The organism is Sphingomonas sp. Leaf67, from assembly GCF_001421965.1.
In the GTDB taxonomy this organism is placed as follows: Bacteria; Pseudomonadota; Alphaproteobacteria; order Sphingomonadales; family Sphingomonadaceae; genus Sphingomonas.
In genome coordinates this window covers 57,554-284,650 of sequence record NZ_LMLP01000012.1, presented here as the reverse complement: position 1 = coordinate 284,650, position 227,097 = coordinate 57,554, and the positions used below count along the sequence as shown (strand labels likewise).

Here is a 227,097-nt window from a genome sequence, read left to right as displayed (position 1 = left end):
AAAAACTGCATCTGCGCTCGATCATCATCGAATTGCTGTGGTTCCTGCGCGGCGACACCAATGTGCGGTGGTTGCAGGAGCAGCGGGTGAGCATCTGGGACGAATGGGCCGATGCAAATGGCGATCTCGGCCCGGTTTACGGCAAGCAATGGCGCGACTGGAAGGCGGCGGACGGGCGGCATATCGACCAGATCGCGGAGCTGATCGCGACGATCCGCACCAACCCCGCCTCGCGCCGGCAGATCGTGACCGCGTGGAATCCGGGCGAGGTGCACGCGATGGCGCTGTCGCCCTGCCACTGCCTGTTCCAGACCCATGTCGCCAATGGCAAGCTGTCGTTGCAGCTGTATCAACGTAGCGCCGACATCTTCCTCGGCGTGCCGTTCAATATCGCCAGCTATGCGCTGTTGACCCATATGCTCGCGCAGCAATGCGATTTGGGCGTAGGCGAGTTCATCTGGACCGGCGGCGATTGCCATCTGTACGAAAACCATCTCGATCAGGCGCGCGAGCAGCTGACGCGGACGCCCGGCGCGCTGCCCCGGCTGGAGATCGCGCGGCGGCCCGACGCGATCGACGGCTACGCGCTCGAGGATTTCGTACTGCACGAGTATGTTGCGCAACCGCATATCAAAGCGGCGGTGGCGATATGATCGATGCGATCCTCGCCCGCGCCGACAATGGCGTGATCGGCGTCGACGGCGGGCTCCCTTGGCACCTGCCGGCCGATCTGAAGCGGTTCAAGGCGCTGACGATGGGTCGGGCGATGGTGATGGGCCGCAAGACGTTCGAGAGCTTTCCGTCGCCGCTGCCCGGCCGCCGGCATATCGTGCTGACCCGCTCGCCGGGGTGGCAGGCAGCGGGGGCGGAGGTCGCGCACGATCCCGACGCGGCGCTGGCGCTGGCCGGACCGGATGCCGCAGTGATCGGCGGCGCGGAGATCTTCGCGCTGCTGCTGCCCCGGATCGAGCGGGTCGAAGTGACCGAGGTCCATGCCAGCCCGGCGGGTGACGCGATCGTCCCGCCGTTCACCGGCTGGGTCGAGGCGTGGCGCGAGGAGCACAGTGCCGAGGGAGATCGTCCGGCCTACAGCTTCGTCACATTGCTCCGTCCGGCCCCGACCGCGTAAGGGACAGGTCGGTGCCGAATCCGGCACCGCAGGGGTTAAACGACGGATGCGTAAGGCGGTTTGGTGGGGCGTCGCGTTGCTGGCGGTGCTGGCGGCTGCCTTTTTCGCGCTGGTGCCGGGCATCGTCGAGCGATCGATGAACAAGGTCGAGCCGTCGGCGGCGCTGGCCAAACGGATCGCGACCCCGCCCCGCCCAAGCTTTGCCGGCCCGATCGTCGACCTGCATGCCGACACGCTACTGTGGTCGCGCGATCTGCTGACGCGGGCGACGCGCGGGCAGGTCGACCTGCCGCGATTGCAGGAGGGCAATGTCACGCTCCAGATTTTTTCATCGGTGACGAAGACGCCGCGCGGGCAGAATTACGAGGCCAATGACGGCGACAGCGACAATATCACCCCGCTGGTGATCGCGCAGTTGCAGCCGGTGCGAACCTGGGGGTCGCTGCTCAACCGGTCGCTATGGCATGCCACGCGGCTGCGGCGGGCGGCGCGGGCGTCGGGCGGACAGTTGCGGGTGGTGACCACGCCAGCGGGCCTCGACGCGCTGCTGGCGGCACGCGCGGCCGGCGGGCCGGTGCGGCCGGTCGGGGGGATGCTGTCGGTCGAGGGGCTGAACGGGCTGGAGGGGAATCTCGGCAATCTCGACCGGCTGTATCGCAGCGGGTTCCGGATGGCGGGGCTGACCCATTTCTACGACAATGAGGTCGCCGGATCGATGCACGGCGAGGCGAAGCGCGGGCTGACCTCGTTCGGGCGGCAGGTGGTCGCGCGGATGGAGACGATGGGGATGATCGTCGATGTCGCCCATGCCAGCCATGCCACGCTGGCCGAGGTGCTGGCGGTCGCGCGGCGGCCGGTGGTGTCGAGCCATGGCGGGGTGCAGGCGACGTGCAAAATCAACCGCAACCTGACCGATGCCGAGGTGCGGGGCATCGCCCGGACCGGCGGGATCGTCGGCATCGGCTATTGGCCGGGCGCGGTGTGTTCGACCGATCCGGCCGCGATCGCCCGCGCCATCGTCCATGTCCGCGACGTCGCCGGGATCGATCATGTCGCGCTGGGGTCCGATTTCGACGGGGCGGTGACGACCGGCTTCGACACCGCATGGGTCGGATTGGTTGCCGAGGCGCTGCAAAAGGCGGGGCTGAACCAGGGCGAGATCGACAAGGTGATGGGCGGCAATGCGTTGCGCGTATTGCGCGCCGGCATGCAGCCCCTTTCGCACGAAGCCGCCGGACGCTAGGGGGCGGCGATGCAGCGTCTCGACGGAGGCGCGGCGATTCCGGCGGCGATGCGCGGGGGGATCGTCGCGCTCGGCAATTTCGACGGCTTTCATGCCGGGCACCAGGCGGTGGTCGCCCGCGTCGTCGCACGCGCGCGGGCCGAGGGGCGACCGGCGATCGTCGCGACGTTCGACCCGCATCCGCGCCGGTATTTCCAGCCGCATCTGCCGCCGTTCCGGCTGACCAATCTCGACCAGCGCGAGCGGTTGTTCGCCGCCGCCGGGGCCAATGCGATGCTGGTCTTCGCCTTCGATGCGGCGCTGGCCGGGTTGTCGGCGGAGGCGTTCGCGGTCGAACGGCTGGCGGCGATGGTGGGGGCGGCCGGGGTGGTGACCGGCACCGACTTCACCTTTGGCAAAGGGCGCGGCGGTGACGTCGGCGTGCTGAAGGCGCTGGGCTACGCCCAAGGCTTCACCGCCGAAACGGTCGCGCCGGTCGGTGACGGACAGGCGGTGGTGTCGTCGTCGCGCATCCGCGATTGCTTGCGCGAAGGGCGTCCGCGCGAGGCGGCGGCGATGCTGACCCGGCCGTTCGCGGTCGAGGGGAGGGTCGAGCCGGGTGCGCAGCTGGGGCGGCAACTTGGCTATCCGACCGCCAACCTGTCGATGGGCAAGTATCTGCGCCCGGCCTATGGCATCTATGCGGTGACCGGGCGGCTGCCCGATGGACGGGTGCTGAAGGGCGCGGCGAATCTGGGTATCCGGCCGACGATCGCGGGCGAACCGATCGAATTGCTGGAGCCGTATTTCTTTGATTTCTTGGGCGATCTGTACGGTCAGACGATCGAGGTCGCGTTGATCGACTATCTGCGGGCGGAGGCGAAGTTCGAGTCGCTCGATGCGTTGAAGGTGCAGATGGCGCTGGATTGCGAGCGCGCGCGGGCGGTGCTGGGGTAGCGGCGGAAGTTGGCGAAGGTGACACGGTTCTTGGTATCGTTCGGGCTGTTCGTTTTTGTGTTTTCAATGGCTTAGTGAGTCGAATCGTTACCTTCGGGCGCGGAAGTTGGTGCCGGTGGCGTTTGGAAGAAGAGATTGGTTCACGCGAAGGCGCGGAGACGCGAAGGTGTTGCGTTCCGGGTGAGGGCATCCGCGCCAGCGGCCTCGATCGGCGTTGCAGCGGACGCAGCGTCTTCCGATCGCGGGCGACCACCCGGAACGAAACCTCCTCCGCGCCTTCGCGCCTTCGCGTGAACCATTTTTCTTCTGCACTTTCGAACCCGGTGCAGCGGGGATCGACGATGCAAAGAAGCCACCATCCTGACCGGTCGGTCGCGTGTAGGAAAGCGCCGCTATCGCCGCGACAGGAGCCGCTGGCGTAGCGGCGCGGCTTGGGCTAATCGCGGGCATTCCTATGACCGATACGCCCGAACCCACGCGCGACTGGCGCGACACCGTCTTCCTGCCGAAGACCGACTTCCCGATGAAGGCCGGCCTTGCCGCCAAGGAACCGGCGATCCTCGATCGCTGGGCGAAGATCGGGCTGTACGAGCGGCTGCGCGCCGAGCGGGCGGGACGCGAGCGGTTCCTGCTGCATGACGGCCCGCCCTACGCCAATGGCGACATCCATATGGGCCATGCGATGAACAAGGTGCTGAAGGACATCGTCGTCCGCACCCAGTCGCTGATGGGCAAGGATGCGCCGTACATCCCGGGATGGGACTGTCACGGCCTGCCGATCGAATGGAAGATCGAGGAAGCCTATCGCGCCAAGAAGCGCAACAAGGACGAGGTCCCCCCGGCCGAGTTCCGCGCCGAATGCCGCGCCTATGCCGCCAAATGGGTCGAGGTGCAGAAGGGCCAGTTCCAGCGGCTGGGCATCATGGGCGACTGGGACGACCCGTACCTCACCATGAAGTTCGACGCCGAGGCGACCATCGCCGAGGAATTGTTGAAGTTCGCCATGTCCGGCCAGCTGTATCGCGGGGCCAAGCCGGTGATGTGGTCGCCGGTCGAAAAGACCGCGCTGGCCGAGGCCGAGGTCGAATATGAGGATGTCGTGTCGACGCAGATCGACGTGGCGTTCGAGATCGTCGACGCGCCGAATGCGCCGGAGCTGGTCGGCGCACATGCGGTGATCTGGACGACGACGCCGTGGACGATTCCGGTCAATCAGGCTTTGGCCTATGGGCCGGAGGTCAAGTATTCGGCCGTTCGTGCCGGCGATCGAGTGTACGTGCTGGCTACGGAATTGATTGCGTCGGCTCTGGGCCGATATGGCAGTAGCCCATGGCTTTCGAACGGTTCCGGCTGGACGATCGTTTGGTCAGGTAAAGGCTCCGACCTTGCCGGCGCGACCGCTCGCCACCCGATGCACACAAGCGGCGGCTTCTTTGCAAAACCCCGCCCTTTCCTGCCGGGCGACTTCGTAACTACCGATGCCGGTACCGGTCTAGTTCACATGGCACCCGATCATGGCGAGGACGATTTCGAGCTGTGCAAGCGCCACGGCATTGAGCCGGTGTTCGCGGTGCAGGGCGATGGGCGGTATCGCGACGACTGGGCGTGGCTGGGCGGTGAAGGCAGCGTCATCAACCCGAAATTCGTCGCCGCCGGGCGGGGCGGCAAGCTGGAGGAAGGGCCGATCTGTCGCGACCTGCGCTTGAGCGGCGCGCTGCTGGCGGCGTCGGATGACTTTGCGCATAGCTATCCGCATAGCTGGCGGTCGAAGGCGAAGGTCATTTTCCGCGCGACGCCGCAGTGGTTTATCCCGATGGACCGCAGCGCGAACAGTGACCTGCCGGGGGCAGGTCGCAGCGCGAAGGTCGGCGCTGGAACAGCGCCGTCGGCCAGTGGCGATCCGCTGCTGGATGTAACGAACCTTTCCGCACTTCCCCTCTCCCCGGCCCTCTCCCCTGGAGGGGAGAGGGAGAGCAACGGCGCCACGCTTCGCGAAATCGCGATGGACGCGATCGAGCGGACGAGGTTCGTGCCGGAGAAGGGGCGCAACCGGATCGGGGCGATGGTGTCGGGGCGGCCCGACTGGGTCATCAGCCGCCAACGGGCGTGGGGCGTGCCGATCGCGCTGTACGTCAACCGCGTGACCGGCGACTATCTGCGCGACGAAGCGGTGAACGACCGCATCCTGACCGCGTTTCGCGAGGGCGGGGCCGATGCGTGGTATGCGGCCGATCATCAGGCGCTGCTGGGGCCGGACCATGCCCTCGCCGATTATGAGGTCGTGACCGACATTCTCGACGTGTGGTTCGATTCGGGCTGCACCCATGTCTTCACCATCGAGAAGCGATTCGGGGCGGGCACCCGCGCGAACCTGTATCTCGAAGGGTCGGACCAGCATCGCGGCTGGTTCCAGTCGTCGCTGCTCGAAAGCTGCGGGACGCGCGGACACGCGCCGTATGACGCGGTGCTGACCCACGGCTTCGCGCTGGACGGCAATGGCCGGAAAATGTCGAAATCGCTCGGCAATGTCGTCGATCCGTTAAAGGTGATCGGCGAGTCGGGCGCGGACATCCTGCGGCTGTGGGTCGCGCAGACCGATTATTTCGAGGATGTGCGGATCGGCAAGGAAGTGCTGGCCGGCACCGGCGATACCTATCGCAAGCTGCGCAATACCTTCCGCTACATGCTGGGCGCGCTCGACGGGTTTAGCGAGGACGAGCGGGTGCCGGTGGCGGAGATGCCGGGGCTGGAACGCTATGTCCTGCACCTGCTGGGGCAGTTGGACACCGAGTTGCGCAGTGCGGCGGAAGCGTTCGAGTTCAATCGCTATGCCCGCGCGCTGACCGATTTCGCGAACGAGGATCTGTCGGCGTTCTTCTTCGATATCCGCAAGGATTCGCTCTATTGCGACGCGCCCGACGACGTGCGGCGGCGGGCGTACCGGACGGTGCTCGACATACTGTTCCACGCGCTGGTCCGCTATGCCGCGCCGATCCTCGCGTTCACCGCCGAAGAGGTGTGGCAGGCGCGGTTCCCGAGCGAGGACGGGTCGGTGCATCTGCTTGAATGGCCCGAAATGCCGCCGCTGCCCGCCGATCAGCCGCTCGGCACCGAATGGGCCGATGTCCGCCGGCTGCGCCAGCAGGTCACCGAGGCGATCGAGCCGTTGCGCCGCGCGAAGACAGTGCGGTCGAGTCTGGAGGCGGAGGTGATCGTGCCGGCGCTGCCCCTGCCGGCCGACGAGCTGGCCGAGCTATTCATCGTGGCGAAGGTCGCGGCAGGCGATGGCGAGATCGCGGTGACCCGGACCGAAGAAGCGAAGTGTGGACGCTGCTGGCGGCATTTGCCCGACGTGGCGACCGACGGCGACCTGTGCGGGCGCTGTGCAGCGGTGGTGGCGTGATGCGCAAGGTCGCGATCGTCATCGCGCTGGCCGTCTTCGCGTTCGACCAACTCGTGAAATACTGGGTCACCGGGCCGATGGGCATCGACTATCCGGGTGCCGAGCTGAACGTGCTGCCGATCTTCACGCTGCGCTTCGTGCAGAATTTCGGCGTCTCGCTGGGGCTGTTGCAGGCGGGCAGCGATACCGCGCGCTGGGCGCTGGTGGCGATGACCGCGCTGATCGCGACCGGTGTGGCGGTGTGGATCCGGCGCGAGACGCAGAAGCCCGAGTTGATCGGGCTGGGGCTGGTCCTCGGCGGGGCGCTGGGCAATATCGTCGACCGCATCCGGTTCGGCTATGTCGTCGATTATGCCGACCTGCACGTTTTCGGGTACAGCCTGTTCATGGTATTCAACCTCGCCGATGCGGCGATTTCGATCGGCGTCGTGATCCTGCTCATCCGGGCATTGTTCACCCGAGAGCCGAAAACCGACGTTCCTGTGGAGAAGGCCAATGCGTAAGTTCATCGTTCTCGGCAGCCTGGGCCTGATCCTTGCCGGGTGTCAGGGCAATGCCCTCAACCGGACGCGCCCCGACGAATTCGCGGTCGCGCGGCAGGCACCGCTGGTGATCCCGCCCGATTATTCGCTGGTGCCGCCGCAGCCGGGCGCCGCGCGTCCGCAGGACACCGCCGCGTCGACACAGGCGATGCAGGCGCTGTTCGGCGGCCCGGCCCCGCGCAGCGCCACCGAGCGGCTGACGCTGGAGCAGGCGGGCAATGCCGACGCCGATACCGGCATCCGTTCGGCCGTGGCCGATCCCGGCACCAACGTCGTCGACAAGGGGTCGACGACCCGCGACATCATCGCTGCCCCTGCCGGCGACGGACAGAGCGCGCGGACGACCACGCCGTAAGGGTTGCGGGTTCGCACAAGTGAAAAGGCCGGTCGCCCTGTCGGGCGGCCGGCCTTTTTCTGTTTGCGTGACCTTGGGCCATGGGTCTTGCCCCCCATTCCCTATCCGTTTGCTTCGAGCGCAGGTTCGGGCTTGCCGAGAACCGAAGTCGAGAAGGCAGTGCCCCGAACGGGGCGTTCTCGACAGACGCTTCTCGACAAGCTCGAAGCTGCTCGAACCGAACGGATTGGGTGCCCCCTCCCCGTTCGTGCTGAGTAGGGGCTGAGCTTGTCGAAGACGCGTATCGAAGCACCCGCGGGGCGGCTCCTTCGATACGCATTTCGACTTCGCTCAATGGCTACTCAGGACGAACGGGCGGATTCACGCCGTCCGATCAGAACGCCGCGGTCAGCGAAACCACCACCGTGCTGGCGGCGATCGGGCTGCCGTTCGTGGTCTTGCTGAAGTTCGGCTGGATATAGGCCGATTCGGCGCGCGAGATGTCGGTGTCGACATAGGCGACGCCCAGCGTCAGGTTCTTGTAGGTATAGTCGGCGCCGACCAGCCAGTCCCAGTATTTGCCGGTCGGGGCAAGGCTGGTGCCGTTGGGGCCAAGGCCGGGGTTGCCGTCCGAATAGCCGATATGCGCCTTCAGCGTGACCGGCGTCGACGGCACGCCGGCGGCGGCGTCGCCCGAGAGGTACAGGTTCTTCTGACGGCTGCCGTCACCGTCGACCGGCGGCGTGAGGGAGGCGGTGAAGTACCCTAGCGAGGTCTGCTTGGGGGCGTAGAAGACGCCTGCGGTCAGCGTGGCGGGACCGGCGGTGCCCGACAGCTTGCCATAGAATTCGACGACGTCGGTTTCGTCGGCACCGCCCGGATAGGTGTACCAGGTGACGCCGGCATCGACGGTCGCGGTGCCGAAGGTCTTCTTGTAGCCCGCGATCAGATCGAGTTCGAGGTTCGCGCCGCCGAACGTGCCCCAGCCGGCGAGGTTCGAACCCCAGGTGCCGATGTAGACGCCGCTGTCATGGGCGATGGTGATGCCGCCCTGAACGGCGACGTTCTTGTCGCTCTGCGAGACGCCGCGAAAGCGATAGTCGGAGGTGACGCCGGCGCTGCCGCTGATCGTGATCGGTGCGGGCGGCGCGGTTTCTTCCTGCGCCATGGCGGGCATCGCGGTGGTGGCGGCCAGGATGGCGGCCGGGAGAATGATCGAGAATCGCATCGTAAACCCTTTCTAGGTTCCGTGGTGATTCTCCTGCGTTCGAACGTCGCCGCGATTCGGTGGGCCTGCTGGCCCGTGCGGTCTGATGCTCTGCGATCGAATATGTCCTAGCGTACCGCGCCGCACAATCGGAATTGCGCACAGGCCAGATACGACGCGCCCGCTGTTGCGCGATCGCAACAGCGGGCGGTTGAGGAACGCTCGTTCGGGGACGAGTTTCGATGCTTACGCGCGGATGGCGAGGATCGCGTCGATCTCCACCACGGCACCCAGCGGCAGGACCGGCACGCCGACCGCGCTGCGGGCGTGACGGCCGGCGTCGCCGAACAGTTCGACCATCAGTTCGGATGCGCCGTTGGCGACCTTTGGCTGGTCGGTGAAACTGCCCGCCGAATTGACGAACACGCCGAGCTTCACGACGCGTTCGATGCGGTCGAGGCTGCCCAGCGCCTTTTCGGCCTGGGCGAGGATCATCAGTGCGCACTTCTGCGCGGCGCTGGTCGCATAGGCGAGGTCGCGGTCCTCGCCGGCGCGGCCGGTCATCAGATTGCCGTCCTCGAACGGCAGCTGGCCCGAGAGGTGGAGCAGCCCGCCGGCCTCGACCGCCGGAACATAGGCGGCGACCGGGGCGGCGGCGGCGGGGAGCGAAAGGCCGCGTTCGGCCAGCTTTGCGGGGATGTCATATGCCATGGATGCGTTCCTTTCGTTGATCGGGGGCGAGGTCAAGCCTGTGCCGGGCGTCCTTCGGCAAACCGTGCCTCGATCCAGCCCCTGGACTCCACCCAGTCGTCGATGCGGGCATGGGCGGCGGGGGCCGGCGGGACATGGACGGCGAGGTCGGGTTCGGACACCATGTGCAGGCGGAACACGTCCGGCGCGGTGTCGGCGACCGATTGATGATGCACGGCGAGGTCGTCGACGAACACGGTGACGCTGGGATCATATTCCGCGACCAGCCGCGCGACCGGGGGGCCCTTGCCGCCCTGATTGCATTCGACGCGGTGGACGATGCCGTGCGTTGCCAGCTGATCGATGCGGTGGGTGCGGCAATGATCCTGCAAGTTGGTCAAGACGACGATGTCCGCCTGTTCGGCGAGCACCGCCAGCGCTTCGCGGGCATGCGGTACCAGCGTCTGGCGCGCCATCTCGCCGGGGAAGAACCCGTCGAGCATTCCCCACATCTCCAACGGTTCGAGCGTCGTACCGTCGGCGCGGGTCATGGATTCGGCGAAGCCGCCCCCGTGCAGGCGGAAATCGATCGCGTGCGCATCCTTCAGCCAAGTGCCGAAATGGCGAACCATGTGCAGCAGGACTTCGTCGCAATCGGTGATGAGCAGCGGTTTCATGCGGTCTCCAGTTCGGCGCGGGCCTGCACCAACGCCGCGGGCGGCACATTCAGCGCATCGGCACAGGCCAGCAGATCGGGTTCATGGGATTCGAGATGGGCGACGACCTGCACCAGAAACGACGGCTCACCGGCCCGCGCGCGCAGATCGGCGGGGTCGATGCCGGTCAGCGCGAGGAAGCGCGAGGCACGGGTCGCATCGCCGATCACCCAGCCAAGTGCTTGTAACGCCAAGGTTGCCGCGTCTTGATTTGTCTCGCGCTGTCGCATCGCTTACACCGTCGTTGGAACCATCAGGGGATGCAACGCGCGTGGCAAAAAGGGTACTCGTTGTCGAGGACAACGAACTCAACCTGAAACTGTTCTGCGACCTGTTGCGCGCGCACGGGTACGACACCGAACCGGTGCGCGATGGGCGGGAGGCGGTGACGCGGGCGCGCGCCTTTCTGCCCGACCTGATCATCACCGATATCCAGCTGCCGCATATGACCGGCCTCGAACTCATCACGATGCTGAAGGGCGATAGCCGGCTGCGGACGATCCCGATCATGGCGGTCACCGCCTATTCGGGGCGCGACGACGAGGACCGGGTGCGCGGTGCGGGGGCCAATGCCTATGTGACCAAACCGATTTCGGTGGTGCGGTTCATCGGCGAAGTGCGCGGGTTGTTGCCGACCGAGGGGGCGGCTTAGGGTTCCGCTTTCTCCTCCCATTACCCCCGTTTGCTTCGAGCGTAGGTTCGAGCCTGTCAAGAACCGAAGTCGAGAAGGGGGCGCCTCCAACGACCAAGTTCTCGACGGACGCTTCTCGACGGGCTCGAAGCTGCTCGAACCGAACGGATTGGGGAAAGGGCGGGGACAGGCAGCTATCGCAGGTCGACGCGGGCGACCAGCATCGTCAGCAGCGCCGACAGGGCGGCGACGACCCATAATGCCGCCAGCCCCAGCCAGCCCCAGCCGATCGCACCGATCGTCACCCCCGCCACGAAGCCCAGCCACAGGAGAACGTCGCGACGCACCCCCGGCGCCGAGCGGTCGCCGAGCAGCCGCCGTGCGGCGCGCTGGCCGATGCGGACCAGCGTGCCGGTCATATAGGTGAGGCCGATCCGCACCTCGCCATCGGGCGCGACGACGCCGTTCTGCGCACCCATCGCCGCGGCAAGCAGCAGCATGGCAAGCGTCAGCGGTGCAAAGGTGGCCATCGCCGCGCCGATCGCGAGCAGCAGGGTGACGACACCCATCACCGCCTCCGCCCGACGCGCCTGCCCCAGCCGCTCGGCCGCTGCCGCGCCGGCGATGGTGCCAAGCATCGCCCCGGCGACGAACGACAACACCAGCGCGGCGGCCGTCGCGGCCGCATAGTCCCAGCCATGGGCGAGGCCGACCCCGAAGCGCGTCGAATTGCCGCTCATGAACGAAGCGAAGAAGCCGCCCAGCCCGCTGAACGCCAGCGCGTCGACGATACCGGCCAGCGTGGCCAGCAGGACGGTGGTGAGCGTGGCAGCGGAGGACAGGCGTCGCATGGCGGTTCCTTTGCCCGATCGGGCGGTGGTGCGGCAAGGGCGGGGCGCGGCCGACTCGACCTCCATCGGCTTTACGCACCGGTGCCGGCGTGGCGACCAAGGAACGATCGAGAAAAACCGACCGGCCCGCATGCTTTTGAAACGGACTCTTCCCCTGCGGTACGTTAGCGAGACGCCATGGTTCCTTCTCCGCAGGCGCTGGGGCAGATGCTCGGGGCGCTCGACATGATCGGTATCGCGGTGTTCGCGGCGTCGGGGGCGCTGGCGGCGACCCGGGCGGCGCAGACGTTCGTCACGGCGGCGTTCTTCGCGCTGATCACCGGAGTCGGCGGTGGCACGGTGCGCGACCTGTTGATCGGAGCACCGGTCTTCTGGGTCCATGGATCGCCGGTAGCGGCGATCTGTGTCGGCATGGCGATGCTGGTATGGATCACCCCCGAACACTGGTGGCGCGACAAGGCACTCGACTGGCTCGATGCGGCGGGGTTGGCGGCGTACGGCGTGTTCGGCGCGGCCAAGGCGCTGACCTATGGCGTGCCACCGTTGCAGGCGGCGGTGATGGGGGTGCTGACCGCGTGCGTCGGCGGCATCCTGCGCGACGTGCTGGCGGGCGTACCGTCGATCCTGATGCGGCCGGAACTGTATGTGACGGCGGCGGCGCTGGCGGCGGGGCTGCATGTCGTGCTGGTCGCTTGCGGACTCCCGCCGTTCGTGGCGGCGCTGCCGGCGGCGACGGCGGGCTTCGCGCTGCGCGGGGCGGCGATCCGGTTCCGGATCGCGTTGCCGGCGTATCGGGGGAAGCGGTAGGGGGCCCCAAGTTTCTTGACCGTTTCCGCTTATCCTCAGTAGTCCTGCGCTTGTCGAAGGGGCGTATCGAAGGATCGTTTGGGGCAGGTGCTTCGATACGGGCCTTCGACAAGCTCAGTCCCTACTCGGCATGAACGGTCGTTGATGGGGCCCGGTGTCTTCCGATCCGTTGCAGTCGTTTTTCTCATTCCCTTCCCCTTCCGTTTGCTTCGAGCGGAGGTTCGAGCCTGTCGAGAACTGTAGTCGAGAAGGGGGTGCCCTTAGGCGGCGCGTTCTCGACGGACGCTTCTCGACAAGCTCGAAGCTGCTCGAACCGAACGGGTGGGTGTGGATCCGTCGGGAGGCGAACTTCAGCCCCGTACCACGCCGACATCGCGGAACGGGCGGGGTTCGGTCGGTGGCACGGTGCCGTCGTTCAGCCGGCATTGCCAGAAGCCGACATCGATCCAGCGGCCCTGTTTGAACCCGACCTCACGGTACACGCCGGCGCGGCGGAAGCCGACCGCCTCGTGCAGCGTGATCGAGGCGTCGTTGGGCAGCGACAGCACGCCGATCGCCTGCGTGAACCCCTGCGCGCGCAGGGTATCGATCAACGCTTCGTACAACAGCCGCCCGGTCCCGCGCTGCTGCGCGCTGCCGGCCATGTAGATCGAGGTTTCGACGACATAGCGATAGGCCGGGCGCTCGCGGAACTTCGTCGCATAGGCATAGCCGAGCACCGCATCGCCCCCCGCCTCCCCGGTGGTCGCGACCAGCCACGGATAGAAACCGTCGCTCGCGGCCATGCGGTGGCGGATCGCGCGCGTGTCGGGGGCGTCGGTTTCGAACGATACCGTGCCGCCCAGCACATAGGGCGCATAGATCGCGGCGATCGCAGCGGCGTCCTCAGGCCGGGCGGCACGGATCGCGATCATCGGAACAGCCGCGCCACGATCAGGTCGAGCAGCGACGCATCGTCCGCCGACACCGTCACCGGTCCCAGCCCGGCGCATTCGAGGCAGCGTGCCTGCACGCCGGTCCGTGCGGTCAGCATCCGTCGGGCATCGCCCAGCGCCTGCGCCATCAACGCGCGCTGTTCGATCGCGGCAGCCCCGAGCAGGTCGGTGGCGGCATCGGTCGTCTCGCCCTTCTCCCGATCGGCGAAGCTTTTCAGCAGCTTTTCATAGGCGCTGGGTTCGCGGTCGAGATAGACCGCTCGGGCACTGGCCGGGTCGAGCTTCGCACGGCGGGCCGCCTCGGCGACGGCATCGTTCAGATTGCCGAAGCGGTCGACGAGGCCCAGTTGGCGCGCGGTGCCGCCGTCCCACACCCGGCCCTGCCCGATCTGGTCGACGCGCTGCGGCGTCAGCTTGCGCGAAGTGGCGACGAGGCCGGTGAAGCGGCGATAGATATCCTCGACATTGCCCTGCATGATCGCGTCGAAGGCCGGGCTGGTGCCGCGCATCACGTCGGGCTGGCCGCTCAAGGGGGTGGTGGCGACGCCGTCGGCAGTGACGCCGATCTTCGCCAGCGTGTTTTCGAAGGTCGGGATGACGCCGAACACGCCGATCGACCCGGTGATGGTATTGGGTTCGGCGAAGATCACGTCGCCCGGCGTCGACACCCAATAGCCGCCCGATGCGGCAAGGCCGCCCATCGACACCACGACCGGGATCTTCGCGACCTGCTTGGCCTGCAGGATCGCCTGCCGGATGCGTTCGGAGGCCAGCACCGATCCGCCCGGCGAATCGACGCGGACGACCAGTGCCTTGAGGTTTTTGGTGGCGAGCCCGTCGAGCAGCAGCTTGGCGATGGTGTCGCCGCCCGCCGTACCGGCCTTCGCCTCGCCATCGACGATCGTGCCGGCGACGGTGATGACGCCCACTGCGTCGCCGCCGGTCGGGACCGGGTTCGCTGCCAGCCAGTTGTCATATTTGATCGTGCGGAAACTGCCCGCTGCCTTGCCCGCATCCTCACCGCCCAGCGCCGCGACGCGCTTGCCGAACGCGATGCGGTCGCCGAGCTGGTCGATCAGCCCGCCGCGCAGATTGGCCTGCGCGATATCGCCGCCCGCCGCCTGCACCGTTTCCGCCGGGCGGGTCAGGAAGGCGTCGAGCTGCGCTTTGGGCCGCGCCTTTTGAACCGCCGCGCGCCATTGGTCGAAGATCGCGCCGTACAGCGCCTGATTGGCGGCGCGGGCCGGTTCGGACTGGTCGGCGCGGGTGAAGGGTTCGACCGCCGACTTGAACTGGCCGACGCGGTAGACGTGCGCGTTGACGCCCAGCCGGTCGATCAGGGCCTTGTAATAAGGCTGCGACCCGCCGGGGCCGCGGAACAGCGTGCCGCCGAACGGATTCTGCCAGATCTCGCTGGCGTTCGACGCGATGCGATAGCCGCCATCGGTGTAGAGCGTGGCATAGGCCAGCACCGGCTTGCCCGCGTCGCGGACGCGGCGCACGGCATCGCCGACCTCGGCCAGCGTCGACGGATAGCCGCCGGCGAATTTGTCGAGGTCGAGCACGACGACCTTGACCCGCGCATCGCCCTTTGCCGCATCGAGCGCGCGGACCACGTCGCGCAGCCGCAATTGCTGGGCGACCGGCTGGCCGCTCAGCACCGCGACCGGATCGGTCTCGGCGGGTTGCTCGACGATCGATCCCGACAGGTCGAGCAACAGTGCGCCATCGGTCACCCGCGTATTGGGCCGGGTCGACAGGGCAGCGAACAGGCTGCCGAAGAACAGCAGCAGCAGGAACAGGACCAGTGCGTCCTTGATCCCGACCAGCAGCTTCCACGCACCCCGGACCAGTTTCACGGCAATTCCTTCGTTTATCGTCTAGCGATAAATAGCCGGATGGCCGGGCGAGTAAATGAAGATTTTGGGACGACGCAGCCTGGGGATGACCTCCCCTCCCTGACAAGGGAGGGGTCGGGGGTGGGTTGGCCGGTTGGCGGGCGTAACCTTGCCTCGCTAGCCGACCCACCCCTAACCCCTCCCTCGTCAGGGAGGGGACAGCATATGGTTCAGACGCGCATCGGCATCAGCACATAGAGCGCGGGCGACGCGTCATTCTCGCGGATCAGCGTCGGGGCGGCGGCGTCCGACAGATGGACTTCGCACAGGTCGCTGTCGATCTGCCCGAGAATGTCGAGCAGATAGCGGCTGTTGAAGCCGATTTCGAAGGGGAGCGCGGTATATTCGCCGGGCACTTCCTCCGCCGCCGCGCCGTTTTCGGGGCTGGTCACCGACAGGGTGATCTTGTCGCGGTCGAGCGCCATCTTCACCGCGCGGGTCTTTTCGGTGGCAATGGTCGACACGCGGTCGACGCCGGCCATGAAGCTCTTCGGATCGAGCTTCAGCAGCTTGTCGTTCGCGGTCGGGATGACGCGCGAATAATCGGGGAAGGTGCCGTCGATCAGCTTGCTGGTCAGGATCGCCTGCCCCAGATCGAAGCGGATCTTGCTGCCCGACAGCGACACACCGACCGAGCCATCGACCTCGTCGAGCAGCTTGCGCAGTTCGGCGACGCATTTGCGCGGGACGATGACGTCGGGCATCTTTTCCGCGCCCTCGGGCCGGTCGACCGTCATCCGCGCGAGGCGGTGGCCGTCGGTCGCGGCGGCCTTCAGCACCGGTTTGCCGTCATTTTCGGCGACATGCAGGAAGATGCCGTTGAGATAATAGCGCGTTTCCTCGGTCGAGATCGCGAAGCGTGTCTTGTCGATGATCGCCTTCAGCGTCGTCGCGGGCAGTTCGAACTGGGTCGGCAGCTCGCCCTCGGCGATCACCGGGAAATCGTCGCGCGGCAACGTCGCGAGGCTGAAGCGCGCGCGCCCGGCCACCACGGTCAGCCGCCCTTCGGCCGCCGACAATTGCACCTGCGCACCATCGGGCAGCTTGCGCGCGATGTCGAACAGCGTGTGCGCCGATACGGTGATCGCGCCCTGCTGATCGATGGCTGCCGCGATCGTCTCGTCGATCTGCAGGTCGAGGTCGGTCGCCATCAGGCGCAGCGTCGATTCGCCGGCCTCGATCAACACGTTCGACAGGATGGGGATGGTATTGCGCCGCTCGACCACCGACTGGACGTGGCTGAGGCCCTTCAACAGGGTCGCGCGTTCGATCGTCGCCTTCATGATGTTCCCCCGCGCGGATGCGCTCGCACTCGGGCCGGCGGATTCGGTGCCGACCCCTTAGAAAACCGAGCAGCGTGTCTAGCGCAAAGAAGGGCCGGCGCAAACTGCTCCGACCCTCCTCGCGCAACTTGGTTACCGGGATGTAAACGGGTGCGGTCTGGTCGCTCTCTCGAGCGACTTGCGGGAACGCGCATCGGCGCGTTCCCGTCAACGATCAAAACCGGATGCCGACGCCGGCGACGACCTGATGCCGGTCGGTATCGATGTCGAACTGCGACGTGGTGCTGCCATCCACGCGCTGGAAATCGGCGTTGTTGTAGTTCGAATAACGATATTCAAGCTTGGCATAGGCGCGTGACCCGATCGCCTGTTCGACGCCGGCACCCACGCGGTAGCCGTTCAGTTCGAAATTCTCGCGGCTGTCGACGGTGCCGTCGCTGGCCAGCACGTTCAGACGGGCGTTGGTGTAGCCGCCCTTCACATAGGCGAGCGTGGTCGGCGCGACGACCAGACCGGCGCGGGCGCCGACATACAGGTCGCGGCCGGTCGACACGCTGCCGAAACCGAAGAAGTTCGGGTCGGTGCGCGCGGTTTCGACCTTGCCGGTCGATCCGGTATATTCGCCTTCGACACCGACGAGGAAGTTGCTCAGTGCGAAATCATACCCGGCATCGACGCCATAAAGCAGGCCGTTGACCGTCTGGTTATCGCCATCGAGGTCGGTATCCTGGGTGCTGCCCGGACGGATGCCGTCATAGCCGGCGAGCGCGCCGACGCGGAAACCGGTGAAGGCCGGGTTCACGTCCTGCGCCATGGCGGGCGCGGCGGAAAGGGCGGTGCCGGCAGCGGCAAGACCAAGGATGAGGGTACGCATCGTCAAAACTCCATTGTCACCGTCCATATGGACGCCGGGGTTCAATGGACGCATTCGCCGGGCGTTGCATGAACCTCACCTAAACAGCGAAAACCGTTGCATTCGCGCAACACGGGCTTGAAAGCAGGACCATGACGATCCATCCCCACGCCGCCCGCAAGGGACGCGATTTCATCGCCCGCCACGGCGAGACCGTGTACAATATCGCGCAGCGGATGCAGGGCGATCACCCGCACACCCCGCTGACACGCACGGGCTTCGCGCAGGCCGATGCGATGGGCGCGGCGCTGCGCGACCTGCTGGGGGTGAAGCCGAAGCTGACGCTGTGGGCGTCGAGCGCGGGGCGGGCGTTGCAGACGCTGGCGATCATCGCCGAACATCTCGAACTCGACTGGCATGCGGCGCGGCGTGACGACCGGCTGGTCGAGATCGGCATGGGCGACTGGTCGGGGCGCTATTATCGCGAACTGACCGGGCCGGACGCCGACTTCCTCGATGTCGAGGCGCGGCTGTATCGCCGCCCCGCGCCGGGCGGCGAATGGTATGACGCGATCGCGGCGCGGGTAGGCGCGTGGGCGGGCGATACCGATGACGATCTCGGCGACCGTCTGGTCATCATGCACGGCATGTCGAGCCGAGTACTGCGCGGCGTCCTGACCGACATACCGGTCGATCCGCGCTTCGCCGCGCCGGTCGCCGACGATCTGCCGCAAGGATCGATCGCGCTGATCGAGGGCGGACGCGAGACGATCGCGCATCGGGGTAGCGGCGGGCCGTCGATGGCGGCACCGGCTTGATCGCGCTGCTGCTGGCGGTGGCAGCACCGCAGGCGATCGGTATCCATCAGCGCTGGGGCGCGTTTCGCGACGAGGCACCGAAACGCTGCTATGCGATCAGCCGCCCGGTGCGCGGGCGCGGCGGCGCGTCCTTCGCCAGCGTCGGCAACTGGCCCGGTGCGGGCGCGCGGGGGCAGGTCCATGTCCGGTTGAGCCGCGTGCGCAGCGACCGCGCCCGCGTGGTGCTGGCGATCGGCGAGCGGCGGTTCGAGCTGAAGGCCGGGCGGGTCGATGCGTGGAGCCCCGACACCGCCACCGACCGAGCGATCGTCGCGGCGATGCGTGGTGGCCGGTCGATGAGCATCGAGAGCGTCGCCGAAAACGGGGCGCCGTTCGTCGACGTCTATGCGCTGGCGGGCGCCGCGACCGCGATCGATGCGGCGAGGCTGGGGTGTTTGTAGGATATTCGACCGCGTCCTTCGTCATTCCCGCGAAGGCGGGAAGCCATTGCCGCCGGCGTCCATGGCAGAATCGCCGCCGCTGCGTTTATGGATCCCCGCCTGCGCGGGGATGACGGTGTCGGCTGACACACGAAAGAGCGGTCGCGCAGGACATCGCCAGCTTGGGGATGGCGGCCAGTAGGGCGGTTCGTAGCCGCCAGTGGAAATCCTGCCGCAAATCGGCTATATCCCACCGATGCTGACAGTCTCGTCGCCCCCCATGCCGATTCCCGGCCATGTCGACCCCGTGCCCGTTCCGCGGCCGCTGGCCCCGCGTCCCGATGGCCGGACCGATCTGGTCGGCCTGTCCAAACCGGAAATCCGCGCCGCGCTCGAAGCCGCCGGGTTCGACGCCAAACAGGCCAAGCTGCGCGCGAAACAGATTTGGCACTGGATCTACAATCGCGGCGCGACCGCATTTTCGGCGATGACCGAGATCGCCAAGGCGCAGCACCCGACGCTGGAAAAGCACTTCGTCATCGGTCGCCCCGATGTGAAGGAAGCGCAGGTGTCGAACGACGGCACGCGCAAATGGCTGCTGACCTCGCCCGACGGGCAGGATTACGAGATGGTGTTCATCCCCGACGCCGATCGGGGGACGCTGTGCGTGTCGAGCCAGGTCGGCTGTACGCTCAACTGCACCTTCTGCCACACCGGCACGATGCGACTGGTGCGCAACCTGACGCCGGGCGAGATCGTCGGACAGGTGATGCTGGCGCGCGACGCGCTGGGCGAATGGCCGAGCCAGCCCGAAGGGCGGATGCTGACCAACATCGTGATGATGGGCATGGGCGAACCGCTGTATAATTTCGATGCGGTCCGCGATGCACTGAGCGTGGTGATGGACGGCGACGGCCTTGCGCTCAGCAAGCGGCGGATCACGCTCAGCACGTCGGGCGTGGTGCCGATGATGGCGCGCGCGGGGGCGGAGATCGGCGTGAACCTTGCCGTATCGCTGCACGCGGTGACCAAGGAAGTGCGCGACGAGATCGTGCCGCTCAATCGCAAATACGGCATCGAGGAATTGTTGCAGGCCTGCGCCGACTATCCCGGCGCCAACAATGCCCGGCGCATCACGTTCGAATATGTGATGCTGAAGGACAAGAACGACAGCGACGACGATGCCCGCGAACTGGTGCGGTTGCTGCGCAAGTACCAGTTGCCGGCCAAGGTGAACCTGATCCCGTTCAACCCATGGCCGGGCACCGTCTACGAATGTTCGACGCCCGAGCGCATCCGCGCGTTCAGCGACATCGTGTTCGAAGGCGGCATCTCCGCCCCCGTCCGCCGGACCCGCGGGCAGGATATCGGTGCGGCCTGTGGCCAGCTGAAGACGGCGGCGGAAAAGAAGAGCCGCGCCGAACGCGACCGTGAGGCGGCGGACGCAGTGGCGATCGCGAACTGACGTTCGGCAAAAGCCGGCCCGGACAACCGATGTCGTCCGGGTCGCGAAGGATCAGTGGTTTTTCAATGCGGCATGGACCGACTGGACGAAATGGTTGCCCGGACGCGCCTCGCAGTGGGCCACCACTGCCGGGCGGATCGATTCGATACCGCTGACAGTCAGCGTCGGGTGCGGCTTGCCCTTCGGACCATAGTTGGCGGCGTAGCGGATCGCTTCCGGCTTGAAGTTCTCATCGAGCGCGTTGAAGTCGAGGCAGCTTACGGTTTCAAGATTCTTGCCGCTCTTGATGACGGCGACAGTGCGTTCGGTCCCGGCACGGCCGGGTACCTCGGCGGCTTCGGTGACCCACGGCTTCTTGGCCTGCTGCGCCACGGCGATGCCGCCGGTGGCGAGGGTGGAAGCTGCGACGACTGCCAAAAGAACCTTCTTCATGATGCCATCTCCTTTCCGTATGTGGCTCACGAAAATCGCACAAATCCGCGGTTTGTTTCCAAACCGGTCCGAAATTACGAAGCTTTCATACAAGGGTATGATGTTTCCTCGTATACGCTGAACGAACGTTCATCTGGCGGGTAGTGGGGGGTCGCGAGCATAGCTGCTCGGTCCAGAAACAGCCTCGACAGCCGGCGGTGCTTGCGCTCTAGCGGCGCGATGATCGATCCCGTTTCCCTTGGTCTCGCCGCCGGTGCCGGCATGGTCGGCGGCGTGATGAACGCGCTGGCCGGTGGCGGCACGTTCGCGACGATGCCGGCGCTGATCGCGCTGGGGCTGCCGGGATCGATCGCCAATGCGACGTCGAACGTAGCGTTGCAGCCGGGGGCGATCGCCAGCGCATGGGCGTATCGCCGGGGACTGGGGCCGCTGGGCGGACTGCCGATCCGGTTGCTGGCCGCCATCACCTTCGTATCGGGACTGGTCGGCAGCCTGTTGCTGGTATGGACACCCAGCGACCTGTTCGACGTCATCGTGCCGTGGCTGTTGCTGGTCGCGTTCCTTGCCATTGCGCTGGGCAAGCGGGCGGCGGTGTGGCTGCACGACCGGGTCACGATCGGTCCGGCGACGCTGGTCGTCGCGCAGGTGCTGCTCGGCATCTATGGCGGCTATTTCGGCGGCGGGGTCGGCATGATGGTCACCGCGACCTATGGCCTGCTGGCCGGGACCGATCCCAAATCGATGGCGGCGCCGCGCACGTTGATGCTGGCCACCGCCAACAGCGCGGCGGCGATCGTGTTCATCCTGTGCGGCATGGTCGCATGGGCGGCGTGCGTGCCGATGCTGCTGGGCGGGATCTTCGGTGGCTGGCTGGGCGCGAAGCTGGGGGTGACGCTGACGCCGGGCCAGGTGCGGGCGTGGACCCTGTTGGTGACGTTCAGCGTGACGGTGGCGTTCTTCGTCCGCGCCTATGGCTGAACGTCAGCGCGGCCGGCGCATGTCGAAGCGTTCGCCGGGTTCGAAGTAGTCCCCTGCCCCGCCGCCGCGCAGGATCGGGTGCGCGCGTTCGGTGCGATAGATGCCGTCCTCCAGCAGCGCCGGGTCGATATGGACCTGCACCACTTCGCCGAGCACCAGCCACGTATCGATCTCACCGCCCACATGGTCGGTCAAGCGGATGATCTGGGTCGATCGGCATTCGAACTGGACCGGCGATCCGGCGACGCGCGGCGGGGCGACCCGCGTCGAGGGCAGCATATCCAGCCCGGCGAGCGTGAATTCGTCGGCTTCGGTCATTGCCGACGTCGCGTTCATCGCCTCCGCCTGTGCCCGCGTCGCGAGGTTCCAGACGAACTCGCCCGTCGCACGGACGTTGGCGAGCGTGTCCTTGGCCCCGGTCGATGCGAAGCCGATGATCGGCGGGTGATAGTTGAAGGCGTTGAAGAAACTGTAGGGCGCAAGATTGCGTTTCCCCGCCGCCGACATGCTGGCGATCCAGCCGATCGGACGCGGCGCGATGATCGCGTTGAACGGATCGTGCGGCAGGCGGTGGCCCTTGGCCGGCGCATAGGAATGGAAATCGGTCATGTCCGCCCCCAACGCACGATCCGCACCGATGGCGCAACCATGCTTCGCAATTGCCGCGATCCGGCCTAGATCAAGGGTATGACGCGTTCGATCTATCGCCACCGGCTGGCCACGCGACTATGGCATTGGGTCAATGCGGTGGCGGTCATCATCCTGATCGGCAGCGGGCTGATGATCCTGAACGCCCATCCCCGGCTCTATTGGGGACGCTATGGCGCGAATTTCGATGCGGCCTGGCTGACCTTCGACCGGTTTCCGGGATGGGTGACGATTCCGCAGACCTATAATCTGGCGCTGGCCCGCAACTGGCACCTGACCTTTGCGCTGGTGCTGGGTTTCGGGTTGCTGGCCTATATGATCGTCAGCCTGATCAACCGCCATTTCCAGCGCGACCTGGCGATCCGGCGGGGCGAGTTGTCGCGGCGGCATGTGGCTGCCGATATCCGCGCGCATCTGGCGTTCCGCTTCCATGATCCGCAAGCGCCGGGCGACTACAACGTACTGCAGAAACTGAGCTATGTGCTGGTGATCTTCGGCCTGTTGCCGCTGGCGATCGTGACCGGCATCGCGATGTCGCCGGGGCTGAACGCGGCGTTCCCGTGGCTGCTGGAGCTGCTCGGCGGGCGGCAATCGGCGCGGTCGATCCATTTCCTCGCCGCCAGCGGCATCACCCTGTTCGTCATCGTCCATCTGGTGCTGGTGATCCTGGCCGGAGCGGTGAACGAGGTGCGTTCGATGGTCACCGGTCGCTGGCGGGTGCCCGAATGAGCCGGATCTTGTCGCGGCGATCGGCGCTGGTGGTCGGTGCCGGCGGACTGGTCGCGGCGTGCGACCGGGTGGCACAGTTTCCGGCAGCGCAGGAGCTGCTCGGCGGGGCGGAGGTCGCGCATCGCGGGCTGCAACGCGCGATCACCGCGCGCGACGCGCTGGCGGTCGAATATCGGCCCGATCAGCGTTCGCCGGTCTTTCGTGCCAACGGGACCAACAATCCGAACACGCCCGACTATACCGCCCATGTCGCCAACCGCTTCGCCGATTGGCGGGTGACGGTCGACGGGTTGGTTGCGCGCCCCTTGTCGCTCCGCCTCGACCAGATCCGGTCGATGCCGTCGCGCCAGCAGATCACGCGGCACGATTGCGTCGAGGGGTGGAGCGCGATCGGCAAATGGACCGGGCCGCGGCTGTCGCGCATCCTCGACCTCGCGGGATTGCGGCCCAACGCCCGCTATCTGGTGTTCCACTGTGCCGATGCGATCGGCGGGCGGCGCTATTACGAGTCGATCGACCTGATCGACGCGTTTCATCCGCAGACGATATTGGCATGGGCGCTCAACGACCGGTTGCTGGGCGTGCCGAACGGTGCGCCGCTACGGCTGCGGGTCGAGCGGCAACTGGGCTATAAACACGCCAAATATGTCGAGCGGATCGAGGCGGTCGCCTCGCTAACCGGACTTGCCGGCGGCAAGGGCGGGTTCTGGGAGGATGTCGCCGGTTACGACTGGTATGCCGGCATCTGATCGACCCGGGTCCATGCCGCCGCCCGGCCAACCAGCCATGGCACCCGCCCGCCGGCCAGTAACAGCGCACTGCCCCGTCGGTTCTCGGCCAGCGTCCTGAGCAACCCCGCCAGCAGGATCGGACGGCGGAGCGCACGGGCCAGATCGCGCTGATAGCCGATCGCGCCGCCCGCGCCCTGACGCTGCCACGCCGCCACTGCGCGGATCGCGCTGGCGATGGCAATCCCCATGCCTTCGCCGGCGAGCGAAGGGATCACCCCCGCCTGATCGCCCAGCCGATAGACGCCCGTTTCGGTCGCGCGCGCGCGCCAGCCATAGGGGACGTTGGCGACCGCATCGATCGCCGGAGTTTCGCCGAGATAGGCCAGCCGCTCGCCCAGCGCCGGACATTCGTCCGCCAGCACCCGCAGCAGCGACGGCAGATCGCCCGCCGCTCGCAGCCGCGACCGGCGCAGCGCCATGCACAGATTGGCGCTGCCATCCTCCTGCGCGACCAGCCCGCCATAGCCGCCGGCAAAGGCGTGCAGTTCGATCGCATCGCCGACCATCCGGGTCAGCGCCGGATGCGGTCCCAACCGGACGCGTACCCCCATCGTCGGATCGGCACCGGGATCGGCATCGCGCATCGCCCCGCGCAGGTCATGCTTGCCGGTGGCGAGGAACAGCGTCTGGCCGGCAACGTCCGCCCCGTCGCCGGTGTGCAGCGTGCGTCTCTCGGCCGAGCGGATCGTCATGCCGCGCTCGACCCCCGCCCCCGCCGCCTGCGCCGCTTCGAGCAGCAGCGCGTCGAGCCGTCGCCGTGACAGGCCGATCGCGGGCGCGGGCAAGGGGGATTCGGACCGGCCGCCGCCCGCGAACAGCACCACACGTCGCACGACATGGCCATCCGGTTCGACACCGACCTGGCGAAGCGACTCCAGCGTTCGCCACGACAGGAACCCGCCGCACAGCGCGTCGGGCGTGCCGCGCGATCGTTCCAGCAAGACCGGTGCCGCGCCGTGCCGCGCCAGCAGCAGCGCCGCGACCGCGCCGGCCGGGCCGCCGCCCGCGATCAGCGCCGACGTTCGACGCATAGCCGGAACGGAAAATGCCGCCGCGCCCGCGCGTCCGCAATCCCTGCTTCGGCAAGGATCGGCGACCACTCGGCCGGTCGATAGGAACGCGCGATCGACAGCGTCCCGTCGGCACGCACGATCGGATGCCAGCGCATCAGCGTCGCCAGCAACGGATAGCCGCGATGGGCGAAGCGATGGCGGTGCAGGTCGTTGACGAACCAGCCGCGCGCCGCCTCCGCTTCCATGAAGCGCAGGAACGCGACCAGCTGGCCATGGGTCATGTGATGCGCGACGAGGCTGGAGACGATCACGTCCCAGCCCTGCCCCGCCAGATCGGCATAATCGCCGGTGCGGTAGGTTACGGCCAGATCGGCGGGCGTATCGGCGCGCGCGATGGTTTCGCTGCGCGGATTCAGGTCGATGCCGACCAACTCGGCCTTGACGCCCCTCGCCGCCGCCCAGCGCGCGATGCGGCGCAGCATGTCGCCGTCGCCATAGCCGACATCGAGCAGTTTCAGCCGATCGCCACGCCCCGCGATGCCCGACAGGAAGGCGAGCGTCGGTCGCGCCGCCATCGTCACCCGGTTTACCCGCGCCAGATCGCGCAGAACCGTGGCATAGACCGCCGGATCGAGCGCAGGATCGTCCATCGCCTCCTCGGCATAGACGCGGGCGAAGCTCATGCGGCGCTCCGAAAGCCGAACCCTTCGGCGGCAAGCCCGGGACCGAAGGCGAGCGCGATGCCATCGGCGACCGGTGGCCCGGCCAGCAGTTCCGCCAGCACGAACATCAGCGTCGCCGACGACATATTGCCATTCGCGGCCAGCACGTGGCGGGAAGCGTTGAGGGCATCGGGTGACAGCGACAGGCTGCGTTCGACGGCGTCGAGGATCGACCGCCCGCCCGCATGGACCGCCCAGCCATCGACTTGCGTCAGCGACCGACCGCCGGTCGCCGCTGCCGCAAAACCGGGATCGGTGAGTGCGGTGGCGATACGGCCCGGCACCTCACCCGACAGATGCATCGCGAAGCCGGCATCGGTGATGTCCCAGCGGATCAATTCGGCTGAATCGGGCAGTGCGGCGGCAAATGGCGTCTCGACCGCGAAGCCGGTCGGATCGCGGGTCACCAACGCCGCCGCCGCACCGTCGCCGAATTGCAGCATCGCGAGCAACGGTTCGAGGCTGACCGCCGGTTGCAGGTGCAGCGTCGACAGTTCGACGGTGACCACCAGCACGCGTGCATCGGGTTCGGATCGGACGATATGGCGGGCGCTGCGCAGCGCCGCGACGGCGGCGTAACAGCCCATGAACCCGATCAGCAACCGCTCGGTCGCCGGGGGCAGACCTAGCCGAGCGGCAATGATCTGATCGATACCGGGCGCGACGAAACCGGTGCAGCTCGCCACGACGATATGGGTGATTGCCTCTAGCGGATGCTGCGCAGCAAGACGTTCGATCGCCGACAGCGCCAGCGCCGGGGCGGCGTCGGCATAGATGCGCATCCGCGCGGCAGTGCCCGGCATTGCATCGGCATAGAAGCCGCCCGTCGCGACCGGCGATCCGCCGTCGCTGCCTACCGGCAGCACCGACCAGCGCCGCCCGATGCCGGCCCGCTCGACCATCCGGTCGAACAGCCGCGCCTCACGCGGCGGCAGCCGCTCGCGCGCCCATTCGATAAAGGCGTGATGGATATCGTGGTCCGGCGTCGCGGTGGCGATCGCGTTGATCCAGGCGACGGGCGCGGCGGTAGAAGTCATTGCATCCCCAACGCGCCAAAGCCGCAAACAGGTACGGGCTCAGTCCTTCCATGCCCACCAAAGCTGGGCGGGCGGCACGTTCCACCATTCCATGTCGTGATCGATCCGCGCGAATTGCCGGTCGAGGAAATCGCGGACGCGCGGATTGAACTGATAGACCAGAAACGCCCCGCCGGGCCGCAGCACCGCCTGCGTCGCGGCGGCGATCTCGTCCCCGACCCCGGCCGGCAGCGTAGAGAACGGCAGGCCCGACAGCACGTAATCGGCGTGGGGCTGACCATGATCGGCGACGATCCGTTCGACGTCCGCCGCCGATCCATGCACCGCCGAAAACCGCGAATCGAGGATCGTCGCGTTGAGGTAGTCGATGAAATCGGGGTTTGTATCGATGACGATCAACTGCGCGTCGGGCGCGAGCCGTTGCAGGATCGGACGGCAGAAGGTGCCGACGCCGGGACCATATTCGACCACGACCTTGGCGGCCGCCCAGTCGATCGGGCCGAGCATCTTGCGGATCAGGCGGTTCGACGACGGGATGACCGACCCGACCATGACCGGATGCTTCACGAACCCACGCAGGAAAATGCCGGCCGGCGATGGTACGCCGCGCGGCTTCCGTCGGGTCGCGGCGTTGGAAGTCGTCGTCATGGAAATCCTCGAACGGATGGCCGGGCGGCCATGGTCATCGCGTCGTCGCAAAAGCGAAACCAACTTGCAAGCATATCGGTTGCGCGGGCCGTCGCAGGTACGCCGCACGACCCATTGCGGTACGCTGGCGATAACGGGTGTGGGCGGGTCGTCGCGTCACCCCGAACCGGGTCCGGCGTGACGCGCGAACGGCGCTATCCTTTCGGACCGCGCCCCTCGACCATGCCGGGCGTGATGAAGCCCAGCGGCTGGATGGACAGCGCATCCTGCTTCAACTTTGACGACATCGCGCGATATTCCTCCTCCATTTCCGGCGTCACCGACGCCCGCGATTCGCCGAGCGCCGCGTCGAAATGGGCCATCGTCACTGCACGTGTCTCCAGCGACTCCCGCAGCGCGAACAGGCCGGCGCGGCGGACCACGTCTTCCAGATCGGCACCGGTGAACCGGTCGGTCCGGGCGGCGACGACATCCAGATCGACATCGTCGGCCAGCGGCATCTTCTGCGTCTGGATGCCGAGGATGCGCGCGCGCCCCGCGCGGTCGGGTACGCCGACATAGATCAGTTCGTCGAACCGGCCGGGGCGCAGCAACGCGGGATCGACCATGTTCGGCCGGTTGGTCGCACCGATCACGACCACCGATTGCAGTTCCTCCAGCCCGTCCATCTCCGCAAGGATCGTGTTCACGACCCGCTCGGTCACCTGCGGTTCGCCGAGGCCACCGCCGCGTGCGGGCACCAGCGAGTCGAGCTCGTCGATGAAGATGACCGTCGGGGCGACCTGTCGCGCGCGGGCGAACAGGCGCGCGATCTGCTGTTCGCTCTCGCCATACCATTTCGACAGCAGGTCGCTCGACTTGGTGGCGATGAAATTCGCCTCCGCCTCGCGCGCGACCGCCTTCGCCAACAGCGTCTTGCCGGTGCCGGGCGGGCCATAAAGCAGGAAGCCCTTTGCCGGCCGGATGCCGAGGCGGCGGAAGGATTCGGGCGACTTGAGCGGCAGCTCGACGCCTTCCTTCAACCGCACCTGCGCATCGTCGAGACCGCCGACATCGTCCCAACGTACGGTCGGGGCCTGCACCATCACCTCGCGCATCGCGCTGGGCTGCACGCGCTTCAGCGCCTCGACGAAATCGTCACGGGTGACCGACAGGCTGTCGAGCACGTCCTGCGGGATCGTGCCCGCGGACAGGTCGATGCGCGGCATGATCCGCCGCACCGAATCGATCGCCGCCTCGCGGGTCAGTGCCGCCAGATCGGCGCCGACGAAGCCATAGGTGGTGCGCGACAGCTCGCCCAGATCGACATGTTCGTCGAGCGGCATGCCGCGGGTGTGGATGCCCAGAATCTCGCGCCGCCCGCGTTCGTCGGGCACCCCGACCACGATCTCGCGGTCGAACCGGCCCGGCCGGCGCAGCGCTTCGTCGATCGCCTCGGGCCGGTTGGTCGCGGCGATGACGACGATGTTGGCGCGCGATTCGAGCCCGTCCATCAGCGTCAGCAACTGCGCGACCAGCCGCTTTTCGGCCTCGCCCGACACCTGCCCGCGTTTCGGGGCAATCGAATCGATCTCATCGATGAACACGATCGACGGCGATGCCTTGGTCGCTTCCTCGAACACCTCGCGCAGCCGCTTTTCCGATTCGCCGTACGCCGACCCCATGATCTCGGGACCGTTGATCAGAAAGAATTCGGCGTCGGATTCGTTGGCGACGGCGCGCGCGAGCCGCGTCTTGCCGGTGCCGGGCGGCCCGTGCAGCAACACGCCCTTGGGCGGATCGACGCCCAAGCGCTGGAACAATTCGGGATAGCGCAGCGGCAGTTCGACCATCTCACGCAACTGGTCGATGGTCTGCCCCATGCCGCCGATATCGTCATAGGTGACGTCGGCCCGGCGCGTCTCACGCGGCGTCTCATATTCCGACCGCAGCTCGATCTCGGTCGATTCGTCGATATGCACCACGCCCTTGGGCGTCGCCGAGACGACGAGGAGGCGGATTTCCTGCAACGAAAAGGCCGGCGCGTTCACATAGCGGCGGACATTGGGCGACAGATTATCGACGCGCTGGTGGCCGGTGGTGGCGACGATATCGCCCTGACACAGCGGTCGCCCGAAAAAGGTGCGCTTGAGCGCGTTCGACGATCCCTGCAGCCGCAAATTCTGCTGTGCGGGTGCGAAGACGACGCGGGTGGCCGGGCGCGATTCGGCCTTCCGGACCTCGACCTGGTCGCCCGACCCAACGCCGGCATTGGCGCGCTGCAACCCGTCGATGCGAACGATGTCGAGGCCTTCATCCTCGGGATAGGGGGCGATGGCGCGCGCGGGCGTCGTCTTCTTGCCGACGATCTCGACCACGTCGCCCTCGTTGATGCCGAGCAATGCCATGACCGATCGCGGGAGATGGGCGATGCCGCGCCCGCTATCCTCGGGCCGCGCATTCGCTACCTGCAACCGCCGTCCGCCTGTTTCGCTGTCCGCCATCTATTCCTGCCATGCTCAACGCAACCGAACGGCGGATATGGGCGGTGCGCCGCCGGCAACAAGACGAAAAAAAGGCCGGTCACAAAGGACCGGCCGGAAAGTTTTTAGGAGAGGATGCCTGAAAGGCCTGCTCTGATTGCAGCGCGGCGTATTTTTGTGCAAGTGCGAACGAAGCAATCGATATTGCAGTTTCTGCAACACGCCTCCGGTCGGCAGTTGCCATACGGACAATCGCGGTGCAGCCTGTATCGCACCGCAACGAAGTTAGGGTATCGGATGCGTCGCCTTCCGCCATTGACCGCCATCGAAGCCTTCGTGCACGTCGCGCGCCTCGGATCGGTCAAACTTGCCGCCGACGAACTGGCGCTGTCGTCGCCCGCGCTCAGCCGCCGGGTGCAGGCGCTCGAACGCTTCATCGGCAAACCGCTGTTCGAACGACGGCATCAGGCATTGCGCCTGAACGACGATGGCGAACGCTTGCTGACGCTGCTGTCGGGCGCGCTCGACACACTGTCCGATGCGGTCGAACAGATGTCGGGCGCGGTCGAGGTGCTGCGGCTGCGGCTGGGCGTCCTGCCGCTGTTCGCGATCCAGCGGCTGATGCCGCGCATGGGCGACCTGCATGACCAGCATCCCGAACTGCATCTCGATTTCGATACCGCGCATCACGGGCTGGGGCGGCTGGGCGAAGGGATCGACGTCGCGATCGTGCTGGACCATGCGATCGACCCGGCGCTCTATGCCCGGCGACTCGACCGGAACCGCGTCTATGCCATCGCCGGACGGGCGTTGATCGATCGATCGCCGATCACCGATCCCGCGCAACTGGCGCAGCATACCGCGCTGATCCACCGCGACATGCCCGATACCTTTTCCGACTGGATGCACGCCGCCGGCCTGCCCGACCTTGAGCCCGCCGCGATCGACCGGTTCGATTCGGGCACGTTGATGCTGGAAGCGGCGGCGCAGGGGCTTGGCGTCGCCTTCATGCTCGAATCGCATTTCGAGACGGCCCGCGACGACCGGCTGGTGCCGCTGTTCGATCGGGCGGTCAATTCGACCTACAGCCACTGGTTCGTGTGCCGCCCGCGCATGTTGCAGCAGCGGCCGGTGAAGCTGTTTCACGACTGGCTGGTCAAGGCGCTGGGCGCGCCGGCGGAGTAGGGGCGGGAGCGCCTTCGCCGCTGCGTCCGTCATTCCGGGGAAGGCAGGAACCCATGGCTGGGTGCACGGTTGCTATCGATCGAGACCACCCGACACAATGGATTCCGGCCTGCGCCGGAATGACGGATCGGGGATATGCCAAGCCACCTTCGTCACCCCCGCAAAGGCGGGGGTCCATACACGCTGACCTCGGCGATCGAACCGAACCGCCAACGGCAATGGATTCCCGGCTGCGCGGGAATGACGAAGGGCGTTAGGCGTTAGACCTTACGCCTCGCTGCGCGCGGTCACGATCTTGCCCGGGTTGCGGGGCGGTTCGCCCTTGGGCAGCGCGTCGACGGCGTCCATGCCGCTCTCGACCACGCCCCACACCGTGTACTGACGGTCGAGGAAGGTCGCATCGTCGAGGCAGATGAAGAACTGGCTGTTGGCCGAGTTCGGGTCCTGCGTCCGCGCCATCGAACACACGCCGCGCACATGCGGTTCGGCGTTGAATTCCTGCTTGAGGTTCGGTTCCTTCGACCCGCCGGTGCCGTCGCCGCGACCGCCGTCGCCGCCCTGCGCCATGAAACCGTCGATCACGCGGTGGAACACCACGCCGTCGTAGAAGCCCGAGTCGGCAAGCTTGACGATGCGTTCGACATGGTTCGGCGCCAGATCGGGGCGCAGCTTGATCCGCACTTCGCCCGTGTCGAGCGTCATCACGAGCGTGCTGGGGGTATCGGCCATTGAAAGCTCCTTGAAAGTCGCGCCTAGCTAGGGTGCCGGAGGGGCACTGGCAACCGCACAGGGTTTGCACGGCGGTGCAGCATGGCTACAGCGGCCGGACGCACGTGGCAGGAGGGTTGCACCCATGACCGAACTCGACCTTCCCGAAACGACCAGCGAACTGGACGAGGACGACCGGCTGAAGCCCGAATTCGTCCGCGCCGTTTGCGAAGCGGTCGACCGCGGCGACGACGAGGCGGCGCGCGAGCTGGTCGAGCCGCTCCACCCCGCCGATCTGGCCGACCTGTTCGAACTGGTGCCGGGCGAACAGCGCGCGGCGCTGGCGGCGGCGATCGCCGAGCGGCTGAACGGCGACGTGCTCGCTGAAATGAACGACTGGGTGCGCGACGCGGTCATCGACGCGCTGACCACGACGCAGGTCGCCGATCTCGCCGCACAGCTCGACACCGACGACGCGGTCGCAATCATCGAGGATCTCGACGACGCCGACCAGCGCGCGGTGCTGCGCGCGCTCGACCCCGACGATCGCGCCGCGATCGAGGAGGCGCTGTCCTACCCCGAGGAATCCGCCGGCCGGTTGATGCAGCGCGAACTGGTCGCGGTGCCCGAACACTGGAGCGTCGGCGACGCGCTCGACTATCTGCGCGCCGACGAGGTGCTGACCACCGATTTCTGGGAAATCTTCGTGGTCGATCCGGCGCACAAACCGATCGGCACCTGCCAGTTATCGTGGATTCTCCGGACGCCGCGCGACGTTGCGATCGGCGACGTGATGGCGCGCGAACAGACGCTGATCCCGGTCGACATGGATCAGGAAGAAGTCGCGCTCCGTTTCCAGAAATATGCGCTGATCTCCGCGGCGGTGGTCGATGGCAGCGGGCGGCTGGTCGGCATGATCACCGTCGACGACGTCGTCCACATCATCCAGGCCGAGGCGGGCGAGGACGCGCTGCTGCTGTCGGGTGCCGGCGAAGGCGACATCAACGAACCGATCCGCGATTCGTACAAGGCGCGCGTGCGGTGGCTGATCACCAATCTGATCACCGCGCTGTTGCCCGCGACGATCATCGGCGCATTCGGCGCGACGATCGACCGGATGGTGACGCTGGCGGCGTTGATGCCGATCGTCGCCGGTCTGGGCGGCAATGCTGGCACGCAGACCATGGCGGTCACCGTGCGCGCGCTGGCCACCAATCAACTGACCCAGTCCAACACGCTGCGCGCGATCCGGCGCGAAATGGTGATCGCGCTGATGAACGGGCTGACCGTCGCCGCCCTGATCGGGACGGGCGTGACGCTCTGGTTCGGCAACCCGCAACTGGGGGCGGTGATCGGCACCGCGATGCTGCTGAACGTCGTCATCGCCGGCTTTGCCGGCGTGTTCGTGCCGCTGACGCTCGACCGGTTCAATGCCGACCCGGCGGTCGCCTCGTCGATCTTCGTGACGATGACCACCGATTCCATGGGGTTTCTCGTGTTTCTCGGGCTTGCGACGGTCAGCGGACTGACGGCTTGAGGCGCGCGACTGCGCTTCCCATGTGGGTCGCGTGCCGCTGCATCTCACCAAAGTCGCCTTCGCCATCGAATCGGTGGAACAACTCGCCGAACGGCTGGCCACGCGCCATGCCGAGGGCGGGGCGCTGACCACCCGCTATCTGCCGAAACGCGCTGCCGAGATCGCGGGCGGGTCGCTGTTCTGGATCCTGAAGCACCGGCTGGTCGCGCGTTCGCCGATCCTTGGCTTCGGCGAGGCGGAGGGCGGGCGGGTTGCGATCCATCTGGGACCAAAGCTGGTGCTGGTCGAGGCGCGACCCAAGCGCGCGCATCAGGGCTGGCGCTATCTGGAGGAAGCCGATGCCCCCGCCGATCTGGGTGGCGCGGGGACGGGCGCGGATGAACTGCCGCCGCGTCTCATTGGCGAGTTGATGGCGTTGGGGTTGCTGTAGGCAGTAAGGTGGTTTTCACGCGAAGGCACGAAGACGCGAAGAGGTTTCACTCGCTGCCACCCGATCGCGTAGCGATCTCCTGTCGGCTGCGCTTCCACCGATTTGGAGGGTTCCGCTGACGCGGAACGATCGGGGGAGCCGCACCCTCCTTCGCGTCTCCGCGCCTTCGCGTGAAACCGAATCTTCTTCTAGCCGACCAGCCCCGGATACGCCGCCCGTGCCGCCGCGACCTTCGGCTTGTCCCAGCGCATGATATAGGGATGCGACGGATTCCGGCGTGCGAAATCCTGATGATCGGCTTCGGCGGGGTAGAAGGCACCCGTCTCGACCTTCGTCGCGATCGGCTTGGGGAAGGCCTTTGCCCGGGTCAGTTGCGCGATATAGCGGCGCGCCACCGCCGCCTGTTCGGGAGTCTGCGCAAAGATCGCCGAGCGATAGCTGGGGCCGCGATCGGGATATTGGCCGTCGACCTGTGTCGGATCGTGCGCGACCGAGAAATACAGGCGCAGCAACGTACCATAGCTGACGATTCGCGGGTCGTAGGTGATGCGGATCGCCTCGGCATGGCCGGTGCGTTCGGTCGATACCTGATCGTAGGTCGCGGTGGCACGGGTGCCGCCGGCATAGCCGCTGACGACCGATCGCACGCCCTTCACCCGTTCGAACACCGCCTCCATGCCCCAGAAACAGCCACCCGCCAGCACGGCGGTGGCAAGGCCGGGTCTGGCCGGCACATCGCTGGCAACGGCGGGAACCGGGACCGCGCGTTCGGCGGTGGCGGGCTGGATCGTCAGCGCAGCGGCAAGGCCGATGGCGGCGATCGACAGGGGTAGCAGGGGCTTCATGGTCGGTTCCTTGACGCGGACCGACCCGAGATGGGGCGCAAGCGTGCGCCCCGCCAGATCAACCGATGCGTTCGACGACCGCCGGTGCGGAACGGACCGACTTCGCATCGCTCGGATCGGCGATCTGCACCGCGAACAGCGCGACGGCGCCCAAGGCGAAGCCGCTGACGAAATGGCGAAGGAATCCGGTGCGCTTGGCTGTCATCTGTCTCATCCTCTTGCCCGGTCGCACACCCGGATGGTGCGCGACAGCGGGTCGATCGCCATGGCGGCGGACGACCCGTTCTTCAGCGGCAAGATATAGTTGGGGGCGGTGAACCGATGCTGGCGCGTCCGTTCATCTCCTGCACAGCCTCAACCATGTTGCGTGTGCGAAATCAAGTCGATGACGGGATGCATTTCGGAAACGCTGCGTTGCGCGACCAGCGTTTCGGTGCGGTTGCGCTGCTTGACGACGTACATGTCGCGGTCGGCAGCGACGATCAGGTCGGCGATATGGTCGAGCGTCCCGACCGCGGTACCGATGCTGAGCGCGACCGGCAGGTCGGGCGGCGCGATCCCCGTCATCGCATAGGCATAGCGGACGGCGATGGCGGCGGCGGTGGCATCGGCCCCCGCCTGATCGGCGTCGGGCAGGACGCAGACGAATTCGTCGCCGCCCCAGCGGAATACCCGCCCCCCTTTGGGCAAGGCCGCCGACGTCGCGCGGACCAGCGCGACCAGCGCCGCATCGCCCACCGCATGGCCGCAGCGATCGTTCAACGGCTTGAAATGGTCGAGGTCGATCATCAGCACCGCACCCCCGCCCCGCCAACGGGCCAGCCGCCGGTCGAACCCGGCACGGTTATAGGCATCGGTCAGCGGATCGCGTTCGAGCAGCGCCGACAGCGCCTGGTGCCCGCGCTCGGCATCCATCGTCAGCAGCGACACACCGCGAAACATGATGAACGAGATTGGCAGCACGGTCAGCCACGCCCCCAGCCCGTGCTTCATCCCCGTCAGGCTGGTGCCGATATCGCCGTGATAGGCCGACCATGATCGCGCGACGAACAGCGGCACGGTCGGCGCGAACAGCGCGACGACGATCCACGCGGTATGCAGCGATTCGCGTCGCGCCAGCCGGATCGCGGTCAGCACGATGGCGAGGTCGAACAGCGCGCGCAGGCTGCTGAGATACCCGACCCGGAACCCGAGTTCCTCGATCCGGACCGAGAAGAACAGCGGAGTCGCCGCGACCAGCGCCGCCGCGAGGATCAGCCGGTTGCTGCCGTCCGGATAGGCGAAGGTGCGCAAGCCGATGAAGATCGCGGCATAGGCGACCACTGCCAGCGGGTTGCCCAGCCAGACGATATAGTCGCCACCACCCATATCGCGGAACACCGCGCCGGCCGCGGTGACACCGAGCAGGATATGCCCGAACCCCCACCATGCGGCCCAGTTATCGAACCGCCCGGTCGCCCACGGAACGACATGGATGATGCCGGCAACGATCGATGCCAGCGCTACCATGACGTACATTGTGGAAAGATCGAGCAAGCCGTCCTCACTATCGCAACCAAAGTCGCGATAGATCAAAAAGGCCTAATAGTCTCTTTCTACTCGGTGGTTACTTCAGCGCGGCGCACGCGGTACGGATACGCGCACAAGCCTCGCGCAGCAATGCATCCGACGTCGCATAGCTGATCCGCATCGCCGGCGAGAGGCCGAACGCCGCGCCCTGCACCGCCGCGACCTTCGCATCCTCCAGCAGATAACCGACGAAATCCTCGTCGGTGGCGATCCGCCGGCCCGCGGGCGTCGACGTGCCGATCAGCCCCGACAGGTCGGGATAGACGTAGAAGGCACCCTCCGGCATCGGACAGGTCACGCCGTCGATCGCGTTCAGTTCGGCGACGACCATGTCCCGACGACGCTGGAACGCGGCATTGCGCTCGGCAAGGAACGACTGATCGCCGTTCAGCGCGGCGACGGCCGCCGCCTGCGCGATCGAACACGGATTGGAGGTCGATTGCGACTGCAGCTTGGCGATCGCCTTGATAAGCCATGCCGCGCCGCCGGCATAGCCGATCCGCCAGCCGGTCATCGCATAGGCTTTCGAACAGCCGTTCACGGTCAGCGTGCGATCGTACAGCGTCGGGTTCACTTCGGCGATCGTCGCGAATTCGAAGCCCGGATAGACGATATGCTCGTACATATCGTCGGCAAAGATCCAGACATGCGGATGCCGCTCCAGCACCTTGCCCAGCTCGCGCAGTTCGGCGCGGGTATAGCCGGCCCCGGTCGGGTTGGACGGCGAATTCAGGATCACCCACTTGGTGCGTTCGGTGATCGCGGCGTCGAGCTGTTCGGGCGTGATCTTGTACCGCTGGTCGGCCCCGGCGGCGATGAACACCGGCGTGCCGCCCGCGAACTGGACGACATCGGGATAGCTGACCCAATAGGGGGCCGGCACGATCACCTCGTCACCGGCGTCGACCGTCGCGACCAGCGCGTTGAACAACGTGTGCTTGCCGCCGACATTCACGCTCACCTGATTCGCGGCATAGGTCAGGCCGTTGTCGCGCTTGAACTTCGCGATGATCGCGTCCTTCAGCTCGGCGGTGCCGTCGACATTGGTGTATTTCGTCTTGCCGGCGCGAATCGCCTCGATCGCGGCGTCCTTGACGAAATCGGGCGTGTCGAAATCGGGTTCGCCCGCGCCCAGCCCGATGACGTCGACGCCCTGCCGCTTCAGTTCGAGCACCTTCGACGTGATGGCGAGGGTCGGCGACGGATTGATGCGGTCGAGCGCGGCGGAGGGCTTCATGGGACGTCCGATGCTGAGAAGGAACAGGTGCCGCGCCCTTAGCCGCCCCGTTCCCCCGCCGCAACCAGCCGCGCATCAATCAATCCGCGAACGGCGTTGCCGATGTAAAATCCTTGCGCGAGATCGGCCGGCGTCAGCGGCATTTCGACCGCATCACCGCGCGCGATCAGTTCGGCGCGCAGCACCCCCGGCAACAATCCACGATCGAGCGGCGGGGTCAGCAGCTGCCCGCCCTCCTCCCGCCGGACGAAGATCGAGGTGAAGCTGCCCTCGGTCACCTCGCCATCGGCGCGGGTGAAGATCGTTTCGAAACAGCCCGGCGGCGGCGCGGGCCAGAAGCGCCGGTCGCTGGTTTTGTGGGCGATGCGCAGGTCGGTCGCGGCCAGCGGCAGCGGCGCGACCGCCACCAGGACCGGCCCGGCGGGCAGCGTCGGCAGCGGCGTGACATCGACCGAGATCGCGCCCGATCGCGACAGCAACAGCCGGATGCGCGACGGATTGCGCAGGCGAAAGGTCGCCGCCTGCAATTCGTTGCGCGTCGCATGGCGATCGAACGCGAAGCCCAGCCGCCGCGCGCTTTGCGTCAGGCGGGCGATATGCCCTTCGAGCAGGGTGATCCCCTCCAGCGGATCGAACGCCATCGTTTCGACCAGATCGTAGCGCGCCGGCGGCAGGTTCAGGAACCGTGCCTTGGCGAGACATTCGGACCATTCGTCGGCGGCGCGCGAATCGGCGACGATGCCCGATCCCAGCCCCAGCGTCGCATGGGCGGCGTCGGGTACCAGATGCAGCGTGCGGATCGCGACGTTGAATGACGCGTCGCCAGTGCCGTCGATCCAGCCGATCGCCCCGGTATAGATGCCGCGCGCGCGATCCTCGATACCGTCGATCGCCTCCATCGCCCGCTTCTTGGGCGCGCCGGTGATCGACCCGCACGGGAACAGCGCCGCCAGCGCATCGACCGCATTCCGGTCGGGCAGCAGGTCGGCGGTGACCGACGACACCATCTGATGGATGCTCGGATAGGTTTCGACGACGAATCGCTCGGGCACGTGCACGCTGCCCGCGACGCTGACCTGCGACAGGTCGTTGCGCATCAGGTCGACGATCATCAGATTTTCGGCGCGCTGCTTGGGATCGGCGGCCAGTGCGCGCGCGGCGGCGGCATCGCGCGCCGGATCGGGATCGCGCGCGGCGGTGCCCTTCATCGGCCGCGCGGTGATGCGCCGCCCGTCGACCGCAAAGAACAGTTCGGGCGAGAAGGAGAGAATCCAGTCCTCGCCGGTCCACACCACCGCGCCATGCCCCGCCGCCGCGCACGGCCGGATCGCGGCATACAGCGCCAGCGGATGGCCCGCGACCGGCACCTGCGCGCCGAAGGTCAGGTTCGCCTGATACAGGTCGCCCGCCGCGATCAGGTCGAGGACGGTGTTGCAGTGCGCGATATGGCGATCGGCATCGATCGCCGGCTCGACCTCACCGATCCATGCACCGTTCGGGTCGGGCAATGCGGCGACGACGTCGGCCGTTTCGGCCGCTGCGAACACGCCGAACCACAGCAGCGGCGCGGTACCGCTGCGCATCCGCAGCCCCGGCACCAGTGCCGCGCCGGCTTCATAGTGCAGATAGCCTGCAACCGACGCACCTTCACCGATCGCGGTCGACAGGTCCGCCAGCGCCGCCGTCACCTCGCCGACGCCATCGGCGCGGATGATGCGGGACGGTGCCCGATACAGCGTTGCCGAGCCGCCCGGCCGGGCATCGTCGAACAGCACGAAAGGCCGGGTCGTATCGAACATTGCCCACGCTTGCCGCCTGCCGCCGCGCGGGGCAAGCGTCGAACCGCGCTTTGTCGTTACGGCATTCGACGGTAAGGCACGGGCATGACCCCATCCCCGATCCGCGCGGCGATCATTCCGGTGACGCCGCTCCAGCAGAATTGCACGCTGCTTTGGTGTACCAAGACGATGCGCGGCGCCTTCGTCGATCCCGGCGGCGACCTGCCGCGCCTGCTCGCCGCCGCCGAGCAACATGGCGTGCGAATCGAAAAGATCCTGCTCACCCACGGGCATATCGATCATTGCGGGGAGGCCAAGCCGCTCGCCGAGCAGCTGGGCGTGCCGATCGAGGGGCCGCACGAGGCCGACCGGTTCTGGATCGCGCGGCTGGACGAGGATGGCAAGCGGTGGGGCCTGCGCGGCGTCCCGTTCGAACCGGATCGCTGGCTGGTCGAGGGCGACACCGTCACCGTCGGCGAGGCGAGCTTCGCGGTGTACGAGACCCCCGGCCACACGCCCGGCCATGTCATCTTCCACCACGCCGACGCCAAATTCGCGCTGGTCGGCGACGTCCTGTTCCAGGGGTCGATCGGCCGCACCGACTTTCCGCTGTCGGATACGCAGGCGCTGATCGATTCGGTCGTGACGAAGCTGTGGCCGCTGGGCGACGATATCGCGTTCGTGCCGGGCCATGGTCCGGGCAGCACCTTCGGCCATGAGCGGGCGACGAATCCGTTTGTCGGTGATACGGCGCTCGGCAAGTAGCGCTCCACCACCTCGTATCCGGGCCTGCGCCGGGATATAGGAAGCTTGCCGGCAACCCGAAGCTTGCAACCCCGCGCGAAAACGCTATAGGCGCGGTTCGCTTCGCGACCAGCCTGTCTGCCGGTCCGGCGGGTCGCCGGTCGCGAAAAGCGGTCGGGCACTTGCCTGGGCCGCGTCGTCAGTTGGTGGTGAAACCAACCGATACCCAAGTGATAAAGGTGCCGAAATGGCAGTTCCCAAGAGAAAGACCTCGCCCTCCAAGCGCGGTATGCGTCGCAGCCACGATTCGCTGAGCGTCGAATCGTTCCAGGAATGCCCGAACTGTGGCGAACTGAAGCGTCCGCACAACCTGTGCAACGCCTGCGGCCATTATAACGGTCGCGAAGTCGTCTCGGTCGAAGCGTAACCGCCGGACCGGACAGGGAAGCACGCATGGCCGACGGGTCCTGGATCGCCATCGACGCGATGGGCGGTGACGAAGGGCTTGCCACCATGCTGGCGGGCGTCGCCCATGCGCGACGCCGCCACGAATCGATGCGGTTCCTGCTGGTCGGGGACGAAGCGGCGATTCGTGCCGGGCTCGAATCGCACCCGAACCTGTCCGCCGCATCGGAAATCGTTCACGCCCCCGAAGTCGTCGGATCGTCGGACAAGCCGAGCCAGGCGATCCGCCGGGCCAAGACGACGTCGATGGGCGTCGCCATTGGCCTGGTGAAGCAGGGCCGCGCCGCCGCCGCAGTGTCGGCGGGTAATACCGGCGCGCTGATGGCGATGGCGAAGCTGGCGCTGCGCACCATGCCGGGCATCGATCGTCCGGCACTGGCGGCGTTGCTGCCCAGTCTCGGCGACAATGACCTCGTCATGCTCGACCTTGGCGCCAATGCCGAGTGCGATGCCCGCAACCTCGTCCAGTTCGCGGTGATGGGCGCGGCCTATGCCCGCACCGCGCTCGACCTCGAATCGCCCCGCGTCGCGCTGCTGAACATCGGCACCGAGGAGCTGAAGGGCATCGACAGCGTACGCGAGGCGGCAGCGATCCTGCGTGCCTCGCCGCATCTGCCGATGACCTTCTCGGGGTATATCGAGGGCGATCGCCTCTCGCGCGGACAGGTCGATGTCGTCGTCTGCGACGGCTTTTCGGGCAATATCGCGCTGAAGACTGCCGAGGGCACCGCGCGATTCGTCGCCGACCTGCTCAAGCGCGCCTTCCGCTCGTCGATCCGGTCCAAGATCGGGTTCCTGATCTCGCGGCCGGCGACCGAATTGCTGCGCCATCACCTCGATCCCAACAATCACAACGGCGCGGTCTTTCTCGGCCTCAACGGGCTGGTGGTCAAAAGCCATGGCAGCGCCAACGAAGCCGGCATTTCGAACGCGATCCAGGTCGCGGCCAAGATGGTCCGCGACGACCTGACCCGCAGCATCGCCAGCGATCTCGCGGCGATCGAGGCGCGCGCGGCATGATCCGCTCGGTCGTCACCGGCACCGGCTCGGCGCTCCCCGCCCGGCGGGTATCGAATGCCGAACTGGCCGAACAGGTCGACACCTCCGACGAATGGATCGTCGAGCGTACCGGCATCCGCTTCCGCCACATCGCCGCCGAGCACGAGACGACCGCGACGCTCGCGGCCGATGCCGCGCGCGCTGCGGTCGCTGCCGCCGGGATCGAACCGCAGACGATCGACCTGATCGTGCTGGCGACCGCCACCCCCGACCAGACCTTTCCGGCGACCGCGACCAAGGTGCAGGCGATGCTCGGCATCGACGACTGCGTCGCGTTCGACGTGGCGGCGGTGTGTTCTGGCTTTCTCTATGCGGTGCAGGTCGCCGATGCGATGCTGCGCACCGGCATCCATCGCCGGGCACTGGTGATCGGAGCCGAGACGTTCAGCCGCCTGCTCGACTGGGAGGATCGCACCACCTGCGTCCTGTTCGGCGACGGCGCGGGCGCGATCGTCCTCGAGGCACGGGAAACCGATGGCGACACGCCGCAGGGTATTCTCGCCACCCGCCTCCACGCCGATGGCCGGCACAACGGCCTCCTTTATGTCGATGGCGGTCCGTCGACGACTGGCACGGTCGGCAAGCTGCGCATGAAGGGCAAGGAAGTGTTCCGCCATGCGGTGGTCAACCTGGCCACCGTCATGGGCGAATCGCTCGAACTGGCGGGACTGACCCCCGACGACGTCGACTGGGTCGTGCCGCATCAGGCCAATGCCCGCATCCTCGACGCGACCGCGCGCAAGCTGGGCCTGCCCCGCGAGAAGGTCGTGGTGACCGTCGACATTCACGCCAACACCTCGGCCGCGTCGGTCCCGCTCGCGCTCGACGTCGCCACCCGCGACGGACGGATCAAGCGCGGCGACATCGTCGTGCTGGAGGCGATGGGCGGTGGTTTCACGTGGGGCGCCGCCGTAGTGCGTTGGTAATCCTTTAGTATTTTTGAATCTTCGTATACGCTGTGCTACCGGCAACTGGTGTAGATGAAAAAGGATTTCACCAATGGTTTCCGATGGCACCCTGACCCGCGCCGATCTCTCTGAAGAGATGCATCGCGAGATCGGTCTGTCGCGTGCCGATTCCGCGCGTGTCGTCGAACAGATTCTCGATCATATGTGCGAAGCGCTGTCGCAGGGCGAAAACGTCAAGATTTCGGGCTTCGGCAGCTTCGTGCTGCGCGACAAGGGTGAGCGGATCGGCCGCAATCCCAAGACCGGGGTCGAAGTGCCGATCGCACCGCGTCGCGTCCTGACCTTCCGCGCCAGCCAGATGATGCGCGACCGCATCACCACCAACTGAACGAGGCCGATTGCCACCCCCGGTCGACAAATCCGCCAACGCCTATCGCACGATCGGCGAAGTGGCGCGTGAACTGGGGGTGCCGCAGCATCGGCTCCGCTATTGGGAAGGGCGTTTCCCGCAGATCCGCCCGCTGACCCGCGCCGGCGACCGCCGCTATTACCGGCCGGAGGATGTGACGCTGTTGCGCCGTATCCAGACGCTGCTGGGCGACCAGGGCTATACCGTGCGCGGCGTGCAGCAATTGCTGGCGCAGGAGGCAAAGGCCCCGGCCATACCCGTTGCTCCGATCCCGCGCCGTGCCGCCCGCATCATCGAATTGCGTGCGATTCGCTCGCTTCTCGCCGATGCGCTGGCGGCCGATAACGCGGCCGATTAGCAGGGCGGCGCGCCGACGCAACACTGTGCCATCGGCCGATCCACGCGCCGCTTTCCCCGACCGCCAAACCTGCTAAACCGCGCGGGCGATGAGCGTATCCAATACCGACACCTCCCCCGCGCCTGGCCGGCGGGACCGTTTCGCCCGCATTCGGCGACGGTGGTGGTTCCGCCTGCCCGCTATTGCACTGTTGCTGTCGGGGATCGGCGTGTTCCTGATCTGGCTGCTGCTGTGGCGCACCCTGCCCTCGGTCGATTCGCTGCGCGCCTATGAACCCCCGCTGCCGACCAATGTCCGCGGGATCGCGGGCGATCCGGTTCACAGCTATGCCCGCGAACGCCGCGTGCAGCTGTTCTATGCCGAATATCCGCCGCTGCTGGTCCGCGCGTTCCTCGCCGCCGAGGACCGGACGTTTTTCGAGCATCACGGCGTAGACTATCCCGGCATCGCATCGGCGATGCTCACCAATCTGCGCAACGACGGTCGCCCGATCGGCGCGTCGACGATCACGCAACAGGTGGCCAAGAACCTGCTGCTGACCAGCGAGGTCAGCTATGTCCGCAAGGCGAAGGAGGCACTGCTCGCCTATCGCATCGAGAATGCGCTGACCAAGCAGCAGATACTCGAACTCTATCTCAACCAGATCGCGCTCGGCCGCAACGCGTTCGGCGTGGAGGCCGCCGCCCACGCCTATTTCGGCAAGGAACTGCGCGAGCTGACGCTGCCGCAAATGGCGTATCTGGCAATCCTGCCGAAAGGGCCGTCGAACTACACGCCCGAACGCGGCTATGATCGCGCGATTACCCGTCGCAACTGGGTTCTGGGCGAAATGGAGCGCAACGGCTTCATCACCGGTGCCCAGCGCGCCGCCGCCATCGTCCAGCCGCTCGGCACCATCCCGCGCCAGACCCCGCGACAGGAAACGGCGGGTGGCTATTTCATCGAGGAAGTCCGCCGCCAGCTGCTCGGCCAGTTCGGGGAAAATGCAAAGGACGGTCCGTACAGCGTCTATGCCGGCGGCCTGTGGGTCCGCACCTCGCTCGACCCCAAGATTCAGGTCGATGCGCAGGACGCGCTGCGCAGCGGCCTCATCCGGTTCGATGCGGGGCGCGGCTGGTCCGGTCCGCTCAACAAGCCGCGCACGACGATCGACGGCGACAATTGGCAACAGGCGCTGCTCAACACCAATATCGGCGTCGATTATCAGGATTGGCAGGCCGCGATCGTCATCGACAAGGAGGCCGGCGAGGCGCGGATCGGCTTTGCCGACGGCCGCACCGGCACGTTGCCGCGCGGCAATGCGCAGATGCCGGTCCGCGGCGGCACCGGCAACGCATTCGGCGCGATCCGGCGTGGCGACATCCTCGCCGTAGCGCCGGCGGGCGGCGACTGGTCGCTGCGCTCGGTCCCGCGCGTGTCGGGCGGGATGGTGGTCGAGGACCCGCGCACCGGCCGCATCCTCGCGATGCAGGGCGGGTTCGACAGCCGTATCCAGTCGTTCAACCGCGCGACGCAGGCGATGCGCCAGCCCGGATCGACGATCAAGCCGATCGTCTATGCCGCCGCGCTGGAGGCAGGGATGACCCCCGCCTCGATCATCGTCGACGGCCCGTTCTGCGTCAATCAGGGCGGGCGGCTGGGCCAGAAATGCTTCCGCAACTTCGGCGGCGGCGGGGCCGGCCCGCACACCATGCGCTGGGGCGTCGAACAGTCGCGCAACCTGATGACGGTGCGCGCCGCCGCCCAGACCGGCATGGACAAGGTCAACGACCTGATCCAGCGCGTCGGCATCAGCGACGAGAAATTCCCGCCCTATCTCTCCTATGCACTGGGCGCAGGCGAGACGACGGTGCTGCGCATGGTCAACGCCTATTCGATCCTCGCCAATCAGGGCCGCGAGCTGAAACCCACGGTCATCGATTTCGTGCAGGACCGCCGGGGCAAGGTGATCCTGCCCGAAAACTGGCGCGCCTGCGACGGCTGCAACGCGCCCGATTGGGACGGCAAGCCGATGCCGCGTCCGCAGATCAGGTCGCGGCAGGTCATGGACGCGATGAGCGCGTACCAGATGGTCCACATCATGGAGGGGGTGATCCAGCGCGGCACCGCTACGACGCTGCGCGACCTCAATCGTCCGATCATGGGCAAGACCGGCACCTCGACCGGTCCGACCGATGTCTGGTTCGTCGGCGGCACGCCGCAGATGATCGCCGGCCTCTATCTCGGCTTCGACAGCCCCCGCAATCTCGGCGGCTATGCCCAGGGCGGGACGATCGCCGCGCCGATCTACAAGACGTTCGCGGTAAAGGCCTATCAGGACATGGAGGCGCTGCCGTTCCGTGCGCCCGCCGGCATCCGCATGGTCCGCATCGACCGCGCGAGCGGCCGCCCGGTCTATGGCGCGTGGCCGACGACCGATCCGAAGGCGGCGGTGATCTGGGAAGCGTTCAAGCCCGAGACCGAGGCGCGCCGCGCCACCGGACGGCTGGGCGAAGCGCGCGCGCCGGTGTCCCGCGATCCGACCCGCGCCGCGCCCACCCAGCAACAGGCACAACCGCGCGACAGCGACTTCTTGCAACGCGAAGGGGGAATCTACTAGCGCGCCGCCTATATCGGCGGCATTCCCCCTCATTACGCTTATTTCCGGAGTTTCCCCATGCGCGCCGAAGCGCAAGCCCATGTAGACAAGATCAACGATGCGCTCTCGCTGTTGCGCCGCTTCCTCGACTGGGACCGCGCGCTACGTCGGCTCGACGAGCTGAACGCGCGCGTCGAGGACCAGGCATTGTGGAACGATCCCAAGGCCGCGCAGGAAGTGATGCGCGAACGCCGCCGGCTGGACGAGGCGATCACCGCCACCCGCACCATCGAGCGTGAATTGTCCGACACCGTCGAACTGATCGAGATGGCCGACGAGGAAGGCGATGCCGAGATGGCCGACGAAGGCGTCGCCAACCTCGCCGAACTCGCCCGGCGTGCCGATCATGACAAGGTACAGGCGCTGTTGTCGGGTGAAGCCGATGCCAACGACACCTATATCGAGATCAACGCCGGCGCAGGCGGGACCGAGAGTCAGGACTGGGCCGGCATGCTGCAACGCATGTACACCCGCTGGGCCGAACGCCGCGGCATGAAGGTCGAACTGGTCGACCAGCATACCGGCGAACAGGCGGGCATCAAATCGGCGACGTTGCTGATCAAGGGCGAGAATGCGTACGGTTTCGCCAAGACCGAAGGCGGCGTCCACCGGCTGGTCCGCATCAGCCCGTATGACAGCGCGGCGCGCCGGCACACCTCGTTCGCATCGATCTGGGTCTATCCGGTGATCGACGATAATATCGAGGTCGAGTATAACGAAAGCGACCTGCGCATCGATACCTATCGCGCGTCGGGTGCCGGTGGTCAGCACATCAACACCACCGATTCGGCGGTGCGGATCACCCATATTCCGACCGGCATCGTCGTACAGTGTCAGAACCAGCGGTCGCAGCACAAGAACAAGGCCGAGGCCTATAACCAGTTGCGCGCCCGCCTGTACGAACGCGAACTGGCGATCCGCGAGGCGGAGGCCAATGCGGAGAACGCGACCAAGACCGATATCGGCTGGGGTCACCAGATCCGCTCCTATGTGTTGCAGCCGTACCAGATGGTGAAGGACCTGCGCACCGGCGTCGTCTCGACCGCGCCGGGCGATGTGCTCGACGGCGCGCTCGATCCGTTCATGGCGGCGGCGCTGTCGCAGCGGGTGACCGGCGAAGCGGTCGAAGTCGAGGATGTCGACTGAGATGCGTCGCGTCCTCCCGGCCCTGCTGTTGCTGCTGGCCGGCTGCGATGCGACGCAGCCGAGCGCGGGTGCCAATGCGCAGCGGGAGGACCGGCACGACTTTCCGAAGGCCGACCGGCCGGTGGCGACGATCGTGTCCGCCCGCTGGTCGACCGAGGAAGCACGCGACCGGCTGAACGAGGCCGAACTGGTGATGGACCGCGCCGGCATCGCATCCGGCATGACCGTCGCCGATATCGGCGCGGGCGAGGGCTATTACACCATCCGCATGGCGCAGCGCGTCGGCCCGGACGGGCGGGTGCTGGCCGAGGACATCATTCCGCAGATCCGCGATGCGCTGGCGCAGCGCGTGGCGCGCGAACGGCTCGACAATGTCAGCGTGCGGCTGGGCGAACCCGATGATGCGAAGCTGCCGGCCAACAGTTTCGACCGGGTGCTGATGGTCCATATGTACCATGAGATCGCCGAGCCCTATGCGTTCCTGTGGAACCTGCGCCCGTCGCTGCGCACCGGCGGACAGGTGGTCGTGGTCGACGCCGACCGCCCGACCCAGAATCATGGCACCCCGCCCGCGCTGCTGAAATGCGAATTCGAGGCGGTCGGCTATACGATGGTCGAGCTGCGGAAAATGCCTTCGGCCGGCGGCTATATCGCGATGTTCACCCCGCAGGGCGCACGGCCCGCGCCGGACAGGATCGTCCCATGCCGCGTACCCGCGCCCGGCGCGAGTCCGAGCGGCAACCACAAGGGCTGACGGCCTTACCCAACCTGATCCCGACCCGTTCAGTTCGAGCAGTTTCGAGCGTGTCGAGACACGTCCGTCGAGAACCGGCCCGCTTGGCGCACCCCCTTCTCGACATCGGTTCTCGACAGGCTCGAACCTGCGCTCGAAGCAAACGGAGGAGGGAAATTTGGGACGTTTTCCGTTCGTGCTGAGTAGGGGGTGAGCTTGTCGAAAACCGTATCAAAGCACCCGCGGCACGTATCCTTCGATACACCATTTCGACAAGCTCAATGCCTTCCCTGAGCGACGGCCGCAGGCAGGCAGTCGAAGGGGCTACGCAGGACAAACGGCTATCTGCTTTCGGTCAACAAAACCGGTGCGAGCAGCAACAGCAACTTCACATCGACCGCCTTCCCCGCCGCCCGTTGTTCCGCGACGAACCCGGCCAGTTCCGTCAGCGCCACCCGGTGGACGATGATGTCCTCCCCCGGCACCCCGCCGCCATCGCCGACCCGCGTCAATGCGCCCGCACGGAACAGCGTGAAGCTTTCCGACACCATTCCCGGCGACGAATGATAGTCGCCGAGCGAGGTCATGCTGCCCGCGCGATAGCCGGTCTCTTCCTCCAGCTCGCGCGCCGCCGCGACCGCCGCCGCTTCGCCGGCGCTGTCGTCGCCGACCAGCCCGGCGGGCAGTTCGATACAGGCCCGGCCCAGCGGCACGCGATATTGCTCGACCAGCAGCACATGCCCGTCGTCGATCGCCACGATCACCGCCGCGCCGATGCCGTTCGCGCGCCCGACATATTCCCATCGCCCGCGTTTCTTCGCGGTGATGAAGCGTCCCGCCCACATCACTTCCTCGGGAGCGTCGCTGTCGATCATCGAACTTCCTGTCATGGCCCTTGCGTGCCGCCACCGTATCGAAGCACAACAGCGGCCTCAACCATGGGGAGATGGTCATGGGAATGATCAAGGAATTCCGAACCTTCGTCGCGCGCGGCAACGTCCTCGACCTGGCGGTCGGCGTCATCATCGGCGCGGCATTCGGTACGATCACCAAATCGCTGACCGACGACATCATCATGCCGGTGATCGGCTATCTCTTCGGCGGGTTCGATTTCTCCAGCTATTTCCTGCAACTGGGCCCGATTCCGGCCAGCTATACCGGTTCGCCCGACAATTATGCCGCACTCAAGGCAGCAGGTGTGCCGCTGTTCGGCTATGGCGAATTCATCAGCGTCATCATCAACTTCCTGATCCTCGCCTTCATCGTCTTCCTGCTGGTCAAGTTCGTGAACCGCGCCATCGCGTTGGTGCACGAAGAGCAGAAGACCGGCGAAGCCCCGCCCGCCGCCGATCCGGTCGACGTCGCGCTACTCCGCGAAATCCGCGACGAATTGCGCGCGGCGCGGGCGCGGCCGGAAATGTGACCTGCCGCCCCTCCCTGTCGGGGAGGGGCTGTGGCACCTTACGCCGCCGCCAACTCCAGTGCCGCCGCCTGCGCCAGACTGGTGCCGTCGAGAATCCGCGCGGTCTCGTCGCGCACCCGTGCCATGGCGTGGCGGATCGCGCAGCTCGCCTCGTCCTTGCAGTCGCCGCACGGGCGATAGGCGGTGCGGCTGACGCACGGCACCAGCGCCAGCGGCCCTTCGATTACACGGATGATTTCGCCGAGCGAGATCAGATGCGCCGCGCGCGCGAGGTGATAACCGCCCGCCTTGCCCCGCGTCGACGACAGAAAGCCGGCCTCGCGCAGGTCGGCGAGGATCAGTTCGAGGAATTTGCGCGGCACGTTCGCGGCGGTGGCGATGCGGTGCATCGGCATGGGCGCCTCGCCCGCGGGTTGTTCGGCAAGGAACAGCATCGCGCGCAACGCATAGCGGGAACGCTGGGTCAACATCGTCCTCTGCCCATGCCACTTGCGCTACAGCAATGGAAGTCGGCTTCTTTTCAAAGCCGGGACAACCGCCTATATGGGTCGGTGCCGGCTTCCAGCCGGCTATGACGATAAACTGCGGCGTGCAATAGACGCAGCGGACCCGGGGGCAGTACCCGGCGGCTCCACCATAAGGTGGTGTTTCTGGACACCGTTTCTGACGGGGCCGAACCAGGATCGACGTGTGTTGAAAAGCGCTGTTTTCGTTCGGAATGGGACCACCGCAACGGCCCATACACACAAGTGCCAACGATAACGAAGCACTCGCGATTGCGGCGTAACTAAGGGCCTCACGGCCTGAAGTTACTCCAAAATAGCGCGGTTGGACCGAACCGGGCAACAGAATCGGATTCCAGCGGTACGGGGGGCACCGGGCAACAGAAGCTCCCCACTTCGCCATGTTGCCGCCGACGCCGTTGCCGCGCCGAAGGCCGGGAGTTCGAGGCGCAAGCGGGCGTGGCCAGTTACCCGCCATCCACCTTCCGCTTCCACCCTGACCACGCTACGGCCCGCGCATGGACCTCGATCTCATCGCCCTGCTCATGCTGGTCGCGTTCGGCGCGGCCACGCTCGACGCGATGGCGGGCGGCGGGGGGCTCATCACCCTGCCCGCGCTGCTTGCCGCCGGGGTGCCGCCGGTCGCGGCGCTGGGCACCAACAAGCTGCAAAGCGCGTGCGGCACCGCCGGCGCGACCTTCGCCTTCTGGCGCAAGGGGCATATCGACCTGCGCCGCTTCACCTGGCCCGCGCTCGCCTCGTTCGCCGGGGCAGCGGGCGGCGCGGCACTGGTGCAGGCGATCGACCCACATTTCCTGTCGGCGGTGCTGCCGGTCCTGCTGGTCGCGATGGCGCTGTATTTCCTGTTCGGGCCGCGCCTGTCCGACGTCGATACCCATGTCCGCCTCGCCCCGGCCGGCCTGCTGCTCGCGATCGCGGCGATCGGCAGCTATGACGGATTTTTCGGACCGGGCACCGGATCGTTCTTCACCCTGCTGCTGGTCACCGCCGCCGGCATGGGCGCGACGCGCGCGGTGGCGCATACCAAGCTGCTGAACCTTGCCAGCAATCTGGCCGGCGTCGCCGTACTGGTCGCGGGCGGCCATGTGTGGTGGACGCTCGGCCTTGCCATGGCGCTTGCCAGCCTTGCCGGGGGACAGGTCGGCGCGGCGCTCGCGATCCGCTGGGGCGGGCGCGCGATCCGGCCGCTGCTGGTCGTCCTGTCGCTGGCACTGACGGTGAAGCTGCTGGCCGACCCGGCCAACCCGCTGCGGGTCTGGCTGGGGATTTAACCCGGTCGCTTACACCCCCGCCCGTTTGCTTTGAGCGCAGGTTCGAGCCTGTCGAGAACCGAAGTCGAGAAGGCGTTGCCCCAAGCGACCAAGTTCTCGACGGACGCTTCTCGACAGGCTCGAAGCTGCTCGAACCGAACGGGGGCGATGGGGGGAAGGGGCTTCAATCCAGCCGCCGCCCCGCGATCCGCGTCAGCCGGCACGCCAGATCCGCCTCGCCCGACGCGACGATCCAGTCGTCGCCGTCGCGGACGATGCCGGTCGTGAACACCACCGGCTGCGGCAGATACGCCTGATGCGCGAACGGCGCGATCAGCGCCGGTGCCGCCTGCAGCACCGTGACCGATTCGTCGCGCTCCAGCACCCGGCTGGCATCCGCATCGATCAGCGCGCGATACGTCCGGTACACCCCGACCGCCCCCTGTTTTTCCACGCCATGATAGAGCAGCATCCACCCGCGCGCCGTCCGCACCGGCGGCGTGCCCCCGCCCAGCTTGTACGCCGCCGCGCCCTTCAACGGTCGCAGCGCCGGTTCGGCCAGCGGCCGCCAGTGCAGCATGTCGGGGGACGTGGCGAGATTGATGCTCGGCCCGCTGCCCTCCGCGCCATCGGGCGACGCCACGAACCACGCATCCGACAGCGGCCGGGTCAGCGACACGAACCGCTCGCCCACCCGCCCCTCGAACGGGACCATGTCCTTGTTACCATGGTCGAGCACCATGCCCTGCGACTGCCAGCCAAACCCGTCGTCCGACCGGTACATCACCGTGCACAGCCGCCCGCCCGACACGCCGCACACCGTCATCCAGTACACGCCGTCGATCGCCACGATCCGTGGGTCCTCGATGCCATATTGCGCATAGTCCGCCGCCGGTTCGACCGCCCGGTTGTAATGCACCGCCACCACCCGCTGGCCGTCGGCCGAAAATTCGACCGGCAACAGCCATGACAGCGACGTCAGCCCCAGAAACGGATAGGCCCCGCCGGTCAGCGCGAAGAATCGCGGATCGCGCACATCGGCCGTATCCGACGCAAACCCGTCGAGCACATAGCCGCCCGGCGTCCAGCGTATCGAGCGCACCTGTCCGCCCCGCACCGGCTCGCGCAACGCCTCGGCGATCCGCACCAGCAGCAGCAAATTGCCGTTCGGCAGCCGCGTCAGCGCCGGATTGAACGCCCCCAGCACATAGGTCGGCTCGGATATGTCCCGGCGCAGCGGCGATCGGGTCAGGTCGACATCGTCGGGGGCGAAGACGATCCGGTCGTCGCTCACGCCGCCGAACCGCCGTCCTGCATCGACTGGTGGTGGCGGATCACCTCGTCGATGATGAACCGCAGGAACTTCTCCGAAAATTCGGGGTCGAGATCGGCATCGCGGGCCAGCGACCGCAGCCGCGCGATCTGCGCCTCCTCGCGACCGGGATCGGCGGCGGGCAACCCTTCGTCCGCCTTGTAGCGGCCGACCGCCTGCGTCACCTTGAACCGCTCGGCCAGCAAAAAGACCAGCGCGGCATCGATATTGTCGATGCTCTGGCGAAAGCGTTGCAGCGTCGCGTCGTGCATGGGCGTCCTTCATGGGCGGTCGGTGCCGGGATATGCCCCTTTCGCGCGACCGGACGTGCGGCGCAACCCCGCCTTTCCCTTGCGTTCGCACGTGCGAACCGCCACATCGCTGGGACATGACGGCTACCCTGCACCGCCTCGACAAGCGCACCGAACCCTCGCTCGATCCGCTGATGGCGCTGGTCGCCGACGACATGAATCGCGTGAATTCGGTCATCCTCGACCGGATGCAATCGAAGATTCCGTTGATCCCCGAACTCGCCGGCCACCTGATCGCGGGCGGGGGCAAGCGGATGCGGCCGATGCTGACGCTCGCGTCCGCCCGGCTGATCGGCTATGGCGGCACGCGCCATCATCTGCTGTCGGCGGCGGTCGAATTCATCCACACCGCGACGCTGCTCCATGACGATGTCGTCGACGGATCCGACCTGCGCCGGGGCAAGCGCACCGCCAACATCATCTGGGGCAACCCCGCCAGCGTGCTGGTCGGCGACTTCCTGTTTTCCAAAAGCTTCGAGCTGATGGTCGAGGCGGAAAGCCTGAAGGCGTTGCGCGTCCTGTCGGGCGCGTCCGCCGTGATCGCGGAAGGCGAGGTCAACCAGCTGACCGCGATCCGCCGCATCGACACGCCCGAGGATCGCTATCTCGACATCATCGGCGCAAAGACCGCCGCGCTGTTCGCTGCCGCCTGCCGCATCGCCGCGATCGTCGCCGAACGGTCGGACGCCGACGAAGCCGCGCTCGACGCCTATGGCCGCAATCTCGGCATCGCGTTCCAGTTGGTCGACGACGCCATCGATTACGTGTCCGACGCCGATACCATGGGCAAGGCTGCCGGCGACGATTTCCGCGAAGGCAAGATGACGCTGCCGGTCATTCTCGCCTATGCCCGCGGTGATGAAACCGCGCGCAGCTTCTGGCGCGACGCCGTGTCGGGCAAGCGCGCCGACGATGCCGATTTCGCCCATGCGATCACGCTGGTCCAGTCGTCGCGCGCGGTCGACGATACCCTCGCCCGCGCCCGTCATTACGGCCAGCGCGCGATCGACGCGATCGGTCGCTTCCCCGACGGTCCGGCCAAGGACGCGATGGTCGAGGCGGTCGAATTCGCGGTTCGCCGCGCCTATTGATCGGACCGGTCGTGTCCGGTTGCACGAAAACCGCTTATGGCGGAATAGGTTACCATGCCTGATTCGCTGAAGTTCGACGACGCCGCCTTCACCATCCGCATCGATCCGGCGCGCAAGCTGCTCGACATCGACCTGCGCGGGCTATGGGACCCGGCGATCGTGGCGCGGTTCCGCGATGCGCTGGCGACGATGCTCGGCCGACTGCCGGCGCTGGGCTGTCCGCTGGGACAGCAGGTCACGTTGTTCGACATGACGCAGTTCGCGGTCCAGCCGCGCGAGGTGCTGCCGCTGCTCGAACAGATCGCCGCCAATCCCGGCGTCTCCTCCCGCCGCATTGCGATCGTCGCCAACAGCATGCTGCTGAAAATGCAGGCCAAGCGACTCGCGCCGAACATCGCCCTGTTCGAAGCACGCGATCCGGCACTGGCGTGGTTGGCAGAGGACGGCCCGGCGGCGCGCTGACGCTTCCGGGCATTCGACGTCACCCCGGACTTGATCGAGCCCTCGGCGAAAGTCGCACGCTTGGCCAAGAGTTCGCCGCACCCCCGCGCAGGCGGGGGTCCAGGGTTCCAGGCGCAAGCCGTTGTTCTGCCTGGCTCTGGACCCCCGCCTGCGCGGGGGTACGGCAGTGGGTGAGATACAGCACTTTCGCAGAGGTCTCGACATGATCCGGGGTCGCGCGTCTGATTTGGTTCACCCTCACCCTTCCCACCCGGTTACACCGGGCAGGCCCCCTCCCTCTCCCGGTGGGAGAGGGAGGGAGCGGCGAAGCCGCGGAAGGGTGAGGGTGAGGCCGCATCGACCCCCGACGCAAAGCCACCCGGCAACGAACCCGTACTTTCCTACACCGCAAACCCATGACAGGCTCGTCCAACGCTCTGTCGCATCGTTGCCACCCCGACCCGGACGGGCAAAAACCGCGCACCGATCAGCCCATCGACGTCACCGACGCAAACCGCGTGCAAGTGTGACCTTTGTGACCTTTGGCCTCAAACCGCCCGCTTCTCCAGCGCCTGCGCAGCCTCGGCCATCAACGTCGCGATGATCTCCGCCGCCGGTTCTTCCTTCGTCACCATGCCGACCGACTGCCCGGCCATCAGGCTGCCATGCTCGACATCGCCGTCGATCACCGCGCGGCGCAGCGCCCCCGCCCAATAATGTTCGATCTGCAACTGCGCCTCGGCCATCGCCACGCCGCCTTCGTCGAGCATCTGCGCCACTTCGCGCTGCTTGGCGGTGAACAGCTCGCCCCCGGCATTCTTGAGCGCGCGCACCGGGATGACCGGCAGGCGCGCGTCGATCTGTACGCTGGCCACCGCATCGCGCGCCGATGCGCGCAGGAACGCCTTCTTGAACGCCGGATGCGCGATCGATTCGGTCGCGCAGACGAAGCGCGTGCCGAGCTGGACCCCCGCCGCGCCCATGTCGAGATAGCCGGCGATCGCCTCGCCCCGACCAATGCCGCCCGCGACGAACACCGGTACCTGGTTCGCGACCTCGGGCAGCATTTCCTGCGCCAGCACGCTGGTCGACACCGGGCCGATATGGCCACCGGCCTCCATCCCCTCGATCACCAGCGCATCCGCGCCCGACCGGATCAGCTTTTTCGCCAGCGCCAGCGCGGGCGCAAAGGCGATGACCTTGGCGCCGGTCGCCTTGATCGCTTCCAGCGATCCCTTGGGGGGCAAACCACCGGCCAGCACGACATGCGTCACGCCATGGCGCCCGCACACGTCGATCAGGTCGAAGAGCGCCGGGTGCATGGTGATCAGGTTCACGCCGAACGGCTTGTCCGTCAGCGCCCTGGTCCCCGCGATCTCCGCATCGAGCAGCTCGGGGGTCATCGCCCCGCATGCGATCACGCCGAACCCGCCGGCGTTGGAGATGGCGGCGACGAGGTTGCGCTCGGACACCCACGACATCGCGCCACACAGGATCGCGGACTCGGAACCGAGGAAGTCCCGGCCGCGCGCCATGCGGCGCTCAAGGCGCTCGGCGCCGATCGAAGCGTTGGTCATTGCCCCGCCTAGCGCGGGCGGGCGGCTTCGGGCAAGCAGGGACGATGATGCGACAGGAACATGGCGAGCTGGTGGTCACCACCAACGGACAGGGGCTGGTCCTGATGACCGGGCAGGTCCGCCACTGGGTCGAGGCGACCGGCATCAGCGACGGATTGCTGACGCTGTTCTGCCGCCACACCTCGGCCTCGCTGCTGGTGCAGGAAAATGCCAGCGCCGCCGCGCGCGACGACCTCGAACGCTTCTTCCGCCACATCGCCCCCGAAAGCGACCGCTACGCCCATGACAAGGAAGGGCCGGACGACATGCCCGCGCATCTGCGCACGGCGCTGACCAACACGTCGCTGTCGATTCCCGTTATCGGCCACCGCCCGGTGCTCGGCATCTGGCAGGGCATCTACCTGTTCGAACACCGCAAAGGCGCGCACCGCCGGAGGGTCGCCGTCCACCTGCTAGGCGAATAACATGCTCCCCGGCACGGGGAGGGGGACCAGCGAAGCTGGTGGAGGGGGATTTCCGCATACGGAGGGGCGGCCGGGAAGCGCTTTCCTACACCCGCCAACCCTACCAGCCTGACGACGTTCTTTCTCCTCGCCGAACCTCGAACCTCCCGCAGCAGGCCCGAACCCCAAACCCGGCACCAGCCCCCCCCCCCCGTGTCAACTTCCATGCATCGCCGCCGCCCCCGCAGGCCGCCAACCCTCTGCACTGCAACGAAAAACAAAACGCCGAGGCCGCTTCGCAACCCCGACGTCCTGTCAACTTCGCCAACTTCCAGCACCCCGTCCGGGGCAGGCGTTTACGCCTCGACGGCGTCCAGCCCATAGGCCGTGTGCAGCACCCGCACCGCCAGTTCGGTATAATCCTCCTCGATCAGCACGCTGACCTTGATCTCCGACGTGGTGATCGCCTGGATATTGATGCCGCGGTCGCCCAGCGTCTGGAACATGGTCGACGCCACGCCGGCATGGCTGCGCATGCCGACACCGACGATCGAGATCTTGGCGACCCGCGTGTCGTGCAGCAGCTTGGCGAAACCGATATCGCCGCTCGCCTTGTCCAGCGTGTCGATCGCGCGGGCCAGTTCGGCGGCGGGCACGGTGAAGGTCACGTCGGTCGACCCCGCCGAATGGGCGATATTCTGCACGATCATGTCGACGTTGATCCCGGCTGCCGCCAGCGGGGCAAAGATCGATCCGACCGAACCGGGACGGTCGGGCACGGCGACCAGGGTGATCTTCGCCTCGTTCTTGTCGTGCGCGATGCCGGTGATGAGCTGCCGTTCCATGTCCGTCACTTCCTCTTCGCCGACGATCAGCGTTCCACGATATCCGTCCTCGTCGCGCGTATCGTCGAACGACGACAGCACGCGGACGCGGACCTGTTCCTTCATCGCCAGCCCGACCGAGCGGGTCTGGAGCACCTTTGCCCCCACCGAGGCGAGCTCGAGCATTTCCTCATACGTCACCCGCGCCAGCTTGCGCGCGCGCGGCACGATGCGCGGGTCGGTGGTATAGACGCCGTCGACATCGGTGTAGATGTCGCAGCGATCGGCGTGCATCGCCGCCGCCATCGCCACCGCCGACGTGTCCGATCCGCCGCGCCCCAGCGTGGTGATGCGCCGGTCGTCGGTCACGCCCTGAAATCCCGGGATTACCGCCACTTCGCCGCGCGCCAGCGATTCGTCGAGCGCGGTCGTGTCGATCGATTCGATCCGCGCAGTCGCATGGGCGTCGCTGGTGCGGATCGGCAATTGCCAGCCGAGCCACGATCGCGCCGGCACGCCGATCGCCTGCAACGCGATCGCCAGCAGCCCGCTGGTCACCTGTTCGCCCGACGACACCACCGCATCATATTCGCGCGGGTCGTACAGCGCCGATGCTTCGCGACAAAAGCCGACCAGCCGGTCGGTATCGCCGGCCATCGCCGACACGACCACCGCGACCTGATTGCCCGATTCGACCTCGCGCTTCACGCGCTCGGCGACGTTGCGAATGCGTTCGATCCCCGCCATCGAGGTGCCACCGAACTTCATCACGATCCGCGCCATGCGTTTGCCATTCATCCTTGGGGGGAATGGCGGCGGCTGATAGGAGAGCGCCATGACGAACGCAAGCGAAGCAATCTTTATGTCCGAAAAAGCGTTGGGCACGCAATCAAGCATCGTCGCGCGCGAAGCCGCCCATTTCGGCGAGATGGCCGCCGACTGGTGGAACCCGCATGGCAGCTCGGCGATGCTCCACCGGCTGAACCCGTTACGCCTCGCGTTCCTGCGCACCGCGATCGATTCGCATTGGGGCGGCGATGGCGTCGGCTTCACCCCGCTGGCGGGCAAGACGGTGCTCGACGTCGGCTGTGGCGCGGGGCTGCTCGCCGAACCGCTCGCCCGGCTTGGCGGACAGGTTACCGGCGTCGATGCCGCGCCCGAAAATATCGGCGCGGCCCGTGCCCATGCTGCGATGAGCGGCCTGTCGATCGACTATCTGTCGGGGGGCGTCGAGGCCGTCGCCGGCCGCCGGTTCGACCTCGTCACCTCGCTCGAAGTGATCGAGCACGTCGCCGATCCCGCCGCCTTCGTCCATGCGCTGACACAGGCGGTGGCACCGGGCGGGCTGCTGGTCGTGTCGACGCCCAACCGCACCCCGCTCTCGCGCCTCGCGATGATCTCGGTCGGCGAAGGGATCGGCCTGATCCCGCGCGGCACCCATGATTGGGACCGCTTCCTGACTCCCGACGAACTGACCGCGCACCTGCGCGCCGGGGGCATGACCGTATCGCCGCCGACCGGCCTTGCCTTTTCGGCGACGCACGGCTTCAAACTGTCCGACGACGTTTCGCTCGACTATTTCCTGACGGCGACGCGGGGCTAGCTCCGCGCCGCCGCCCGCCTCACTTCTTGTCGAGGTTGATGATGAACAGCGGCCCGAATTCGAAGGTCTGCTTGCCCGTCGCCAGTTGCAGCGACGCCATCAATTCGCCCGCCGCATAGTCGCGATCGGCCTTGCCCGCCACCTGCTGGAACTCGAACGCCTCACCTGCTTCGATCGGCCCGCCGACGATGGTGGTATAGGGTTCCTTGTTCAGCTGGATGCCGGCGCTGGCGATCTTCGCCTTGGTCCCCGCCGGCAACCCCGTCGCACGGACGTGGAAGGCGAGGACGAGGCGGTCGCCCTTCGCCACCGGCGCGGTGGTCGGCGACTGGAGCTGGATGTTCCACGGATTCTTGTCGGCACCCGGAATCGACAGCTTCAGCATCTTGCCGCCATCGACATCCTTGCTCCGCGTCAGCGGCGGCTTCGCAATGCCATAGACCTGCAGGCTGCCCGGCATCGGCGCGTTGATGACCTTCGCGGCAAAATCTTCGGCGGTCTGCGCGGTCGACGGTGCGGCGACCACGGCAACCAGCGCGGCTGCCATCCAGCTTTTATGCATATCCCCTCCCAAGGAATGTTGGAGCGATGATGCTAGGCGAAGCCCGGCTCGCCGATCAATGGTAAACGTTGTCAGAGCATGTCGGAAAACGCGCGGTTGCGCGCTTTGCAGCATCGGCTCGAAACTCGCCCTTTCGTGCGTTCCACACCAGACTCAGAGAATTGGCCTCAAGGATTACTATTCCCATCTTCCGTTGATGGACGACGACCTGCACCGCTTCACCACCGCGCAACGCGACCGCTATGCCGATGCGCTCGCCGAGCTTCGCGCCGGCGCAAAGCGCAGCCACTGGATGTGGTTCGTGTTTCCACAGATCGCCGGCCTCGGCCACAGCACCACCGCACGGCATTTCGCCATCCGCGATCTGGCCGAAGCCCGCGCCTATCTGGCGCATCCATTGCTCGGCGAACGGCTGCGCGAATCGAGCGAAGCCTTGCTCCCCCATCGCGGCCACGACATCGCCGGCATCCTCGGCGCGATCGACGCGATCAAGCTGCGCTCGTCGATGACGCTGTTCGACGCGGCAGCGAATGGCGGCGAACCGGTCTTCGCCGCGATCCTCGACGGCTTCTACGGCGGCAAGCGCGATCCGGCCACGCTTGCCCGCCTGTAATCAGCCGCGGGCAATCAACCGCGCGGGGTCAGTTTCAGCAGCTTGGCATTGGCCCCGTCCTGCAAGACCCAGATCGCGCCGTCCGGTCCCTCCTCGACTTCTCGGATACGGGCGTTCATCGGCCACTGGTCTCCCTTGGCGGCTTTGGTGCCGCTCACATCGACCCGGATCAGCGCCTCGCTCGACAGACCGCCGATGAACAGGTCGCCGGCATATTGCGGGAACAGCTTGCCCGAATAGACGATCAGCCCGCCCGGCGAGATCACCGGGTTCCACGCGACCTTCGGCGCTTCCAGATCGGGGCGGGTGCTGTGGCGCGGGATCGGGCGGCCGTCATAATGATCGCCCTCCGACACCAGCGGATACCCGTAATTGCGCCCGGCGACGATCAGATTGACCTCGTCACCGCCCTTCGGACCCATTTCCTGTTCCCACAAATTGCCCTGCGCATCGAATGCGATCCCCAGCAGATTGCGGTGGCCATAGGACCAGACCGCCGGATGGAAGCCCTTCGCGGTCAGCCCCGGATCGCCCGCCGGCTGTCCGTCGAGCGTCAGGCGCAGCACCTTACCCAGCGTCGCCTTCGGGTCCTGCGCCGGATCGAATTTCTGCCGCTCGCCATTGGTGAAGAACAGGTGTTGACCATCGGGCGCGAACGCGATCCGGCCCGAATAATGGCCGTCGCCACCCACGAACGGCGTCGCGCGGAACAGTTCGGTGATGCCGGTCAGCCGGTTGCCATCGAGCACCCCGCGCGCCAGCACGACGCCCTTGCCCCCGTCCCCGGCAACCGAATAGCTGAGATACACCCGGCGGCTGTTGGCGAAATCGGGGGCGAGCACCACGTCCATAAGCCCGCCCTGCCCCGCCGAATCGACCGGGATGGTCGCGGCGGTGGTGCGCTGAGCGCCATCGGCGCTGACCAGCAGCAGCGTGCCGCCCTTTTCGGTCACCAGCATCCGCCCGTCGGGCAGGAAGGTCATCGCCCATGGCGCGTTGAACGTCGTCACTTCCCGCGCCGCGAACGGCAGGCCGCCGGTGGTCGGGCCGGGCGCGGGGGCCGGAGTCGCGGTGGCGGTCGGGGCCGGGGCGACGATGGCGGGCGCCGCATCCACGTCGCTGCCGGCGTTGCACGCCGCCAGCAACGCAGCGGCGGGAATCAGCGAACGGAATGACGGCATCGGCGGAATCCTCTCGAAATAACGTTATTGTTGTTGGCAACGCGGTGCCGGCGGGCACGATCCGGTGCCCCTTGCCGAGACATGCAATTTTACATATAGGGACGTTGCTTCCTCGACATCGCCAACGTGCCGAGGCCGGTTCCAGCAGGGACCGGCAGCGAAGCGGCGTAGCTGATGGAGACGGCATGGCGGATATCGCCGAACTGACGCGATTGATCGAACCAGAAGCACAGGCACTGGGCTTCGCGCTCGTGCGGGTGAAGATGATCGGTGGCAAGTCGGACCCGACGTTGCAGGTCATGGCCGAACGGCCCGACACGCGGCAGCTGACCATCGACGACTGCGCCGAACTGTCGCGTCGCATTTCCGACCTGATGGACGAAAACGATCCGATCGAGGAAGCGTATCGTCTGGAGGTATCGTCGCCCGGTATCGACCGGCCGCTGACGCGCCTTGCCGATTATGACGACTGGAAGGGGTTCGAGGCGCGCGTGACGCTCGATGCCCCGATCGACAGTCGCAAGCAGTTGACCGGTATCCTGATGGGCACCGAAGGCGATCAGGTCACGATCGACGTGCGCAAGCACAAGCCGATGACCGTCCCCTTCGCCGCGATCATCGATGCGAAACTGGTCATTACCGATGCCCTGCTGAAGGCGACGGCGCCGCTTTCGACCGCGGGTGCCGACGAGTACGAAGACGAACCGGCCGACGACGAACCGGCTGACGCAGAAGGACAGAACTGACATGGCCACCGCCGTCACCGCCAACCGGGCGGAACTGATCGCGATCGCGAATGCGGTCGCATCGGAAAAGATGATCGACAAGGCCATCGTGATCGAGGCGATGGAAGACGCGATCCAGCGCGCCGCCAAGACGCGCTACGGGTCGGAAAACGACATCCGCGCCAAGCTCGATCCGAATACCGGCGACCTCCGCCTGTGGCGCGTGCTCGAAGTCACCGAGCTGGTCGACGACCATTTCAAGCAGATCGGCGAGAAGGACGCGCAGAAGCTGCAAAACGGTGCGGCGATCGGCGACTATATCGTCGACCCGCTTCCCCCGATCGAATTCGGCCGCATTCAGGCGCAGGCATCGAAGCAGGTCATCCTGCAAAAGGTGCGCGACGCCGAACGCGAACGCCAGTTCGAGGAATTCAAGGACCGGCAGGGTGAGATCATCACCGGCGTCGTCAAGCGCGTCGAATTCGGCCACGTCGTCGTCGATCTGGGTCGCGCCGAGGGCGTCATCCGCCGCGACCAGCAGATTCCGCGCGAAGCGGTCCGCGTCGGCGACCGTGTCCGCTCGCTGATCCTGAACGTGCGCCGCGAGAATCGCGGGCCGCAGATCTTCCTCAGCCGCGCGCATCCCGACTTCATGAAGAAGCTGTTTGCGCAGGAAGTGCCCGAAATCTACGACGGCATCATCGAGATCAAGGCCGCTGCCCGCGATCCGGGTTCGCGCGCCAAGATCGGTGTCATTTCGCATGACGGCTCGATCGATCCGGTCGGTGCCTGCGTCGGCATGAAGGGCAGCCGCGTGCAGGCCGTCGTGCAGGAGATGCAGGGCGAAAAGATCGACATCATCCCGTGGTCGCCCGACACCGCGACCTTCGTCGTCAACGCGTTGCAGCCGGCAAATGTCGCGCGCGTCGTGCTCGACGAGGAAGAGGACCGCATCGAAGTCGTCGTTCCCGACGATCAGCTGTCCCTCGCCATCGGCCGTCGCGGCCAGAATGTCCGCCTCGCCAGCCAGTTGACCGGCAAGGCGATCGACATTCTGACCGAAGCCGATGCGTCGGAAAAGCGTCAGAAGGAATTCATCGAACGCTCGGGCATGTTCGAGAAGGAACTCGACGTCGACGAGACGCTGGCACAGCTGCTGGTCGCCGAAGGCTTTGGCGAGCTGGAAGAAGTCGCCTATGTCGAGATCGAGGAACTGGCAGGCATCGAAGGCTTCGACGAAGACCTCGCGCAGGAGCTGCAAAGCCGCGCGCAGGAAGCGCTCGAACGCCGCGAACAGGCCGCCCGCGAAGAGCGTACCGCGCTCGGTGTCGAGGATGCGCTGGCCGAGCTGCCGTATCTGACCGAGGCGATGCTGGTGACGCTGGGCAAGGCGGGCATCAAGACGCTCGACGACCTTGCCGACCTCGCCACCGACGAACTGGTCGAAAAGAAGAAGGCCGAACCGCGTCGTCGCGGCGACGATGCACCGAAGCGCGAAGCGCCCAAGGGCGGCATTCTCGCCGAATATGGCCTGACCGACGAACAGGGTAACGAGATCATCATGGGCGCCCGCGCCCATTGGTTCGCCGATGAGGACGTCGCGGTCGAAGATTCGGAGGACGCAGTTGCGGAATCCGAACAATGACACGCCACGGCTGACCGACAGCCCCGAGCGTAGTTGTATCCTGTCGCGTGAACATGGCTCACGCGACGGGCTGGTACGGCTTGCCCTGTCCCCGGATGGGGACATCCTTCCCGATGTCCGCGCCAAGGCTCCCGGCCGTGGTGCGTGGATCGGGGTGACCCGGGCCGAGCTGGAAACCGCCATAGCCAAGGGGCGGTTGAAGGGTGCGCTGGCGCGTGCGTTCAAGGGCGCGACGCTGACGATCCCCGCCGACCTCCCGCAACTGGTCGAGGATGCGCTGCGGCGTCATGCGCTCGACCGGCTCGGGCTGGAGGCCAAGTCGGGGTTCGTCGTCGTCGGCGGCACTGCGATCGACAAGGCGGCACGCAGTGGCAAGCTGTACGCCCTGTACCATGCATCCGACGCCGCCCCCGACGGCGCCGGCAAACTGGCGCAGGCATGGCGCGTCGGCAGCGACGAAGAAGGATCGGGTCGCAAGGGATTGGCATTGCCGGTCCCACGCACCATATTGTCATTGGCGCTTGGGCGCGAAAATGTGGTACATGTCGGCCTGACCGACGCACGGGCGGCACAGCGAGCCAATGACGCGCTGTCCCGCTGGCTGCACTTTATCGGACCCGAACCTATCCCTGCGGCTTGCGAAACATCTTCGCAGGGCGCATCGACGGCGCAATTTTCCGACACGGACGTTGTCGGGCATATCGGCGTCGACCAATTGAAGCAGGAACCTGAGTAACCGGATGAGCGACATCGACAACGACAAGCCGAAGCTGGGCACCCGCGCGCCGCTCGGCCTCAAGCGCACCGTGGAAACCGGCAAGGTGAAGCAGAGCTTCAGCCATGGCCGCTCCAACACGGTGGTCGTGGAGGTGAAGCGCCGCCGTGTGCTTGGCCGTCCCGGCGAAGAACAGCAGCCCGTCGAACAGGCGGCACCGGAAGCGGCACCCGCACAGCAGCGTCCAGCTGTTGCGCCAGCAGCCCCTGCTCCGCGTCCGGCGGCTGATAATGCCGGTCTTTCGCGCCACGAATTGCAGGCAAAGCTGCTGCGCGAGGCCGAAGAAGCACGGATGAACGCGGCCGAGGAACATCGTCGTCGTGACGAACGCCTCGCCCGCGAAGCCGTTGAGGCCGAGCGTGCCCGTGTCGAGGAAAAGGCGCGCGCTGCCGCCGATCCGACGCCTGCTCCGGAACCGACCCCGGCACCTGCTCCGGAACCGACGCCCGCGCCGGTTGCCGAACCAGCCACGGAACCGACGCCGGCTCCCGAGCCGACGCCCGCTCCGGTCGAGGCAGCACCTGCGCCCGCAGCCGAGCCGATCCCAACGCCGGAACCGGTCGCGGAGACGCCTGCGCCCAAGCCGACGCCGGCACCCGCTCCGGTTGCGGCCAAGCCTGCACCGGCACGTCCTGCGCCGCGTCCGGCACCTGCGCCTGCCCCGGCACCGCAGCCGATCGTCCTTACCGCCGATCCCAACCGGCCGGCACCGCGTCGCTTCACGCCGGTGCAACGTCCCGAAATTCCAAAGCCGCAGCCCAAGCCCGAGCCGGCTCCCGCGCCTGTCGCCGCTGCGGCAGCGACGCCCGCCGCCCGTCCGGCCGCTGGCGGTCAACCCGCGCGTCCGGGTCCGTCGGGCTCGGGTCAGGCGACCCCGCGTCGCAACGAACCGGCACGTCCCGCGCCGTCGCGTGACCGCAAGGGCGACGATCGCCGCCAGTCGGGCAAGCTGACCGTCACCCGCGCTTTGGGCGATGATGGTGCCCGCTCGCGCAGCCTTGCCGCGTTGAAACGTGCGCGCGAGAAGGAAAAGCGTGGCTTTGGCGGCCCGCGTGAACCGCAGATCAAGCAGGTCCGCGACGTGCAGGTTCCCGAAACCATCACCGTGCAGGAACTCGCCAACCGCATGGCCGAAAAGGGTGCGGATCTGGTCAAGACGCTGTTCAAGATGGGTTCGCCCGTCACGATGACGCAGACGATCGACCAGGACACCGCCGAATTGCTGGTGACCGAATTCGGCCACAACATCGTCCGCGTCAGCGATTCGGACATCGACCTTGCGCTCGACACGGGTGAAGACGCCGTCGAATCGCTGCGTCCGCGTCCGCCGGTCGTCACGATCATGGGCCATGTCGATCACGGCAAGACCTCGCTGCTCGACGCATTGCGCGGGACCGACGTCGTGCGTGGTGAGGCCGGTGGCATCACCCAGCATATCGGTGCCTATCAGGTGACGATGAAGGACAAGTCGCGGATCACCTTCCTCGACACCCCGGGCCACGAAGCGTTCAGCGAGATGCGCGCACGCGGTGCCGACGTGACCGACATCGTCATCCTCGCGGTCGCCGCCGATGACGGTCTGATGCCGCAGACCATCGAGGCGATCAATCACACCCGCGCCGCGGGCAAGCCGATGATCGTTGCGATCAACAAGGTCGACAAGCACGAGGCGAACCCGCAGCGGATTCGTGAACGCCTGCTGGAACATGACGTGCAGGTCGAGGAAATGGGCGGTGAAACCCAGGACGTCGAAGTATCGGCGCTCAAGAAGACCGGCCTTGAGGAACTGATCGAAAAGATCCAGCTTCAGGCCGAACTGCTCGAGTTGCAGGCCAACCCCGATCGTGCCGCCGAAGGCAGCGTGATCGAGGCGAAGCTCGACAAGGGCCGTGGTCCGGTCGCGACCGTGCTGGTTCGTCGCGGCACGCTGAAGGTGGGCGATGTGTTCGTCGTCGGCGCGGAAAGCGGCAAGGTCCGTGCGCTGATCGACGACAAGGGGCGTCAGGTGAAGGAAGCCGGTCCGTCGACGCCCGTCGAGGTGCTGGGCCTGTCGGGCGTGCCGATGGCGGGGGATCCGCTGCAGGTCGTCGAGAGCGAAGCGCGTGCCCGCGAGGTCGCCGAATATCGTCAGAGCGTGCTGCTCCAGAAGCGCACGACCCAGGCACCGGCGAGCCTCGAGAGCATGTTCTCGGCGCTCAAGTCGAAGCAGGCGATCGAATATCCGTTGGTGGTCAAGGCCGATACCCAGGGGTCGGTCGAAGCCATCGTTGGTGCGCTCAACAAGATCTCGACCGACGATATCCGGGTGCGCATCCTGCATTCGGGTGTCGGCGGCATCACCGAGAGTGACGTGACGCTGGCGGCGGCATCGGGTGCGCCGATCATCGGCTTCAACACCCGTCCCAATGCCAAGGCGCGCGAAATCGCCGAGCGGAACAAGGTGGCGTTCAAATATTACGACGTCATCTATACGCTGACCGACGATATTCGCGCGGGCATGGCGGGTACGCTGGGTCCGGAAGCGTTCGAAACCGTCGTCGGCCGTGCCGAAATCCGCGAGGTCTTCTCGGCGGGCAAGCATGGTCGGGCCGCCGGTCTGCTGGTGGTCGAAGGGATCATCCGCAAGGCGCTCAAGGCACGCATCACGCGCAACGACGTCATCATCTACCAGGGTGAGATCGCGTCGCTGCGTCGCTTCAAGGACGATGTTCCCGAAGTGCGCGCGGGCCTCGAATGCGGTGTCACGTTCACGCAGAACTTCACCGACATCAAGGCGGGCGACTTCCTTGAAACCTACGAAGTCGAACTGCGCGATCGCACGCTGTGATTGACGGGCGGCAAGGGGCAACCCTTGCCGCCACGCTCCGCCCCCGGCTGCGCCTTGCAACGGCATGGATCACCGGCGGGGCGGCGGCATTGTTTGTCGCCAACCTGCTTTCCTATTGGGCCATACCTGTCGTCACCGTCTTGCTGGCCCTGTGCTGGCTGGCACTATGGATCGACGGACTGGTGCGAAGCTGGCAGTTGCGCGCGGAGGGATTGCCGGCGTCGTTGCCGGCCTTTCTCCCGCTCATCGTCCTTCCCTTTGCTGCGTTTCTTGCGAGCCACGCGCTGTACTGGTCGCATGTCGCGCCATCATGGTGGCGGCTGCGGTCCGAGCGTAGCGCGTTCGATCAGGCGCTTACCGGTGGTCCCGTACCGATAGGTATCGCCGGTATCGCGCGGTCCGGTTCACGCATGGTTTTCCGAACCGTGAACGGCACGTTAGGGAACTGGGCGGGCATCGTTTACGATCCCACCGACCGCATGGCTGCCGCGCGCGGCTGGAACGGCGGACCGGTCGCCGCCGACATTCGAACCACCTTCGGCAACAACACCATCTGGTGCCAGCGACTCGACAGTCACTGGTTCCACTGTCAATTCGGTTAGATCATGTCAGAAACCACGCCCGAAACCCGCTCCGTCCGCCTGCTGCGCGTTGGCGAACAGGTCCGCCATATCCTGTCCGAAATTCTTGCGCGCGGCGATGTGCATGACCCGGTGCTGGAAAAGCATCTGGTGTCGGTCACCGAAGTCCGGATGTCGCCCGACCTGCGCCATGCGACGGTGTTCGTGAAGCCGCTGCTCGGCAAGGACGAGCAGCTGGTGCTCAAGGCGCTGCGCACGAATACCGCGTATCTCCAGTCGGAGGTCGCACGGCGGGTGAATCTGAAATACGCCGCCAAACTCAAATTCCTGATCGATGAGAGTTTCGACGAAGGCACCCGCATCGAACAGCTGCTGCGCGATCCCAAGGTCGCGCGCGATCTGGAACCGGGCGATAGCGAGGCCGGGGCCGAGGACTGAGTGGCCAAGCTCTATTTCTATTATGCGTCGATGAACGCCGGCAAATCGACGACGCTGCTGCAGGCCGATTTCAACTATCGGGAGCGCGGCCTGACCACGTTGCTGTTCACGGCCGCGATCGACACCCGCGACGGCGCCGGTACGATCGGGTCGCGCATCGGCCTGTCCGCGCCGGCGACGCCGTTCGACGCGGACACCGATCTGCTCGAAAGTGTCGCTGCGCAGCATCGGCAGCACGCCGTCGGCTGCGTGTTGGTCGATGAAGCGCAGTTTCTGTCGGCGGAGCAGGTCGACCAACTGGCGAAGGTTGCCGACGACCTCGGCGTACCGGTCCTCGCGTACGGCCTGCGTACCGATTTTCGGGGGAGCCTCTTCCCCGGTTCGGCCCGCCTGCTGGCGATCGCCGATGCGCTGATCGAACTCAAATCGGTCTGCACCTGCGGCCGGAAGGCGACGATGAACCTGCGCGTCGACCCGCAAGGCCGCGCCGTCCGCGACGGGCAACAGACCGAGATCGGCGGCAACGATCGCTACGTCGCGCTATGCCGCCGCCATTTCTGCGAGGCGATGCGCTGATGCACGGCTGGATCATTATCGACAAACCGCTCGGCCCCGGATCGACGCAGATCGTTTCGGCGGTGAAGCGCGCCCTGCGCGACGGCGGCTATGGCAAGCACAAGGTCGGCCATGGCGGGACGCTCGATCCACTGGCGACGGGCGTGCTGCCGGTCGCGATCGGCGAAGCGACGAAGCTGGCCGGGCGGATGCTCGATGCGTCGAAACGCTATGATTTCACGATTCGCTTCGGTGCGCAGACCGATACGCTCGATCTTGAAGGGAAGGTCATTGCCGAGTCGCCGGTTCGACCGACGCTTGCCGACATCGAATCGGTGCTGGCGCGCTTCACCGGCCCGATCGAACAGGTGCCGCCCGCCTTTTCGGCGCTGAAGGTCGATGGCGAGAGGGCCTATGACCTTGCGCGCAAGGGGGAAGAGGTCGTCCTCGCGACGCGGAAGGTGGCGGTGTTCTCTCTGCAAATCCTCCCCGGCACGGGGAGGGGGACCAGCGAAGCTGGTGGAGGGGGCTCGCCGCCGGACGCAACCGCTGTGGATGCAGCTACCCCCCTCCACCATCCTGCGGATGGTCCCCCTCCCCATGCTGGGGAGGAGCTAAACGAAATCACCCTCTCCGCCTTCGTTTCCAAGGGCACCTATATCCGCTCCCTCGCGCGCGACATCGCGCTGGCGTTCGGCACGGTCGGCCACGTCACCATGCTTCGACGCACCAAAGCCGGCCCATTCACCCTCGAATCGGCCATTTCGCTGGACAAACTGGCGGAATTGGGTAAGGGCCACGCGCTTGAAGAAACGCTCCTGCCACTGGGGGCGGGGCTGGACGACATCCCGGCTCTGTCCCTGAACCCCGATCAGGCAGGGCGGCTCCGCAAGGGGCTTCGACTGATCGGGTTTGCAGCGGACGACGGTCTGGGCTTCGCAACACTGGACGATGTGCCGGTGGCGCTGGTCGAGACACTCGACGGGGAAACCCGTGTCGTGCGCGGCTTCAACCTCGAATAGAAAGGACGACGATGTCGATTACCGCTGAGAACCGTCAGGCCCTCATTCAGGAACATGCCCGCGCCGAAGGCGACACCGGCAGCCCTGAAGTGCAGGTCGCGATCCTGACCACCCGCATCCAGAACCTGACCGAGCACTTCAAGACCCATGCGAAGGACAATCATTCGCGTCGCGGTCTGCTGATGCTGGTCAACAAGCGGCGTTCGCTGCTCGACTATCTGAAGAAGAAGGACGCGGAGCGTTATACGACGCTGATCGCGAAGCTCGGCCTTCGGAAGTAACGAAGAAAGGGCGGTCCGACGGGCCGCCCTTTTTCCATGTGGGGCGGCACGAACTCCGTCACCCAATTCCCCGCAAAACGGGGTATAGGCTTTGCGACCGGATCTCCGGCCAAGCCGTCCCGCCGCAATCCGGCGATGCGGGACACCGGGCCTAACGGTCCGACACTCGGGGTGGACCTCCACCCAAGCTGCCCCGGCGCGCATCCGGCCGCCGGCGTAAAGGAAACGACATGTTCGATATCAAGAAAAGCACCATGGACCTGGGCGGCAAGACGCTGACCCTCGAAACGGGCCGCGTCGCCCGTCAGGCCGACGGCGCGGTCATCGCGACGTTGGGTGAGACCGTGGTGCTGTGCGCGGTCACCGCCGCACGCTCGGTCAAGGAAGGGCAGGACTTCTTCCCGCTGACCGTCCATTATCAGGAAAAATATTCGGCCGCAGGCCGTATCCCCGGCGGCTTCTTCAAGCGCGAACGCGGTGCGACCGAAAAGGAAACGCTGACCAGCCGCCTGATCGACCGTCCGATCCGCCCGCTGTTTCCCGAAGGCTTCTACAACGAAATCAACGTCATCGCCCAGGTGCTGAGCTATGACGGCGAAAACGAGCCGGACATCGTCGCGATGATCGCGGCATCGGCGGCGCTGACCATTTCGGGCGTGCCGTTCATGGGCCCGATCGGCGCGGCGCGCGTCGGCTATGTCGATGGCGAATATATCCTGAACCCGACGCTGGATCAGGTGAAGATCGGCGATCTCGACCTGGTCGTCGCCGCCACCGGCGACGCGGTGATGATGGTCGAATCGGAAGCCAAGGAGCTTTCGGAAGAGATCATGCTGGGCGCCGTCGTATTCGCGCACGACGCGTCGAAGAAGATCGTGAACTGCATCATCGATCTGGCCGAACAGGCCGCCAAGGAGCCGTGGGAACTGGCCTCCGTCGCCGACCAATCGGCTGCGAAGAAGAAGCTGAAGACGCTGATCGGCAAGGATCTTGCCGCCGCGTACAAGCTGACCGACAAGCAGGCCCGCCAGAACGCGATCAACGACGCCCGCACCAAGGCGCGCGAAGCCCTTGCCGACCTGAAGGAAAGCGATCCGGCGCAGTATCTCGGCACGCTCAAGCTCGTGAAGAAGCTGGAAGCCGAGATCGTCCGCACCGCCATCCTGAAGGACGGCCGCCGCATCGACGGCCGCGACACGAAGACGGTCCGCCCGATCGAGTCGATGGTCCACTTCCTGCCGCGCGCGCACGGTTCGGCGCTGTTCACCCGGGGTGAGACGCAGGCGATCTGCACGACCACGCTCGGCACCAAGGACGCCGAGCAGATGATCGACGGGCTGAACGGCCTGCACTATGAACGCTTCATGCTGCACTATAACTTCCCGCCCTATTCGGTCGGTGAAGTCGGCCGCTTCGGTGCGCCGGGCCGCCGCGAAGTCGGTCACGGCAAGCTCGCATGGCGCGCGCTGAACCCGGTGCTGCCGTCGAAGGACGAGTTCCCGTACACGATCCGCGTCCTGTCGGACATCACCGAGTCGAACGGCTCGTCGTCGATGGCGACGGTGTGCGGCGGTTCGCTGTCGATGATGGATGCGGGCGTACCGCTCAAGCGTCCGGTGTCGGGCATCGCGATGGGCCTGATCCTTGAGGGCAAGGATTATGCGGTCATCAGCGACATCCTCGGCGACGAGGATCACCTTGGCGACATGGATTTCAAGGTGGCGGGCACCAGCGAGGGCATCACCAGCCTGCAGATGGACATCAAGATCGCCGGCATCACCGAAGAGATCATGAAGGTCGCGCTGGCACAGGCCAGTGAAGGCCGCGCGCACATCCTCGGCGAAATGGCCAAGGCGCTGGGCGAGACCCGCACCGAGCTGTCGGCACATGCCCCGCGCATCGAAACCTTCACGATCGACAAGTCGAAGATCCGTGAAGTGATCGGTACCGGCGGCAAGGTGATCCGTGAGATCGTCGCCACCACCGGCGCGAAGGTCGACATCGACGACGAGGGCGTCATCAAGGTGTCGTCGTCCGATCCGGCGCAGATCGAAGCCGCGATCAACTGGATCAAGGGCCTGGTCGAAGAGGCCGAGGTCGGCAAGATCTACAACGGCAAGGTCGTCAATCTCGTCGATTTCGGTGCGTTCGTGAACTTCATGGGCGGCAAGGACGGTCTCGTCCACGTTTCGGAAATCCGCAACGAGCGGGTCGAAAAGGTCGCCGACGTCCTGTCCGAAGGCCAGGAAGTGAAGGTCAAGGTTCTGGAAGTCGATCCGCGCGGCAAGGTTCGCCTGTCGATGCGCGTCGTCGATCAGGAAACCGGCACAGAACTGGAAGACTCGCGTCCGGCGCGCGAACCGCGCGAAGGCGGCGACCGTGGTCCGCGTGGTCCGCGCCGTGACGGCAGCGGCCGTGATGGTGGCGATCGTGGTCCTCGTGGCGAAGGCGGCGATCGTGGCCCGCGCCGCGACGGCGGCGATCGCGGCCCACGCCGTGACCGTGGCGACCGTCCGCGTCGCGAAGAGGGCAAGGACGAAGGCGGCAATGCCGGCCTGCCGTCGTTCATCACCGACAACTGATCGTTCGCGATCCGGTTAAGGAAGGGCTCGCGGCAACGCGGGCCCTTTTTTGTTGGGCGGCATGGGGCAAGTGGCGGGCATACCGTCGCACAGGGCTTGTGCCCCCCCGCCCGGAAGCGGTATCCGGCGCATCTTCATGGCACGCTCTTCCCAACGTCCGCAAAAGCGGCCCGCCGCCGCTCCATCCCGCTGGCGGCGCATCCTGCGCTGGACGTTGGGGATCGGGTTCGGCCTTGCGGTGATGGCCGCGATCGCGCTGGTCGTCGCGGTCTATAATGCCAGGTCGAGCATACCGAGCTTCAGCCAGCTCAAATCATCTCCTAACGGACAGATGATCCGCGTACGGGCCGCCGACGGGTCGATCCTCGTCTCGCTGGGGCCGAGTTATGGCGAATGGATTCCGTATTCGCAGATCCCGGCGCCGATGCGCGAAGCAATGGTCGCGGTCGAGGACCGCCGCTTCCGCTCGCACTGGGGCGTCGATCCGGTGGCACTCGCGCGCATCACCAAATTCGCGATCGAGACCCGCGGCACCGGCCGGCGGCTGCAGGGCGCATCGACGATCACGCAGCAGGTCGCGCGCACCATCTTCCTGTCGAACAGCTACACGGTCGGGCGCAAATTCCGCGAGATCATCCTCGCGCTGGCGCTGGAACGCAAGTTCACCAAGAACCAGATCCTCGAACTGTATCTGAACAAGGTCTATTTCGGCGGTGGCGCATACGGCATCGACGCGGCGTCGCGGCGCTTCTTCAACCATCCCGGCACCGATCTGTCGCTGTCCGAAGCGGCGGTGATCGCCGGGCTGGTCAAGGCACCGTCGCGCTATTCGCCGACCGCCGATGCCGAGGCGGCGGTCGGTCGCGCCGGCGTCGTGCTGAAGCTGATGCAGGAAACCGGCGCGATCACCGCGAGCGAGGCAATGGACGCCGATCCGAAGGCGATCAAGCTGGCCCCCGAACCGCAGCAGAACAGCGTCCGCTATTTCACCGACTGGGCGTTGCCGCAGCTCGAAACGCTGATCGACGAGACCGAAGCGCCGCTCGACGTGTGGACCACGCTCGACCCGTCGATGCAGCAGAGCGCGGACACCGCGATCCGCGCCAATGCGCCGGCGGGGGTGCAGGGCGCGCTGGTTGCGCTCGACCGCGACGGGGCGGTCCGGGCGATGGTCGGCGGCAAGGATTATGTGTCGTCGATCTACAACCGCGCGACACAGGCGACCCGCCAGCCGGGGTCGGCGTGGAAGCTGTTCGTCTACCTCTCCGCGCTCGAAGCAGGCATGAACCCCGACAGCCAGGTCAACGACGCGCCGATCACGATCGACGGCTGGACCCCGCGCAACGCGTCGCGCCGCTATAGCGGGCAAGTATCGCTGCGCACCGCCTTCGCCTATTCGTTGAACACCGTGTCGGCCCGGCTGGGGCAGGAGGTCGGCTTCGCGACCGTCGCCGACATGGCGCGCCGCTTCGGCATCACCACCCCGATCAATACCAAGCCGGCGATGGTGCTGGGCACCTCCGACGTGCGGCTGATCGACCTGACCCGCGCCTATGCCTCGGTCGCGAGCGGCGGGACGGCGGTCGTCCCCTATGGCATCACCCGGGTCACCGCCAACGGATCGGTGATCTACCAGCATCAGGTCGACAGTTCGCGGGTTCTGGTCGCGCCCTATGTCGCGCAGCAGATGACCGACCTGCTCCAGACCGCGGTCAATACCGGTACGGGTCGCGCGGCGCAGATCGGGCGCCCCGTTGCGGGCAAGACCGGCACGACCAGTTCGTACAAGGACGGCTGGTTCATGGGCTTCTCGTCCGGCATCACCACCGGCGTCTGGATGGGCCGCGACGATGCGAAGGCGGTCGGCGGGCTGCAGGGCGGCACCGCCCCGGCCCGCGCCTTTGCCGCATTCATGCGACAGGCGGTCGCGAACCGCCCGGTCGAGGAGTTCAATACCAAGGTGACGCTGCCCGAATGGCAGGAGGAACCCGACGCGGAGAGCTATTACGGCGCGCCCGACGACCGGGTCTATGTCGATCCCGACGGCAACCCGATCGAACAGCCGCGCACCGGCGATGGCAACCCGCAGACCGAACCGGACGACGACGAAACGCCGGTGCAGCCGCGCGTACCCGACGAACAGCTTGATCAGGACTGGATCGACCGCGCGCTCGGCCGGGGGCAGCAGCGTCCCGAGCAGCCCGTGCCGGCACAACGTCGACCCGTACCCGACCGTCGTCCGCCGCCGCCCGGCTATTCCGAAGAGGACGCGCGCCCGAACCAGTGAAGCGCCGCCCCGTCCGCGCGCAACCAGCGGCGGGCGGTATCGGGATCGCCCTCGAACAGGTCGGCGACCAGTGCGTGGAAGGCGGGACCGTGATGCATGTGCACACGGTGCGCGACCTCATGCGCGACGGTCGCCCGGCGGACGAAGCCGGGGGCGAGCAACAGCCGCCAGCTATAGCGGATCGTGCCCGTCGAACTGCAACTGCCCCAGCGCGCCTTGGGGTCGCCGATCGCGACCTGCGCCACGGTGACGCCGGCCTTTGCGGCATAGTGCGCCGTGTCTTCGGCGAGCAGGCGGTGCGCCTCGCGCTTGAGCCAGCGTTCGATGCGGGCGGGGAATTGTTCGATCGGGCCGCCGCAGGTCAGTTCGTCATCCCGGCGCAGGCCGGAATCCATGGATACGGGCGGCATCGAAGAATTCGCATCGTCCCGCGGCCATGGACCCCGGCCTTCGCCGGGGTGACGAAGGAGCGGAGGCGATGTCAGGGTCACCGTCCGCGAGCCCCCGTCAACCCACCGTAACCGCACCGGCCGATCCGCCACCGGCACGGTCGCACCATCGACGAACGGCCGTCCCTGCGGCAGCCTTGCCCGCTGCGCCGCGATCCACTCGGCCTTCTCGCCTGCCCATGCCACGGCCTTGGCCAGCGCCATCCGCTTCGGCACGGTGAGGCGTACCCGCCCGGTCGCCGGATCGACCGACAGCCGCGCGACACGCGCGCGCGGATGGCGGACGACCTCGACCCCGTCGATCACAGCGTCCGGTCGGTCAGGTGATGTTCGAGGTCGCCGACGTCATTCTCCGATACCGTCCAACCGCGCGTCGACTGGCCGGCGGCATGGACACTCTCGCGGTCGCCGCTGTTCAGATAATGCCAGTCGGGCAACGGCTTGCCCTCGTTGCGCAACCGATAGGCGCAGGTCGAGGGCAGCCATTCGATATCGCCGACGTTGCGGGCGTTCAATCGCACGCATTCGGGAACATAGGCATGGCGGTGGCGATAGTCGCTGCACTGGCCCATGCGCCGGTCGAGCAGCTTGCACGCGACGTTGGTCGCATGGATTTCGCCGGTATCCTCATCCTCCAGCTTGTGGAGGCAGCATTTGCCGCAGCCATCGCACAAGGCTTCCCATTGCGCGCGGTCGAGCGCCGCCAGCGGCAGGTCTTCCCAGAAGCGCCCGCTCACCGGACCCACTTCTTCAGCTCGGCGGCAACCGCCGGGCCGCCCTCTTCCTGTGGCAGCAGCGCCACCGGGCGGCCCTGCGGGTCCATCAGGATCGCGGTGCGGCTATGGTCCATCAGATATTCGGTGGCACCGGGCGGCTGCGACTTGGCATAGGTGACGCCGTAGGCACGCGCCGCATCGGCGATCGCCTGCGCACTGCCGGTAAGGCCAACCATACGCGGGTGAAAGGCGGAGACGAACTTGCCGACCACCGCCGGCGTATCGCGTTCGGGATCGACGGTGATGAAGATCGGCACGACCTTCGCGCCCAATTCGGGCGCTTCGTCCTCGAACGCCTTCAGCCCCGCCGCGATATTCTGGACATCGACCGGGCAGACATCGGGGCAATAGGTATAGCCGAAATACATGATCCGCCATTTGCCGGCGAAGTCGGTGTCGCGCACCACCTTGCCCGCGGGATCGGTCAGGACGAACGGCCCGCCGATGCGCGCGCCCGCCAGCGGCGGGGCACCCGGCGATTCGGCCTGCCCGCCACAGGCGGCAAGGGCCAGCGCGAGCGCTGGCGCGAGGGTACGGACGATGCTGTTCATGGTGTTGCCAGCCATGATCTGATAGGCGACGCCTTGCAAGCCGCGTAACGTCCTTTCGGAGCCTGTTCCCATGTCCGCCATCCGCCTTCTCCTCGCCGCCGCGCTGATGCTGCCCGCCGCCGCCGGAGCGCAGCAGATGTCGCCGGGCTATGTGTTCCTGAAAGCGGTTCGCGACGAGGACGGGAACAAGGTCAACGACATCCTCGGCCAGCCGGGCCAGACGATCATCAATACCAAGGACCGCTCGACCGGCGAAAGTGCGCTGCACATCGTCGCGAAGAACGGCAACCTGACCTATCTGCGTTTCCTGCTCGCCAAGGGCGCGAACCCCAATATCCAGGACAATCGCGGCAATACCCCCGCGCTGCTGGCGGTCGAGGCCGGATCGGTCGAGGCGATCAACGCGCTCGTCGCGCGCAAGGCGAACCTGAACCTCGGCAACAGCAGCGGCGAGACGCCACTGATCCGCGCGGTGCAGCTGCGCAACGTCGACATGGTCCGCACCCTCATCGCCGCCGGGGCCAATCCAGATCAGCCCGACGTCATGGCCGGCCTGTCGGCGCGTGACTATGCGAAGCGCGATACGCGTACACCGGTGCTGCTAAAGACCATCGACGACAATCCTGCGAAAGCAGCGAAGGCACCGGTCGCTGGTCCCAGCCTGTAACGGCCGACGGTTTCGCTTGCCGACTCGCAGGATCCAGGCGCAGTCTTCGCCCGGGCATCTGGGGGGAGCACCATGAAGACTATCATAACCGCCGCCGCAATTTGCATTGCGCAAGTCATCGCCGGGCCGGCTCTGGCGCAGTCGACCGCGATCCCGGTTGGTGCGGGTGCCACCCTGGTGCCGCCGGTCGGCTGGGCGATGGTGCGGACCAATGATGTGGTCCGCTTCACGCCGCCCGAAAATGACCTGCGCGTCGCAATCGTACCGGTTACCACTGCCCGCGACGCATCGGACGCGGTCGTACAGGCATGGAAGCAGGCGCTGCCCAGTTTCGCCCGCCCGCCGCACCTGACGCAGAAAGTCCCGGCGCGCGAAGGCTGGGACGAGATCGTCGTCGTGAGCTATGATGTCCCGCCCGCCGAAAAGGCGATGGCGCAGGCGGTCGCGTTCCGACGCGGTACGGCATGGACCATCGTCGCGGTCGAGGGTGCGCTGGCGACGATCGCCAAGCGCAGCGGGCAATTCAACACCTCCGCCGAAACGCTGCGCCCGACGGGATTTCAGAAGGAGAATTTCACGGGCAAGCCGGCGCATCGCATGGACGCGGCGCGGATCGAGGCCCTGAAACAGTTCGTGCGGACATCGATGACGACGCTGAAGATTCCCGGCGTCGGCCTTGCGATCATCGATCATGACCGGATCGTCTATGAAGGCGGGATCGGCGTGAAGGACGTCACTTCGGCCAAGCCGGTCGGCAAAGACACGCTGTTCATGATCGCGTCGAATACCAAGGGCATGGCGACGCTGCTGCTTGCGACGCTGGTCGATCAGGGGCGGCTCGACTGGGATCGGCCGGTGATCGATTATATGCCCGGCTTCAAACTGGGCGACGCGGCGACGACGCAGAAGGTACTGGTCAAGCATCTGGTCTGCGCCTGTACCGGATTGCCGCGCAAGGATATGCAGTGGCTGTTCAACACCCGTGCCGATACCGGTCCGCAGGAGGCCTTTGCGCAACTGGCCGTGACCCAGCCGACCAGCGGTTTTGGGGAGGTGTTCCAGTACAACAACCTGATGGCGAGCGCGGCCGGCTATCTGGGCGCCCACATCCTCTATCCCGACATGGAAATCGGCGCGGCGTTCGACCGGGCGATGCAGGAACGCATCTTCGATCCGCTGGAGATGCGGGCGACGACGTTCAGCAATGCGAAGGCAATGGCCGGCGATTGGGCCAAACCCTATGATACCGACATCAACGACCGCCTGGCGAAGGTCGATGTCCGTTACAACGATACCGTCGTCCCCTATCGTCCGGCGGGCGGTGCATGGTCGTCGGCGCACGACATGGCGCTCTATGTCCGCGATGAACTCGACGAAGGCATGTTGCCGTCGGGCAAGCGGCTGTTGTCGGCCGCCAACTTGCTCGCACGGCGCGTGCACAACGTGCCGGTCGGCGAGCAGATGTGGTACGGGATGGGATTGGAGGACGATTCCAGCAAGGGCGTGTCGGTTATCCAGCATGGCGGCAGCATGTTCGGCTACAAGAGCAACTGGTTCGCCGTTCCGTCGGCAAAGGTCGGCGTCGTGGTGCTGACCAATGCCGAAAGCGGCTATACCCTGACCGAAGGGGTCAAGCGGCGGCTGCTCGAACTGCTATATGACGGAAAGCCCGAGGCCGCCGAGAATATCGCTTCGGCCGCCAGGCGCTCCGACGAAGCGATGGCCAAATTGCGCAGCGAAGTGGATCAGGACGTCAGCGCAGCCGAAGCGGCCCCCTATGTCGGGCGCTATACCAATGCCGATCTTGGCCCGCTGACGATCCGCTATACGGGTGGCAAGATGGAGCTACGCGCCACGTCGATGTGGTCCGATGCGGGCCTAAAGCGCAACAAGGACGGCACCGTCTCGCTCGTCACCCTGTCGCCCGGGATGCTCGGCTTCGACCTGCTGGCGGGGAAACGCGGGGACAGGCGCACGATCGTGCTGAACGACAACCAGCATGAATATGTCTGGGAGGAAGCGGCGTCGTAACGCCACCATCGGTTACGCCGCCAGCACGTTACCCACCGGGACGTCGCCGGCGGTCAGCAACCCTTCGCGTTTGGCGACGATCACCGGCACCAGCATCTGTCCGGCGACGTTGACGGCGGTGCGACCCATGTCGAGGATCGGGTCGATCGCCAGCAACAGCCCCGCCCCTTCCAATGGCAGGCCGAGCGTCGTGAGCGTCAGCGTCAGCATCACGGTCGCGCCGGTCAGGCCGGCGGTGGCCGCCGATCCGAGCACCGACACCATCACGATCAGGGCATAATCGCCGGCGTGCAGCGTCAGGCCGAAAAACTGCGCGACGAAGATCGCCGCGACCGCGGGATAGATCGCCGCGCACCCGTCCATCTTGGTCGTCGACCCGAGCGGCACAGCAAAGGCGGCATAGGCCTGCGGCACGCCCAGCGCACGCTCGGTCAATTCCTGCGTCACCGGCAGCGTGCCGACTGACGAGCGGGTGACGAAGCCGAGCTGGATGGCTGGCCATGCCCGGCGGAAGAACCATAGCGGGTCGATGCGGTGGATCGCCAGCAACAGCGGATAGACGATCAGCAACACGATGCCGAGGCCAAGATAGACCGTCGCCGCGAACGCGCCGAGCGACGACAGCGTGCTCCAGCCATAACGGACGATCGCATCGCCGATCAGCGCCGCCGACCCGATCGGGGTCAGCGCGATCACCCAGCGCAGCAGCCGGCGCAGGATCATCAGCGCCGAGGTGTTGAAGGCCAGAAACGGCTCCCCCGCCGCCCCGACCCGGACGGCGGCGGCACCGACCGCGATCGCGACGACGATGATCTGCAACACGTTGAAGCCCAGCGTGGTCGTCACCGCGCCATCGGCGAGTTTCGTCGTCGCGGTCAGGCCGAGCAGATTGGCCGGCACCAGCCCTTTCAGGAAATCGAGCCAGCTGCCGACGGCGGTCGGCGCGGCGGCGGTGGCGATGGGCGCGCTGCTGTGCAGGCCCGGCTGTATCACCAATCCCAGCACGATGCCGATCGACACCGCGATCAGCGCGGTGATCGCGAACCACAACAGCGTCTGTCCCACCAGCCGCGCGGCATTGGGCAGGTCGCGCAACGCCGCGATCGATCCGACGATGGCGGTGAACACCAGCGCCGGGACCAGCACCTTCAGCAATTGGACGAAGATCTGCCCGACCGTGTGCAGCGTCGTGCCAAGCGCACCGTCCGCGCCGCCTGCCTCCGCCGCGACGAAGCCGAGGCCGATGCCTACCGCCATTCCGATCGCGACCTGCACGCCGAACGACGGCCAATATCTGGGAATCTGCATCGCCCCTATGTCGGAGCGGAGGACTGCCACAGCAACGAAGCAAAACTAGTCTTGCTGCAATGCAGTATTACAGTCCCTCGCCCCCGACCCAATGCGCGTTCGACAGATAGCGGGCGACATCCCAGACTTGCCGCCGGAGATCGGGCACCGCGACAATCTCCCAAAAAGCACCGCGCGTCATCGGTCCGATCGGGAACAATCGTTCGTCGGCTTCACCATCGGCGCGCAGTACGCGGCCGGTCGACCCGACTTCGATGCCGAGATGCTCGGGATCGGGGCGGATGCTGCCACTGGCATGGAGGTGCGCGAGCAGCGGGTCGTCGGTACGCGCCAGATCGCCCTGCGGTCCGGTGCAGGAGATGATCCGGGTGACGTGCAGCGTTCGGGCGGCGTCGCTCCCCCGCGGTCGCCAACGCACGTCGATGCCGTCCTCCCCCGGCGCGGCATCGCAGGTCTTACCCGCCAGCACGGTCAGCCGCCCGCTATCGACCAGCGCCGCGATGCGATCGGCGCAGCAGGTTGATGGCGAGCAGCGTTCCCGAAAATCCCGCGCCGACGATCGCGACATGGCCGATCATGCCGCGTCCCCCTCGCGACGGCGGAAGCTGCTGGCGTCGATGCCGTGGCGCTGCAACCGGTCGTACAGGCTGCGGCGCGGCAGCCCCAGCGCCTCGGCCGTCGCCGTCACATCACCGCCGGCCTGTTGCAGCGCCTCCGCGATCATCGCCGCTTCCAGCCGGGCGAGGCGTTCGGTCAGCGACAGGTCCGCTTCGCCCGGATCGTCGCGGGTCAGTGCCAGCACGGTCTGCACCGCGAAGTTGCGCAGCGCACGGACATTACCGCGCCACGGATCGGTTATCAGCCGCGCCTCGACCTCGGCGGTGATCGCAGGCACCGGCCGGTCATACTGCATCGCCGCGTCGCGCAGGAACCACGCGAACAGCATCGGCACGTCGGCGCGACGTTCGCGTAACGGCGGGATGCGCAGCCGAACCGTCTCCAGCCGGTAGAGCAGATCCTCGCGAAACCGCCCGCTCGCCACCTCGGCGGCCAGGTTCGACTTGGCGGCGGCAATGACGCGCAGATTGACGACGCGCGGCGGTTCGCGGCCATTGGCGGGCAGTTCGCGCTCCTCGATCACGCGGAGCAGCTTGCCCTGCAGCGCGCTCGACATGCTGTCGATCTCGTCGAGGAACAGCGTGCCGCGATCGGCCTCGACGATCCGCCCGCCGCTGCCGCGCGTGCCGAACAGGATTTCGTCGACCAGATGGTCGGGCAGCGCCGCGCAATCGACCGACACGAAACCGTGACTGCGCCGCCTGCTCCAACGGTGGAGTTGCCGCGCCGCCAGTTCCTTGCCGGTGCCCGTCTCCCCCTCGATCAGCACGTCGACGTCGATCTGCGCCAGTTGCCGCACCTTGTCGCGGAGCGTGTCCATCACCGGCGTCGTGCCGATCAACGGATAATCGCCTTCCGCCGCCTCGACCGACGCGCGCAGCCGCCGGTTTTCGAGCACCAGCCGCCGGACCTCCAGCGCGCGGCGGACACTGGCGATCAGGTGATCGGCAGCAAAGGGCTTGGCGATGAAGTCGAACGCGCCGTTGCGCAGTGCCGCCACCGCCATCGCGACATCGCCGTGGCCGGTCATCAGCAGCACCGGGATCTCGTCGTCACGCGCACTGACCGCTTCGAACACGGCATGGCCGTCCATCTTCGGCATGCGGATGTCGGTGACGACGATGCCGGGAAAATCGGGCGTCACGTGGGCCAGCGCACCTGCGGCATCGGCGAAGTCCTCTACCTCCAGCCCGGCAATGGCGAAGGAATCGACCAGCGCCGCCCGCAGCGCGTCGTCGTCATCGATCAACAGGATCATCGCCCGTCCCCTTGTGCAATATCACGCGAAACGTCGCGCCCGCGGATGACGGCACCACCGTCACCATGCCCCCGAATTCGGTGACGATGTCGCGAACGATCCCAAGCCCCAGTCCCAAGCCATCGACCTTGCCGGTGACGAAGGGTTGGAAGATGTCGTCGGCAATGACCGGATCGATCCCCGGACCATTGTCGGCAACGGTCAGCAATACCCGGTCGCCGGCCTGCTCGACCTGCACCTCGACGCGTGGATCGGCCGTGTCGCGCACTGCTTCCAGCGCGTTGGTCAGCAGGTTGACCAGCACCTGTTCCAGCCGAACCCGTCCGGCGCGGACCAGCGGTTGCCCGGCCGGCGGCAGCGCGAGCGCGACGCCGGCTCCGCGAAACCGGTCCCCCACTAGCAACAGCGCCCCGGCGATCACCGCATCGAGCGGCACGGGACCGATCGTCCCTGTTCCCCGCCGGGCGAAGCGCCGCATCTCCTGCGTGATCGCGCCGATCCGCGCGGTCAGGTCGACCGTCGTCGACAGGTTCGCCGCCACCCGGTCGATCCGGCCGCTGGCCAGATGATGTTGCGCGTTTTCGGACAGGGTCCGGATCGTCGCCACCGGCTGGTTGATTTCGTGCACGAGGCCGGCGGTGATCGATCCCAGCGATCCCAGCCGATTGGCCTGCGCCAGTTCCTCGCGCGCTTCCCGGAAACGACGGTCGATCTCGGTCCGCTCGGCGATCTCCGCACGCAGTGCCGCCGTCCGCTCCGCCACCGCCCGTTCCAGCGACGCGCGATAGCGTGCTGCCTGCGCCGCCCGCGCCGACCGCCACAGGAACAGCGCGAGCAACGCGGCGATCGCCAGCGACGCGGCGATCGTCGTCAACCGCGCCAGCGCCGTCGCATCGCTTAACGTCCGCTGCGTCGGCACGACATGCAGCAGCTGCCAGCCAGCCAGCGGCATAGAGGTGCGCGCGAGCAACATGTCCTCACCCCCCGGCCCCCGCGCCGTAGCCGCGGCAAAGCGATAGCGGCTGGGCGACAGCGGCGCGTCGCCGAACTGGCCACTGCGGGCGATGTCGGCGCGAACCCCGGCAGACAGCGGCCTGGTGATGCGGAACCGCTCTTCGGCATCGGTCGCGAACAACAGGATGCCCCGCCCATCGGCGACCAGCGTCTGTCCCGGATCGCTCGACCATGCCCGGGTCAGGTCGTCGAACTCGACCTTGACGATGATGACGCCGGCCGGATCGCTCGCCGTGCCGATCCGGCGCGCGAGGAACAATCCGGGCCGGCCGCTGACATTGCCGACCGCATAATATTCGGCCGCGCCTTGCTGCATCGCGCGGATGAAATAAGGCCGGAAGCGATAGTCGCGTCCGACGAAGCTTTCCGCCGTTCCGGCATTCGACGCCGACACCGTCCTGCCGCGCCGGTCGAGCAGATACAGCACCGGTGCCCCAGTCCGCTGCGCCAGCAACGCCAGCTTGCCGTTCATCCGCCGCGTCGCATCGGGGTCGCCCCGTCGCAGCGTGTCGAACAAATCGGTATATTCACCCAGCACGATCGGCAGCAGCCGAAACCGGGCGAGATCGCTGGTGAACAACCGCGCCTGTTGCCGGGCGGTCCGGGCGGTATCGTCACGAAGCCGGTCGACCCCGGCGCGTTCGAACCATGTCAGCGCGGCCAGCCAGATCAGCCCGACCATGGCAATCGCCGCGATCAGCCCGGCGAGAAGCGTCGTCCGGCGATGGAGCCACCCCATGCGTGCGGGATACCGCAATGTCCCCGACCACGCCACGCGAAATTTCGCGTCGATCGAGACCACCCGGAGGTCAAACGTATATTTTACCGTTACATACCAATCGCTTGTTCAAATTGATAATAACGTTTTGCCTGCGCTCGTCTCTCCAGCATTCTCCCCCCATCGCGCAGAAGATGATTCCGCGCCCACAACGCAATCTTGGGAGAGATGCCTTGGCCTCCACACCGCACCCGTCGGTCGCGACCGGTCCGTCGACCAACTCGCGCCTGAAATCGATCATCGGCGGATCGACCGGCAATCTGGTCGAATGGTTCGACTGGTACGTCTATTCCGCCTTTACGCTGTATTTCGCGCCGCACTTCTTTCCGTCCGACAACAAGACGACGGAATTGTTGAGCGCGGCGGCGGTGTTCGCCGTCGGGTTCGTCATGCGTCCGATCGGGGCATGGATCATGGGCGTTTATGCCGACCGCCATGGTCGCAAGGCGGGGCTGACACTGTCGGTGACGCTGATGTGCGCGGGATCGCTCATCATCGCCTGTACCCCGGTCTATGAAACGATCGGCCTCCTCGCACCGGCGTTGCTGATACTGGCGCGGCTGATGCAGGGGCTGTCGGTCGGTGGCGAATATGGTGCCAGTGCCACCTATCTGTCTGAAATGGCGGGCAAGGACCGCCGCGGCTTCTTCTCGTCGTTCCAGTATGTCACGCTGATCTCGGGCCAGTTGCTGGCGATCACCGTGCTGCTGGTGCTGCAATCGGTCATGCCCAGGGCGGAGTTGGAGTCGTGGGGATGGCGCATTCCGTTCTTCATCGGCGCGGTGCTGGCGGTCGTCGTCTTCTATCTGCGGCGTGGCCTTGCCGAGACCGAAAGTTTCAAGAACGCCAAGAAGAGCGACGCGCCGAAATCGGGCTTCCTGATGCTGCTGCGCAATCACCCGAAGGAAACCGCGCTGGTCATGCTGCTGACCGCCGGCGGTACGCTCGCCTTCTACGCCTATTCGATCTATATGCAGAAGTTCCTGGTCAATACGTCGGGCTTTAGCAAGGAAGCCGCGACGCAGATCAACTGGGTCACGCTGTTCGTGTTCATGTTGTTGCAGCCGATCGCGGGTGGGCTTTCGGACAGGATCGGGCGCAAGCCGCTCATGGTCGCCTTCGGGATTGCCGGGGTGCTGTTCACCTATCCGATCTTCAGCACGTTGGAACAGACCCGCGATCCGGTCACCGCCGGTCTGCTGGTGATGGCGGCGCTCATCATCGTGACCGGCTACACCTCGATCAACGCCGTGGTGAAGGCAGAGCTGTTCCCCTCCCACATCCGCGCGCTGGGCGTGGCGCTGCCCTATGCACTGGCCAACACGATCTTCGGCGGCACGGCGGAATATGTCGCGCTGAAGTTCAAGGACGCCGGCTGGGAACAAGGCTTCTACTGGTATGTCACCGCGATGATCGGCATCTCGTTGGTCGTGTATCTGCGGATGCGCGATTCGGGGAAGAACAGCCTGATCCAGGAGGATTGACCGGCTTCGACCGATCTCCTTCGGCGGGCGGCGGGGCGACTCGCCGCCCGACTTGTATAAGGGCCACGACCGCCGACATGGATGCGATGCGTGCGTTGCTTCCCTGCCTCTTGCTGCTGACCGCTGCCTGTGACGGCGGCGCCACGCCCCCGCCGCAACCCAGGGCGATAGCTCCGACGCACGGACTGGATGTCGCTGCGATGCAGGCGACCATCGCCGAAGCGGAGCGTCTTCCCCGGTTGCGATCGCTGCTGGTGCTGCGCGACGGCCAGCCGATCACCGAACGCGTGTTCAACGATGGTCCGCCGCTCGACCGGCCGGTCAACATCAAGTCGGCATCGAAGTCGGTAATGTCTGCGCTGATCGGTATCGCCATCGCCCGCGGCGTGTTCGCCGGCGTCGATCAGCCGGTGTTGCCGATCCTGCGCGCCGAGGCCCCGGCCGATCCCGACCCGCGCCTCGCCCGAGTGACGGTCGGCAACCTCTTGTCGATGCAGGCCGGGCTGGAGCGGACCTCGGGCGAATATTATGGCCGCTGGGTCTCCAGCCCCGACTGGGTCCGCTTCGCGCTGTCGCGGCCGTTCGTCGCCGATCCGGGCACGGCGATGCTCTATTCGACCGGATCGACGCATTTGCTGTCTGCCGCGCTGACCAAAGCCAGTGGCCACAGTACGCTGGCCAATGCCCGAAACTGGCTGGGCGAGCCGCTCGGCATCACCATCCCGGTCTGGCCGACCGACCGCCAAGGCATTTATTTCGGCGGCAACGAAATGCGGCTGTCGCCGCGCGCGCTGGCCCGGTTCGGCGAACTGTACCGGCTGGACGGGGTGGTGGGTGGCAAGCGCATTCTGCCGGCAAACTGGGTGCGGACCAGTTGGACGCCGCGCGCGGTATCGCCATGGAGCGGCCAGGAGTATGGCTATGGCTGGTTCCTTACCGCGATGCGCGGCCATCCGGTGCGCTTCGCATGGGGCTATGGCGGGCAGATGGTGTATGTCGTCCCCGACTTGCGCCTGACCGTCGTCATGACCTCCGCCGCCGATGGCCCGCGCGACAACGGCCATATCGCGGCGCTGCACCGGCTGCTGGCGGATGGCGTGATCCCGGCGGCGGAGGCGGGCGGTACAACTCCGTGAAAGCGCGAACCGTTCGTACTGCGTAGCCGTTGAGTTTGTCGAACGGGCGTATCGAAGGACCGTCGCGAAAGTGCTTGGATACGGGGCTTCGATTGCGTTCAGCCCCTACCCGGCACCAACCGATCTGTAGCAGGTCACACGCTGACGATCGCTTTCAGCACGTTGTCCGCCTCGTCGATCAATTGCGGCATCCGGATCGGTGCTTCGTCGATCGAAAGGTGATGGGTGGCGATGCGATCGGTGGCGATCCGCCCGCTGCGGATGCTGGCGATGACATGATCGAAATCGACCGACAACGCGTTGCGGCTGGCGCGCAGCGTTGTTTCGCGTTTGTGGAATTCGGGATCGGCAAAGACCAGATCGTCCTTGCACACCCCGACCAAGGTGTAGTCACCACCATGCGCGACATAGGCGAGACCGGCGCGCATCGCCGCAATATTACCGGTGGCGTCGAACACCTGATCGAACATCTCGCCATCGGTCATCGCCGCCAGCGTGTCGGTCAGTTGGGCGTCGACGACCACCGTCTCGCCAAACCCGAATTGCGTAGCCGCATAGTCCAGCCGTTGCGCCCGCGTATCGGCCAGCACGATCCGTTCCGCCCCGGCGATGCGCGCGAACAAGGCGGTGCCGACTCCGATCGGCCCTGCCCCGACGACGAGCACGCGGTCGGCGGGACCAACCGCTGCCCGCCGGACGGCATGGGCGCCGATCGCCAGAAATTCGACCATCGCCGCCTGTTCGAGGCTGAGGCCGGTCGCGGCGATCACCGCCGCCTCCGGCACGGTCAGCCATTCGCATAAGCCGCCGTCGACATGTACGCCCAGCACGCGAATTGCTGCGCAGCAATTGGGTTTGCTGCGCCGACACGCGCGACATTTGCCGCATGGCAGATAGGGATTGACCGTGACTACCTGACCCATCGCGAACCGGCTCCCCGCCGGCGCTTCGACCACTTCGCCTGCCAGTTCGTGACCGATCAGGCGGGGATATTCGAGGAACGGATGCCTGCCGGCATAGATGTGATAGTCGGTGCCGCACAGCCCGACCCGCCGCATCCGCAGCAGCACCTCGCCCGCCGCCGGACGGGGCGGTTCGCGGGTTTCGAGGCGCAGGTCGAACGGTTCGGCACAGACCAGCGCCTTCACGCGGTCAGCCCCCGGCCCGACAGAACCAGTGCCAGCCCGATCGGATGGCGCGCCGCGGCGGGCAGCGTAACCTCCAGCGCGTCGCCGGTGCGTCGGAACGACAACGGCGTCGCATCGCCGGGCATCGTCACGCGGCGCACCTCACCGGCCAGCGTCGGATCGTTGCTGCCCAGCAGGGTCATGCGCACGACATTATCCTCCGGCCAGCCAAGCACCATCGCATGCAGGTCGTCACCTCGCACGGCATAGCGGACGTCGCGTGCGCCGTAGGGCGATGTCGGACCGCCTTCCGAAAACAATCCCTGCCCGGCGCGGGTCGGCCCCTCCCCGAACCGCTTCCACGGCCGCGTGGCGTAGATCGCGCTGCCGAAGCGTTGCATCCAGTCGCCGATCTCCGCGACGATCCGCTCTTCCTTGTTGTCGATCGTCCCGTCGCCGCGTATCGGCACCGACAGCATCAGATTGCCGTTTTTCGACACGACATCGCACAAAGTATGGATGACGGTGGCAGCGGACTTGTATCCGTCGCGCGCCGCCAGATCGGCGTCATAATGCCAATTTCCCAGGCAGGTATCCGTTTGCCAGGGGAAACGCTCGATATAGTTCTTGCCGCCCCGTTCGACGTCGTCCACGATTCCCATGCGTCGCTGCGGCGGCGTCGTCTTCGCGGTGACCACCGCTTCCAGCTTTCCGCCGTTCCACGCCATCGACTGGTTGTAATACCAGGCGGTCAGGTCGAGGCCGTGCTGTTCGAGCGGCAGGTCGAAGTTGTCGAAATAGATCATGTCGGGACGATGTTGTTCAATCAGGTCGCGGCACCGCAATTCCCAGTTGCGGGCGAAGTCGCTGTTCGCGGGCACCCCTTCGGTCCATAACCGGTCGGTCGCGTCGTGCCACAGATCGGCTTCGCCACGCGTCCGGATGCCGTCGGGCATCGGCATGTGCCGCCCGGTATAAAGCTGTTGCGGGTCAAGCCCGTCCCACCACCTTCCGCGCCCCTGCGCCGCGGTCAGCTTGTACGCGTCATACCGCTGTCCCGCGCGCGGCCCATCGGAGTCATAGCCATAGGCCGGCTGGTTCCAGTGCCATGCATGCGCCGAATGGTTCGACACCCCGAAGCGCAAACCCCGCTCGCGCGCCAGTTTCGCCCAGGTTCCGACGATGTCCCGCTTCGGCCCCACCCGCGTCGTGTTCCACACGTGGTGCCGCGATGCATAGGCATCGAGATTGTCGTGATGATTGGCCAGCGCCATGAAGTAGCGGGCACCGGCGTTCTTGTAGATGTCGAGCAACCGCGCCGGGTCCCAGCGGTCCGCCTTCCACAGATTCTGGATTTCCATGAAGCCGCGATCGGCGGGATGACCATAATGTTTCAGGTGATGGTCGTAAGCGCGGCTGCCCGGCAGATACATGTCGCGCGCATACCAGTCGCCCGCCTCCGGCACGCATTGCGCGGTCCAGTGCGCCCAGATGCCGAACTTCGCATCGCGGAACCAGTCGGGCGCGCTGTAGCCGGCGGTCAGCGACGCCCAGTCGGGGGTGAAGCGTGCCGGCGGCGGCACGTTCAGCGCGCGGCCCGCCCCCAGCGGCGTCGGCTGGGTCGGCGTCGCCGATGCCACCGCCGGTGGCATTGCCGCAGCGGCCAGCCCGCCCCCGATCATCTCGCGCCGTGTCGCCCGCATACCAACCCTCCTACAGATCCAAGCCCAGCCGATAGAAGCGATCGGCGCTCCGCCCCCACACCGCCCGCCGTTCGTCGTCGGACAGGCCCGACAACAGCGCGGCATAGGTCGACAGCGTCGCATCCAGCCCCGCCGCCAGCCGGTCGGTCGGGAAATTGGTCGCGATCATCACCCGTTCAGCACCGAACCGGTCGATCACCTCGCCCACGATCGGTGCCAGTACCGCCGGGTCGAGCGCCGGGTCGATGAACCCTGCCCCCGACAGCTTGATCGCGGCATGGGGCAGTTCGGCAAAGGCGATCAATCCACGCCGCCATTCGTCCAGCCCGTCGGCCAAAATCGGCAGCGCGAGGTGATTGAGCACCACCGGCACGTCGGGATGGGCACGCGCCAGTTCGGCCAGTCCCGCCAGTTGCGGCGGAAAGCCATGAAAATCGAAGCTGAGGCCATAGCTGCCGAGCAGCGCGAACCCGCGTGCCCATGCCGGATCGCGCGTCAGATCATGGTCATAGGCACGTCGCGCGGCATCGCGCGGATGCCAGTTGATGAGGTGGCGGATGCCGCGCACGCCCGGTTGCGCCGCCTGCCACGCCAGTTCGTCCTCGACATCCGCCCGGTCGAGCGCAACCCGGGCGACGATCGCGCCGGGCAGGCCGTCGGCTGTCGCGACCTCGGTCAGCCAGTCCGTCTCCGCCCGCCCCTGATCGGGATGGGCGCCGGCATCGACATGCACCGCCCCGACCGGATTCCATGCCGCCGTCTCCCGCCGGTAATCGTCGATCCGGTAATCGGGTGCGATCGCCGCCTGCGCCGGATCGGCCAGCCACGGATAGCGCAACACGCCATGGTCCCACAGGTGGAAATGGGCATCGACGAACGGCGGACGATGGACGTCGCCTGCGGTCACCACCGTTCCTGTCGCGCTCGACGCATCGTCGCTGCCTCACCCACCGGTCGCTCGCCGATACGCGACCTTTTTATGGGTGCGATCCTAAGTCGTTGGATGCGGCGCTGGCAAGGGTGTCAGTCGCTTTCGGGAGGAAGCGCCGCCGCGCGCTCCTCATACAGGCGCTGGAACCGGGCATGGAGCGAGCGGCTGGCGTCGGCACATTGTTCGCCCTGCCGCCGATGCTGATCGGCACGCTTGAGCAGATAGTCGCGATCCTCGGGTTCGCGGACGGCGGACGGTTCGGGCGGGGGCTGGTCGGGCATGGCCCATCCTACCCCCGCCACCGGGTTCGCCATATCGTGCAGAACTACCGCGCCGCAGGTAGATTTGCGTCAGCGACCCGGTCGAAACAGCTTCGGTGCGAACTGGTTTAGATAGCTGCGCCAGTTACCCCAGACATGGCCGCCCTCGCTTTCGACATAGGTGTAGCGGATGCCGTATTTGTCGAGCATCGCCCGCGTCGGCGCGACCGTACCGTACAGGAAATCGGTCTTGCCCATGCCGTACCAGACGAGCTTCATGTCTTTCGCCGAACGGCGCAACCCATCGGCATTGCGGGTTTCGTAATCGGCGATTTCCTTCGCCGGGTCCTGTACGCCCAGTCCCATCGAGAAGATGCCGGCGTAGCGGAACAGGTCGGACCGCGGCAGGCCAAAGTTGAGCGTGTGCGCGCCGCCCATCGACAGCCCGGCCATCGCCCGCATTTCGGGCTTCGCGACGGTGCGATAGCTGCGATCGATCAACGGGATCAGGTCGTTGGTCAGGTCGCCGCCGAAATCGGTGTTGACCAGCAGGTTCTGGTTCGGCCGCATCGGCGTGTGCCCGGCGGGCATCACCACGATCATCGGCACCGCCTGTCCGGCGGCGATCAGATTATCAAGGATGTAATGGGCATGACCGATGCTGGTCCAGCTGTCGTCGCTGTCGCCGGCACCATGGACCAGATACAGTACCGGATACCGCCGGGCATCGCCGGTATAGCCCGGCGGCGTATAGACATGCGCGCGCCGCTTCACCCCGAGGCCGTTCGACCAATATTCGACCGTGCTGACGGCGCCATGCGGCACCTCCTTGCGATATTCCTGAAACGCGGCCGCCGCGCCCGGCACGTCGAACACGCCGGTCAGTCCGGTCACCTGTTCGGACCACGTCGTTCCGCGCGGATCGGGTACCGGCGCGCCATCGACCTGAAAGTTGAAGCGATAGGGCGAAGCAGGCACCGGGCGGCTGGTCGTGCCGGTCCACAGCCCGGCCGAGTCGCGGGTCAGCGGCAGGCCGTTGACGACGCCGTCGGTCGCCCCGCCGGGGATCAGGTCGCCCAGATCGGGGCTGATGACCTTCGCATCGCGTGCCAATGGCGCGCACAGGCGGAAGGTGACGCGGCCGTCGGGCAGGACCTCGACCGATCTATACGGGGCCTGCAGGTCGAGCCAGCTTTTGGGCAGGCAGTTGGCGACCGGTGCCGCCGAGGCCGGCGTTTGCGCCGATGCGATTGCCGGCCATAGCCCCGATGCCAATATTGCGAGCGATATCCGTGCCTTCATCGACCCCTCCCCTGTTCGTTGACGCCATGGTTGGGGAAAGTGAGCGTTCACGCAACGGGAATCTGGGTTGTCAGACCGCAAAGCGGTGGTCGTCCCTGCGACGGAACCCGTCGAGGATCGAACCCCGTGCTACCGCAACGTCCACTCCCACACGCCGGCATCTGCCGGAACCTGCAACCGCAGATAGCGGACGCGGGCGGGGTGCGTGAGTTCGATCGGCGATCCAGTCGCCTGTTCGGCCGTCGCCAACCGTTGCCAGACGCGTCCGTCGCGCGATCCTTCGATCGACAGCGCGTAGCGATGCGTCGGAAAGCGCATTCGCAACGCACTGCCCTTCACCGGTCGCACCGCGCCCAGATCGGCGGTCAACAGCGGCGCTGCCTCTGGCGCCGGGGTCCACCACGTCGCATAATTGTCGTCTGCCGCCCGCGCCGGTCCGTGCAGCGCGTCGCTGCCCTGCCCGCTTGCCTGCCAGCGCAAGCCGGTGTCGCGATGCGCGGTGAAGCCGTTCACCACGCCGCCATGGTCCGGCACCACCTTCGCGATGCTGCCGTCGGCGCGGATCGTCAGCGGATCGACCGCGACCTGCCGCAGCACCGCGTCGCCCGGCGGCGGAAACGGCAGGCCCTGCCGGTGATACAGGATATAGGGTTGGCCGCCCGAACGGAACACCGCGTGATGGCCGGGGCTGATGACCGATCGCTCGGCGTCGGTCGACAGGATCGGACTGTTCGGCCCCTCGCGGAACGGCCCGAACGGCGTGTCGCCGATCGCGTAGCGCACCTTGTAGGTATCCGTCGTCGTCTTGCCGTCGCTATAGGTCAGCAGATAGTGTCGCCCCTGCCGGACCATGAACGGCCCTTCGAAATAATTGGGCGGGGTGACGTCGCGCGGGGTGCCGTCGAACGTCACCATGTCGGGCTTGAGCTTCACGACGAAGCAATGCCCGTTGGTCCAGTTCCAGCCCGATCCCCAATACAGATACGCCTGTCCGTCATCGTCGATGAACGCCTCGGCATCGATCATGTGATAATCGGGCGCGAACGCCTTCGCGATCAGCGGCTTGCCGCCATTGGCGTCGGCCCATGGCCCGGCGGGGGAGGCAGCGCTGCCGACCCACACCTCACTGCCGACCGAGACATACATGTACCAGCGGCCATTGGCGGCCTTTACCACCGATGGTGCCCAGACCTTCGAATCGCCCGAGCTTGGGCTGGTCGCCGCCGCCTTGGTCGGCCAGTTGGGCGTGGAGAAGCGCCAGTCGCGACCATTATCCGACGTCCATAGCCCCAGCCGGTCGTCGCCCCATGGGTCGATGGTGGCAAAGATATACCAGCGAGCGCCGTCGCGGACGATCGACGGATCGGCGAAATAGCCCGGCAGCAGCGGATTGGCCGCACCGGGACTGTCCCAGCGCGGTGCCTGTGCCATTGCCGGCATCGCCAGTGCCACCATGCCGACTCCGGCCAGCGTTCCGCCAAAATTCACGCGGCTTTCCCCACTAGAATAGTTTTGTCTGACAATATACGATCGGCACGATGATGCAATCGCCGAAGTGCATTGCCAGTCGATGAGCCGGCGGGTTGCGATCCTTCAATAAGCCTACTGCATGACGAGGAGGGGACGACAATGGCAGAACAGCGATGGATGATGGGCATGGTGGCGGCGTTGCTCTGGGGCGCGCCGGTGACGCCCGCCATGGCGCAACCGGCACCACCACCGCCGGCGGAACCGGCAAAAGTGGCGATCACGCTGCGCGTCGCGACCGATCGGCCCGGCACGACCTTCGAAGGCTGGGGCACGGCGCTTGCGTGGTTCGCGAACGTGACCGGCGGCTATCCGGCGGAAACTCGCGAACGGCTGGCCGACCTGTTCTACGGACGCGACGGACTCGGCTGGACGATCGCGCGCTACAATATCGGCGGGGGTAATGCCGCCGATACGCCGCCTTATCTGCGGACCGGTGCGGCGGTGCCGGGGTTCTGGCGGAAGCCTGCGGGCGCGACCGGCAGCGACTGGTGGCGGGCCGACGATCCGGCGATGTGGGACTGGTCGGCCGATGCCCGTCAGCGCTGGTGGCTGGACGCGATCCGCGACCGCGTCCGCCAGCCGATCTTCGAAGCCTTCTCCAACTCGCCGCCATGGTTCATGACGGTCAGCGGGCGCGTATCGGGCGCGACCAAGGGCACCGACGACAATTTGCGGCCCGGGGCCGAACCGGAGTTCGCGACCTATCTGGCGCGGGTGGTCGACGAACTGCAACGCCGCCACCGCATCACCTTTCGCACGCTGTCGCCGGTGAACGAACCGAACACCGATTACTGGTTCGCGGCCAATACGCAGGAAGGCGCGCATTGGAGCCCGGCGCGGCAGGGCATGATGATCGATGCCGCCGACGCCGCGCTGAAGGCACGCGGGCTGAAGACGGTGATTGCCGCCCCCGACGAAACCAATTCGACCCTGTTCGTTCAGGATTGGGCCGGCTGGACGGCGTCAACGCGCGCCCGGGTCGGCCAGTTGAACGTCCACAGCTATGGCAATCTCCACCAGACCGCCGTCCGCGACATCGCGCGTGCCGCCGATATCCGCCTGTGGATGAGCGAGCACGACATGAGCGCCGACAAGGACGTCGAAAGCTTCGAGAGCATGACGACGCCGCTGGCCTTTGCCGAGCATCTGGTCGGCGATTTCCGGCGGCTGGAACCCGCCGCCTGGGTATTCTGGCAGGCGGTCGAGACGCTGAGCGGGCGCAACGGCAAGCCCGGATCGAATTGGGGGCTCATCAAGATGGACCTGACCGCGCCCGCACCGGGTCCGCAGTCGATCCACATCACCCGCAAATATTGGGCGATGGCCAATTTCAGCCGCTATGTCCGGCCCGGATACCGGCTGGTCCCGATCGACGACATCGACAGCATCGCCGCGCTGTCACCCGATGGTGCAACGCTGGTCGTGGTGCATGTGAATGCGGGGCCGGTCCGCCGCGACCTGTCGCTGACCGGTATCGGCTATCGCTTGGCCGACACCGTGGTGACCGACGCGACCCACGATGCCGCGCCGGTCGCGGGGCGCACGATGGTCGCGCAGCCCCGATCGATCACGACCTTCGTCCTTCGCCGGTGATTGCCGGCGTCGGCGACGATCAGAACGGCACGTCGTCGTCGAGATCGTCGCCGAAGCCGCCGCCGAAATTACCGCCCTTGTTGCCGCCCGAATTGAAGCCGCCGCCGCGCGATCCGCCCGAGCCGCCGCCCTGACCGCCGCCGAAATCGTCCCCGCCGCCGAAGTCGCCGCCACCGCTGCGACCACCGCCGCCGCCCTGCGCGCCGCCGGGACCGTCGAGCATCGTCAGTACGCTATTGAAGCCCTGCAACACGATTTCGGTGCTGTACTTGTCCTGCCCGTTCTGGTCCTGCCACTTCCGGGTCTGCAGCTGGCCTTCGATATAGACCTTCGACCCCTTGCGCAGGAACCGTTCGGCGACGTTGGCGAGCCCTTCGTTGAAGATCGCGACCGAATGCCACTCGGTCTTTTCCTTCTTCTCACCCGAATTGCGGTCCTTCCACGATTCCGACGTAGCGATGCGCAGGTTCACCACCTTGCCGCCATTCTGGAACGAGCGCGACTCCGGGTCGCGGCCCAGATTGCCCACCAGAATTACCTTGTTCACGCTGCCAGCCATGGCAAAATTCCTCGTTCGAACCCTGATCGTCGCTGTTATGCGACTGCGGTCCTCAACGCCAGTGGATAGGTCAGTCGTCGCAGCTGAAGCGGAAGCGGTTGTCGAGCTCGACCGGCAGCACCAGCGTGCGCAGCCCCTGCGCCCGCGACGCTGCGCACAACGCATCGCGCGCACCACCGCTGTTGGTGCGATAAGCCGATTTATATTCCGCCACGAACACCGGCTTGCCGGCGGTCAGGAACGGGGTCAGCCGGTCGCATTCGGCATATTCATGGCATTGTTCGTTGACCGCAAAATCGAACGCGGGAGCGAGCACCGCCACCTGATCGAGATCGTTCTTCAACCCGACCGCCAGCCCGCGGCCGTGCGCTTCGGCGGAGAGAAACCGGTTATAGTCAAGCTGCTGGTCGGCGGTGATGCCCAGACCGTTGCGATTGGCGTAACCGTCGACATTGTCCGGCTCGACCGCGTCGCAGCCCTTCGCCTTCGCCAGATCGAGACGGAGCGCCATCACCCGGCGGACATTGGTCGAGGTGACCGACAGCCAGCGCTCCCCCGCCCAGCCGTCAAGCGTCGCGCCGCGATCGGCGGCAGTGAATTCGCCATCGTCGCTGCGCCAGTTTTCGGACGATCCGGCGGAGAAATAACAGATCACCCGCCGCCCGGCGGCGTGAAGCGAGGCGATGGTCGCGGTCGGGGCGTCGAACAGGTCGATGTCATAGACGTCGACGACGTAGCGGGTGTCGATCGTCCCGCTCAACTGCCACTGCCACGTCGTCGAAGCGGTCGGTCGCCACAAACTGGCGGTCGTGGTCGGGGCAGGCGTCGGGGTTGGCGAAGCTGCGGGTGTAGGCGTCGGGGTGGGAGCGACGACGATGCCGCCCTCCGCCTCACCGCCGCCGCCACAGGCGGTCGTCGATAGCGCGAGCGCCAGCGCCCATGTCCTGCCCGTTCCCGTCCGATACCGCATAATGCCCCCGATCCGTCGCCACGCCCGCTACGCCGGTCGGGCCATGGCCGCAAATGCGTTTCGGACTGGTCATTCGCGCGGTGCCACGGCAGATTTCATCGCAGGAGGAGCAGCCATGGGCGACGTCATCAACCTCAACCGTTTCCGCAAGGCCCGCGCCAAAGCGGACCGGGCGCAGGAAGCCGATGCCAATCGCGCCAAATTCGGCCGGACCGTCGCCGACAAGGCACGCGACGAAGCCGATACCGCGCGGCGCAAGGCGTTGCTCGATGGCGTGAAGCTGGAGGAGTAGGGTTCGCCGTGGTCGTCCTGCCTGCGAGGGCGGGACCCCATTGCCGCTGACGGTCCTGATAGAGGCACTGTCGTTGCGTGTAGGTACTTCCGCCTTCGCGGGCATGACGCTGCGACGCAGCGCCTATCCCAGCCCGAAGGCGACCGCGGTCCAGTAGGTCGCACCCGCCGCGATATACGCCAGTGCGAACAGATAGACGATCATCACCAACGGCCATTTCCAGCCATTGGTCTCGCGCCGCGCCACCGCGATCGTCGACAGGCATTGCGGCGCGAACACGAACCACGCAAGGAAGGCGAGCGCGGTGGCGAGGCTCCAGCGCCCGGCCAGTCGCCCGCCCAGTTCCTGCGCGCCCTGTTCCTCATCTGCGGCGTCGATCGCATAGACGGTCTGCAGCGCCGACACCGCGACCTCGCGCGCCGCCATCGCCGGGATCACCGCCAGCGACATTTCGTGATTGAAGCCGATCGGCCGCAACACGACCTCCAGCCCCGATGCGATCCGGCCCGCGATCGAATATTCCGACTGCTTCACGCCCGCCGGCGCGACCGGATAGGAGGTCAGCAACCATAGCGCGACCGTCACCTGCAGGATGATCGTGCCGGCGCGACGCAGGAAGACATAGGCACGCTGCCACAGGCCGATCGCGATGTCGCGGATCGACGGCAGCTGATAGCGCGGCATTTCCATCAGGAATCCGCCGCCCACCCCCTTGGTCGCGGTCCGGCGCAGCACGAACGCGGCGATCACCGCGCCGAAAATGCCGGTCAGGTACAGCACCAGCAGCACCAACCCCTGCAACCCCACGCCCGGCAGCACCTGTCGCGCCGGAATGAACGCGCCGATGACGACGGCATAGACCGGCAGGCGCGCCGAACAGGTCATCAGCGGTGCGATCAGGATCGTGGTCAGCCGCTCCTTGGGATCGTCGATCGATCGCGTCGCCATGATTCCGGGAATCGCGCAGGCGAACGACGACAGCAGCGGGATGAAGGCCCGACCCGACAGGCCGACGCCGCTCATCAACCGGTCCATCAGGAACGCGGCGCGGACCATATAACCCGATGCTTCGAGCAGCAGGATGAACACGAACAGGATCAGGATCTGCGGCAGGAACACCACGACCGATCCGACGCCGTTGATGACCCCTTCGACCAGCAGGCTGCGCAGGAAACCGCCGGGCAGGTTCGCCATGGCGGTATCGGCCAGCCAGCCCTGTCCGCCCTCGATCCAGCCGATCGGCGCTTCGGACCAGCTGAACACCGCCTGGAACATGATGAACAGGATGGCGAACAGCAGGATCGGGCCGGCGACCGGGTGCAGCGCGATGCGATCGACGCTGCGGGTGACGGCGCGCGACCTGGGTTGTTCGACCACGACGGTGCGCGCGATGCGGCGCGCCTCACGCTGGAAATGGCGGATATCGGCCTCGACCCGGTCGATCGCCGCCGAACGGGGCGCGCGCGACAGCGCATCGGCCAGTGCCGCGCGCAATTCGTCGAGACCGCGTTTGCGCACCGCGACCGTCGCCACCACCGGCAGGTCCAGCTCCGCGGACAGCACGGCCAGATCGATCTTCAACCCGTCGCGCGCCGCCATGTCGATCATGTTGAGCGCCAGCACCATCGGCCGCCCCAGCGACTTCAGCTGCAGGACGAAGCGCAGGTGATTGTCGAGATTGGTCGCGTCGGCGACGACGATCATCGCATCGGGCACCCGCTCGCCCGCCTGCCGCCCGAGGACCACGTCACGGGTGACCGCTTCGTCGGGACTGGACGGGTCGAGGCTGTAGGTGCCGGGCAGGTCGACCAGTTCGATCGGACGCCCGTCGTCGAGCGCGAGGCGACCCGAATGCCGTTCGACGGTGACGCCGGGATAGTTGCCGACCTTTTGCCGGGCACCGGTGAGCGCGTTGAACAGCGCGGTCTTGCCGGCATTGGGATTGCCGACAAGTGCTACCAGAGGTGCGGGGTTCACGTCGGGTCCGGTCGATCAGCCCGCCAGCGGCGCGACACGGATCGCGCCCGCGACATGCGCGCGTAACGCCACGGTCATCCGCCCGATCCGACAGGCCAGCGGCCCACCGGCCAGCATCGCGCGGTGAAGCAGTTCGATATCGACGCCCTCATCCAGGCCGAATTCGCGCAGGCGCCGTGCCTCGGTCGGCGACATCCGTTCCCATTCGATCGACGCAACCGTGGCCTGCTGGGTCCGCGGCAACTGGGCGAGGTTCAGATTGGGAGCGAGCATTGCGACTAATTAGCAATAAGCCCGCGCCATGGGAAGGGGATTCTTTCGGGTTCAGACCGCGGGATATCGTAATCGCCCGATGAAGCGCGACAGGCTCAACCGCCGTTCGGGATCGCGCGACGCCAGCATCCGCCCCTTGAACTTTTCGAAGCGCATGATGCCGTCGATCCGCCGCGCGAGGAACGCGCGGGTATCGGCATGGCCGCCGCTTTCGTCGTCGAGGAACACGGTGATGGTCGCGGCATAGACCGCGCCGAGCATCGTCCGCTTGGTATAGTGGTTGTAATCGGTCGCGGTATCGCCGGCCAGCCGCCACATCAGGTCGACCGTGCGCCAGCCAAGCTTTGTCGCGCGCGCGACGTTCCGTGGCATGGCGAGGATCGCGAGCGCGCGGCGCAACGCCTCGCGCTCGCCCGCCACCGCCGCCAGCCGCGCCCCGACCAACGCGGTGATGCGCTCGCGGATCTTCATCGCGGACAGGCGGTCGGCGGGCAGCGCCTCGATCATCCGCCGGTCGATCTCGCCGAACCACGCGTCGATCATGTCGACCGCGCCGCCCGCAAAGGCCAGCCGGGCGACATCGCCATCGGCACCGAAGGTCTGCGCCGCAGCCGCCACCGCCTTGTCGTTCCAGCCGTCGAACGCGGCATTGGCCGCGACCAGCGGCGCAAGCGCCGCGCGCAGTTCGTCGAGCGTCAGGTCGGCAGGTGCCAGCGGGGCCATCGCATCCTCCATCATCTGTCCTAGCTAGGAGGTGGCGGCGTAAACGGCAACGGCGGAACCGGCGCATCGTCCGGGCGCTGTGGCGGTGTCCGACTATAGCAAAAGGAATGCATCATGGCCGACACGATGAACGCCACCCTCTATCGCATGGTCCTGCCCGACCATACCTGCCCGTTCGGCGTCCATGCCAAGCAGTTGCTGCAATCCGCCGGCTATACCGTTGACGACCACATTCTGCGGTCGCGCGAAGAAGTCGACGCATACAAGGCCGAACAGGGCGTCGACACCACGCCGCAAATATTCATCGACGGCGAGCGCATCGGCGGCAGCGACGATCTCGAACGCTTTCTGGCCGGGCACCGCGACAAATAGGGCATCGTCCAAAAGCGGTACGCGTTTTTCCTGCCTTCGCCGGATCGATCGGCCTATAGGCGCGGACATTACCGCCAATTCGGGGATGTTCATGCCGTTTCGTTCGCTGGTGGCCCAGCCCGCCGACTCCTTGCTGCGCCTGATCGGTGCGTTCCGCGCCGATCCGCGCGCGCACAAGATCGATCTGGGCGTCGGCGTGTTTCGCGACGATCATGGCCATACCCCGGTGATGCAGGCGGTGAAGCAGGCCGAGATGCGGCTGATCGCGACGCAGGACAGTAAGCAATATCTGGGGCCGGAAGGCGACAAGGGCTTCGTCGCGCTGCTCGAACCGCTGGTGTTCGGCACGGCCCCCGCCGCCGATCGTCGCTGCGGGTTGCAGACGCCGGGCGGCACGGGTGCGCTTCGGCTGGGCGCGGAATTGCTGGCGAAGGCGGGGGTGCGCCGCATCCTGATCGGGCAGCCTAGCTGGGCCAATCATGCGCCGGTCTTTGCCGCCGCCGGGATCGTCGTCGTGCCGCATGCCATGTTCGACATGGATGCGCAGACCGTCGACCTGCCCGCCATCCGCGCCGCGATCGGTCAGGCGGAGGCTGGCGACGCGATCCTGCTGCACGGCTGCTGCCACAATCCGACCGGCATCGATCCGACCGCCCATGATTGGCAGGTGATCGCCGCCGCCATCGCCGACAGCCGGATCGTGCCGTTCATCGACCTGGCCTATCAGGGGCTGGGCGACGATATGACCACCGATGCGGCAGGAACCCGCGCGGTGCTGGACGCAGTGCCGTTCGCGCTGGTCGCCTATTCCTGCGACAAGAATTTCGGGCTGTACCGTGAACGCACCGGTGCGCTGTGGGCGACCGCACCCGACGCGGAAGTACGCGACATCGTCCTGTCGAACCTGCTGGCGCTGGCCCGTGCCAACTGGTCGATGCCGCCCGATCATGGCGCGGCGGCGGTGCGGATCGTGCTGGAGGACGAACATCTCGCCGCCGACTGGCGTCGCGAGCTCGACGCGTTGCGCACCCGGTTGCAGGCGCTGCGCAGCGAACTGGCGGCGATCGGGCAAGCGGGTTCGGTCGATCTCGCCCCGCTGGCACGCGGCAAGGGCATGTTCGCGACGCTGCCGCTGTCGCCGACCCAGATCGAATGGCTGCGCGCGACGCACGGCATCTACATGGCGGGATCGGGCCGGATCAACATCGCCGGTTTCGCCCCGGGCGACATTGCCCGTTTCGGCGAGGCGCTGGTCGATCTGGGCCGGGCGGGGGTTTAAGCGCGCGCCGCTGGCCGCTGCGCGCTGACCACTGCCAGCGCGACGGCGACCAGCACCGCGCCGACCGCGTCGAGCATGGTCAGGCGCTCGCCATAGGCCGCCCAGCCGATCGTCGCGCCGACCAGCGGCTGGACGAGCAGCGCGAGGCCGACGACCAGCGGGCTGAGATGGCCCAGCGCATAGATCATCAGCCCCTGCCCCGTGATCTGGCTGACCAGCGCCAGTGCCAGCAGCGGCCCCCAGTGGGTCGGCAGGATCGTTTCCCCCAATGCCATCGCCAGCAACAGCAGCGGCAGGACGCTGGCGATGCTCGACAGCGCGAGCGCCGGCACGGGTGCCATCGTCTGGCGCACCCGCCGCATCGCGATGAAATACCCCGCATACAGGATGCCGGCGACCACACAGAACAGATCGCCCGCCAGATGGCGCGACGACAATTCGGCCGAGCGCCCCAGCAGCAGCACCCCGCCGACCGCCGCCAGCAGCAGCGCGGCCCCCTGCCCCCGCGTCGGCCAGCGGCGGATCGCGAAAAAGCCGTAGATCGGGAAGATCAGCACCGCGCAGTTGCCGAACAGCGTCGCATTGGCGAGCGTCGTGCGCAGGATACCGATATGCCACGCGCCCAAGTCGACGGCGAAGGCGATGCCCGCGATCAGCAGCGGCACCAGCATCGACCCTGCCCGCCCGAACGCACGGCGATCGGTCCATAGCGCGGCGATCAGCAGCACCGGCAACGCCAGCGCGATCCGCCAGAACGCGGCCGCGACCGGTCCGGTATCGGCCAGCCGCACGAACCATGGTCCGAACGCCAGCGCGACGTTCGCGACGATGACCGCGGCCACCGCCCGACGGGGTGTTCTATGGGGCGGCATAATTTTTGTTTCAGGCGGTATGGGCTGCATGGCGCCCCCTACCGCCCTATCTCCGCATCGTCGCCTGAATTACAATATCCCGGAGTTTATTGCATGCCGACCCTGTTCGATCCGATCACGCTGGGCGATATCGAAGCCCCCAACCGGGTGCTGATGGCACCGCTGACCCGCGGTCGCGCGACGCGCGAACACGTCCCCACCGCGATCATGGCCGACTATTATGCGCAGCGTGCGTCGGCGGGACTGTTGATTTCCGAAGGCACCGGGATCAGCCGGGAAGGGCTGGGCTGGCCGTTCGCGCCGGGGCTGTGGACCGACGAACAGGTCGAAGCGTGGAAGCCGGTCACCGCCGCCGTCCATGCCGCCGGCGGCCGGATCGTAACCCAGCTCTGGCATATGGGCCGGGTCGTGCATCCCGATTTCCTGAATGGGGCCGCGCCGCTGTCGGCGTCGGATACCACCGCGCCGGGACAGGCGCACACCTATGACGGCAAGAAGCCCTATGGCGCCGCACGCGCCGCGACGCTGGACGATATCGCCCGCGTGCTCGACGATTATTCGCGTGCCGCGCGCAATGCGAAGGCCGCCGGGTTCGACGGGGTGCAGCTGCACGCGGCTAATGGCTATCTGATCGACCAGTTCCTGCGCGACGGGGCCAACCACCGTAACGACGCCTATGGCGGATCGCCCGAAAACCGCATCCGGCTGCTCGGTGAGGTCGTCGACCGGCTGATCGCGGAGGTCGGTGCCGGGCGGACGTCGGTGCGTTTCTCGCCCAATGGCGATACGCAGGGGGTGATCGACAGCGATCCGGCATCGGTGTTCGTGCCGGCCGCGAAGCTGCTGTCGGACAAAGGCATCGCGTTCCTCGAACTGCGCGAACCCGGCCCCGACGGCACCTTCGGCAGCGCGACCCAACCGCGCGTATCGCCCGAGATCCGTAAAGTCTTCGCCGGTCCGCTGGTGCTGAACCAGGATTATCGCGGCGACACTGCGCAGGCCGAACTCGATGCGGGCATCGCCGACGCCGTCGCCTTTGGTCGGCCGTTCCTCGCCAATCCGGACCTGCCGCAGCGGTTGCAGGCCGGTGCCGAGCTCAATGCCGACGATATGGCGACATGGTATTCGCGTGGAGCCGAGGGTTATACTGATTATCCGGTGCTGACGCGCGAAGCGGCGTGATCTAGCCGCAGCGGATCGTCGCCATGCCATGGATGCGGCATGGCGACGATCCCACACTGTTCATCACGCCTGTACCGGTCGCGGTCCTATCGGCAGGTTGGCGCTGCTGATCCGGTCAACCGCAGTCGACGGTTCCGGTGCCGACCCGGTTCACCACGCAACGCGCGTCTTGGCCCAGCGTCGCCGATCCGGACCCGACCAGCGATATCTCGACCGGGCCATGGATGTCGGCGCTGACATCGCCGGTGCCGGCGATCGAGACGCGCGCCTCGCTCGCCTTGACCTGTCGGGCATCGATATCGCCGGTGCCTGCCACCGATAGCGTCAGATGCCGCACGGCCCCCGCCGCCGCGATCGTGCCGGTGCCGGCGACGGTCAGCGCCGCGCGATCGCCGCGCAACTGGCCGATCGTCATGTCGCCCGACCCGCTCAGCGTCGCGGCAAAATCTTCGCCGGTCCGGTCGATGCTGATATCGCCCGACCCGGCCAGCACTGCGGTGGCGATCGTCGGCATGGTGATGCGGATGCGCGCGCCGTCATTGCCCCTGCCCCAGAAATTGCCCTGCTTGCGACCGATCTTGAGCATGTCGCCATCGCGGTGGATGTCGAGACCGTCCTGCGCGGCCTTGTCGCCCTCGACCCGCACCGCAAAGGTCGGCCCCTGAACGATCTCGACCCGGTCGTCGCTTGCCAGTGCGACGCCGGTAAAGTCGCGCAGTTCAGCGTCGTTGCGGGGGACGGCAACGGTCTTGTTGGCATCGCTTGTGCCACACCCCGCCAGTCCCAACGTCCATGCCAACATCCACCGCATCTGCGCCTCCCGTGTATTGCTGATACGATACACCAAGGCGGTTGGGAACGCCAGCACACCGAACAAAGAAGGGGCGACCGTTTCCGGCCGCCCCCTCGTTCGATTCGACTGCTGGACCCGGTCAGGCGGCGGTCTTTTCCTTGTTATAGATCGCGGCGGCCTCGCGCAGGATCTCGATGATCCGTTCCAGTGCCTTCGGCTCGTCGACCTGTTCCATTGCTGCCAGCTCACGAGCAAGGCGGCTGGCCGCAGCTTCGAAGATCTGGCGCTCGGAATAGCTCTGCTCGGGCTGATCGTCGGCACGGAACAGGTCGCGGACCACTTCGGCGATCGACACGAGGTCGCCGGAGTTGATCTTCGCTTCATATTCCTGCGCGCGGCGCGACCACATGGTCCGCTTGACCTTGGGCTTGCCCTTCAGCGTTTCCATTGCCTCGCGCATGGTCTTGTCCGACGACAGCTTGCGCATACCGACGCTTTCCGCCTTGTTGGTCGGAACGCGCAGCGTCATCCGCTCCTTTTCGAAGCGCAGCACATAGAGTTCGAGTTGCATGCCAGCGATTTCACTACGCTGGAGTTCAATCACACGGCCGACGCCGTGTTTCGGGTAAACGACATAGTCGCCGACATCGAAGGACAATGCCTTGGCAGCCATTGGTAACCTTTCCGTGGTCGTCGTTCCGATACCATCGTCCTCCGCCAATCGCTGTTCGAACGGCGGCTGGCGAGGTGGTCAGGGAACGTTGCTAAGGTGATCTCCGGGCGGGGAGCTAGGTAAATAGCCTCCGTCGCCGCAGCCTATAACATCTTGGTAAGAAAATTACCAGTGCAAAGCCCGACCGCCCGGCCGCCCTGCCCGAGCGACCGTGGTTCCACGTGAAACGATTTGGGACAGCCCCGGCTCGGCCGGGGCGCACCGATCAGTCGCCGGCGCCCGGTTCGGCCGAGAAATGCTCCATCTTGTTCTCGACGCCCTTCCACTTGTCGGCATCGGGCGGGGTCTGGTTGGCGTTGCGCGTAACGTTAGGCCACTGGGCCGAATAGGTATTGTTCAGCTCCAGCCACTGCTCCAACCCGCTTTCGGTGTCGGGCAGGATCGCCTCTGCCGGACACTCCGGTTCGCATACGCCGCAATCGATGCATTCACTGGGGTTGATGACGAGCATGTTCTCGCCTTCATAGAAGCAGTCGACCGGGCACACTTCGACGCAGTCCATGTATTTGCAGCGGATGCAGGCGTCGGTGACGACGTAGGTCATGGGTCGAACAAGCTCCGGGAAAATCGAATCGTACCCGCGTTATGCCGGGTCTCCGCCTCCGTCAACGGGGGCGGCACCCGTCGGTTCCAGCCTGGTATAGTGTGTCATCGCTTCGGCAGGCGGCCCGCGTCGGTGCGGCAGGGCATCGACCCGCAAGATCTGGACGCGTCCGTCGTTCGGAAAGGCGATGACCATGCCGACCCGGACCGGGCAATGGGCACGTTCGATCCGTCGTCCGTCGATGCGCAGCAGCCCGCGGACGGCGATCGCCTGCGCCGCACTGCGCGTTTTCGCCAAGCGCACATACCAGAGGAACAGGTCGATCCGCATCTGCGGGAGCAGTTCGGGCGCACGCGCCGCCATTAACGGCGAAACGCCAGTTCGGCGAGCGCGGCAAAGGCGTTGCCGGGACGCGGCGGACGAAGAGCGGGCGTCGGCGGCGAGCCGTGGCGGCGCGGCGGCTGCCAGCGCCATTGCGGTGCTTCGCCCGCGCCGGTGATCGGTCGAAAACCAAGCTGCGCCATCATCCGCGCGATCGTCTCGACCTTCAGACCGATCGAGGTGGCCAGTGCCGGGTCGGGCGCGAACGGGGCGTTGCCCTGTCGCGCATCATGCGCCGCACGGGCGAGTCGCTCGACCAGATCGACGCGTACCGCCTGCGGACCGAAGCGGCGATAGCCCCATGCCCCCTGCCCCGCCGGCAATACCGTCGCGGCGTTGGGGGCCAGCGGTTCGACCGGATGGCCGTCACGCGCCGCCAGCAGCGCTGCCCGCCACCGTGCCGCCGCCGGCTTGAACAGCCGCGCATCGAACAGGTCGAGCGTGCCGATCGCGACCCCCGCCTTGCGCAACCGCCGCCGATCGTCGCCGCTCAGCGGCAGCAGCATCGCCTCGAACCCGTCGCGCGGCGCGATGCCGCCGACCTCGGTCAATGCCGCCGCCACCGCCCGCAACGCACCGCCCGCCGCCGGGTCCCGCGCCAGCGCCGCCAGCGCGCCGAGTGTCGGCGCACGCTTCGTCAATTCGCCCTGCAGCCATGCCGCCAGCCGCTCACGCACCTGCCCCTGCGCCGCCCGGTCGAGCACGTGCAGGCTGCGGTCGAGCGTCACCACCGGCCGGTCGAGCGTCGTCCCGCCGGTCAGCGTCGCAACCGGCAGCCCGTTCCACGTCAGCGTCGGCACGCTACCCGGATCGGCGACCAGCGCCAGTTCGGCGTCTCCGGCGACCGCCAGTTCAGCCCCCCGCTTGCGCAGTTCGCCCGCCAGTCCCTTTTCGGCGGCAGCGATCAACAGGCGTTTGTCGGCAACCCGCGTGTCGGGTGACACGTCGAACCGGAAACCGGTCAGCCGCCCCAGTGCATGGCCATCGACGCTGACCGCGCCATCGCTGGCGACATCGACCGGCAGGTCCGCTGCGCCCGCCCCGATCCGACGCAGCAACAGCGTCGTCCGCTGATCGACGAAGCGTTGCCGCAACCGGTCGTGCAGCGCGTCGGACAGCTTCTCCTCGACGCCGCGAGTCCGTGCGGCCCAATGTTCGGGATCGAGCAACCAGTCGCTGCGGTGCGCGATATAGGCCCAACTCCGCGCCGCCGCGATCCGGCCGGCGATCGTCTCGACATCGCCGCTCATCTGATCGAGCCGCTGCAATTCGTCGGCGAACCACTGGTGCGGAATATGCCCCGCCCCCTCGCTCAGATAGCTGAAGATCCGCCCGACGAAGCGGCTGTGCGGATCGGGGCCAAGCTTGCGGAAATCGGGCACGCCGCACGCCGCCCACAACCGCCGAACCATCATCGGCGAACGGGTCCGCGCCCGCACCCAATCCTCTTCGGCCAGTCGCTTGAGCACGATCAGGTCGATCGCCTCCGGTGCCGCGGTCAGCACCGGGTCGGTCGGCCGTTCCGACAGGCTGTCGATCAGCGCATCGATGCTGGAGAAATCGGGTTCGCCGCGCCGCCAGTATAGCCGTTCGAGCGGGGGGACATGATGCCCCTCGATCGCCAGCACTTCTTCCGGGGTAAAGGCGTTCGGCCCTTCCTCGACCAGCGCGCCGAACGTCCCGTCACGGTGGTGCCGCCCTGCCCGCCCGGCAATCTGCGCCATTTCCGCGACGGTCAATCGCCGTTGCCGTCGCCCATCGAACTTGCGCAGGCTGGCAAAGGCGACATGCGCGACGTCGAGGTTGAGGCCCATGCCGATCGCATCGGTCGCGACCAGATAATCGACCTCGCCCGACTGGAACATCTCGACCTGCGCATTGCGCGTGCGGGGCGACAGCGCCCCCATCACCACCGCCGCCCCGCCGCGCATCCGGCGGATCGCCTCCGCCACGGCGTAGACCTCTTCGGACGAGAAGGCGACGATCGCCGAGCGGCGCGGCAACCGCGACAATTTGCGCGCACCGGCATAGCTGAGCGTCGAAAAGCGCGGGCGCGAGATGATATCGGCATCCTTCACCAACGCCCGCACCATCGGCCGCAGCGAATCGGAGCCGAGGATCATCGTCTCCTCCCGCCCGCGGGCGCGCAGCAGCCGGTCGGTGAACACATGGCCGCGTTCGGGATCGGCCCCCAATTGCGCCTCGTCCAGCGCGACGAACGCCGTCTCCCGTTCGAGCGGCATCGATTCGGCGGTACACAGGAACCAGCGCGCCTTGGGCGGAACGATACGTTCCTCGCCGGTAACCAGTGCGACATTCTCGACGCCTTTCAGCGCGACGACCCGGTCGTAATTCTCGCGCGCCAGCAGCCGTAGCGGAAAGCCGATCATCCCCGACGCGTGACCGCACATCCGCTCGATCGCGAGATAGGTCTTGCCGGTATTGGTCGGTCCCAGCACAGCGGTGACCGGGCTACGCGCGAACTGGCTCATCCTCCACAACATCGGTGCTGTCGGCGCGCGGCGCAACGGCTTTCGGCGGTTCCACGCGCAGCTTTCGTCCCGCCGCTTTCACCCCACGCCCCGGCGCAGCTTCGCCGGCAATATCAGATGGTTCATTTGACTTTAAAACCTTCGCTTCACAGGGGGAGAGAACCGGGCCGGATCGATCGGCCGAAACTGGGGGTTGGGCGTGTTCCTGCGCACCGATGAAGGACTGGAACTGGCCGGCGGCACCAGCGCGCTGCGCTTCGGTCGCGCGCCGATCACCGCCGCTCCCGCCGCCGCCGCGTGGCGCGGCCGGATCGAATCCTTCGACTGGACTCCCGATCTGGGTGCCAACATCGGATCGCGGACCTGGTGGCGCGGCCTTGCCACCTGCACCGCGATGTGTGGCGCGGTGTGGATGCTGTCGCCCGGCGTCGATCGTCCGATCTACAGCGCCGTCCCCGCCGCGCTCGACGGCACCGCCCTCGACGAGGCGCGCAGCCTGTCGTTCGGGGCCAGCGCCCTTGGCGGCACCAGCGGGATGCGCCCTGCCGCGACGTCGCGCGTCCGCCCGCTGGCCAACACGCCCGAACGGCCCGTCGTCGAGGCGACGGCGACGCTCGGCAGCGGGGTGGCCGGTGCCTTGCAGCGGACCGGCGTCGGTGCCGGCGAAGCGCAGCAGGTCGCGGCGATGATCGCCGGCCGCGTCGATCCCGCCGACCTGACGCCCGGCACCCGCCTCGACATCACGCTCGGCCGGCGTGACGCGCCGACCCAGCCGCGCCCGCTCGAACGGCTCGCCTTCCGCGCCAAATTCGATCTCGCCCTCGAAGTCGTGCGCGAAGGCGGCACGTTGCGTCTCGACGCGCGGCCGATCGCGATCGACCACACCCCCTTGCGGATTCGCGGCCGTGTCGGGGCCAGCCTGTACCGCGCCGCGCGCGCCGCCGGTGCCCCGGCCAAGGCGGTCGAATCCTATATCCGCACCGTCTCCGGCCTCGTCCCGATGGGACAGGTCGGCCAGGACGATCGCTTCGACATCATCGTCGAACAGGCCCGCGCCGCCACTGGCGAGGTACAGCTCGGCCAGCTGCTCTATGCCGGTCTGGCCGGACGGCGCGACGTCCGCCTCGTGCGCTGGCAGGATGGCAGCCGCACCGAATGGCTCGATCCGGCGGGCGTGGGCGAGCGCAAGGGATCGATGATCTGGCCGGTCGCCGCGCGCATCTCGTCCAATTTCGGGTGGCGCGTGCATCCGGTGCTCGGCTTCCGCCGCCTGCACAAGGGCATGGATTTCGCCGCCGCCTATGGCAGCCCGATCCGGGCGACGACCGATGGTCGCGTCGCGATCGCCGGACGGCATGGCGGCTATGGCAACTTCGTAAAGCTCGATCATGGCGGCGGTCTCGCCACCGGCTATGGCCATATGAGCCGGATCGTTGTTGCGCCCGGTACCCGCGTTTCGCGCGGTCAGGTGATCGGCTATGTCGGATCGACCGGCCTGTCGACCGGGCCACATCTTCATTACGAACTGTGGAAGAACGGGGCACCGGTCAATCCACGCTCGGTCGCCTTTGCAACGGTGCAGCGGTTGCAGGGTCAGGAACTGGGCCGTTTCCGTTCGCTGCTCGGCCGGTTGATGGGCGTCGCCGCGCGCTGATCAGCGCCCCGTTCGCCAGCGGCGGATGGTCTGTTCGACCAGCGCATCCGCGCCGCCCGGCTCCTGCCACAGCGAGGTGAACGAGGGCGATCCCGAAGCCGGACACCGTTCGGGTTCGAGCGGATCGAACGCGACGCGGATCGGCGTCGTCACCCCTTCGCCGACGATGATGCATTCGCGATTGCGCAGCGCCGGGATCGAATCGAGAAACCCGCGCGCATCCTCCGGCATCGCCGCGCGCACGAACGCCTGATCGCGTTCGTTGTTGAGCCGCATGGTCAGGATCGTGCCACACTGCGACAGCACCCCTTCGGCAAGGTCCGATGGCCGCTGCGTGATCAGCCCCAGCGACACGCCATATTTGCGCCCCTCCTTGGCGATCCGCCCGAGGATATTCGCCGCCGACGAATTGGCCCCCGACCGTTCGTTCGGAACATAACGATGCGCCTCTTCGCAGACGAGCAGCACCGGCCGCGACGTGCCGCCGCGCGACCATAGGGCGAAATCGAACACTAGCCGGCTGAGTACCGCGACCACGACCGAGGTAATTTCCGACGGTACGCCCGATACGTCGATGATCGAGATCGGCTTCCCCTGTGCCGGCAGGCGGAACACCCGCTTGATGAACGCCGCCATCGTATCGGCGACCAGCATGCCTGAGAACATGAAGCTGTAGCGCGGATCGCCGCGCAATTCCTCGATCCGCGCCTTCAGCCGCAGGAACGGAGCATTGTCGTTGGCACGATCCAGCCGGGCCATTTCCGACTGCACGATATTCGACAGGTCGGTCAGCAGATAGGGGATCGGCGTATCGACGGTCAGCCGCGCGACGTCCTGCGCCATGCGGCTTTTCCCCTTGGCGGCAAGCAGGCACCGGGCGAGGATATCCGCTTCCACCTGTCGCGCCGCGCCGCCCGGCGACAACAGGATGTCGCAATGCTCCTGAAAATTCAGCAGCCAGTAGGGTAGCTGGAGGTTCGTCACGTCGAGCAATTCACCGGTGTCGACGAAAGCCGCGCCATATTCGCCGTGCGGATCGATCACGACGATATGTCCGTGCGGACTGGCTTCGCAAATCCGGTGCAGGATCAATGCGGCGCTGGTCGACTTGCCGGTACCGGTCGATCCGACCAGCGCGAAATGCTTGCCGAGCAGCGCGTCGACATACAGGGCCGCCCGCATATCGGGTGCCATATGCACCCGACCGACCGTGATATGCGGTCGATCCTGCTTGGCGTAAATCTGTCGCAGGGCATCGCGCGATACCGGATACACCGGGCTGCCGGGTAACGGATAGCGTGTCACCCCGCGCCGGAACCCCCGCAGTCCCTGCGACGGTTCGGGCTGATACGCTTCCCCCATCAGATCGACATCGGCGACCAGATTGATGCCATCATCGGCAAGCCGGATCGACCGGATGGCCGCGACGATCCACATCCGCCCGACCTGCATCGTCACCAGCGATCCGACCTGCCCCACCTGTCCGGCCGGGTCGTCGGGATCGGTTGTCAATGCCTGCAACGACGGCAGGTCGAGCAACAGCCGGCTCGACGCCCCGGCGATATCCAGAAGAACCCCGATCGGTGCCGCCACATCGTGCGAGGCTGCCGTTTCCGGAACGGGCAGTGGCGGGTGTGTATGAAACGTCATGCCCGCTAACCTACGGGCGACGCGTAAATTTTGGGTGTCAGATCCGCTCGCCGCTCAGCCTTTGGCAGACCATGTCGAGCTGACCGAGCGTAGAATAGCCGATGGTGATCGTTCCGCCCTTTTCGCTGAAGACGATGTCGACGTTCAGTCCCAGCACATCGCCCAATTGCCGTTCGAGCGCGCGCAGATCGGCATCGCCGGCACCATCGCCCCCTGAGTCGTTCGACGACGGGCGCGGCGCCCGCGCTGGCTTGCCGTTGCGCGGTTCGCGGGCGTTGCGCGCCAGTCGTTCGGCATCGCGCACCGACAGCCCCTTGGCGACGACCTTCTCGGCGATCGTTTCGGCGCCCGGCACGTTGATGAGCGCGCGGGCATGTCCCATGCTCAACCGCTGGTCACCGACCATGTCCTGGATCGGCTTGGGCAGGTCGAGCAGCCGCAACAAATTGGTGACGTGGCTGCGCGACTTCGCGACCAGATGCGCCAGCGCCTCCTGCGTATGACCGAATTCGTCGATCAGCCGGCGATAGCCTTCCGCCTCCTCGATCGCGGTCAGATCGCGGCGCTGGATATTTTCGACCAGCGCGATTTCCATCGTCTCGGTATCGGTGAAGTCGCGGACGACCACCGGCACCTCATGCAGATGCGCCCGCTGCGCCGCACGCCAGCGACGCTCACCGGCAACGATCTGAAAGCCCTTGCCATGCGGACGGACGACGATCGGCTGGATGACGCCGCGCGCCGAGATCGATTCCGCCAGCTCGTCGAGCGCCGATTCATCGAAGAAGCGACGCGGCTGTCCGGGCAATGGCGACAGGGCGGTCACCGGCATCTGCCGTACTCCGCTCGGCGGCCCGGCATGACGCGGGGTCGAACTCTCGCCATCGGGTTCACCCAACAGCGAGCTGAGCCCCCGGCCCAGTGCGCCCGACCGTGGGCGGCGCGGAGCTGCCTGTTCGCTCATGCCGCCTCCGCCAGACCGGGCAGCCGGGCAATCACCTCGCGGGCGAGCGCGATATACGCTTCCGACCCGGCGCAACGATAGTCGTAGATGAGCGCCGGCATGCCGTGGCTAGGTGCCTCGGACAGACGGACGTTGCGCGGGATCACCGTATCGAACACTACTTTCCCCAACACCGCGCGCACATCGTCCGATACCTGGTCGGTCAGCCGGTTGCGGCGGTCATACATTGTCAACACCACGCCGAGGATCGCCAGCCCCGGATTGAACCGGCCACGGATCCGCTCGACGGTCGTCAGCAACTGGCTGAGCCCCTCCAGCGCGAAGAACTCACACTGCAGCGGCACCAGTAGCGCATGGCTCGCCACCATCGCATTGATCGTCAGCAGGCCCAGCGACGGCGGGCAATCGATCAGGATCACGTCCCACTTGCCGCCGCTCGCCTCGACCACCCGATCGAGCCGGTGCGTCCGCGCTTCGAACTCGATCAGCTCGATTTCGGCACCCGACAGATCGACCGTTGCCGGCACGATCGACAGGCGCGGTACCCGCGTCGGGATCGCCGCTTCATGCAGCATCATGTCGCCGACCAGCAGGTCATAGGTCGAATATTCACGATCGTTGCGTCCGATGCCCAACCCGGTCGAGGCATTGCCCTGCGGATCGAGGTCGAGAATCAACACATCCAACCCGGTCGCGGCCAGTGCCGTACCGACGTTGATCGCCGTGGTGGTCTTGCCGACGCCCCCCTTCTGGTTCGCGATGGCAATGCAAATCATGCTTGGTGCACTCCCCTGGCGACCACGATCGACGATGTCGGATCGGTAATACTGTGTTCCACGTGAAACGTCCCGCGCCACGCGGCGCGCGCTTCGACCAGTTCCTCGGTCGCCGAACGTCCCTTGGGCAACACCCATATCGTATCGCCGTCGCTATGCCGATGGCCGATTGCGAATAAGGCGGCGAGTTTTGCGACGGCGCGCGCACTGATGATCGCCGCCGGACGGGTGGTCGGCAGCTTCTCGATCCTCGCCTGATGAACGACGATATTGGCCAGATCAAGATCGTCGGCGATCGCCGCCAACAACGCGGCGCGTCGTGCGCGCGGTTCGACCAGTACAACCTGCCGATCGGTCAGAATCGCTGCGACAATCCCGGGAAAGCCGGCCCCCGATCCGATATCGATCCAGTCGCCGGCATTTGCCGTTTTCGCCAACGGGATCAGCTGCGCCGAATCCAGCACATGCCGTTGCCAGATACGATCGACCGTCGATGCCGCAATGAGGTTCTGGTTCTCGGTCTCCGCAACAATCCGATCGGCAAAGCGCGCCAGCATGGCCGTCCGCTCCGCCCCGAACCGTTCGTCGATCCACGCCCGCGCTTCGGCTTCGGTCATGCCGCCAGCTTGCCCGAACGATGGTGCAGCAGGATCGCGACCAGTGCCGCCGGGGTCACGCCCTGAATGCGCCCGGCCGCCGCCAACGTATCGGGTGCCGCCGACGTCAGACGCTCCACCATTTCATTGGAAAGGCCGGGCACCGCCCGATAGGCGAAGTCGTCCGGCAGCTGCACATGATCGACCTTCGCCGCCGCCAGTTCCGCTGCCTGTCGTTCGAGATACGGGGCATAGCGCGCGTCTTCGATCAATTCACCCAACACGTCATCCTGTCCGTCGATCCCGAGATGGTCCGGCCGAACGCCCGACACCAGCAGCCATTCACCGCCGCTGCGGGTATCGGTCCCTGCGACCGGCGCACCATTGGCGGCCAGCGCGGTCGCGGAATGCCGGGCCGACAGCTGCTCCAGCAACGCCGATCGCCGTTCGCTCCGCTCGGCCTGTTGCGCGATCCGCCCGGCCGACAACAGACCCGCCGCCGCACCGATCGCGCCGAGCCGGGTCGCCGCATTGTCCGACCGGAGATGCAGCCGATACTCCGCACGCGCGGTCATCATCCGGTACGGCTCCGACACGCCCTGCAACACCAGATCGTCGATCATCACACCGATATAGCTGCTTTCCCGCGACAGGATCAGCGGCTCAAGCCCCAGCGCCTCACCAGCGGCGTTCGCGCCGGCGATCAGGCCCTGCCCGCCCGCCTCTTCATAGCCGGTCGTGCCGTTGATCTGTCCCGCGAAATACAGCCCGCCCAGCGCCCGCAACGCAAGCGTCGGTCCCAACGCGCGCGGATCGATATAATCATACTCGACCGCATAGCCCGGCGTGACGATGTCGACGCGTTCCAGCCCGGCGACACTGCGCAGCATTGCCAGCTGCACATCGGTCGGCAGCGAGGTCGAGACGCCGTTGGGATAGACCAGATGCGTATCCAGCCCCTCGGGTTCGAGGAAGATCTGATGCCCGTCACGGTCGCCGAAGCGATGCACCTTGTCCTCGATCGACGGGCAATAGCGGGGACCACGCCCCTCGATCGATCCGCCAAACAGCGGCGACCGGTAAAGCCCGGCGCGGATGATGTCATGCGTCTCGGCCGTCGTCCGGGCGATCGCGCAGGCCAGTTGCGGCAATCGCTTCGCCGGATCGGACCGCGGCGACATCGTCCATATATCCGTATCGGACGGCTGTTCAGGAAGTGCCGCCCAATCGATCGTCCGGCCATCAAGCCGCGGCGGTGTCCCCGTCTTCAACCGGGCGATCGGCAACGACAGATCGCGCAGCTGCCGACCCAGTCGGGTCGCCGCCCGCTCGCCGACCCGGCCCCCGATCGATCGCTCCTCACCCCGAAACATCGTACCGCCAAGGAACGTACCTGTCGCGAGAACGACTGTCCGCGCCGCGATCCGGGTACCGTCGGCCAGTTCGACCCCGGTGACCCGGCCCGCGTCGGTCGTCAGCGCGACGATATCCCCGCCAAGGATCTTCAGCTTGGGATGCGCCAGCAATGCGCGAACCGCCTCCGCATAGCGGACCCGATCGGCCTGGACCCGTGGCCCCTGCACCGCCGATCCCTTCGACCGGTTGAGCATGCGGTGATGGATCGCTGCAGCATCGGCGGCGCGCCCCATCAGCCCGTCGAGCGCATCGATCTCGCGAACGATATGCCCCTTGCCCAACCCGCCGATCGCCGGGTTGCACGACATCGCCCCGATCCGCGTCGGATCGAAATCTATCAACAGCGTCGTTGCGCCGCGTCGCGCCGCTGCCGACGCTGCTTCGGTACCGGCATGGCCGCCACCTACGATGATTACATCAAAGGTCATGTACTGGGTTCCACGTGGAACATCATTTGCCGATACAGAAGCGCCCGAACAGATCGTCAAGAACCGCCTCGGTCGCGCGCATTCCGGTCAGCGCCGCGAATGCCTGAACGCCATAGCGCAATTCTTCGGCCAGCAACAGCGGGTCGAGTTGCGTTGCAGCACGTCGCAGCGCTGCCGCCGCTGTCCGGGCGTGGCTTGACTGCCGCTGATTCAGTGCCAGATCATCGACCTTCGGCAGCATTGTCGACGCTCGCTCCGTCAGCGCCTGCCAAAGTTCGGACAGCCCCTCCCCCGTTTCCGCGGACACCGCGACACGATCCGCCGGAACAGCTTCGCGACGAATATCGCTTCGCGGGTGTAGCGCAAGAACCGATGCGGCTTGCGGCGGCGCGTCGTCGCCCAACCACAACACGATATCCGCCGTCGCGATCGAGTCCGTCGCACGATCGATTCCGATCCGTTCGACCGGATCGATGGCCTCGTCCCGCAGCCCGGCCGTGTCGAGAAACAGCCATGCGATCCCCTCGCGCGTCACCGGAATCTCGATCACATCACGCGTCGTTCCCGCCAGCGGCGACACGATCGCTGCCTCGCGACCGACCAGCGCGTTCAGCAACGTCGACTTGCCGGCATTGGGCGGTCCGGCCAGCACGACGCGAATGCCATCGCGCAGCCGCTCGACCGGTGGCACCGCCAGCACCGCATCGATCGTATCGGCCAGTATCGCCGCTTCACGCCGGACACCGGTCAGCACCTCATCGCCGGCATCGACGTCATCCTCATCGGCATGGTCGAGCACCGCCTCGACCATCGCCGACAGCCGCGTCGCAGTGGCCGTCCATTCCGCCACCGCGCGCCGCAATCGTCCATCGCTATTGGCCAAGGCCATCCGCCGCTGCGCATCGGTTTCGGCCGACAATAGATCGCCAAGCCCCTCGGCTTCGGTCAGGTCGATGCGACCCTGCGCCAGCGCACGCCGGGTGAACTCGCCGGGCTCGGCCACCCGCAGCCCGTCGATATCGGCCAGTACCCGCTCGACACCGGCGACGACCGCCCGCCCGCCATGCAGATGCAGTTCGACCAGATCTTCGCCGGTCGCGGTCATTGGTCCCTGGAAGACCAGCACCAGCGCCCGATCGAGCAACTGGTTATCCGCAGGGTCGCGTAGCGCACGGACGCCGGCATGCCGTGGTCGCGGGAGGTTACCCGCCAACCGGGTGGCCGCACCGATTGCACCGGCACCGGAAATGCGCAGTACGGCGATTGCGGCGGGCGGACGTCCGCTCGACACCGCGAAAATCGTGTCAGCCGCCACGGCCCGCCGTTTCGAACATCTTGCGCCAGAACGTCATGCCCGCCTCGCCCATGGGTGCCCAGCTCTGCATCAACTGGTTGAGCAGTTCGGGGCTGGCCCCCTTTTCCATCGTCTCGCCCAGCATGGCGACATAACGTTCGTGGATAGGCGTGAAGTCCGGCAAGCCCATCGCGCGCCGGGCTTCCTCCGGGGTGCACTCGACTTCGACGTTGATCTTCATGGCAGCCCTTCGCGTGGGAGTGATTGCACCACGATAGGCGGAAATTGCCCGGAATGCGACAACGCCCGCGTTTCCGGGTGGGAAAGCGGGCGTTGGGTCTGGGGCGGACGCGGGCGTGGCCCGCGTCGTCGGTCGGGGCGTTGCCCCGCCGGCCGGCCGCGTTCGTGATCTGCGCCGGAACGGCGCGGTCCGAACGCTATTGATTCATGCTGTCGAAGAAGTCCTCGTTGGTCTTCGAATTCTTCATCTTGTCGAGCAGGAACTCCATCGCGTCGATCGTGCCCATCTGCATCAGGATGCGGCGCAGGACCCACATCTTCGACAGCTTGGTCTTGTCGACCAGCAGCTCTTCCTTGCGGGTGCCCGACTTGCCGACGTCGAGTGCCGGGAAGATGCGCTTGTCCGCCACCTTGCGGTCGAGGACGATTTCCGAATTGCCGGTGCCCTTGAACTCTTCAAAGATCACTTCGTCCATGCGGCTGCCGGTATCGATCAGCGCGGTGGCGATGATCGACAGCGACCCGCCTTCCTCGATGTTGCGCGCCGCACCGAAGAAGCGCTTCGGCCGCTGGAGCGCGTTCGCATCGACACCGCCGGTCAGCACCTTGCCCGACGACGGCACGACGGTGTTGTAGGCACGGCCGAGACGCGTGATGCTGTCGAGCAGGATCACGACGTCCTTCTTGTGCTCGACCAGCCGCTTCGCCTTCTCGATCACCATTTCGGCGACCTGGACGTGGCGTTGCGCGGGTTCGTCGAAGGTCGAGGACACCACCTCGCCCTTCACGCTGCGCTGCATGTCGGTGACTTCTTCCGGGCGCTCGTCGATCAGCAGGACGATCAGGAACACTTCGGGATGGTTGTCGGTGATCGCCTTCGCCATGTTCTGCAACATGACGGTCTTGCCGACCCGCGGCGGCGCGACGATCAGCGTGCGCTGTCCCTTGCCCTGCGGCGACACGATGTCGATCACCCGCGCCGACTTGTCCTTGACCGTCGGGTCGAGCTGATCGAGCGTCAGCTTGCTCTCGGGGTAGAGCGGTGTGAGGTTGTCGAAGTTGACGCGGTGACGGACCGCATCGGGATCGTCGAAATTGACCGACACCAGTTTGCTCAACGCGAAATAGCGTTCGCCATCCTTCGGCGCGCGAACCTCGCCCTCGACGGTATCGCCGGTGCGCAGGCCATGCTTGCGCACCTGGTTGGGCGAGACATAGATATCATCCGGCCCGGCGAGATAATTGGCCTCCGGGCTGCGCAGAAAGCCGAAGCCGTCCTGCAACACTTCGATCGTGCCGACGCCCATGATCTGCTCGCCATTTTCGGCGCGCGCCTTCAGGATCGCGAACATCAGGTCCTGCTTGCGCATCGTCGACGCGCCTTCGACCCCCAGTTCCTCGGCCATCGAGACCAGTTCGGCGGGGGCGTGTTTCTTTAAATCTTTGAGATGCATCGGGGGGTGGTCCAGATCAGCGATGAGGAGGCAAGGTCGGCAAAGACAAGCGGACGCAAGCGGCTGGGACGGGCGCACCGAGGACCGGGCACCACTGCCGGATGGACTAGGTCGCGGCTCGCTTCAAGTCAAGCGTGTCGCCCTGCTAAAACGGCTTCACCACCGCCAGCACCACCGCCGCGATCGCCGCCAGCGCCGGCAGTTCGTTCGCCAGCCGCAGCTGTTTGGGCGTCAGGGTCGGCCGCCCCGCCGCCAGCTTCTTCGAATAGCCGACCGCCCAGCCATGATAGCCGCTGAGCAGCAAGACCACCAACAGCTTGGCATGCAGCCACCCCAGTCCCGAACCGCCGTCGAACAGTCCGACATTGGCGGCCAGCAACAGCCCGAGCACCCAGACGATCACCATCGCCGGCGTCAGGATCATCCGCCGGAGCAACGCCTCGCGCCGGATCCAGCGCGGCGGCTCGGCCGGGTCGGCAAGCCCTTCCTGATGATGCACCAGATAGCGCGGCAGCATGAACAGCCCCGCCATCCAGAAAATGACGAACACGATATGCGCCGCCTTCACCCAGAGATACGCGCCGCCGAGAAACCCGCTCATGCCCCCCGTACCCGCGACACCAGTCGCTCGACATGCGCGATCGGCGTGTCCTGCTGGATGCCGTGGCCAAGGTTGAAGACATGCGGCCGGTCGGTGAATGCCGCCAGCACTTGGTCGACCCCGGCATCGAGCGCCTCGCCCCCGGCGATCAGCAACAACGGATCGAGATTGCCCTGGACCGGCATGCCCGCCGGCAATGCCTCGTTCGCCCAGACCGGATCGACCGTCTCATCAAGGCCGATGGCATCGACCCCGGTCTCGCGCGCATAGGCGGCGAGCTTGCCGCCCGCGCCCTTTGGAAAGCCGATGATCGGTACATCACACCGTGCCCGCAGTCCGTCGACGATCGCCACGGTCGGCGCGATCACCCAGCGTTCGAACTCGGCCGGCGCAAGACTGCCCGACCAGCTGTCGAACAGCTGCACCACCTCGACCCCGGCCGCGACCTGCCCCGCCAGATAGTCGATGGTCATCGCGACGATCCGGTCGATCAGCGTCTGCACCGCTGCCGGATCGCCATAGGCCATACGCCGGGCCTCGGCCTGTTCCCGGCTACCCTTGCCTGCGATCATGTACGTGGCGACCGTCCACGGCGATCCTGCGAAGCCGAGGAAGGTGGTCGTCGCTGGCAGGGAAGTCGCCACACCGCGAACCGTCGCATAGACCGGGTCGAGGATCGTCGTATCGGGCACCAGCGCGTCGATCCCCGCCCGCGTCCGCAATTCGGGCGCCAGTCGCGGCCCCTCGCCCGCCTCGAACCACAGCTTTTGCCCCAGCGCGTTCGGCACCATCAGAATGTCACTGAACAGGATCGCCCCGTCGAACGCGAAGCGGCGCAGCGGCTGCAACGTCACTTCGGTCGCGGCGGCCGGGTCGTTCACCAGATCGAGGAAGCCGCCCTTCTCGGCACGGAGCGCGCGATATTCGGGCAGATACCGCCCCGCCTGCCGCATGAGCCACAGCGGCGGCATGGGCGGCTTTCCCCCGGCCAGCACCTGGAGAAGCGGTTTCGGGGATGCAGGACCGGTCAGCGTCGTCGCTCCTCTACCAAGAAGTAGAATCTAATAGGGTTGTTGGAAGTGGTTGGGCGGTGGGTAACGGGGCTTATGGTGGATTACCCGAAATGCCAACAGATTGACGGGACGAAACCCACGCGAGTCCGCCGATTCCCCGAATGTCATCCCCGTTATCCACAGGCTGTGGATAAAATCACGGCCTGTGTCGGGATTGTGGATAACTCGGGATCGATATCGGGCTTTTCCACAGCTTGGCGGCGGGGGCGAGTTACGCTAGCCCCTGCCCCCGACTTATCCACAGCCTTGTGCAGAAAGGCCCCGTATGCGGCTGCACCTCCACCTTCTGTCCGACTCCACCGGCGAGACGCTGGAGAATATCGCCAAGGCGGCGCTGGCGCAGTTCGACGATGTCGACACGATGCGCCATTTCTGGCCGATGGTGCGATCCGAAGCGCATCTCGAACGCATTCTGACCGAAATCGCGGTCAATCCCGGGCTGGTCCTCTACACGCTGGTCAATCCGGCGATCCGGCGGATGCTGGAGGCACGCTGCGCCGCGCTGGGCCTGCCGATCGTCGCGCCGATGGACGCGGTCAGCCATGCACTGTCGAGCCTGCTTGGGCAGGAGGCGAAGGCGCGTCCGGGGCGGCAGCACAGCCTCGACGCCGCCTATTTCGCGCGGGTCGATGCGATCCAGTGGACCATCGCCCATGACGACGGCATCGCGTCGGAGGATTGGGAAGAGGCCGACATCGTCCTCGCCGGTGTTTCGCGGTCCTCCAAGACGCCGACGTCGATCTATCTCGCCAATCGCGGGTACAAGACCGCCAATATCCCGATCGTCGTCGAAAGCCCGCCGCCGCCGATCCTGTTCCGGCTGAACAGCCCGCTGGTCGTCGGGCTGACGACCAGCGCCGACCGGCTGATCGCGATCCGCCGCAACCGGCTGTTGTCGCTCAACCAGATGCCCGACACCGATTATGTCGAACAGGATGCGGTGGTGCGCGAGCTGTCGTTCGCGCGGCGGATGTTCGCCGACAATGGCTGGCCGGTCATCGACGTCACCCGCCGCTCGATCGAGGAAACGGCGGCGGCGATCATCACCCTGTGCAACGAACGCCGTATCGAGCCGCGCGCATGAGCTTCGTCCTCGCCTCGATGAGTGCGACCCGCCGCGCCATGCTCGACGCTGCCGGCATCCCGCACGACGCGATCGCGAGCGGCCTCGACGAAGAGGCTGCGAAGGCGGCGCTGGCCGGCGAACAGCTGAAACCCCGCGACCTCGCCGATGCGCTTGCCGAAATGAAGGCGATGCGCGCCGCGACCCGTGTCGGCGGGGCGATGGTGCTCGGCGGGGATACGGTGGTGGCGCTGGCCGACGGCACCGTCCTCGACAAGCCGGTCGACCGCGCCGATGCCGCCGCGCATCTGCGCGCGCTGTCCGGTGGACGCCACGACCTGTTCAGCGCGGCGGTGTTCGTCGAGGGCGGCCGTCCGGTCTGGCGGCATATCGGCCATGCCAGACTGACCGTCCGGCCGCTGTCCGACGCCTTTATCGAAACCTATCTCGACGCCGAATGGCCGGCGATTGCCGGCTGCGTCGGCTGTTTCCGGATCGAGGGGCCGGGCGTGCAGTTGTTCGACCGGATCGACGGCGATCACTGGACGATCCTCGGCATGCCCTTGCTCGAAATCGCGCGCTATCTGCGCCAACGGGGAATGTTGCCCGCATGAAGCCCTATGCCGAAGTGATCGGCGATCCGATCGCCCAATCCAAATCGCCGCTGATCCACGGCTTCTGGCTCGACCAGCTCGGCATCGATGCCGAGTATAAAAGGTTCCACGTGAAACCGGCGGCGTTGGCCGACTATTTCGCCGCGCGGCGGACCGATCCGAACTGGCGCGGCTGCAACGTCACCGTCCCGCACAAGCTGACCGCACTCGACCATGTCGCCGATCCGGGCGATGTGCGCGGATCGATCGGTGCGATCAACACCGTGTTCCGCGGCGAAGGCGGCGACTGGATCGGGACCAACACCGACGCGGCAGGTTTCCACGCTCCGATCGCCGGCCTCGACCTGATCAGACAACCGGTCGCGGTGATCGGTGCCGGTGGTGCCGCTCGCGCGATCCTGTTCGCGCTGTCGAAACTGGGCGTCGGCCGGGTAACCGTCCTCAACCGCAATCCGCTCAAGGCCGCCGCGCTGCTCGCAACCTTCGGGTTGAAGGGCGACGCGCTGCCGCTGACCGCGCCGCTGCCGTCGGTCAGGCTGCTGGTGAATGCCAGCACACTCGGCATGACCGGCCAGCCCCCGCTCGCCATCGATCTCGCGCCGCTGCCGCAGGATGCGGTGGTCTATGACGCGGTCTATGCGCCGATCGAAACGCCGCTACTGGCGCAGGCGCATGATCGCGGGCTCGACACGGTCGACGGCCTCGAAATGCTGGTTGGGCAGGCGGCGCTGGCGTTCGAACTGTTCTTCGGTGCCGCCCCGCCCCGCGATCGCGACGACGAACTGCGCGAACGACTGGTGGCGTGACCCATATCCTCGGCCTCACCGGCTCGATCGGCATGGGCAAGTCGACGGTAGCCGGCATGTTCCGCGACCTCGGCGTGCCGGTGTTCGATGCCGATGCGACCGTACACAGGCTGCAAGGACCGGACGGCGCGCTGCTCCCGGCAATCGAAGCGGCCTTCCCCGGCACGACCGGACCCGACGGCCTGCACCGCGCAACCCTGCGCGACCGAATCTTCGGCGACCCGGCGGCGCGCAATCGGCTCGAAGCGATCGTCCATCCCGCCGTCGCGGCCGAGCGGCAACGCTTCCTCGACGACCATGCCGACGCACCGTTGGTCGTGCTCGACGTCCCGTTGCTGTTCGAAACCGGCGGCAACGCGCGATGCGACTCGGTCGCTGTCGCCACTGCCGCGCCCGATGTCCAGCGCGCGCGCGTTTTGGCGCGCCCGACCATGACCGAGTCGGCCTTTGCCGCGATCCTCGCCTCGCAACTGCCCGACGCCGAAAAACGGCAGCGCGCGACGCATCTTATCCACACCGACACGACACTCGCCGCGACCAGGGCGCAAGTCGCCGCGCTCGTCGCTTGCATGGGGGGCGGCGAAGGCGGATAAGGTCGCAATGCGCGAGATCGTGTTCGATACCGAAACCACCGGCTTCAAATTTGCGGAAGGCGACCGGCTGGTTGAAATCGGCTGCGTCGAACTGGTCAACCGGGTCGAGACCGGCAATGTCTATCATGCCTATTTCAACCCCGGTCGATCGATGCCCAAGGAAGCGGAGGCGGTCCACGGCCTGTCCGATGCGTTCCTCGCCGACAAACCCGCCTTCCATACCGCGATCGACGATCTGTTGGCGTTCATCGGCGACAGCCCGCTGATCGCGCATAATGCGACGTTCGATTTTAGCTTTCTGAACGGCGAACTGGGTGCATGCGGGCGCGATCCGGTCTGTCTTACCCGCATGGTCGATACGTTGGCGATGGCGCGCAGCCGCCATCCCGGGGCCAAGCACACCCTCGACGCCCTGTGCGTCCGTTTCGGCATCGATCGCAGCCGCCGCGTGCTGCACGGCGCACTGCTCGACGCGCAGTTGCTGGCACAGGTCTATGTCGAACTGATGGGCGGTCGCCAGATTGGCTTCGGGCTCGACACGTCGCCGACGATCCTCGTCGAAACGGTCGGCATCACCACGCCGGCAGCAGCACGTCCAGCGCGATATTTTGCGCCGAGTGCCGATGAACTTGCGGTCCACGCCGCCTTCGTCGCGACGTTGAAGGACCCGTTATGGGGCCAGTCGCCGACCTGAGGCGTTGACACCACCCGCTTTCAGCGGCTCACACGATTTCACAATGACGGAGGATTACATGGACATCCGGGTTTCGGGGCACCAGGTCGACACTGGGGACGCACTGAAGGAGATGGTCCAGGAGCGTCTCCAGGGCATCGCCGACAAATATTTCCAGCGCGCGATTTCGGCGAACGCGACCTTCAGCAAGGGGCCGCACGATAACGGCTTCGTATGCGACATCGTCTGCCACGTGACGCAGGGCCTCGTCCTGAAGGGGCATAATAGCGGACAGGAGGCGCAGGGCGCGTTCGTCGGTGCCGCCGACAAGATCGAAAAGCAGCTTCGCCGCTACACCCGCCGCCTGAAGGATCGCAACGCCGCACAGGTCGTCGCGATGAACGAGGCCGGTGGCTACGACAACGGCTTCGACAATGCCGGCTACACCGTCTTCGGCGGTGAGCAGGAGGAAGAGGAGGTTCCCGACGCCCCCCTCATCATTGCCGAAACCCGCGTCGACGTGCCCGATGCCAGCGTGTCCGACGCGGTGATGATGCTCGACCTGCGCAATACCAACGCGCTGCTGTTCAAGAACAGCGGCACCGGATCGTTCAACATGGTCTATCGCCGCCACGACGGCACGATCGGCTGGGTCGAGCCCAATCGCGCAGCCTGACTTGTACGATTTCCAGGATCTTTTGACGCCCGAAACGGTGCTGGCGAATAGCTCCGCCGGCACCCGCAAGGCGTTGTTTACCCACATCGCCTCCGTCGCCGCACCGGCGACGGAGGTCGATGCGAAGCTGCTTGCCGATCGCATGGCCGATCGGGAAAAACTGGGCACGACCGCATTCGGCGGTGGCATCGCCATCCCGCATGTCCGGTTCGACCCGCCCGGCGCGGTACGCGGCGTCTTCGTGCGGCTGGCGCGTCCGATCGATTTCAGCGCGGTCGACGAACTGCCGGTCGATCTGATCTTCGCCCTGTTCTCCCCGGCCGATGCCGGCGGCGACCATCTGAAGGCGCTGGCCCGGGTTTCGCGCGCGCTGCGTGATGCGACGTTCCGGGCAAAACTGCGCGGGGCCGGTTCGGCCGACGCACTCTATGCATTGCTGTCGGGTGTCGAGGCGCGTGACGCTGCCTGACACGCCCGCCGGCGAAGCGGCGCATTTCCGGGCGTTGGAAGCACTCTATGCCGTCGCGCCGATCAACCGCATGTTCGATTCCCGGCTGGAAATCGTCGAGCCCGGCGTGGCGCGCATTCATTTCACCATCGATGAGCGCCATTTCCATGCCGCCGGCGCGGCGCATGGTACGACCTATTTCAAGATGCTCGACGATGCCGCCTTCTATGCTGCCAACAGTCTGGTGACCGACCGCTTTCTGCTGACCACCGCGTTCAACCTGTTGCTGCAACGACCGCTCGGTCCCGGACGGATCATTGCCGAAGGGCGTTGGGTCAGCGGCAAGCGACGCGTGTTCATCGCCGACGCGCATCTGATCGACGGCGATGGCGAGGAAGCGGCGCGCGGCACCGGTACCTTCATGAAAAGCCGCATCCCGCTCGCCACCCTTCCCGGCTACGCACAGCCGTGAGCGAATGGCCGACGGCGCTCCGCGTCAACGCCTTTGTGCGCGCGGTCGAGAATGCCGGCGGCAGCGCGATGGTGCTGGCCCGGGGCGACCGGGATTCCGGCGTTATCCTGCTGCTCGCCATCGACCGCGACGGGACCGTCCGCCTGTTCGAGCGCGACCGCGATCTCGACGGGCGATCGCGGATCGTCCAGCGCAAACCGGCTATGGCGGGCGAAGCGGCGCTGACCGACTATTGGCAGGCACGCCGCACGCGCGACCCCGATTTATGGGTGGTCGAGGCGATCGTCGCAGCAGTCGAACCGTTGGCCGCTGAAACGCTGTGGGCGAATTGACCTGTTAACCTTTGGGACCGTACCCGCTTTCCAACGAAGACAAGCGCTGGTCCGGTTAGGATTTCGATTGGTGGCGCAGTCGGGGGGCAGGCGCACGGGTTCCACGTGGAACGGGTTTGGCGTGCCGGTTCACCGCATAACAGTGACGACGGATGAAGCTGCGCTTCCCCATGGCGGTTGTTGCCGCCATGACCTTTTTTGCCGGAACAGGCACACCGCTTTCGGCCGAGGAAACCGCCTCGCCCGGACACGTCACCAACCTGTCCACCCCGGCAAAGGTTCCGGTGCAATTCGCCGCTCCTGCTGAAATCGTTCAGGATATTGCTGCCGCTAAGCCCGCCGTTGCGATCGACCCAGACAGCGATTTCGCCACGCTCGACGCCGCCGTCGCCGCCCAGACTTCGACGATCGACGACGCGGAACTCAACTGTCTCGCGATCGGTGTCTATTATGAATCGAAGGGCGAACCGCTTGCCGGCCAGCTCGCCGTTGCTGATGTCATCCTGAACCGCACCACATCGGGCCGTTTCCCGGCCTCGGTCTGCGGCGTCCTGACCCAGCGGGGCCAGTTTTCGTTCGTAAAGGGCGGCCGCCTGCCCGATGTCGACACCAGCCGTGCTGCATGGAAGACCGCCGTCGCCATCGCCCGTATCGCCACGCAGGATCTGTGGGACAGCCCGGCCGAAGGTGCCCTGTTCTTCCACGCCCGTCGGGTCAGCCCGAAATGGAGCCGCACCCGCGTCGCATCGCTCGGCAACCACATCTTTTATCGCTGAATTGCACCGACGGTCGCCGGAAGGCGCTTCCATCGTTCGCATAATGTTCTTATGATCGGCCGATGGCCAGTCTTGCCCTCGGCGCCCTGCCGCCCGCACCCGACCCCTATCCGCTGATCGCTGCAGAGGTTGCGCGCGGCGTCACCCGCATGTTGCTGGCCCATGATCTCACCGCGATGGCCGAAGTCCCGCTCGATGGCGGACGTCGCGCCGACCTCATGGCGATCGATGCCCGCGGACAGATCGTCATCGTCGAGATCAAGGTTTCGCGCGCCGACCTGCTCGGTGACGGCAAATGGACCGACTATCTCGGCTCCTGCGACCGCTATTTCTGGGCGGTCCCGGCCGGTTTCGATGTCGCACCGCTGCGCGGCGAGGCGTTCTTGCCCGATCGCACCGGCATCATCGTCGCCGACCGCTACGAAGCGACGATTCTGCGCGAGGCAGCGACGACCCCCCTGCCCGCCCATGTCCGCAAACGCTGCACCCTTGCCTTTGCCCGCCGCGCCGCGCGCCGGCTGATCGGTGCGATCGACCCGGACGCGATCCAGGGGTTCTAGTTTCACCATACCCGTTCCGTTCGAGCAGCTTCGAGCGCAGTCGAGAAGCGTCCGTCGAGAACCGCCGGTGGGGGAACGCGTCAAAACCGCCGCCACAGCGCTCCCGCTGCCCAGCCGAACCCGACCGACAGCAGCACCGCCGCCAGCCCGTACAGCACCGACGCCTGCTGCGCCGCCATCGCCACGAACCGCTCGAACCCCGATTTGCGGATATCGATCTCGCGCACGGCGGCGGCCAGCACGCGGCCGTCGCGGATCAGGAACGTCTCGGCCGTGAACGTCCCCACCGGCACCCGTGCCGGAATGGTGATGTTGGCGCGGTACAGCACGTCGTCGGTGATCTCGACCGCGTTCGGTGCCTCGACATACAGCCCGGCACGCTGCCGCACCGCGACGAACCCCTTGGCAAAGCGTGCCTGATCTTCGGCGGACGTGCCTGCGCTAGGGGACAATTGCAGGCTGTCGAGCCCCAGTTCGTAGATCGCCCGCGTCCGTTCGTCGACGATCCGCTCGATCGGTCGCGCCGATGCGATCGCGTAGAAGGACGGAGCGGAGCGGTAGCGCATCTGGTCGGCGTTGACCCAGATTCCGGCAACCTTTTCCTTCTCGCGCACCACGATCGATTCGGGTGGCCCCTTGACCACCACGACCACCTCCGCCGGGGTATCGCCCTGCGGCACCCGCCCGCCGGGATAGAGGATTGCGCCGAACAGCAGCAGTTCGGCACCGGTAAAGCTGTACGCGATCCGCACGTCGCGGGTCGACACGTCGGGGACCAGCACCGGTGCCGCCGCCGCCATCGTCAGCGGGGCCAACAGCGCGAGGATCAGCGCCCGCTTCATACCGGTTGCACCGTAAAGATATCGTCGGGCCGCCATCCCAGCCCAAGCGCCATGCGGAACGCCACCGCCAGCACGATGATCGCCAGCGCGAGCCGCAGATATTCGGGCTTGGCCCGTTGCGCGAACCGCGCGCCGATCTGCGCGCCGGTGACCGATCCGATCAGCAACAGCACCGCCAGCACGATATCGACTGCCTTGGTCGTCAGCGCATGGATCATCGTCGCCGCCGCGGTGACGAACAGGATCTGGAACAGCGACGTGCCGACCACCACCCGCGTCCCCATGCCGAGCAGATACAGCATCGCCGGCACGAGGATGAACCCGCCACCGACCCCCAGCAGCACGGTCAGAATGCCGGTCGCGAACCCCAGCAACAACGGCGCGAACGGCGAGATATACAGCCCCGACGCATAGAATCGCCACCGAAGCGGCAGCGCCGCGACCAGCGGATGGTGGCGGCGCCGCGCCGGCCGGGGCGGGATCGCGCCACGCAGCACCCGTACCGCGACGATCGCCTCCTTCAGCATCAGCGCGCCGATCGACCCGAGCATCACCACGTACAGGATGGCGATGACGGTATCGATCTGCCCGCTCGATTGCAGCAGCCGGAAGATGCCCGCGCCTGCGATCGATCCCAGCACGCCGCCGGCGACCAGCACCCATCCCATGCGGAAATCGACGCCGTCGCGCCGCAGATGCGCGAACACCCCCGACACGCTGGCCCCCGTCACCTGACTGGCGGCCGAAGCGGCGGCGACGGTCGGCGGAATGCCGTAGAAGATCAGCAGCGGCGTGGTCAGAAACCCGCCGCCGACGCCGAACATCCCCGACAGGAACCCGACTCCGCCGCCCAGCAGGACGATGACCAGCGCATTGACCGACAGGTTGGCGATGGGAAGGTAGAGATCCATGGCCGCCCCGGTTACCGCGTTCGTGGCGCTTCGGCCAGCCAGACGCCTTAGACCCTGTCTGAAAACGCGCGGATGCGCGTTTTGCGGTACCGGTACCGCCTTGAAACTCGCTCTACCGCGAGTTTCCAAACGCGCCCTTAAAAGTCGCTGCCGAGCGTCAGGGCCAGCCCCGATCCCGGCGCGGCGCGTCCCGCCACCCGTTGCCGCCAGTCGAGCGACAGCCGCACCGCCTGCTTCGCCACCGGCAGCACCACGACCGCCGATGGCCCGATATCGACGCGCGCGCCTTCGCGCTGCGCCACGCCCCAGCTGCCGACACCGATCCGCAACCGGCCTGATCCGACGCGGTACAGCGCCCGCACCGCGCCATCGGCATAGGGTTGCGCTTCCGCGCGCAGGACGACACCTGCCTGACCATAGCCTTCGACGACGATCCGCTCGCCGATCATGCGGTCGAGTCCGGCGATCACCCCCAGCCCGGTGCCGTTCGCGCCGCGATCGAGCGCGATCCGCCGTTCGGCGACGATCGCCACCGGCCCCCCGCCCGGTCGCCATTCGACTCCGACTGCCGCCTCGCTCCCCTGCCCCGCCAGCGGTGCGGCGACGCGCCCGACGACCGCAAGCCGATCGTTCGCGGCAACCGGCAGTCGCAGCCGCACCCCGGCCTGTCCGCCCCCGAGTTGCACCGGTCCGCCCGTCGCCGACCCGCCACGCACCGCCATCCACGCGCTGCCGGTCAGCCCCGGCCGGGCGACCGTCGGCGGTAGATCGGGTCGCGGCAGGACGGGCGTTTCCGCAACCGCGTTGTCGGGCAACGCGACCGCTGTCGCGACCGGCGCGACCAACGCAAAGTCCACCCGGTCAAGCGGCACGGCGCCAACCACGGAACGATTCTTCTGTGGATAAGACGGTGGAAAAGGGACGGTAGAACCCTGTGGATAACTCGTGCGTAACCCGTGCGCAGTCGCCACCGGTGCCGCCACGACCCGCGGCACCCCCAGCCCCGCCGCACCCCGTGTCACCACCTCCACCGCATCGGGCAGCAACAGCACCACCCGCATACCGATCCAACCGGCGGTGACGACCGCCAGAAATCGCACCGGTCGCCCCCGCCCCGGTGTCATCGGGCGGCCAGATCGGTCGGAAAATGATGCGCGGTCTTGTCCCAGCGGACCGGCTGCCCGCGCAGCAGCGCGGCATAGCGGACCATCGCCCGCCGCGCCGCGAACAGCGCGACGAAATTGCCGACGAAGACGCGCGGAATCGACCGCAGCGCCTCGCCCCGGCCATAGGCGCGCCGCACCATTTCGAACCGGACCGCCATCCGCCACCCGAACAGCGCGACATTGGCGAACAACACCCACAACATGCCCGTTTCGACCGACGCCGGTTCGCTGCCGCGCCACCAATGCAGCGCTTTGTCGATGCCCCATGTCACCAGCGCGATATAGGCGATCGCCAATACCGGGATGGCGAGGATGGTGCGCCGGTCGCGCATCCGCATCCAGTGATCGCGCCATCCGCGATGCCAGCCGGTACGGTCCCATCCTGCCAGCGCGATCCCGGTCATCCAGCGCGCCTTCTGCCGGATCGCGGTGCCGAGGGTCGCCGGAAAATAGGCCCGCACCGCGACCGGTGGCCCGTCCGGCGTTTCGAGCGCGCGGACGAACACCCCCCGCCCGCCCAGCGCGCGGACGGTCAGGCCCAGCTCGTATTATCCCGCGCAACCAGTTATCTTGAGTCGCAATAATTCTGGGCCGGTGTCACCCCGTTTTTCGCGACATCGACGCATATAACTTTGAACCTGCACAGTCTGGCGTTGCCGTCGGAATAACATTCTGCGAATTGGCCTGAGCGATACGGTAAATCCCGTTCGTGGGGCGTCGTAACCCACTGTTTCGTCGATCTGGTCGAGTTTCTCGGCCGGGTGGCCGACGCACATGTCCAGGGTTCTGCCTAAAAGCGGCGGCGCCTTGTGCGACGTGCAGGGTTACGAACGCCCGGCTTTGGCCGGGCATCGCCTCCAAATTACAACGGAGGCGGCGATGCATTCTAGACAAGCTTTACAGGCAACCGAGCGGCGGGAGGAAGCCGTTGACCTGCTAGTGGCAGTTTTGACCGCCTTTGGACGCGAGGCGTTATCCTCCCAAACTTCGCCGATCACGCCAACTGGCCGCTCTGTTTTCGGCGTACTTGCGGAACGAAAAGGAGCATTTTTCCGTCCTGTACCGTTTGCGCGAGCTGATCTCGCTACGCTTACCTGCTCTTCTCCAGGCGCAGTGAGTGCGGCTATTCGACAGCTTACTGCGAGTGGATTTTTGGCCATCACCGGGACGAGGACAGCGCCAATGGCGCAGCTGCAATTCCCTCAATCGGCGATTGATGATTTCACGTCGCGAGAAAAACGGAAAGCCGATCAAGCTCGCAAACACGGCTTTGATGGTCCGCTTTGGCGTTTCGGGATCGAGGAGGCCAAGAGCGTTCTCGACGAAGGGTAAAGACATATCCAGCGCATCGTAGTTTGCGCTGCCGCTTCCCGTGCTCGCCGACGGCTAAGACGGTCTTTCGTTTAACTATTAGATCCGTTCAAGTGCCCAGCAACCGACGCTGTGGTGCAGGGTTAAACACTGAGCATTCCTGATGGCGGGCCCTTCACCCTTCCGCCAAAAGTCTCTCATCTTGTCTTGGTCATCCATGCCAGGCACGGCAACGACCGCACGAATCGCCTGAATGAACTGGCCATGACTGAAGAGAAAGACAATCGACTGCGACGGCAGATTAGCGAGGCGTTCGAGCGCTACCTCGGCCCGCCGTAGTAAAGTCGCAAAGCTTTCCGCCCCCGGACCGTCACAGTACGTGGGGTCAAGGTCACCCCAGTATTGTTCGAGGTATGGCATACGCTCGACGCTGAGGGTGCCATTCCAGCGAGACGGTTCAAGATACGTGAACTCTTCAATTGGCCAGATCTCGACCGGGACGGCCGGTAATCTTGCGATCGTCGCCGCCGCTGTCTGTTGCGTTCGGCGATATGGCGAGGTCACAATCAAAGATGGAGCGTCTGTCCAGGAAGCAGCGAGTACACGTGCTTGCTGGTACCCCAACTCAGTAAGCTCGATTTCTGCGAGATCGTGACATGGGAGTCCCGCATTACCCGTGCTTTGCCCGTGCCGTACGAATATCGCTGTTGTCATGTTACCCCGCCGTTGCCGTGTTCACTGATCGAATTTTCGACCGTGCCTTTAGACCGATAGGTAGCCGGCCCTTTAAGAGCGCAGTTTCAGTTGATTGCAGTGAAGCAGAACAATCACAATCGAACCGGGTACGAGCGCGGCTATGAAAAGATAATTCCTGATCGGATCACGCATTAACGCTCCCATTGCTCCGGATGCTATGAAAAGCGAGTCTGAACATACCAGCATTACAACGATCATATGCCAATTTGGCCTCCGGAATTTGCCGGCTCTAGCCAGAGCAACCCCATCGCGAAGTCCTTGCTCAAATCGATCGGAAAGCTTGGTACGCAAGTCAGATCGCTTCAAAAGGGCCTCCTGTAGACAATGCGTGAAAGGCATCACGAACGCGCTCCTTCGCCGCATTTTCCGCGTCTTCCGGTTCTCGCACGATCAGATCGACAAAATTGCGTAAGACCTCCTCTGGGAGGCTCAGCCTGGCGCGCTTTGCAAGTCTCCTTACCTCGCCACAAAGGCGGTGTCGTCGATCAGGCGAGCTCAAGGCAACTTGGCGAAGAGGGATCACTCCTGGACCAGTGAGAACCCATTCAGGATCAATATCAAACACCTGTCGCACCGCCGCCAATGCCCAGACCGGCGGCAAGTTTGTCGCGTTTTCCCAGGACAGAACTTGGCGCCGGGAATAGCCGATCCGATCGGCAAACTGCTGCTGAGTAAGTCCAGCATACTCGCGGGCAAGCCTCAAACGCTTAGCTAGACCCTCCATATCGCGGCTCCCTTCGCCCTTTTCGGTTGCCGGATCAACATACGACATTTATCACCTGCCAGTTGCGATATATAGCACTTATAGGTTTAGTCTCAAAGTGTGGAGCTGAACGTGATCGATGAGAAGCGCCATAACCGCATTAAAGCGGCTCTTCAGCTCAAGGGAAGCAGCCTCAGCGCGGTAGCTCGTCATCTCAACGTAGCGCCAACGACTGTCTCGACCGTAAGCCGGGGCTTTCGACGATCCCGCAGGATCGAATCGCAAATCGCCTTTGAGTTGGGTTGCAAGGCTGAGGACCTTTGGCCCGAACGATACCAATTAGCAGCGACGGAGGCCTCCATGGAACCGACCTGATCCACTGAAGGCCTTTATAAGGCCGCCCGTCGATCGCGCGAAAAGGAAAAGGCCCAGCTTTGCAGAGCTGAGCCTCTTCGAGATTGGTCAGAAACCTCAGCCTTTCTCCTCGCCTGCTCAAGCCGTGTCAAGTTGGCTAACGCCCGCTGAAGGGAACGCATGCGTGTCGCTCGCGCCAACTCAAAAGATTTGGACGAGACCTATTATGGAAACGAACACTTCGAGAACCATATCAGAATCAGGAGCAGGCGACGGCTCGCAATGCGACGCGTTTTCTAGTGCTTTTTGGGATCTCGACAGGCCAATTCGAGGCGATGTCAGAAAGCTGATCAATCACTTTCAAATATACAAATCTCCAATCCCAATATCTTTGCATAAGAATCGTGATCTCTACATCGATTACTTTATAGACTTGATCGGACATCGTGGATCCATACTTACGTACCGAGCTTCGATAAGACACTTTTTTGCTTGGCTATACAAAGATAATCGATCGATCGCGACCGTCAAACTTCAGACAGTTGACGAGTATTCCGAGCACAAATGCGGAGTGGCTTGTGGCGTGAGATACAGCGCAAACTCTCATACCAAACCTATTGTGAGGTTTCTAGTTTTCTTACAGTGCCAAGGCGAGATTCAAGATTCCGGGTGGACCCGAGAATTTCCGGGTTGCTGCGAGGTATTCAAAGCTAAGCTCCTATCGGAAGGGGTTAGCCAAAGAATCTCAGACAACTGCGCCAAGACATCTCTTCATTTCGTCCTGTGGATGATTCTGAACGGGGTGCCACGATCCTCGGTAGCAAGCAGCGATGTGCAGGCATTTGTAAAACATCAATGCCGTTGTGGAATAGCGAGTAATAATGGGCCCCCAACTCGCGAGCTGCAAGCCGACCGTGCGCGGAACTCTGAGCGCTTTTTGCGCTTCTTATCAGGAAAGAGCATCCTCTTCGAGCATGGTCAGCTTATTACGCGGCGAGATCAGTTAGTTCTTAGCGATGTTATGATTCGCTATAGCAGATGGCTGCGCGAAAACCGGGGGCTGAGAAATACTACAATAAATAGCTATCTCTTTGACTTGGCAAAGTGGCTTCCCAGTCTTGGCCAAGACGCGACAAAATACTCAGCGCAACAAGTTAGGTCTGTTGCATCCGCCGAGTTTGAAAAAAGGAGTCAGATATCACAGAGTAAATTTATATCGTCGATCAAGAGCTATCTAGGCTTTTGTGTCTTTGAAGGAAAATGTGACGCATCGTTAATTCATGCTGTGATATCGCGGAGAAGTTACAAGCTTTCGAATGTGCCAAAACGCCTTGAACCTGGAATTTCGCAAAAGATAATCGATAGTGTTTCCATCAGCACCGCAACCGGCTTGCGAGATCGAGCAATCCTGGTTCTGTTGGCCGAACTTGGTCTTCGCGCCGGCGAGGTTGGTAGGCTCACGCTGGGCGATCTGGACTGGAAGCAGGCCACAATCAAGATCGACGGAAAGGGCGGACGAGCCGCCATTGTCCCTCTAACTCAGCGTTCAGGTGACGCCATTCAGCTCTACCTTGCGAGAGGGCGTCCGGCGTCCCGGTCCGATCACCTATTTATTCGATGTCGTCGACCACACGTGCAATTTGGCGCTCCCTCAGAAGTAGCAAATATCGCTCGTAAAGCACTAGCCAAGTTTGGTCTGAAAGGCGGTGCACATATATTTCGACATACCTTAGCAACCGAGTTGCTACGAAGTGGTCGAACTATCGAGGACGTTGCGACCGTTTTACGGCATACGTCTATACAAACCACAATGATCTATGCAAAAGTTAACGCGACGATGCTGCAGCGCCTCGCGGTTCCGTGGATGGGGGGCGGTCAATGATGGATGCTGTCGTACGCTACCTCTATCAGCGGCAGTCTCTCGGCTATAAGGACACAGATCTTTCCCGTGACCTCATAAGCTTTGCTAAGTTTTCCGCCGATCGTGGCTTAGATTATATCACGATTGACAATGCTATTGCGTGGGTGGACGGCAGAAATTGCCGCTCCGACGCAAGTCGGCGCTTTCTGCTTTCGTGTGTCCGTCGTTTGGGGCTCTATTTACTAACCGAAGACGACCGGCACGAAATTTTATCGGAGGAGTATACCCGTTCCCCCCGAAGGCACAGGCGACCGATACCTTTCATCTACTCTGATTTAGAAGTAAGCCAATTAATAAAACTGCTTTCGGAATATCGATCGCCCCATCTGTATGACAGCACGACATATGAACACGTGATTGGACTCATAGCTGTCACTGGTCTGAGGATTAGTGAAGCTATCGGTCTATCTAGATTTGATCTTTGTGGTACGGAGTTGTTTGTCCGGAAAGGAAAGTTTGGAAAAGATCGGGTAGTCCACCTCGACTTAACTACGGTATCCGCCTTAGAGTACTACCTCTCGCGTCGGCCAAAACATCTAAAGAGCACCGGCCTTTTCGTTACGCATAAGGACCGAGCGCCAACAAAGCATGCTATACAATCAGCATTCCGAGCATGTGCGAATCAGATGGGTTTGTATAGCCGAAACGGCAGTGGTCTACCACGGGTGCATGACTTACGGCACACCTTTGCCGTTCGGTCATTGGCTTCGTGCCCTCCAGACAAAGAGGCAGTATCCAACCATATTATAGCGTTATCGACCTATTTAGGTCACGTTAGTCTAGCTAGTACGTATTGGTATTTGGAGATTGGCACAGAGACCAAGGAGTCAATGGCATTAGCTATGGAGGAGGTATTCAATGTTTGATCACCGTCGCCATTTAGGCCCAATCTTGTCAGGATTCTTTAATGAATATCTTATTCGAGATAGGGGTCTTAGCCCGCTTACCCGTTCAAGTTACGCGCATACTTTCGTTCTTTTAATACAATTCATGGATCGCGCGACAAAAAGGCGCCCTGATCAAATATATCTCGAGGACATAACTGCTGACATTGTTCTTCAGTTTCTACTCGATCTCGAGAGGGCAAGGAATAACTCAGCTCGAACCCGAAACCTTAGACTGGCCGCGATCCGCTCCTTCTTCAGATATGTTCAGATGAAGGTTCCATCTGCGCTCGAACAGGCCGCTCAGGTTCGCTCGCTTGGTCCCAAAAGGGTTGCAGGCGCAGTTGTAGATTGGCTCACAATAGAAGAGATGAGAGCAATTTTACGATTGCCAAGTACTAGCTGTGCTGAGGGGGTAAGAGATCGGGCGATGCTTTCGATTGCGTATATATGCGGCTTACGGGTGTCGGAGGTTTTGAGTCTCTCCTTGCGAGATTTAAATCTTGGACCCAAGCCAACAATCCGCGTGATGGGGAAAGGACGGCGGGAAAGGATACTTCCGCTGGGTCCGGAATCCGTGCAGCTTTCGCGTGCTTGGCTAGCGATCCGGCCTAATGTGGTGTACGATCATGTCTTCGTTGGTCGGCTCGGCCTGCCACTTACACGCGATGGTTTTGCGGCTCGTCTAACGAAATACGCCAAGGCGGCTGCGGTGGGACTGCCCAGCCTTAGCGCGAAGAGGATTACTCCTCATGTGCTAAGGCATAGCTGTGCGATGCACATGCTCAAAGCGACGCGCGACATACGCAAGGTCGCACTTTGGCTCGGCCACGCGTCGATCCAATCGACAGAGATATATCTTCACGCTGACCCGGATGAAAAGCTGGAGATTCTCACGTCACATGGTGGGTTGGGTATCAAGGCTGGACGGTTTTCTAGCTATGACCCGGACGTGATGAAAATGCTGCAGGTTGCTCGGAAACCTGGTAACGGCCTCGGTGAGGTTCTGAGGTCACGCTGAGGTGGAGTGGCCTGGCCAAGCGGCATATGCATGCCAGCCAAACCCGCCGCTGGCCATTTCAACATAAGACTGCCTGACCTTGCTTCGGACTTGCAAGGGGCAATTTGCCGAACAATGTTGAGTTCAACGTCTGCCTGTCGTCCGGATTATAAATCCAGCCGCCGATACCGTCCAATTAGCGGGAATTCCGGCGTTCGCCTCCAGCTAAGCAATATTTGTCGGCTGGCGGAACTTAACGTATCCACATTTGGCCGAAGGGAGCCACTGTACTTACCCTGGAAGGCTCGTAATTGACCTGGACTCTGGGGATCACGACGTCTGAAAGCACGGGTCGGTAAGCAGCCCGAGGGAACGACTGTGGTCAGTCCGCTGCTTGAAACTCGAGTCCCATGACAATGGCCTGCAGCTTCGCGTTAAACGCACTTCGATCTGTCGCATAGTGCGCACGTCTGTGACAATTTGGGCATATACCAGCCACGTACCGCGGATCATCCGGCCCTCCGTCGCTCAGCCGCCGAATGTGGTGAGCCTCCAAATAAGGGCGTCCTGAAGCAGTCGCGAACGGGGCTGGACTGCTGCAGCCTTCACAAACACCTCTCGCACGCGCGAGTACGTAATCACGCACATCTTGGCTCCGGATGTACAATGTTACTGAATTTGCGCCTTGCTTCGTCTGCGCTGGAGCCGACGCTGCAAACGCACGAGCACGCAGAATGTTGATGTCGACGACGGGCGCTGGTTCGACAACCAGGTCATCCGCCTCAAGATCAGTTTCTCTGATTGGAGCCAGCGTAAAGACGATGGCATCTCGCTCGGCACCAGTGACATCGGGCTGACGCTGTACGTCCCAACCAGCACATCCAAATAGGCCAAGGAACCGGATCCCACCGCCCTTCCCCAACTGCTCGAAAACAAGCAGATCTTTGCCAGAGATGGCATGATCACGAATGGCGGAATTGCCGGCAGCCATGACCATGTCGCCAATTTGTCCTTGCCCGGTGTAGCGGAGCGATCCGTCAGCCTGAAAGGCATCTTGGTAGCCGACTGTGCCACCGCCATGCCCCGTGAAGATGAATATGCCGGGCACGCCCTTTGGCGTGACGATCCCGCTCTGACGCTGCCCACCAAACGCATCATGCACATTAGCGCGACGGTTGTAGGTCTGATGAATTACATAGGGCCAGTGCATGGCGACAGACTGCTGCTAATTGCCCCAACCTGCAACAGGCCGGTCAAACCGTGACTTAGTCGCCTTCGATAGCCCTATACCTCGCTGCCCTATGATCGCGACCACCCTTGCACAGCATTTGATAAGCAACCCATCTGACCCAGTTCCGGACGCTGAGGTCGCCGATAACGCTGCTCATAAGCAGACGGTCGTTCATGACGTCCTCCAAGACCTTGCCCTCGTGCGAACAATTTAGGAACCAATCAACTAATAGAGGTTTTAGGACTTTGCACCACCAGATGGTGTTTGCTTGGAGCCCAACGATGGCGAAGAACGAGCATACGAGCGAGAAGGCCGGCAAGGCAGCCTCAAAGGTCCTGAAGGACGGTCGAACCGGCAAGGACTCGAAGACAGCCGCTGGATCTGCATTGTCTCAGCGCCCCGACAAAAAGAAGAAGTAATCGATGGGGGCCGGTCGGAACCGGCCCCACCCATCTGGTACGGGTATCAGCCAGCTGAGACCCACAAGTGGACATTCAGCCTGCCCTTCCCGCTCCCCAACTTCGGACGCTCGTTCATCGTCGCGAACGACCAGCTTGCCACCCTGGACATCCACTAACGAACGTCGTGATCTGCAGGGAAGCGGCCGCTCCGCTTTTAGGAAAAGCAGATGGCGTTAGCGGACGTCGTCAGGCGCTGCGGCCTTTCTCAAAAAAGGATGGGATGTTGAGCTTATCGTCGGGTCTGTGGTCAACGGTGTTCGATGACCGGGTGGGAAGGCGAAGCGGCGTGCGGCCAGTGCGATGAGGAAGGCGGCCACGGCCAGCGCGGCGACAGCGGGCGGCAGCAGCGTGGTCCCTCCCGTCGTGAGGAGCACCCCGCCAAGCGACCCACCGGCCGCAATCGCCAGGTTCCAAGCCGTTGTCACCATCGCCTGCGCCAGATCAACGCCATCGCCGGCTGCGTCCGCCGACGCCGTCTGCATCATCGCCCCGGCACCACCGAAGCCAAGACCCCAGACAACGGCTGCTGCAAAGACGGCAAGGCCCTGCCCGCCGATGAGCGACAGGAAAACAGCGACGGCGGCAAACGATCCGATCGCGAGCAATACCAGCATGCGCAGCATCCGATCGACTAATCGCCCGACGATCCAGATGCCGACGAGCGAGCTGATGCCGAACGCTAGCAGGACGAGATCGACCCGCACGGACGCAGCGGTCGCGAACGGCGCGATGTAGGTGTAGAGGATGTTGTGGCCCGTCATCCAGGCAAGGATGACGAGCAGGATCGGTATGATACCCGGTGTCGCGACGACGCGGCGCAGAGAAGGACGATTGTCACCCGTCCGCCCGGGGGCATCGGGCACCTTGAAGATAATCCAGCCGATCAGCACGACACTCAGTGCCGAGAGGATCAGGAACGATCCGCGCCACCCAACCAAACCGCCCAGGAAGGTGCCTATGGGAACACCCAGTGACAGCGCCAGCGGCACGCCGAGCATGGCGAGGGCCATTGCCGGGCCGGTCTGATCGGCACGCACGATGCTGCGCGCGTAACCCGCAAGGATTCCCCAGGCGAGACCCGCCGCGCACCCGGCGACGAACCGCGCGACCAGCACGACCGTGATCGATCCGGCCCAAGCGGTCAGCGTGTTGCTGACAACGAAGCAGATGATGGTGGTAAGTAGTACCGGTCTTCTTCGAAGCCCCTGGGTCAGGCTCGTGAGCGGGATCGCTGCCAGCAAGGACCCCAGCGCATAGACGGCAACGAGTTGTCCCGCGATCGCCTCGGAGATCTGCAGGCCGGATGCGATCTGCGGGAGTAGGCCAGCAGGAAGTGTTTCGGTCACGATGCACAGAAAGCCACTGGCGGCGAGACCAGCAAGGGCCGCGGTCGGGAGTTTGGAGCGTGGAGCTACGCTCGCTTCGACGCGGCGTTTGTTGGAGGATGGAGGCATAACTGTCCTTGTGCATCGTTGATACCACCTCTGCGCCGTGACGAACCTGAGGCATGGGCATTTCTATGAATGGGCGCTATATAAATATGACTGACACAGGCAAGCGGGTTGTGTAATGACCATTAACGAAAATAAGCGGCCACGGGGGCGGCCCCGGGGATTCGCGCTTGAAGCTGCGGTCGAAGCCGGGCAGCACCTGTTTCACGAGCATGGCTATGAAAACGTCAGCGTGGCGGCGCTGACCGAGGCGATCGGGATTACTCCGCCGAGCTTCTATGCAGCGTTCGGCAGCAAGGCCGCATTCTTCAAAGAGAGCCTAAGGCTCTACTCGGCCACCGTGGTGCCGCTGGACCGCTTCCTGATGCCGGGTGCAGCGCCGATGGCGGCGCTTGGCGACATGCTGCGAGCTGCGGCGCACGCTTATACCACTGGTCCGCAGCGGCGTGGTTGCCTGATCCTTGAACACGCAAAAGCGGGCACAACGGATTGGGGCATCGCAGCCAAACAAATCGCGGGAGAAAACCGCAGCAGGGTGGCGGAATTTCTGGACGATGCGGGAATTAAAGCTCCCGGACGTGTCGCAGATTACGTTGCTACGACAATGCTCGGCCTATCGGCTGCAGCGCGAGAGGGATGGGACGAGCCAAGACTGCTTGCCGTCGCCAACACGGCAGCCGAGGCTCTACTTTGTCGCTCAGCCCTTGAGGAGTGAACAGGTTTCTGCTTGGGCCGGCTTTCCCAACTGGGGACCTGTTGACCCAATCTCGGTCATCCAAGTGCGCCTTTTCGCTGCCCGAAACCTGCCGTTCGTTCATCGGAGAAAGTTGACCGCTTGAGCAATCAACCAGGACGGCTGAACGACTGAGATTGGGGACATTCCTGCCAGTCAGCTTTCAGGATTGGAACGGCCAAAAGTCGCCGGTACGTGGTGTCACAACCGTTCGAGACTGTTGAAAAACGCGTGCTTGCGACGACGAGGAAGGCGTGATTCACTCCTGCCAGGCGGCGGGAGTATGGACATGATGGGTCGGCAGGTGGCGCAAGGCGCGCTGTTCTACGGTTTCCGGCTCGACGATCATGTGCCTGCCGACTACCTTCTCCGGCGCATCGACGGCGTGCTGGACCTCGGCTTCATGCGTGAGGCGCTGGCAGCGAGCTACAGCGCGAGCGGTCGACCCTCGATCGATCCGGAGCTGATGCTCAGGATGCTGCTTGTCGGCTACCTGTTCGGCATCCGCTCGGAACGGCGCCTGTGCGAGGAAGTGCATCTCAACCTCGCTTATCGCTGGTTCTGCCGGCTCGATCTGGGCGACCGAGTGCCCGACCATTCCACCTTCTCCAAGAACCGGCACGGCCGCTTCCGCGCCTGCGACTTACATCGTCTGCTATTCGAGCAGGTAGTCGCGCGGTGCGCCGCGGCCGGGCTGGTAACGGGGCGCGACTTGGCGGTGGACGGCAGCACGATCATGGCCGACGCCAGCCGCGAGAAGAAGCTGAAGGGGGCCGTCGCCGCAGACGAGCTTCGTGCCGGGGAAAGCATATCGCGACCCGTCGCCGAATATCTGGCGGCGCTCGATGCCGCGTTGCCGCCGGACCCCGACGAACCAGCGCCCGTCGATCCGACCAGCATCTCGCCGACCGACCCGCAGGCGGCGCTGACCTGCAAGCACGGACCGGCGCGCTACGCATACGCCATTAACCCCCTGCTCGACCTCGACACCGACTGCATCCTCGACGTGGAGGCGACGCCCGCCCGCTTCGCAGCCGAGGTGGCGGCGACCCGGACGCTGGTGTCACGCGCCGGCACCAGGCTGGGCATCGAACCCGAGAGCCTCGCGGCTGACAAAGCATATGGCAGCGGCCCGTTGCTCGGCTGGCTAATCGACCGGAAAATCACCCCGTACATCCCGGTCATCGACCGCAGCCGCCAACGCGACGCCTTCTTCACCCGTGATGCTTTTCGCTATGACCGCGAGGCCGATACCTATCGCTGCCCGGCCGATAAGCCGCTCGGCTATTGCGGCACCAAACGCGCCAACCAAGTTCGCGTATACCGAAGCCATGTTGCCGATTGTGCTGGCTGCGAACTGAAGCCCCGATGCACCGTCAGCCGGAAACGCAGCATCATCCGCCTCGTCAGCGAGGATGCCCGCGATGCCGCGCGCGCCCTTGCCGGCACCGACGCCTATGTGCACGCGTGGCGTCGAAGAAAGCGGATCGAGCGCGTGTTCGGCCACCTGAAACGCAACTTGGGGCTACGAACGCTCAAGCTGAGAGGCCTCGCCGGAGCAGCTGAGGAGTTCTCCATGGCTGCCGCGGCATACAACCTCCAGCTGCTGGCCCGGCAGGCCGCGCCGGCCTGATACGCGGCGCATCCTCCGGTGCCCGGCGTCACCTGTCATCCACCACGCTGATCCCACGCGATCCTTTTTCAACAGTCTCGACCGGTTATGACGACTTTCCCGATTGAGATGGTATTTTGGGATCATGGCTCGGTTAGCCGGTGCCACCTGAGACATCGGGAGCGACCTTGGGGTCGGGCTCCTGCGCCTTGCCGGTTGCGGGTGCCGCCTTCTGATGCGGCATGGCGGTGAGATAGGCGACGATTGCGTCGACATCCTTCTCGGCCACCGGCGCCTTGTACACCTCGCGCATCTTGGTGACGGTCGCCTTCCACTGATCCGCCGATAGCGCAGGCTGGGTCAGCGCCATACTGGCCGAGTGGCACGAGGTGCAGTTGGCGTTGATAACGTCGGCGTGCGGACCATCGGGATAGGTCGCGTCGTCGACCGGCAGGTCGACGCTGGTCGAGGCAAGCGAGAAGCCGCGGGCCGACACGCTGACGGGGGGCGCCGGTTCGGACGTCTCGGAGATCGGGGCAGACGCCTTGCGGCTGCTCGGCGCCCCTATCGAGACGAGGATGATACCGGTCAGGCCAATCAAGCCAGCGGCCATTACGCCGGGAGACGGGGTCTTCATGGATTGCTCGCTCCTCAGGCCGCAATGATGGTGGTGGTTTCGATGTTGCCGCGCATGAACCCGCCGGGGTTCCAGATCGGCTTCATCGGCTGAGCGACACCGTTGGCGTTCCAGCAGCGCACCATGATGGGGTTGGGACCACGCCTAAGCGGCACGCGACCATCCCAGCGCCGGAAGCTATACTTGCCTTCGTCCGCTCCGAGCGTCGTCCTGTACCAAGTGCGGCCACCGTCGGATGAGACATCGACCTTGGCGACGCCGCAGTCGCCGCCCATCGCGATCCCGCCAACCGGGATGGACGCTTCATAGGCGATCGCCTGGCCATCCGGCAGGCTGGTCATCCAGCTACGCGGGATCATGCGGTTAATCGGGACGGTCGGGAAGTCTTTCTGTCCCGGCATCACGTTGGCGCCCGGCGTCGCCGGAATCTTGTAAGCCTTGGCCATCCAATATTGGTCGTCAGGGCCGGGCAGCACCTCGATCCCGTTCAGCATCTTGACCCAATAGGTCGAGTACCAGCCCGGCACGATCAAACGGCAGGGAAAGCCGTTGAGGAGCGGCAGCTGCTCGCCGTTCATGCCGAAGGCGATCATCACCTCGCCGTCGCGGGCATGGTCGAGCCCAAGCGCCTTCTCGAAGTCGGGGGCGCCAGCGACGACCGGCTGATCGAGAGCGCCGAAGCGCACCTGTACCGCGCCTGCTTTGACCCCGGCGAGATCAAGCACGTCGCGCAGGCGCACGCCGAGCCATTTGGCATTGCCCATCGCGCCGTTGCCCCATTGCGCGCCGGCGACACGCGGCTGGAACAGCCCACGGCTGTTGCCCGAACACTGGTTGACGGCGGCCATCTCGACCCGCGGCAGGCGCAGCAGTTGGGCGAGGCTGATCGACAGCGGTCTGTTGACGTGGCCGAAGACCTTGAGGCGAAAGCTCTCGACGTCGATCGAGGTCGGGATGTCGGCCCAGTGCCAGCGGACGAAGAACTGGTCGTTGGGCGTGAACACCGACTTGTCGAACACGTCCATCGGCGTCTCCAACAGCGGAGGATGGATGCGTTGGAGGATCATGCTGCCCTTGCCAGGAAAGGCGCTGGTCATCGGCCGCTCGGCATTGCCGCCAGGCAGCTTCAGGTCGACGAGCTGCTGCGCCAGCGCAGGTGCTGCGGCAAGGCCGGCGGTGCCGAGCGCCGTACGCCTGAGAAAGCGGCGACGGCTGGTTTCACTCGCCAGCGCGGCGTCAAAATTGTCCATGAAAAGGCTCTCCTGTGGCCAGCCACGCTGGCGGATCGAAGGGGCGTTCTGCAAGTGATCGGACCGACTGATCCGATCATCAGGGTGGATCAGTTCGGGGTAGCGATGCAGGGCGAGACGAACAGGTTGCCGCGCCATGCTCCGGCGAGCGTCTTGGCACCGACCAGCAGCCACATCGCCGCGAGCGCGATCGTCAGCACCGTGCCGACGATACCGAAGAAACCGAGGTTCAGCGTCGTGCCGAGCCGGAAAGTGGCGACGGTGTAGACGCCGAGCGGGAAGGTATAGCCCCACCAGCCCAGGTTGAACGGCACGCCGGCGCGCCAGTAGCGGATGGTGATGAGCGTCGCGAGCGCCAGCCACCACAGGCCGAAACCCCACAGGCAGAGCCCGGCGACGACGCCGATCCCTTGCGCGACGGTACCGACACCGACCAGCCCGTGCGCCGCGAGGATCGCCGGCGCATCCGCACCAAGCACCAGCATACCCAGCGCCCCGGTGCCGATCGGCCCCAGCGCGAGCCAGGAGGATGCCGCCATGCTCTCGTGCGGGAGCTTATGAAGCGCCATGCGTAGGATCAGAATGGCGAGGATGCCAAACGCGACCGGCACCGAATAGGCCCACAGCACATACGAGGTCGCGAGCGTCACGATCTGCGCGTGGGGATCGGTCAGATGCGGCGCGAGCAGCCCGCCGCTGGCACCCGCCACTTCCGCTGCGACGACCGGCAGCAGCCATACCGCGGTCATGCCGTCCAGGCTGTGCTCGTGGCGGGTGAACATCAGGTACGGGATCAGCACGCCGCAGGCGAGCGACATGGCGACGTCGATCCACCATAGGACCTGCGCGACGCCAACAATGCCGTCCCCGAACCGCACGATGCCGAAGGCTAGACAGCCGTTGATGATCGTTGCGAGGCCCATAGGGATGGTCCCGATGAACATCGATACGGTGTTGTGCCCGAAGATGCGCCGCGCCTCGTGCCCGAACATCGCCCAGCGCGCGCCATAGAGTCCGGTAAACAGCGCGAAGAGGGCGATGTTGAAGAACCACAACACCTCGCCAATAGGCTTGAGCGACGGGCCGATGCCGGGCACCTGCGGCAGCGCGAGGGCGAGGATACCAGTGCCCATCGTCGCGGCGAACCAGTTGGGCGTGAACTGGCGGATCATCTCCCGCGGATGGTCGAGCCGGCTGAGAGGCTTGAGGCCGTTCAGGACCGGAGGTGTGTTGGCAGTCATGCGACCTGCTCCTTGATAAGGTCCGTCAGCGCGTCCGCCGCACGGGTGCGATAGCGTTCCTTGTGGCGCAGCGCGTGGAAGGCGCGATCGGGCAGCCCCAGCGGCAACTCGACCAGATCGCCCGCCTTCAACGCACGAGCGACGACCAATCGCGACAATACGGCGACGCCGGCACCTGCCTCGACCGCGGTGCGCACTGCTTCGTTGGACGGCAGCGTCATCGCTACCGTCAGTTGCATCGGATCGAACCCGCGCGTTCGCAGCACGTCTTCGAAGGTCGAACGCGTGCCTGATCCCTGCTCGCGGACGATCCAGCGTGCAGCGCGAAGCCAGTCCTCGTCGACGCGCCCGGCGTCTTCACGGCCGACCAGCACCATCGGGTCACGCCCGACATTCCAGAGGGCGAGCGCCGGTTCGTCCACCTCGCCCTCGACGAAACCGAGCTCCGCCGCGCCGCTCAGGATCTGCGCTGCTGCACCTTCGGTGTTGTCGATCGCCAGTTCGACCGCGATCTGCGGGTGGCGTTCGTAGAAGGCGGCGAGCTTTGCCGGCAACCAGTAGCTCGCGATCGTCTGGCTTGCGACGATCCGCAACGAACCACGGGCAAGCCCGGCATAGTCCGCCAGCATCGTCTCGGCATGCGCTGCCCGCCCCAGCACCGCGCGCGCTTCCTCCAGAAAGCCGCGGCCTGCTTCGGTAAGCTGGATGCCACGCCCGACACGGTGAAACAGAGGAACCCCGTAGCGCGCTTCGAGGGCCGCGACCGCGCCGGAGGCAGCGGACTGCGTCACGTTCAGCACCTCCGCTGCCTTGGTGACGTGTTCGCGCTCGGCGACACCGACGAATATTCTGAGCTGCTCCAGGGTCATGCAGCTTATATCGCGCAATCTTATCGATACGACCAACCGTTTGATCTGTTTATTTCAATCTGGATATCGGAACGATCGGTAATCCTTCGTCTGCGATAGTCTTGAAGACTTGAAGCGATCCGCGCGCTTGCGGCGTTGGTTCGTCCATGACCGATATGATCGAGCGCAAATCCGAGCCCTACAACGCCGAGCCGACGCCCGGCGCGCTGATCGAGCGGTTCCTGACGCCGCAGGCGCTGTTCTACGTGCGCAGCCATGGTGCGGTGCCTGATCTGCCTGCCGATCACCGGATCGAGGTCAGCGGGATGAGCATGGAAAGACGCTCCTTCTCGGTGGAGGAATTGAAGAGCGCGTTGGCCACGCGGACGGTGACGGCAGTTCTCCAGTGCGCCGGCAACCGGCGCACGGATCTTCAGCAGGTCGCAAAAACGTCCGGCGACCCGTGGGACGTGGGCGCGATCGGCAATGCGGAGTGGACCGGCGTACGACTGTCCGACGTACTGGATGCCGTCGGTGCGCCGGATGCGTCCGACCTGTTTGTGGCGTTCACCGGCGCGGACGAGGTGGACGTCGAAGGCGAGGAAGCATCGTTCGGGGTCTCGATCGCCATGGACAAGGCGCGGCAACCCGACGTCCTCATTGCCTGGGCGATGAACGGCGAGCCGCTGACGCCCGAACACGGCGCACCGCTCCGCATGGTGGTGCCGGGCTATGCCGGGGTGCGGAGCGCCAAATGGCTGACACGGATCGAGGTGCGTGACACGCCATCCGACGCACCGATCCAGGCGCACGACTACAAGCTCTTTCCTGCCGATGTGACGAGCGACACCGCCGACTGGAGCCAGGGTCTGACCATCAATGCCATGCCGCTCAACGCCGCGATCTGCGCGCCCGGCTCTGGCGAAGCCCTGCCGGCCGGGGAGGTGCGGATCGAGGGCTATGCCATCGCCTATGATCGCCGCGTCTCTCGGGTCGAAGTGTCGGTGACCGGTGGTCGCGACTGGCAACAGGCGACGTTCGCCGATGATCCGGAGACGCACTGGGGTTGGCGGCGCTGGACCCTTGACGCCACGCTCGCCAAAGGTCGCCAGCACCTTGTCGTGCGCGCCTTTGACGGGGCTGGACAGGGACAGCCCGAACGGCCGGACACGATGTGGAACTTCGCCGGCTATCTGTGCACCGCCTGGCATCACGTCCACGTGCTGGTCGAATGATCGAAGCGTTAGCGGCATCGGACATCGGCTTCTGGATCGATGCGATCGGCCGGCTGGTGATTGCGACCGCGGCCGGGATGGTGCTCGGCTGGGAACGCTCGCGCGAGAACCGGCAGATCATGGGCTTGCGGACGCTGGGTCTGGTCGGCCTGGCGAGCTGCATCGCCGTGCAGGCGATCGTGCACAGTGGCTTGCCGAATGTGAACGCCGATGCCGCAGGACGGGCGATGCAGGGCATTCTGTCCGGCGTCGGCTTCATCGGTGCCGGCGCTGTGCTGCGGGTCGGCCAGGGTCAGGAAGTGCATGGGCTGGCGACCGCCGCGTGCATCTGGGTGACAGCCACGATCGGCGCGGCAGCAGGGTTGGCGGTGTGGCCGCTCATCATCGGCGGGTTGAGCCTTGCGATGCTCGTACTGTTCGTCGGCGCTCCGCTCGAACGTCGCATTCGCGAGCGGGCCAGGCTGACTCCGGCAGAGGCCGACCGGAAGGATGCCGAGCGCAAGCCGTGATCCCGCTGGTCCGCCCAGTGCCTGTCGGCGCTGAGAACCGGCCAGGCGCTATCAGGACACAAGCGCCGCATCGGCCTGGCGCCGGACCTCGTTGGCGATCGGATGCAGCTCGGCAGCGGGGCGCTCCCCCACCACACTATAGCCGATCCCGTCGACCGCCCATGTGACCCGGCCCATGGTCCCGCTGGACGTGCTGGTCATGCTTGCGCTCTTGTCGATTTGCATGGGCCTCGTCAGCACCGCGAGCTTCGACGCTTGCGGTCCATCATAAAGGAGCAGCGCCGCAGGGCCGTGGGGCGTCGCGACCAATCGCCCCCCGCCATAGCGGTAACCCGCTGTGCTGAGGTCCGGGATGGTCACGCGCTCACCCAATCGAGCGGAGGTCCATCGGATCAGCATGGCGCGCTGGTCGGGGCCGATCTCCGCTGGTCGTATCCGGTCGGCGGCATAGACACGGAAATTGTCACTCGCCTCGTTGGCCAGCGCCGCGATACCCGCGCGGGGTTCGCCACTCCAACGCGCGCTCGACCAGCCCCCGCCAAACCCGACCGTCAACAGAAGCGACGCGGCGATGGCGAGTTGCCAACGCGGTTGGCGTTGCCGTCCCCTGATGGCTGCAACGCGCATCGTCGCCGGGATAGGTTCATCCGCGATCGGGGCGAACAGGGATGCAAGGGCTCGCGCCTGCTCCGCCTGCTCCCGCAAACGGGCATGCATGTCCGGCTGGCCTTCAAGGTAGGCGTCGACCAGACGCTGCCGCTCGGGCGACAGCCTTCCATCGATCCACGCGGCCAGATCGTCTTCTCCGATCGGGCTGGTCATCGCACACTCCTCAATCGCGGCCGTTCACCCTCTCGGATGAGTGTCGCCAGACGGTCGCGCCCCCGCGATATTCGCGACATCACCGTTCCCAGCGGCACTCCGACGACGGCAGCGACTTCCCCATATGACAGACCTTCGACCGAGATGAGCAGCAGCACCGTCCGCTGCTCCTCGGGCAACGCATCAAGGGCGCGCAACAGGTCGCGGTGGTGCAGACCCGTGTCCTGATCGGCCGGGCGGCCGAGCGCAGCGTCGTCTACGAGGTGGAGCGGAACCGCCGTACCTCGCCGGATATGCTGCCGCCTTTGATCGATCAACAGGTTGTGCAGGATCGCATAAAGCCAGGGGCGAACCTCCGTGCCACGCCGCTGCCGCCAGCGCCCGACCGCGCGCTCAAGGCAATCCTGCACCACGTCATCCGCCATCGCCTGATCGCGCAACCACGACCGGGCATAGCGACGCAGACCAGGGATCAGTGATTCGATCGCGGCGGCAAGCGGGTCCATTTCAGTCGCGCTGCACCTGCACGATGCGGCCCGGCGCACCATTTACCACCTCAGCTACCGCCAGAAAACGCCGGGGTGCCGCGGTGCTGCCTTGAACGATCTGCCGGATCGGTCCCGACGCATTGACGATCGCCGCACCTGCCGGGTTGCTCATGAAGTTCGCAAGCGGCTCTACCGCACCGCTGCCGTCCGCATTGGCGGTCAGCACGAGCATGTAAGGCTTTTTGGGCTGTAAACCGGTAACGGCACTCTGCACCACCTGAATGATACCCTGGTCGAAGAGGGTAATGCTGCTTGCCGCGCGGCTGCCGCCAACCGGCCCCATATTCAGATGCAACGCCTTGCCGGCCGTGCCGAGCGGTTGAAGATTGTCGGTGCCGGGGCCTGTCGGAACAGCGTTGGGGACATAGGCGATCGCCTGCGGTGCCTGTCCGACCGGCACGGTGGCAACGACCTTGTTGCCGGCGGTGTCGATCGCGGCAAGTTCATCAGCATTCTCCAGCCCGACATAGATGCGCCGGCCGTCGCCCGATGGCCAGACACCGTGCGGCATCTTGCCGACCGGGATGGTGGCGACAAGCGCGAAGTCGGACGTGCGGAACACCTTCACCGCGTTTTCCCCGCCTACCGTGACATAGGCGAACTGTCCCCTGACCGTGCGGGCGAAGTTGACGTGATTGGTGATCGGTCCGGTATCCAGCACCTTGAGGATCGCGAAAGGCGGCTTGGCATCGAATGCGACCGTCTTGCCGATGTCCTTCAGCGTGAACCACACCTGCTTGCCGTCCGGCGTCGCGGCGATGTTGGGACAGAACGGACTCGGCTGCGCCACCTGTCCGACCTGCGCGTGGGTCGAGACATCGAACACGGCCAGCACCGGATTGAACGAGGAACAGACATAGCCGTATCGGCCATCGGGAGAGAAGATCGTCATGCCCGGACCACCGGGCGTCTTGATGCGACCGGTCTCCTTGTACGTCTTGGGGTCGAGCACGGCGATGTAATCCTCGCCGCGTACCGTAACCCACACCTCCTTGCCGTCCGGCGTGAAGAACGCCTCATGCGGGCTGCGCCCGACATAGGTCGTGTGCTTGACGGTGTTGGTGGCGGTGTCGATCCACGACACGGCGTTGGATCCGATCGACACGACCGCCAGTGTTTTCCCGTCCGGCGAGAAGCCGAGGCCGTGAACCAGCACCTGCCCCTTGTAGAGCGGGGAAAAATTCATCGGCTGCGGATCGCCGAGCTTGATGACGCCGAGCAACCTGTTGTCGGCCGGGTCCGTCACCGACACCGTGTTGGAGAATTGTTCGGATGCATAGACGCGGTCGCGGTGGCTGACAGGCACGTCCTTGGCGTTCCACGGCGCCTGCTGGGCCATGGCAATGCCCGGTGCGGCGCTCATCAGCAAGGCGGCCGAGCGCAGGAAGGTCCGGATCATGTCAGTGCTCCATATGGCTGTGGTAGTCGCCGCCCTGCGTCGGGGCTGGCGTCGAAGGGGGTAGCGGCTGACCAATCGCCAACTTCATGGCGGCGATCTCCTGCTGCTGATCGATGATGATCTCCTGCGCAATGCGCTTGAGCTGCTCGTTATGGCCGTAGCGCAGCTCTGCCACCGCCATATCAATGGCGCCCTGGTGATGCGGAAGCATCATCGCGACGAAGTCGCGGTCGACGTCGCCGGACGGCTTGACCATCATGCCCGCCATCATCCGGTCCATCGCGGCAGATATCATGCTGGCGTATCCATCGGCGGGGGCGGCCGCGACTGCGCCGGTGAGCAGAACCGAAGCGGTCAGACCCAGCATCCAATTTCGTCTACGCATAAGCCTCCGGCGCATCAGTCTCGAAAGCGTAGACGACGCCCGTCGGGGTTTATTCCATGGGTGAGCCAATTATTGATCCTCAGCAAAACAATGGTCTCATCGTGACCCTGCCGTTGGTTGACCAGGTCGCCGTCGGACAGCATATGCTCAGGCAAGGCGATGGATTTCCGCCGGGCCATTCGGCCGAACCGCCCTCGCAAGGGCCGATGATTCCTACCAGGCGCCGCAAGGCAGCAAGGAGGAATCGTGCGCGCGACATTTCGCAATCTCTACGACCAGTTCAACATGGCAGCGTTCATTCGCGATCGCCGCACCCATGCCATGTCGGTGCTGCGGTGGGCTTTGATCCTGATCCCGATGGCCGCAACGGTGGGAACGCTCTGCGCAGCCTTCCTGTGGAGCCTCGATGCCGTGACCCGGCTTCGCTTTGCCTTTCCCTGGCTGCTCTACCTGCTGCCGATCGGCGGGTTCATGGTCGGACTGCTCTACCATCTGACAGGGCGCTCGGTCGAAGGCGGTAACAACCTCATCGTCGAGCAAATCCATGAACCAGGGGGCGGTGTGCCGCTGCGCATGGCCCCGCTCATCTTCTTCGGCACGGTCGTGACGCACCTGTTCGGGGGATCGGCGGGGCGTGAAGGCACCGCCGTGCAATTGGGCGGCAGCCTTTCCAGCGGCTTCGGCCGCGCACTCAAGCTGGATGCGGAAGCGACACGCATCCTGCTGATGACCGGAATCGCGGCGGGCTTCGGCGCGGTCTTCGGGACGCCGATCGCGGGCGCGGTCTTCGCGCTGGAGGTCCTGGCGATCGGCCGGGTCGAGTATCGTGCGCTAGTGCCATGCCTGGTCGCGGCACTGGTGGGTGACTGGACCTGTCTTTCCTGGGGCATTCATCACGGCGCCTACCTTGTCGATGCGACAGTGCCGGTCGACGCTCTAATTGTCATCAAGGCTGGCGTCGCGGGCGTCGTATTCGGGTTGGTCGGACTAGCTTTTGCGGAGGCCAATCATGCGCTTGGCGGATGGCTGAAGCGCATGGTGCCTTATGGCCCACTACGACCCGTCATCGGGGGCGTGGCCGTGATCGCACTGGTCGGGCTGTTCGGCACGCGGGACTATCTCGGTCTGGGCACGCTGGCGGCGACGCCGGACGGCCTGACCATCGCCAGCTTCTTTGGTCCCGACACCCATCCATGGAGCGGGGCGTTGAAGCTGCTCTTCACCGTCGTCACCCTGAGCACTGGCTTCAAGGGCGGAGAGGTGACACCGCTGTTCTTCATCGGCGCGGCGCTCGGCAATGCACTCGCGCCCATGTTCGGAGTCCCGACGGGGGTCTTCGCGGCGATCGGCTTCGTTGCGCTGTTCGCGGGTGCTGCCAACACGCCGCTTGCCTGCACGTTCATGGGGATCGAGTTGTTCGGGGCGGCCTATGCTGTGCCGATCGCGGTCGCATGCTTCGTCGCCTACCTTTGCTCGGGTCATAACGGCATTTATCTGTCGCAGCGCGTCGCAGTCCCCAAGGTGCCTGCTGCGCACCTCACACCCGATGCGACCCTGCGTGATGCCCGCACGCACGGTGCTTCCCGCCGACGCTCGCGCGTCTGATCCTGCTTCCTATCGAAAGGCCCGTTATGCCTGATCGTTTCAACGTCCAGCACCGCGAGGTTGGAATGCTGCGCATCTATTTGAAGCCGTCTGACAAGGTCGGCCCACGTCGCTTCTGGGGTGCGAAACCTTTTTATCGCGAGCTGATCCGCACCGCGAAGGCGGACGGCATCATCAACGCCGTCGCGCAGAACATGCATTACGGCTCCAGCAATCGCGGCCCAGCGGCTTTCAACCGTTCCGATCCTGAAAGCTGACTGGCAGGAAAGTCCCCAATGTCGGTCACCACGGTCCGCGCCGGAAGCGAGGTGAACAAATGGCCGCTTCCGGGAAAGCGCTCGGTCAAGCTGAACGTCGGGAACTGGGTCGGGAGCCGTCCGGCAGCTGTCGGTCAGGCAGACCCAGTTGGCGACCTTCGCGGCGCCTTTAGCGCGCCCCGAAAGCGGCCGCTGGTTCACGTGCTGCTGGGCAGCTGGAATTGGGCCGCAAGCAGACTGGCGGCTTGTGATCAATCGAAGTGGCAGAAGCAGACATTAGCAGTGGTGCGCGACTAGCTCTGACCGGATCGGCGGCCAGTATCTCGTTGCAATAAACTCGGACATCTTCGACCGACTGACGCTGCCGGCCGCGTCCGATAAGCAAGCGCGTGTGCTAATCCACGCGTCTATCGGACGATGGCGAGCAAGGCGGATTGTTCGGCTTCAGATTCGACTGACGTCAGGCTGCGACAGCGACGATCTTTGGACGTTCGCGATATCCGTGGCGGGCCGTATTGTAGCGCGTCTTGCCGCCCGAGGTCCGCTCCAGCTCGATCGTGATCAACTCGTCGGTCGGAAACGCCGGGCTCATTTCGAGCGCGAGATAGTCGAACAGCGCTCTGTCGTGGACCGCGACGATGATCTGCCGCCCATGCTCCTTCGACAGGGTCCGCAGCAGCGCCGCGAAATGCGCGATGTGGACGTCGTCCATCGACTGGACGGGATCGTCCAGGACCAGCCAAGGCAGTTTCGGCTGCACCGAGAGGTGGAGCGCCAGAAAAAGCGTCAGCGCGGCGGTATTGAGGTTGCCGGAGCTGAGCATCACGCCCGGAGAGCCGCCATCGTTCCCGGAACGGTGCATCGTGCGGAGGACAGGCCGGATCCGGCCACCCTTTCCGACGGGCACGTCAAACACCGGGACGAACTCCTCGTCAGGCGCCAGACGCACGAAGAGATCCCGCCAAAGCGTGTTCAGCTTGTCGTTGAACACCTCCGCGACCACCCTCGTGCGAGCTTCGGCGGCCGCGTCAGCGATCCTCCCGACGCTGCGGCGGATCGCCGTGGTCGCGCGGAAGGCGTCATCTGCACGCTTTTTAGCCGAGACCTGCGACCGCAGCTTCGCATCGAGCTCGACTCGCTCCGCAGTCATAGACGTGAGCTCCCGCTGCACAGTCGACGCTATGGTTTCCTGCTCGATCCAGGCCGTCAGGCGCGCGCGTCGTCCCCCCAATTCCCGGGTCATAAAGGCCAGCCGGTCAGTCGAGGAATTCGTCCGTGCGGACACGATTCCCAGCTGATCCTCAAGCGCCGCGACGTCTTTGGACAGCAGGTCGTCCTCGACGTCGGAACGCGACCAACCCACGGCCAGTCTGACAGCCTCCGCCTGCTGACGAAGCAAGGATCCGCCCTCCCTCGCGATTGAAAGCAGCTCAGACGCCTCCGCGACCAATCCGGTTAGCGCGGCTGCAGCTGCCTGATCCTCCAACCGCCGACTCTCGCTCGGCAGCTGTGCAACGAGCAGCTCACGTTCGCGACCGATCTCGGCGATCGTTGCTGTCAGCGAGGTCCGCCGACCCGTAGCCTCCGCCAAACGCGAGGCGGCGGACGTGATCAACTGGATTCGCTTACGCACAGCTTCGGCGAGCGGCGTCTCGGAGACCTCCCCGTAATCTCGCCCACACACAGGGCAGTCGTCGCCATGGATGTGCGGAATGACGGTCGACAGCGCAGCCGCCAGATCGGGAGCCTGGCGCCCGAGTTCGGATATCTCGCGGTCGAGATCATCCGTCGTGGTCTTCGCCGAAACCAATTCGTCATCCAGCTCCTTCAGCCGGCGCTCCGCATCCTTAGCCTTTGCGACTGCCGCAGCTGCCGCGTTCGAAAGCGTCTTGAGCTGGTTCGCCAGGCGGGCGATGTCGGCGCCGACATCTGCAGTGATGCCGGTCGGGACATCCGGGACGTGACTGACCACTGCAAGCAGAAGGCGCTGGATGCGGTCGGAATTGGCCGTAAGCCAGTCCGCTGCTTCGGCTTCCCTCCTTCGTGCCGTGGCAACGACCTCCTCGCGGCCGGCGCCAGCGCGATCGGCTCGGATCCGGGCGGATGAGCGCGTCAGCTCCTCGATGCGCCGGATTTGGTCGTCAAACACCGAGACGGCCAATCTCGTCGACTCCGCAGTCTGCCCCTCTTCACCGCCGATCTCGAGCATTCCGGCCCGGATTCGATCCAGCCGTTCCCGCACATCCGCGATCCGCGCGTCGAGCCGCTTAAGATCTAAAGTGGCCTCCGCGACGGACCGCGCCAAGGCCTCGCGCCGGTCCTCAAGCGTCCGATAGGTCGGCGCCAGCGGCCTGAGATTTCTGGCGTCTCGGGCGGGCTGTAAGCCGCGCTGCAGAGCGTCGAGCCGATCAAGGCCCAAGAGTTCCGCCGCGAACTGGGACAGCGGCGTGTCGATGCTTGCGTCGTCGCCACCGTAGATCGCAAGGAGCTGGCTCAACGTGGTCTGCGCCAGATAGCACCGCTCACTGTAGAAGCGTGCCGCCTGCTCGCTCAGCCCACCCTGGGTCCGCGTCGTTCCGCGGGCCAGCCGGATGTCGGTGTCTCGGAACTCGTCACCCAGGCCATCCACGCGCAGGCTGATCAGACCTTCGCCGGTGGTGTAGTTGGCGAGCTCCTTGCGATAGCTCTTGTCGGCACGCTCGAGCGATGGGACCGAGCCCGTGAGCGCAAGCTCGAGTGCCGACAGCAAGCTCGTCTTGCCCGCGCCGTTGTGCCCGTGGATCAGGACCATCGGCGCATCGAGGCGCAGCGACAACGGCGCGTTGATGCTACGGAACCCGTCGATGGCGATCGATTTGAGGCGAGGCCCGGTCATGCGGATGCAAGCCCTGGCGCCGTCGCCGCCTCGATCGCGCGCGCAAGCACGCGCCGGACCTCGTCCTCCCCACGCAGCGACGCCGCGAGCAGCTGCTCTGCGAGGCGGGCATCCGGGGTGCCTTCCATTTGCCGCTCAAGCTGCCCGAGCGGATCAGCCACCAAAGCGTCCTCGCCAAGCCTGGCGTCCAGCGGCAGCAGGACCCGCAGGCGATCGTCAAGCGGCGGCGCGCCATCGGCGCCATCCAGTGTGGCCTTCGACACGGTGAGCACCCGGCACGACCGCGTCATCTCGTCCACGGTCTCCGACGGTATCGGGGGGCCGACGAGAATCGCCGTCACGACCACGCGCCAATTGGCGACGTCGAGCGCCATTGTCAGCGCCTCCAGCCTCTGGCGCGTCCGAACCCCGCGCTCACCGATCGCCTCCTTGTCGTCGGTATCAACGACGACGACGAGGTCGGAGCCGCGTTCCTTCCTGCCAGTGAAGACCGCCGGGAAGTCGAACGTAACGGACGCCACCTTGAACCGACCGCCGACGCGCTCGTAGTTAGCCTTCTCCAAACGTTCGCAGACGCGCGTCACAGGGCCGCTTGTCACAGCGCAGCCTCCTCGAGGAACCGTTGCTCAAGCATGCCCAAGTCTACGCTTTCGCCGATCAGCTGTCGAACGCTGACGTGCCGCGCACCGGTCGAAGCGATTCCGCTTGGCGACCGTCGCGAGCGCAACGCGGTGCGCATATAAACCTCGTTGCTGTGCACGATGATGGTGTCCTTGTCGTCGAGCGCGCCGTCGGCCGCGAGCTGCAGCACCGCATCGGAGCCGCCTACGAATGTTACCTTTTTCGCAGTGGCATTGTCGTATGCCGCCTTGACGACGAGCGCGCCGTCCGCAGCGCCTCCGTCGGTAGTCAACACTGAGGCTTGCCCGGATTTTACGAGACGACCGATCAGCGCCAACGCGGTGGCGGCCTCGTCGAGGCCCGACTGCGCTAGGTTCCCGTCACCCATCATGGCGGTCCTGCGAAGCGGACTGATGCCCGCGTAGGTCTGGGAGCCGACCGGCGGAACCTCGCCCTTACGGAAGAGTGCCACTGATCGGCTCCAGGCGGCGATGGCGGTGGTAAGGAAGACGCCCAGCTGCTTCCGGTCGGCCGGTGCCCCCATCGCCGAAAGGTCCCGCAGATGCTCGATTCCGAGGAGCAGGTCCCCCCGCTCCTGGGGCTGCAGACCCGCCGTGCACCGCTCGGCGAGCGCGCATAGCTTGTCGGCGACAACGTGGAATGCCAGCGCAGGTAAAGCGGTCCGTGGCCTCGCTCGCAACAACGCGGCGGCAAGAATCTCCTGCTCGTGCGCATCGAAGTCGTCGCCGTAGATCACCTCGAGCACGGTGCGTTGCGGACCACCGAGCTGATCTTCGCAGAAGACGTGCGGCTGGGCCGTCGGTGCTACCGGCCAATGCCAGGCATGCACGGCCTTCGCCCTCGAGAAGACGTCCTTCAGGTTGCCGTCTTGGAGTGACAACCCGACGACCAGTGCCCGGCGGTTTGTAGCCATCCGCACGACCTCGCGCCGAAGCGGATCGTCAACGTTCGGCCAGTCGATGATGTCGCGTTCCGCGCCCACGAGGAACGGCCTGAACGCATCGGGGTCCGCCATGCAGGCAACGGCGCAGCCATGAAACTTCAGTAGCGTGGCGGCCGCGACGGGCTCCCGGATATCGTCCGGGTTGACGACCTTGCGCAGGATGCCCTGGCGACCAGTAGCACTCAGGCGATCAACGGCTACCTCGATGAGACCGTCCCAGTTTCCGGACGCGATCTCGGTCACAGCCCCTTCGAGCACCAGCAGGGCGATGGAAAGGTGCTCAACGTCGGGATCGTTCAGCGAACCATATTTTTCACGGACGTCGACCGCTGCCCAGAGAAGGTAGTCTTTTTCCTTTCCCGGCACCCTAAGGTTCAGCATCTCCGAATATCGGTTGCGCAGGCCCTCCGCGATCGCCTGCGCATCGGGCCAGGCGTTGAATGCGACGTCCAGTGGCAGTGCTTGCACAGCTGCTTGGTCCATCCCGAGCAGTTCACGCATGATTCGCTCAAGGGTCGCGCGGTATGGGTCGCCAGCATCGGTGGGATCGAGTTCGGAGCGGAGATGCTCGATCAGGTCCGCTGCCAACACGGCTAGGTCGGGAGCCCTCTCCCGGGAAATCCCCGAACCCACCCATAGCGCGAACTCGCCTTCCGCAACCGCCTTGGCGACCGCGGCGAAATGCTCCTCGATCAATTCAAGCGTGCCGTGAAGGTCGACGGTATCCGCCGGTATTTGATTCAACGCTACTATGGTCGAGCCCCGATCGTTTAATTTCCGCAGTCAGACCTTCAGTTAGCCACAGAGAAGTTCGGCACTCAACATCTTCGTGCGCCAATTGTAACGGGTGAAAATCGCCACCGGAATGGACTGATCTTCGACGCGCCTGCCAAGTTCGCTCATCAGCACCACCAAACTGCGAAGCACCGTGCGAGACTCGCCGGCGAAAGCCGACGTTCCGCCCACCTTCAGCCGCCCTGCTCTGACCCCGATCCTGGCGATTTGAACATGCGCCTCGGCGTCTTGCGGTAGAAGTCGAACTGGTACGCCGAGGATCGCCGGGGCCGCAGCCTCACCCAGGGATCCTTCAACTCGTCGGCTGAGAACCTGTTGTCGATGTCGAGCCCGGTCTTGCTCTCGTCGACGAAGAAGTCACCCGGCCCGAGATCGTCGAGTTCGTAGCCATTCGCGAAGATCCTGATGCGGCGCACCTTCCTTGCGAACGAGCGGCTCACGAAAGGCAGTGTGTCCGCATCCTGCAGGTCGCGCAACTTGATCCCGCGCTCATGCGGGAAGCTGACGCCGTGCCGCTCCTTGCGGTAGCTGATCGTGATCCCGGCCACCTCGTCAATCCCGACCGAGCTCCCGCCGCCATGGGTCTCGAACGCGGGCAGCTCGGTCGTCGGCCCATCGACGTCACCTTCCCCATCGGTGGCTCCCTTATCGCCCTCGGCCCCCAGTTCCGCGCGTCGCAGCCGTTCCATGTCGAACCTCCTCTCCCACTGGGCGAATGCGATGCCGTGACGGATGCCTGCAACCTGAGGGGTGAACGGGGTGTCAGTGGCCTCCCGGAAACGGTTCGACAGGTCGGAGGAGCCGAACAGTATCGCCCAGATCCCGTTCGTGACCTCGGTCAGATAGACGAGCATGAAGGCTCGGTAGTGGCCGATCTCGTTGGCGGGGTAGGTCCGATCCAGGTCGAAGCGGACGTGCAGCCCGGTTAGCAGATCCCCGGCCTCTGCCAGGAAGGTGAGCCGCGCCAGCGCCTCGTCGACGCGCTGGAACCCCGTCGTCACCACGGCTTGGATGCCTTCGCTGTACTGCGCGAGGAAGCTCGCCTGCTCGGCCTCGGAAAGCGGTATCCGCAGGTGCTCGAAGCGGATGAAGAAGCCGGAAGGTTGATCCAGCGCGATGCGGAGCCGCTCGCGGTCGATAACGTCGCAGTCGCTGAACCCATTCGCCCGTGCGTGGCGCTCCATCTCATCGCGGTCGCCTGCGGTTAGGGCGACGTTGGTCATGAACACAAACATCGCGTCCGCCCGGTCCAGCGGCGCCGCAGCAACGTCGGCCTCGAACTTCTTCCTGATCTTACGGCGCTCAGGCGCGGAGTCGCTGGCGCGGTTGACGAAGCCTATCGCGCCGAACGCGCGGCCGCCAGCCGAGAGCTTCGCCTCCAGGTCGCGGCCGCCGTCGGGACCACCGGCCGGCTGGCGCGGCCTGACGTCAATGAACCGTCGGTCTGTCGCGAGGATGGCAAGGCACATGCGCTCGCGGGCGAGCTGATTGCCGTCGAGATAGCTTCGCAGGTGCTGGTCAGTCTCGAATGGCATAAAGTCACTCTGATCGCCTCATGCCTTGAAAGGCAACCTTTTGATCGAACGTCGCGACCGCTTTCGGCCTACAGAGCCAGCGATCCTAATGATCGGAATTGGGGCGCATAGCTGCCTACCGACCGACCCTGAATGAACGGCCGCTACCGCCTCCGCTTTCTCCAAAGCGGTTAGGCGGCTCTCCACCATTTCCAGCAAAAAGGATCAATATGCGGATGTAACAACCAAACTGTTTTGACGCCAAGGCGGCATAGCGAGTTATGCCCTTATCGCCGTTTGGCTGCAGCCTTGACGCTGCGCTGACGTGGCTTGTTGTGTGTCGTAGAAGAGTTGGCGTCAGCCTTCGTTTCTCCCACAGCCGTGGTCTTCGGGGCAGGGACCGGGGCTTTGATTTCTGGGCAAGCTGGACGCGGTAAGGGTTAGGACAACTGGCTTTTCGATCAACTCACGTCGGACTGCCTTGATAACCTCACCGATCCATTGGGCGGCATTGAGATACGTGCCGTCTCTGCTCGACCAGCCCTTCAGGTGGCATGCCATCCCTAGGTCTGGCCGCCAAAACTCATCAGTTGCGATTCGGGCTTTGACTGAAAGGCACCAACTTCACCGCCAAAGTGCCACTTCACACCCAGTTTTCGGTAAGGACCTGGGGTCCATGCAATAATTATGTTGATTATAATTGTTGATAACGCCCCGATTTCAAACCGATTTTATTCTCGATCGGCATAACACTTTTGACGCTATAATGGGGCTTATCTTGAGCTCGTGATAATTCATAATCCTCGGTCAGGCTGGCATCGTCGAACGGCAAACCGCCACGCGGCTCGGCGATCCGCGCCAGCATCGAGGTCGATATCGCGCAGCCGACCCCGGCGAACGGCAACCCCGCGCCCAGCGCATCGCGCACCGGCAATTGCCGCCCATGCGATTCGGCGAATTCATCGATATAATGGCCCGATACCCAGCGCGACGCCGGATCGGGCAGCGGCAGCACCGGGATCTGCACCGCATCGGCGCGGCGCAGCAGATGATCGTACAGCCGCAGCTCGCCGGGATGCACCACATCCTCCGCATCGTGCAGGACGATCGCGGTGAACGCCCTGCCCTCCGCCGCGCCATCGGCCAGCACCGCCCGCCACAGCGCGTTGAGGCAATCGGCCTTGGTGGTCGGGCCGGGATGCGGGTTCAGGACCAGCCGGACGCGCGCGTCCTGTGCCGCCACCGCCGTGATCGCATCGATCGTCGCCCGGTCGTTGGGATAGGCACCGGCATAGAGCCGCCAGTCGGGATGATCGAACCGGCCCAGCGTCGCGCGCAGCATCGCGCCGATGACCGCCGCCTCGTCCCATGCCGGCACCAGCACCGCGATCCGCCCGCAACAGGTCGCGACCGGGAAATCGGCCATGACCGGCACCCCCGATCGACGCCACCGCATGCGGATCGCCCGCACGATATAGGCGAGGTCGACCGCCAGATCGTCGATCCCGCCGATCAGAAATCCGATCGCGGCAAACAACATGGTTTCGCGCGCGATCCCGTCGATCCACGCGATCGCCGCGTCCATGACAGCCCCCGATATGCCCCGGCCGCGACGCTAGTCGGCGGCGCGGCGGATCGGCAAGCGGGCTCAGACTAAGGCATGAGTGGGATGGTCAACTATTTGTGCACTGCAATTGAACCCTTGCGAGTCCCGGACGTTCGCAAAAACGGTCCTAAATCCCCTTTCGGGACTGGTGCCCCTGCGCACCGGCCGCGCCGAGCGTACCGACGGCGCGGCCGAACCGCGGGCCGGGCATAAGGCCCAGCCCGTTGTTTTTACCGATAGAAATTACGGACTACGTCGATTACCCGCCCACGCCGGGCATCGACCAGCACGACGTCGTCATAGTGACGGACCCAGCGCTGATACCCGCGCGCGGGCGGCAGGCGATAACGGCCGGGATCCTTCACCCAATAACGCTGTCCATAAAAGGGACGCCCGATCGCCGCGCCGGGGCGAAATGCCTGATAGCGGAACGGCGCGTTCCAGTTGCCGCGCGCATACGTTCCGCGATGCGCGCCGTGCCCCGCGTCGCGCCGCCACTGCCGCTCGTGCAGCGTCTGGCGATAATCGGCACGGGCGCGTTCCAGATCGCGGCGTTCGTCGCGGATGTCGCGGCGGTCGCCGTAGCGCAGCGCCTGTCGATATTCGTGCCGGGCATCCTGAAAGTCGGCCCGGTCGCGCCGCAATTCGCGCATCGATTGTGCGGCGGCCGGTGCCGCCATGGTCGGTACGGCCACCGTCGCGGCCAGCACGGCTAGAATGATATTACGCATATACGCTCTCCCGTCATCGGTTGATGAGGACGGAATGGGCGATTCGCGCTGAACGATCGGCGAATGCGGTTGTCAGCGTTCCGAAAGACTTGGGCGGAAGCGATCGTCCACGCCCTGTACCGTCATCCCCGCCCGCGCGGGGATGACGCAGAAGGACGCTCGCCCTTCAGCCCTTACTGCTGGCCTGGCCCCGGCCCACCCGTGCCCGGCGCACCGACGGTGCCGATATTGCCGAACAGGTCGCTGAAGAAGTTCGATTCGCGGCCCAGCGTTGGCGTCTTCTTGTCCGACGGGCTGATCCCGACGACCTGATCGACGCCGGTCCGGTCGATCTTGGTCACGTTGCCGGCCTGATCGAACGTGATCTTCAGCGTCGTCTGGTCGACGGCGCGCGGGCGGTTGAACGCCAGATTGCGGCTGTCGCGCGACAGATAGAACCATTCGCGGTCCGAAAACTGCCCGACGAAGGTCGGCGTACCCAGCGTTTGCAGCACCGACTGGCGGGTATCGACGCCCGGTTGCACCGCGTTGACCAGATCGGGATCGATCACATAGCCCTGATGGCTGCGCAGCTTCGTGCAGCCTCCCAGGCCCGCCGCGGCACAGGCGATCATCAGCGCCACTGCGCCACGGGTGGGGAAGCGAACCATAAAATCTCCGTCCAGCGAACGCGCGACCGGGCCACACCCGATTGCATCGCGCGGCCACGCGTTCAATATGACGGACCCGCGCCATCCACAAGCGCGCCCTTGCCTGCCGGAGAACCATGCGTCTGCCTCGCCTGTTCCGTCGTGCGCCGCCCCCACGGGTCGCCGCCACCCTGTACGACGCGGTCGTCGCGCGCGGGCGGCAACCTGCATGGTATCTCGACGGACAGGTGCCCGACACGCTCGACGGCCGGTTCGACATGATCGCCGCCATCCTGTCGATGGTCATGCTCCGGCTGGAGGGCGAGGGGGCAGGGGCCGCGCCAGCCGCGTCGCTCGCCGAATGTTTCGTGGACGACATGGACGGACAGCTTCGCCAGATCGGCTTTGGCGACATGGTCGTCGGCAAGCATATCGGGCGGATGATGGCGATGCTCGGCGGGCGGATCGGTGCGTATCGCGACGGGCTGGCCGACGGTTCGTTCGAATCGGCGCTGGTCCGCAACCTGTATCGCGGCGTCGAACCCGATGCCCATGCGCTCGTGTACGTCGCGGCGCATCTGCGCCGGCTGCGCGCAGCGCTCGACGCCGTGTCGGTCGATGATCTTCTTGCCGGAAAGCTGCCCGAATGACCCCTGAATTCCACCGCCCCGTCCGCATCGACCAGATCGGGGAGGGCGAAATCCGCCAGCATATCGCCGCCGATGCCGACGAACGCCGCCGGCTGATGGGGCGATTCGGCCTGCTCGCGCTCGATTCGCTCGAAGCGGACTACAGCCTGCACCGCGACGCCGGCGGCATCGTCGCCACCGGCCGTCTGAACGCACAGGTCGCGCAACCCTGCGTCGCCAGCGGCGAACCAGTGCCCGAATCGGTCGACGAACCCTTCACCCTACGCTTCCTGCCCGAAGGCAGCGTCGATGGTGGCGAGTTCGAACTCGACGACGAAGCGATGGACACGATGTTCTATGCTGGTGGGTCGATCGATATGGGCGAGGCCGCGGCCGAAACGCTGGCACTGGCGCTCGATCCCTATCCACGCAGCCCCCGTGCCGAGGAAGTGCTGCGCACCGCCGGCGTGCTGAAGGAAGAAGAGGCGGGGCCGCTGTCGCCGCTGGGTGCGCTGAAGGATCTGCTGAAGAAGTAACGCTCAGGCGAGGCCACGCGCCAGCAGCACGGCGACCGCATCGGCCACCGCCTCCGGCGTCCGATCCTCGTCCCACACGCCGTAGCGCAGCCCCAGAAACACGTTCATGCCCATGATCGCCCAGGCATGGACCTCCGACACGTCGCCCGAAACCTCGCCGCGATCCGCCGCTGCGCGCAGCCGGGCGGCGATGCGGTCGGCGGTCGTCGAATAATGAAGCCGAAAGCTGGCCGGATCGACGAATTCGGCTTCGTCGATGATGCGGTAGATTTCCTTGTGCGCCCGCACGAAGCGGATGAACTCCAGCAGTCCGGCGCGCTCCGCCGCGATCTGCCCATCGGCTTGCGCGATCGCCGGGGCGACATGATCGCGCACCTGTGCCGACATATCGGCGACCAGTGCGCGGAACACCGCGTCCTTCGACTCGAAATAGGTGTAGAAACTGCCCAGCGCCACGCCGGCCCGCCGCGTGATCGCGCTGATCGATCCTTCGTGAAATCCGTTTTCCCCGAATTCGGCGGCGGCGGCGTCGAGGATCGCGCGACGGGTGCGGCGGCCGCGTTCGGTGCGCGGCGTCTTGTCGTCGTCGGTGCTGCTCGCGCCCGTGTCGGCCATAAAACATGCTCTCCCGGTCCGGGCATAAGTTGAAACCCGGTTCAGCTTTCAGTATAGCCAAGCACAACGACGTACAACCCGGCCAACGGGTGGCGTCCATGACAGGGAGAGGTCGATGCGTCGCACGTTCGGAATCCGCGCGGGTTTGTTGCTGGGGGCGGCGCTGGTCGCATCGCCCGTACTGGCGCAAACCACCGAAACACCACCCGAAACTCCCGCCGAATCGGCGTCGGTGGTCGAGGATCAGGGCGACGGCGACATCGTCGTCACCGCCCGCCGCCGCGCGGAAAGCGTCATCGACGTGCCGATTGCGATGTCGGTGGTGACCGGCGACCAACTGACCCGCAGCGGCGCGGTCGACATCACCGCGTTGCAGGACAAGACGCCCAACCTGACGCTGCAGATCGCGCGCGGTTCGAACTCCACGCTGATCGCGTTCAGCCGCGGCGTCGGGCAGCAGGACCCGCTCTGGGGCTTCGAACCGGGCGTCGGCCTCTATCTCGACGACGTCTATGTCGCCCGGCCGCAGGGCGCGGTGCTCGACATCTTCGACGTGGAGCGGGTCGAGGTGCTGCGCGGGCCGCAGGGCACGCTCTATGGCCGCAACACCATCGGCGGCGCGATCAAATATGTGACGAGGCGGCTGGGCCATGACTTTGCCGGTGCCGCGCGCGCATCCTATGGCGCGTACAACCAGTTCGACCTGATCGGGCAGGTGACGGTGCCGATCGGCGATACGCTGTCGATCGGCGGCGCGGTCGCGCGGTACAAGCGCGACGGGTATGGCCGGAACCTGACCACCGGTGCCGACCAATATGACAAGGACGTGCTGGCCGCGCGCGTCTCGGCTGAATGGACGCCGAGCGACAGCATCTTCGTGCGCGTCGCCGGCGACCGGACGCTCGACCGGTCGAACCCGCGCCACGGCACCCGGCTGCTGGGGAACGGCACCGATCCGCGCTATGCGCCGACCGCCAGCGTGTACGACACCCGCGCCGGGGTCGGCGATCGCAACCGGGTGGTGGCGCAGGGGCTGTCGCTGACCGGCGAGTTCCGGCTGTCCGACCTGCTCACCTTCAAATCGATCAGCGCCTACCGCGAAGGGGCGACCAACACCGTCATCGATTTCGACAATACCGCATTGCCGACGCTCGACGTGCCCGCCGAATATGACGACTGGCAATTCACCCAGGAACTGCAACTGTTGATCGAGGGGGAGCGGGTGCAGGGCGTCGTCGGCCTCTATTACCTCAACGCCGACGCGTCGGGCGCGTTCGACACTGTGCTCGGCGGCCTCAACCTGACCACGCTGACCTCGGGACAGGTACGGACCAGGAGCTATGCCGCGTTCGGCGACGTCAGCTACGACCTGACCGACCGGCTGAAGATCTCGGCGGGCCTGCGCTATACCAGGGACGACAAGACCGGCACGGTATTCCGCCGCAACTATACCGGCATCCGCAGCCCGGCGTTCGGCAATGCCGCTGCGGTGGCCGGCCTGATCCGCACCGATTACACCAACGACCGCAGTTTCGACCAGTTCACCCCGCGCGTCTCGATCGCGTACGAACCGCGGCAGGATCTGAACCTGTATGCGTCGTGGGGCAGGGGGTTCAAATCGGGCGGGTTCGACATGCGCGGCGACGCGGTGTTCACGCCGACGACGGTGGGTGGCTATGATCCTGAAAAGATCACCAGCTATGAAATCGGCATGAAGGACGCGTTCCTCGACCGCACCCTGTTCCTGAACATGGCCGGCTATTATTCGCGCTACACCGATCAACAGGTCACGATTCAGGTGCCCAATGTGAATGGCGGCATCGCCAGCTTCGTCGACAATGCCGGCAAGGCGGATATCTACGGGCTGGAGATCGAGGGGCGGATGGTCCCGTCGCGCAGTTTCTCGGCACAGGTGTCGTTCGGCTATACCAATGCCGATTATAAGCAATTCCTGACCTTTATCGGCGGCGGCACCACGCCGGTGGACGTGTCGAACCAGCGCGTGTTCCAGAATACGCCCGAATTCACCGCCGCGGCATCGTTCACCGCCTCGACCGACCTTGCCGGTGGTTCGCTGTCGGTGACGCCCGAAGTCACGCTGCGCAGCGATTACGCCTTGTTCGAAATCCCGACCCCTGCGCTCGATCAGGACGGCTATGCGCTGGTCAACGCCTCGGCCAACTGGCTTTCGGGGAGCGGCCGCTACCGCCTCGGCGTCGCGCTGCGCAACCTGACCGACCAACGCTATCGGGTAGGGGGCTACAACTTCCCCGGCGCGCTCTTCGGCAATTCGATCATCGGCTATTACGGCCCGCCGCGCACCGCGACCGCGACGTTCGAGGTCCGCTTCTAAATCCTCCCCGGCACGGGGAGGGGGACCAGCGAAGCTGGTGGAGGGGGCTGTCCCCAATCGCAACTCTGGTGGAGGTGGCGACCCCCCTCCACCATGCTACGCATGGTCCCCCTCCCCGTGCCGGGGAGGAACTTGAGTAACCGCATGAAAAATCCCCGCATTACCCTCGCCATGCTGTTGCTGGTCTACAGCTTCAACTTCCTCGATCGGCAAATTCTCGCGATCCTCGCCCAACCGGTCCAGCGCGATCTCGGCCTCGACGACGGGCAAATGGGGATGCTCGGCGGCCTCGCCTTTGCCGCGCTCTATTCGACGCTGGCGATCCCCTTGGCGCTGATCGCCGATCGTACCAGCCGCACCTGGGTCATCACGCTCAGCCTTGCCGTATGGAGTGCCTTCACCGCACTGTGCGGCACCGCGCAGAACTTCACCCAGATGTTCCTGTACCGGTTGGGCGTAGGGGTAGGGGAGGCGGGCGGCGTCGCCCCCTCCTATGCGCTGATCGCCGATACCTTTCCCCCCGAACGGCGCGCCCGCGCGCTCGCCATCTATTCGCTTGGTATTCCGCTGGGCGCGGCGGGCGGCGTCCTGCTCGGCGGCTATATCGCGCAGGCGGTCGAATGGCGCACCGCCTTCTACGCGGTCGGGCTGGCGGGCATCGTCATCGCGCCGTTTTTCCGCCTGTTGGTAAAGGACCCGCCGCGCGCCGCCGTGGCCGCCGATCGCATCCCGGTCGGCCGCGTCTTCGGCATTCTCGCGCGCAAACCCAGTTTCTGGCTGCTCGCCTTCGGCGCGGCGGCGGGGTCGATGTGCGGCTATGGCGTCGGTTTCTGGATGCCCAGCCTGATGATGCGCAGTTTCGGCCTCGACCTGATCCAGACTGGCCAGTTCTTCGGTGCGCTGCTGCTGACTGGCGGGGTGGCCGGCATCCTGCTCGGCGGTTCGCTCGGCGACCGGCTCGGCGCCCGTAACAAGCGCTGGTACGCCCTGCTGCCCGCGCTCTGCTATGTGCTCGGCACGCCGTTGTTCATTGCCGGGACGTTGTCGAACGGCTGGCTCGCGGCGTTCGCCCTGTTCGTGGTGCCGCAGGCGCTGGTCTATGTCTGGCTCGGCCCGGTGCTGACCGCCGTCCAGCATCTGGTACCGGCGCATATGCGCGCCACCGCCTCGGCCTGTTTTCTGCTCATCAACAACCTGATCGGGCTGGGGCTGGGGAGCTGGGTGGTCGGCCAACTGTCGAAGGGCCTTGCTCCAACCTATGGCAGCGAATCGCTCCGCTACGCCATCGCGGCGGCGCTGTGCCTGTATCTGGTCGCCGGTGCCCTGATGGCGCTTGCCAGCCGCCGGTTGGAGCGTGACTGGGTCGCATGATGGGGTTCACGCGAAGGCGCGAAGAACGCGAAGAACGCGAAGAAGGGTAGATTTCGCGCAGAGACGCAGAGACGCGGAGGGCCTTCCACCCGCAACCCGGGGCTCGACCCGGAGTCCCGCTTCTCCTTCTACGCCCGGCCAAAAGAAGAAGCGGGACCCCGGATCAAGTCCGGGGCGACGCGTGGGCGGGGTATGGCGACTTCATCATATGCCGCGCCAGCGGCTCTCATCTGGCGCTCGGCTGCGCAGGGCACCGGCTCGCACGACCGCAACCCTCCGCATCTCGGCGCGAACTTCTACCCTTCGTGCCTTCGTGCCTTCGCGTGAACCCTACCGCTCGCGCGTCGCCGCGAACGTCACCTTGGAATACCGGTCGGCAATATACCCGACCTCCCACGCGCTCTTCGCCAGGAACACCGGGTTCCCGTCGCGATCCTTGGCCATTGCGGACCGATGCAGATCGGTGAACGCCTTCAGGTCGGTCGGATCGCCCGCCGAAATCCAGCGCGCGGTTTCGAACGGCGCCATTTCCAGCCCCGCCGCGACCTTGTATTCGACCTCCAGCCGGCTCAGCAGCACTTCGAGCTGCAACTGCCCGACCACGCCGATCACCCAGTTCGACCCGATATCGGGATAGAAGACCTGCGTGACGCCTTCCTCGGCCATGTCGTCCAAGGCTTTCCGCAACTGTTTGGTCTTGGTCGGGTCCTTCAGCACCACGCGGCGCAGGATTTCCGGCGCGAAGTTCGGCAGGCCGGTGAAGCGGACATCGGCCCGTTCCGACAACGTATCGCCCACCCGCAGCGTGCCATGGTTGGGAATCCCGATGATATCGCCCGGATAGGCTTCGTCGGCCAGTTCGCGTTCGCGCGCGAAGAACAGGATCGGCGAATGGATCGCGATCGGCTTGCCATGGCCCGTGGGCGTCAGCTTCATGCCGCGTTTGAAGACCCCCGAACACAGCCGCATGAACGCGATCCGGTCGCGGTGATTGGGGTCCATGTTCGCCTGCACCTTGAACACGAACCCGGTCACGCGGTCGTCGGTCGGGTCGACCGGGGCCGGCTCGGCGGGCTGCGGGCGGGGCGGGGGGGCGTGGCGCGCGATCGCGTCGATCAGCGAATCGACGCCGAATTCTTTCAATGCCGATCCGAAATAGACCGGGGTCAGATCGCCCGCGCGATACGCCCCGACATCGAAGCTCGCATAGCCGCCGGTCGCCAGCTCGGCCTCTTCGCGCAGCCGCTCTGCCCCCTCCGGCGACAGCACCGAATCGATGCGATCGTCGTCCAGCCCGGTGAACTGTTCGACCTTGCCCTGAAAATCCTTGGTCCCGGCCTCGGGCTGCAACAGCCGGTTGTCGACCAGATCGTAAATCCCCTCAAACTGGCCGCCCATCCCCGCCGGCCACGTCATCGGGCACACGTCGAGTTGCAGCATGTCGGCGACTTCATCGAGCAACTCGAACGGGTCGCGCCCCTCGCGATCGACCTTGTTGACGAAGGTGATGATCGGCACGCTGCGCAACCGACACACTTCGAACAGCTTGCGGGTCTGCGGCTCGATGCCTTTCGCCGCGTCGATCACCATCACCGCCGAATCGACCGCGGTCAGCGTGCGATAGGTATCTTCGCTGAAATCCTCGTGGCCCGGCGTGTCGAGCAGGTTGAAGGTGAGGCCATTGCGTTCGAACGTCATCACCGACGACGTGACCGAAATCCCGCGCTGCTGCTCGATCTTCATCCAGTCCGATCGCGCGCGCCGGGCGGCCCCACGTGCCTTCACCTCGCCCGCCAGATGGATCGCGCCGCCGAACAGCAGCAGCTTTTCGGTCAGCGTGGTCTTGCCGGCGTCGGGATGGGAAATGATCGCAAAGGTGCGGCGATCGGAAATATGGTCCATCGCCGGCCTTTAGTGTGGGGCGGGGGAGGCGGCAAGTTTGGCTTCGTGCCACCGGGCAACGAAGAAGGCGGGTTCACGCGAAGGCGCGATGGCGCGGAGAGAAGAAGGAAGTGGTTCGCGCAGAGACGCCGAGACGCGGAGGAGTTGCGTGAGCGGTGAACCTCCGCCGGGAAAGCGGCCTTGTCGCTCATGCCAGCGAGCGGAGCGGTCTCCCGAACGCACCCGGTAGCAGCAATCGCAACCCCTCCGCGCCTCTGCGCCTCTGCGCGAAATCCAGCCTGATTTCTTCTCTTCGCGTCTCCGCGCCTTCGCGTGAAAATCAACTTTCCAACGTCACCGACATCGCCGCCCGATGCGACGCCCCCGGCGCGACCCGGTTGATCCCCGGCTTGTCGAAGATATCGCCCGCAAACCCCTCCGGGTCGGCTATCCCGTCCCACGGCTCGATACAGACGAAGCTGGCACCCGGCTTGGTCCAGATGCCCAGCTTCGGCATCCCCGGAAAATCGACCCGCAACTGCGGACCGTCTTCCGCCCCATACCGCACCCAGGTGCTTCGAACCGGATCGAAAACCAGCGCATCGCGCGCGAACAGATCGTCGGTCAGCGGCAACACCCGGTCCACCACCGAATCGGGCCGCCGCTCGGGCGCGATCGTCCCGTTGTCGGCAATCGCGGCGACGGTGCCAACTTCGGCATCCGAAAATACCATCCGATGGTCCGCCCGGTCGTGCCCGTACGGCAGCGGCCACGCGAATGCCGGATGAAAGCCGATGCTCGCCGGCAGGTCGCGGTCGCCCCTGTTGGTCACCGTCACCTCGGTATGGAGCGTCGCCCCCTCCAGCCGATGTTCCACGTGGAGCATGAATGCGAACGGATAGACGGCGCGCGTCTCTTCATCGTCGGTCAGTTCGAACCGTACGAATGTGTCGCTATGTGCAACCTTCGTAAACTTCCGCCGCCGTGCAAATCCGTGCTTGGCCATCGGATAGGTCGTGCCGTCGACGCGATATTCGTCGCCCTGCACCGCGCCGATGATCGGGAACAGGATCGGCGCATGGCCGGTCCAGTATGCCGGATCGGCATTGGTCATCAGCTCGCGGCCTTGCCGGTCCTTGATCGAATGCAGTTCGGCCCCCAGCGGTTCGACCGCCACGGTCAGCGTGCCATTGGTCAGGGTTACGGTCATGCGCGCAGGCTCCCGCCGATCTTGGTCGCCGCAGCGACGATCTTGTCCGACACCGCCTTCAATTCGGCATCGGTGAAGCTCTTCGCCCCCGGCTGCAACGTCACCTCGATGGCAAGGCTCTTGTGCCCCGGCTCGACGCCAGCGCCTGCGAACACGTCGAACAGCCGCGCATCGACGATCGCCGCCTTGTCCGCGCCGCGCACCGCCCGCACCAGCTGGTCGCCAGTCACGCTGTCGGCCACCACGAACGCGAAGTCGCGCGTCACCGCCTGCAACGCCGGCGGCGCATAGGCTCCGCGCATCGCGCCACCACCGCGCCTGGCCGGCAGCGCGTCGAGATACAGCTCGCCCGCGACCGTGCCGGCGGGCAGGTCGAACGCCTTGGCGATGGTCGGATGCAGCACGCCGAAGCTCGCCAGCACCGTCTTCGGCCCCAGCCGCAGCGTCGCCGACTGTCCGGGATGATAGACGTCGCCCGGCGCATCCATCACCTGCAGATTGCCGACCGGCGCACCCGCCGCCTCCAGCAGCGCGAGCAACTCACCCTTGGCATCGAACGCGTCGAAGCCCTGTGCCTTGCCCCCGCGCCACCCGCGTGGCGACCGTTCCCCCGCGAACACGATGCCCAGCGTCATCCGCTCGGCATCGGCCAGATAGCGCCGGCCGATCTCGAACAGCCGCACGCTCGACTGCCCGCGCTTCAGGTTGCGCGCCGCCGCGCTCAGCAATCCGGGCAACAGCGATGGCCGCATGATTCGCATATCGTTGGCGATCGGATTGACGACCTCCCACGCGCCGCCGCCGAAGGGTGCAGCCTCGTTCTCGGCGATGAAGCTCCACGTAATCGCCTCGGCCAGCCCGCGCGCCGCCGCCGCGCGCCGGATGCGGCGCTCCAGCTTCTGTTCCGGGGTCGCGGTCGGCACCGCCACCCCCGCCGGCCGGTCGAGCGGGGTCGAAGGGACCTTGTCGAGCCCCTCGATACGAATGACTTCCTCGACCAGATCGGCGGTCCCGTCGATATCGCGCCGCCACGACGGCACCATGACCTGCCAGCCATCGCCGACGATGAAGCCCAGCCGTTCGAGGATCTCGCGCTGGCGATCCTCGGCGACGTCCAGCCCGCCCAGCGTCGCGACGCGGCCGGGCTGATGGATGATCGTGCGCAGGTCGGTCGGCGGGGTGCCGGCCTTCGTCACGCCGCTGGCGGTCCCGCCGCACAATTGCAGCACGTAATCGGTCGCAATGGCCAGCCCGTCGTCGAGGAACGCCGGGTCGACCCCGCGTTCGAAGCGGGTGCGCGCATCGCTGGTCAGCGCCAGTTTCTGCCCCGTCCGCGCGATCGCTTGCGGATTGAAGTACGCGCATTCGATCAGCACGTCGGTGGTCGTGTCCGACACGCCCGAATGCTCGCCGCCCATGATGCCGCCAATGTCATGCACCGCCGCATCGTCGGCGATCACCGTCTCGCCGCCGGCCAGCAGGTACGACTTGCCGTTCAGCGCGACGACGCTCTCCCCCGCCTCCGCCTTGCGCGCGACCAGCCCGCCGGCCAGCTTGGCCATGTCATAGACGTGCAACGGCCGCCCGAGATCGAACATCACGTAATTGGTGATGTCGACCAGCGTCGAGATCGGCTTCTGCCCGATCGCGGTCAGCCGCTTGCGCATCCAGTCGGGCGACTCGCCATTGGTCAGCCCACGCACCGCCTGCGCGTAAAAGGCCGGACAGCCATCGGCGTCCTCGACCCGCACGTCGGGACCATCGCCTTCGCCCGCCACCACCGGCACCGCCAAGGGTTTCAGCGAACCATAGCCCGCCGCCGCCAGATCGCGTGCGATCCCGCGCACGCCCATGCAATCCTGCCGGTTGGGCGTGATGCTGACGTCGATGACCGGATCGTCCAATCCGGCATAGGCGGGGAAGGGGGTGCCGACCGGCGCATCATCGGGCAGCTCGATGATCCCGTCATGATCCTCGCCCAGCTCCAGTTCGCGGGTCGAACACATCATGCCGTTCGATTCGACGCCGCGGATCGCCGCGACCTTCAGCACCATGCCGTTGGCCGGAACGGTCGCGCCGGGCATCCCGAACACCCCGACCAGCCCCGCACGGGCATTGGGCGCACCGCACACCACCTGCAACGGACCGTCGCCGGCATCGACCGACAGTACCTGCAACTTGTCCGCCTGCGGATGCCGTTCGGCGCTCAGGACGCGGGCAACGCGGAACGCGGCCAGCTTCTCGCCCGGATTCTCGACGCCCTCGACCTCCAGCCCGATCCGGGTCAGCCCATCGAGGATCGTGTCGAGCGACGCATCGGTGTCGAGATGCTGCTGGAGCCAGCCATAGGTGAACTTCATGCCGTCACTCCCCCCGACAGCGTGGGAACGTCCAGCGCCGAGAATCCATAATGTTTCAACCAGCGCAGGTCGCCGTCGAAGAACGGGCGTAGATCGTCCATGCCGTATTTCAGCATCGCCAGCCGGTCGACGCCGGTGCCGAACGCAAAGCCCTGCCACTCGTTCGGGTCCAGCCCGCACGCCTCGATGACCTTGGGATGGACCATGCCGCTGCCCAACACTTCCATCCAGCCGCCATTGCCCTTGGCCGGATCACCGCCGACGACGCGCCGGCCCTTTTCCAGCGTATAGCCGATATCGACCTCCGCCGACGGTTCGGTGAACGGGAAATAGCTGGGGCGCAGGCGCAGCACGATGTCGTCGCGCTCGAAATAGGCTTTCAGGAACGTCTCCAGCGTCCATTTGAGATGCCCCATATGGATGCCGCGATCGATCACCAGCCCTTCGATCTGATGGAACATCGGCGTGTGGGTGGCATCGGAGTCGCTGCGATAGACCCGCCCCGGCGCGATGATGCGGATCGGGGGTTTCTGCGCCATCATCGTGCGAATCTGGACGGGGGAGGTGTGGGTCCGGAGCACGAACCGTTCCACGGTTCGGTCCTGCTCCGGACCGGCCGGCGGTGCGCCCGCACCGTCCGACGGCGCTTCGGCGCCGCCGGCCGCGCTTGCGCTGGTCTCGCCCTGCTGGCTTCGGCGCTGCGCGTAGAACGTATCATGCATCGCCCGTGCCGGATGCGTCTCCGGAATATTGAGCGCGGTGAAGTTGTGCCAGTCGTCCTCGATCTCCGGACCCGTCGCCACCGCGAAGCCCAGATCGGCGAAGATTTCGGCCAGCTCGTCCATGACCTGCGCGACCGGATGCACCCCGCCCGCCGCAGGCCGGTCGACCGGCAGCGTCAGGTCGACGCGCTCGCTCGCCAGCTTCGCTGCCAGCGCCCGCGCTTCCAGATCGGCCTTGCGCACGCCGATCGCATGCGTCACCGCCTCGCGCAGGGCGTGGATGCCGGGCGCCACGGTCTGGCGCTCCTCCGGCGACAGGGCACCGAGTGTCTTGAGCAGGCCGGTGATCGCCCCCTGCTTGCCCAGCGCATGAACCCGCACCGCCTCCAGCGCATCGATCCCTGCGGAAGCATCGATGGCGGCGAGCAGGTCGGCACGCATTTGGTCGAGATCGGGGGTCACGGTCGCTCCGGGTGTCGGGATAGGCGACCGGCTTTATTGCGGAACGGCGACGAAGCCTAGCCCCGTGGCGAGGTCGGACCAGTGGGGGTTGGTGGTTTCGATCAGCGTGAGTTTCCAGTTGCGCTGCCATTCCTTGATCCGTTTCTCGCGCTGAATGGCGGTTTCCATCGTTTCGTGGCGTTCGAACCAGACGAGACGGTGGCAATTGTTCCGACGGGAGAAGCCGTTGGAGGTGCCTGCGCGGTGCTGGTGGATACGCTGGATCAGGTTGCTGGTGACGCCGGTGTAGAGGGTGCCGTGCCGTCCGCTGGCGACGATATAGACGCAGGGTTCGCGGACTGTGGTCATGTGCAAACCCTATTCCACCCGTCATCCCGACGAAAGTCGGGATCCACGGACGGGGGGTGGCTGATGGTCCGCGCTACCGTCAGCGTCGCCTATCCATGGATCCCGGCTTTCGCCGGGATGACGAAGGTCAGCCTGCGTACGACAAAAAAACGCCGGCGGGTTTCCCCACCGGCGTCTTTTATCCCGCAAACCAGAACCGCAGCGTGTTAAGCGGCGGCCTGTTCCGGCAGGGCGGCCTTCGCCTGCGCGACGATCGCCTTGAAGGCGGCTTCCTCGTGCATGGCGATATCGGCCAGGACCTTCCGGTCGAGTTCGATACCGGCCAGCTTGCAGCCGTGCATGAACTGCGAATAGGTGATGCCTTCCGCCCGGACACCGGCGTTGATGCGCTGGATCCACAGGCCGCGGAACGTGCGCTTCTTAACCTTGCGGTCGCGATAGGCGTACTGGCCGGCCTTTTCGACGGCCTGGCGCGCGATGCGGATGGTGTTCTTGCGACGGCCATAATAGCCCTTCGCCTGATCCAAAATCCGCTTGTGCTTCGCCTTGGTGGTCGTGCCGCGCTTGATGCGTGCCATTGCTCAGTACTCCTTAACGAAGGCCGTAGGGCGCCCACGCCTTGACACGTGCGGTGTCGGCGTCGGCCAGGACCGAAGTCCCGCGGTTCTGGCGGATATACTTCGCGTTGTGCGAGATCAGGCGGTGGCGCTTGCCCGCGACACCGTGCTTGATCTTGCCGGTGGCGGTGAGCTTGAAGCGCTTCTTGACGCCGCTCTTGGTCTTGAGCTTGGGCATTTTGGTCTCCTCAAAAATCACGACGTGCGGATTGCCGCGGCAGCCCCAGATGGCCGGGCGAATCCCTTCGGAGTCGTGGAAAGAGCGCGCCCCTAACCCGGATAGGTGCCGAACGCAACCACTGGAACTCGTTACGCACCCGAACGGTTGAGGAGCGATGGCCGAAGTTTCCCCGACTGCCGGCGCATCCGACGCCCCCCGCCGCCGCGACTGGCGGCGGATCGCGCTGCGGACGGTCATCGGAATCGTCGGCACGTTGTTCCTCGCCTGGCTCATCCTGTTCGTGACCAAGGGCCGCTTCCTGAAGGGCACGTTCGAACGGATCGCATCGTCGGGCAGCGGCCGCACGGTCCGTGTCGCCGGCGATTTCCAGTTCTACTTCAATCCCATCGACCTGAAGTTCCTTGCCGAGGGATTGTCGGTATCGAACCCCGACTGGGCAGGCGGCGGCAATTTGTTCGAGGCGAAGAAGCTCGACAGCTCGACCGCGACCCTGACCTTCCTGTTCGGGCGGCGGCGGGTCAACTGGCTGGAGCTCGACGGCGCGCGGGCCGACCTGCACTGGGACGCCGCGCGCAAGCGCAACACCTGGACCTTCGGCGATCCGGACAAGCCGGGCAAGAAGCTCGACCTGCCGATCGTTCGCGCGGGGACGTTCCGGGACACGCGCATCCGCTACCGTGACCCACAATTCCTGCTCGACGGCAATTTCACGCTCGATGCGGTCGAGACCAGCGACGCCCAATTCGCCGGGGCGATCCGTGCAGCCGGGCAGGGGACGGTGCGTGGTCGCCCGTTCCGGCTGACCGGCCAGTTGCAGTCGCCCGACGCGACGATTCGCGGGGGACAGAATCAGCTGACCGCGCGGATCGAAGTGGCGCGTTCGGTCGCGATCCTTGCCGGTACCCTGCCCGGCCCGACCGAGCTCGACGGATCGAACCTTGCCGTCCGACTGCGTGGGCGCAACCTGTCGGACGTGTTCGCGGTGCTCGGCATCGTCACGCCCGATACCCGCACCTATCGCCTGACCGGACGGATGACCAAGGACGGTCCCGACTGGAAATTCACGCGGCTGCGCGGGCGATTCGGCGACAGCGACCTCGCCGGCAACCTGACGGTGACGCAACGCGAACCGCGCCTGCTGCTGACCGCCGACCTGACTTCGCGTACGCTCGACATCGTCGATATGTCGGCCTTCGTTGGCTACGACCTCGAACGCGTCGAGGCACAGGGCGCGGCGGGCGTGATCCAGCGCGCGGGCGGGGCACCGCGCTTGCTCCCGGATGCGAAGCTGAATGTCGAGGCGTTGCGCAATTTCGATGCGAAGGTCCACTACAAGGTCGCTACCGTCCGCGCCCGCAGCCTGCCGGTGTCCGATGTCGACCTGACGCTCGACCTGGACGACCGGCTGCTGAAACTGTCGCCGCTGACCTTTGCCATGGCGCGCGGCAATGTCGCGTCGGACGTGGTGATCGACGCCCGCCGCCGTCCGGCGGTTACCGATTACGACATTCGCCTGTCACCGACACCGATGGGGCGCCTGCTCGCCGGCTGGGGCGTCGAGGAAGCGGGCACGTCGGGTACGGTCAAGGCGCGGGTGAAGCTGACCGGTACCGGCGATACCGTGCAGGAGTCGCTGGCGGCGTCGAATGGCCGGATCGCGATCATCCTGCCCGGCGGCAGCTTCTGGACGCGCAACGTGCAGTTGTCCGAACTCGACCTCGGCACCTTTGCTCAAAAGATGTTCGAGGGGCGGTTGAAGGAGCCGGTCCGGATCAATTGCGGGCTGATCGGCTTTACCGTGCGCGGCGGCGTCGCGGCGGCGGACCCGATCCTGATCGACACGCAGAAGAACGTGATGATCGGGCGCGGCGGTTTCAGCTTCCGTAACGAATCGATCGATCTGGCCTTCCGCGCCGATTCCAAACGCTTCTCGTTTCTGGCGGGCCAGTCGCCGGTCGGCATCGGCGGCTATTTCGCAAGCCCACGCTATTCGGTCATCAGTCCCGAGTTGCTCGGACGCGCCGGTGCGGGCCTCGGCCTCGCGCTGGTGGCGACGCCGCTTGCCGGTGTGCTGGCGTTCGTCGATCCGGGCGATGCGAAGGGTGCCGCCTGCGGCCCGATCCTCGCTGGCGCGACGGCGCGGGCACAGCGGACCAAGGGCGGCGAGCCGCGCGACGATGTCGGTCGCGGCACGACCGCCAAGGCCGAGGACGGCAAGTCGAACCGTGGTGAGCGCAAGGAACAGCGCAAGAAGTTTCTCGGGATTTTTTGAGTTTCACGCGAGGGCGCGGAGACGCGAAGAGTAGGAAGAACGGAAGGTAGATTTCGCGCAGAGACGCGGAGGAATAGCGTTCGCGGCGAGGTCGGCCGCGATAGCGGCTCTTACTCTTTGTTGCAGCGAAGGAGATGGTCTGCCGAGCGAACCCGGTTTCCAACTGCGCAACCCCTCTGCGCCTTCGCGCCTTCGCGTGAAAATCACATAATTCCCGGAAACGCCCCACCATCGATCAACAGGCTCTGCCCGGTGATGAACCCGGCCTTGTCCGAACACAGGAACGCGCACGCGGCGCCGAACTCCGCCGGATCGCCGATCCGCTTTGCCGGGATCGCTTCCGCCCGCTTCGCCTTCTCCTCAGCCGGGCTGGTGCCGTTCTTTTGCGCCGCCGCCTCGCTCATCGATGCGATGCGCGCGGTGTCGAACGATCCGGGCAACAGGCCGTTGATCGTCACGTTCGATCCGGCAACCTGCCGCGCAATCCCCGCGACGAAGCCGGTCAACCCCGCCCGTGCGCCGCTCGACAGGTCGAGGCCCGGCAGCGGCATCTTGACCGATCCGGAGGTGATGTTGACCACCCGTCCGAACCCGCGCGCGACCATGCCGGGCAACACCGCCTGCAACAACAACGCCGGCGTGACGAAATTGCTTTCCAGCCCCGCCCGGATGCCGTCGGCCGCCAGCTCGGTATAGGGTTTGACCGGCGGCCCGCCATTATTGTTGACCAGAATGTCGGGGTCGGGACAGGCGGCGAGCAGCGCGGCGCGGCCTTCGTCGGTCGACAGGTCGCCGACGACCTCGATCACCGTCACGCCGGTCTCTTCGCGGATCGCGGCCGCCGTCGCCGCCAGCTTCGCCGTGTCGCGTCCATTGACGACGACATCGACCCCGGCGCGCGCGAGTTCCAGCGCACAGGCACGGCCCAGCCCGGCGCTCGATGCGCACACGATCGCCTTGCGGCCGGCAATTCCCAGATCCATCGCTCGTCCCTTACTTCTTCAATCGCCAGCCGGTGCGGAAGATCACCGTGATGACGGTCACGCAAATGCACAGAAACGCAAAGGTCGCGCCGAGACTCGCGGTCACCGGAACATCGCCCACGCCGAAAAAGGTCCAGCGAAACCCGCTGATCAGATAGACGATCGGATTGAACAGACTGATCGTCCGCCATGCGCCCGGCAGCATGTCGATCGAATAGAATGCCCCGCCCAGAAACGTCAGCGGCGTCACCACCAGCAGCGGAATGACCTGCAACTGTTCGAACCCTTTGGCCCATAGCCCGAGGATGAAGCCGAACAGGCAGAACGTGACCGCGACCAGCAGCAGATAGCAGAGTGCCCAGAACGGGTGCGCGACCTGTACATCGACGAACAGATGCGCGGTGGCGAAGATCACCAGTGCGACGATACACGACTTGCTCGCCGCCGCGCCGACATAGCCGACCAGTGTCTCCAGCGTGGAAACAGGGGCCGAGAGCAGTTCGTAGATCGTCCCTGACCATTTCGGCATGAAGATGCCGAAACTGGCGTTGAAGATGCTTTCGGTCAGCATCGTCAACATCATGAGACCGGGAACGATGAACGCGCCATAGGGTACGCCCGACACCTCGTTCATCCGGCTGCCGATCGCGGTGCCGAATACGACGAAATAGAGCGACGTCGTGATGACCGGCGTCATCAGCGAGGTCCAGATCGTGCGCCCGAACCGTGCCAGTTCGAATCGATAGATGGCCAGCACGCCATGCCAGTTGAAGGTCATGCCCGGCTCTCCTCTTCATGGACCAGCCCGACGAAGATGTCCTCAAGGCTCGACTGTTTGGTCGCGATATCCTTCCACGCGATCCCGGCCTCGTCGACCGCGCGCAACAGTGCGCGCACACCATTGTCCTCGGCATTGGCATCGAAGGCGAAGGTGAGCGCATAGCCTTCGTCGGTCAGTGTCAGCGGCCAGTGCGACAATGCCGCCGGCACCGTTTCCATCGCTTCGGCCAGCGTCAGCGTCAGCGTCTTCTTGCCCAGCTTGCGCATCAGCGCCGCCTTCTCGTCGACCAGGATCAGCCGCCCCTTGGCGATCACCCCGACCCGGTCGGCCATCTCCTCGGCCTCCTCGATATAATGGGTGGTCAGGATGATGGTGACGCCGCGCGACCGCAGGTCGTGGACCAGCCGCCACATGTCGCGGCGCAGTTCGACGTCGACGCCCGCCGTCGGTTCGTCGAGGAACAGGATGTCGGGTTCGTGGGACAGCGCCTTGGCGATCATCACGCGTCGTTTCATGCCGCCCGACAGTTCGGTCATCTTCGCATCGCGCTTGTCCCACAAGGTCAGGTCGCGCAGCAGTTTTTCGATGAAGGCCGGATCGCCATGCCGTCCGAACAGCCGGCGCGAGAAGGTGACGGTCGCCATCACCGTTTCGAACGCGTCGGTCAGCAATTCCTGCGGCACCAGCCCGATCCGGGTCCGCGTCTCGCGATAGTCGTGGACCGTGTCGAACCCGGCGGCGGTAATCGTCCCCGCGCTCGGCGTGACGATGCCGCACACGATGCTGATCAACGTCGTCTTGCCCGCCCCGTTCGGCCCCAGCAACGCAAAGATCTCGCCCTTGCCGATGTCGAGATCGGTCGGCTGCAATGCGACCGTGCCGGACTTGTACGTCTTGGCGACGCCCCGGATCGAAAGAATGGTGTCCATGGAGCGGCTTGTCCCATGGTTTGATGACGGAGAAAAGGCCGGGTTCGGGCGCTAGGCGGCGGGTACCGACGTTGCCTTGCGCGCTTCCGCCACCGCTGCCTGTAACGCCGGCAGCGTCTGCGCACCGCCCAGCACCTGATCGCCGACCACCCACGACGGCGTGCCGCTGAAGCCGAGCAGGCTCATGACCTTCATATTGCGTTCGATTTCTCCCGCGATCTGCGGTGATGCGATCGCGATGCGCGCGGCGTTCGTGTCGAGCTTCGCGGCCCGCGCCGCCGCCTCGATCGATGCGGCATCGACCCGGCCGGCGGCATAGAGCGCGTCGTGGAACGGCTTGAACTTGCCCTGCTGTGCCGCCGCCAATGCCCATTCGGCGGCGGTGCGGCTGCCCTGCGACAGGATGGGCAGTTCGCGGTAGACGATCCGGACGTTCGGGTCGCTCGCGATCAGGCCGGTGATCGCCGGCAGGCTGGCGCGGCAGAAACCGCAGGCATAATCGAGATAGGCGACGACGCTGACATCGCCGTTCGGATTGCCGGCGACCGCCCCCGGAAAGGGTTCGACGATCGCCGCCCGGTTGGCCGCCACTGCCAGTCCGGCCTGCTTGGCCTGCAACCGCCGCAGTGCTTCGGGCAGGATTTCGGGATTGGCGAGGATATAGTCGCGCACCACCGTCTCGGTCGCCGTGCGATCGGTCGCGACCCGTTGCGCGACGATCGCGCCGCCTGCGCCGGCCAGCGCCGCCGCCGCCAGCATCGCGATATTGCCCGACCGGCCCATGGTCAGCCCCGCCGCCCGCGGTTGCGTTTTTCTTCCTCGAACGCGGTCTGCGACGTCATCTGTATGTCCTGTGCCCTGATCCAGTCGCTCGACCCCTGCGGCAGCAGCGCCATCGCCCGCCGCGCACTGGCCAGCGCCATGCCGTTGTCGCCGATCAGCGACGTATATTCTGCCATCGCCAGCGCGACGCGCGCCGGATCGCCGCGCCGTTCGTACAGGATGCTCAGCTGATACCATGCGAACGGGTTCTGATTGTCGCGCGCCACCGCCTGTTTCAGCACCCGTTCGGCTTCGTTCAGCAGCGCGGGGTCCTCCGCCGCGATCAGCGCATGGCCGAAACTGGCGGCGATCAGTGGTGACGACCGCGTCCGCTCGGTGGCCTCGCGCAGCGCCGACAATGCTTCCTTCGGTTTGCCCGATTCGAGCAGGATCTGCCCTTCGAGTTCGAGGAAATAGGGGTCGTCGGGAGCCGATTTGACCAGCGCGAGCGTCTCGTCCGCCGCCTGCTCGGGATAGCCCGATTTGTGATAGGCATAGGCGCGCGCATAATGGGCGTAGACGCTCTGGTCGGTGGCCGGATAGCGGCGCAGCGTATCCTTGGGATCGCTGACATAGCCGCGCAGCTTCGCCTGCACCCGCTTGAACCGGATTTCCAGCGCGGGGTCGGTCTTGACCTTGAACGACGGCGAGGATTGAACATCCTGCGTCAGATTGGCGATCCGCTCCCCACTCAGCGGATGGGTGCGCTGGTAGCTGTTGTCCTGCGGGATCGCGAGGCGATATTCCAGGTTCTGGAGCTTCTTGAAGAAGTCCAGCATCCCTTCGCCCGAAATGTTCGCACTCCGCAGGAACCGCGTGCCGGCGGCGTCGGCCGAGCTCTCCTGCGTCCGGCTGAACGCCAGATAGCTGCTCATCGCTGCCTGTTGTCCGGCGGCAAGGATGCCTGCCCCCGCTTCCCCCGCGCCCGCCGCCATCGCCGCGACGCCCAGCAACAGGCTCAAAACGGTGATGCCGGTTGCGGGCGCCATGCCGCGCCCGGCCAGCGGCACGTGACCGCCGACGATATGGCCGATTTCATGGGCGATGACGCCCTGTACCTCGTTGGCGTCGTCGGCCGCGTCGATCAGTCCCGAATGGACATAGACCGTCTGCCCACCCGCGACGAAGGCGTTGATCGACTTGTCCTGTAGCAACACCACGTTGAAGTTGCGCGGATCGAGACCCCCTGCGACCGCAATCGGCCGCGACATATCGTTCAGCAACGCTTCGGTCTCTGCATCGCGCAACATCGATTGCGCTGCGGCCGGCTGTACGAACAGGAGGATGACGGCAGCGATGCCGCCCAGCGCGCGCTTCATGGATGTCCTTATCGGCGAAGGGCCGGACACGGGTCAACGCCGCGTGTGGGCGCAACGCGCTGAACCAGAGGTTAAGCGCTCGCCAGCATCTCGCGATGATTCCCGAACAGCCTGATCCCCATCGGCGGTGCGGACAAGTCACCAGCGCGGGCGCGCACGGCGAAATCGACGATCCGTCCTACCGACTCGTAGCCGCATGGCTTGGAGACGACGCCCAACGCGCCTTCGATGCCGTCGCTCAGCAAATTGGGGTTCGCGGTCAGGAAAATGACCGTCGTGCCATAGTTGCAGCCCAGCAATCGTCCGATCATCGGTCCGGTCGGTCCGTCGCGCAAGTTGCAGTCGACCAGCGCAACGTCGGGCCGTACCACGGCCAATTCCATCGCCCCGATCATATCGGCAGCGATGCCGACGGGCCGATAGCCATGCTCCTCGAGCGACGCTTCCAGATCGATCGCGACCAGCATCTCATCCTCAACGATAAGAACGGTGGGCGAGGATGGGTACGCTATAGACATATCAACAAAACGCAACGCGGCGAGTCGCGCACGGTTCCCACAAAGATGATGCGTCTTTGGTCGCATCGTCGCAACAACATGGGTTGTATCGGACAAGACACGCCGGTAATGGCCGCGGCGGGCCACGCTGTCCCAACGCAGCGCGTGCTCTCTGTGAGGAGAGACTGACATGACTGATCTTCCGCCTAAGCCGGCTACGACTCCCGCTCGCCCGTATTTTTCGTCCGGGCCTTGCGCCAAGCCGCCGGGCTGGTCCGCCGACCGCCTCAACCCCGTCAGCCTCGGCCGGTCGCACCGTTCGAAAATCGGCAAGCAGCGTTTGCAATATTGCATCGACCTGATGCGCGAACTGCTGAACCTCCCCGACACCCACCGCATCGGCATCGTCCCCGGTTCCGACACCGGTGCGTTCGAAATGGCGATGTGGACGATGCTGGGCGCACGTCCCGTCACCGCGCTGGCATGGGAAAGCTTTGGGGAAGGCTGGGTGACCGACGCGGTCAAGCAGCTGAAGATCGATCCGACCGTCGTGCGCGCCGATTACGGCCAGCTGCCCGATCTGGATGCGATCGACTGGAGCAACGACGTTCTGTTCACCTGGAACGGCACCACCAGCGGCGTGCGCGTGCCGAACGCCGATTTCATTCCGGTCGATCGCGAAGGCCTGTCGTTCGCCGATGCGACGTCGGGCGTGTTTGCCTATGACATCGACTGGACGAAGATCGACGTCGCGACCTTCTCCTGGCAGAAGGTACTGGGCGGCGAGGGCGCGCATGGCGTCCTGATCCTCGGCCCGCGCGCCGTCGAACGGCTCGAAACCTACACCCCCGCCTGGCCGCTGCCCAAGGTCTTTCGCCTCGTGTCGAAGGGCAAGCTGACCGAAGGCGTGTTCAAGGGCGAGACGATCAACACGCCGTCGATGCTGGCGGTCGAGGATGCGATCTTCAGCCTCGAATGGGCGAAGTCGCTGGGCACCGACGGTCTGATCGCGCGCAGCGATGCCAATGCCGCCGCGCTCGACAAGATCGTCGCCGAGCGCGACTGGCTCGGCCATCTCGCCGCCGATCCGGCGACCCGGTCGAAGACCAGCGTCTGCCTGACCGTCGAGGGTGCGGACGAGGCGCTGATCAAGAAGATGGCGTCGCTGCTCGAAGCCGAAAATGCCGCCTATGACGTCGCTGGATACCGCGATGCGCCAGCGGGCCTGCGCATCTGGTGCGGCGCGACTGTCGATACGGCGGATATCGAGGCGCTCGGGCCGTGGCTCGACTGGGCCTACGCCACCGCCAAGGCGGGCTGACGAATAGCCCTCTCCCCTTCAGGGGAGAGGGTTGGGAGAGGGGAACTTGCCTCTCCTGCTATCCTGACAATCGATAGGGCCGGGTTGCGCGGCACTGCCCCTCTCCCCGGCCCTCTCCCCTGCAGGGGAGAGGGAGAAAAACATGCCTAAAGTTCTGATTTCCGACAAGATGGACCCCAAAGCCGCCCAGATTTTCCGCGAACGCGGAGTCGAGGTGGACGAAATCACCGGCAAGACGCCCGAGGAGCTGATCGCGATCATCGGCGACTATGACGGTCTCGCCATTCGCAGCTCGACCAAGGTGACCAAGGCGATCCTCGACGCTGCCAAGAACCTGAAAGTCGTCGGCCGCGCCGGTATCGGTGTCGATAACGTCGACATCCCCGCCGCCTCGGCTGCCGGTGTCGTCGTGATGAACACGCCGTTCGGCAACTCGATCACCACCGCCGAACACGCCATCGCGCTGATGTTCGCACTCGCACGCCAGCTGCCCGAGGCCGACGCCTCGACGCAGGCCGGCAAGTGGGAAAAGAACCGCTTCATGGGCGTCGAATTGACCGGCAAGACGCTGGGCCTGATCGGGGCAGGCAATATCGGGTCGATCGTCGCCGACCGTGCGCAGGGGCTGAAGATGAAGGTCATCGCCTTCGACCCGTTCCTGTCGCCCGAACGCGCGATCGAGATCGGCGTGGAGAAGGTCGAGCTGGACCAGCTGCTGGCGCGTGCCGACTTCATCACGCTGCACACTCCGCTGACCGACCAGACCCGCAACATCCTGTCGGCGGAAAACATCGCCAAGACCAAGAAGGGCGTGCGCATCATCAACTGTGCGCGCGGCGGTCTGGTCGACGAGGTCGCGCTGAAGGCGGCGCTCGACAGCGGTCAGGTCGCGGGTGCGGCGCTGGATGTGTTCGTGCAGGAGCCGGCGAAAGAATCGCCGTTGTTCAACACGCCGAACTTCGTTTCGACCCCGCATCTGGGCGCGTCGACCAGCGAAGCGCAGGTCAACGTCGCGATCCAGGTCGCCGAACAGATGGCTGATTTCCTGGTTTCGGGCGGCGTCACCAACGCGCTGAACATGCCGTCGCTGTCGGCCGAGGAAGCACCGCGCCTCAAGCCCTATATGGCGCTCGCCGAAAAGCTGGGCAGCCTGGTCGGGCAGCTGACCACCGGCGCGATCGCCCGCGTATCGGTGCATGGCGAAGGTGCCGCCGCTGAGCTGAACCAGAAGCCGATCGTCGGCGCGGTGCTGGCCGGGTTCCTGCGCGTCCAGTCGGACACGGTGAACATGGTCAATGCGCCGTTCCTCGCCAAGGAACGCGGCATCGAGGTTCGCGAAGTCCGCAATGATCGCGAGGGCGATTACCACACGCTGATCCGCGTCTCGCTCAAGACCGAAGCCGGCGAGCGGTCGGTCGCGGGCACGCTGTTCGGCAACGCCCAGCCGCGTCTGGTCGAACTGTTCGGCATCAAGGTCGAGGCCGATCTGGCCGGCCACATGCTGTACGTCGTCAACGAGGACGCGCCCGGCTTCATCGGCCGCATCGGCACGACGCTGGGCGAGGCGGGCGTCAATATCGGCACCTTCCATTTGGGTCGCCGCGATGCCGGTGGCGAAGCGGTGGTGCTGTTGTCGGTCGACGAAGCGGTCACGCCGGAACTGGTCGCGAAGGTCCGCGCCCTGCCCGGCGTCAGGACGGTGATGCCGCTGCAATTCTGACCGGTTCTTCGTTATGACCGGACGGGCTGTTGGAGTGATCCGGCAGCCCGTTTTCGTTTCGGTGCATCCCCATTCCGCAATCCCTCACCCGGGATTGACCCCGGGTGACGCATTAGGACTGTGGCCGGGCATAATCGTCGACGCTTTCCCGTCCGGCCTGCAGCCGCTAGGGGGAAGCCCATGAACGATACCGGCCTCCTCCCCGAAGGGTTTCACGACCGCCTGCCACCCGCCGCCGATGGGCTGCGCCGGTTCGAAGGGGCGGTGCTGGGCGTCGCGCATGGCTATGGCTATGAACAGGTCGACCCGCCGCTCGCCGAGTTCGAGGCGGGGCTGGCCGGGCGGCTGAAGGGTACGGCGGCGACCGATGCGGTGCGCTTCGTCGATCCGGTCAGCCAGCGGACGCTGGCGATCCGTCCCGACATCACCGCACAGGTCGCACGGATCGCCGCGACGCGGATGGGCCACCACCCGCGTCCGGTGCGGCTGTCCTATGCCGGTCCGGTGCTAAAACTGCGCGCCGGCGAACTAGCTCCCCGGCGGGCATCACGACAAATGGGCGCAGAACTGATCGGACGCGACAGCGTGGCGGCGGCAACCGAGATCGTGACCGTCGCGGTCGAGGCGCTGGCAGCGGCAGGCGTCACCGGCATCTCGATCGATTTCACGCTGCCCGATCTGGTCGCGACCTTGGCCGGCGATCCGCCAGGACCGCAGCATGCCGCGCTGATCGCGGCGCTGGATGCCAAGGATGCCGGTCGCGTCGCCGCGATCGACCCGGCCTATCTGCCGTTGGTCGAGGCGGCGGGGCCGTTCGACACCGCGCTCGCCCGCCTGCGTGCGACCGATCAGGCGGGACGGCTGGCCTCCCGGCTCGACGCGATCGAGACGGTGGCGGCGACGCTGGCCGGCCGCGTTGCGGTGACGCTCGATCCGACCGAGCGGCACGGCTTCGAATATCAGAGCTGGCTCGGCTTCTCGCTGTTCGCGCAAGGCGTGCTGGGCGAGATCGGCCGGGGCGGCAGCTATATGGTGTGCCATGCCGACGGCCGCGAGGAACCGGCGGTCGGCTTCTCGCTCTACGCCGATGCGCTGCTCGATGCCGGATTGGGAGCGAAGGATCGGCGGCGGCTGTTCCTGCCGATCGGTATCGATCAGGCGGCGGCGGCGCGGCTGCGCAGCGAAGGCTGGGTTACGGTCGCGGCGCTCGACGCCGACGACACGCCCGAGGCGCAGCTCTGCACGCATCACTGGGTGGACGGCGCGATCTTCCCGCGCACATAGAAAACGGGGCGGCACGATGGCCGCCCCGATCCTGTTTATTCGGCAGCCTTGGGCTTGCGACCGCGACGGCGCGGCGCGTCGCCAGCATCGCTCTCGGCGGCGGCTTCACCGGTGTCGGCGCTGCGCGCCTTGCGACCGAGGCCGATGCGCTTGGCCATGTCGCGACGGCTCTGCGAATAGGTTTCGGCAACCATCGGATAGTCCGGACGCAGGCCATAGCGTTCGCGATAGGTTTCCGGGGTCAGGCCATGGCCGGCCAGATGACGGCGCAGCGTCTTGTACGGCTTGCCGTCGATCATCGAAATGATGTGATCTTTCGACGCGAGCGACTTGCGGACCGAGACGGCGGCAACATGGTCCTGCTGCGGCACGGCCTCTTCCTGTTCGACCTTGCCCGAAGCCAGACCCAGAACCGTCGCGTGCATGGTTTGCAGGAATGCCGGAACATCCTCAGCGGCCACACGGTTGTTGCCGTTGTTCAACCAGGCAATGGTCAGTTCGGTGGCTAGTTCGATCGCGTTCAGTTCGGAACCGTCTTCGGACATGGAGTTCTCCTTTTCTGGATCGGCCTTTGCGTTGCGTGAACCGTCAGGTCAATAGGTCCGATCTGGAGCAAAGCAAGATTTAGCTAAATTATGAGAAATATTCTCGCGCTTTCAACCCATCATCGCAAATTGTTGATCCAAAGTTGATCTGAATTGGTTGATCGACCTGGTATCGAAAATCGAGACGGCGAATATTCGCAGAAGGAATGTTCGCGGTAGATTGTGCCGGGCCGGACGATATTCGAACGATGATGGTGCACCGCGGAAACAGAGAGGCAGATGGGTAATGGAGTTGCCGGTATCGGACGCGAACGACCCTGTCTGGCAGGATATCGCGGATAAAATGCCGGTATTGGCATGGATCGCCGATCAAGACGGACGGCTCCTGTGGGGTAATCGTTGCTGGCGTGAAGCGATTGATACGGTATCGATCGGTGATATTTGGACCGGATCGCTGCCATCGGAGGCACGCGACGCAGCCATGACGGCATGGGCTGTCGGCACGACCGCCGGGAGCTCCTTTCCGCTGACGATCGAGTGCGATCGGACCGAGGACCGCGTGACCGGCTTCGCAGTGACGCCCGCCGCGCCCGACCCTGAGGGCAGGCCCCGCTGGTTCGTCATGGCCAGCGACAACGCCCGGCAGCGTCGCGCGGAAAGCGCGCAGGTCGCGGCGCAGGCTGAACTGGATACGCTGACCAACGCCATGCCGCAGATGGTGTGGGCAACGCGGCCGGACGGCTATCACGATTTCTACAACGCCCAATGGTATCGCTTCACCGGCATGCCCGAAGGTTCGACCGATGGCGAGGAATGGAACGGCATGTTTCATCCCGATGATCAGGAGCGGGCATGGGATCGGTGGCGGCACAGCCTGCGGACCGGCGAAGCCTATGAGATCGAATACCGGCTGCGGCATTGCAGCGGCACCTATCGCTGGGTCCTGGGTCGTGCCCTGCCGGTGCGGGATGGCGATGGACGGATCGTGCGTTGGATCGGAACCTGCACCGACATCGATTCGGCCAAGCGCGCCGCCGAACTGAACGATATCCTCAGCCGCGAACTCAGCCACCGCATCAAGAACATCTTCGCGATCATCAGCGGACTGATCCGCATGTCGGCGCGACAGATGCCGGCGATGCGCGGGTTTGCCGACGATCTTGCCAAGCGGATCGCGGCGCTGGGTGCGGCGCATGATCTGGCACGGCCGCACAGCGATGTTTCGCGGCCGACCGTCGGCGACGCGACCTTGCATCATGTGCTTCGCGAACTCCTGTCGCCCTATGCCGACCGCCAGTGGCGGGTGACCGGCGATGACGTCCCGCTCGATGATCGCGGTGCCACGCCGATCGCGCTGATCTTCCACGAACTGGCCACCAACGCCGCCAAATATGGTGCACTGTCCACGACCGATGGCCAGGTGACGATCGAAACCCGGCACGACGGGGAACAGGTGACGATCGACTGGCGTGAAACGGGTGGACCCGCGATCGAGCATGTGCCGGACACCGCCGGTTTCGGAACGCGATTGGCGGCGCTCAGCATCGAACAGCAATTGGCAGGAACGATCACCCGCGACTGGCGACGTGACGGGCTGTTGGTCCGCATCGAGGTGCGACGCGACGCGCTGGTTCGCGAGCCGTTGGCCCGGCGTTAGCGCGGTCTTCGACCATGTCACATCGCCGCCACCGCGCTGCAAGCGACCGCTGACGCGGCGGACCGATCCTCCGATCTGATCGAAGACCGCTTCAGGATTAAAAAAAGGGCGGCCCGTTGAGGCCGCCCTTTCGTCCGTGGCGAGGATCGCCGCGATCAGTTGCCGAAGGTGCGCTGCCACCAGCCGCGGCGGGGCGACGGGTTTTCGCTATCGCCAGCCGCTTCCTCGTTCACGGCCGTTTCTTCGGTTTCCGGTTCGGCAGCGATTGCTTCCGGTTCCGGCGCGGCAGCCGCTTCGGTCACGTCCGCCGTTTCGGCGGGCTTGCGACGCGGCGCACGGCGCTTCTTGGGGGCAGGGGCTGCTTCTGCTTCGGCCTTAACGGGGGTCAGTGCTTCCTCGGCAGCGGCCGGCTCGGCATCGGCCTTGCGACGACGCGTCCGCTTCGGCTTGGGGGCTTCGGCGGCCGGCTCGACCTCGACGATCGGAGTTTCCACCGGTGCGGGAACCACGAGCGGCGCAGCATCGCCGGCCTCGATGGTCACCGGTTCGGCTGGCGTCGGCTCGGTTGTGGTCTCGACCTTGGCACGCGCGCTTGGGCGGCGCCGGGTCCGCTTGGGCGCGGGCGTCGGTTCGGCTTCGACCATTTCGGGCTCGACGACCGGTTCCGCTGCGGCGGGTTCGGCAACCACGGCAGGTTCGGCGACATCGTCCTCGACCGGGAGGTCGGCGATCGTTCCCGCACCGTCGGCGGCATCGAACGCACCGTCACCACGACGACCACCACGACGACCACGCCGGCGACGCTTGCGCCGGCTACCGTCATCGGCGGTTTCGGTTTCGGGCGCGGCATCGTCTGCAACGTCGCGTTCGTCCGCCTCTGCGTCGACGACAGCGGCATCGACCGTCTCGTCATCGGCTTCGACCGCATCGTCGCCCTCCGATTCGATGTCGGCATCGTCGCCGGCTTCGCCCTCGACGTCGCCTTCCTCACGGTTGCGACCGCGACGGCCGCGACGGCGGCGGCGGCGCTTGCCACGACCTTCGCCCTCGTCGTCGCCGCGCGGCGGACGGGCGGTTTCCTCGACCGCGTCTTCCTCGATTTCCTCGTCGATCTCGTCCTCGATGTCCTCATAGGCATCGTCCTCGTCGTCGATGACGACCAGCGGCTCGATCTTGGGTGGGTGCGCAGGCGGCGGGCCGGATGCTTCGACCGCCATGCGCGCGCCCTCGATCTCGGCATCGGGCACGATCTCGACCGTCACGCCATAGCGGTCCTCGACCTCGGCGATGTCGGCGCGCTTCTTGTTGAGGACATAGAACGCCGCTTCCTGGCTGGCGCGCAACGCGATCAGCGAACCGCGACCGCGGGCGGCCTCGTCCTCGATCAGGCGCAGCGCGGACAGGCCGGCCGACGACGCGGTCCGGACCAGTCCGGTGCCATCGCAATGCGGGCACTGCCGGGTCGATGCCTCCAGCACGCCGGTACGCAGCCGCTGACGGCTCATTTCCATCAGACCGAAGGCGGAGATGCGACCAACCTGGATGCGGGCGCGGTCGTTCTTCAGCGCCTCCTTCATCGCCTTCTCGACCTTACGGACGTTCGATCCGTGATCCATGTCGATGAAGTCGATCACGACCAGACCGGCCATGTCGCGCAGCCGCAGCTGGCGCGCGATTTCCTGCGCCGCTTCGAGGTTGGTCGCGGTCGCCGTCTGTTCGATATTATGTTCGCGGGTCGACCGGCCGGAGTTGATGTCGATCGACACCAGCGCCTCGGTCGGGTTGATGACCAGATAGCCGCCCGATTTGAGCTGCACGACCGGATTGTACATCGCGGCCAGCTGATCCTCGACATGCGCGCGCTGGAACAGCGGCACCGCGTCGGCGTACTGCTTCACCCGGCGGGCATGCGCGGGCATCAGCAGGCGCATATAGTCCTTGGCGTGGCGGAACCCGTCCTCGCCCTCGACGATCACCTCGTCGACGTCCTTATTGTAGATGTCGCGGATCGCGCGCTTCACGAGGTCGCTGTCGCCGTAGACCAGCGCCGGCGCCGACGACGTCAGCGTCTGGTCACGAATGCCGTCCCACAGGCGAGCGAGGTAATCGAAGTCGCGCTTGATCTCCTGCCGGCTGCGCTGAAGCCCGGCGGTGCGGACGATGCAACCCATTGACGCCGGCAGCGTCAGTTCGGCCATGATCGACTTCAACCGCTTGCGGTCGGCGGCCGAATTGATCTTGCGCGAAATGCCGCCGCCATGCGCGGTATTAGGCATCAATACGCAATACCGGCCGGCGAGCGACAGATAGGTAGTCAGCGCCGCGCCCTTGTTGCCGCGCTCTTCCTTCACGACCTGCACCAGCAGCACCTGCCGGCGGCGGATCACGTCCTGGATCTTGTAGCGGCGACGCAGGTTCAGCCGGCGCTGGCGCAGCGCCTCGACCGCGGCATCGTCGCCACCGCTCTTGCGCGGGCGCGGGGCGGGGGCGTCCTCGCCTTCCTCGTCATCGTGATGATCGTCGTCCTCGTCACGCTCGACGACTTCGATGCCACCTTCGGCATCATCGTCATGATCGTGATCGTCGTAGTCGACGTCGTCGTCATGATCGCCGGCGCGCAGCGCGGCTTCCTCGGCGGCATGCTCGGCTTCCTCGGCCAGCAGCGCGTCGCGGTCTTCCTTCGGGATCTGGTAATAATCCGGGTGGATTTCGGAAAAGGCGAGGAAGCCGTGGCGGTTGCCGCCATAATCGACGAACGCCGCCTGCAACGACGGTTCGACCCGCGTCACCTTGGCGAGATAGATATTGCCCTTGAGCTGCTTGCGCTCGGCCGATTCGAAATCGAATTCCTCGATCCGGTTACCCTTGACGACGGCGACCCGGGTTTCCTCCCGGTGGCGAGCGTCGATCAACATCCGCGTGGTCATGATAGTGTCTCCGGGCGCGCGGGACGGCTGTGCCAGTCGGCGCGCCTAAACGCGCGGCGGGGTTCAAGCCCGGTGCCTGCGCGCGATTGCTGGGATATGCGTCTGCTCGCACGGGCAGTCCGGGAATTTCCGGGCGGACAACCGTCGCCCCGACGCCGGCCGCGACAGCGGCACAGGCGGAACGGGACGGAACTTGCCACATGCGAACATCAACCTGAATAAATCCCGCAGGCGGTTGCGAACGGGATGTAGCATCGGCTCCCCTGGGACAGGCCCGGGACCGACGTAGGAACAGGCGTAGCATTCACCATCGTGAACGGCAACAGCGCGGGCATGCTTCCTTACCCGGTTATCTTCCCCGCTGTTTTAGGGTAAATTAATCTTTACCACGGTTAGTAAGGGCTGTTTGTGGCCGGAGTCGGTACGGCACCGGTTCGCGAAATGGGGGAAGAGCCGCTTCGTCATGGGTAAGCGCTGGGCCAGCTTCGGATTCGCAGGATCGCGCGCGTGGCATGCGGCCACGCTGGCGGTGTCATGCGCAGCGTTCGGATCGCCCGCCGCCGCCCAGCGCATCGACGCGGTCGAAGTTGCGAACGACCGCATCGTCATCCGCCTCGACGCGCCGGCACGCGGTGCCAGCAGCTTTGCGATGGCCGGCCCCGATCGGATCGTCGTCGATCTCGACGGGGTTCGTCCCGGCGGGCGCAGCGCTGCCGGTGGATCGGTGCTGGCGGTGCGACAGGGTGTGCGCGGCGATCGCGGCAGCCGGATCGTGCTCGACCTCGCCGAATCGGCGATGGTCACCGGCGGCGGATTTTCCGATGGCGGGCATCGCCTCACGCTCGACCTGCGCCGGGTGAGCGCCAGCCGCTTTGCGCGGGCGGCGGGGGGCGGGCGGATGCGGTTCGCGCCGCAACCGGTGGTCGGCGCGATCGTGCCGGTGGCATCGTCGGCAGCGATGGTCGTCGACCGGCGACAGCGAGCGACCGCCAGTGTCGCCGTACCCGTCGCACGCCCGCGCCGTGGCCTGCCATTGCCAAGGGTAGAGGGCGACGCCGATCGGCCGCTGGTGGTGATCGACGCCGGCCATGGCGGCCATGATCCCGGCGCGATCTCGCCGCATGGCGGCCTGCGGGAAAAGGATCTGACGCTCAAGACCGCGCGGGCGATCCGCGACGCACTGCTCGCCGGGGGCCGCGTCCGCGTCGCCATGACGCGCGATCGCGACCAGTTTCTGGTGTTGCAGGAACGCTATGCCATCGCCCGTCGACTGGGGGGCAGCCTGTTCATCTCGGTCCATTGCGACAGCGCCGATAACCCCGACGCCAGCGGAGCCAGCATCTATACCCTGTCCGAAGTCGCATCGGACCGCGAAGCGGCCCGGCTGGCGGCGCGCGAGAACAAGGCCGATATTCTCGCCGGGGTCGATCTCGGCCGGCAACCGGCCGATATCTCGTCGATCCTGATCGACCTGACTCAGCGTGAGACGATGAACGAATCGGCGGGCTTCGCGCGGTTGCTTGGGCGCGAGGCGAAGGGCGTGATCCCGCTCAAATCCAATTACCACCGCATGGCGTCACTGATGGTGCTGAAGGCACCCGACCTGCCATCGATCCTGTTCGAAACCGGCTATCTGTCGAACGAGGGGGATGCGAAGCGGCTCGATTCGGCGGAGGGGCGAAAGGCGATCGCGAAAAGCGTGACGCAGGCGGTGGAAATCCACTTCGCGCGGCGGATGGCGGCGCGCTGATCGCGGCTGTCGTGCGATAACGAACCGTATTCTCGCGCCGGCGAGACCTATTCGAACGTTCCGATTACCGATCGGCTGGCGTACCCCTGCCTCCGCAACGCCTGTCGAATGCGCCCACGACCGTACCCCCGCAGAGGCGGGATTCCAGGGTTCCAAGGCATAAGCCGTTGTTTTGTGAGGCTCTGGACCCCCGCCTGCGCGGGGGTACGGCGAGAGGACGAGACGGTCAGAAACCTTGCGCAGGTTTCGCCTTCCGCGGCGTACCGTTCAATCGTGATTCGGTCCCAGCGACGGGTCCAGATCGCGGGGCCGGACGAACGTGACCAGATGGCCGCAGCCATTGCCCGCGCTGGCCCAGTCGCCATCCAGTTCCAGCACCGCGACGCTGGCGGTGGGAAACTTCTCCTCGACCGCGCCGCGCAACGGGTTGCTTTCGGCCGACAGCAGCAGGACGAGATCCTCCAGCCCCGGATTATGCCCGACTAGCAACGCGCGATCGACATCGGCGGGCAGCGCGCGCACGGCGTCGAGCAACGTCCCCTCCGACGCCAGATACAGCAGGCGGTTGCTCTGCTCCTCGGGCAAGCTGCCATAACCGCGCCGGAAATGGTCGAGCGTTTCGACGACGCGGCGGGCAGGGCTGGCGACCAGATGATCGAACCGGCATCCCAATTGCCGCAGATGCGCGCCCATCGCGGTCCCAGCACGTGCACCCTTGGCGTTCAGCGGCCGGTCGAAATCGCGGGTAATGGCATCGTCCCAGCTCGACTTGGCGTGGCGCAGCAGCGTCAGCGTCTTCATGGCAAGGGCTCCATCGGCAGGGCATGCGCCCCATGCCCCACTTCCTGCCCCAAGGAAAGGGCGCGCGCGACCGCTTCGTCCAGCGTGCAGCGGACAACTGGTGTCCCATCGGGGAACGCGCCCAGCAGCCGCGACGGCATCGCCGCCGACAGCAGCACGAACAGCCCGCGATCGTCGGCGCGCCGGATCAGCCGCCCGAACGCCTGTGCCAGCCGCGCGCGCACCATCCGGTCGTCATAGGCGCTGCCACCGCCCGCCAGTCGCCGCGCGGCGTGGAGCACGCCGGGCTTTACCCACGGCACCCCCTCCATCACCACCATCCGCAGCGAATGGCCGGGCACGTCGACCCCGTCGCGCAGCGCATCGGTGCCGATCAGCGAGGCGCGCGGGTCGTCGCGGAAGATGTCGACCAAGGTACCGGTGTCGATCGGGTCGACATGCTGCGCGTAGAGCGGCAATCCGTCGCGCGCGAGGCGGTCGGCGATGCGCGCATGGACACCGCGCAGCCGCCGGATCGCGGTAAACAGCCCCAGCGTGCCGCCCCCCGCCGCGACGATCAACCGGCCGTACGCATTGGCGAGCGCGGGCAGGTCGCCACGCTTCACATCGGTCACGATCAGCACCTCGGCCTGCTTGGCATAGGCGAACGGGCTGGTTGCGGCGAAATGGGTCGGCGGGCGCATCAGGTACGGCGCACCGACCCGCGCATCGGCCTGCGTCCAGTCGCCGCCCGCGCGTAGCGTCGCGGAGGTCACCAATACGCCGTGCGCGGGCTTCAGCACCGTTTCGGCGAAGGGGCGGCCGGGATCGAGCCAGTGGCGGTGCAGCCCCATGTCGTATTCGCGTCCCTCGACCCGTTCGACCGCCAGCCAGTCGACGAAATCGGGATCGACCGGCCCGCCGACCCGCGCCAGCAGCCGCCCCCATGCCGCAACCGTTTCCGCCCGCCAGCCGAGCGAGGCGATCGCCCCCTCGATCCGGGCGCGCGCCGGGCCGTCCATCCAGTCCGGCCCCTCGGTCAGCACCGCTTCCAGCCGCTTGCCAAGCGCAATCAGCGGGCGCAGCAGCGCATCCAGTGCCTGCGCGGCGGGACCGGCGGCGTCGACCAGTTCGGGCGGCGGTTCGGTCAGTTCGGTCTCGAGGCCATAGCCTGCCTCGCCATCCTTGGCGCGCGCGAACACCGCACCGCGCACGCAGGCCAGCAATTTCTCGACCGGACCGAACGGATCGCCCTCCTGCACCCGCGCCAACCAGCCATCGGCGGGCAGCAACCGCGCGGCATCGACCGCCGCCGCCACCGCTTCGCCGCCCGCCGCATCATAGCTGGCGACATCGGACAGCCGCGCCGCCAGCCCACGCCGTCGCCCGCGCCCGCCGCCCTCCGGCCCCAAGACCCAGCGGCGGATCTCGATCGCCTCCATGCCGGTCAGCGCGGCGGAGAACATCGCATCGGCGGCATCGAACAGGTGATGGCCTTCGTCGAAGACATAGCGGGTCGGGCGCGTGCCGGTCTCGCGACCACGCGCGGCGTTGACCATGACGAGCGCGTGGTTGGCGATGACGATATCGGCCTGTGCCGACGCCCGGGCCGCGCGTTCGATGAAGCATTTGCGGTAATGCGGGCAGCCGGCATAGATGCACTCGCCACGCCGGTCGGTCAGCGCGGTCGATCCGTTGCGCCGGAACAGCGTCGGCAACCAGCCGGGCAGGTCGCCGCCGACCATGTCGCCATCGGCGCTATACGCCGCCCAGCGCGCGACGAGGTGCGCCAGCACCGCCGCCCGCCCCTGAAACCCGCCCTGCAACGCGTCCTCCAGATTGAGCAGGCACAGATAATTCTCGCGCCCCTTGCGCGTCACGACGCGGGCGCGGCGTTCGGCGGGATCGGGAAAGACGCGTTCGCTTTCCTGCGCCAATTGCCGCTGCAACGCCTTGGTAAAGGTCGATACCCACACCGCGCCATCGGCGGCCTCCGACCACAGCGACGCGGACGAGAGATAGCCGAGCGTCTTGCCGATGCCGGTCCCTGCTTCCGCCAGCACCAGATTGGGCGTGTCGCGTGCGACGCGCGGGGCAAAGGCGTCGGCGGCGGCGGCAGCGAAGGCGCGCTGGCCGGGGCGCGCCTCTGCCCCCTGACCGGTCAGGGTGGCCAGCCGTTCGGCGATGGCATCGGGGGACAGCGTCACCGTCCGCGGCGCACCACGCGGCGGCGCTTCCTCCCATTCGGGCAGCTTCGAGAACAGCCAGCGTTCGGCGGTGGCGGGTTTCGGCAGCACCTGTCCAAGAGCCGGAGCCCATGGCCAGCGCAGCCGGAACAGCGATTGCGCGGCGGTCCATGCCCCTTCCTGTTCGGGCCAGGGCGCAGCGGCGGTCGCGATCAGTGCCGACGCCGCATCGCGCAGCAGCGCCGCGACGCTCGCCTCGTCGGCCGGCAGCGTCAGCTTCAGCGCCTGCGCGATCCCCTTCGGCGTCGGCACTGCGAACCGCGCCGGATGGACGAACGCGAACAGTTCGAGCAGGTCGAGCCCCGACAATTCGGCATAGCCCAGCCGCTGGCCGATCAACGGCGCGTTGAGGACGATGGTCGGGGTATCGGCGACGCAGGAAATCGCCTCCCCCCGGCTGACCTCGCGCGTACCATTCGCGTCGGCGATCCAGACGCCCGAATGGCTGGCGTGCAGGGCGGGGTAGGGGAGCATCGGAACGCCTTACCGCGAGAGCCGCCGGAACGGAAGTGGAACGCAGCAAATCCTCCCCGGCACGGGGAGGGGGACCGTCCGCAGTACGGTGGAGGGAGGGCGCCGCACAATGCAACCGCTCCGTACGAGGACACTCCCCTCCACCAGCTTCGCTGGTCCCCCTCCCCGTGCCGGGCAGGATGTCAGGTGTCGATCTTCTCGCGCTGGCGGTCTGCCCATTCCTTGCCTTCGTCACCGCCCCAGAGCAGCCACGCGATATAGCCCGCCGACGGGTCGTCATCGTCGCCCCAGCGATGCGCCTTGGTACCCTTGTCAACGTCGTGCCGTGCGAAATAGCTGTGCATCGATTTGACGTCGTCGTCGGACATCGGGCCGCCATCGACGATCTGCTTCGCGCGCTTCACCCCGACCTCGGTCCCGCCGCGATCGAAGGTCTCGTGCAGCTTGAGGCCCTTTTCGGCGTTCGCCGCCATCTTCTTCGTCGGTTTGTGCTCGTCGGCCATCGGCATCCTCCGTCGATGGCTCAACCCGTTCAGCCGGCAGGCCGTTCCGTTACCACAACACGCCCTTGTCCGGGGTCAGCGGTTGCGGTGCCGGATCGCCGATCGCCTGCAACAGGTCGATCTCGATCGTCCGGCACATCGCCGTCAGCGGCAGGTCGTGCACGGTGTTGGCGAACGGATCGGCCAGATCCTCGCCGATCTGCAGCACGGCAAGGAACATCAACCCCGCCAGCCCCGACCCGAGCGGCGTGGCGATGCCGAGCGTTTCGACCAGCCCGATCGGCAGCACGATACAGAACAGCCGCGTGAACAGCGACGGCAGGAACCGGTACTGCACCGGCAGCGGCGTGTTCTTGATCCGCTCCATGCCGCCCTGCGCGTTGGCGATGTCGATCAGCACGCTTTCGAGTCCGGTCTGCTGGATGCTGTCGATCCATCCGCGGCGCTGCGCCTCGGCAATGCGCGAACCGGTACCGTCGAGCAGCCCGTTGGCGACGTTGGTGCGCCCCAGCGGCTCGCCCGCCTCGTCACGCGACAGGAAGCGATGCACCTCGTCCTTCGAATCCAGCTTGCGCAACTGGCAGCGCAGCGCGTGGACATAGGCGATATGCCGCAGCACGATCGACCGCTTGAGATCGCGCTTCTGCCCTTCGTTTTCCGGCCCGATGTACGAGATTGCGCCGCGCGCGAGGTTGCGCGACGCGTTGATCATCAATCCCCAGAGCGAACGCGCCTCCCACCACCGGGCATAGGCCGAGTTCACCCGGAAGCCCAAGAACAACGCCAGCGCCGAACCGAAGATCGTCAGCGGCAGCGACGGCGCCTTGAACGGCAGGACGAAGTACACGACAGTGACGATCACGTCCCAGACGAACAGGGCAAGCGCCGGCTTCCATACTTCGGCGACGATACGGGGCAGGCGGGGTGCATCGGAGACGATCATTGCTCCACGCTACGCCCAACCGACGGCATGGTTGCATCGCAACAGGTGGAAATATTGCGGCCAACCGCGTATCGGGATCGGATGACCAACCCAGACATCCGCAATGCAGCATTGGTTTCAAAAGCTTGGCCGTATGAAGAGGCGCGCAAGCTGCTGAAGCGCTATCCGGACGGGAAGCCGGGCGGCGAGCCGGTCCTGTTCGAAACCGGCTATGGTCCGTCGGGGTTGCCGCATATTGGTACCTTCAACGAAGTGCTGCGCACGACGATGGTCCGCAAGGCGTTCATGGAATTGTCGGATCAGCCGACCCGCCTGATCGCGTTTTCGGATGACATGGACGGCCTGCGCAAGGTGCCGGACAATGTGCCCAACGGCGATCTGTTGCGCGAACATCTGGGCAAGCCGCTGAGCGAAATTCCCGATCCGTTCGGGACGCACGCCAGCTTCGCCGCGCACAACAATGCGCGGCTGCGCAGCTTCCTCGACCAATATGGTTTCGATTATGAATTCGCGTCGTCGACCGATTATTATCGCGGCGGCAGGTTCGATTCGGCGCTGAAGGCGATCCTGCGCAACTATCAGGCGATCCTCGACATCATGCTGCCGACGCTGGGGGCCGAACGTCGTGCAACCTATTCGCCGGTGCTGCCGATCTCGCCGACCAGCGGCATCGTGTTGCAGGTCCCGGTCGAGGTGCTCGACGCGGAAACCGGCATGGTTGCGTTCATGGACGGCGACACCCGCGTCGAACAATCGACCCTGTCGGGCGGCGCGAAGCTGCAATGGAAGGTCGACTGGGCGATGCGCTGGGTCGCACTGGGCGTCGATTACGAGATGGCGGGCAAGGATCTGATCGACTCGGTGACACAGTCGTCGAAGATCGCCCGCGTGCTCGGCGCGCGTCCGCCCGAGGGCTTCAATTACGAGATGTTCCTCGACGAACATGGCCAGAAGATTTCGAAGTCGAAGGGCAATGGCCTCAGCCTCGAACAATGGCTGACCTATGGTCCGCCCGAAAGCGTCGCCTTCTACGCCTATCGCGAGCCGAAAAAGGCCAAGCAGTTGCATCTGGGCGTGATCCCGCGCGCGATCGACGAATATTGGCAGTTCCGCGCCAATTACGCCGATCAGCCGGTCGAACAGCGGCTGGGCAATCCGGTCCACCATATCCATGGCGGTCCGCCGCCCGCCGAGACGCTGCCGGTGACCTTCGGGTTGCTGCTCAATCTGGTCGGCGTAATGGGTGACGCGACCAAGCCGCAGGTGTGGGGGTATCTGGCGAACTATGTCGAGGATGCGTCGGCGGAACGCTACCCGGCGCTCGACGCGCTGATCGACCATGCGCTGGCGTTCACCCGCGACGTGGCGGAAAAGCCCGAACGTCGCGCCCCGACCGAACTCGAACGCGCCGCGCTCGAACGGCTCGATGCCGAACTGGCGGCGATGCCCGGCGATGCCGGAGCGGAGCAGATCCAGAACGCGGTGTACGAAATCGGCAAGACCGCCGGGTTCGAGTCGCTGCGCGACTGGTTCAAGGCCTGTTACGAAACGCTGCTCGGCACGGCGCAGGGGCCGCGCATGGGCAGCTTCATCGCGCTGTACGGCATCGACAATACGCGCAAGCTGATCGCCGAGGCGCTGGCGCGGTAGTCGTCATTTTCAAAAAGGGCTTGGTCACGAGCCCTTTCGTCATCCCGGCGCAGGCCGGGATCCACGGTGCCGCTGGATCCGAACCCTTCAGCGCTTGCGGAACCTTGTATCCCGGCCTGCGCCGGGATGACGAACGTAGGAAACGGTTATCCGGGACCGCGGACTATTTCCGGTCCTCGTAGAACTTCCTGACCACGTTCCACCCTTCTTCCGCCGTTTCGACGAAGGTGATGAGGTCGAGATCGCGTTCCGAGATCACGCCTTCCTCGACCAGCGCGTCCCAGTTGACGACCCGATTCCAGAATTCGCGGCCATAAAACAGTACGGGGATCGGCTCGATCTTGCCGGTCTGGATCAGCGTCAGCAGCTCGAAGCTTTCATCGAACGTGCCGAAGCCGCCGGGGAACACCGCGACCGCGCGGGCGCGCAGCAGGAAATGCATCTTGCGCAGCGCGAAATAGTGGAACTGCATCGACAGCGCCGGGGTGACATAGGGGTTGGGAGCCTGTTCGTGGGGGAGGACGATGTTCAACCCGATCGATTCGGCACCGGCTTCGTTCGCGCCGCGATTGGCCGCTTCCATGATCGACGGGCCGCCGCCCGAACAGACGACGAAGTGCCGCTTGCCGTTGACATCGTTGGGAAACTGGCTGGCGTGGAAGGCCAGTTCGCGCGCCACGTCGTAATAATGCGCCTTGGCGACGATCCGCTCGGCGATCGCGCGCGCCTTGTCGTCCTGTGCGAGGTCGAGCAGCATGTCGGCCTTGTCCGGTTCGGGAATCCGCGCCGAGCCGTAGATGACGAAGGTCGAGGCGATGTTCGCCTCGTCGAGCAGCAGCGAGGGTTTCAGCAGTTCCAGCTGGAAGCGCACCGGCCGCAGATCGTCGCGCAACAGGAACTCCATGTCCTGAAACGCCAGTCGATAGGCGGGATGCTCGGTCTGCGGGGTGGAAAGCTGGGCGCGGGCCGCCTCGGCCTCCTGCTTGGCCCCGCGGAACACGCGGGACGGTACTTTGGTATCGGTCATAGGCGGATGAATTTAGGCACGTCCGCAAACAGCGGCAAGCGGGTTGCGTCACCGGCATAGCGGTCGCCCGCCCATGTCGAAATGAAAATGGTTGGCGTGCGCCGCGTTATAGTCGGGACCGAGCGTGGTGACGAAGCGCTTGCAGGCCGAGCGATGGACGATGCGCAGGAAATCGCGGACCTGCGGGTCGGGGCTGTTCCAGTCGCGCTCGATCGAGATGCGGCGGCCGTCCGCCAGCACGAAACTGCCGATGTCGATCGCATTGGCGAGACCATGTTCGGACACGCGCCCCGCCGCGCGACTGCCGCCACCGACGATGCCCCGGCAGACATAGGTGCCATAGCTGTCGATTCGCGTCACGTCGCTGCCCAGCAGTTGCCGCGCCGCCGGACGGACGCCGTGGCGGACCCAGCCGGTCAGCGCCCGCGCCGCCGGACAGCGTATCGCCTTCAGCCCGTTGATCGGCGTGCCGATGTCGAGCAACTGCACCGCGCCCAGCACGATGCAGCCCGATCCGTAGTCGCGATCGGGCAGGGGGCTGAACCGGACCTCGGCACGCGACAGGTCCGCGAAACATTGCTGCGTGTCGCGCGGCGTCTGCCCCGACAACGTGATCGGCCCCGCCGGGCGCGGCGCGATCGGTCGTGGCGGCGGCGTGGGGTCGGGACGGTCGCCACCGATACACGCCGACAGGAACAGGATCGCAAGCAACAGGGTGAAACGCGGAGTGGCCATCGCCATCGTGGTTCCACGTCACCGTCGGCACCACAAGCGGCGATGCGACCGACCGTGCCATGCGTTCGTGATGCGGATTGACGGTAACCGTTGTCACGAAAAGATTGATTGCCGGGCACATTTTTGAATATGTACGACTTTTGGATGCCCGGATGACGGGGATTCTCCCCGCCATCCGGCAACGGACCGCATTGCAAAGGAATGCAGCGTGACTATCGTCGTCCGAACCCTGTCCGATCGCGTGTTTGAAATCGTGCGCGAACGAATCGTCAGCGGTGCGCTGCCCGAAACCTTTGCGATTCGTCAGGATGCGCTGGCCAGCGAACTGGGCGTCAGCAAGATCCCGCTGCGTGAGGCGCTGGCCCGGCTGGAACAGGAAGGACTGGTCGCCGGACAGGCCAATCGCGGCTATACCGTGCGGCCGATGTCGGCGTTGCAGGCCGAGGAAATCTACGAGCTGCGTCTGGCGGTGGAGCCGGGTGCTGCCGCCTATGCCGCGATCCACGCCGACGAACTGCGGCGCGCGGCGGTGATCGATGCGTTCGAGCGGCTGGACGGCGCGCCGGCCCGCGACCTGCTGGAGGCGGCGGCGCGCAACCGCGCGTTTCACGCCGCCCTGGTGGCGGCGAACGGGCGCGATCTGACGATCGATCTGGTGCAGCGTTTGTCGGTGTTGGCCGAACGCTATGTCGTCGCCCATCTGCGTCCCGCCGGACGTGGCGACCGCGCCTATGTCGAGCATCGCGCGCTGCTCGACGCGTGGCTGGCGCGGGACGGGGTGGCGGTGCGCACCGTACTCACCCGCCATCTCGAAGCGACGATCGAGGATCTGCGTACGGAATTCGCCGCAGCGGTAACCCTCGCCTGACGCGGGGTGGGCGGGGGCCGGCGGCTGGGGTAGGAAGCGGCATGATCCGTCTGCTCCTGACCCTGACCGCCATGTCGCTGGCGACTGCCCCGGCAATTGCCCGCGACATCCTGTTCATCGGCAACAGCTTCACCTTCGGTGCCGGATCGCCGGTCGAACGCTATCGCCCCGACAGCGTCACCGACCTGAACGACGACAGGATCGGCGGGGTGCCCGCGCTGTTCCGTGCCTTTGCCGAACAGGCCGGGCTGGACTGGACCGTCGCGCTCGAAACCTCGCCGGGCAAGGATCTGGCCTATCACTATGCCAACCGGCGCGGTGCGATCGACCGGCGCTGGGACGTGGTGATCCTGCAGGGCTATTCGACGCTCGACGCCCGGCGGCCGGGTGACGCCACCCGCCACGGCGAAGCGGCGGGCAAGCTGGCGGCGCTGGTCCATGCCCGCAACCCCCAGGCGCAGGTAAAGCTGGTCGAAACCTGGTCGCGCGCCGATCTGACCTATCGCCCCGGCAGCCGCTGGTCGGGCAAGCCGATCGCGGCGATGGCGAACGATCTGGCGGCGGCGAACCGGCAGGTGGCAAGGACGGTGCCGGGCATCGCCGGCACGATCCCGGTCGGCAGCGCGTGGAACGACGCGATCGCCAGCGGGCTGGCCGACGCCAACCCGTATGACGGGATCGATCCGGGCAAGATCGGGCTATGGGCCGACGATCACTATCATGGCAGCACCGCCGGCTATTATCTGGAGGCGCTGGCCATCTTCGGCCGGGTCACCGGCTATGACGTGCGGCGGCTGGGCCCTGACGAGCGCGCCGCCCGCGACCTCGGTCTGACGCCCGCCATTGCCAAGGCGTTGCAGCGGGTCGCGTGGCGGACGTTGCGGCGGAATCGCTGATGCGCGGGCTGTTCCCTGCCCTGTTTCTGACGGCGTTCCTGACGGCGTGCGGCGGCGGCGATGCCGATCGTGCCGGGCGGCTGCGCGCGGCAGGGCCGAACGCCGGTCTGACAGGGTTGCTCGCTTATGCCGATGCCGGTGCGGGGCGTCGTGCCTTTGGCCAATGCGCCGCGTGCCATACGATCGGGGCGGGGCGGCAGGCGCTGGCCGGACCCAATCTCCATGGCATCATGGGGCGCAAGGTCGCTGGCGACGCGCGCTTCGGATACACTCAGGCGTTGATCGACCATGGCGGCCGCTGGGACGCGGCGCGCATGGATGCGTGGCTCGCCGCGCCGTCGCGGGTGGTGCCGGGGACGCGGATGGCGTTTGCCGGCGTCCGCGACCCGATGGAGCGCGCCGACCTGATCGCCTATCTCCAGTCGGAGAGCAGGTAGGTCCGCCCTATAGCTGGTGCCCGGTCCGGTCGCGCTTGGTCGCCAGATAGCGCGCGTTATGCGGATTAGCCGGCAGGTGGTGCGCAACCCGTTCGATCACGGTGATACCCGTCGCTTCCAGCCCCGCGACCTTGGCCGGGTTGTTGGTCAGCAACCGGATCTGCCGCTGCCCGAGCAGCGCCAGCATCCGTCCCGCGACGCCGAAATCGCGCGCATCGATGGCAAAGCCCAGCCGGGTATTGGCGTCGACGGTGTCGAACCCCTGATCCTGCAGCGCATAGGCCCGCAACTTGTTGACCAGTCCGATCCCGCGTCCCTCCTGTCGCAGATACAGCAGGATACCCCAGTTCGCATCGGCAATGGCATGGATCGCGGCATGGAGCTGCGGCCCGCAATCGCATTTCAGGCTGCCCAGCACATCCCCGGTCAGGCATTCGCTGTGCAGCCGGACCAGGGGCGGGCGTCCATCGGGCTGACCGATGAGCAGTGCGACATGCTCGCCGGCAGCATCGGGCGTGCGGAATGCGACGATCTCGCTGTCCTCCGCCCCCGCCACCGGCAGTCGCGCGCGGGTGACGATCGCCAGCCGATTGGCATCCTCATGCGCGTCGATCGCTTGCGGGGTGATCGTCACCTCTGCGCCGGTACCGCCCGCGACGAAGGCGGGCAGCAGGCCCGCCACCCGGGCGAGGCGCAGCGCGGCGGTAGCGGCGACCGGCGCGGCGACGTCGATGCTACGAAACGGCCCCTTCATCGGCGTGGCAAGGTCGAGTTGCGGGTCGGCCAGCGCCGTCGCGGCGGCGAAATCGGTCCATGCCTCGCGCCGGATCGCCACCGGATGATCGGGCTGGGCGGCGGCACGCTGGTTGACGATCCGCAGCGTTTCGGCCCGCCCGAACGACAACAGGATATGGCCGGTGCCATCGGGATCGAACCGCGCCAGCCGCTCGGGATCGGCGGTTTCGATCGGCAGCAGCGTCAGCGCCGGCTCGCCCGGCGCGACGATCGCGATCGGCCAGCCGCGGCGCAGCGCGTCGATCGCGCGGGCGACGTCGCGGGTCTCGCTCAAAACGCGAACTCCGTGACGATCGGGATATGGTCGCTGGGCTTCAGCCAGCTGCGGCACGGTTCATGGACGCGGTGCGCGACCGCCTTTGCCGCGACGTCGCGGCTGGCCCACATATGGTCGAGCCGCCGTCCGCGATCCGACGCCGCCCAATCCTTCGCGCGATAACTCCACCAGGTATAGAGCCGCTGCGGTGCCGGTACGAACTGGCGGCCCAGATCGACCCAGTCGTTCGCCGCCTGCAACCGCGCCAGCGTCGCGACCTCGATCGGCGTATGGCTGACCACGTCGAGCAATTGCTTGTGGCTCCACACATCGCTTTCGAGCGGGGCGACGTTGAAATCGCCGACCAGCAGCGTCGGGATGCCCGACAGGCCGTGCGACCATTCGATCATGCGTTCGAGAAAATCGAGCTTCTGGCCGAATTTGGGGTTCACCGCGCGGTCGGGCACGTCGCCCCCGGCGGGGATATAGACATTCTCGATCCTGAGCCCGTTGGCCAGCCGCACGCCCAGATGCCGCGCCTCGCCATTGGCCTGCCAGTCGAGCCGGTCATCCTCGGCCAACGGCACTTTCGAGATCACCGCGACGCCGTGGTGCATCCGCTGCCCGTTGATCGCGATATGCGTATAGCCCAGCCGCCGCAGCGGTTCGTAGGGAAAGTCGCGATTCTCGACCTTGGTTTCCTGAAGGCAGAGCACATCAGGCTGCGCCTCGCGCAGGAATTGCTCGACGATGTCCATGCGGAAGCGGACCGAGTTGATGTTCCACGAAGCGACCGAAAGCGTGTCCATGATGCAGCCTGTATCCTCGCCCCCGCGCCGGCGCCAGACATGGAAAGGCCCCCGCTCCGGGGGCATGGAGCGAGGGCCGACCTGGCGTTCGTTACGCAGGCGGGCGTTGAAGACCCGGGCAACAGGGGGGAAAATCCCGGACGCGCTCCAACACCGCGAGATCAGCCTTAGGGCTGCGAACCTGTCGCCAACATGAACGCATTCTGTAATTTTCTAAAAATACCGGACATATGCGTTGAGCGGCGGCAAATGGAGCAGGCCGCGCGCCATTCGCCGGTATCGGCATCGCCAGCCGCTCGCGAATCGGTTTGCGGTGGAACAGGTCGGCCGCGACGGTGCGCCTATCGCCGCGGACGGCTGGGTTCGTTGAACCGGAACGCGTTGTCGGCGACCGGGACGTTGAACTTCTGGTTCGTCAGGCGGACCGTCGTCCGGTTCGCCTGCGCGTCGAGCGCGACCCAGCCCTGCAGCATCAGCCCGGCGGGGGCGGACGGCTGGCGCGCGAACACCATCGTGATCCGGCCATATTCGGGGCGTTTCGGGTCATAGGCCTCGACGCTGACGATGCGCGGATCGTTCGACGGCACGACGCGCGCGAATTTCGATGCGTCGCGTTCGGGGTTCAGCAGGATGCCGAGCGGCGAATTGCCGATCGGCCAGCGCTGCTTCTGCCCGACCTGATAGTCGAGGAAGTAGAGCGATTTGCCATCCGACACGAGCAGGATCGGCACGCCCTTTTGATACTGAAAGCGGATCTTGCCCGGTTTCTTGAGCGTCAGCTGCCCGGTCAGCACGCGGCCGTTGCGATCGGTCTGGCTGAAATCGGCGGTCATCGTCTGCGTCGCCGACAGATGCCGCTGAACCGAGGCGAGATCGTTCTGCGGTGCCTGCGCATACAACGCGACCGGGGCGGCAAGGGCGACGGCGAGAGCGAGCGGGCGGATGGGGAATCTCCGTATCATGGGGGCCGGATTAGGATCGGCGCATTGAACGCGGCGTGAACCCATGGGTTGCGCCGCGTTCATCGCGTCCGGTCCGGGCGGTTACAGCCGGTGTTCGCCCTTCACCCAGCGGACCGTGCCCGAACTGGCGCGCATCACGACGCTTTCGGTGGTCATCTTGCCCTTCAGCCGCTTGACGCCGGCGAGCAGCGAACCGTCGGTCACACCGGTCGCCGCGAAGATGCAGTCGCCGCGCGCCAGTTCGGTCAGGTCGTACTGCTTGTCGAGGTCGGTGACGCCCCATTTGGCGGCACGCGCGCGTTCGTCGTCGTTGCGGAACAGCAGCCGGCCCTTGAACTGCCCGCCGACACAGCGCAGCGCCGCTGCCGCCAGCACGCCCTCCGGCGCGCCGCCCGATCCCATATACAGGTCGATCGTGGTGTCGGGATCGCTGGTCGCGATCACGCCCGCCACGTCGCCGTCGCCGATCAGCATCACGCCGCAGCCGACCGACCGCAATTCGGCGATCAGCGCGGCGTGACGCGGGCGGTCGAGAACGCAGACGATGATGTCGTGCGGATCGACGCCCTTGGCCGTGGCCACCGCCGTCACATTCTCGGTCGGCGATCGGTCGAGGTCGATGACGCCGTCGGGATAGCCCGGACCGCATGCGATCTTGTCCATATAGACGTCGGGGGCGTTCAGCAGCCCGCCCTTTTCCGCGATCGCCAGCACGGCCAGACTGTTCGGACCGGCGGTGGCGCAGATCGTGGTTCCCTCCAGCGGGTCGAGCGCGATGTCGATTTCGGGGCCGGTGCCGGTGCCCACCTTCTCGCCGATGAACAGCATCGGCGCTTCGTCGCGCTCGCCCTCGCCGATCACGACGGTGCCGTCCATGTCGAGTTCGTTCAGCGCGGCGCGCATCGCCTCGACAGCGGCGGCGTCGGCAGCCTTTTCATCGCCCCGCCCGACCAGCGTCGATGCGGCGATCGCCGCCGCTTCGGTGACGCGCACCATCTCGAGCACGAGGACACGATCGAGCGTGTTGCTGACAGGCTGCATACGGCGAAGCTCCGAGCTGTTAAACATATTAAACAGGCGATAGGCGACCGACCCTTGCCCGGCAAGCTGCATCGTTCGATAGGTGTGTCGTTCGCTTCGGGGAGGCATGGGCATGACGGCATGGGTGGTGTTGCTGGCGATGGTGCAGGACGATGGCCGGGCGGCGGCGATGATCGCGCGGGCGCGCAGCCTGACGCAGGTTGCGCAGGCCTGTCGCGCCGATGCCGATACCGACGAAATCGTGGTGTGCGCCAGGCGTAACGCCGACCGGTTTCGCGTACCGCTGTCGACGCCGCCGGCCGACGGCGACCCCCGTGCGGTCGATGCGCTGGGCGAGCGCGAACGGTTGCTGGCGGTACCGCAACCGTCCTGCGGGACGGCTGCGTTTCTGCAGGGCTGCGGGTTCGTCGGCGTAACCGCGTCCACCCGGCGCGGTGGCAGTATCGCCGCGCCCCGGCCGCTGGCGAAATAGGCAACCAAAGCGCTGACAACGGGTTCGGAAGTTCAGGTTTTTCGGGGAGCGTGCCATGTCGATGACGCTGTTGTTCGCGCTGGTCCTGCAATCGGCGCCGGTGGTGACGAAACTGAACGTGGCCGAACCCGTCGATTGTGCGGTCACGCCGCGCGCGCTCGGATGTCCGGAACGGCGCAACCAGCGCTTCCGGCTGGGCGACAGCGACGAACCGGCGTTCGACCGAAAGGCCGATGGATTGAAGCAGGACGGGCGGCAATGCGGGCTGCTGGGATCGCAGCAATATTGCACCCGCAAGCCGCGCACCATCCTGTCGGCACCGACCAACTGACACTCCGCTTCGAAACGCGCCCTTCCGCGCGTTCCAAACGGGTCTTCAACGAACGGGGCGGCAAAATGCCGCCCCGCGCGCATCATGCCTCGGCGAGTTCGGCCTGCGCGTTGACCTTGTGCTCGGCCATCGACGTAAGCTTCTCGTCGGTGGCGCGTTCTTCCGCCAGCGTTTCGGCGAGCAGCGCGGCGATATCCTCCCGGCCCAGCTGCCGCGCCCATGCGATCAGCGTGCCATAGCGGGTGATCTCATAATGCTCGACCGCCTGCGCCGACGCTATAAGGGCGGCGTCGAGCACCTTTTTGTCGGCAATCTCGCCGGCAACCTCGTTCGCTTCCTTGATGATGCCGTCGATCGCCGGGCAGGTCACCGCCTTCCTGGTTGCGCCGTGCAGCTCGAACACCTGTTCCAGCCGGCGGATCTGCCCTTCGGTTTCGGCCAGATGGCGTTCGAACCCGGCCTTCAGTTCGGGATCGGTCGCCTTGGCGATCATCTTCGGCAGCGCCTTGGTAATCTGGTTCTCGGCGTAGAAAATGTCCTGAAGCTGGTGGACGAACAGATCGTCGAGCGTCGCGATATCCTTTGAAAACAGACCCATGACAATTTCCTTCGCTGGCGGGGTGATGCCGCTCTCAACGATGCGGTCCGCCCCGGGTTGCGTGGAAAGCGCGTTACCGGCCGCGACAGGCGAGCAGTTCGACGACATCCTCCAGCCGCGCGGCGTCGCCCAGCGCGATCACCTCGCCGATGCTGCCGGCGTGCAGCGGATCGCCCGACCAGTCGCTCATCGTGCCGCCCGCGCCCTCGACCACCGGTACCAGCGCGGCGAAATCGTGCAGCTTCAAACCGGCCTCGACCACCACGTCGATATGTCCCGACGCCAGCGTGCCATAGGAATAGCAATCGCCGCCCAGCACGGTCGAGCGCACCTTTGCCTCGACATGTTCGAAGCCGTGCAGCTGCCCGTCGTCGAACAGTGCCGGGCTGGTCGTCGCCAGCAATGCGTCGGCCAGGTCGCGGCAGCGACGGGTCCGGGCCGGTTGCCCGTTGAAGGTCGTGCCGCGCCCGACCGCCCCGATCCAGCGTTCGCCGATGATCGGCTGGTCGATGACGCCCAGCACCGGCCAGCCATCCTCGACCAGCGCGATCAGCGTGCCGAAGATCGGCCGTCCGGCGATGAACGAGCGGGTGCCGTCGATCGGGTCGAGCACCCATACCCGCCCGCTGGTCCCGTCGCGGACGCCATATTCCTCGCCCTGAATACCGTCCGAGGGCCGTTCGCGCTCGATCAGAATGCGCATCGCCGCCTCCGCCTCGCGATCGGCGAGCGTCACCGGCGAGGCGTCCTCCTTGATTTCGAGGCCATAGTCGCTGCGGAAGCGCGGGCGGATCGCGGCACCGGCGGCATCGGCCAGGTGCGCGGCAAGGGTCAGGTCGGTGGCGGTGACGGGCATGATGGGCCTTTGCATTGCGAACCGTCAGATAGGCGGTGGAGCGGGCAAAGCGCAAACGATGCTCGCGGTTGTCGCAAATGGCTGGCACAGATGGCCCATGATCGCGCTCGCCCTGCTGCTCGCCGCCCCGCCACAAGTTCGAATCGTTGCCGAACCGCCCGCTTCGGTCGCCGCGGCGGAGGCCGGGGTACAGGTATTCGCGCTCAACGAAGGCGGTGAAGCGGTCGAAGTGGTACCGACCGAAATGACGGTCGTTACCGGCGACGGTGCCCGGTTGCGGATCGTGCCAGCCGAACCGACGGCAGCCACCGTCGCGCCGGGTGGGTTTCAGGCGCTGCGCTACCGGGTCGCCCCGTCTGCGGTCGCGCAGGTCGCGCCAGCCGCGCCGGCGACCATGCCGGGCGGCGAGTCGACCGTTGCAACGGCGGCAGGTGCAACATCGGGCTTTCTCGACCGGTTCGAACCACATGCGCCGATCTACGGCGTGTTCGGCCTCGGATCGGACGGGGCGAAGCTGCAATTCAGCCTCGCGGTCCGCCCGTTCGAGGGTGCCGGCGCGCTCGACGGGGTGCGCCTGGCATGGACGCAAACGATGTTCTGGGCGATCGACCAGCCGTCCGGGCCGTTCCGTTCCACCACCTACAGCCCCGAAGTCTATTATCAGCGCGCGCTGCGCGACGATATCGTCGGTGCGGTCGGCTATGCCCATGATTCGAACGGGCGTGACGCCGGATCGATCGACGTGAACCGCCTGTTCGCCTCGGCCAGCTACGCGGTGCCGATCGGCAATGGCTGGCGCGTCGAGGTAACGCCGAAGCTGTGGACCTATGTCGGCACCGGCTATCGCGATCTTGACCGCTATTGGGGCAACTGGTCGCTAGGGGCCGCGATCGGACAGACCGATGGCCTGCGCATCGCCGCCTCGCTGCGCAATCCGGCGGGCAGGCGACGCGCGGGCGAGGTGTTCGCCTCCTATCCGCTCACCCGGATCGGTGGCGGCACCGGACTGTACGTTTTCGGACAGGCGTTCAGCGGTTACGGCGAGGCGATCGACGATTATCGTCGGCGCAGCTCGAGCGCGCGTCTAGGCATCGCTTTCACGCGTTAGCATACCCCGTTCTCACGACGACCTTTCGACCAAGGAACCGCCCGATGCGTATCGCCCTGCTTGCCGCTGCCCTGACCCTGCCCTTTGCCGCGCCGCTCTCCGCCGCGCTCGCGCCCGGTGCGAAGGCACCCGATTTCACCACCCGGGCGGCGATCGCCGGCAAGGCGTTCACGCTCAACCTGCGGTCGCAGCTGCGCAAGGGACCGGTGGTTCTGTACTTCTTCCCCGCGGCGTTCACCGGCGGTTGCAATGCCGAGGCGAAGGCGTTTGCCGATTCGGTCGATCAGTTCAAGGCGGCGGGCGCGACCGTGATCGGCATGTCGGCCGACCCGATCGATAAACTGCAGGCGTTTTCGAACGAGCATTGCGCCGGCCGTTTCGCCGTCGCCAGCGCGGGACCGCGCGTGATCCAGGGCTTCGACGTCGCGCTCAACCGCCCCGCCGCCGCCGATGGCAAGGCGCGCACGATGACCACGCGCACCAGCTATGTCATTGGCCGCGATGGCCGGATCGCCTTCGTCCATTCGGACATGAACCCTGCCGACCATGTCCGCACCACGCTGGCGGCGGTACGCGGCCTCGCCGCGCCGCGCTGAGGCGAACCGCGTACGGGATGTTAATCGTGCATCAATCGTGAATCGGCGGGCAACCCGATCTTAGCAAAGGCAGCATATTCCTTCTGTCCACGGTTTCGTGGGCGGAGGGAAATGCGCGGTGTATATGGAAAGAATCGGTAGCGTGACCCCGGCCGGCAACGGCCTGGTTCGTGCGATCCTCACTTTCCTCGAAGACCAGCGGCTCGAACCCACGCCCGTCAACTATACCTTTGCCTATCGGGTGATGAGCGACCCGGCAGGGGCCCTTGCCCGCGAGGTCGCACGGCGGACCGATGGCGGCTTTCGTCTGAGCAGCGGCGAGGTCGAGATGCTGGGCAACGCCATCGAACCGGGTACGCGGTCTTTCAATCCCGCCGATCCGGCCCCCGCCCCGGTCGAACCGGCCCCTGCCGACAGCGCCGACGCCGAACGGGCCGCCGAAACCCAGCGGCAGGTCGCCGGATTCGAATCGATGGTGTCGGCAATCCATAACGAAACCCGCGATTTCGGTCGCGATCTGGCGGCCAGTGCCGATGCGCTCAGCGCCGTGCCGGGGACCGATGTCGTCTCGGCGATCGCCGAACTCGCGCGGATCACTGCGTCGATGCGGGCACGGGTCGATATCGCCGAAACGCGGCTGGCACAGGCGACGCGCGAGGCGAGCGCGTTGCGGCAGGAACTGGCCGTAGCGCATGAGGATGCCCGGCGCGATCCGCTGACCGAACTGCCCAATCGTCGCGCCTTCGAATCGGCGTCGACCGATCGCGACGACGGCCCGTTCCATGTCGCGCTGTGCGACGTCGATCACTTCAAGTCGGTCAACGATCAATACGGCCATCCGGTCGGCGACCGCGTGCTGAAGGCGATTGCGGCGACGCTGGACCGCGAATGTGCCGGGCATCTGGTCGCACGCTATGGCGGGGAGGAATTCGCGTTGCTGATCGGCGGCGTCGACCGGGCGACGGCATTCGACATGCTCGAACGGGCGCGCCGTGCGGTCGGTGCGCGCCGCTACCGCCTGCGCGAGACCGATACGGTGATCGAGGGCGTCACGATGTCGGCCGGTCTGGTGACGTTGCGGCCCGGCGAGACGATCGTCGACGGCGTTGGCCGGGCGGACCAGCTGCTCTACGCGGCGAAACGTGGCGGCCGGGACCAAATGGTTGGCGAAACCGGCTAACTGCTGGCGGAAATTGCGCCAATGTAGCGGCGCTCTTCCAAAACCTTCCGATAAAACCGATACAAATCAGTTAGATAAAGAACTGGCACGACCCCTGCAACGCTGTGGGCATCGCCGGCGAGATGGTTCGCACGGCAAGCAGGGAGTTACCACCATGATCCGCCTCGACCTTCGCCAGCAGTTCGCCGCCGCCTTCGCCGCGTTCTTCGTCTCCGCCCTGTTGCTGTCGGCCGCCGCGCCGGTCGTGCCGATCGCCTGACCTATTTGCCGGTCAGGGCGCGGCCGACCGCCTCCGCGACCTTGATGCCATCGACCGCCGCCGACAGGATGCCACCGGCATAGCCGGCCCCTTCGCCGGCCGGGAAGAGGTTGACGGTGTTGAGGCTTTGAAAGTCATCCCCCCGCACAATCCGCACCGGCGACGAGGTCCGGGTCTCCACCCCGGTCATCACCGCATCGGGATGGTCATATCCCGGAATCGTACGGCCGAACGCGACCAGCGCCTCGCGCATCGCTGCTACGACGAAATCGGGCAGGCATTCGGCCAGATCGGTCAGGTGCACGCCCGGACGATAGGACGGCACGACGCTACGCAGCGCGGTCGACGGCCGGCCTGCGAGGAAGTCGCCGATCAGCTGCGCCGGCGCGCGATAGTCGCCACCGCCCGCCGCATAGGCGCGTTCCTCCCAATGGCGTTGCAGCGCGATGCCCGCCAGCGGATGCCCCGGATAATCGCGCGCCGGATCGATGCCGACGACGATGCCCGAATTGGCGTTGCGTTCGTTGCGCGAATACTGGCTCATGCCGTTGGTCGCGACGCGGCCGGGTTCGGAGGTCGCAGCGACGACGGTGCCGCCCGGACACATGCAGAAACTGTAGACGGTGCGCGCATTGGTGCAGTGGTGCGACAGCGTATAGGCGGCGGCACCCAGATCGGGATGGCCGGCGCAGGCCCCGAAGCGTGCCTGATCGATCCAGCTTTGCGGATGTTCGACGCGCACGCCGATCGAAAACGGCTTGGGTTCGAGAAACACACCGCGATCGTGGAGCATGTGAAAGGTATCGCGGGCGCTGTGGCCGAGTGCCAGCACGACGGGGGCGTCGGTCGCCAGCGTCTCGCCCGTCGACAGCTTCAGGCCGGTCAGCCGCCGGGTGCCGTCGGCCGCCTCCTCCAGTTCGATATCGTCGACGCGGTGCGAGAATCGATATTCGCCGCCAAGTTCCTCGACGGTCGCGCGCATCGATTCGACCATGGTGACGAGGCGGAAGGTGCCGATATGCGGATGCGCCTCGGTCAGGATTTCCTCGGGCGCCCCAGCCTTGACGAATTCGGTCAGCACCTTGCGACCCAGATGGCGCGGGTCTTTGATCTGGCTCCACAATTTGCCGTCGGAAAAGGTGCCGGCGCCCCCTTCGCCGAACTGCACGTTCGATTCGGGGTTCAGCTCGCTGCGCCGCCACAGGCCCCAGGTATCCTGCGTCCGCTGCCGCACAACCTTGCCGCGTTCGAGGATGATCGGACGGAACCCCATTTGCGCAAGGATCAGCCCGGCGAACAGCCCGCACGGCCCGGCGCCGACGACGATCGGGCGGGGTCCGGCATAATCGGCGGGTGCCCTCGTGACGAAGCGGTAGCCGGTATCAGGCGTAGGGCCGATGTTACGGTCGCGGCGAACGCGCGCCAGCACCGGTGCTTCGTTGCGGACCGTGACGTCGACCGAATAGACGAGCTGGATATCATCCTTGTCGCGCGCATCATGCGCCTTGCGCGCGACGGTGTACCGGATCAGGTCGCGCGGGGTGATCCGCAACCGATCGCGGATCGCGGCCGTCAGCGCCTCTTCCGGGTGATTGAGGGGCAGTTTGAGTTCGGTGATGCGAAGCATCCGGCCATCTACAGCCTGTCCGCGTGAGGGGGAAGCGTCGCGATTGTCCCGGCGGCGCGATGGCGATAGGCCGGGGGAATGATGGCAATGTTGCGAACCCTGCTGTCGTTGCTGCTGATGGTGACGGCGATCCCGGCGCTGGCGCAGACGGCCGGCGATGTGACCACCCGGCTCGACGGTGCGGCCAGCGAATTGGGGCTGGTCGACGGGGCGCTCGACACGAAGCTGGAACAGGGCGACCGCACCGCGCTGCGTGCGCGGGCGCAGGCGGTGCGGGCGACGACCCTCGACGCCGCGCAGCAACTGACCGGCGATCTGGCGCGGATCGATGCGCGGCTGGCGCAGCTGGGGCCGGCGGCATCGGGCGAAGATCCCGCGATCCGCAGCGAGCGGACCGCGCTTGCGCGGCAGCGGACCACGATCGATTCGGCGACGAAGCGCGCCAAACTGTTGTCGGTCGAGGCACAGCAGTTGATCGACGAGATCCAGGAAGGACAGGCGGCGGAGATCAGCCAGAAATGGTTCGGTCACGGTGCTTCGCCGCTGACCCCGACCTTCTGGAGCGCGATATTCCGTGCGGTGCCGCGCGATGCGCATCGGATCGAGCGGTTCGTCGCCGCCGAGGTCGGCACGGTTGCCGCCGCCACGCCGGGGCGGATGTGGCTAGCGTTGCTGGGGTTCGCCATCGCCATCCTCTTGCTGGGACCGGCGCGGCTGGCGGCCGGACGGGTCGGCCAGCGGCTGTTGATCGAGGGTGCGCCCGGGCGGCGGGTACGACGATCGGCCAATGCGCTGGGCCGGGTCTTCGTCGGTACGCTCGCGCCGCTGCTCGCCGCCGTGGCGGTGCTGGCCGGGCTGCGCTGGGCCGGGCTGGTCGCGCCGAGCTGGAGCGCGATGCTCGATCAGTGGCTGGTGGCGATCGGTTTTACCGGCTTCACCAGTTCGGTGCTGGGCGCGGTGCTGATGCGGGGCAGCCCGAGCTGGCGGATCGCACCGATCGGCGATGCGGTCGCGGCGCGGCTGCGACCCTATTCGTTCCTGCTGGCGCTGCTCGCCGGCTTCGCAATCGCGATCGATGCCGGGCACAGCGCGATCGGGACCAGTGCCGCCGCGCGGACCGCGACCGCCGCCGTGCTGGCGCTGGCGCATATCCTGTTGATCGCAGCGGCGTTGTTCGCGATCGGCCGGTTGCGGGCGGAGGCGAGCGCGGGCGAGGATGCGCCGGCGCGTACCGGATTGGCGGCCGTCACGTTGTTCGCATGGTGCGTCGCGGGCGTCGCGCTGCTGGCATTGGCGGCGGGGTATATCGGGTTCGGCCTGTCGGTCGGGCAGATGGCGGCGTGGACGCTGGTGCTGGGTGCGGCGGTCTATCTGGCGCTGGCCGCGATCGACGATGTTGCGACGACGGTGTTCGAACGGTCGAGTCCGCTCGGCCTTGCGCTGACCCGCGGACTGGGGCTGCGCGGCGGCACGGTCGACCAGTTCGGGGTGCTGCTGTCGGGGGTGCTGCGGGTGCTGCTGGCGGTGCTGGCGCTGGCATTGTGGCTGTTGCCGTTCGGCGGCAGCGGGGTAGCCGATATCCTGACGCGGCTGGGCGATCTGGCGCGCGGGGTGCAGGTCGGCGGCGTTACGATCTCCCCCGGCGCGATCCTGCGATCGGTGCTGGTGCTGGCGATCGGCCTGACGCTGGTGCGCGGGTTCATGCGCTGGCTGGAGGGGCGGTATCTTCCCGCCACCGAACTGGATGGCAGCGGACGCAATTCGGTCAGCCTCGTCGCGCGCTATGTCGGGATCGCGCTGGCGGTGATCTGGGCACTGGCGTCGCTGGGCATCGGGGTCGAGCGGATCGCGCTGCTGCTTTCGGCGCTGTCGGTCGGCATCGGGTTCGGCTTGCAGGCGATCACCCAGAATTTCGTGTCGGGCCTGATCCTGCTCGCCGAACGGCCGATCAAGATCGGTGATCTGATCCGCGTCGGCACCGACGAAGGCGATGTGAAGCGGATCAGCGTGCGATCGACCGAGATCACGCTCGCCGATCATTCGACGCTGATCGTGCCCAATTCCGAACTCATCACCAAATCGGTGCTCAACAAGACGCTGGCCAGCCCGCTGGGGCGGATACAGGTGCAGTTTTCGGTCCCGATCAACGTCGATGCGGCGGCGGTCCAGCAACTGGTGATGGATGCGTTCGCGCGGGAAGCGGCGGTGCTGACCGATCCGGCCCCCGCCGCGTTCATCGACGCGATCGTCAATGACCGCATCGCGTTCAACTGTTTCGGGCATGTCGAATCGCCGCGCGCCGCGTATCGGGCGCGCAGCAACATCCTGCTCGACCTGCTCACACGGTTCCGGGCGGAAGGGATCGAGATGGGCACGGTGCCGCAGCGTCTGGAACTGGTGACGGCCTCGCCGGGCGATCCCGTTCCCCCCTTGTCAGTCGATCCCGCAGGCGGCACGGCGCGGTCATGATCCTGCGCAACGACGAATTTGCCGACCTTCCCACCACCGACGGCGGGGTGATGCGGACCCATGTCTTTCGCCCGGTGGCGGAAGGACGGTTTCCGGGGGTGGTGCTCTATTCCGAAATCTATCAGGTGACCGCACCGATCCGGCGGCTGGCGGCGTTCATCGCGGGGCACGGCTATGTCGTCGCGGTGCCGGAGGTCTATCATGAATATGAGGCACCCGGCACGGTGCTGGCGTACGACAAGCCGGGCACCGATCGCGGCAACGATCTGAAGTTCGCCAAGCCGGTGGCGGGGTTCGATGCCGATGCGGCGCTGGTCCTCGATTTTCTGAGCAGCCATCCGGCGTGTTCGGGGCGGATCGGGGTGGCGGGCGTGTGCCTTGGCGGGCACCTCGCCTATCGCGCCGCGCTCGATCCCCGCGTGGCGGCGGCGGCGTGTTTCTATCCGACCGATATCCATTCTGCGACGCTGGGCGCTGGACGCTGTGACGACAGTCTGGCGCGGATCGGCGAGATCGCGGGCGAGATGCTGTTCGTGTGGGGGCGGCAGGACCCGCATGTGCCCTATGCCGGGCGGCAGGCGATTCGCGAGGCGCTGGAAGCGGCAGCTACGGTCTATGAATGGCATGAGGTGAATGCGCAGCATGCGTTCCTGCGCGATGAGGGGCCGCGCTATGATCCGGCGTTGTTCGTGACGACGACGGGGTGGATGCTGGGGCTGTTCGCAAGGGTTTTGGGCGGGCGGGTTTGAGCCTGCCCTGATCTCTTCCCGCACCCGTTTGCTTCTCGACAGGCTCGAAACTGCTCGAACCGAACGGTTCGGATTTGGTCCAGGAAAGAGGTTCCACCCCCGTTTGTCCTAAGTAGCCATTGAGCTTGTCGAAATGGCGTATCGAAGGACCATCGCAGGTACTTCGATACGGGTCTTCGACAGGCTCAGCCCCTACTCAGCACGAACGGAAGGGAATTGAGAGACGTACGGGTCTCACCCGACCGCCGCGACCCCCAGCCGCGGAATCTCGATCTTCGGACAGCGATCCATGACGACGTGCAAGCCTGCCGCCTCCGCACGTCCGGCGGCGGCTTCGTTGACGACGCCAAGCTGCATCCACACCGCCTTCGCACCGGCCGCGATGGCGGCATCCACCGCCTCGCCGGCGGCGGCCGAGTTGCGGAAGATGTCGACGATATCGATCGGCTCCCCGATCTGGTCGAGGTCGCGGAACACGAATTCGCCGTGGAGATGCTCGCCGGTGATCTGCGGATTGACCGGGATCACGCGATATCCCTGCCGCTGGAGATACGCCATCACGCCGTAGGACGCCCGGTCGGGCCGATCGGACGCGCCGACCAGCGCGATGGTTCGCGCTTCGGTCAGCAGGGTGCGGATGCCGTCGTCGTCGAGCATGTCAGTTTCTCGCCAGCCAGTCGCCGACCCGTGCGGCGATATCCTTGAACGGATCGGCTTCGGCACCGTTCCCGGCCGCAGGCGGCGTGCCGGCGTCGGAAGCGCTGCGAGTCGCGAGCGTCAGCGGGATGCGGCCGAGGAACGGAATGCCGAGCGCCTTTGCCTGGGCCTCCGCGCCGCCGTTGCCGAACGGGTCCGATGTCTCGCCGCAATGCGGACAGACATAGCCGGCCATGTTTTCGACGAGGCCGATGATTGGCACGCCGGCTTTCACGAACAGGTCGATCGCGCGCGTGGCGTCGATCAGCGCAAGGTCCTGCGGCGTCGAGACGATGACCGCGCCCGCCGGCCGGTGCTTCTGGATCATGGTCAGCTGGACGTCGCCGGTACCCGGCGGCATGTCGACGACCAGCGTGTCGGCCATCTCCCAGTGCGCGTCGACCAGCTGCGTCAGCGCGCCGGCCGCCATCGGCCCGCGCCACGCGATCGCCTGTCCCGCCGGCACCAGCTGTCCCATCGACAGCAGCGGTACGCCGAGGCTCGTCGCGACCGGCACCAGTTTCTTGTCGTGCGCCTCGGCCTTGATCCCGTCGACGCCGAGCAGGCGCGGCTGCGAGGGGCCATAGATGTCGGCGTCGACCATGCCGACCTTCCGGCCCGAACGGGCGAGCGCGATGGCGAGATTGGCGGCGAGGGTCGATTTGCCGACCCCGCCCTTGCCGCTGGCTACGGCGATGATGCGCTGGGCCGCACGTTCGCTGGTCTGCGCTACGCGGACGCCGACGATGCCCGGCGCGGTCAGTGCCGCCGCGCGGACATCCGCCTCCAGCGCGTCGCGCGCCGCCGGGGGCAGGCCGGTCACATCGAGGATGATGCTCGCCTGATCGCCGGTCACCCGCACGGTCGCGCGCCCGGCGGCGACGGGGGCGAGCAACGCGTCGAGCGCGGCGGCGGGGGGCGAAGATGCAGTCATGGCCGCGATGTAGCGTCGCCCAAGCGCGTTACCACTGTAAAAGGGAGGGCGGCCCCCTATAAAGGAAGGATGCGATGGATCATGGGGTGGCGCCGACGCGCGCAAGTGCTGGGGATGAGCGACAAGGGCCCATGGGGCGGCGGCGGCGATTCCGGCAACGGACCGGGCGGCGGCGGCGATGACGGTCCGCGCAATCCCTGGTCGCTGCCGCCCGCGGGCAAGCGCAGCCGGATCGGCGGATCGACCTCGCTCGACGAATTCCTGAAGCGCGCGCGCAGCGGCGGGCCGGGTGGCGGACCGTCCTTTCCGGCCAATGCCGGGCGGCTGTGGCTGGCGGCGGTGGCGGCATTGGTGCTGGTGTGGATCGGCTTCACCAGCTTTCATTCGATCGGCCCGCAGGAACGTGGCGTCGTGACCATGTTCGGCAAATATACCAGCACGCTCAACCCCGGTATCCAGTTCACCTTGCCCGCGCCGATCATGCGCGTGCAAGTTGAGGACGTGCAAAACACCCGTACCGAATCCTTTCCGGAGGGCAGCCAGCCCAATCTGATGCTGACCGGCGACCAGAATATCGTCGATCTGGCGTATTCAGTGCGCTGGAACATCAAGTCGCCCGAGGATTACGTCTTTGAGATCAAGAATCCGAAGGAAACGGTGCGCGCCGTCGCCGAGAGTGCGATGCGTGCGGCGGTGGCGGGGAAGAACCTTACCCAGGCGATCGGTTCGGGACGCGGCGAGATCGAGGCCGAGGTGCAGACGCGTATGCAGGCGCTGCTCGACGAATATCAATCGGGCGTACGCGTGCTTGGCATCAGCATCCAGAAGGCGGCGGCCCCGGTCGAAGTCGACGACGCGTTCAAGGCAGTGACGGCGGCGCAGCAGGAGGCGCAGTCGAATCTGAACCGCTCGCGCGCCTATGCACAGCAGGTGATCGCCCGCGCGCAGGGTGATGCGACCGAATTCGACAAGATTTACGAACAATATCGGCTGTCGCCCGACGTGACCCGGCGGCGGCTCTATTACGAGACCATGGAGCAGGTGTTGAACCGCGCCGACAAGACGATCGTCCAGCCCGGCGTTCAGGCCTATCTGCCGCTGCCCGAAGTGCGCCGCCAGCAACAGGCAACGCCCGAACCGCAGGCACCCCCGACGCCGCAGGCGCAGCCGACAGGAGCGACACGATGAGCCGGGTGTTGCGCAATCCGATGGCGGCGGGCATCGCGCTGCTGGTGCTGGTCATCCTGTTGTTCAGTACGATCGTAATCGTGCCGGAGACGCGGCAGGCGGTGATCCTGCGCTTCCAGCAGCCGGTCGGCACGCTCAATCCGTATCGCGCCGATCAGCCGTTCGGGCGGACCGGGGCCGGGCTGGTCGCCAAGATCCCGTTTTTTGACCGGGTGGTGTGGATCGACAAGCGGGTGCTGGATATCGAGCTCAACAATCAGCCAGTGCTGTCGACCGATCAGCTGCGGCTGGAGGTTGACGCCTTTGCCCGGTTCCGCATCGTCGACCCGTTGCAGGCGGTGATTTCGACCGGTTCGACCGCCAACACCGAAGAGCGCGTCGCCAACCAGCTCGAACCGTTGCTGTCGTCGGCATTGCGCGCCGAACTGGGGCGTCGTCCGTTCGCGTCGTTGCTCAGCCCGGAGCGTGGCGCGGTGATGGACAATATCCAGAATGCGTTGCAACGCACTGCGCGCCAGTACGGTGCGGAGATCGTCGACGTGCGGATCAAGCATGCCGACCTGCCCGATGGCAGCCCGCTAGAATCGGCGCTGGCGCGGATGCGCTCGGCACGCGAACAGGAAGCGGCGACGATCGCGGCACAGGGCCAGCGAGATGCGCAGGTCGTCCGCGCCAATGCCGAGGCGGAGGCCGCGCGCATCTATGCGGCAAGCTTTGGCAAGGATGCCGATTTCTACGCGTTCTGGCGGGCGATGCAGTCGTATCGCACCACCTTTGCCGGGGCACCGAACCAGAGCGGCAGCACGTCGATCATCCTGTCGCCCGAAAACGGGTATCTTCGCGAATTCGGTGGTCGGGAACGCTAAAACCCCGCCGAACATTCAAACCGCGTTCAGCAAGGCAATGGCAGGTTAACGGCTCGAAGGGGTCGTGAGCCTAATTCGAGAGGACCATTCAACAGTGCGTTACGCCTACGCCATTACTTCCGCTCTATTGCTGGGCGGCGCCGCCGCGACCCTGACGCTCAATCCGTCGGGGGCGCAGACCGCGCAGAACGAACCCGGCGCGATCAACGCCATGTCCGCACCGCGCGCCGGCGCGCCGATGAGCTTCGCTGACATGGTGACCCGGCTTTCGCCCGCGGTCGTCAACATCTCGACCACGCAGCGCATCACCGTCCAGCAGCAGGCGAACCCGTTCCAGGGTACGCCGCTGGAGCAGTTCTTTGGTGGACGCGGCGGTGGCGGTGGCGGCGGCCGGACCCAGGAGGCGCAGTCGCTCGGCTCGGGCTTCCTTATTTCGAACGACGGCTATATCGTCACCAACAACCACGTGGTCTCGGCCGGAGCGGAAGGCGCGACGGTCGAATCGATTACCGTGACGCTGGCCGATCAGAAGGAGTATAAGGCGAAGCTGATCGGACGCGATGCGCTGTCCGACCTTGCGGTGCTGAAGATCGACGGTCCGAACTTCCCGTTCGTCCGCTTCGGTGATTCACGTCAGGCACGGGTCGGCGACTGGGTGCTGACGATTGGCAACCCGCTCGGCCAGTCGGGCACGGTGACTGCCGGCATCATCTCGGCGCTGAACCGCGTCGGGCAGGGGCCGTATGACCGCTTCATTCAGACCGATGCGGCGATCAACCGCGGCAATTCGGGCGGACCGATGTTCGATATGCAGGGCAATGTCATCGGCATCAATTCGCAGATCCTGTCGCCGACCGGTGGCAATATCGGCATCGGCTTCGCGATTCCCGCCGAACAGGCCAAGCCGATCGTCGACAAGCTGATGAAGGGTCAGTCGGTCGCACGCGGCTATCTGGGCCTCGGCCCGCAGGATGTCAGCGAAGACATCGCCAACGCGCTGGGCATCAGCAAGGATCGCGGCGCATTGGTGCGTAGCGTTTCGCCGGGCGAACCGGCAGCGCGGGCCGGCATCCGCGTCGGTGACGTGGTTCTTGCGATCAACGGCAAGGAAATCACCCCGCAACAGTCGCTGACCTATCTGGTCGGGCTGGAAGCACCGGGCAGCCGCGTCACGCTCGACGTCCTGCGCGACGGCCGTCGTCAGCAGATTCCGGTGACGCTGGGCACGCGTCCGTCGGAAGAACAGTTGCAGGCGCAGGACGAACGCTTCGACCCGAACGAGGCGCCCAACAATCCGCCCGCGAACGACAGCCTGTCGGCGACCGCCGGCATGGCGGTGCAGCCGCTCAACCCGTCGATCGCACGGCAGCTCGGGCTGGACGCATCGACGCGTGGTGTCGTGATCGTTGCGGTCGATCCGAACAGCGATGCGGCGGCCAAACAGTTGCGGCGCGGCTTCGTCATCCTGTCGGCGGATCGTCAGCCGGTGACGTCATCGGCCGAGCTTGCCCGCGCGGTCGCGGCGGCACGTGCTGCGAAACGCAAGCTGTTGTTGCAGATCCAGCCGATTGGTCCCGGCGGATCGGTCCCACCGGCCTTCGTCGCGATCGCGGTCGACAACCGGTAAGTACGAGAAGGGCGGCGGTCATCGGGATCGCCGCCCTTTTTACGTGCAAAACGCGCGATTTACGTAGACTTTAAACTAGGTAAGTATCCTGCCACGACAGGGGGCAGGGCATGATCGATACTACCGAACTCTTTGTGGGCGCGACTGGAACTGGCGTCCGCCAATCGCTGGTACTGAAACGCGCCAATCGCCACGGACTGATCGCGGGGGCGACCGGCACCGGCAAGACGGTGACGTTGCAGGGACTGGTCGAAAACTTTTCCGCTGCCGGCGTTCCGGTGTTCGTCGCCGATGTGAAGGGAGACCTGTCAGGCATCGCGATGGCCGGCAGCGCGACCGCAAAGCCGCACGCTGCCTTTGCCGAACGCGCCGCCGTTTGTCGCGACAGCGACTGGCAATATCGCGAGACGCCGGTCGTGTTCTGGGACCTGTTCGGGGACGCCGGCCATCCGATCCGGGCGACGGTGTCGGAAATGGGACCGTTGCTGCTCAGCCGGATGCTGAACCTGAACGACGTACAGGAAGGGGTGCTGACCATCGCCTTCCACGTCGCCGACGAAGACGGGCTGCTGCTGCTCGACCTCGACGATTTGCAGGCGATGCTGGTGCATGTCGCCGGGCGGGCCGACGAACTGACCACCCGGTACGGCAATGTCGGCAAGCAATCGGTGGGCGCGATCCAGAGGGCACTGCTGCAATTGCGGACCCAGGGCGGCGACCGGTTTTTTGGCGAGCCGGCGCTCGACCTTGCCGATTTCCAACGGGTAAGCGACGACGGGCGCGGCATCGTATCGGTATTGGCCGCCGACAAGCTGATGGCATCGCCGCGGCTTTATGCGACGTTTCTGCTGTGGTTGCTGTCCGAATTGTTCGAGACGCTGCCCGAGATCGGCGATCCTGACAAACCGGTGCTCGTGTTCTTCTTCGACGAAGCACATCTATTGTTCGACGATGCGTCCGACGCGCTGATCGACAAGGTCGAACAGGTTGTGCGGCTGATCCGGTCGAAGGGCGTAGGCATCTATTTCGTGACGCAGAATCCGGTCGATATTCCCGATGCGGTCGCGGCGCAGCTGGGCAACCGGGTGCAACATGCGCTGCGGGCGTTCACGCCCAGGGAAGCACGGGCGATCCGGGCAGCGGCGGAGACGTTCCGTGCCAATCCCGGCGTCGACGTGGGGCAGGCGATCACCGAATTGAAGACCGGCGAGGCGCTGGTGTCGGTGTTGCAGGCGGATGGATCGCCCAGCCCGGTCGAGCGGACGCTGATCCGGCCGCCGCGATCGCGGGTCGGACCGGTGACCCCGGTCGAACGCGGCGTGTTGATGGAAACCGATATCATCGGTGACCGCTACGACACCGCGATCGACCGCGAATCGGCAGCCGAACTGTTGGGAGCGAAGGCCGGGGAAGCTGCCGCTGCCGCTGCGGCCGCGAAGGCACAAGTCGCCGCCGACAAGGAAGCTGCGCTGCAGGCGAAGGAAGACGCGCGCGCGGCGAAGGAAGCCGAACGCCGGCGCATTGCCGAACAGCGTGCCGCCGACCGCGCGGCGCAGGAGGAGGAGAAGGCGGCCCGCACGACCGAGCGCGAGGCGGCGAACAATCCATGGAGCCGCGCCACGCAATCGGCAACGCGATCGGCCGGGTCGGCGGTTGGGCGGATCGTCGTCAACGAAATCGGCAAACAGGTGTTCGGCACGACCCGCGGCGGGCGTGCGAAAAGCGGTGGCGTCGTCGGCGGTTTGCTGCGCGGTGTTCTGGGCGGGTTGTTCCGGGGTTGACCGGGATGCGAACGGTCGTCGGCGGGACCGAGACGCCTGATATTCCTCCCGCGCTGTTCGCGATGCCGCCCGGCATGGCG

The 227,097-nt window shown here is 65.9% G+C and carries 224 protein-coding genes, 1 other RNA gene and 1 riboswitch (2 of these 226 only partly in view); of the genes, 106 read left to right on the top strand and 119 right to left on the bottom strand.

Annotated features, from left to right (window positions below; all coding sequences use genetic code 11):
* From ASE90_RS09015 to ASE90_RS08985, 7 genes are all read left to right on the top strand, one after another.
* On the top strand, positions 1–653 hold the 3' portion of the coding sequence (locus ASE90_RS09015) for a thymidylate synthase (RefSeq protein ID WP_055999017.1). The gene continues 142 nt to the left of window position 1, outside the view; 653 of the gene's 795 nt are visible here — the last part of the coding sequence; its start codon lies beyond the left edge, outside the window; its stop codon occupies positions 651–653.
* Complete coding sequence (locus ASE90_RS09010) at positions 650–1,129, top strand: dihydrofolate reductase (protein WP_055999015.1); 480 nt, start codon at positions 650–652, stop codon at positions 1,127–1,129. Before ASE90_RS09015 ends, ASE90_RS09010 begins: the two co-directional genes overlap by 4 nt.
* Positions 1,130–1,175: 46 nt before the next feature.
* Complete coding sequence (locus ASE90_RS09005) at positions 1,176–2,372, top strand: dipeptidase (protein WP_055999012.1); 1,197 nt, start codon at positions 1,176–1,178, stop codon at positions 2,370–2,372.
* A gap of 9 nt (positions 2,373–2,381) precedes the next feature.
* Positions 2,382–3,308 (top strand): bifunctional riboflavin kinase/FAD synthetase, encoded by a 927-nt coding sequence (locus tag ASE90_RS09000; protein WP_055999010.1) that lies wholly within the window; start codon positions 2,382–2,384, stop codon positions 3,306–3,308.
* Between the two features lie 454 nt (positions 3,309–3,762).
* Positions 3,763–6,711 (top strand): isoleucine--tRNA ligase, encoded by a 2,949-nt coding sequence (gene ileS / locus ASE90_RS08995; RefSeq protein WP_055999007.1) that lies wholly within the window; start codon positions 3,763–3,765, stop codon positions 6,709–6,711.
* Complete coding sequence (lspA, locus tag ASE90_RS08990) at positions 6,681–7,214, top strand: signal peptidase II (RefSeq protein ID WP_321163779.1); 534 nt, start codon at positions 6,681–6,683, stop codon at positions 7,212–7,214. The genes ileS and lspA overlap by 31 nt, the downstream gene beginning before the upstream one ends.
* Positions 7,207–7,608, top strand: coding sequence for a DUF3035 domain-containing protein (locus ASE90_RS08985; protein ID WP_055999004.1), 402 nt, complete (start codon positions 7,207–7,209; stop codon positions 7,606–7,608). Before lspA ends, ASE90_RS08985 begins: the two co-directional genes overlap by 8 nt.
* 373 nt (positions 7,609–7,981) lie before the next feature.
* Here ASE90_RS08985 and ASE90_RS08980 read toward each other — a convergent pair whose 3' ends face one another.
* The 4 genes from ASE90_RS08980 to ASE90_RS08965 all read right to left on the bottom strand — a co-directional run bounded on the left by ASE90_RS08980 (position 7,982) and on the right by ASE90_RS08965 (position 10,430).
* On the bottom strand, positions 7,982–8,815 hold the full coding sequence (locus tag ASE90_RS08980) for a TorF family putative porin (protein ID WP_055999001.1): 834 nt from the start codon (positions 8,813–8,815) through the stop codon (positions 7,982–7,984).
* Positions 8,816–9,040: 225 nt separating this feature from the next.
* Complete coding sequence (locus ASE90_RS08975; protein ID WP_055998998.1) at positions 9,041–9,505, bottom strand: RidA family protein; 465 nt, start codon at positions 9,503–9,505, stop codon at positions 9,041–9,043.
* Positions 9,506–9,537: 32 nt separating this feature from the next.
* Positions 9,538–10,161: a hypothetical protein gene (locus ASE90_RS08970; RefSeq protein WP_055998995.1), complete on the bottom strand. Its 624-nt coding sequence runs from the start codon at positions 10,159–10,161 to the stop codon at positions 9,538–9,540.
* Complete coding sequence (locus ASE90_RS08965) at positions 10,158–10,430, bottom strand: DUF3572 domain-containing protein (RefSeq protein ID WP_055998992.1); 273 nt, start codon at positions 10,428–10,430, stop codon at positions 10,158–10,160. The genes ASE90_RS08970 and ASE90_RS08965 overlap by 4 nt, the downstream gene beginning before the upstream one ends.
* A 41-nt stretch (positions 10,431–10,471) precedes the next feature.
* Between ASE90_RS08965 and ASE90_RS08960 the strand changes: the two genes are divergently transcribed.
* Positions 10,472–10,852 (top strand): response regulator, encoded by a 381-nt coding sequence (locus ASE90_RS08960; protein WP_055998989.1) that lies wholly within the window; start codon positions 10,472–10,474, stop codon positions 10,850–10,852.
* 173 nt (positions 10,853–11,025) lie between these two features.
* On the opposite strand, the gene ASE90_RS08955 is transcribed toward ASE90_RS08960, so the two are convergent.
* Positions 11,026–11,682 carry a YoaK family protein gene (locus ASE90_RS08955; protein WP_055998986.1) on the bottom strand — a complete coding sequence of 219 codons (657 nt, stop codon included), beginning with the start codon at positions 11,680–11,682 and terminating at the stop codon, positions 11,026–11,028.
* A gap of 177 nt (positions 11,683–11,859) precedes the next feature.
* Here ASE90_RS08955 and ASE90_RS08950 point away from each other — a divergent pair, with 177 nt between their 5' ends.
* Positions 11,860–12,489: a trimeric intracellular cation channel family protein gene (locus ASE90_RS08950; protein ID WP_055998983.1), complete on the top strand. Its 630-nt coding sequence runs from the start codon at positions 11,860–11,862 to the stop codon at positions 12,487–12,489.
* A 350-nt stretch (positions 12,490–12,839) separates the two neighbouring features.
* On the opposite strand, the gene ASE90_RS08945 is transcribed toward ASE90_RS08950, so the two are convergent.
* The 4 genes from ASE90_RS08945 to ASE90_RS08930 form a co-directional block, all read right to left on the bottom strand.
* A complete protein-coding gene (locus ASE90_RS08945; protein WP_055998980.1) occupies positions 12,840–13,403 on the bottom strand; it encodes a GNAT family N-acetyltransferase in 564 nt (187 codons plus the stop codon).
* Entirely contained in the window at positions 13,400–15,283 is a 1,884-nt protein-coding gene (gene sppA / locus ASE90_RS08940; RefSeq protein WP_055998978.1) for a signal peptide peptidase SppA, read from the bottom strand. The genes ASE90_RS08945 and sppA overlap by 4 nt, the downstream gene beginning before the upstream one ends.
* A 209-nt stretch (positions 15,284–15,492) precedes the next feature.
* Positions 15,493–16,605: a DNA polymerase III subunit beta gene (gene dnaN, locus ASE90_RS08935; protein WP_055998975.1), complete on the bottom strand. Its 1,113-nt coding sequence runs from the start codon at positions 16,603–16,605 to the stop codon at positions 15,493–15,495.
* 214 nt (positions 16,606–16,819) lie between these two features.
* On the bottom strand, positions 16,820–17,479 hold the full coding sequence (locus ASE90_RS08930; RefSeq protein WP_055999258.1) for an outer membrane protein: 660 nt from the start codon (positions 17,477–17,479) through the stop codon (positions 16,820–16,822).
* A 131-nt stretch (positions 17,480–17,610) separates the two neighbouring features.
* Here ASE90_RS08930 and ASE90_RS08925 point away from each other — a divergent pair, with 131 nt between their 5' ends.
* The 3 genes from ASE90_RS08925 to rlmN all read left to right on the top strand — a co-directional run bounded on the left by ASE90_RS08925 (position 17,611) and on the right by rlmN (position 20,160).
* Positions 17,611–18,276 (top strand): histidine phosphatase family protein, encoded by a 666-nt coding sequence (locus ASE90_RS08925; protein ID WP_055998972.1) that lies wholly within the window; start codon positions 17,611–17,613, stop codon positions 18,274–18,276.
* Positions 18,273–18,716, top strand: coding sequence for a hypothetical protein (locus tag ASE90_RS08920; RefSeq protein ID WP_055998969.1), 444 nt, complete (start codon positions 18,273–18,275; stop codon positions 18,714–18,716). Before ASE90_RS08925 ends, ASE90_RS08920 begins: the two co-directional genes overlap by 4 nt.
* A gap of 235 nt (positions 18,717–18,951) precedes the next feature.
* Entirely contained in the window at positions 18,952–20,160 is a 1,209-nt protein-coding gene (gene rlmN / locus ASE90_RS08915) for a 23S rRNA (adenine(2503)-C(2))-methyltransferase RlmN (protein WP_055999255.1), read from the top strand.
* A 51-nt stretch (positions 20,161–20,211) separates the two neighbouring features.
* Here the strand turns inward: rlmN and ASE90_RS08910 are convergent, their stop codons facing one another.
* Positions 20,212–20,592: an HdeA/HdeB family chaperone gene (locus tag ASE90_RS08910; protein WP_055998966.1), complete on the bottom strand. Its 381-nt coding sequence runs from the start codon at positions 20,590–20,592 to the stop codon at positions 20,212–20,214.
* 219 nt (positions 20,593–20,811) lie between these two features.
* On the opposite strand from ASE90_RS08910, the gene ASE90_RS08905 reads away from it, so the two are divergent.
* A complete protein-coding gene (locus ASE90_RS08905) occupies positions 20,812–21,570 on the top strand; it encodes a sulfite exporter TauE/SafE family protein (protein ID WP_055998963.1) in 759 nt (252 codons plus the stop codon).
* A 3-nt stretch (positions 21,571–21,573) separates the two neighbouring features.
* Here the strand turns inward: ASE90_RS08905 and ASE90_RS08900 are convergent, their stop codons facing one another.
* On the bottom strand, positions 21,574–22,179 hold the full coding sequence (locus tag ASE90_RS08900) for a flavin reductase family protein (protein WP_055998960.1): 606 nt from the start codon (positions 22,177–22,179) through the stop codon (positions 21,574–21,576).
* A 78-nt stretch (positions 22,180–22,257) separates the two neighbouring features.
* Here ASE90_RS08900 and ASE90_RS08895 point away from each other — a divergent pair, with 78 nt between their 5' ends.
* Together ASE90_RS08895 and ASE90_RS08890 are read left to right on the top strand one after the other, a co-directional pair.
* Positions 22,258–22,947, top strand: a complete 690-nt coding sequence (locus ASE90_RS08895; RefSeq protein ID WP_055998957.1) for a cytochrome b/b6 domain-containing protein — start codon at positions 22,258–22,260, stop codon at positions 22,945–22,947.
* The gene (locus ASE90_RS08890) at positions 22,944–23,696 is read left to right on the top strand and encodes a molybdopterin-dependent oxidoreductase (protein WP_055998954.1); all 753 of its coding nucleotides are present in this window, start codon (positions 22,944–22,946) and stop codon (positions 23,694–23,696) included. The genes ASE90_RS08895 and ASE90_RS08890 overlap by 4 nt, the downstream gene beginning before the upstream one ends.
* On the opposite strand, the gene ASE90_RS08885 is transcribed toward ASE90_RS08890, so the two are convergent.
* The 6 genes from ASE90_RS08885 to ASE90_RS20585 form a co-directional block, all read right to left on the bottom strand.
* On the bottom strand, positions 23,672–24,769 hold the full coding sequence (locus ASE90_RS08885) for an NAD(P)/FAD-dependent oxidoreductase (protein ID WP_055998951.1): 1,098 nt from the start codon (positions 24,767–24,769) through the stop codon (positions 23,672–23,674). The genes ASE90_RS08890 and ASE90_RS08885 overlap by 25 nt on opposite strands.
* Complete coding sequence (locus ASE90_RS08880; RefSeq protein WP_055998949.1) at positions 24,748–25,434, bottom strand: methyltransferase domain-containing protein; 687 nt, start codon at positions 25,432–25,434, stop codon at positions 24,748–24,750. Before ASE90_RS08880 ends, ASE90_RS08885 begins: the two co-directional genes overlap by 22 nt.
* Positions 25,431–26,510 carry a type III polyketide synthase gene (locus ASE90_RS08875; protein ID WP_055998947.1) on the bottom strand — a complete coding sequence of 360 codons (1,080 nt, stop codon included), beginning with the start codon at positions 26,508–26,510 and terminating at the stop codon, positions 25,431–25,433. Before ASE90_RS08875 ends, ASE90_RS08880 begins: the two co-directional genes overlap by 4 nt.
* 39 nt (positions 26,511–26,549) lie before the next feature.
* Complete coding sequence (locus tag ASE90_RS08870) at positions 26,550–27,158, bottom strand: class I SAM-dependent methyltransferase (RefSeq protein ID WP_055998944.1); 609 nt, start codon at positions 27,156–27,158, stop codon at positions 26,550–26,552.
* A gap of 194 nt (positions 27,159–27,352) precedes the next feature.
* Positions 27,353–29,641, bottom strand: coding sequence for a CDC48 family AAA ATPase (locus ASE90_RS08860; protein WP_055998938.1), 2,289 nt, complete (start codon positions 29,639–29,641; stop codon positions 27,353–27,355).
* A 79-nt stretch (positions 29,642–29,720) separates the two neighbouring features.
* Positions 29,721–29,864 (bottom strand): hypothetical protein, encoded by a 144-nt coding sequence (locus ASE90_RS20585; protein WP_156361512.1) that lies wholly within the window; start codon positions 29,862–29,864, stop codon positions 29,721–29,723.
* 53 nt (positions 29,865–29,917) lie between these two features.
* On the opposite strand from ASE90_RS20585, the gene ASE90_RS08855 reads away from it, so the two are divergent.
* On the top strand, positions 29,918–30,805 hold the full coding sequence (locus ASE90_RS08855; protein ID WP_055998935.1) for a LysR substrate-binding domain-containing protein: 888 nt from the start codon (positions 29,918–29,920) through the stop codon (positions 30,803–30,805).
* A gap of 267 nt (positions 30,806–31,072) precedes the next feature.
* Here the strand turns inward: ASE90_RS08855 and ASE90_RS08850 are convergent, their stop codons facing one another.
* A complete protein-coding gene (locus ASE90_RS08850; protein ID WP_055998934.1) occupies positions 31,073–31,534 on the bottom strand; it encodes a peptidylprolyl isomerase in 462 nt (153 codons plus the stop codon).
* 124 nt (positions 31,535–31,658) lie between these two features.
* On the opposite strand from ASE90_RS08850, the gene mgtE reads away from it, so the two are divergent.
* Both mgtE and ASE90_RS08840 read left to right on the top strand, forming a co-directional pair.
* A complete protein-coding gene (mgtE, locus tag ASE90_RS08845) occupies positions 31,659–33,050 on the top strand; it encodes a magnesium transporter (RefSeq protein WP_055998932.1) in 1,392 nt (463 codons plus the stop codon).
* Between the two features lie 31 nt (positions 33,051–33,081).
* Positions 33,082–33,480: a DUF1489 family protein gene (locus ASE90_RS08840; protein WP_055998930.1), complete on the top strand. Its 399-nt coding sequence runs from the start codon at positions 33,082–33,084 to the stop codon at positions 33,478–33,480.
* A 188-nt stretch (positions 33,481–33,668) separates the two neighbouring features.
* Here ASE90_RS08840 and msrA read toward each other — a convergent pair whose 3' ends face one another.
* From msrA to pabB, 5 genes are all read right to left on the bottom strand, one after another.
* The gene (gene msrA, locus ASE90_RS08835) at positions 33,669–34,325 is read right to left on the bottom strand and encodes a peptide-methionine (S)-S-oxide reductase MsrA (RefSeq protein WP_055998928.1); all 657 of its coding nucleotides are present in this window, start codon (positions 34,323–34,325) and stop codon (positions 33,669–33,671) included.
* A gap of 58 nt (positions 34,326–34,383) precedes the next feature.
* Complete coding sequence (locus ASE90_RS19665) at positions 34,384–34,539, bottom strand: hypothetical protein (protein ID WP_156361511.1); 156 nt, start codon at positions 34,537–34,539, stop codon at positions 34,384–34,386.
* Positions 34,540–34,679: 140 nt separating this feature from the next.
* Positions 34,680–35,843, bottom strand: coding sequence for a GGDEF domain-containing protein (locus ASE90_RS08830; protein WP_082449678.1), 1,164 nt, complete (start codon positions 35,841–35,843; stop codon positions 34,680–34,682).
* A gap of 88 nt (positions 35,844–35,931) precedes the next feature.
* A complete protein-coding gene (locus ASE90_RS08825; RefSeq protein ID WP_055998924.1) occupies positions 35,932–37,131 on the bottom strand; it encodes a pyridoxal phosphate-dependent aminotransferase in 1,200 nt (399 codons plus the stop codon).
* Between the two features lie 38 nt (positions 37,132–37,169).
* Positions 37,170–38,930 carry an aminodeoxychorismate synthase component I gene (gene pabB, locus ASE90_RS08820; RefSeq protein WP_055998923.1) on the bottom strand — a complete coding sequence of 587 codons (1,761 nt, stop codon included), beginning with the start codon at positions 38,928–38,930 and terminating at the stop codon, positions 37,170–37,172.
* 84 nt (positions 38,931–39,014) lie between these two features.
* Between pabB and ASE90_RS08815 the strand changes: the two genes are divergently transcribed.
* From ASE90_RS08815 to ASE90_RS08775, 9 genes are all read left to right on the top strand, one after another.
* Complete coding sequence (locus tag ASE90_RS08815; protein WP_055998922.1) at positions 39,015–39,674, top strand: MBL fold metallo-hydrolase; 660 nt, start codon at positions 39,015–39,017, stop codon at positions 39,672–39,674.
* Positions 39,675–39,900: 226 nt separating this feature from the next.
* Positions 39,901–40,080: a 50S ribosomal protein L32 gene (gene rpmF, locus ASE90_RS08810; protein WP_055762192.1), complete on the top strand. Its 180-nt coding sequence runs from the start codon at positions 39,901–39,903 to the stop codon at positions 40,078–40,080.
* Positions 40,081–40,106: 26 nt separating this feature from the next.
* The gene (gene plsX, locus ASE90_RS08805; protein ID WP_055998921.1) at positions 40,107–41,138 is read left to right on the top strand and encodes a phosphate acyltransferase PlsX; all 1,032 of its coding nucleotides are present in this window, start codon (positions 40,107–40,109) and stop codon (positions 41,136–41,138) included.
* Entirely contained in the window at positions 41,135–42,103 is a 969-nt protein-coding gene (locus ASE90_RS08800) for a beta-ketoacyl-ACP synthase III (RefSeq protein ID WP_055998919.1), read from the top strand. The genes plsX and ASE90_RS08800 overlap by 4 nt, the downstream gene beginning before the upstream one ends.
* A gap of 73 nt (positions 42,104–42,176) precedes the next feature.
* Positions 42,177–42,473, top strand: a complete 297-nt coding sequence (locus ASE90_RS08795; RefSeq protein ID WP_055998917.1) for an integration host factor subunit alpha — start codon at positions 42,177–42,179, stop codon at positions 42,471–42,473.
* 10 nt (positions 42,474–42,483) lie between these two features.
* Positions 42,484–42,852, top strand: coding sequence for a MerR family transcriptional regulator (locus ASE90_RS08790; RefSeq protein ID WP_055998915.1), 369 nt, complete (start codon positions 42,484–42,486; stop codon positions 42,850–42,852).
* Between the two features lie 88 nt (positions 42,853–42,940).
* Positions 42,941–45,451 (top strand): penicillin-binding protein 1A, encoded by a 2,511-nt coding sequence (locus ASE90_RS08785; RefSeq protein ID WP_055998913.1) that lies wholly within the window; start codon positions 42,941–42,943, stop codon positions 45,449–45,451.
* Between the two features lie 57 nt (positions 45,452–45,508).
* Positions 45,509–46,636 (top strand): peptide chain release factor 2, encoded by a 1,128-nt coding sequence (gene prfB, locus ASE90_RS08780; protein WP_055998911.1) that lies wholly within the window; start codon positions 45,509–45,511, stop codon positions 46,634–46,636.
* Between the two features lies 1 nt (position 46,637).
* On the top strand, positions 46,638–47,390 hold the full coding sequence (locus ASE90_RS08775; protein WP_082449677.1) for a class I SAM-dependent methyltransferase: 753 nt from the start codon (positions 46,638–46,640) through the stop codon (positions 47,388–47,390).
* Between the two features lie 320 nt (positions 47,391–47,710).
* Here ASE90_RS08775 and ASE90_RS08770 read toward each other — a convergent pair whose 3' ends face one another.
* Positions 47,711–48,244: an NUDIX hydrolase gene (locus ASE90_RS08770; RefSeq protein WP_055998907.1), complete on the bottom strand. Its 534-nt coding sequence runs from the start codon at positions 48,242–48,244 to the stop codon at positions 47,711–47,713.
* Positions 48,245–48,321: 77 nt separating this feature from the next.
* On the opposite strand from ASE90_RS08770, the gene mscL reads away from it, so the two are divergent.
* Complete coding sequence (gene mscL, locus ASE90_RS08765) at positions 48,322–48,792, top strand: large conductance mechanosensitive channel protein MscL (protein ID WP_055999252.1); 471 nt, start codon at positions 48,322–48,324, stop codon at positions 48,790–48,792.
* A gap of 38 nt (positions 48,793–48,830) precedes the next feature.
* Here mscL and ASE90_RS08760 read toward each other — a convergent pair whose 3' ends face one another.
* The gene (locus ASE90_RS08760) at positions 48,831–49,262 is read right to left on the bottom strand and encodes an RrF2 family transcriptional regulator (RefSeq protein WP_055998905.1); all 432 of its coding nucleotides are present in this window, start codon (positions 49,260–49,262) and stop codon (positions 48,831–48,833) included.
* A gap of 43 nt (positions 49,263–49,305) precedes the next feature.
* Between ASE90_RS08760 and ssrA the strand changes: the two genes are divergently transcribed.
* Positions 49,306–49,691, top strand: a transfer-messenger RNA (tmRNA) gene (gene ssrA / locus ASE90_RS19095).
* Positions 49,692–49,813: 122 nt separating this feature from the next.
* Positions 49,814–50,587 carry a TSUP family transporter gene (locus ASE90_RS08755; RefSeq protein WP_055998904.1) on the top strand — a complete coding sequence of 258 codons (774 nt, stop codon included), beginning with the start codon at positions 49,814–49,816 and terminating at the stop codon, positions 50,585–50,587.
* A 163-nt stretch (positions 50,588–50,750) separates the two neighbouring features.
* On the opposite strand, the gene ASE90_RS08750 is transcribed toward ASE90_RS08755, so the two are convergent.
* Complete coding sequence (locus tag ASE90_RS08750) at positions 50,751–51,860, bottom strand: glycosidase (protein ID WP_055998903.1); 1,110 nt, start codon at positions 51,858–51,860, stop codon at positions 50,751–50,753.
* Positions 51,857–52,150, bottom strand: a complete 294-nt coding sequence (locus ASE90_RS08745; RefSeq protein WP_055998902.1) for a chorismate mutase — start codon at positions 52,148–52,150, stop codon at positions 51,857–51,859. Before ASE90_RS08745 ends, ASE90_RS08750 begins: the two co-directional genes overlap by 4 nt.
* Before the next feature lie 116 nt (positions 52,151–52,266).
* Here ASE90_RS08745 and ASE90_RS08740 point away from each other — a divergent pair, with 116 nt between their 5' ends.
* Entirely contained in the window at positions 52,267–53,280 is a 1,014-nt protein-coding gene (locus ASE90_RS08740) for a polyprenyl synthetase family protein (protein WP_055998900.1), read from the top strand.
* Between the two features lie 54 nt (positions 53,281–53,334).
* Positions 53,335–53,742, top strand: coding sequence for a hypothetical protein (locus ASE90_RS08735; RefSeq protein WP_055998897.1), 408 nt, complete (start codon positions 53,335–53,337; stop codon positions 53,740–53,742).
* 527 nt (positions 53,743–54,269) lie between these two features.
* On the opposite strand, the gene ASE90_RS08730 is transcribed toward ASE90_RS08735, so the two are convergent.
* Positions 54,270–55,256 carry an NAD(P)H-dependent flavin oxidoreductase gene (locus ASE90_RS08730; RefSeq protein WP_055999249.1) on the bottom strand — a complete coding sequence of 329 codons (987 nt, stop codon included), beginning with the start codon at positions 55,254–55,256 and terminating at the stop codon, positions 54,270–54,272.
* A gap of 89 nt (positions 55,257–55,345) precedes the next feature.
* On the opposite strand from ASE90_RS08730, the gene ASE90_RS08725 reads away from it, so the two are divergent.
* A complete protein-coding gene (locus tag ASE90_RS08725) occupies positions 55,346–55,762 on the top strand; it encodes a secondary thiamine-phosphate synthase enzyme YjbQ (RefSeq protein ID WP_055999246.1) in 417 nt (138 codons plus the stop codon).
* A gap of 335 nt (positions 55,763–56,097) precedes the next feature.
* On the opposite strand, the gene ASE90_RS08720 is transcribed toward ASE90_RS08725, so the two are convergent.
* On the bottom strand, positions 56,098–57,348 hold the full coding sequence (locus ASE90_RS08720) for an aspartate kinase (RefSeq protein WP_055999243.1): 1,251 nt from the start codon (positions 57,346–57,348) through the stop codon (positions 56,098–56,100).
* 52 nt (positions 57,349–57,400) lie between these two features.
* Between ASE90_RS08720 and ubiG the strand changes: the two genes are divergently transcribed.
* Positions 57,401–58,168, top strand: a complete 768-nt coding sequence (gene ubiG, locus ASE90_RS08715) for a bifunctional 2-polyprenyl-6-hydroxyphenol methylase/3-demethylubiquinol 3-O-methyltransferase UbiG (protein WP_082449674.1) — start codon at positions 57,401–57,403, stop codon at positions 58,166–58,168.
* Between the two features lie 19 nt (positions 58,169–58,187).
* Here ubiG and ASE90_RS08710 read toward each other — a convergent pair whose 3' ends face one another.
* On the bottom strand, positions 58,188–58,730 hold the full coding sequence (locus ASE90_RS08710) for a hypothetical protein (protein ID WP_055998896.1): 543 nt from the start codon (positions 58,728–58,730) through the stop codon (positions 58,188–58,190).
* A gap of 196 nt (positions 58,731–58,926) precedes the next feature.
* On the opposite strand from ASE90_RS08710, the gene ASE90_RS08705 reads away from it, so the two are divergent.
* Positions 58,927–59,343, top strand: coding sequence for a DUF1810 domain-containing protein (locus ASE90_RS08705; RefSeq protein ID WP_055998894.1), 417 nt, complete (start codon positions 58,927–58,929; stop codon positions 59,341–59,343).
* Between the two features lie 14 nt (positions 59,344–59,357).
* Here ASE90_RS08705 and ASE90_RS08700 read toward each other — a convergent pair whose 3' ends face one another.
* Positions 59,358–60,524 carry a PQQ-dependent sugar dehydrogenase gene (locus ASE90_RS08700; RefSeq protein WP_055998892.1) on the bottom strand — a complete coding sequence of 389 codons (1,167 nt, stop codon included), beginning with the start codon at positions 60,522–60,524 and terminating at the stop codon, positions 59,358–59,360.
* Between the two features lie 185 nt (positions 60,525–60,709).
* Between ASE90_RS08700 and rimP the strand changes: the two genes are divergently transcribed.
* The 11 genes from rimP to ASE90_RS08645 all read left to right on the top strand — a co-directional run bounded on the left by rimP (position 60,710) and on the right by ASE90_RS08645 (position 74,242).
* Positions 60,710–61,270, top strand: coding sequence for a ribosome maturation protein RimP (gene rimP / locus ASE90_RS08695; protein ID WP_055998890.1), 561 nt, complete (start codon positions 60,710–60,712; stop codon positions 61,268–61,270).
* Position 61,271: 1 nt separating this feature from the next.
* The gene (gene nusA, locus ASE90_RS08690; RefSeq protein WP_055998888.1) at positions 61,272–62,894 is read left to right on the top strand and encodes a transcription termination factor NusA; all 1,623 of its coding nucleotides are present in this window, start codon (positions 61,272–61,274) and stop codon (positions 62,892–62,894) included.
* 10 nt (positions 62,895–62,904) lie between these two features.
* Positions 62,905–63,630, top strand: coding sequence for a DUF448 domain-containing protein (locus ASE90_RS08685; protein WP_055999237.1), 726 nt, complete (start codon positions 62,905–62,907; stop codon positions 63,628–63,630).
* Between the two features lie 4 nt (positions 63,631–63,634).
* Positions 63,635–66,496 (top strand): translation initiation factor IF-2, encoded by a 2,862-nt coding sequence (infB, locus tag ASE90_RS08680; protein ID WP_055998886.1) that lies wholly within the window; start codon positions 63,635–63,637, stop codon positions 66,494–66,496.
* Positions 66,493–67,098 carry a hypothetical protein gene (locus ASE90_RS08675; RefSeq protein WP_055998884.1) on the top strand — a complete coding sequence of 202 codons (606 nt, stop codon included), beginning with the start codon at positions 66,493–66,495 and terminating at the stop codon, positions 67,096–67,098. Before infB ends, ASE90_RS08675 begins: the two co-directional genes overlap by 4 nt.
* Positions 67,099–67,101: 3 nt before the next feature.
* Entirely contained in the window at positions 67,102–67,515 is a 414-nt protein-coding gene (rbfA, locus tag ASE90_RS08670) for a 30S ribosome-binding factor RbfA (protein ID WP_055998882.1), read from the top strand.
* Positions 67,516–68,091, top strand: a complete 576-nt coding sequence (locus ASE90_RS08665) for a thymidine kinase (protein WP_055998880.1) — start codon at positions 67,516–67,518, stop codon at positions 68,089–68,091.
* Positions 68,091–69,092 carry a tRNA pseudouridine(55) synthase TruB gene (gene truB, locus ASE90_RS08660; RefSeq protein WP_055999234.1) on the top strand — a complete coding sequence of 334 codons (1,002 nt, stop codon included), beginning with the start codon at positions 68,091–68,093 and terminating at the stop codon, positions 69,090–69,092. The genes ASE90_RS08665 and truB overlap by 1 nt, the downstream gene beginning before the upstream one ends.
* Before the next feature lie 11 nt (positions 69,093–69,103).
* Complete coding sequence (gene rpsO / locus ASE90_RS08655; RefSeq protein WP_055757416.1) at positions 69,104–69,373, top strand: 30S ribosomal protein S15; 270 nt, start codon at positions 69,104–69,106, stop codon at positions 69,371–69,373.
* 230 nt (positions 69,374–69,603) lie between these two features.
* Positions 69,604–71,955, top strand: a complete 2,352-nt coding sequence (pnp, locus tag ASE90_RS08650; protein WP_055998878.1) for a polyribonucleotide nucleotidyltransferase — start codon at positions 69,604–69,606, stop codon at positions 71,953–71,955.
* Positions 71,956–72,091: 136 nt separating this feature from the next.
* The gene (locus ASE90_RS08645) at positions 72,092–74,242 is read left to right on the top strand and encodes a transglycosylase domain-containing protein (protein ID WP_055998877.1); all 2,151 of its coding nucleotides are present in this window, start codon (positions 72,092–72,094) and stop codon (positions 74,240–74,242) included.
* Here ASE90_RS08645 and ASE90_RS08640 read toward each other — a convergent pair.
* From ASE90_RS08640 to ASE90_RS08630, 3 genes are read right to left on the bottom strand one after another with little or no spacing between them, the layout of a single operon-like run.
* Positions 74,209–74,997: a M48 family metallopeptidase gene (locus ASE90_RS08640; RefSeq protein ID WP_055998875.1), complete on the bottom strand. Its 789-nt coding sequence runs from the start codon at positions 74,995–74,997 to the stop codon at positions 74,209–74,211. The genes ASE90_RS08645 and ASE90_RS08640 overlap by 34 nt on opposite strands.
* The gene (locus ASE90_RS08635) at positions 74,994–75,428 is read right to left on the bottom strand and encodes a YcgN family cysteine cluster protein (RefSeq protein ID WP_414889018.1); all 435 of its coding nucleotides are present in this window, start codon (positions 75,426–75,428) and stop codon (positions 74,994–74,996) included. Before ASE90_RS08635 ends, ASE90_RS08640 begins: the two co-directional genes overlap by 4 nt.
* A complete protein-coding gene (locus ASE90_RS08630; protein WP_055999231.1) occupies positions 75,425–76,033 on the bottom strand; it encodes an SCO family protein in 609 nt (202 codons plus the stop codon). Before ASE90_RS08630 ends, ASE90_RS08635 begins: the two co-directional genes overlap by 4 nt.
* A gap of 55 nt (positions 76,034–76,088) precedes the next feature.
* Between ASE90_RS08630 and ASE90_RS08625 the strand changes: the two genes are divergently transcribed.
* Together ASE90_RS08625 and ASE90_RS08620 are read left to right on the top strand one after the other, a co-directional pair.
* Positions 76,089–76,685, top strand: a complete 597-nt coding sequence (locus ASE90_RS08625; protein WP_055998873.1) for an ankyrin repeat domain-containing protein — start codon at positions 76,089–76,091, stop codon at positions 76,683–76,685.
* A 72-nt stretch (positions 76,686–76,757) separates the two neighbouring features.
* Positions 76,758–78,716, top strand: coding sequence for a serine hydrolase domain-containing protein (locus ASE90_RS08620; protein WP_055998871.1), 1,959 nt, complete (start codon positions 76,758–76,760; stop codon positions 78,714–78,716).
* A 12-nt stretch (positions 78,717–78,728) separates the two neighbouring features.
* On the opposite strand, the gene ASE90_RS08615 is transcribed toward ASE90_RS08620, so the two are convergent.
* The 4 genes from ASE90_RS08615 to ASE90_RS08600 form a co-directional block, all read right to left on the bottom strand.
* Positions 78,729–80,024 carry a dicarboxylate/amino acid:cation symporter gene (locus tag ASE90_RS08615; RefSeq protein ID WP_055998869.1) on the bottom strand — a complete coding sequence of 432 codons (1,296 nt, stop codon included), beginning with the start codon at positions 80,022–80,024 and terminating at the stop codon, positions 78,729–78,731.
* Between the two features lie 67 nt (positions 80,025–80,091).
* On the bottom strand, positions 80,092–80,592 hold the full coding sequence (locus tag ASE90_RS08610; protein ID WP_055998867.1) for a hypothetical protein: 501 nt from the start codon (positions 80,590–80,592) through the stop codon (positions 80,092–80,094).
* Positions 80,593–80,598: 6 nt separating this feature from the next.
* Positions 80,599–81,900, bottom strand: coding sequence for a sigma-54-dependent transcriptional regulator (locus ASE90_RS08605; RefSeq protein WP_055998865.1), 1,302 nt, complete (start codon positions 81,898–81,900; stop codon positions 80,599–80,601).
* Positions 81,881–83,653 (bottom strand): sensor histidine kinase, encoded by a 1,773-nt coding sequence (locus tag ASE90_RS08600; RefSeq protein WP_156361510.1) that lies wholly within the window; start codon positions 83,651–83,653, stop codon positions 81,881–81,883. The genes ASE90_RS08605 and ASE90_RS08600 overlap by 20 nt, the downstream gene beginning before the upstream one ends.
* Before the next feature lie 212 nt (positions 83,654–83,865).
* Here ASE90_RS08600 and ASE90_RS08595 point away from each other — a divergent pair, with 212 nt between their 5' ends.
* Together ASE90_RS08595 and ASE90_RS08590 are read left to right on the top strand one after the other, a co-directional pair.
* Complete coding sequence (locus ASE90_RS08595) at positions 83,866–85,176, top strand: MFS transporter (RefSeq protein ID WP_055998863.1); 1,311 nt, start codon at positions 83,866–83,868, stop codon at positions 85,174–85,176.
* A gap of 86 nt (positions 85,177–85,262) precedes the next feature.
* Positions 85,263–86,312, top strand: a complete 1,050-nt coding sequence (locus ASE90_RS08590; RefSeq protein WP_082449687.1) for a serine hydrolase domain-containing protein — start codon at positions 85,263–85,265, stop codon at positions 86,310–86,312.
* A gap of 134 nt (positions 86,313–86,446) precedes the next feature.
* Here ASE90_RS08590 and ASE90_RS08585 read toward each other — a convergent pair whose 3' ends face one another.
* The 6 genes from ASE90_RS08585 to ASE90_RS08560 all read right to left on the bottom strand — a co-directional run bounded on the left by ASE90_RS08585 (position 86,447) and on the right by ASE90_RS08560 (position 93,123).
* Positions 86,447–87,460: a zinc-binding alcohol dehydrogenase family protein gene (locus tag ASE90_RS08585; protein ID WP_055998859.1), complete on the bottom strand. Its 1,014-nt coding sequence runs from the start codon at positions 87,458–87,460 to the stop codon at positions 86,447–86,449.
* Positions 87,457–89,142: an alpha-L-fucosidase gene (locus tag ASE90_RS08580; RefSeq protein ID WP_055998856.1), complete on the bottom strand. Its 1,686-nt coding sequence runs from the start codon at positions 89,140–89,142 to the stop codon at positions 87,457–87,459. Before ASE90_RS08580 ends, ASE90_RS08585 begins: the two co-directional genes overlap by 4 nt.
* A 10-nt stretch (positions 89,143–89,152) precedes the next feature.
* A complete protein-coding gene (locus tag ASE90_RS08575; protein WP_200910842.1) occupies positions 89,153–90,049 on the bottom strand; it encodes an amidohydrolase family protein in 897 nt (298 codons plus the stop codon).
* Positions 90,050–90,165: 116 nt separating this feature from the next.
* Positions 90,166–90,354 carry a hypothetical protein gene (locus ASE90_RS08570; RefSeq protein WP_055998853.1) on the bottom strand — a complete coding sequence of 63 codons (189 nt, stop codon included), beginning with the start codon at positions 90,352–90,354 and terminating at the stop codon, positions 90,166–90,168.
* 69 nt (positions 90,355–90,423) lie between these two features.
* Positions 90,424–91,635 carry an alpha/beta hydrolase gene (locus tag ASE90_RS08565; RefSeq protein ID WP_055998852.1) on the bottom strand — a complete coding sequence of 404 codons (1,212 nt, stop codon included), beginning with the start codon at positions 91,633–91,635 and terminating at the stop codon, positions 90,424–90,426.
* A gap of 129 nt (positions 91,636–91,764) precedes the next feature.
* Entirely contained in the window at positions 91,765–93,123 is a 1,359-nt protein-coding gene (locus ASE90_RS08560) for a family 43 glycosylhydrolase (protein WP_235531729.1), read from the bottom strand.
* Between the two features lie 141 nt (positions 93,124–93,264).
* On the opposite strand from ASE90_RS08560, the gene ASE90_RS08555 reads away from it, so the two are divergent.
* Positions 93,265–94,758 carry a glycoside hydrolase gene (locus ASE90_RS08555; protein WP_235531728.1) on the top strand — a complete coding sequence of 498 codons (1,494 nt, stop codon included), beginning with the start codon at positions 93,265–93,267 and terminating at the stop codon, positions 94,756–94,758.
* Positions 94,759–94,777: 19 nt separating this feature from the next.
* Here the strand turns inward: ASE90_RS08555 and ssb are convergent, their stop codons facing one another.
* Together ssb and ASE90_RS08545 are read right to left on the bottom strand one after the other, a co-directional pair.
* On the bottom strand, positions 94,778–95,317 hold the full coding sequence (gene ssb, locus ASE90_RS08550) for a single-stranded DNA-binding protein (RefSeq protein WP_055998848.1): 540 nt from the start codon (positions 95,315–95,317) through the stop codon (positions 94,778–94,780).
* Positions 95,318–95,387: 70 nt separating this feature from the next.
* Entirely contained in the window at positions 95,388–96,287 is a 900-nt protein-coding gene (locus ASE90_RS08545; RefSeq protein WP_055998846.1) for an endo alpha-1,4 polygalactosaminidase, read from the bottom strand.
* A 115-nt stretch (positions 96,288–96,402) separates the two neighbouring features.
* Between ASE90_RS08545 and ASE90_RS19090 the strand changes: the two genes are divergently transcribed.
* A complete protein-coding gene (locus ASE90_RS19090; RefSeq protein WP_082449672.1) occupies positions 96,403–96,579 on the top strand; it encodes a DUF4169 family protein in 177 nt (58 codons plus the stop codon).
* A 123-nt stretch (positions 96,580–96,702) separates the two neighbouring features.
* Here ASE90_RS19090 and feoB read toward each other — a convergent pair whose 3' ends face one another.
* Genes feoB through ASE90_RS08530 form a run of 3 tightly spaced genes read right to left on the bottom strand, consistent with a single transcriptional unit; the run spans position 96,703 to position 99,552 of the window.
* On the bottom strand, positions 96,703–98,556 hold the full coding sequence (gene feoB / locus ASE90_RS08540) for a ferrous iron transporter B (RefSeq protein WP_055998844.1): 1,854 nt from the start codon (positions 98,554–98,556) through the stop codon (positions 96,703–96,705).
* A 15-nt stretch (positions 98,557–98,571) separates the two neighbouring features.
* Positions 98,572–98,829 (bottom strand): FeoA family protein, encoded by a 258-nt coding sequence (locus tag ASE90_RS08535; protein WP_055998842.1) that lies wholly within the window; start codon positions 98,827–98,829, stop codon positions 98,572–98,574.
* Positions 98,830–98,880: 51 nt separating this feature from the next.
* Positions 98,881–99,552 carry a COQ9 family protein gene (locus ASE90_RS08530; protein ID WP_235531727.1) on the bottom strand — a complete coding sequence of 224 codons (672 nt, stop codon included), beginning with the start codon at positions 99,550–99,552 and terminating at the stop codon, positions 98,881–98,883.
* 114 nt (positions 99,553–99,666) lie between these two features.
* Here ASE90_RS08530 and ASE90_RS08525 point away from each other — a divergent pair, with 114 nt between their 5' ends.
* Positions 99,667–99,924: a glutaredoxin domain-containing protein gene (locus ASE90_RS08525; RefSeq protein ID WP_055998838.1), complete on the top strand. Its 258-nt coding sequence runs from the start codon at positions 99,667–99,669 to the stop codon at positions 99,922–99,924.
* Positions 99,925–100,015: 91 nt separating this feature from the next.
* Positions 100,016–101,203: an aromatic amino acid transaminase gene (locus ASE90_RS08520; protein ID WP_055999222.1), complete on the top strand. Its 1,188-nt coding sequence runs from the start codon at positions 100,016–100,018 to the stop codon at positions 101,201–101,203.
* Here ASE90_RS08520 and ASE90_RS08515 read toward each other — a convergent pair.
* Positions 101,200–102,105 (bottom strand): DMT family transporter, encoded by a 906-nt coding sequence (locus ASE90_RS08515; protein ID WP_082449671.1) that lies wholly within the window; start codon positions 102,103–102,105, stop codon positions 101,200–101,202. The two genes, ASE90_RS08520 and ASE90_RS08515, sit on opposite strands and share 4 nt — an antisense overlap.
* A gap of 63 nt (positions 102,106–102,168) precedes the next feature.
* On the opposite strand from ASE90_RS08515, the gene ASE90_RS08510 reads away from it, so the two are divergent.
* A complete protein-coding gene (locus ASE90_RS08510) occupies positions 102,169–103,257 on the top strand; it encodes an alkene reductase (protein WP_055998833.1) in 1,089 nt (362 codons plus the stop codon).
* Between the two features lie 115 nt (positions 103,258–103,372).
* Here the strand turns inward: ASE90_RS08510 and ASE90_RS08505 are convergent, their stop codons facing one another.
* The 5 genes from ASE90_RS08505 to ASE90_RS08485 form a co-directional block, all read right to left on the bottom strand.
* Positions 103,373–104,068 carry a head GIN domain-containing protein gene (locus tag ASE90_RS08505; RefSeq protein ID WP_082449686.1) on the bottom strand — a complete coding sequence of 232 codons (696 nt, stop codon included), beginning with the start codon at positions 104,066–104,068 and terminating at the stop codon, positions 103,373–103,375.
* A 121-nt stretch (positions 104,069–104,189) separates the two neighbouring features.
* Positions 104,190–104,723 carry a CarD family transcriptional regulator gene (locus tag ASE90_RS08500; RefSeq protein WP_055998829.1) on the bottom strand — a complete coding sequence of 178 codons (534 nt, stop codon included), beginning with the start codon at positions 104,721–104,723 and terminating at the stop codon, positions 104,190–104,192.
* Between the two features lie 265 nt (positions 104,724–104,988).
* Positions 104,989–105,327, bottom strand: a complete 339-nt coding sequence (fdxA, locus tag ASE90_RS08495; RefSeq protein ID WP_055998827.1) for a ferredoxin FdxA — start codon at positions 105,325–105,327, stop codon at positions 104,989–104,991.
* A 39-nt stretch (positions 105,328–105,366) separates the two neighbouring features.
* On the bottom strand, positions 105,367–105,690 hold the full coding sequence (locus tag ASE90_RS08490; RefSeq protein ID WP_235531726.1) for a S4 domain-containing protein: 324 nt from the start codon (positions 105,688–105,690) through the stop codon (positions 105,367–105,369).
* Positions 105,690–108,200: a helicase-related protein gene (locus ASE90_RS08485; RefSeq protein WP_055998825.1), complete on the bottom strand. Its 2,511-nt coding sequence runs from the start codon at positions 108,198–108,200 to the stop codon at positions 105,690–105,692. Before ASE90_RS08485 ends, ASE90_RS08490 begins: the two co-directional genes overlap by 1 nt.
* A 199-nt stretch (positions 108,201–108,399) precedes the next feature.
* Between ASE90_RS08485 and ASE90_RS08480 the strand changes: the two genes are divergently transcribed.
* On the top strand, positions 108,400–109,854 hold the full coding sequence (locus ASE90_RS08480) for a M23 family metallopeptidase (protein WP_055999218.1): 1,455 nt from the start codon (positions 108,400–108,402) through the stop codon (positions 109,852–109,854).
* On the opposite strand, the gene ASE90_RS08475 is transcribed toward ASE90_RS08480, so the two are convergent.
* From ASE90_RS08475 to hemE, 10 genes are all read right to left on the bottom strand, one after another.
* On the bottom strand, positions 109,855–111,504 hold the full coding sequence (locus ASE90_RS08475) for an ATP-binding protein (RefSeq protein WP_055998823.1): 1,650 nt from the start codon (positions 111,502–111,504) through the stop codon (positions 109,855–109,857).
* Between the two features lie 37 nt (positions 111,505–111,541).
* Positions 111,542–112,468, bottom strand: a complete 927-nt coding sequence (locus ASE90_RS08470) for a ParB/RepB/Spo0J family partition protein (RefSeq protein WP_055998821.1) — start codon at positions 112,466–112,468, stop codon at positions 111,542–111,544.
* A complete protein-coding gene (locus tag ASE90_RS08465; RefSeq protein WP_055998819.1) occupies positions 112,465–113,244 on the bottom strand; it encodes a ParA family protein in 780 nt (259 codons plus the stop codon). The genes ASE90_RS08470 and ASE90_RS08465 overlap by 4 nt, the downstream gene beginning before the upstream one ends.
* Positions 113,241–113,861: a 16S rRNA (guanine(527)-N(7))-methyltransferase RsmG gene (gene rsmG / locus ASE90_RS08460; RefSeq protein WP_055998817.1), complete on the bottom strand. Its 621-nt coding sequence runs from the start codon at positions 113,859–113,861 to the stop codon at positions 113,241–113,243. Before rsmG ends, ASE90_RS08465 begins: the two co-directional genes overlap by 4 nt.
* A complete protein-coding gene (mnmG, locus tag ASE90_RS08455; protein ID WP_055998815.1) occupies positions 113,858–115,684 on the bottom strand; it encodes a tRNA uridine-5-carboxymethylaminomethyl(34) synthesis enzyme MnmG in 1,827 nt (608 codons plus the stop codon). The genes rsmG and mnmG overlap by 4 nt, the downstream gene beginning before the upstream one ends.
* A gap of 22 nt (positions 115,685–115,706) precedes the next feature.
* A complete protein-coding gene (gene mnmE, locus ASE90_RS08450) occupies positions 115,707–116,999 on the bottom strand; it encodes a tRNA uridine-5-carboxymethylaminomethyl(34) synthesis GTPase MnmE (RefSeq protein ID WP_055998813.1) in 1,293 nt (430 codons plus the stop codon).
* On the bottom strand, positions 116,989–117,219 hold the full coding sequence (locus ASE90_RS08445; protein WP_055998811.1) for a DUF6489 family protein: 231 nt from the start codon (positions 117,217–117,219) through the stop codon (positions 116,989–116,991). Before ASE90_RS08445 ends, mnmE begins: the two co-directional genes overlap by 11 nt.
* Positions 117,220–117,415: 196 nt before the next feature.
* Entirely contained in the window at positions 117,416–118,672 is a 1,257-nt protein-coding gene (gene rho / locus ASE90_RS08440) for a transcription termination factor Rho (protein ID WP_055786574.1), read from the bottom strand.
* Between the two features lie 145 nt (positions 118,673–118,817).
* Positions 118,818–119,273 carry a CopD family protein gene (locus tag ASE90_RS08435; RefSeq protein WP_055998809.1) on the bottom strand — a complete coding sequence of 152 codons (456 nt, stop codon included), beginning with the start codon at positions 119,271–119,273 and terminating at the stop codon, positions 118,818–118,820.
* Positions 119,270–120,304 (bottom strand): uroporphyrinogen decarboxylase, encoded by a 1,035-nt coding sequence (gene hemE, locus ASE90_RS08430; protein ID WP_055998806.1) that lies wholly within the window; start codon positions 120,302–120,304, stop codon positions 119,270–119,272. The genes ASE90_RS08435 and hemE overlap by 4 nt, the downstream gene beginning before the upstream one ends.
* Before the next feature lie 307 nt (positions 120,305–120,611).
* On the opposite strand from hemE, the gene ASE90_RS08425 reads away from it, so the two are divergent.
* The 11 genes from ASE90_RS08425 (at position 120,612) to ASE90_RS08375 (ending at position 127,359) form a co-directional block, all read left to right on the top strand.
* The gene (locus ASE90_RS08425) at positions 120,612–121,430 is read left to right on the top strand and encodes a pyruvate, water dikinase regulatory protein (protein ID WP_055998804.1); all 819 of its coding nucleotides are present in this window, start codon (positions 120,612–120,614) and stop codon (positions 121,428–121,430) included.
* A complete protein-coding gene (locus ASE90_RS08420) occupies positions 121,427–122,023 on the top strand; it encodes a Maf family protein (protein WP_082449669.1) in 597 nt (198 codons plus the stop codon). Before ASE90_RS08425 ends, ASE90_RS08420 begins: the two co-directional genes overlap by 4 nt.
* Positions 122,020–122,829, top strand: coding sequence for a shikimate dehydrogenase family protein (locus ASE90_RS08415; RefSeq protein WP_055998802.1), 810 nt, complete (start codon positions 122,020–122,022; stop codon positions 122,827–122,829). The genes ASE90_RS08420 and ASE90_RS08415 overlap by 4 nt, the downstream gene beginning before the upstream one ends.
* A complete protein-coding gene (coaE, locus tag ASE90_RS08410; RefSeq protein ID WP_082449668.1) occupies positions 122,826–123,422 on the top strand; it encodes a dephospho-CoA kinase in 597 nt (198 codons plus the stop codon). Before ASE90_RS08415 ends, coaE begins: the two co-directional genes overlap by 4 nt.
* A gap of 7 nt (positions 123,423–123,429) precedes the next feature.
* Positions 123,430–124,116, top strand: coding sequence for a DNA polymerase III subunit epsilon (gene dnaQ / locus ASE90_RS08405; RefSeq protein ID WP_055998800.1), 687 nt, complete (start codon positions 123,430–123,432; stop codon positions 124,114–124,116).
* A gap of 58 nt (positions 124,117–124,174) precedes the next feature.
* Entirely contained in the window at positions 124,175–124,771 is a 597-nt protein-coding gene (gene hpf / locus ASE90_RS08400) for a ribosome hibernation-promoting factor, HPF/YfiA family (protein WP_055998798.1), read from the top strand.
* Between the two features lies 1 nt (position 124,772).
* The gene (locus ASE90_RS08395; protein WP_055998796.1) at positions 124,773–125,240 is read left to right on the top strand and encodes a PTS sugar transporter subunit IIA; all 468 of its coding nucleotides are present in this window, start codon (positions 124,773–124,775) and stop codon (positions 125,238–125,240) included.
* Positions 125,200–125,691: a PaaI family thioesterase gene (locus tag ASE90_RS08390; RefSeq protein WP_055998794.1), complete on the top strand. Its 492-nt coding sequence runs from the start codon at positions 125,200–125,202 to the stop codon at positions 125,689–125,691. The genes ASE90_RS08395 and ASE90_RS08390 overlap by 41 nt, the downstream gene beginning before the upstream one ends.
* Entirely contained in the window at positions 125,688–126,023 is a 336-nt protein-coding gene (locus ASE90_RS08385) for a DUF1491 family protein (protein WP_055998792.1), read from the top strand. The genes ASE90_RS08390 and ASE90_RS08385 overlap by 4 nt, the downstream gene beginning before the upstream one ends.
* A gap of 188 nt (positions 126,024–126,211) precedes the next feature.
* Entirely contained in the window at positions 126,212–126,799 is a 588-nt protein-coding gene (locus ASE90_RS08380) for a cell wall hydrolase (RefSeq protein WP_235531725.1), read from the top strand.
* A 62-nt stretch (positions 126,800–126,861) separates the two neighbouring features.
* Positions 126,862–127,359: an MmcB family DNA repair protein gene (locus ASE90_RS08375; protein ID WP_055998788.1), complete on the top strand. Its 498-nt coding sequence runs from the start codon at positions 126,862–126,864 to the stop codon at positions 127,357–127,359.
* A gap of 80 nt (positions 127,360–127,439) precedes the next feature.
* Here ASE90_RS08375 and ASE90_RS08370 read toward each other — a convergent pair whose 3' ends face one another.
* The 4 genes from ASE90_RS08370 to ASE90_RS08355 form a co-directional block, all read right to left on the bottom strand.
* Entirely contained in the window at positions 127,440–128,201 is a 762-nt protein-coding gene (locus tag ASE90_RS08370; RefSeq protein WP_055998786.1) for a TIGR02186 family protein, read from the bottom strand.
* A complete protein-coding gene (locus ASE90_RS08365; protein ID WP_055998785.1) occupies positions 128,198–129,112 on the bottom strand; it encodes a sulfite exporter TauE/SafE family protein in 915 nt (304 codons plus the stop codon). The genes ASE90_RS08370 and ASE90_RS08365 overlap by 4 nt, the downstream gene beginning before the upstream one ends.
* Before the next feature lie 137 nt (positions 129,113–129,249).
* The gene (locus ASE90_RS08360; protein WP_235531724.1) at positions 129,250–130,236 is read right to left on the bottom strand and encodes a hypothetical protein; all 987 of its coding nucleotides are present in this window, start codon (positions 130,234–130,236) and stop codon (positions 129,250–129,252) included.
* A complete protein-coding gene (locus ASE90_RS08355; RefSeq protein WP_055998781.1) occupies positions 130,233–130,784 on the bottom strand; it encodes a hypothetical protein in 552 nt (183 codons plus the stop codon). Before ASE90_RS08355 ends, ASE90_RS08360 begins: the two co-directional genes overlap by 4 nt.
* A gap of 268 nt (positions 130,785–131,052) precedes the next feature.
* On the opposite strand from ASE90_RS08355, the gene ASE90_RS19660 reads away from it, so the two are divergent.
* Complete coding sequence (locus ASE90_RS19660; RefSeq protein WP_156361509.1) at positions 131,053–131,610, top strand: hypothetical protein; 558 nt, start codon at positions 131,053–131,055, stop codon at positions 131,608–131,610.
* Positions 131,611–131,688: 78 nt separating this feature from the next.
* Here the strand turns inward: ASE90_RS19660 and ASE90_RS08350 are convergent, their stop codons facing one another.
* Positions 131,689–132,303 (bottom strand): histidine phosphatase family protein, encoded by a 615-nt coding sequence (locus tag ASE90_RS08350; protein ID WP_055998779.1) that lies wholly within the window; start codon positions 132,301–132,303, stop codon positions 131,689–131,691.
* 334 nt (positions 132,304–132,637) lie between these two features.
* Entirely contained in the window at positions 132,638–133,117 is a 480-nt protein-coding gene (locus ASE90_RS19085; RefSeq protein WP_082449667.1) for a helix-turn-helix domain-containing protein, read from the bottom strand.
* Between the two features lie 51 nt (positions 133,118–133,168).
* On the opposite strand from ASE90_RS19085, the gene ASE90_RS21000 reads away from it, so the two are divergent.
* The 4 genes from ASE90_RS21000 (at position 133,169) to ASE90_RS08345 (ending at position 137,228) form a co-directional block, all read left to right on the top strand.
* On the top strand, positions 133,169–133,423 hold the full coding sequence (locus ASE90_RS21000) for a helix-turn-helix domain-containing protein (RefSeq protein WP_082449666.1): 255 nt from the start codon (positions 133,169–133,171) through the stop codon (positions 133,421–133,423).
* 811 nt (positions 133,424–134,234) lie between these two features.
* A complete protein-coding gene (locus tag ASE90_RS19075) occupies positions 134,235–135,284 on the top strand; it encodes a tyrosine-type recombinase/integrase (protein ID WP_235531723.1) in 1,050 nt (349 codons plus the stop codon).
* Entirely contained in the window at positions 135,281–136,189 is a 909-nt protein-coding gene (locus ASE90_RS20995) for a tyrosine-type recombinase/integrase (protein ID WP_082449664.1), read from the top strand. The genes ASE90_RS19075 and ASE90_RS20995 overlap by 4 nt, the downstream gene beginning before the upstream one ends.
* Complete coding sequence (locus tag ASE90_RS08345) at positions 136,182–137,228, top strand: tyrosine-type recombinase/integrase (RefSeq protein ID WP_055998777.1); 1,047 nt, start codon at positions 136,182–136,184, stop codon at positions 137,226–137,228. Before ASE90_RS20995 ends, ASE90_RS08345 begins: the two co-directional genes overlap by 8 nt.
* A gap of 361 nt (positions 137,229–137,589) precedes the next feature.
* Here ASE90_RS08345 and ASE90_RS19065 read toward each other — a convergent pair whose 3' ends face one another.
* Positions 137,590–138,417, bottom strand: coding sequence for an HNH endonuclease signature motif containing protein (locus ASE90_RS19065; RefSeq protein ID WP_082449663.1), 828 nt, complete (start codon positions 138,415–138,417; stop codon positions 137,590–137,592).
* A 302-nt stretch (positions 138,418–138,719) separates the two neighbouring features.
* On the opposite strand from ASE90_RS19065, the gene ASE90_RS20280 reads away from it, so the two are divergent.
* Positions 138,720–138,857, top strand: coding sequence for a hypothetical protein (locus ASE90_RS20280; RefSeq protein WP_165895571.1), 138 nt, complete (start codon positions 138,720–138,722; stop codon positions 138,855–138,857).
* A gap of 215 nt (positions 138,858–139,072) precedes the next feature.
* Here the strand turns inward: ASE90_RS20280 and ASE90_RS08325 are convergent, their stop codons facing one another.
* Entirely contained in the window at positions 139,073–140,353 is a 1,281-nt protein-coding gene (locus ASE90_RS08325) for an MFS transporter (RefSeq protein ID WP_082449662.1), read from the bottom strand.
* A 115-nt stretch (positions 140,354–140,468) separates the two neighbouring features.
* Between ASE90_RS08325 and ASE90_RS08320 the strand changes: the two genes are divergently transcribed.
* Both ASE90_RS08320 and ASE90_RS08315 read left to right on the top strand, forming a co-directional pair.
* Positions 140,469–141,065, top strand: coding sequence for a TetR/AcrR family transcriptional regulator (locus ASE90_RS08320; RefSeq protein WP_055998769.1), 597 nt, complete (start codon positions 140,469–140,471; stop codon positions 141,063–141,065).
* Between the two features lie 307 nt (positions 141,066–141,372).
* A complete protein-coding gene (locus ASE90_RS08315; protein WP_055999211.1) occupies positions 141,373–142,716 on the top strand; it encodes an IS1182 family transposase in 1,344 nt (447 codons plus the stop codon).
* A gap of 133 nt (positions 142,717–142,849) precedes the next feature.
* Here ASE90_RS08315 and ASE90_RS08310 read toward each other — a convergent pair whose 3' ends face one another.
* The 4 genes from ASE90_RS08310 to ASE90_RS08295 all read right to left on the bottom strand — a co-directional run bounded on the left by ASE90_RS08310 (position 142,850) and on the right by ASE90_RS08295 (position 146,692).
* Positions 142,850–143,332: a c-type cytochrome gene (locus ASE90_RS08310; protein ID WP_055998767.1), complete on the bottom strand. Its 483-nt coding sequence runs from the start codon at positions 143,330–143,332 to the stop codon at positions 142,850–142,852.
* A 14-nt stretch (positions 143,333–143,346) separates the two neighbouring features.
* Positions 143,347–144,582 (bottom strand): molybdopterin-dependent oxidoreductase, encoded by a 1,236-nt coding sequence (locus tag ASE90_RS08305; RefSeq protein ID WP_055998765.1) that lies wholly within the window; start codon positions 144,580–144,582, stop codon positions 143,347–143,349.
* Positions 144,583–144,671: 89 nt separating this feature from the next.
* Positions 144,672–145,823 (bottom strand): TDT family transporter, encoded by a 1,152-nt coding sequence (locus ASE90_RS08300; RefSeq protein ID WP_055998763.1) that lies wholly within the window; start codon positions 145,821–145,823, stop codon positions 144,672–144,674.
* A complete protein-coding gene (locus ASE90_RS08295; protein WP_055998761.1) occupies positions 145,820–146,692 on the bottom strand; it encodes a LysR family transcriptional regulator in 873 nt (290 codons plus the stop codon). Before ASE90_RS08295 ends, ASE90_RS08300 begins: the two co-directional genes overlap by 4 nt.
* Before the next feature lie 146 nt (positions 146,693–146,838).
* On the opposite strand from ASE90_RS08295, the gene ASE90_RS08290 reads away from it, so the two are divergent.
* On the top strand, positions 146,839–147,906 hold the full coding sequence (locus tag ASE90_RS08290) for a sulfite oxidase (RefSeq protein ID WP_055998759.1): 1,068 nt from the start codon (positions 146,839–146,841) through the stop codon (positions 147,904–147,906).
* On the top strand, positions 147,903–148,415 hold the full coding sequence (locus ASE90_RS08285; RefSeq protein ID WP_055998757.1) for an MgtC/SapB family protein: 513 nt from the start codon (positions 147,903–147,905) through the stop codon (positions 148,413–148,415). Before ASE90_RS08290 ends, ASE90_RS08285 begins: the two co-directional genes overlap by 4 nt.
* Positions 148,416–148,466: 51 nt before the next feature.
* Here ASE90_RS08285 and ASE90_RS08280 read toward each other — a convergent pair whose 3' ends face one another.
* Genes ASE90_RS08280 through ASE90_RS08265 form a run of 4 tightly spaced genes read right to left on the bottom strand, consistent with a single transcriptional unit; the run spans position 148,467 to position 151,551 of the window.
* The gene (locus tag ASE90_RS08280; protein WP_055998755.1) at positions 148,467–149,237 is read right to left on the bottom strand and encodes an anti-sigma factor family protein; all 771 of its coding nucleotides are present in this window, start codon (positions 149,235–149,237) and stop codon (positions 148,467–148,469) included.
* On the bottom strand, positions 149,234–149,743 hold the full coding sequence (locus ASE90_RS08275; RefSeq protein WP_055998753.1) for an RNA polymerase sigma factor: 510 nt from the start codon (positions 149,741–149,743) through the stop codon (positions 149,234–149,236). Before ASE90_RS08275 ends, ASE90_RS08280 begins: the two co-directional genes overlap by 4 nt.
* A gap of 1 nt (position 149,744) precedes the next feature.
* Positions 149,745–151,184, bottom strand: coding sequence for a YncE family protein (locus ASE90_RS08270; RefSeq protein WP_055998751.1), 1,440 nt, complete (start codon positions 151,182–151,184; stop codon positions 149,745–149,747).
* Position 151,185: 1 nt separating this feature from the next.
* On the bottom strand, positions 151,186–151,551 hold the full coding sequence (locus ASE90_RS08265; RefSeq protein WP_200910840.1) for a DUF305 domain-containing protein: 366 nt from the start codon (positions 151,549–151,551) through the stop codon (positions 151,186–151,188).
* 164 nt (positions 151,552–151,715) lie between these two features.
* Positions 151,716–151,792, top strand: a riboswitch (Fluoride riboswitch).
* 23 nt (positions 151,793–151,815) lie between these two features.
* Between ASE90_RS08265 and ASE90_RS08260 the strand changes: the two genes are divergently transcribed.
* Genes ASE90_RS08260 through ASE90_RS19655 form a run of 3 tightly spaced genes read left to right on the top strand, consistent with a single transcriptional unit; the run spans position 151,816 to position 153,728 of the window.
* A complete protein-coding gene (locus tag ASE90_RS08260; RefSeq protein WP_055998749.1) occupies positions 151,816–153,174 on the top strand; it encodes a voltage-gated chloride channel family protein in 1,359 nt (452 codons plus the stop codon).
* A gap of 26 nt (positions 153,175–153,200) precedes the next feature.
* Positions 153,201–153,431, top strand: a complete 231-nt coding sequence (locus tag ASE90_RS08255) for a DUF190 domain-containing protein (RefSeq protein WP_235512280.1) — start codon at positions 153,201–153,203, stop codon at positions 153,429–153,431.
* Between the two features lie 18 nt (positions 153,432–153,449).
* Positions 153,450–153,728, top strand: a complete 279-nt coding sequence (locus ASE90_RS19655) for a hypothetical protein (RefSeq protein WP_147453200.1) — start codon at positions 153,450–153,452, stop codon at positions 153,726–153,728.
* A 163-nt stretch (positions 153,729–153,891) separates the two neighbouring features.
* Here ASE90_RS19655 and ASE90_RS08250 read toward each other — a convergent pair whose 3' ends face one another.
* The 7 genes from ASE90_RS08250 to ASE90_RS08220 form a co-directional block, all read right to left on the bottom strand.
* A complete protein-coding gene (locus ASE90_RS08250) occupies positions 153,892–156,306 on the bottom strand; it encodes an AAA family ATPase (protein ID WP_055998747.1) in 2,415 nt (804 codons plus the stop codon).
* Positions 156,303–156,890, bottom strand: coding sequence for a hypothetical protein (locus ASE90_RS08245; RefSeq protein WP_055998745.1), 588 nt, complete (start codon positions 156,888–156,890; stop codon positions 156,303–156,305). Before ASE90_RS08245 ends, ASE90_RS08250 begins: the two co-directional genes overlap by 4 nt.
* Positions 156,891–156,901: 11 nt before the next feature.
* Positions 156,902–158,635 (bottom strand): hypothetical protein, encoded by a 1,734-nt coding sequence (locus ASE90_RS08240; RefSeq protein ID WP_055998743.1) that lies wholly within the window; start codon positions 158,633–158,635, stop codon positions 156,902–156,904.
* A 224-nt stretch (positions 158,636–158,859) separates the two neighbouring features.
* A complete protein-coding gene (locus tag ASE90_RS08235) occupies positions 158,860–160,221 on the bottom strand; it encodes a hypothetical protein (RefSeq protein WP_055998741.1) in 1,362 nt (453 codons plus the stop codon).
* A 673-nt stretch (positions 160,222–160,894) separates the two neighbouring features.
* Entirely contained in the window at positions 160,895–161,785 is an 891-nt protein-coding gene (locus ASE90_RS08230; protein WP_055998739.1) for a glycosyltransferase, read from the bottom strand.
* A gap of 251 nt (positions 161,786–162,036) precedes the next feature.
* Entirely contained in the window at positions 162,037–162,537 is a 501-nt protein-coding gene (locus ASE90_RS08225) for an RcnB family protein (RefSeq protein ID WP_055998737.1), read from the bottom strand.
* Positions 162,538–162,710: 173 nt separating this feature from the next.
* Positions 162,711–163,187, bottom strand: coding sequence for an outer membrane protein assembly factor BamE (locus ASE90_RS08220; RefSeq protein ID WP_055999205.1), 477 nt, complete (start codon positions 163,185–163,187; stop codon positions 162,711–162,713).
* 116 nt (positions 163,188–163,303) lie between these two features.
* Between ASE90_RS08220 and ASE90_RS08215 the strand changes: the two genes are divergently transcribed.
* Both ASE90_RS08215 and ASE90_RS08210 read left to right on the top strand, forming a co-directional pair.
* Positions 163,304–163,816, top strand: a complete 513-nt coding sequence (locus ASE90_RS08215) for a ubiquinol-cytochrome C chaperone family protein (protein ID WP_055998735.1) — start codon at positions 163,304–163,306, stop codon at positions 163,814–163,816.
* A complete protein-coding gene (locus ASE90_RS08210; RefSeq protein WP_055998733.1) occupies positions 163,813–164,331 on the top strand; it encodes a YceD family protein in 519 nt (172 codons plus the stop codon). The genes ASE90_RS08215 and ASE90_RS08210 overlap by 4 nt, the downstream gene beginning before the upstream one ends.
* A gap of 3 nt (positions 164,332–164,334) precedes the next feature.
* Here ASE90_RS08210 and ASE90_RS08205 read toward each other — a convergent pair whose 3' ends face one another.
* Entirely contained in the window at positions 164,335–164,946 is a 612-nt protein-coding gene (locus tag ASE90_RS08205; protein WP_055998731.1) for a TetR/AcrR family transcriptional regulator, read from the bottom strand.
* A gap of 115 nt (positions 164,947–165,061) precedes the next feature.
* Between ASE90_RS08205 and ASE90_RS08200 the strand changes: the two genes are divergently transcribed.
* Together ASE90_RS08200 and ASE90_RS08195 are read left to right on the top strand one after the other, a co-directional pair.
* The gene (locus ASE90_RS08200) at positions 165,062–167,299 is read left to right on the top strand and encodes a TonB-dependent receptor (RefSeq protein ID WP_055998729.1); all 2,238 of its coding nucleotides are present in this window, start codon (positions 165,062–165,064) and stop codon (positions 167,297–167,299) included.
* Positions 167,300–167,443: 144 nt separating this feature from the next.
* Complete coding sequence (locus ASE90_RS08195) at positions 167,444–168,670, top strand: spinster family MFS transporter (RefSeq protein WP_235531721.1); 1,227 nt, start codon at positions 167,444–167,446, stop codon at positions 168,668–168,670.
* 330 nt (positions 168,671–169,000) lie between these two features.
* Here the strand turns inward: ASE90_RS08195 and ASE90_RS08190 are convergent, their stop codons facing one another.
* The 7 genes from ASE90_RS08190 to rpmI all read right to left on the bottom strand — a co-directional run bounded on the left by ASE90_RS08190 (position 169,001) and on the right by rpmI (position 176,448).
* Positions 169,001–170,572 carry a peptide chain release factor 3 gene (locus tag ASE90_RS08190; RefSeq protein WP_055998725.1) on the bottom strand — a complete coding sequence of 524 codons (1,572 nt, stop codon included), beginning with the start codon at positions 170,570–170,572 and terminating at the stop codon, positions 169,001–169,003.
* Between the two features lie 319 nt (positions 170,573–170,891).
* A complete protein-coding gene (locus ASE90_RS08185) occupies positions 170,892–171,761 on the bottom strand; it encodes an aldose 1-epimerase family protein (protein WP_055998723.1) in 870 nt (289 codons plus the stop codon).
* Positions 171,758–174,121 (bottom strand): phenylalanine--tRNA ligase subunit beta, encoded by a 2,364-nt coding sequence (pheT, locus tag ASE90_RS08180; protein ID WP_055998721.1) that lies wholly within the window; start codon positions 174,119–174,121, stop codon positions 171,758–171,760. Before pheT ends, ASE90_RS08185 begins: the two co-directional genes overlap by 4 nt.
* On the bottom strand, positions 174,118–175,284 hold the full coding sequence (pheS, locus tag ASE90_RS08175) for a phenylalanine--tRNA ligase subunit alpha (RefSeq protein WP_200910849.1): 1,167 nt from the start codon (positions 175,282–175,284) through the stop codon (positions 174,118–174,120). The genes pheT and pheS overlap by 4 nt, the downstream gene beginning before the upstream one ends.
* Before the next feature lie 54 nt (positions 175,285–175,338).
* A complete protein-coding gene (locus ASE90_RS08170; protein ID WP_055998717.1) occupies positions 175,339–175,653 on the bottom strand; it encodes a GIY-YIG nuclease family protein in 315 nt (104 codons plus the stop codon).
* A 206-nt stretch (positions 175,654–175,859) separates the two neighbouring features.
* Entirely contained in the window at positions 175,860–176,231 is a 372-nt protein-coding gene (gene rplT, locus ASE90_RS08165; protein ID WP_055757215.1) for a 50S ribosomal protein L20, read from the bottom strand.
* A gap of 13 nt (positions 176,232–176,244) precedes the next feature.
* Positions 176,245–176,448 (bottom strand): 50S ribosomal protein L35, encoded by a 204-nt coding sequence (gene rpmI, locus ASE90_RS08160; protein WP_055757212.1) that lies wholly within the window; start codon positions 176,446–176,448, stop codon positions 176,245–176,247.
* Positions 176,449–176,605: 157 nt separating this feature from the next.
* Between rpmI and ASE90_RS08155 the strand changes: the two genes are divergently transcribed.
* Entirely contained in the window at positions 176,606–178,723 is a 2,118-nt protein-coding gene (locus tag ASE90_RS08155; RefSeq protein WP_055998714.1) for an AsmA family protein, read from the top strand.
* A gap of 203 nt (positions 178,724–178,926) precedes the next feature.
* Here ASE90_RS08155 and ASE90_RS08150 read toward each other — a convergent pair whose 3' ends face one another.
* From ASE90_RS08150 to ASE90_RS19060, 6 genes are all read right to left on the bottom strand, one after another.
* A complete protein-coding gene (locus ASE90_RS08150) occupies positions 178,927–179,706 on the bottom strand; it encodes an SDR family oxidoreductase (protein ID WP_055998712.1) in 780 nt (259 codons plus the stop codon).
* A 10-nt stretch (positions 179,707–179,716) separates the two neighbouring features.
* Positions 179,717–180,484: an ABC transporter permease gene (locus tag ASE90_RS08145; protein ID WP_055998710.1), complete on the bottom strand. Its 768-nt coding sequence runs from the start codon at positions 180,482–180,484 to the stop codon at positions 179,717–179,719.
* Positions 180,481–181,416 carry an ABC transporter ATP-binding protein gene (locus tag ASE90_RS08140; protein ID WP_055998708.1) on the bottom strand — a complete coding sequence of 312 codons (936 nt, stop codon included), beginning with the start codon at positions 181,414–181,416 and terminating at the stop codon, positions 180,481–180,483. The genes ASE90_RS08145 and ASE90_RS08140 overlap by 4 nt, the downstream gene beginning before the upstream one ends.
* A gap of 51 nt (positions 181,417–181,467) precedes the next feature.
* Positions 181,468–182,199: a DsbA family protein gene (locus ASE90_RS08135; RefSeq protein WP_055998706.1), complete on the bottom strand. Its 732-nt coding sequence runs from the start codon at positions 182,197–182,199 to the stop codon at positions 181,468–181,470.
* A gap of 2 nt (positions 182,200–182,201) precedes the next feature.
* Positions 182,202–183,557 carry a M48 family metalloprotease gene (locus ASE90_RS08130; protein WP_055998704.1) on the bottom strand — a complete coding sequence of 452 codons (1,356 nt, stop codon included), beginning with the start codon at positions 183,555–183,557 and terminating at the stop codon, positions 182,202–182,204.
* A 71-nt stretch (positions 183,558–183,628) separates the two neighbouring features.
* Complete coding sequence (locus tag ASE90_RS19060; RefSeq protein ID WP_162235071.1) at positions 183,629–184,171, bottom strand: response regulator; 543 nt, start codon at positions 184,169–184,171, stop codon at positions 183,629–183,631.
* A gap of 73 nt (positions 184,172–184,244) precedes the next feature.
* On the opposite strand from ASE90_RS19060, the gene ASE90_RS08120 reads away from it, so the two are divergent.
* From ASE90_RS08120 to ASE90_RS08110, 3 genes are all read left to right on the top strand, one after another.
* Positions 184,245–185,375, top strand: a complete 1,131-nt coding sequence (locus ASE90_RS08120) for a phosphoserine transaminase (protein ID WP_055998700.1) — start codon at positions 184,245–184,247, stop codon at positions 185,373–185,375.
* 142 nt (positions 185,376–185,517) lie between these two features.
* Positions 185,518–187,095 carry a phosphoglycerate dehydrogenase gene (gene serA / locus ASE90_RS08115; RefSeq protein ID WP_055998698.1) on the top strand — a complete coding sequence of 526 codons (1,578 nt, stop codon included), beginning with the start codon at positions 185,518–185,520 and terminating at the stop codon, positions 187,093–187,095.
* 180 nt (positions 187,096–187,275) lie between these two features.
* Positions 187,276–188,379, top strand: coding sequence for an ATP phosphoribosyltransferase regulatory subunit (locus ASE90_RS08110; protein ID WP_055998696.1), 1,104 nt, complete (start codon positions 187,276–187,278; stop codon positions 188,377–188,379).
* A gap of 35 nt (positions 188,380–188,414) precedes the next feature.
* On the opposite strand, the gene ASE90_RS08105 is transcribed toward ASE90_RS08110, so the two are convergent.
* Positions 188,415–188,924, bottom strand: coding sequence for a MucR family transcriptional regulator (locus ASE90_RS08105; protein ID WP_055998694.1), 510 nt, complete (start codon positions 188,922–188,924; stop codon positions 188,415–188,417).
* A 559-nt stretch (positions 188,925–189,483) separates the two neighbouring features.
* Between ASE90_RS08105 and ASE90_RS08100 the strand changes: the two genes are divergently transcribed.
* The gene (locus ASE90_RS08100; RefSeq protein ID WP_235531720.1) at positions 189,484–190,581 is read left to right on the top strand and encodes a PAS domain-containing protein; all 1,098 of its coding nucleotides are present in this window, start codon (positions 189,484–189,486) and stop codon (positions 190,579–190,581) included.
* 155 nt (positions 190,582–190,736) lie between these two features.
* Here ASE90_RS08100 and ASE90_RS08095 read toward each other — a convergent pair whose 3' ends face one another.
* Complete coding sequence (locus tag ASE90_RS08095) at positions 190,737–193,508, bottom strand: Rne/Rng family ribonuclease (RefSeq protein WP_235531719.1); 2,772 nt, start codon at positions 193,506–193,508, stop codon at positions 190,737–190,739.
* Positions 193,509–193,971: 463 nt separating this feature from the next.
* Between ASE90_RS08095 and ASE90_RS08090 the strand changes: the two genes are divergently transcribed.
* Positions 193,972–195,258 (top strand): N-acetylmuramoyl-L-alanine amidase, encoded by a 1,287-nt coding sequence (locus ASE90_RS08090; protein WP_082449660.1) that lies wholly within the window; start codon positions 193,972–193,974, stop codon positions 195,256–195,258.
* Between the two features lie 267 nt (positions 195,259–195,525).
* On the opposite strand, the gene ASE90_RS08085 is transcribed toward ASE90_RS08090, so the two are convergent.
* The 4 genes from ASE90_RS08085 to ASE90_RS08070 form a co-directional block, all read right to left on the bottom strand.
* Complete coding sequence (locus ASE90_RS08085) at positions 195,526–196,059, bottom strand: SixA phosphatase family protein (protein WP_055998688.1); 534 nt, start codon at positions 196,057–196,059, stop codon at positions 195,526–195,528.
* Positions 196,056–198,758 (bottom strand): ATP-dependent DNA helicase, encoded by a 2,703-nt coding sequence (locus ASE90_RS08080; protein ID WP_055998686.1) that lies wholly within the window; start codon positions 198,756–198,758, stop codon positions 196,056–196,058. Before ASE90_RS08080 ends, ASE90_RS08085 begins: the two co-directional genes overlap by 4 nt.
* A 182-nt stretch (positions 198,759–198,940) precedes the next feature.
* Positions 198,941–199,261, bottom strand: coding sequence for a hypothetical protein (locus ASE90_RS08075; protein WP_055999199.1), 321 nt, complete (start codon positions 199,259–199,261; stop codon positions 198,941–198,943).
* A 49-nt stretch (positions 199,262–199,310) separates the two neighbouring features.
* A complete protein-coding gene (locus tag ASE90_RS08070) occupies positions 199,311–200,204 on the bottom strand; it encodes a bestrophin family protein (RefSeq protein ID WP_055998684.1) in 894 nt (297 codons plus the stop codon).
* 81 nt (positions 200,205–200,285) lie between these two features.
* Between ASE90_RS08070 and ASE90_RS08065 the strand changes: the two genes are divergently transcribed.
* Complete coding sequence (locus ASE90_RS08065; RefSeq protein WP_055998682.1) at positions 200,286–201,854, top strand: lysine--tRNA ligase; 1,569 nt, start codon at positions 200,286–200,288, stop codon at positions 201,852–201,854.
* Between the two features lie 163 nt (positions 201,855–202,017).
* On the opposite strand, the gene ASE90_RS08060 is transcribed toward ASE90_RS08065, so the two are convergent.
* The gene (locus tag ASE90_RS08060; RefSeq protein ID WP_055998680.1) at positions 202,018–202,881 is read right to left on the bottom strand and encodes an LOG family protein; all 864 of its coding nucleotides are present in this window, start codon (positions 202,879–202,881) and stop codon (positions 202,018–202,020) included.
* A 48-nt stretch (positions 202,882–202,929) separates the two neighbouring features.
* Positions 202,930–203,622, bottom strand: a complete 693-nt coding sequence (locus ASE90_RS08055; protein WP_321163777.1) for an extensin family protein — start codon at positions 203,620–203,622, stop codon at positions 202,930–202,932.
* Positions 203,623–203,824: 202 nt separating this feature from the next.
* Between ASE90_RS08055 and ASE90_RS08050 the strand changes: the two genes are divergently transcribed.
* The 3 genes from ASE90_RS08050 to ASE90_RS08040 are packed head-to-tail and all read left to right on the top strand — an operon-like array spanning position 203,825 to position 205,817.
* Positions 203,825–204,484 carry a GntR family transcriptional regulator gene (locus ASE90_RS08050; protein WP_055998678.1) on the top strand — a complete coding sequence of 220 codons (660 nt, stop codon included), beginning with the start codon at positions 203,825–203,827 and terminating at the stop codon, positions 204,482–204,484.
* Between the two features lie 41 nt (positions 204,485–204,525).
* Positions 204,526–205,380 (top strand): glycosyl transferase family 1, encoded by an 855-nt coding sequence (locus ASE90_RS08045; RefSeq protein WP_055998676.1) that lies wholly within the window; start codon positions 204,526–204,528, stop codon positions 205,378–205,380.
* Positions 205,380–205,817, top strand: coding sequence for a c-type cytochrome (locus tag ASE90_RS08040; RefSeq protein WP_055999193.1), 438 nt, complete (start codon positions 205,380–205,382; stop codon positions 205,815–205,817). The genes ASE90_RS08045 and ASE90_RS08040 overlap by 1 nt, the downstream gene beginning before the upstream one ends.
* 7 nt (positions 205,818–205,824) lie before the next feature.
* Here ASE90_RS08040 and ribA read toward each other — a convergent pair whose 3' ends face one another.
* The 4 genes from ribA to glpX form a co-directional block, all read right to left on the bottom strand.
* On the bottom strand, positions 205,825–206,886 hold the full coding sequence (ribA, locus tag ASE90_RS08035) for a GTP cyclohydrolase II (protein WP_055998674.1): 1,062 nt from the start codon (positions 206,884–206,886) through the stop codon (positions 205,825–205,827).
* Positions 206,883–207,680, bottom strand: a complete 798-nt coding sequence (locus tag ASE90_RS08030) for an exodeoxyribonuclease III (protein ID WP_200910848.1) — start codon at positions 207,678–207,680, stop codon at positions 206,883–206,885. Before ASE90_RS08030 ends, ribA begins: the two co-directional genes overlap by 4 nt.
* 338 nt (positions 207,681–208,018) lie before the next feature.
* Positions 208,019–208,639 carry a LolA family protein gene (locus ASE90_RS08025; protein ID WP_055998670.1) on the bottom strand — a complete coding sequence of 207 codons (621 nt, stop codon included), beginning with the start codon at positions 208,637–208,639 and terminating at the stop codon, positions 208,019–208,021.
* An 81-nt stretch (positions 208,640–208,720) separates the two neighbouring features.
* A complete protein-coding gene (gene glpX, locus ASE90_RS08020; RefSeq protein ID WP_235531718.1) occupies positions 208,721–209,707 on the bottom strand; it encodes a class II fructose-bisphosphatase in 987 nt (328 codons plus the stop codon).
* Positions 209,708–209,792: 85 nt separating this feature from the next.
* Between glpX and ASE90_RS08015 the strand changes: the two genes are divergently transcribed.
* Together ASE90_RS08015 and ASE90_RS08010 are read left to right on the top strand one after the other, a co-directional pair.
* Positions 209,793–210,152: a hypothetical protein gene (locus tag ASE90_RS08015; protein ID WP_156361506.1), complete on the top strand. Its 360-nt coding sequence runs from the start codon at positions 209,793–209,795 to the stop codon at positions 210,150–210,152.
* A 55-nt stretch (positions 210,153–210,207) separates the two neighbouring features.
* Entirely contained in the window at positions 210,208–210,483 is a 276-nt protein-coding gene (locus ASE90_RS08010; protein ID WP_055998665.1) for a hypothetical protein, read from the top strand.
* Positions 210,484–210,565: 82 nt separating this feature from the next.
* Here the strand turns inward: ASE90_RS08010 and ASE90_RS08005 are convergent, their stop codons facing one another.
* Positions 210,566–211,081 carry a ferritin-like domain-containing protein gene (locus ASE90_RS08005; protein ID WP_055998663.1) on the bottom strand — a complete coding sequence of 172 codons (516 nt, stop codon included), beginning with the start codon at positions 211,079–211,081 and terminating at the stop codon, positions 210,566–210,568.
* Positions 211,082–211,154: 73 nt separating this feature from the next.
* The gene (gene hisN / locus ASE90_RS08000) at positions 211,155–211,937 is read right to left on the bottom strand and encodes a histidinol-phosphatase (RefSeq protein WP_055998661.1); all 783 of its coding nucleotides are present in this window, start codon (positions 211,935–211,937) and stop codon (positions 211,155–211,157) included.
* A 97-nt stretch (positions 211,938–212,034) separates the two neighbouring features.
* Between hisN and ASE90_RS07995 the strand changes: the two genes are divergently transcribed.
* The 3 genes from ASE90_RS07995 (at position 212,035) to ASE90_RS07985 (ending at position 214,821) form a co-directional block, all read left to right on the top strand.
* Positions 212,035–213,045 carry a phospholipase A gene (locus tag ASE90_RS07995; protein WP_055998659.1) on the top strand — a complete coding sequence of 337 codons (1,011 nt, stop codon included), beginning with the start codon at positions 212,035–212,037 and terminating at the stop codon, positions 213,043–213,045.
* A gap of 44 nt (positions 213,046–213,089) precedes the next feature.
* On the top strand, positions 213,090–213,641 hold the full coding sequence (locus tag ASE90_RS07990) for a peroxiredoxin (protein ID WP_055998657.1): 552 nt from the start codon (positions 213,090–213,092) through the stop codon (positions 213,639–213,641).
* A 124-nt stretch (positions 213,642–213,765) separates the two neighbouring features.
* Positions 213,766–214,821, top strand: a complete 1,056-nt coding sequence (locus ASE90_RS07985) for a GGDEF domain-containing protein (RefSeq protein WP_055998654.1) — start codon at positions 213,766–213,768, stop codon at positions 214,819–214,821.
* 260 nt (positions 214,822–215,081) lie between these two features.
* Here ASE90_RS07985 and ASE90_RS07980 read toward each other — a convergent pair whose 3' ends face one another.
* Positions 215,082–216,707, bottom strand: a complete 1,626-nt coding sequence (locus tag ASE90_RS07980; protein WP_055998652.1) for an NAD(P)/FAD-dependent oxidoreductase — start codon at positions 216,705–216,707, stop codon at positions 215,082–215,084.
* An 87-nt stretch (positions 216,708–216,794) separates the two neighbouring features.
* On the opposite strand from ASE90_RS07980, the gene ASE90_RS07975 reads away from it, so the two are divergent.
* Both ASE90_RS07975 and ASE90_RS07970 read left to right on the top strand, forming a co-directional pair.
* Positions 216,795–219,176 carry a DUF3772 domain-containing protein gene (locus ASE90_RS07975; protein WP_321163776.1) on the top strand — a complete coding sequence of 794 codons (2,382 nt, stop codon included), beginning with the start codon at positions 216,795–216,797 and terminating at the stop codon, positions 219,174–219,176.
* Entirely contained in the window at positions 219,173–219,925 is a 753-nt protein-coding gene (locus ASE90_RS07970; protein ID WP_055998648.1) for a dienelactone hydrolase family protein, read from the top strand. The genes ASE90_RS07975 and ASE90_RS07970 overlap by 4 nt, the downstream gene beginning before the upstream one ends.
* Positions 219,926–220,159: 234 nt before the next feature.
* Here the strand turns inward: ASE90_RS07970 and ASE90_RS07965 are convergent, their stop codons facing one another.
* Positions 220,160–220,582: a CoA-binding protein gene (locus ASE90_RS07965; protein ID WP_055998646.1), complete on the bottom strand. Its 423-nt coding sequence runs from the start codon at positions 220,580–220,582 to the stop codon at positions 220,160–220,162.
* 1 nt (position 220,583) lies between these two features.
* Positions 220,584–221,555, bottom strand: a complete 972-nt coding sequence (locus ASE90_RS07960) for an Mrp/NBP35 family ATP-binding protein (RefSeq protein WP_055998644.1) — start codon at positions 221,553–221,555, stop codon at positions 220,584–220,586.
* Positions 221,556–221,624: 69 nt separating this feature from the next.
* Between ASE90_RS07960 and hflK the strand changes: the two genes are divergently transcribed.
* The 5 genes from hflK to ASE90_RS07935 form a co-directional block, all read left to right on the top strand.
* Positions 221,625–222,743: a protease modulator HflK gene (hflK, locus tag ASE90_RS07955; RefSeq protein ID WP_055998642.1), complete on the top strand. Its 1,119-nt coding sequence runs from the start codon at positions 221,625–221,627 to the stop codon at positions 222,741–222,743.
* Complete coding sequence (gene hflC, locus ASE90_RS07950) at positions 222,740–223,609, top strand: protease modulator HflC (protein WP_055998640.1); 870 nt, start codon at positions 222,740–222,742, stop codon at positions 223,607–223,609. Before hflK ends, hflC begins: the two co-directional genes overlap by 4 nt.
* 94 nt (positions 223,610–223,703) lie before the next feature.
* On the top strand, positions 223,704–225,236 hold the full coding sequence (locus tag ASE90_RS07945) for a Do family serine endopeptidase (protein ID WP_055998638.1): 1,533 nt from the start codon (positions 223,704–223,706) through the stop codon (positions 225,234–225,236).
* 110 nt (positions 225,237–225,346) lie between these two features.
* The gene (locus ASE90_RS07940) at positions 225,347–227,017 is read left to right on the top strand and encodes a helicase HerA-like domain-containing protein (protein WP_055998636.1); all 1,671 of its coding nucleotides are present in this window, start codon (positions 225,347–225,349) and stop codon (positions 227,015–227,017) included.
* A gap of 5 nt (positions 227,018–227,022) precedes the next feature.
* Positions 227,023–227,097, top strand: the beginning of a protein-coding gene (locus ASE90_RS07935; RefSeq protein WP_162235070.1) for a hypothetical protein. The gene runs 849 nt beyond the window's last position; 75 of the gene's 924 nt are visible here — the first part of the coding sequence; its start codon is at positions 227,023–227,025; its stop codon lies off the right edge, out of view.

Coding starts and splice junctions, on each gene's coding strand:
- ASE90_RS09010 (WP_055999015.1), top strand. CDS start 650: ATGATCGATGCGATCCTCGCCCGCGCCGACAATGGCGTGATCGGCGTC.
- ASE90_RS09005 (WP_055999012.1), top strand. CDS start 1,176: ATGCGTAAGGCGGTTTGGTGGGGCGTCGCGTTGCTGGCGGTGCTGGCG.
- ASE90_RS09000 (WP_055999010.1), top strand. CDS start 2,382: ATGCAGCGTCTCGACGGAGGCGCGGCGATTCCGGCGGCGATGCGCGGG.
- ileS (WP_055999007.1), top strand. CDS start 3,763: ATGACCGATACGCCCGAACCCACGCGCGACTGGCGCGACACCGTCTTC.
- ASE90_RS08985 (WP_055999004.1), top strand. CDS start 7,207: ATGCGTAAGTTCATCGTTCTCGGCAGCCTGGGCCTGATCCTTGCCGGG.
- ASE90_RS08980 (WP_055999001.1), bottom strand. CDS start 8,815: ATGCGATTCTCGATCATTCTCCCGGCCGCCATCCTGGCCGCCACCACC.
- ASE90_RS08975 (WP_055998998.1), bottom strand. CDS start 9,505: ATGGCATATGACATCCCCGCAAAGCTGGCCGAACGCGGCCTTTCGCTC.
- ASE90_RS08970 (WP_055998995.1), bottom strand. CDS start 10,161: ATGAAACCGCTGCTCATCACCGATTGCGACGAAGTCCTGCTGCACATG.
- ASE90_RS08965 (WP_055998992.1), bottom strand. CDS start 10,430: ATGCGACAGCGCGAGACAAATCAAGACGCGGCAACCTTGGCGTTACAA.
- ASE90_RS08955 (WP_055998986.1), bottom strand. CDS start 11,682: ATGCGACGCCTGTCCTCCGCTGCCACGCTCACCACCGTCCTGCTGGCC.
- ASE90_RS08950 (WP_055998983.1), top strand. CDS start 11,860: ATGGTTCCTTCTCCGCAGGCGCTGGGGCAGATGCTCGGGGCGCTCGAC.
- ASE90_RS08945 (WP_055998980.1), bottom strand. CDS start 13,403: ATGATCGCGATCCGTGCCGCCCGGCCTGAGGACGCCGCTGCGATCGCC.
- dnaN (WP_055998975.1), bottom strand. CDS start 16,605: ATGAAGGCGACGATCGAACGCGCGACCCTGTTGAAGGGCCTCAGCCAC.
- ASE90_RS08930 (WP_055999258.1), bottom strand. CDS start 17,479: ATGCGTACCCTCATCCTTGGTCTTGCCGCTGCCGGCACCGCCCTTTCC.
- ASE90_RS08925 (WP_055998972.1), top strand. CDS start 17,611: ATGACGATCCATCCCCACGCCGCCCGCAAGGGACGCGATTTCATCGCC.
- rlmN (WP_055999255.1), top strand. CDS start 18,952: ATGCTGACAGTCTCGTCGCCCCCCATGCCGATTCCCGGCCATGTCGAC.
- ASE90_RS08910 (WP_055998966.1), bottom strand. CDS start 20,592: ATGAAGAAGGTTCTTTTGGCAGTCGTCGCAGCTTCCACCCTCGCCACC.
- ASE90_RS08905 (WP_055998963.1), top strand. CDS start 20,812: ATGATCGATCCCGTTTCCCTTGGTCTCGCCGCCGGTGCCGGCATGGTC.
- ASE90_RS08900 (WP_055998960.1), bottom strand. CDS start 22,179: ATGACCGATTTCCATTCCTATGCGCCGGCCAAGGGCCACCGCCTGCCG.
- ASE90_RS08895 (WP_055998957.1), top strand. CDS start 22,258: ATGACGCGTTCGATCTATCGCCACCGGCTGGCCACGCGACTATGGCAT.
- ASE90_RS08890 (WP_055998954.1), top strand. CDS start 22,944: ATGAGCCGGATCTTGTCGCGGCGATCGGCGCTGGTGGTCGGTGCCGGC.
- ASE90_RS08885 (WP_055998951.1), bottom strand. CDS start 24,769: ATGCGTCGAACGTCGGCGCTGATCGCGGGCGGCGGCCCGGCCGGCGCG.
- ASE90_RS08880 (WP_055998949.1), bottom strand. CDS start 25,434: ATGAGCTTCGCCCGCGTCTATGCCGAGGAGGCGATGGACGATCCTGCG.
- ASE90_RS08875 (WP_055998947.1), bottom strand. CDS start 26,510: ATGACTTCTACCGCCGCGCCCGTCGCCTGGATCAACGCGATCGCCACC.
- ASE90_RS08870 (WP_055998944.1), bottom strand. CDS start 27,158: ATGACGACGACTTCCAACGCCGCGACCCGACGGAAGCCGCGCGGCGTA.
- ASE90_RS08860 (WP_055998938.1), bottom strand. CDS start 29,641: ATGGCGGACAGCGAAACAGGCGGACGGCGGTTGCAGGTAGCGAATGCG.
- ASE90_RS20585 (WP_156361512.1), bottom strand. CDS start 29,864: ATGGCAACTGCCGACCGGAGGCGTGTTGCAGAAACTGCAATATCGATT.
- ASE90_RS08855 (WP_055998935.1), top strand. CDS start 29,918: ATGCGTCGCCTTCCGCCATTGACCGCCATCGAAGCCTTCGTGCACGTC.
- ASE90_RS08850 (WP_055998934.1), bottom strand. CDS start 31,534: ATGGCCGATACCCCCAGCACGCTCGTGATGACGCTCGACACGGGCGAA.
- mgtE (WP_055998932.1), top strand. CDS start 31,659: ATGACCGAACTCGACCTTCCCGAAACGACCAGCGAACTGGACGAGGAC.
- msrA (WP_055998928.1), bottom strand. CDS start 34,325: ATGAAGCCCCTGCTACCCCTGTCGATCGCCGCCATCGGCCTTGCCGCT.
- ASE90_RS19665 (WP_156361511.1), bottom strand. CDS start 34,539: ATGAGACAGATGACAGCCAAGCGCACCGGATTCCTTCGCCATTTCGTC.
- ASE90_RS08830 (WP_082449678.1), bottom strand. CDS start 35,843: ATGTACGTCATGGTAGCGCTGGCATCGATCGTTGCCGGCATCATCCAT.
- ASE90_RS08825 (WP_055998924.1), bottom strand. CDS start 37,131: ATGAAGCCCTCCGCCGCGCTCGACCGCATCAATCCGTCGCCGACCCTC.
- pabB (WP_055998923.1), bottom strand. CDS start 38,930: ATGTTCGATACGACCCGGCCTTTCGTGCTGTTCGACGATGCCCGGCCG.
- ASE90_RS08815 (WP_055998922.1), top strand. CDS start 39,015: ATGACCCCATCCCCGATCCGCGCGGCGATCATTCCGGTGACGCCGCTC.
- rpmF (WP_055762192.1), top strand. CDS start 39,901: ATGGCAGTTCCCAAGAGAAAGACCTCGCCCTCCAAGCGCGGTATGCGT.
- plsX (WP_055998921.1), top strand. CDS start 40,107: ATGGCCGACGGGTCCTGGATCGCCATCGACGCGATGGGCGGTGACGAA.
- ASE90_RS08800 (WP_055998919.1), top strand. CDS start 41,135: ATGATCCGCTCGGTCGTCACCGGCACCGGCTCGGCGCTCCCCGCCCGG.
- ASE90_RS08795 (WP_055998917.1), top strand. CDS start 42,177: ATGGTTTCCGATGGCACCCTGACCCGCGCCGATCTCTCTGAAGAGATG.
- ASE90_RS08785 (WP_055998913.1), top strand. CDS start 42,941: ATGAGCGTATCCAATACCGACACCTCCCCCGCGCCTGGCCGGCGGGAC.
- prfB (WP_055998911.1), top strand. CDS start 45,509: ATGCGCGCCGAAGCGCAAGCCCATGTAGACAAGATCAACGATGCGCTC.
- ASE90_RS08775 (WP_082449677.1), top strand. CDS start 46,638: ATGCGTCGCGTCCTCCCGGCCCTGCTGTTGCTGCTGGCCGGCTGCGAT.
- ASE90_RS08770 (WP_055998907.1), bottom strand. CDS start 48,244: ATGATCGACAGCGACGCTCCCGAGGAAGTGATGTGGGCGGGACGCTTC.
- mscL (WP_055999252.1), top strand. CDS start 48,322: ATGGGAATGATCAAGGAATTCCGAACCTTCGTCGCGCGCGGCAACGTC.
- ASE90_RS08760 (WP_055998905.1), bottom strand. CDS start 49,262: ATGTTGACCCAGCGTTCCCGCTATGCGTTGCGCGCGATGCTGTTCCTT.
- ASE90_RS08755 (WP_055998904.1), top strand. CDS start 49,814: ATGGACCTCGATCTCATCGCCCTGCTCATGCTGGTCGCGTTCGGCGCG.
- ASE90_RS08745 (WP_055998902.1), bottom strand. CDS start 52,150: ATGCACGACGCGACGCTGCAACGCTTTCGCCAGAGCATCGACAATATC.
- ASE90_RS08740 (WP_055998900.1), top strand. CDS start 52,267: ATGACGGCTACCCTGCACCGCCTCGACAAGCGCACCGAACCCTCGCTC.
- ASE90_RS08735 (WP_055998897.1), top strand. CDS start 53,335: ATGCCTGATTCGCTGAAGTTCGACGACGCCGCCTTCACCATCCGCATC.
- ASE90_RS08730 (WP_055999249.1), bottom strand. CDS start 55,256: ATGGCGCGCGGCCGGGACTTCCTCGGTTCCGAGTCCGCGATCCTGTGT.
- ASE90_RS08725 (WP_055999246.1), top strand. CDS start 55,346: ATGCGACAGGAACATGGCGAGCTGGTGGTCACCACCAACGGACAGGGG.
- ASE90_RS08720 (WP_055999243.1), bottom strand. CDS start 57,348: ATGGCGCGGATCGTGATGAAGTTCGGTGGCACCTCGATGGCGGGGATC.
- ubiG (WP_082449674.1), top strand. CDS start 57,401: ATGACGAACGCAAGCGAAGCAATCTTTATGTCCGAAAAAGCGTTGGGC.
- ASE90_RS08710 (WP_055998896.1), bottom strand. CDS start 58,730: ATGCATAAAAGCTGGATGGCAGCCGCGCTGGTTGCCGTGGTCGCCGCA.
- ASE90_RS08705 (WP_055998894.1), top strand. CDS start 58,927: ATGGACGACGACCTGCACCGCTTCACCACCGCGCAACGCGACCGCTAT.
- ASE90_RS08700 (WP_055998892.1), bottom strand. CDS start 60,524: ATGCCGTCATTCCGTTCGCTGATTCCCGCCGCTGCGTTGCTGGCGGCG.
- rimP (WP_055998890.1), top strand. CDS start 60,710: ATGGCGGATATCGCCGAACTGACGCGATTGATCGAACCAGAAGCACAG.
- nusA (WP_055998888.1), top strand. CDS start 61,272: ATGGCCACCGCCGTCACCGCCAACCGGGCGGAACTGATCGCGATCGCG.
- infB (WP_055998886.1), top strand. CDS start 63,635: ATGAGCGACATCGACAACGACAAGCCGAAGCTGGGCACCCGCGCGCCG.
- rbfA (WP_055998882.1), top strand. CDS start 67,102: ATGTCAGAAACCACGCCCGAAACCCGCTCCGTCCGCCTGCTGCGCGTT.
- truB (WP_055999234.1), top strand. CDS start 68,091: ATGCACGGCTGGATCATTATCGACAAACCGCTCGGCCCCGGATCGACG.
- rpsO (WP_055757416.1), top strand. CDS start 69,104: ATGTCGATTACCGCTGAGAACCGTCAGGCCCTCATTCAGGAACATGCC.
- pnp (WP_055998878.1), top strand. CDS start 69,604: ATGTTCGATATCAAGAAAAGCACCATGGACCTGGGCGGCAAGACGCTG.
- ASE90_RS08645 (WP_055998877.1), top strand. CDS start 72,092: ATGGCACGCTCTTCCCAACGTCCGCAAAAGCGGCCCGCCGCCGCTCCA.
- ASE90_RS08630 (WP_055999231.1), bottom strand. CDS start 76,033: ATGGCTGGCAACACCATGAACAGCATCGTCCGTACCCTCGCGCCAGCG.
- ASE90_RS08625 (WP_055998873.1), top strand. CDS start 76,089: ATGTCCGCCATCCGCCTTCTCCTCGCCGCCGCGCTGATGCTGCCCGCC.
- ASE90_RS08620 (WP_055998871.1), top strand. CDS start 76,758: ATGAAGACTATCATAACCGCCGCCGCAATTTGCATTGCGCAAGTCATC.
- ASE90_RS08615 (WP_055998869.1), bottom strand. CDS start 80,024: ATGCAGATTCCCAGATATTGGCCGTCGTTCGGCGTGCAGGTCGCGATC.
- ASE90_RS08610 (WP_055998867.1), bottom strand. CDS start 80,592: ATGTCGCGATCGTCGGCGCGGGATTTTCGGGAACGCTGCTCGCCATCA.
- ASE90_RS08605 (WP_055998865.1), bottom strand. CDS start 81,900: ATGATCCTGTTGATCGATGACGACGACGCGCTGCGGGCGGCGCTGGTC.
- ASE90_RS08600 (WP_156361510.1), bottom strand. CDS start 83,653: ATGGGGTGGCTCCATCGCCGGACGACGCTTCTCGCCGGGCTGATCGCG.
- ASE90_RS08590 (WP_082449687.1), top strand. CDS start 85,263: ATGCGTGCGTTGCTTCCCTGCCTCTTGCTGCTGACCGCTGCCTGTGAC.
- ASE90_RS08580 (WP_055998856.1), bottom strand. CDS start 89,142: ATGCGGGCGACACGGCGCGAGATGATCGGGGGCGGGCTGGCCGCTGCG.
- ASE90_RS08570 (WP_055998853.1), bottom strand. CDS start 90,354: ATGCCCGACCAGCCCCCGCCCGAACCGTCCGCCGTCCGCGAACCCGAG.
- ASE90_RS08565 (WP_055998852.1), bottom strand. CDS start 91,635: ATGAAGGCACGGATATCGCTCGCAATATTGGCATCGGGGCTATGGCCG.
- ASE90_RS08555 (WP_235531728.1), top strand. CDS start 93,265: ATGGCAGAACAGCGATGGATGATGGGCATGGTGGCGGCGTTGCTCTGG.
- ssb (WP_055998848.1), bottom strand. CDS start 95,317: ATGGCTGGCAGCGTGAACAAGGTAATTCTGGTGGGCAATCTGGGCCGC.
- ASE90_RS08545 (WP_055998846.1), bottom strand. CDS start 96,287: ATGCGGTATCGGACGGGAACGGGCAGGACATGGGCGCTGGCGCTCGCG.
- ASE90_RS19090 (WP_082449672.1), top strand. CDS start 96,403: ATGGGCGACGTCATCAACCTCAACCGTTTCCGCAAGGCCCGCGCCAAA.
- ASE90_RS08535 (WP_055998842.1), bottom strand. CDS start 98,829: ATGCTCGCTCCCAATCTGAACCTCGCCCAGTTGCCGCGGACCCAGCAG.
- ASE90_RS08530 (WP_235531727.1), bottom strand. CDS start 99,552: ATGGCCCCGCTGGCACCTGCCGACCTGACGCTCGACGAACTGCGCGCG.
- ASE90_RS08525 (WP_055998838.1), top strand. CDS start 99,667: ATGGCCGACACGATGAACGCCACCCTCTATCGCATGGTCCTGCCCGAC.
- ASE90_RS08520 (WP_055999222.1), top strand. CDS start 100,016: ATGCCGTTTCGTTCGCTGGTGGCCCAGCCCGCCGACTCCTTGCTGCGC.
- ASE90_RS08515 (WP_082449671.1), bottom strand. CDS start 102,105: ATGCAGCCCATACCGCCTGAAACAAAAATTATGCCGCCCCATAGAACA.
- ASE90_RS08510 (WP_055998833.1), top strand. CDS start 102,169: ATGCCGACCCTGTTCGATCCGATCACGCTGGGCGATATCGAAGCCCCC.
- ASE90_RS08505 (WP_082449686.1), bottom strand. CDS start 104,068: ATGCGGTGGATGTTGGCATGGACGTTGGGACTGGCGGGGTGTGGCACA.
- ASE90_RS08500 (WP_055998829.1), bottom strand. CDS start 104,723: ATGGCTGCCAAGGCATTGTCCTTCGATGTCGGCGACTATGTCGTTTAC.
- fdxA (WP_055998827.1), bottom strand. CDS start 105,327: ATGACCTACGTCGTCACCGACGCCTGCATCCGCTGCAAATACATGGAC.
- ASE90_RS08490 (WP_235531726.1), bottom strand. CDS start 105,690: ATGGCGGCGCGTGCGCCCGAACTGCTCCCGCAGATGCGGATCGACCTG.
- ASE90_RS08485 (WP_055998825.1), bottom strand. CDS start 108,200: ATGAGCCAGTTCGCGCGTAGCCCGGTCACCGCTGTGCTGGGACCGACC.
- ASE90_RS08475 (WP_055998823.1), bottom strand. CDS start 111,504: ATGACGTTTCATACACACCCGCCACTGCCCGTTCCGGAAACGGCAGCC.
- ASE90_RS08470 (WP_055998821.1), bottom strand. CDS start 112,468: ATGAGCGAACAGGCAGCTCCGCGCCGCCCACGGTCGGGCGCACTGGGC.
- ASE90_RS08465 (WP_055998819.1), bottom strand. CDS start 113,244: ATGATTTGCATTGCCATCGCGAACCAGAAGGGGGGCGTCGGCAAGACC.
- rsmG (WP_055998817.1), bottom strand. CDS start 113,861: ATGACCGAAGCCGAAGCGCGGGCGTGGATCGACGAACGGTTCGGGGCG.
- mnmG (WP_055998815.1), bottom strand. CDS start 115,684: ATGACCTTTGATGTAATCATCGTAGGTGGCGGCCATGCCGGTACCGAA.
- ASE90_RS08445 (WP_055998811.1), bottom strand. CDS start 117,219: ATGAAGATCAACGTCGAAGTCGAGTGCACCCCGGAGGAAGCCCGGCGC.
- rho (WP_055786574.1), bottom strand. CDS start 118,672: ATGCATCTCAAAGATTTAAAGAAACACGCCCCCGCCGAACTGGTCTCG.
- ASE90_RS08435 (WP_055998809.1), bottom strand. CDS start 119,273: ATGAGCGGGTTTCTCGGCGGCGCGTATCTCTGGGTGAAGGCGGCGCAT.
- ASE90_RS08425 (WP_055998804.1), top strand. CDS start 120,612: ATGCGGCTGCACCTCCACCTTCTGTCCGACTCCACCGGCGAGACGCTG.
- ASE90_RS08420 (WP_082449669.1), top strand. CDS start 121,427: ATGAGCTTCGTCCTCGCCTCGATGAGTGCGACCCGCCGCGCCATGCTC.
- ASE90_RS08415 (WP_055998802.1), top strand. CDS start 122,020: ATGAAGCCCTATGCCGAAGTGATCGGCGATCCGATCGCCCAATCCAAA.
- dnaQ (WP_055998800.1), top strand. CDS start 123,430: ATGCGCGAGATCGTGTTCGATACCGAAACCACCGGCTTCAAATTTGCG.
- hpf (WP_055998798.1), top strand. CDS start 124,175: ATGGACATCCGGGTTTCGGGGCACCAGGTCGACACTGGGGACGCACTG.
- ASE90_RS08390 (WP_055998794.1), top strand. CDS start 125,200: ATGCATTGCTGTCGGGTGTCGAGGCGCGTGACGCTGCCTGACACGCCC.
- ASE90_RS08380 (WP_235531725.1), top strand. CDS start 126,212: ATGACCTTTTTTGCCGGAACAGGCACACCGCTTTCGGCCGAGGAAACC.
- ASE90_RS08375 (WP_055998788.1), top strand. CDS start 126,862: ATGGCCAGTCTTGCCCTCGGCGCCCTGCCGCCCGCACCCGACCCCTAT.
- ASE90_RS08370 (WP_055998786.1), bottom strand. CDS start 128,201: ATGAAGCGGGCGCTGATCCTCGCGCTGTTGGCCCCGCTGACGATGGCG.
- ASE90_RS08365 (WP_055998785.1), bottom strand. CDS start 129,112: ATGGATCTCTACCTTCCCATCGCCAACCTGTCGGTCAATGCGCTGGTC.
- ASE90_RS08360 (WP_235531724.1), bottom strand. CDS start 130,236: ATGACACCGGGGCGGGGGCGACCGGTGCGATTTCTGGCGGTCGTCACC.
- ASE90_RS19660 (WP_156361509.1), top strand. CDS start 131,053: ATGTCCAGGGTTCTGCCTAAAAGCGGCGGCGCCTTGTGCGACGTGCAG.
- ASE90_RS08350 (WP_055998779.1), bottom strand. CDS start 132,303: ATGACAACAGCGATATTCGTACGGCACGGGCAAAGCACGGGTAATGCG.
- ASE90_RS19085 (WP_082449667.1), bottom strand. CDS start 133,117: ATGTCGTATGTTGATCCGGCAACCGAAAAGGGCGAAGGGAGCCGCGAT.
- ASE90_RS20995 (WP_082449664.1), top strand. CDS start 135,281: ATGATGGATGCTGTCGTACGCTACCTCTATCAGCGGCAGTCTCTCGGC.
- ASE90_RS08345 (WP_055998777.1), top strand. CDS start 136,182: ATGTTTGATCACCGTCGCCATTTAGGCCCAATCTTGTCAGGATTCTTT.
- ASE90_RS19065 (WP_082449663.1), bottom strand. CDS start 138,417: ATGCACTGGCCCTATGTAATTCATCAGACCTACAACCGTCGCGCTAAT.
- ASE90_RS20280 (WP_165895571.1), top strand. CDS start 138,720: ATGGCGAAGAACGAGCATACGAGCGAGAAGGCCGGCAAGGCAGCCTCA.
- ASE90_RS08325 (WP_082449662.1), bottom strand. CDS start 140,353: ATGCCTCCATCCTCCAACAAACGCCGCGTCGAAGCGAGCGTAGCTCCA.
- ASE90_RS08320 (WP_055998769.1), top strand. CDS start 140,469: ATGACCATTAACGAAAATAAGCGGCCACGGGGGCGGCCCCGGGGATTC.
- ASE90_RS08315 (WP_055999211.1), top strand. CDS start 141,373: ATGATGGGTCGGCAGGTGGCGCAAGGCGCGCTGTTCTACGGTTTCCGG.
- ASE90_RS08310 (WP_055998767.1), bottom strand. CDS start 143,332: ATGAAGACCCCGTCTCCCGGCGTAATGGCCGCTGGCTTGATTGGCCTG.
- ASE90_RS08305 (WP_055998765.1), bottom strand. CDS start 144,582: ATGGACAATTTTGACGCCGCGCTGGCGAGTGAAACCAGCCGTCGCCGC.
- ASE90_RS08300 (WP_055998763.1), bottom strand. CDS start 145,823: ATGACTGCCAACACACCTCCGGTCCTGAACGGCCTCAAGCCTCTCAGC.
- ASE90_RS08295 (WP_055998761.1), bottom strand. CDS start 146,692: ATGACCCTGGAGCAGCTCAGAATATTCGTCGGTGTCGCCGAGCGCGAA.
- ASE90_RS08290 (WP_055998759.1), top strand. CDS start 146,839: ATGACCGATATGATCGAGCGCAAATCCGAGCCCTACAACGCCGAGCCG.
- ASE90_RS08285 (WP_055998757.1), top strand. CDS start 147,903: ATGATCGAAGCGTTAGCGGCATCGGACATCGGCTTCTGGATCGATGCG.
- ASE90_RS08280 (WP_055998755.1), bottom strand. CDS start 149,237: ATGACCAGCCCGATCGGAGAAGACGATCTGGCCGCGTGGATCGATGGA.
- ASE90_RS08275 (WP_055998753.1), bottom strand. CDS start 149,743: ATGGACCCGCTTGCCGCCGCGATCGAATCACTGATCCCTGGTCTGCGT.
- ASE90_RS08270 (WP_055998751.1), bottom strand. CDS start 151,184: ATGATCCGGACCTTCCTGCGCTCGGCCGCCTTGCTGATGAGCGCCGCA.
- ASE90_RS08265 (WP_200910840.1), bottom strand. CDS start 151,551: ATGCTGGGTCTGACCGCTTCGGTTCTGCTCACCGGCGCAGTCGCGGCC.
- ASE90_RS08255 (WP_235512280.1), top strand. CDS start 153,201: ATGCCTGATCGTTTCAACGTCCAGCACCGCGAGGTTGGAATGCTGCGC.
- ASE90_RS19655 (WP_147453200.1), top strand. CDS start 153,450: ATGTCGGTCACCACGGTCCGCGCCGGAAGCGAGGTGAACAAATGGCCG.
- ASE90_RS08250 (WP_055998747.1), bottom strand. CDS start 156,306: ATGACCGGGCCTCGCCTCAAATCGATCGCCATCGACGGGTTCCGTAGC.
- ASE90_RS08235 (WP_055998741.1), bottom strand. CDS start 160,221: ATGCCATTCGAGACTGACCAGCACCTGCGAAGCTATCTCGACGGCAAT.
- ASE90_RS08230 (WP_055998739.1), bottom strand. CDS start 161,785: ATGGACGCGGCGATCGCGTGGATCGACGGGATCGCGCGCGAAACCATG.
- ASE90_RS08225 (WP_055998737.1), bottom strand. CDS start 162,537: ATGCGTAATATCATTCTAGCCGTGCTGGCCGCGACGGTGGCCGTACCG.
- ASE90_RS08220 (WP_055999205.1), bottom strand. CDS start 163,187: ATGGTTCGCTTCCCCACCCGTGGCGCAGTGGCGCTGATGATCGCCTGT.
- ASE90_RS08215 (WP_055998735.1), top strand. CDS start 163,304: ATGCGTCTGCCTCGCCTGTTCCGTCGTGCGCCGCCCCCACGGGTCGCC.
- ASE90_RS08210 (WP_055998733.1), top strand. CDS start 163,813: ATGACCCCTGAATTCCACCGCCCCGTCCGCATCGACCAGATCGGGGAG.
- ASE90_RS08205 (WP_055998731.1), bottom strand. CDS start 164,946: ATGGCCGACACGGGCGCGAGCAGCACCGACGACGACAAGACGCCGCGC.
- ASE90_RS08200 (WP_055998729.1), top strand. CDS start 165,062: ATGCGTCGCACGTTCGGAATCCGCGCGGGTTTGTTGCTGGGGGCGGCG.
- ASE90_RS08195 (WP_235531721.1), top strand. CDS start 167,444: ATGAAAAATCCCCGCATTACCCTCGCCATGCTGTTGCTGGTCTACAGC.
- ASE90_RS08190 (WP_055998725.1), bottom strand. CDS start 170,572: ATGGACCATATTTCCGATCGCCGCACCTTTGCGATCATTTCCCATCCC.
- ASE90_RS08185 (WP_055998723.1), bottom strand. CDS start 171,761: ATGACCGTAACCCTGACCAATGGCACGCTGACCGTGGCGGTCGAACCG.
- pheT (WP_055998721.1), bottom strand. CDS start 174,121: ATGAAGTTCACCTATGGCTGGCTCCAGCAGCATCTCGACACCGATGCG.
- pheS (WP_200910849.1), bottom strand. CDS start 175,284: ATGCGTGCCGACCTGCTCGCCGCCATCGATGCTTCCGCAGGGATCGAT.
- ASE90_RS08170 (WP_055998717.1), bottom strand. CDS start 175,653: ATGACCACAGTCCGCGAACCCTGCGTCTATATCGTCGCCAGCGGACGG.
- rplT (WP_055757215.1), bottom strand. CDS start 176,231: ATGGCACGCATCAAGCGCGGCACGACCACCAAGGCGAAGCACAAGCGG.
- rpmI (WP_055757212.1), bottom strand. CDS start 176,448: ATGCCCAAGCTCAAGACCAAGAGCGGCGTCAAGAAGCGCTTCAAGCTC.
- ASE90_RS08155 (WP_055998714.1), top strand. CDS start 176,606: ATGGCCGAAGTTTCCCCGACTGCCGGCGCATCCGACGCCCCCCGCCGC.
- ASE90_RS08150 (WP_055998712.1), bottom strand. CDS start 179,706: ATGGATCTGGGAATTGCCGGCCGCAAGGCGATCGTGTGCGCATCGAGC.
- ASE90_RS08145 (WP_055998710.1), bottom strand. CDS start 180,484: ATGACCTTCAACTGGCATGGCGTGCTGGCCATCTATCGATTCGAACTG.
- ASE90_RS08140 (WP_055998708.1), bottom strand. CDS start 181,416: ATGGACACCATTCTTTCGATCCGGGGCGTCGCCAAGACGTACAAGTCC.
- ASE90_RS08135 (WP_055998706.1), bottom strand. CDS start 182,199: ATGGGCCGGTCGGGCAATATCGCGATGCTGGCGGCGGCGGCGCTGGCC.
- ASE90_RS08130 (WP_055998704.1), bottom strand. CDS start 183,557: ATGAAGCGCGCGCTGGGCGGCATCGCTGCCGTCATCCTCCTGTTCGTA.
- ASE90_RS08120 (WP_055998700.1), top strand. CDS start 184,245: ATGACTGATCTTCCGCCTAAGCCGGCTACGACTCCCGCTCGCCCGTAT.
- serA (WP_055998698.1), top strand. CDS start 185,518: ATGCCTAAAGTTCTGATTTCCGACAAGATGGACCCCAAAGCCGCCCAG.
- ASE90_RS08110 (WP_055998696.1), top strand. CDS start 187,276: ATGAACGATACCGGCCTCCTCCCCGAAGGGTTTCACGACCGCCTGCCA.
- ASE90_RS08105 (WP_055998694.1), bottom strand. CDS start 188,924: ATGTCCGAAGACGGTTCCGAACTGAACGCGATCGAACTAGCCACCGAA.
- ASE90_RS08095 (WP_235531719.1), bottom strand. CDS start 193,508: ATGACCACGCGGATGTTGATCGACGCTCGCCACCGGGAGGAAACCCGG.
- ASE90_RS08090 (WP_082449660.1), top strand. CDS start 193,972: ATGGGTAAGCGCTGGGCCAGCTTCGGATTCGCAGGATCGCGCGCGTGG.
- ASE90_RS08085 (WP_055998688.1), bottom strand. CDS start 196,059: ATGAAGACGCTGACGCTGCTGCGCCACGCCAAGTCGAGCTGGGACGAT.
- ASE90_RS08080 (WP_055998686.1), bottom strand. CDS start 198,758: ATGCTCCCCTACCCCGCCCTGCACGCCAGCCATTCGGGCGTCTGGATC.
- ASE90_RS08075 (WP_055999199.1), bottom strand. CDS start 199,261: ATGGCCGACGAGCACAAACCGACGAAGAAGATGGCGGCGAACGCCGAA.
- ASE90_RS08070 (WP_055998684.1), bottom strand. CDS start 200,204: ATGATCGTCTCCGATGCACCCCGCCTGCCCCGTATCGTCGCCGAAGTA.
- ASE90_RS08065 (WP_055998682.1), top strand. CDS start 200,286: ATGACCAACCCAGACATCCGCAATGCAGCATTGGTTTCAAAAGCTTGG.
- ASE90_RS08060 (WP_055998680.1), bottom strand. CDS start 202,881: ATGACCGATACCAAAGTACCGTCCCGCGTGTTCCGCGGGGCCAAGCAG.
- ASE90_RS08055 (WP_321163777.1), bottom strand. CDS start 203,622: ATGGCGATGGCCACTCCGCGTTTCACCCTGTTGCTTGCGATCCTGTTC.
- ASE90_RS08045 (WP_055998676.1), top strand. CDS start 204,526: ATGATCCGTCTGCTCCTGACCCTGACCGCCATGTCGCTGGCGACTGCC.
- ASE90_RS08040 (WP_055999193.1), top strand. CDS start 205,380: ATGCGCGGGCTGTTCCCTGCCCTGTTTCTGACGGCGTTCCTGACGGCG.
- ASE90_RS08025 (WP_055998670.1), bottom strand. CDS start 208,639: ATGATACGGAGATTCCCCATCCGCCCGCTCGCTCTCGCCGTCGCCCTT.
- glpX (WP_235531718.1), bottom strand. CDS start 209,707: ATGTTTAACAGCTCGGAGCTTCGCCGTATGCAGCCTGTCAGCAACACG.
- ASE90_RS08015 (WP_156361506.1), top strand. CDS start 209,793: ATGACGGCATGGGTGGTGTTGCTGGCGATGGTGCAGGACGATGGCCGG.
- ASE90_RS08010 (WP_055998665.1), top strand. CDS start 210,208: ATGTCGATGACGCTGTTGTTCGCGCTGGTCCTGCAATCGGCGCCGGTG.
- ASE90_RS08005 (WP_055998663.1), bottom strand. CDS start 211,081: ATGGGTCTGTTTTCAAAGGATATCGCGACGCTCGACGATCTGTTCGTC.
- hisN (WP_055998661.1), bottom strand. CDS start 211,937: ATGCCCGTCACCGCCACCGACCTGACCCTTGCCGCGCACCTGGCCGAT.
- ASE90_RS07995 (WP_055998659.1), top strand. CDS start 212,035: ATGATCGCGCTCGCCCTGCTGCTCGCCGCCCCGCCACAAGTTCGAATC.
- ASE90_RS07990 (WP_055998657.1), top strand. CDS start 213,090: ATGCGTATCGCCCTGCTTGCCGCTGCCCTGACCCTGCCCTTTGCCGCG.
- ASE90_RS07985 (WP_055998654.1), top strand. CDS start 213,766: ATGGAAAGAATCGGTAGCGTGACCCCGGCCGGCAACGGCCTGGTTCGT.
- ASE90_RS07980 (WP_055998652.1), bottom strand. CDS start 216,707: ATGCTTCGCATCACCGAACTCAAACTGCCCCTCAATCACCCGGAAGAG.
- ASE90_RS07975 (WP_321163776.1), top strand. CDS start 216,795: ATGTTGCGAACCCTGCTGTCGTTGCTGCTGATGGTGACGGCGATCCCG.
- ASE90_RS07970 (WP_055998648.1), top strand. CDS start 219,173: ATGATCCTGCGCAACGACGAATTTGCCGACCTTCCCACCACCGACGGC.
- ASE90_RS07965 (WP_055998646.1), bottom strand. CDS start 220,582: ATGCTCGACGACGACGGCATCCGCACCCTGCTGACCGAAGCGCGAACC.
- ASE90_RS07960 (WP_055998644.1), bottom strand. CDS start 221,555: ATGACTGCATCTTCGCCCCCCGCCGCCGCGCTCGACGCGTTGCTCGCC.
- hflK (WP_055998642.1), top strand. CDS start 221,625: ATGCGATGGATCATGGGGTGGCGCCGACGCGCGCAAGTGCTGGGGATG.
- hflC (WP_055998640.1), top strand. CDS start 222,740: ATGAGCCGGGTGTTGCGCAATCCGATGGCGGCGGGCATCGCGCTGCTG.
- ASE90_RS07940 (WP_055998636.1), top strand. CDS start 225,347: ATGATCGATACTACCGAACTCTTTGTGGGCGCGACTGGAACTGGCGTC.